We start from the raw sequence: 223,520 nt of genomic DNA on the forward strand, positions 1-223,520 counted from the left end.
TCCCGGCGGCCGCGAGGACGAGCCCGGCCAGAGCGACCGGCACGGACGAGGCCCGAGCAACCACCGTCGCACCGGCCGCCGCCACGAGGGATCCGAGGACGAGGACCGCGCGGGCGTGGGCCGGGCTCAGCGCGCTGACCGCGAAGCGGGTGACCGCCACGACGGCGGCGAACACCGCAGGTGCGAGCGCGCTCAACCCCGGCCCAGTGGTGAGAACGTCCTCCAGGAAGACCGCACCCCAGCTCTGATGGGCGTTCTCGCCGGCGAACGCGAGCGCGCCGAGCGTACCCACGAGCAGCAGCGGCACGAGCGGCATCCGGACGCCCCGCGTCGGCTCGAAAGGGATCGGCCCGGAGTCGCCGGCGGGCAGGGCGCGGTTGATGGCGGCACCGGCCGCGACGGACGCCAGCAGGACTACCGCGAACGGCACCCAGGTCGGCGCGCCGAGGGTGTAAGCGGCACCGGTGCCGAGACTGGATACGACGACCACGGAGGAGAACACGGCCCCGGCCCGGGTGATGACCGGCCGGCCTGACCGCTGCTCGGCACGGCCGCCGATCGAGTTCATCGCGACGTCGGCAGCGCCGCTGGCCATGCCTACACCAACGAGGCCGGCACACAGGCTGACCAGCCCGCTCGCCGCCACGGCCGCGACCAGTCCTGCCACGCCGAGGGCGACCACCAGCAGAGCGGCGCAGCGCAGACCCCAGCGGTCCAGCGCCCGGCCGGTCAGCAGCATGGCGGGCAGGGCGCCGGCACTGATGAACAGCAGCGCGATGCCGAGCTGGGCGTCGTCGAGGCCGGCCTGGTCGCGGACGCGCGGCACGGCCGAGCCCCAGGTGCCCCAGAACGCGCCGAAGATCCCCGAGGCGAGGTAGGCGGCCGTGGTGAGGCGGCGGTGCGACGTGGCGAGCTGCATTGTGTAACGCTACACAGCTACGATGGCCGGGTGCAACCGCGCCCGCCCGCCTCTCGCCGGGTCACGATGACCGATGTGGCCCGGGCGGCCGGCGTGTCGCCCATGACCGTCTCCTACACCTACAACCGCCCGCAGCGGGTCTCGGTCGAGACCCGGGCCAAGGTCCTCGAGACCGCGACGGCGCTCGGCTACGCCGGGCCGGATCCCAGCGCCCGATCGTTGCGGTACGGCGCCACCCGCACCCTCGGCGTCGTGCTCGGTGAGCACCTCACCTACGCCTTCGACGACCCGCAGGCGGTCCTCTTCCTCGCCGGCATCGCCGAGGTCTGCGCCGAGCGCGGGTACGGCCTGCTCATCGTCCCCACCGGTACGGGCGACGACGACCGCGACCGGGTAGCGGCCGCTGCGGTTGATGCTTACGTCATCTGGACGACCTCAGCCGACGACCCGGTGCTCGCCGCCGCCACGGGCACCCGCCGTCCGGTTGTCATCCACAGTGGACCCGCGCTGGACAGCGCTGTGACCTTGGGCATCGACAACCGCGCTGCGGCCCGCGCGGTGGGGGCTGAGGTCTTCGCGACTGCCCGGCGCCCGGCTGTGCTGAGCTTCCCGGTCGACCGGCAGCGGGACACCTTCGTTCGCATGGGTCTCGACCCCGGCAGCGTCGCGTATCCGGTCACCCGGGACCGGCTGGCCGGCTACCGGGACGCCGCCCAAGATCTCGGCATCGACTGGTCCCAGGTGCCGGTCGCGGTGTGCCGCACCAACGACGAGGCCGAGGCCCGCGCGGTCATGCGCAAGCTCCTCGCATCGGCGCCGGGCATCGACGCCGTCGCCGCGATGAACGACCCGATGGCGCTGGCGGCCCTGCGCGAGGCGGGTGATCAGGTACGGATCAGCGGCTGGGACGACTCGGTGCTCGCCCGGGAGCACGGGCTGACCACCGTGGCTCAGTCGTTGCGCGAACAGGGGGCCGCCTGCGCCGCGGCGGCGCTCGGCGAACCGGCACCGGACTTCCGCGAGGCCTGGCACGTGGTCCGACGCGCTTCCACTGGCGCCTGACCGCGACGCGGCGACCGGCTGCGACGGGGTGCCTGACCGCGACGCGGTGAGGTCGACACCCGCGCGCGATGAATCAGAGCGCTGGGGTCGCCCCGCACTGTGACCTGACAGACGTTGCCTCATACCCCCAGGGGGTATAACTTGACTACTGGAGGTGGCCACGATGAATCCTGTAGACAGTGAGAGCCGGGCCCAAGGCCCGACCACGGCGGTCCACGAGCATCACCACGGCGGCAACCACGGCGAAGGCCACGGCGGTCACGACCACCAAGCCGGCCACGGCGGGCATCAGGGTCATGACAAGCACGCCGGCCACGACCCCGAGATGTTCCGGCGCAAGTTCTGGCTGAGTCTCGCCGTCACCCTGCCGATCGTGCTCACCAGCCCCATGGTGATGGACTGGTTCGGCTACTCCCTGGACTTCCCCGGGATTTCCCTGGTCGGCCCGGTCGTCGGCACGTTCGTGTTCGGTTACGGCGGGTGGCCGTTCCTGGCCGGCGCCGTCGCCGAGGTTCGGGACCGGGCGCCCGGCATGATGCTGCTCATCTCGATGGCCATCACCGTCGCCTACGCGGCGTCGCTGGCCACCAGCTTCGGGGCGTTCGACCTGGACTTCTGGTGGGAGCTGGCCGCCCTGGTGACCATCATGCTGCTGGGGCACTGGCAGGAGATGAAGGCGATCGGCCAGGCCCAGGGCGCGCTCGCCGCCCTGGCCGCGCTGCTGCCCGACGACGCCGAGCGGATCACCGCCGCCGGCGACGTCGACCGGGTGCCGGTCGCCGACCTGGTGGTGGGCGACACGGTGCTGGTGCGCTCCGGCGGCCGCGTGCCCGCCGACGGTCGCATCGTCGAGGGGTCGGCCGAGCTCGACGAGTCCATGATCACGGGGGAGAGCCGCCCGGTGGCCCGGGCGGTCGGCGATCGGGTCGTGGCCGGCACGGTCGCGACGGACTCCGCTCTTCGGGTACGGGTCGACGCGATCGGGGAGGACACCGCGCTGGCCGGCATCGGGCGTCTCGTCGCGCAGGCACAGGCCTCCAACGGCCGCGCGCAGGTTCTCGCCGACCGGTTCGCCGCGATGCTGTTCTACATCGCTACGGCCGCGGCGGCGCTCACGTTCGTGGTGTGGTGGCTGCTGGGTGATGTGGACGGGGCTGTGGTCCGTACCGTGACGGTCTTGGTCATCGCGTGCCCGCACGCGCTCGGCCTGGCCATTCCGCTGGTGATCGCGTTGTCCACGGCCGTGGCGGCCAAGGCGGGCATCCTGGTTAAGGACCGGCTGGCGCTGGAGCGGATGCGCACTGTCGACGCCGTGCTGTTCGACAAGACCGGGACGTTGACCAAGGGCGCCCACACCGTCACAGGCATCGCCGTCGAGGACGGTGAGACCGACGACGGCGTGTTGCGCCTGGCCGCAGCGGTCGAGGCGGACAGTGAGCATCCGCTGGCCCGGGCGATCGTCGCCGTCGCCGGGCAGCGCGGACTGCGCGCGTCGGCCCGCGACTTCCGGTCGCTGACCGGCCGCGGCGTGCAAGCCGTCGTCGACGACACCGCGTACGCCGTTGGTGGACCTTCCCTGCTGCGTGAGCTGAACGCCGAGGTGCCGGCCGGGTTGCGCCGTACCGCTGAGGAGTGGTCGCGGCGTGGCGCCGCGGTCCTGCATCTTCTCCGGTTGCCCGCGGACGGGGGTCCGCAGGTGCTGGGCGCGTTCGCACTGGAGGACGAGGTTCGCCCTGAGGCGCGCGAGGCCATCGCCGACCTGCGGGCGCAGGGCGTACGGAAGATCGTGATGATAACCGGGGACGCCCGCCCGGTGGCTGAGGCGGTCGCGGCTGACCTGGGGTTCCGGCCCGGCATCGACGAGGTCTTCGCCGAGGTGCTCCCGGCCGACAAGGACCGCGCGGTCGCGGAGTTGCAGGGCCGGGGGCTGACCGTGGCGATGGTGGGCGACGGCGTCAACGACGCTCCCGCGCTGGCCCGCGCCGACGTCGGCATCGCCATCGGGGCCGGTACGGACGTGGCCATCGAGTCGGCCGGCGTGGTGCTCGCCTCGTCCGACCCGCGCGGGGTGACCGGAGTGATCCGGCTGTCCCGGGCGTCCTACCGCAAGATGGTGCAGAACCTGGGCTGGGCCGCCGGGTACAACGTCATCGCGATCCCGCTCGCCGCGGGCGTCCTGGCCTGGGCCGGGTTCACGCTCAGCCCGGCGGTCGGCGCCGTGCTCATGTCGGCGTCCACCATCGTTGTGGCGCTCAACGCGCAGTTGCTGCGGCGGGTGCGCCTTACCGCCGATCGGATGGCATGAGACACCTTGTCTTGATACCTCTAGGGGGTATGGGTACGATGACTGACATGACGACGAAGACCTACACCGTGACCGGAATGACCTGCTCGCACTGCGTCGGCGCGGTCAGCGCCGAAGTCGGCCGGCTCCCCGGCGTCACCGACGTGCGGGTCGACCTGGCCACCGGCGCGGTCACGGTCACCAGCGATCAGCCTGCCGACGACGAGGCGGTCACCGCGGCCGTCGACGAAGCGGGCTACGAGGTGGTGAAGTAGCGATGGGCACTCCACTCAAGCTCGGGTCCTTCGCGCTCGGCCTGGCTGTCGTGTTCTCCGCGGCGCTCGGCCTCGGTAACCTGGCGGGCCCGGCCGACAGCGCGACCACCACCACGACGGCCCACAGCGACGGCGGTCACGACGGTGCCACCGCGGCGGACAGCCCCGGCGAGCACATGCCGGCCGGCCTGCAGATCACCCAGGACGGCTACCAGCTCCAGCCGCTCTCCCCGGCCCTGGCCGTCGGCCGGCCGCAGCCCTTCGCCTTCCGGATCGCCGGACCCGACGGCGCGCCCGTCACCAGTTACACCACTAGTCACGACAAGGACCTGCACCTGATCGTGGTACGCCGGGACCTGTCCGGTTTCCAGCACGTGCACCCCGCTCTCGCCGCGGACGGCACCTGGTCGATCCCGCTGGCAGTCTCCGCAGCGGGGCAGTACAGGGTCTTCGCCGACTTCCGGCCCGCGGGGCACGCGGAAGGCCTGACGCTGGGCGCGGACGTGCCGGCGCCGGGCGACTACCGGCCACGGCCCCTGCCCGCAGCCTCGCGGACGGCCACCGTCGACGGCTACACCGTCACTCTGGAGGGCGACCTGGTTCCGGGTGCGTCGTCGAAGCTGACGCTGTCGGTCGCCAAGGGCGGTACGCCGGTCACCGACCTCCAGCCGTACCTGGGCGCGTACGGGCATCTTGTGGCTTTGCGGGCCGGCGACCTCGCCTACCTGCACGTCCACCCCGACCGAGCCCCCGGCGACGGCAAGACCAGTGCCGGGCCGCAGGTCACCTTCTACGCTGAAGTTCCGTCGAGCGGCAGCTACCGGCTGTACCTGGACTTCCAGCACGCCGGCAAGGTACGCACCGCTGAGTTCACCGCCATGGCGGGCACGCCCGCGGCGACACCGTCCGCCACCGACCACAGCCACGAGTGAGGGAGAGCAGCCATGGCCTCAGGCGCCGAGCCGCTGCTGACGGCACCGAACCGGATCGAGCTGTCGATCGGTGGCATGACCTGTGCCTCCTGCGCGTCGCGGATCGAGAAGAAGCTCAACCGCATGGACGGGGTCACCGCCACGGTCAACTACGCCACCGAGAAGGCCTCCGTCACGTTCGCGGACGCCGTCACCGCTGACGACCTGATCGCCACGGTGGAGAAGACCGGCTACACCGCCGAGGTGCCGCCCCCGCCGCGTACGGCGGGCGACCCGGCGGAACAGGCGCAGCCGGCCGACGAGCTGCGCGGGCTGCGGACCCGGCTGTGGACCTCGATCGTGCTGAGCGTGCCGGTGATCGCCCTGGCGATGATCCCGGCGCTGCAATTCAACTACTGGCAGTGGCTGTCGCTGACGCTGGCCGCGCCGGTCGTCGTCTACGGCGGGCTGCCGTTCCACCGGGCGGCATGGACCAACCTGCGGCACGGCGCCGCCACCATGGACACGCTCATCTCGCTGGGCACCCTGGCCGCGTTCGGCTGGTCGCTGTGGGCCCTGTTCTTCGGCACCGCCGGCATGCCCGGCATGGTCCATCCGTTCAGCTTCGCCGTCACCCGCGGTGACGGCGCCGGCAACATCTATCTCGAGGCCGCCGCGGGGGTCACCACCTTCATCCTGGCCGGCCGGTACTTCGAGGCCCGCTCCAAGCGCCGCGCCGGAGCCGCCCTGCGCGCGCTGATGGAGCTCGGCGCCAAGGACGTCGCCGTGCTGCGCAACGGCGTCGAGACCCGCATCCCTGTCGGTCAGCTCGCGGTGGGCGACCGCTTCGTGGTACGGCCGGGGGAGAAGGTCGCCACCGACGGCGTCGTCGAGGACGGCGTCTCGGCGGTCGACGCCAGCATGCTCACCGGCGAGTCCGTACCCGTCGAAGTCGGCGCCGGTGACACCGTGGTCGGCGCGACGGTCAACGCCGGCGGCCGGCTGGTCGTGCGGGCCACCCGCATCGGCGCGGACACCCAGCTCGCGCAGATGGCGACCCTGGTCGAGCAGGCCCAGACCGGCAAGGCCGCGGTCCAGCGCCTCGCCGACCGCATCTCCGGGGTCTTCGTGCCGATCGTCATCGCCCTCGCCACCGCCACGCTGGGCTGGTGGGTCGGCACCGGCAGCGGCTGGACGGCCGCGTTCACCGCTGCCGTGTCGGTGCTCATCATCGCGTGCCCGTGTGCGCTGGGCCTGGCCACGCCGACCGCGCTGCTGGTCGGCACGGGCCGCGGCGCCCAGCTCGGCATCCTGATCAAGGGGCCGGAGGTGCTCGAGTCGACCCGTACGGTGGACACGGTCGTGCTGGACAAGACCGGCACCGTCACCACCGGCCGGATGACCCTGCTCGACGTCGTCCCCGGCGACGGGGTCGACGCCGGCGAGGTGCTGCGCCGGGCCGGGGCAGTCGAGGCCGCGTCGGAGCACCCGATCGCCCAGGCCGTCGCCACCGCCGCCACCGACCGGGTCGGCGTGCTGCCGGCCGTGACCGGCTTCGCCAACCTCGAGGGCCTCGGCGTACGCGGCACCGTGGACGGCGTCGAGGTCCTGGTCGGCCGGCTGCGGTTGCTGGAGCGCGAAGGACTCGACGTCCCGGCCGGCCTCGAGCAGGCCGCCGCCGATGCCGAGGCTGCCGGGCGTACCGCGATCGTGGCCGGCTGGGACGGCCGGGCCCGCGCCGTCCTCGCGGTCGCGGACGCCGTCAAACCGACCAGCCGGCAGGCCGTCGCCGCCCTGCGCGCGCTGGGTCTGACGCCGGTGCTGCTGACCGGCGACAACACGACCGTGGCGCGGGCGGTGGCCGCCGAGGTCGGCATCACCGAGGTCGTCGCCGAGGTGCTGCCGGCCGACAAGGTCGACGTGGTCAAGCGGCTGCAGGCCGACGGCAAGGTCGTCGCGATGGTCGGCGACGGCGTCAACGACGCCGCCGCCCTGGCCCAGGCCGACCTGGGCCTGGCCATGGGGACCGGCACCGACGTGGCCATCGAGGCGTCCGACCTGACCCTGGTCCGCGGTGATCTGCTGGCCGCGGTCGACGCGATCCGGCTGTCCCGGCGCACCCTGCGGATCATCAAGAGCAACCTGTTCTGGGCGTTCGCCTACAACATCGCGGCGCTGCCGCTGGCCGCTGCCGGCCTGCTCAACCCGATGATCGCCGGCGCCGCGATGGCGTTCTCCTCGGTGTTCGTGGTGGCCAACAGCCTGCGCCTGCGCCGCTTCGCCGGCGCCCACCAGGGCGCCTGACCACCATCCACACCGGACTCCGCCGCACGCGGAGTCTTCCCCGGGTGAGCCGGCTCCGCGTGGAGCCGGCTCACCCGTCGTGCTTTCCCGGCCGTCACCGTGTGACGAAGACGTCGTTCTCCGCCAGGCCTTGACCTCGGGTACCCCCTAGGGGTACATCTCATTAGGTCAATGACATACCCCCTGGGGGTACGGAAGGAGTGAACGTCATGGTGCACAGCGCCAAGCGGTGGTGGGCCCTCGGACTCATCGCGCTCGCCCAGTTCATGGTCATCATGGACACCTCGATCATCGGGGTGGCCCTCCCGCGCATGCGCGAGGATCTCGGCTTCTCACCCGGCGACCTGTCCTGGGTCTTCAACGCCTACGTCGTCGCCTTCGGCGGGCTGCTGCTGCTCGGCGGCCGGCTGTCCGACCTGCTCGGCGCCCGTCGCGTCTTCGCCGCCGGCTGGCTGATCCTGCTGGCCGGCTCGGCCGTCGCGGGCCTGGCCGGCACCGTCGGGGTGGAGCTCGCCGCCCGCGCCGCGCAAGGAGCCGGCGCCGCGTTGATCGCCCCGTCGGCGCTCACGCTGCTGATGATGCTCTTCGGGGAGAAGCCCGCTGAGCTCACCAAGGCGCTCGCGCTCTACGGCGCGGCCGCGCCGGCCGGCGGCACCGCCGGAGTGTTCCTCGGCGGGGTCATCACCGAGTACCTGAGCTGGCCGTGGGTCTTCTACCTCAACATCCCGATCGCCGCGCTGGCCCTGATCGCAACCCCGGCCCTGATGCCCGCCGGTGGCGCCCGCCGCGGCAGCCTCGACGTCGCCGGGGCGCTCACCGTCACCGCCGGTCTGGCCACCGCCGTCTACGGGATCGTCCGCGCTCCGGAAGCCGGCTGGGGCACCACCCGGACCTGGGCGGTGCTCGGCGGTGCGGTGGTCCTGCTCGCCGCCTTCGTGCTCATCCAGGCCCGGCGGCGCGAACCGCTGATGCGGCTCGCCATCTTCGCCAACCGCGAGCTGACCGCCGCCAACGTCGCCCAGTTGCTGCTCGGCGCGGCCTGGATCCCGATGTGGTTCTACCTCAACCTGTACCTGCAGCAGGTCCTCGGCTACCGGGCCTTCCCCAGCGGTGCCGCGCTGCTGCCGATGACCGTCCTCATCATGATCGGCATGATCGCGCTGGCCCCGCGCGTGATCGCCCGGTACGGCCCCGGTCCTGCCCTGGTCACCGGGCTGGCCGTGCTCGCCGCCGGCCTGGCCTGGCTGGCCCTGATCCGGCCGACCGGCAGCTACCTGATCGACGTGCTGCCCGCGTCGCTGGTCGCCGCCCTCGGGATGGCCCTGGCGTTCATCCCGTCGCTGGGCACCGCCCTGTCCGCGGCCCGGCCGGAGGAGGGCGGGCTGGCCGCCGGCATCGTCAACACCAGCTACCAGGTCGGCTCCGCCCTGGGCCTGGCCGCGATGACCGCGCTCGCCGCGGCCCACGGCGCCGACGAGCTCGGCAACCTGCCCGCCCTCACCGACGGCTACTCGGCGGCGTTCCTCGGCGCGGCCGGCGTCGCCGCTGCGGCGGCCGTGATCAGTGCTCTCTCCCTGCGCCGTCGAGGCGCCACCACCCCGGCCGGCGCCGAGCCCGTCGGCACCCACCAGATCTGATTCACCAAGAGAGGCAACTGCCATGACCATCACGCCTGTTGAAGCCGGAAAAAGAGCCGGACTGTGGGCCCTGCCCGCGTACGGGGTGCTGCTGGGTCTGAGCACCGTGACCCACCAGCCCTCGGTTGACGACTTCGACGCCTACGCCCGCTACGTCACCACCGATGTGTTCCTGGTCAGCCATCTCGGTGCCAGCGTCCTCGGCACCAGCCTGGCCGTCCTCGGCGCCACCGCCGTTACCGCGTTGCTGGTGCACGGCCGGGCCGCGCGCGCCGCGATCGCCGGGCTGGTGCTGACGGTGCTGGCCAACGTGTTCCTGGCCGCGGCGTTCGGCAGTGCCGCCTTCGTCCAGCCGGGTATCGGCCGCGCCCACCTCGACGGCGTCGCGGGCATGCCGGATCTCAACGCCGACACCGCGTACGGGCCCGCCTTGTTCGCCACCGCGCTGAGCGCCACGTTCCTGCTCATCGTCGCGGCGGTCGTGCTCGGCACCGCCATCGCCCGGACGAGCCGGCAGCTGCGCTGGTACGGCGTCGGTTACGCCGTACTCATCGCGGTCTTCGCCCTGTCCGGCTTCTTCCTGCAGCCGGTCCAGCCGTGGAGTGGTTTCGCCCTGGCCGCGGTGACCGCGGCCCTGGCGATGCGGTTACCGAGGATCGTCACCGCCCACGCGTGACCCTTTCCTGTCCATGGTGGTCAGAACTGGACGTTGAGCGTTTCCAGTCGGTGGCCGAACGGCGCGGTCGGCGTCCAGTCCGGGGTCTCGTACGCGGGCCGCAGCTGCGGGCACCGGTCCAGCAGGATCCGCAGGCACTCGTCGGTCTCCATCCGGGCCAGCGCCGCCCCCAGGCAGTAGTAGGTGCCCATGCCGAAGCTCAGGTGCCGGTTGCGCTTGCGGGTGATGTCGAAGGTGTCCGGGTCGGGGAAAATCGCCGGGTCGCGGTTGGCCGCCATCAGCGCCAGATAGATGTGCCGCCCCGCCGGTACGGGGTGCCCGGCCACCTCGACGGGCTCCTTGGTGACCCGCCCGATCACGCCGGCCGGGCCGTCGCAGCGCAGCATCTCCTCGACCGCCGAGGGCATCAGCTCCGGGTTCGCCCGCAGCTGGGCCAGCTGGTCCGGGTGGTCGAAGAGCAGGACCAGGCCGTTGGCGATCAGGTTCGCGGTGGTCTCGTGCCCGGCGAAGAGCAGCAGGACGCAGTTGGCGACCGCCTCGTCCTCGGTGATGGCGCCCTCGGCTTCGGCCGCCATGAACATGCTCAGCACGTCCTCACGGGGAACGCGACGGCGTTCGGCGGCGATGGTCCGCAGATAGTCGTGCATCTCCAGCATGCTGCGCTGGGCCTGGCGCATCTGCTGCAGGTCGCCGTTACCGAAGATCGGCACGATGTCCCGCGACCACGCCTGCAGTTGCTCGCGGTCGGCGGTCGGCATCCCGAGCAGCTCGGCGATCACGTTGGCCGGCAACGGGTACGCGAGATCGCGGACCACGTCCATCTGTCCCTTGGGGGCGACGGCGTCGAGCAGTTCGTGGGTGAACGCCCGCACCCGGGGCCGCAGCCGGTCGACCATCGCCGGGGTGAAGTAGCGCTTGAGCAGCTGCTGGAAGCGGACGTGGTCGGCCGGGACGGTGTGTCCCATCCACATCTCGATGGACCGCCGGATCGGGGCCAGCTCCTCCTGCTCCTCGGGCGTGAGGCGCAGCAGGACCTGGGCCATGTTGGCGCTGTCCATGCGTTTGTCGCGCAGGGCCGCGTTGATGTCCGCGTACCGGGTGAGCAGGTAGGCGTCGAGCTGCGGCAGCCGGGCCAGGGGACTCTCGGCGCGGACCCGGTGCAGGAACGCGTTGTGGTCGGCCATCACTTCCGGGGTGAACAGGTCGTAGTCCCGTACCGTTGCGATGTCGTCACTCATGGTCGCGATTGTGGCGGAACGCAGTGATCGTTCTCAATGCCTGAATCGGTATTGTCCGGGAAACGACGGACAGGGCGGCCCGTCGCCGGTGGTCAGCGCGCCGAGAGCAGGTGACTGACTTGCGGCGGTCCGTCGGCGAGGGCCTGGGCTCGTTCCTCCACCGCCCGGTCGGCCCCGGTCAGCCGGCCGCCGTGCTGCCGCAGGTGCTCGTCCCAGCTCGGCACCAGGTACGCCTCGACGAAACGGTCCGGCTGTTCCCCGTCGCGGAACAGGCCCCAGCGCACCGCGCCGGTCCGCAACCGGCTGCGGCGTACCGCCTCCATCGCCTCGACGAACGCTGCCGCGCGGTCGGGGCTCACCGGGTAGCTGGCGGTGACCAGGACCGGGCCGTCCTGGCTGTCCGGGTCCAGTTCCAGGTGCGGCTCGGGCCAGAACACGGCCGGTTCGCGGTTCAGGCCGGTGGTGTCGCGCATCGGCCACCAGCGCAGCGTCGCCGCGCCGGCCAGCATCAGGACGGCGGCGGTCAGGTGGGCGGGCACCAGGCCCCACATGTCGGACAGCGCGCCCCAGACGAGGGCGCCGGCGGCCTGGGCCCCGGCGAAGACCATCTGGTAGATCGCCAGGCCGCGGGCGCGTACCCAGTTGGGCAGGAACAGTTGCATCGCGGCGTTCACGCTGGACAACACCATGACCCACGCGACGCCGGCCGGCAGCAGCGCCGCCACGACGACGGCCTCGGAGCGGCTCAGCGCGAGGACGGTGAGGACGAGGGCGAAACCCACGCCGGCGACCAGTAGCAGCCGGTTCAGGGACCAGCGGGCCCGCAACTGGGGGAGCAGCAGGGCCCCGGCCACCGCGCCGACGCCGACCGCGCCGAGCAGGACGCCGTACCCGCCGGAGCCGAGCCCGAGGCGACGGCTGGCGACCAGGGGGAGCAGGGCCCAGAGGGCACTGCCGGGCACCAGGAACAGGCCCGCGCGCAGCAGGATGCGCCGGACCACCGGCGAATGCCGGACGTAGCGGCCGCCGGAGCGGACCGCGGCGGCGAACCGTTCCGGCGCGGCGCTCACCGTGGCCGGGGGCCGCCAGCGCCACAGGACGAGCGCGAACAAGATGAAGGAGAGCGTGTTGAGCGCGAACACCACACCGACACCGGTACGGGCGATCAGCACGCCCGCGACCGCGGGGCCGACCGCCCGGGCCAGGTTCATGCTGATCGCCCCGAGCGCGGAGGCGGAGGCCAGCTGGGGGCGTGGCACCAGTTCCGGGATGACGGCCTGCCAGGCCGGAGCGGTCAGCGCCTGACCGGCGCCGAGCGCGAACGTGAGAGTCAGCAGCAGAGTTGGCGGCATGCGCTGGGCGAACGTCAGGATGGTGAGCAGAACGCCGACCGCGACCAGGAACGCCTGCACGCCGATGAGCAGCCGGCGCCGGTCGAACGTGTCGGCCAGCGCGCCGGACGGCATCGCGAGCAGCACGATCGGCAGGGTGCTGGCGGTCTGCACCACCGCGACCAGGGTGTCCGTCCCGGACTGCTCGACGAGCAACCACTGGGCGCCGACCGTCTGCATCCAGGTGCCGATGTTGCTGGCCAGCAGAGCCAGCCACAGACTGCGGAAGGCGGCGACGCGCAACGGTGCCCACGCCGACGGCGGCGCGACCCGGGCGGTGGATGACTGGGCGCTCACCGTACGGGTCTACCCGGACCTGCCAGGCTCTACCGCCGAGCCGGAAATCCTGCGGGTACGAGCCCGCCACGATGGGGTGACCGAGCTTGGCTCAGCCGCGCGGCGGGCCTTCTAATGTGTGCCGTGATGGAGTTCAGCCGGCGCGCCGGATGTGTCGTGGCCGGGTTGCTGGTCCTCGGGCTCGTGGTGCTGTTCGCCGCGACCGGCCTGGACACGGCCGACAAGGTCGCCAGCGCCGTCTGTGCCGTTCTCGCCGTGGTGGCGCTCTGCTGGCAGTATCTGGTGTCGCCACTCGGTTCCAGCGCACCTCCGGTGAGTGCCGCCGGTCCTGGCGCTGTCGCGGTCGGCGGTGACAACAACGCGGAAGTGAGCACCCGGTTCGCCGGCCCGGTCCCGCCGACCTCACCCGGCGTGAGCGGGCCCGCATCGGTCGTGGTCGGTGGCACGAGCACTGCTGCCATCCGTACCGATGTGCAGTTGTGGCAGTGACGCCCGATCGCCGGGCGGCCTATGCGGTCGGGCCGGGTGCGGTCAGCGTGGGTGGGGACGTGCACGCTCCGATCACCACCAACGTGTACGGCGGTGACGGCCCGATGTTCACCGTCGAGACGCCACCGCCCGAGCTGCCCCACGAGTTCGCGGATCTCGCCGCGTTGCGGGAGCAGCCCAGCAAGCTGCTCAACGCCCGCCGCCGGGTGATCCCGTTCAGCGGCCGGGCCCGGGAGCTCGACGAGCTGGCGGCCTGGCGTGACCACGGTCCGCGGCGGGCGGCCCGGCTGATCTACGCCGCCGGGGGCGAGGGCAAGACCCGGCTCGCCGCGCGGGCCGCCGAGCACGCCGCCGCGGCCGGGTGGACGGTCGGCTGGGCGCGGCACCGCACCGACACCCCGGGCGGCGGCGCACCGCTCACCGTGGCCGGCGACCATCCGCTGCTCATCGTCGTGGACTACGCCGAACGGTGGCCGTTGACGCACCTGCAGTCACTGCTCGACCGGTACGCCCGGCACACCGGCCCGCTGCGGGTGCTCCTGCTGGCCCGGTCGCTGAGCTGGTGGTCGGTGGCCGACTCGATCTGCGACAAGCTCGGGATCATCACGGGCGTACCGGTGCCGCTGGAGCCGCTCGCCGGCACCGACACCGAACGGCAGGCGCTGTTCGAGGCGGCCTGCCGACGTTTCGCCGAGATCTACGGGCTGCCCGCGTCCACGGCATTCGCCGTCCCGGGCGGTCCCGCGGACCGCGCCTACGGTTCAGTGCTGACCGTACACATGGCCGCGCTCGCCGTCGTCGACGCGTACGCCCAGCACCAGCTCGCCCCGCGGGGCGCGAGAGACCTGTCGCGGTATCTGCTCAACCGCGAGTACCACTACTGGACCGTGCTGCACGGCGAACACCGGTCCGCCACGGCCGCGCGGGCCGCTTTCATCGCCTGCATCACCGGTGGCCTGCCCCAGCCCGCCGGCGCCGCGCTGCTCGCCCGCAGCGGACTGACCGAGGCCGCCGGCACGAGCGCCCAGCAGATCCTCGACGCCCACGCGCGCTGCTATCCGCCCACGACCGCCGGGACGGTCCTCGAACCTCTGTACCCCGATCGTCTCGCCGAGGACTTCATCGGGCTCACCCTGCGTACCGATCAGCCGGACAGCCTGGCCGACACCTGGTGCGGCAGCTCGCTCACCGACGTCTTCGCCCGCGAAGCCGGGCGGGTGCCCGGCCACGCCGGCCGCGGACTGATCTTCCTCGCCGCGGCCGCGGCGACCTGGCCGCACGTCGGTACGGCGCTGCGCACGCTGCTGCACGCCGATCCGTCGCTGGCGGTCGACGCCGGCGGCCCGGCGTTGCTGGCGATCACGCCGTACGCCGACGCGGAGATCGCCGCGGCCATCAGCCGGCACCTGACCGAGCGCAGCATCGACCTGCACCCGGCGGCCGCCCTGCTCAGCTGCGGCATCCTGCAGGTGTCACTGCTGCTGAACAGCCGCCGGGGCACGTGACACGGCGGTGGGGGCGCGGCTCGGCGGCCGCGCCCCCACCGGTCATGACGTCGGGTTGTCGATGACGTGCAGGGTCGGTGCGCCGCCCGCTGCCGGCTGGGTGACGGCATACAGGGTCTCGCTGTCGGGGGACCAGACCAGGCCGCGCGGGGCGAGCACGTCGGTGGTGATGTCGATGCGTCGCTCGGGGACGACACCGCCGGTCTCGTAGACGTAGATGTCGTCGCCGGTGGCGCGGACGCCGTTGGCGACGTGGTAGTCGTCGGGTGCCGCCGCAACGGCGACGGGGTAGTACCCGGTGTAGTAGGAGCCGCGGCCGGACAGGTCGTCGATCGCGTACGCCTGGGTCGCGTTGCGGGATCCGGCCCCGGTCAGCAGGGTCTGGCCGTACTTGTCGATGCTGATGTCGTTGAGGTTGCTGCCCGGCGCGGTGCCCGAGGTCCTGGTGGTCAGCTCACCGCTCTCGCCGATGTCGTAGACGTACACAGTGGACAGGCTGAGGTTGAGCTGGGCGGCGACCAGCGGACCGGCGGCGTCGTCATGGGCGGCGAGCAGGGGTGCCCGCTGGAAACGGACGTCGCCCTGGGTGTTGAGGTCGATGGTGGGCTTGGGCGGCGTGCTCGGGGTCGGCGACGGCGAAGGTGATGCGGACGGGGACGCGGACGGGTCGGGTTCCACCGGTTCCGGGAACTTCACCCGGCCCACGCCGCCGCTCCAGGTGCCGTCGCAGCCGTGGCCGAACCAGAGCAGCTCGCCGGCCCGTACGAGGTGGGTGGGGCACGTCCGCGCGCCGGTGCTGTAGCGGTCGGTCTCCTTGAGCGTGTGGGTGTCGATCACCGAGATCGCGTCGCCGGCGGCCTGGGCGACGTAGAGCTTGTGGTTGTCGGCGTTCAGGGCCAGGCCGGTCGCGCCGTACTGACCGGTGATCGTCTTCTTCACGTGACCGTGGAGGTCGGTGACGACGACGCCGTTCGAGCTGGATCCACCGGAGATGTAGACCTGGTCGTGGTCCTGGTCGACGACGAGGTCGCCGAAGGCCGGCAGCCCCAGCTGGTTGTCGAGGGCCTGCGCGGGTCCTCCTGAATAGACGATTGTCGTAACAGCCAGGGCGGCGACGGCCGCACCTGCGAATATGCGGCTGTTCGGCACCTTCATTGATTCCTCCCCCGTGACACAACGATGGCGCAGGCAGGTTATGCACGCCGTTCCGGGTCGCGCTGTCCCGGTCGCCGTCGTATCGCAGGTGCTGGAGAATGGGACATTCCGACTGCGGGAGAAGCGTCGGACCATTGAGGACGGTCATTGCCGGTCACGGATCCGGCTGATACGGTCGCTGCCAGCTATCGGCTGAGTACCACCACACGGGGGGCCGGATCCGCTCGGTCCGACGCGCTTTGCACGCGTCGCAATTCTTCTGTCAACCGAGTCGGCCAGCGACATTCACCAGCGCACATCCGCCCTGCCCGCACGCCCATTGTCTCAATGGCGACGTGTGGCGATCGAGGCTGCCTGTTCCGTCGCATGTCCGCACCTCCATCGAGGAGAGCTCGACGAGCATGGACACTCATTCTCCGCACAATCGCCGTCGTCGTACCGCCATCGGCGCGGGCCTGCTCGGCCTGCTGCTCATCGGCTCGGGCCTGGTCGCCACGCAGCGCCTCGGTGACGACGGATCGTCGTCGAAGTCCGCCGAGGAACGCGCCCGTGACGCCGTGGTGCTCGCCGACCCGCCCCCGGGCGTGCCGCCTGTCAAGGGCCGCCCGGTCGCCGCCACCCCGCCGGGACCGGGCAGCAGCCTGCCGGACCGGCAGAAGGCGCCCACCGGCAAGACGCTGCCGGCCGCGAAACGGGTCGCGGAGAAGGTCTCGGCCCGTACCTCGAACGCCAAGGTGTGGACCCTGGCCGACGGCCGCACGCAGGCCGAGGTCAGCGGCGCGCCGCTGCACTACCGCGACGCCGGCGGGCGCTGGCAGGACATCGACACCACGGTCCGGCGCACCGGCGAGCAGGGCTACGTCTACCGCGCCGAGAAGAACTCCTTCGACAGCCGCTTCGGCGACCGCACCGACCGGCTCGTCCGCTACGACCTGGGTGGACGCTCGGTGTCCGTCGGCGTCGCCGGGACCGCCCGCAAGGTGACACCCAAGGTGCGCGGCAGCGCGGTCCGCTATCCGGACGTGTTCGGCAGCGCCGACGTCGCGTACGACGTGAACGCGTCCGCGCTGAAGGAGAAGATCGTGCTCGACAAGGCCCCGGCCGGGGCCGCGTCGTACACCTTCACGCTCGCGCTCGACGGGGTGACCGCCGCCGCCCAGCCCGACGGCTCGATCGCCTTCCGCGCCGCCGATGCCGACGGTGCGCCGCTGTTCTACCTTCCGAAGCCGTACATGTACGACAGCGGCGCCGACCCGGCCACGCCGACCGGCACCGGGTGGAGCAACAAGGTCACCCAGGTCCTCACCGGCTCCGGCTCCACGCTGCGGCTCACCGTCACGGCCGACGAGAAGTGGCTGCGTGACAGCGCCCGCAAGTACCCGGTGGTCATCGACCCCACCATCAAGGTGCAGCCGCAGGTGGGCCAGGCCCAGGACGGCATGATCAACTCGTACGACCCGGCGGTCAACTACGACACGTCGTGGCGGCTGTCGGTCGGCACCAACCAGGTCAGCGGCTCCACCAACGCGATCTTCCGCAGCCTGGTGAAGTTCCCGCTCAGCGAGGTCCCGGCCGGTACGAAGCTGGACTCGGCCCAGCTCAAGATGTACTTCGACCAGAACATGGTCAACGCGCTGGACGGCACCGTAGTGCCGATCAACGCGCACCGGGTCACCGCGCCCTGGAACGAGAGCACGGTCACCTGGAACAACATCAACACCGCGGTCGGCGAGATCGGCACCAACACCGAGCAGATCGACAACGCCGACTCCGGCAAGACTGCGGCTGTGGGGGAGTGGCCCTCGGTCAGCGCCGCGGCGGCCCTGAGCGGCAGCTACCGCACCAACAGCGGCGCCACCACCGGCGACACCTACACCTGGGTGCCGCGGGTCACCGAGGCCGGCCAGTACGACGTGCAGGTGCACTACGTCCCGGGCGCCGACCGGGCCACCAACGCGCCGTACACGGTCTTCCACACCGGTGGCAGCACAGTGAAGACGGTCAACCAGACTACCGGGTCGGGCAGCGGGGCCTGGGTGTCGCTGGGCGAGTTCTCCTTCAACGCCGGCACCACCCACAAGGTCGTCCTGGGTGACGTGGCCAACAGGACCGTCGTGGCCGACGGTGTGCGCCTGGTCAAGAAGGCCGCCGACAGCAAGGGCGCCTTCCAGAACCACGCCTGGCACACGTTCAGCGTCCGGTCGATCGTGCAGGACTGGATCGACGGCAAGCAGGCCAACAACGGTTTCGTGCTCAAGACCCCGAACGAGGCCAGCGTGCTCAGCGGCCCCCGCTACGAGGGCGCCGAGAACGCCTTCGGCGGCGAGGTCGACACCTTCCCGACCCTGCTGCTGACCTGGGGCCGGCCCGGCGTCACGCTGCAGATGCCGACGACGATCCGCTCCACCGGCGCCGAGCTGGCCTGGAGCGCCTACGCCGACCCGTCGAGCAGCACGAGCGACGACATCGTCGAGTACCAGGTGCACCGCAGCTCCGCGCAGAGCTTCATCCCCTCGGAGCGCACCCTGGTCGCACCCATCCTCAAGGACCGGACGTCCTACAGCGACACCAGCGGCACACCGACGCCGGCGAACAACGCCACCGAGTTCGGTGCCCCGTTCTACTACATGATCGTCGTGAAGACCCGCGACGGGCAGCTCATCCCGTCCCCGGCCGAGCAGGTGCAGCTGCCCAAGGCCGGCCACATCGTGCGCGTGCTGCAGGGCAACTCCACCGACACGACGCTGACCAGCAAGCAGCCCGACACCGGCCACGACGGGCTCGACGGCGGCGGGCTGATCCAGATCGGCAACAACGGCTCGATCTTCGGCACCAGCCGGGCCGTGGTGAAGTGGCCGAGCATGACCGGGCTGCCCACGGGCACCAGGGTGCTCAGCGCGAAGGTCGGACTCTGGGGTGCGTACTCCGAGGGCGACGGCGGCGCCACCTTCAACATGCACGGCCTGACCCGTGACTTCGACGAGGCCACCGGCTCGTGGAACAAGGCCGCCGGTTCGACGGCCTGGACCGCCCCCGGTGGCGACTACACGGCGGCGGCGTCGGGTTCGGTGACCGCCATCGGCACCGATCCGCGCTGGCAGAACTGGAACGCCACGTCGCTGGTGCAGGGCTGGGTCAACACTCCCAGCAGCAACAAGGGTGTGCTGTTCCGGCTGGCCAACGAGTCCACGCCGACGCAACGGGTGCTGTTCACCGCGGGTGAGGTGCCCGACATCCGGCAGCGGCCGCGCCTCGAGGTGATCTACACGGCGCCGGCCACGGAGAACACGTACTACGCGCCGACCGTGCCCTCGCGGATGATCCCCGGTGACGAGTACACGTCCCCGGTCACCATCACCAACTCGACGAGCTCGCCGCTGGCCAAGGCGGACTGGGTGCTGTCGTACCGGTGGGAGCTGGCCGACGGCACCGACGTCACCACCGGGGACAACCAGCGCGAGACGCCGCTGCCGGTGGATCTCGCCTCCGGCGCGGTGACCACGGTCAACGCGAAGATCATGACGCCCGTCCGCTCGGACCAGGGCAACAAGCGGCAGAAGTTCGTCCTCAAGTGGGACCTGCGCAACAAGACCACCAACCAGTGGCTGTCGCAGGTGTGGGAGATCCCGCCGCTGGCCCAGCCGGTGACCGTCGAGGACCCGACCTCCGACCAGCTCGGGCTGGAGAAGTTCTACCAGTACACCGGCCAGAACGCGGGCGCCGGCTCGACCGTGATGGTGAACCAGTTCTCCGGCAACGCGGTGTTCAGCTACAACGCGTTCAGCAACCCGAGCCGCGGCCTGTCCACGTTCCTGCGGCTGTCGTACAACAGCCAGGACAGTTCCAATTCCTACATCGGGTACGGCTGGTCGCTGTCGACCTCGACCGTCACCCGGCTCGGCTCACCGTTGCAGTTCTCCGGCGGCAACGACCGCTGGCCGGCGAAGGTCACGCTGACCGACGGCGACGGCACCAGCCACTTCTTCGACCTCAACAAGCACGACAGCACCAACGAGGCCGACTGGGACTACGACAGCCCCTCCGGTGTGCACCTCTATCTGCAGCGCAACGGCGACGACCCGACCCGTACCTGGGTGATGATCCGCCCGGACCGCAGCCAGTTCTACTTCGACGTGGACGGCTACCAGACCGCCGTCATCGACAAGAACGGCAATGACCTGCGGTTCACCTACGAGCGGGTCAAGGTCGGCAACCGCAACACCGGCGTGCTGAAGTACATCACCGACGCCACCGGCCGCCGCACGCTGACCTTCGAGTACTTCAACAGCGGCGACAACTTCGCCTTCTTCACCGGCAACAGCGACACCAAGCAGTCCGGCACGAACCTGGCCAACGGCCAGATCGTCAACCAGCTGCGGGCGATCACCGACGTCTCCGGGCGCCGGATCACCCTGACCTACAACGACAAGGGCCTGCTGCGCGAGGTCCTCGACGGGCAGGGCACGGCCGACGAGAAGCCGTTCGGCTTCTACTACGACGACGCGTCGGGACTCAACAACCCGAAGCTCGTCCGGGTCGACGACCCCCGCGGCAACGGCACCAAGCTGGGCTACTTCCCGGCGTCCGCGGGCAACCTGCTCAAGTGGCGGACCGAGAAGGTCGTCGACCGTAACGACAAGAACATCGACTTCACCTACACCGACCCGGACGGCTCGACCGGCTCGTTCATCGAGAACGTCGTCACCGACGCCAACGGGCACGCCTCGAAGTACCTGATCGACGGCTTCGGCCGGCCCACCCTGCTGACCAACGCCAAGCAGCAGAAGACCGAGCTGACCTGGGACGCCGACAACAACGTGCGGCGCCTGGCCGAGGACAACGGCGCGGTCACCACCTGGGTCTACGACGAGAAGACCGGCCTGCCCCTGGAGATCAAGGATCCGGAGGCGAACAAGAACAACTGGCCGGCGCAGAAACTCGAGTACCGGTTCGGGCTCAAGGGCCACACCGCCGAGCTGACCGCCAAGACGTCCCCCGAGGGCCGCAAGCACACCTTCGGCTACGACGCCTACGGCAACCTGACCTCGGTCACCGATCCCAAGGGCAACGCGACCGCGGCCGCCGGTGACTACACCTCGGTCTACACGTACGACACGTGGGGTCAGCAGAAGACCTCGACCGACGCCAACGACAACACGACGAAGTACGACGACTACGACCCGGTCGGCTATCCGCGGACCATCACCGACGCCCTCAACCAGAAGGAGACGTACGAGTACGACGCCATCGGCAACGTCGTCTCGATCACCGACGCCGCCGGCAAGACCTCGACGTACACCTACGACGTCTTCGGCCGGCCGCTGAACTCCCGGGAACCGAAGGACGCGGCGAACAACGTCTACATCGTCACGCCCGGCCCGACCTACGACGGCAACGACAACGTCGTACGGCAGGAGGAAGCCAACGGGGCGGTGAGCGAGTCCAGCCACGACCCGACCGACCGGCTGGCCGCCCTGAAGGAGCCGAGCGACGGCAGCGGTACGCCGGAGCGGATCACCACGTACGACTACGACAACGTCGGCAACCTGCTCGCGGAGACGGAACCGAAGGGCACCCTGTCGGCGACCACCGGCGACTACGTCACCCGGTACAAGTACGACGAGCTCAACCAACTCCTCGAGACGACCGACGCCGACGGCGGCCGGGTCACCTCGACGTACGACAACGTCGGCAACCTGAAGACCGTTGCCGACCAGCGCAAGTCCGCCACCGCCCAGGCCGACGACTACAACGAGAAGTACGACTACGACCTCAACGGCCGGCCGATCGCCGAGACCGATGCCCTCGGTCACAGCACGAAGACGGAGTACGACCGGGACGGCAACGCGACGGCCACCGTCGACCAGGACGGCAACCGCACGACCATCGTCTACGACGCCGGCGCCGACGTCAGTGAGCAGCGGGTGCCGCACAAGACCGACGACGGCAAGACGGTCGTCCGCACGACGAAGTACGAGTACGACGAGGTCGGCAACCAGACGAGAGTGATCTCGCCACGGGGGGTCGACACCACCGACGACCCGAACGACTTCGCCACGGTGACCGTCTACGACGCGCTCAACCGGATGAAGGAGCAGCAGGAGCCGTACGACGCCGACGACGAGCGGTACAAGACCGCCGACAAGACGATCTACACGTACGACGCGGTGGGCAACACCAAGACGGTCAGCGCCCCGCCGGCCGAGGGCGAGGCCGACCGGGCCGTGACCACCTACACCTACTGGGACAACGGCTGGAGCCGCACCAGCACCGACCCCTGGAACATCAAGAGCGAGTACGACTACAACGCCGTCGGCAAGCAGACGTCGCGCAAGGTGACCGGGGCCAACGGCAAGACGCGTCAGATGAACTGGACGTTCTTCCCCGACGGCAAGGAGAAGACACAGGCCGACGACGGGGACGGCTCCGCGACGGCGCGCAAGAACTTCGAGTTCACCTACGACGCCAACGCCAACCTCACCCAGATGCTCGACAAGAGCTCCAACGCCAAGATCGACAACTACACCCTGTCGTACGACGGTCGTAACCGCCTCGACAAGGTGCTGGAGAAGCTCGACGGCGCGGTGAAGAACACGACGGACTACGACTACGACGTCAACGACAACCTGCTCAAGCTCAAGCACGACAAGGCCTACTCCGAGTACGACTACGACGAGCGCGACCTGGTCAAGACGGCGAAGACCGGTAAGTCCGCCGACGACACGAAGACCACGACGTACACGTACACGAAGCGGATGCAGGTCGAGACGGAGAAGAAGGGCAACGGCAACACCGTCACGTACGGCTACTACCTCGACAAGAAGCTCAAGAACCAGGCCGAGAAGAAGTCGAGCGGGGCGGTGGTCAACGAGCACTCCATCGAGTACGACGCGAACGGCCAGCGCTCGAAGGACGTCGGCAAGAAGCAGAACGCGGACAACAAGTCGGGCTCGCTGGACACCACAACCACCTACGAGTACGACCCCCGGGACCGGATCCGCAAGCAGACCAAGACCGGTCACGGCGCGGGCACCGAGACGTACGTGCACGACGCCAACAACAACGTCATCAAGCAGACGGTCAAGGGCGCCGAGACCACGTTCGACTACGACCGCAACCGGCTCCTGAAGTCCGTCACGTCCGGAGTGACGACGACCTACAAGTACGACGACTTCGGGCGGCAGTCCCAGGTCCTGACGGCCGGCACCGAGACCGAGAAGTACACCTACGACGGTTTCGACCGCACCGTCAAGCACACCAAGACGCCCGGCGGGGACACCGAGTACACCTACGACCCGCTCGACCGTCAGCTCACCCGCAAGCAGAACGACAAGACCACGACGTTCACCTACATGGGTCTGACCGAGGAGACGCTCACCGAGGAAGAGGGCGGCAAGCTCCGCAAGAGCTACCAGTACGGACCCGACGGCCAGCTGTTGTCCCAGGCGAAGTTCAAGGACGACGGCAGCTTCGAGACGTCGTACCAGACCTACAACCCGCACACCGACGTCGAGCAGATCACCGACGAGCAGGGCGACTCCCGGGCGACGTACGGCTACACCGCGTACGGCAGCAACGACGACGCTCAGTTCACCGGCGTGGACAAGCCGGATGCCGCGAACCCGGAGGACCCGGCCAAGGAGCCGTACAACGCGTACCGGTTCAACGGCAAGCGGTTCGATCAGTCCACCGGCTCGTACGACATGGGGTTCCGTGACTACGACCCCGGCCTGAACAGGTTCCTGACCCAGGACAACTACAACGGCGCCCTGGCCGACATGAACCTGACCACCGACCCGTTCACCAACAACCGGTACGCGTTCGGCGGCGGCAACCCGATCTCGCAGGTCGAGCTCGACGGGCACCTCTCGCTCGGCGACATCGGCCACGCGGCCCTCGACGTCGCCGGCCTGGTGCCCGGCGTCGGCGAGGTCGCGGACCTGGCCAACGCGGCCTGGTACGCGGCGGAAGGCGACTACGCCAACGCGGCACTTTCGGCGGCCTCGGCCATCCCGCTGGCCGGTTACGCCGCCTCGGGTGTCAAGGCCGGCAAGTACGCCGCCAAGGGTGTCGACGCCGCACAGTCGGCCTCCAAGGGCGCCGACGCGGCACGCACCGGATCGAAGGCGGCCAACGCCGGTCAGGGCGGGGGGCGGGCAGCTCCGACCCCGGCGAAGGCGTCGTCCGGCGGTGGCGGCCCCACCGGCGGTGGCAAAGCGGCGGGTGGCGGCGGCAGCGCCGGTCCCGCGAAGGCAGGGGGCAGCGGCAAGGCCGGCGGCAACACCGGCGGCCGGACCGCGGCCTCACGGGGCGGCAGCTGCAAGGCCAACAGCTTCGTGCCGGGTACGGCGGTGCTGATGGCCGACGGCTCCTACCGGGCGATCGAGGACATCGAGCTCGGCGACGAGGTGCTCGCCACCGACCCGGAACTCGGCATCACCGAGGCCCGGCCGGTCACCGATCTGATCACCGGCGACGGTGAGAAGAAGCTGGTGGAGATCACGGTCGACACCGACGGCGCGGCGGGTGAGGCCACCGGCACGGTGATCGCCACCGACGGCCACCCGTTCTGGGTCGACGATCAGGGCCGCTTCGTCCCCGCGGCCGAGCTCGCCACGGACGACGTGGTCCTCGGCGCGGACGGCGACCTGCTGACCGTGCGCGGGGTGCACCCCTTCACCGAGGTCAAGAAGGTCCACAACCTCACCGTCGACGGGATCCACACCTTCTACGTCGCGGTGGGCGGCGAGACCGTCCTGACCCACAACTGCGCCGACCGTGCTCCCGCCGGGCACAAGTACCGGGGTGGCCTCTACCGGAACCTGAAGGATCCGGCCACCAAGAAGAACGTGCCCGGCACCGAGATCAACCACATGCCGCCGAACTCGATCAACGGGATGCCCAAGACGGCGGGCCCGGCGATCCAGATGGACCTGGCCGACCACATCAAGACCGCGAGCTGGGGCTCCTTCAACAGCGCCAAGGCGCACCGGGCAGCTCAGCGAGCCCTGCTGGACAAGGGCGACACGGCCGGTGCGGTCAAGATGGACATCGACGATATTCGCTCCAAGTTCGGCACCAAGTATGACGACGCCATCCTGGAGATGCTGGAAAAGTATCCCCAGAAGAAGTGATCGCCTGACAGCTCGACAGTTGCGGCACCCCGGGGGTCTCCCCGAGGTGCCGCACCCCGTACGAAAGGAAGTCGTGATGCCGGAGCACCAAGCACGCATTGAGGTCCTGCCCGGAGAGGGCGTGCAGGGCGCCCGGTTCGGCGAGGACCGGGCGACCCACCGGGAGCGGTTCGGCACCTTCGAGTCGTTCGAGCGCAATCCGGGTGACGGCCTGACCGACATGTACCCGGGCAAACTTCTGATGCTGTACTACGACAAGCAGGACAAGCTCACCTTCATCGAGGTGAGCGCGGGTGGTGCCGAGGTGGTCTGGGACGGCGTGAGTCTCGTCGGACAGCCGCTCGGCACGGTCCTGGAGGCGCTGCGCGCCAAAGGCGTCGAGCCCGTGTTCGACGACGACTCCACCTTCGAGCTGCCCGAGCAGGGAATCGGCCTGTACACCACGGCGCCCGACGAACTCGACGAGCCGATCGAAGGCGTCTCCGTCCACCCCGTCGGGCAGGGCCAGTCGTCCTGATCGTCGGTGCGCATCGCGGCCGGCGGCCGCGCGAGCACGACGGGAGGCGGGACCGGGCACCAACGGGTGGCCGGTCCCGCTCGGTCCGCGTCCGCAGCGAAGGCCCAGGCAACACCGTCGGGAATCACCGACCTCTACAGCGAAGGGCAGCGATGAATGGTCGACGACGCCCTCGAGACCGAGGTAGCGCGGGAGTTGCAGGCCGCCGGTCTGCGACCTTCTTCACCGGACGATCCCCGAGCCGGCGGCTTTGGCATTCGCGGTGAGCCGCCGGCCGGCGCCGTCCATCACCGCCTCCCGGCCGGCCGGCACAGCCGCAGCGGTGGCCCGGCCGCTGTCCCGCCCCGTCGGCGTCTCACGCCCCGAGAAGCCGTCGCGAAGCGTGCGTGTGCACCCACCAGGCGAGGGGAAGGGCGATGAGCACCACTGCCTGGATCGTGAGCAACGCCGCAACGATGCCCCAGCGGTCGGCCACCAGGCCGGCTCCCAGCGCGACGAGCGCGTACAGCACGCTGCCGAGCAGCGACGCGAGCGAACCCATCGTCGCGCGTTCCCGGTCGGTGAACTCCCGCTGGAGCAGCGTCTGCTGGGCGATCGTCGACATGCCGTAGGCCGGTGACCCCAGCAGCACCGGCGAGAACACCGTCGGCTTGACCAGGGCAACGACGTTCGCCGCGGTGTCGAAGAGCTCGCCGGACAGCAGGGTGCGGGCCGCGCCCAGCCGGCCGATCACCCAGCCACTGACGCGGAAGCCGGCGAAGGCCACGGCGTGGCCGAAGGTGCGCCACAGGCCCAGCGCCCAGAGCGGCCACAGCCCGGCCACGAAAACCGGCGACAACTGCGCCGCGCTCTCACTGCTGTATCGAAGCGCCGACACCAGGGTCATCCGGCGGAGCACCGGATTACCGCGGATGCCGCGCAGGGCCGAGCCGAGATGCACCAGCACGGTCGATCCCAGCGGGCCGTGCACCCGCGGTTCCCGGATCCGCCAGGCGATGAAGACGCACAGGACCTGCGGCACGACGGACAGCACGACCACCCCGCGCAGGGACCACGCGCCGCCGACCACGCCACCCACGGCTGCCGCCAGGGCGAGCGCGAGTTGGAACATCGAGTTCACCCGGCCCGAGTGCCGGGGGAACTCGTCCTCCCGGCCGGCTTCGAGCAGCGTGTCGTAGAGCAGAGACTCGTTGTTGCCGCTCCACAGTGCCGTGGCCAATCCCTCCAGCACGACAGCAGCGAGGAGGAGGCCGTAGCCCGGAGCGGCGGCGTACCCGAGATGGGCGGCCACCATGACGACGGCACCGGCGATCATGGTGCCGCGCCGGCCGAGGCGGTCGGAGAGCACGCCGGTCGGCACCTCGAACGCCGCCGAGGACAGCATCTTCACCGCCAGGAGGCTGGCGGCGGCGGTGTACGAGCCGGTGACCTGCGCGAAGTAGATGACCATGATGGGCCCGTACAGGCGGAAGTCGCCGCAGAAGTTGAACCAGCTCAGCAGGCGGACGTTGCGGTGGACAAGGTGAGCAGCGGGTTGCGGACGAGCGGACACAGCAGAACTCCCGGAAGGCGAACGGAGACGCCAGACAGCGCCACGGGCCGGTGACAGGTGTCACCTCGCCCCGGCGACCGGGATGGGTGCTGTGCTGCTACCCGCGCGGCTCTAGCAGCCGGCGACCGCGGTCACCAAGGGGCGAACGGAAGCTCCGGTCATCGTGGTGGCCATCAGTGCTCCTCATCTCTCCGGGCGGAATCTCTCCGGGCGTACGCGTCGTAACGGCTGCAACTCTAACGGCTCAGCCGACTTCGGCGAGCAACCGGCGGGCCGCCGCCTCGTCAGCGGCGGCCACCAGCACGTGCACCCCCTGCAACTGCAACTGCGGCTCCTGCCCGCCGGCGTCGTCGGCCGCCGAGGCTGCCCGGAGACCGTGGCTGCGCAGCAGGCCCACGATGAGCTCCGCCTCGGTGCGGCTGCCGACGACGGCCACGGACACAGCGGCGCGGTCCATCACGCCTCCTGACCGGCGGGCACGGCCACGGCGGCGGCCCGGGCGCGGGTGATCTGCGCGTCGAGGTCGCGCAGGGCCTGGAAGACGGCCTCGGAGAAGGTCGGGAACGGCTGGATGACGTCGAGCAGCACCGGCACCGGAGTCCCCGTACGGATCGCCAGCGTCACCTGCTGGAGCCACTCACCCGCCTCGGGCCCCAGGGCGTAAGCCCCGGTGATCCGCTCGCCGTCCGACACCAGGGTGAGGAAGCCCGGCTGGGTGTCATAGGCGCGGGTGTAGGTCGACGTACGCGGGACACCGCTGAGCTGGATCGTGGCGGTGAAGTCGCCCTCAGCCGCGCCCACCGCGGCGGCCTGCGGGTCGCAGAAGATGACCCGGGGCACGGCCTCGTAGTGCGCCTCGCGGTGCCCGCCGAGGATGTTCGACGCGACGACCCGGCCCTGGTACTCACCGACGTGGGTGAGCAGCCACAGCCCGGTGACGTCCCCGATGGCCCAGAGGTTCGGCCCGGCGGAGAGGCGCCCGTCGACGGCGATCCCGCGGGGGTTCGGCGTGATGCCGACCGTTTCGAGGCCGATGTCGGTGACCCGCGGCCGGCGGCCGGTCGCTACGAGCAGGCGATCGCCGCGCACCTCGGAGCCGTCCGCGAACGCCAGCACGTACTCATCACCGTCGAGCCGGGCGGCGGTCGGCGCCTGGCCGAGCCGCAGCTCGATGCCGTCGGCGCGCAGGACCTCCGCCACCTGGTCACCGAGAGCCCGCGGCTCCCGCGGCAGCAGGTGATCGCCCCGCTGCACGAGCGTGACGGACCCGCCGAGCCGGGTGACCGCCTGCGCCATCTCGACGCCGATCGCTCCGCCGCCGAGCACCAGCAGTCGCCGGGGCACCTCGGTGAGGCCGGTGACCTCCCGGTCCGTCCACACCCCGGGCAGCTCGGACAGCCCGGGCAATGACGGGAACGCGGGATCGGAACCGGTGGCGACCACCACGTGCTGGGCGGTGTACGTCGTCCCGTCCACCTCGACCGCACCCGGCCCGGCCAGCCGGCCCCGGCCGCGGATCACCTCGATCCCGGCACCGCGCGCCCACGCCACCTGGCCGGCGTCGTCGTAGTTCGACACCATGAAGTCACGCCAGGCCAGCGCCGACTTCACGTCGACGGTCCCGGTCACGGCCTCCTTGGCGCCGGGGGCGTTGCGGGCCCCCGCCAGCGCCTCCCCGGGCCGCAGCAGAGTCTTGGACGGAATGCAGCCCCAGTAGGAGCACTCGCCGCCGAGCAGCTCCCGCTCCACCATGGCCACGCGCAGGCCACCCGCGGCCAGCGCCGCGGCGCAATGCTCCCCGGGCGCGCCGGCCCCGAGCACGATCACGTCGAAGTCGGTGTTCATCGCGGCGCCCCTTCCAGGGCGGCGGTGGCGTCCCGGTACGCCTCTTCCGCGGTCCGGCCCTGCTGGCGGGCGACGACGAAGGCCGCGTACCAGTCCCACCAGTGATGTTTCGGTGCGGTCGGCTCGTACCGGCCGTGGTTGTCCTCGGCCTCACGCAGAAGCTCGGCCAGCGCTGCGACGTCCATCAGGTGCCCTCCGTGTCCGTTGCGAACCGGCTCGCCGCCGGTCACTTCACTCTCGCCCGGCCGGGTCCGGGCTCGCGCCCGGGAAACCCACTGGTCCCCGGGCCCCCGTACCTGTTGCTCAGACGCGGCCCGGCAGCCGGTCGGTGAGCTCCTGGAGCAGCCAGCGGTTGCCGTCGGGGTCCTCGAACGTCGCGTACGAGGCGTAGGAGCGGCGCTCGGGGTCCGGACCGGCGGCGTGGGCGGCGGGGTCGGCGACAAAACCGCCGCCGAGGCTGCCGCCGGCGTCATGGAAGATCTCGCTGACCGGTACGCCCTGGGACACGAGCTGCGCGCGGGCGACCTCGATGTCGTCGACGGCGAGCAGCAGCCCACCGTTCTGGCCGGGCTGGGCGGTGGTGACGCCGGTGCCCAGAATGATCGAGGCCGTCGACCCGGGCGGGGTCAGCTGCACGGCGTGGTAGCCGCCGCCGGGATCGATGTCGGCGTCGAGCCGCCACCCCAGCCCCAGATAGAAGTCCCGGGCGCGGGCCGCGTCGGCGACCGGAAGAACGGCGACCTCGAGCCGGTACGCCACGGTGGTGGCGGCGGGGCCGGCGGTCTGCGGTTCGCCGCTGACATGGGTGCTGCTGGACATGATGACCTCCTCGGACCGAATTGCTGACAGCCCGAAGTCTTCTCGCGCGGCACCTCGGTCGCGCCCGTGTGAGGCACTGGTTTGGCCCCGGGACCCGGACACCCGGGGTCAGCGCGTCTGGAGATCGACCTGGATGCTGTCGGAGTCGGGCACGATCCGTACCCCGGCCCGGGGGTCCGCCGCCGCCACCAGATACCACCGGTCGTTCTTGCGGGTCAGCGCCAGGAGTCCCCGGTACTCGTGCTTGAACTTGGTGTCCGCACCCGGCCCGGCGAGGTGGGTCACCCCTGTTCCGACCAGGCCCAGATCGTCCTCGGAGTGGATCACGACGCGGGGGATCGTGCCCGGATCAGCCGCCGCGAGCCGGGCGGAGTAGAAGCCGCAGATTTCGCCGAGCACGGACAGGATCGCTATCCCGAGGACACCGACGAGCAGCAGGCGACCACGCCGTCCGATCAGTGCCAGGACCGGTACGTGGGGATTGTCCGCGTGCAGCCAGACGAGGGCCATCGCGCACAGCAGCATGCCGCAGGTGCCGGTCGCCCGCAGGGCCTGCGGCAGGAGACTGCCGGAAGGCGCGGTGACGCCCGTCAGCAGGACGAACAGCACCACGGCGGCGAGGACGGCGGCGGTCGCGGCCCGCGGCCGGTCGGCGTGCAGCCGCTTCACCGCCTGGAACGCGGGCACCGCCGCCGACGCGATGAGAAAGGCGATGATCGCCAGCCAGAGCAGCAGGCGGCCGCCCTGCAGCACGATGCCGCTCGTGGCGTCGCCCAGCAGCCGGGCCGGCAGGCCGAAGTAGCCGTGGAAGCTGGCCACGACGAAGTAGCCGAGGAAGTACAGCGCCGCCACGAAGAACGCGGCCTGGGCGACAACCGATTGGATCAGGGGGAGGTAGCGATCAGTCGTTGGTGCCGAGGGGCTGTTCATACCGACCATGGTCGGCCCGGGGGCGCTCAGACGGACGGCCGCAGGGCGCTGAAGCGTACGCCGGTGGCCTGCTCGGACAGCTCCCACAGCCGGCGGCCGTTGTCGGGGTCGGTCGCCGCGGCCGACAGCCGGCCCGGCGCCGGGTGACCGTGCAGCTCGCCCGGCCCGTCCGGGGCGATGAGCTCGCCCGGCCGGGCCGCTGGTTTACCCGGCGTGCCGCGCTGGTTGACCCGGCGTGCCGCGCTGGGCAGGCCCGGGGCGTCGCTACGGCCGGCTGCGTAGCCGATGAGTCGCCGTTCGACGTACGCGGTGGGCCCGGCGATCCGGCACCGTGACAGGGACGCCCGCGGCGTTCATGCCGCACCCGACCCTGAGGAGAGCCTGATGAGGTCAACATCAACGTTGCCCGCGACCCGGCCCGCCGTGGCGGTGAGCGGCTTCGCCCTCGGCCGGAGGTGGCGCCGCGCCACCCTGATCCTGCACATCATCGCCGGTGGCACCTGGATCGGCATCGACGTCATGGTCGCCGTCCTGGTCTGGACCGGGCGCTACGGGCCGGATGCCGAGGTGCGCGGCCTGGCCTACCGGGCGCTGGCGGCCTTCGCGGTGTGGCCGATGCTCACGGCCGGGCTGATCTGCCTGCTCAGCGGCCTCGTGCTGGGTCTGGGCACCAAGTGGGGACTGCTGCGCTACTGGTGGGTGGCGGTGAAGCTGGCGCTGAACCTGGTGCTCTGCACGCTGATCATCGTGGCGCTGGAGCCGGGCATGGCGGCCGTCGCCGCGTACGGTCGGGAGCTGGGGTCCGGAGCGCAACCTCCGGATGAGGTCTCCTCGTTGTTCTTCCCGCCGGCCGTGTCCCTGACGGCCCTGACGGTCGCGACGGTGCTCAGCGTGGTGAAGCCGTGGGGCCGGATCGGCCGGCGTGATCGCCCCACTACGATGGCCCGGTAGGAGCTCGTGGGCACGCTGCTGCGGGACCCGGCGCCACATTGTCCAGGATGACGGGAGACCGTGGTGAGCACCGACGAGCAGTGGGCAAGCGGCGCGTCCCGCATCGACATGACCAGGCCGCACCCAGCGCGACGGTACGACTACTGGCTCGGCGGCAAGGACAACTTCCAAGCCGACCGGGAGGCCGCCGAGGCGATCGCCGCCGTGTTCCCGCACATCCGTACGGCCGCCCGCGAGAACCGCGCCTTCATGCAGCGCGCGGTGAGCCACCTCGCCGCCGAGACCGGCATCCGCCAGTTCCTCGACATCGGCACCGGGCTGCCGACCGCGAACAACGTGCACGACGTGGCCCAGGGCATCGCCCCGGAGTCCCGCATCGTCTATGTGGACAACGACCCGCTGGTGCTCACCCACGCCCGGGCCCTGCTGACCAGCTCCGAGCAGGGCGCGACCGCCTACATCGACGCCGACGTGCGCGACCCGGAGAAGATCCTGCGGGACCCGGCCGTGCGCGAGACCCTGGACTGGTCGAAGCCGGTGGCGCTGCTGCTGGTGGCGGTCCTGCACTTCGTCGAGGACTCCGAGGACCCGTACGGCATCGTGAGCAGGCTGGTCGACGAGCTGCCGGCGGGCAGTTACCTGGTGCTGTCGCACGCGACGTTCGACCCGCTGGACCCGGAGACGATCGCGGCCATGAACGCGGTCAACGAGGGGATCAAGCCGCGCTTCTCCCCGCGTACGCTCGCCGAGGTGTCCCGCTTCTTCGAGGGCCTCGACCTGCTGGAGCCGGGGATCGTCTCGGTGTCCGACTGGCGCCCGCAGGGGGACGGACCGCGGCCGAGCCCCGAGGAAGCCACAGGTTACGGCGCGGTGGCTGCGGTCCGTCGCTGATCACCCGTACGCGATCAGACGTTCCGCCAGCTCGCGTGGTCGGCTCAGCGCGGGCGTGTGTCCGCCGTCGATCTCGTCCGGGGTGATACCCAGGCGTTCCCGGGCGACTCGGCGAAGATAGCCGGGCGGGAAGAGGCGGTCGTCACGGCAGATCAGCACCCGGGTGGGGACGGCGGGCCAGGCCTTCAGCAGCGACGGTTCATTCATCCGGGTCTCGGACTGGTCGCGACCACGGCTGAGGGCCTCGGCGGCCAGATCCGGCGGGACGTCTTGGTAGAACAGGGCAACCTCGTCGTCGTATCGGCCGGCTAGGTCTTCGCTGTAGCCGGTGTGCTTCCAGTAGTCGGCGGGTGCTTCGCCCGGGGCCGGGATCATGGGCGCGACCAGTATGAGCAGGCGCGCTGCTACCCGCTCGCAGACGAGTGGGGCGACGAAACCGCCGGCTGACTGTGCGACGACGATCAGGTCGCTGCGGTCGCCGATCGCGCTGACCACCGTGTCCACGTATTCGGGCAGGCCGGCGGAGTCGTCGTCGCAGGGCAGGTCGGGGGCGACGGTGTCGTGGCCGCGCGCCCGCAGCTCGGCCTCGACCAGGTGCCAGTACCAGCCGATGTCGCCGGCGCCGTGGATCAGGACGTAGGTGGCCACGAGGGGAATCTACGCTCCTGTGAGCCGCCGGGCCTCGAGGTGGTTCTGGACCCGGCGTTGTCTCTGGACGCGGCGCCTACCCGGACCCGGCATGAGATCGCGACGGGTGGGCACATCTTGCCCATGGCTGTGATCCTTCTGACCGGCGCGTCCGGCTCCATCGGGCACATGCTCCGCGAGCGCCTGAGCCATCACCAGCTGCGCCTGACCGACGTGCGGGCCGGCGAAGGGGTCGAGGCGTTGGACGTCACCGACGCGGCGGCCGTCGAGCGGGCGTGCCGGGGTGTGGACGTGGTGGTCCATCTGGGCGGGATCGCCGGCGAGGGGCCGTTCGAGGACGTGCTGGCGGTCAACGTGCGAGGGACCGAGCGGGTGCTGCAGGCCGCGCACGACACCGGGGTGCCGCGAGTGGTGCTGGCGTCGAGCAACCATGCGGTAGGCCTGTACGAGCGTGCCGATGCCGGCCCGGACGGCCTGGCCGACGACGTCCCGCCGCGGCCCGACTCCTATTACGGCTGGAGCAAGGCGGCCATGGAGGCGTTGGGCCGGCTCTACTACGACCGGTACGGCCTGCACGTCATCTGCCTGCGGATCGGCTCGTGCATCGAGCAGCCTGGCGACGCGCGGGATCTGTCGGTGTGGCTCTCGCCCGATGACGTGGCGCGGCTGGTGGAGGCGTCGCTCGGGGCGACCGGGTGGCGGCTGGTGTGGGGGGTTTCGGCGAACACCCGGCGGTGGTGGTCGGCGGTGGGCGGTCGTGCGATCGGCTACGAGCCGCAGGACGACGCTGAGCAGTGGGCTGACACGGTGGGGGAGCCGGATCTGTCCCTGCCGGAGCACCGGCTTGTCGGTGGGACGATGGGGGCCAAGCCGCTCGGGAAGCCGTGACTTCCTCGGCCGGCTCGTCAGGGAAGCGATGTTCGGGAAGTCGCTCAGGTAGCCGTGACTTCCTCGGCCGGCTCGTCAGGGGAGCGATGTTCGCGAAGCCACTCGGGAGGCCCTGACTACCTCCGCCGGCCGGTCAGGGTGCGGAGCAACTGGCGCAAGGACCATCCGCCGGCGGGCTCGCCGGCTGTGGGCAAGGCAGGGGGTGGCGTCCACCGGTATCCCGCCTCGGAGAGGTGCCGCAGCATCCACGCTCGCCCCTGCTCGCCCGTGGTGTCCCAGGTGTAGCTCATCGGCCGCGCTCGCATGGCCCGTTCCCGGGGACTGGCGCGCCGCGCGCGGGTAGATCGCCACCTTCCTTGCGGGCGCGGTCCCAGCGGGAGGTTGTGCGCCCGGTCCGCCAGCGTCCGGATCTCCGCCAGGACCTCGTCGGTGTTCACGGTTCCCGGCTGACGGCTTGGTTTCCCGGCCAGGGCACGGATCTCGATCAGTGCGTGATAGGCGAGCAGGCTGCCGACCGTGCGGTCGTCGACCTCCACGCCAGAGGCTTCCGGTGTTCGGGACACGCTGCCATCATCGCTCAGCCTCGCCAGGTCAGGTTCAGGTCAGGTTGAGGTTCAGGTGAGGGTGAGGGTAATGACGACGTTGCCGGTCTTGTGGCCGCTGTCGACGTACCGGTGCGCCTCGGCGAGGTCGGCCAGCGGGTAGCTGCGGTCGATGATGACGCGAAGCTCGTCCTGTGCGAGCAGGTCGCGCAGTTCGGCCAGGGCCGCGTGCTTGCGCACCGACATGCCGGTGCGCACCCGCGGTCCGCCGGTGATCGCGGTACGCAGGGCGAGCACGTTGTTCACCAGTCCCGTAGTCGGCAGATAGCAGCCCCTCGGCGCCAGCACCGCCCGGCACTGGGCGAACGAGCTCCGGCCCACGGTGTCGAAGACGACGTCGTACCGCTCCCCGCCGGCGGTGAAGTCCTCGACGGTGTAGTCGTAGACCCGTTCCGCCCCCAGCGACTCGACGAGTCTCGCGTTGCGGCCGCTGCACACTGCGTGGACCACGGCACCGGTCCGGCTGGCGAGCTGAACCGCGTACGTGCCGATGCTGCCGGAGCCGCCGATGACCAGGAGCCTCTGTCCTTTGCGGACACTGGCCAGCTCGCGGAGGAAGTACCAGGCGGTGGTGAAGCCGTCGACGCTGGCCGCCGCCTGCGCGTAGCTCACGTTCGGCGGCACCGTGGTGAGTGATGCCCGCTCGGACAGGCACTTGTACTCGGCGTTGGCCCCGACGCCGAAGCCGGTGAACCCGAACACCCGATCGCCGATCTCGTACCGGCTTGCCGCCGGTCCGAGCGCGGTGACCTGGCCGGCGAACTCCAGCCCGAGTACGCGGACGCCCTTGCGGGGGCGAAGCGGTCCGAGGATGAGTCTGCCCCAGCGCGGTTCACCCCGGCGCATGCCACATTCGGCGGAGGTGACGGTGGTCGTGTGCACCTGAACCTGAATTTGGTCACCACGGGGCACGGGCTTCGGCAGGTCAACAGAGGTGAGGACTTCGGGCGGGCCGTACGCCTGGAACATCACCGCTCGCATCGGCCCATCATGGGGTGGCACCGCTGTGACTGCGCTGAGGGTGCCATGGCGGTGGGTCATGGCGATCCACGGCTGGGCGGACGGACCCGACCAGGTGGGCCGGGACGGATGAGTCAGGGCATGGACAGCTCGGGAGACTGTGTGGCGTCGCGCAGGCGGGCAGCGTCCTGGCTCGGTGGAGCGCCGAACTGACGCCGGTACTCGCGGCTGAACTGCGACGGGCTGTCGTAGCCCACCTGATGGCTGACCGCCGTGACGTCGCCCGGCTGCGTTGCCAGCAGGAGCCGGGCCTGCTGGAGCCGGAACTGCTTCTGGAACTGGATCGGGCTCATCGCGGTGACCGCCTGGAAATTGCGGTAGAACGCCGACACGCTCATGCCGGACATCCGTGCCACGTCCTGCACCTGGAACGATTCGCGGTAGTTGTCGCGGATCCACCGCACCGCGCGGGCCACGTGGGCCAGGCTGCTGTCGGCCAGGCCGAGCTGGCGTACGGTGGCGCCCTGCTCGCCGGTGATGAGCCGCCACAGGATCTCCCGGGCGATCAGCGGGGCCAGCACCGGGATGTCGCGGGGCCGGTCGAGCAGGCGCAGCATGCGAATGGCCGCATCGATGAGCTCGGGCGGTGCGTCGCTGACGGCCATCGCGGACGGTGTGCCGCCGCCCGGTGCCCGGGGCAGGTCGCCGGGTGGTGCGTCGAGCAGCAGCTGCGCGATCGCTGACGGTTGCAGGACGAGACCGAAGCCGAGCGCCGGCCGTTCGGGACTGGCCTCGGTGTAGTAACCGGTGACCGGCAGGTCGACCGAGGCGACCAGATACTGCCCGGCGCGGTACTCGTACACCCGGTCGCCCAGCGCGAGCATCTTCGCTCCCTGGGCGACCAGGGCCAGCACCATGCCGGACATTGATGTCGACGACTGGAACGCCTGCTCGGCCCGGCCGATCAGGACGCCGTCGATGGGGGTGGTCCCGTCTTCGCGGGCGTGGCGGGCCAGCAGGGCGCGCAGTTCGTCGAGGGGCACGCATTCGATTAGAGCATCCCGGCCGCACTCCTCACAAGGAGAGGATCAGGCAAGGGTACGCGAGCATCGCTCTACTGTTTGGCCTGCTCATGACGGTGTAATGGATCCATAGACCTCGCAGTGAGCCTAACAGGGCTCCATGAATGAACAGGTGGGAACAGCATGAAGGTCGCCATCGTCATCGGTGCCAGCTCGGGCATCGGGCAGAGCACAGCGGTCCAGCTGGCCAAGCGGGGGACGGACGTCATCCTCACCTACAGCGGCAACGAGGCCGGCGCGCGGGACACGGTCGCCGCCATCGAGAAGGAGGGCGGCACCGCCGTCGCCCTGCGGCTCGACATCGGCCGCAGTGAGACTTTCCCGGCGTTCCGTGAGCAGGTCGTGGCGGCCCTGCGCGACACCTGGCAGCGGGACACGTTCGACTACCTGGTCAACAACGCCGGGTTCGGCGGGATGTCCATGTTCGAGGACACCACCGAGGAACTGTTCGACAAGTTCATGCGGGTGCTGCTGAAGGGCCCGTACTTCTTGACCCAGACGATTCTGCCGCTGCTGACCGATGGCGGAGCTGTCGTTAACGTGAGCAGCAACTCGGCGTTGCCGACCGGACTGGTGGATGCCGGCTTCTCCGCGTACGCCGCGATGAAGGGTGGCCTGAACGTGCTGACCCGGTACCTCGCCAAGGAATTCGCGCCGAGGGGCATCCGGGTCAACGCCGTCTCGCCCGGCCCGACGCGGACCCGGCTCTCCGACTCCTCCGGCGTCGCGGCCTTCGAGGCGTACCCCGAAGTCATCCCGGCCCTCGCGGCCAAGACCGCCCTCGGCCGTATCGGCGAGCCCGACGACGTCGCCATGGTGATCGCCACCCTGCTCGGCGAGGAGGGCCGCTGGATCACCGCGCAGAACATCGAGGTCTCCGGCGGCTACGACCTCTGATCGGCCGTGTTTCGCCGAGTCGGTGAGGTTACGAAGCGTCCAGGTTTCCGTTTCGCCGGCTGGGTGTGGCGACTCAGCGTTCGGTCCCGTTCCGCTGAGTCGGCGAGGCGACAGAGCGTTCCGTGAACGAAACCGCTGCCGTCGGTGACGAACAAGGTGACATGGCCATTGACCGAGGAGCCGACACCTTGTATCCGATCCGAAAAATGAGTCTCATCCTGACCGCCGGCACCGTCGTGCTGACCGCCGCTGCAGTCCCGTCCATGGCGACCGCGGCCGCGCCACCCGCCGCCACCACGGGACGGCTGGTCCAGCTGCACTCGCTGGGTGGTCAGGGGTCGTTCGCCAAAGCCATGAACGAGCGTGGCGACATCATCGGCGCCAGCGTTGACGCCGCCGACAACTATCGGGCCGTGGTGTGGTGGCAAGGCCGGCGTACCCCCACCGCCCTGCCCGTCAAGGGCGCCACGGCCGGCGACATCAACGAGAAACGGCACATCGTCGGGGGCGTCGAGGGCGGACTGTTCCTGTGGCGCGGCCGGTCCGTCAGCTACCTGAAGCGGCCCGCCGGTGCCTCGTTCGGGGCGACCTTCATCAACGAGCGCGACCAGGTCGCGGGCACCGCGACCGACAGCAACGATGCCTCCCGTGCCTTCGTGTGGGCGCGTGGGCGGATGACGATGCTGACGACTCCCAAGGGAATGGACAGCCGGGCCGTCGGGATCAACAACCGGGGTCAGGTCATCGGTGTCCTCACCACGCCCGGCGTCTCCACCGAGCGGGCGGTGCTGTGGCAGCAGGGCCGGATGACCGAGCTGGGCACCCTGGGCGGAGAAAGCAGCACGCCGACGGCGATCAACGACCGGGGTCAGGTGGCCGGCACCAGTGCGGTCGCCGGGTCGGCCGGTGACCACCCGTTCCTCTGGCAGCGTGGTCGGATGACCGACCTGCTCACCGGTACGGGCGCCACCGCCGGCCGGGTCGCGGACCTCAATCAGGCCGGGATGGTCACCGGCGCCGCCAGCTTCGGCACCAGTGACTCACGGCCGGTTGTCTGGCGGGCCGGCCGGATGATCGACATCGGCCTGCCCGGGCACATGGGCGCGGCCTTGGACATCAACGAGCGCGGCGACGTCACGGGTTACACGAGGACGGACCCGCAGAGTTTCGCGGTGCCGTTCCGCTGGCGCAAGGGGCAGACCACGCTGTTCCCCGAGCCGGCCAGTGACATCGCCATCACGGTCATCGGCATCGACCGGCGCGGCGTCATCGCGGTGGACCAGGAGACTTCGCAGTTCGGCAACCTCGTCCTGCGGTCAGCCTGATCAGGTGAACCCACGCCGGGCGCTCAGCGCCCGGCGTGGGTTGTGCGCGCCCGAACCGGTCAGGAATCGAGAAGCGGCCGCCACCGCACCGCACATAGCGTGACCGCCGTGAGATCCCATCGCGGCGGCCCGCCGCAAGTTGGGGTCAGCCACTTCAGGAGGAGGTCCCCATGAACAAGTGGATCCGGCAGTTCCACCGCTGGCTCGCCATCGCCTTCACGGTGACGGTCATTGTCACGTTCGTCGCCCTCGCGCAGGAGGACCCGGTGGTGTGGGTGTCCTACGTGCCGCTGCTCCCGCTGGCGCTGCTGCTGTTCTCCGGCCTGTACCTGTTCGCCCTGCCGTATCTCACCAAGCGGCGCAGCAGGCGGAGCGTCGCCGCTGAGGGCTGAGCGCGCGCTGGCCCGCCGCCTGGACCCGAGGCCATGCGCGGCGAATCGCCGCCGAGAGCTGAGGTCGCAGGCGGCATTCGCCGCCCAGCGCCGACGCGCGTCGCCGCCCAATGCCAATGCCAATGCCGCGTCGCCGCGCAGGGCCAACCGACCGTCCGATCAGCGGCTGGCAGCGTCAGCGAGCGCCCGCTCCACCGGAACAGGCCGCCCCAGATAGAACCCCTGCCCAAGCGGAACCCCACACTCAACCAACGCATCCCGCTGCTGAGCCGACTCGATCCCCTCGGCGATAACCGTGCAGTTGTGCTCCCCGGCAAACTCCACCAAAGACCGGATCGAGGCACGGCGAGCCCCCTCAGCCTCAACCCCGGCCAAGGATGCTCGCCCCAACTTGAGGAAGCCCGGCTTCAACGACTCCATCCGAGCCAGGGTGTCGTAACCCGCCCCCGCGTCATCGACCGCGATCCGAACCCCCGCCGGCAGGTTGTCCAGATCAGCACCCTCGGCGTCGGAGATCTCCAGGATCAGCGGCCGCGCACTCTCCGCCAGCAACGGCTCCAGCTCACGAGGCCGCCGCAACAGGTCACCGGAGACGTTGACCGCCAGCCACGTGTCCTCCGGCAACGCGTTCGCCGAGGCCAACGCCGCCCGGATCAGCGCCGCATCCAGGTCGATGTGCACCCCCTGCGCCTGCGCCGCCGCCAGGCCGCGTTCCGGCCGGGTGCCGTCAGCGAACCGGGTGAGAGCCTCATAACCCACCACCGTCCCCGACCTCAGCTCGAAGATCGGCTGGAAGACCGTGAAGAACGTGAACTCCTCGAACGAGTTCGACCGCGGCTGCGGGTCCTGCGGCCCGCGCCGGGACCGACTCCCGACCGGTGCCTGAGCCGACCGCACCGCCACCAGGCCCGACGAGCCCTTGTCGGAACGGTAGTGCAACACCGAGGCCCAATCACCGATCGCGCCGGTCGCCGCCATCGCCCGGCCCTCCGAGTGGGTGGCCGGCGTCGGCTGCTTGCCGGTACCGCGGGAACGCTTGGGCTGTACGGGCCGGTACAGCCAGTTGCGCAGGTGCGTGACCAGGTCCACGACAGTGTTGCCGACCCCGACGAACGCCACCATCGCGTACGTGGCCAGCACGAGATTCAGCCCCGCGAAGACCAGGTTGTCCCACTGGTGCAGCTGCACGTCACGCACAGCGGTCCACGCGCACAGGGCGATCAGGGCCAACGGCGCGATCAGGTACGTGGTCGCTGCGGTCGTTCGGTTGCGTACTTTCGGCGTACGTTTGAAGGCGCTTTTTTCTCCGGTCAGCAGTTGCAGGATCGAGGCGAAGCTGCCGGAGAGGTTGACCGGCAACAGGATCAGGTTGAAGCCGTAGACCCGCAGCACGTCCAGCCGCTTGTAACCACAGGCTTTCAGGTCCGCGCTCATCATCAGGAAGTACGGCACCGACACCAGCAGCAGGATCGGGTTGAGCAGGTCGGCGTTGAACGGGTACGCGAGCATGACCACCAGGCACACGGAGCTCCAGAAGATGGAGGCCATGTAGTTCACCCGCAGGAACAGTTCACCGAAGCGGTTCTTCTTGCCCCGCGCCGTCCGCGCCCGGAACTGGTCCTTGAGCCGGGACAGGATCAGCAGGCCGCCGTTGGCCCAGCGCTGGCGCTGGATGCACAGTGAGCCGAAGTCCGGCGGTGTGGCGCTGTACGCCATCCGTTCCGGGTAGTTGTAGAGCGTCCAGCCGTGCACCCCGAGGTCGATCGTCGACTCGGTGTCCTCGATGACCGTCCGGTCCTGGATGTAGCGGCTGATCTCCCAGTCACCCTCGTAGGCGACCTCGCGGATGTCGTCCAGCGCCTTCTTGCGCAGCACCGCATTGGCGCCGACCCAGAATGTCGCGTCGTAGTGGGTCATGCCCTGGTGCACGATGTGCTGGATGTCAGTGGTGGCACCGGACATGCGCTCGATCCGGGTCGCCGAGCCCGGGAACGCGCTGTACGGCGTCTGCGCCACCGCGTCCCGCTCGTGCGCGCCCTGCTCCATCAGGTGCACCAGCCGCAGGCAGTATTCCGGGAGCAGCACGCTGTCGGCGTCCAGGGTCAGCACGTAGTCCGGGTCGGGCACGACCAGCTCGGCCTGCCCCGGCCCGGCCGGCACCAGCGCCACCCCGAGCGGGGTGCTGACCTCCTGGTAACCGCCGCCCATCAGCCCGATGTAGCTGTTCAGGTTCATCGCCTTGTTCGCCTCGCTCGACAACGAGACGTACCGCTTGCGCTCGAAGCTCGTCACCGACGCGTCGAAGATGGCCAGCAGCCGCCGGTACAGCTGGGTCAGCCGTTCCACCGGCAGGGCCGCCTCCTCGTCGGCGCCGGAGCCCAGCGCCTCGGCGATCGTGCCGAGGTCCTCGGCCAGCGCGTTGAGGATGTGCTCGACGAAGAAGACGTCGGTGTGGTCGACCATGTCCTGCCGCCGGCCCAGCCCGATGAGCCAGCCCGCGGCGAACCGGTACTCGGCGGCCAGGTCACGCATGTCTTCGGTCGTGGCGGCGCGCTCGTCACGCTCGGCGAGGGCTTCCTCGAACCGTTCGTATGCCGCCTGCACCCGGCCGTACGGGACGCTGAGCTCGGCCTCGAGCGCGCCCGGCAGCGCGCGGGCGGCCAGGAGCAGGTCGCGGGCGGCGCGGGTCCGCGGTTGCTGCGGGTCGTCGATGAGCAGCACGACCCGCAGCCCGGGATACTCCTGCAGCGCCGCGGAGAGCAGTGTGGTGCGGATGACCCGCTCATCCTCCTGGTACGAGGGCACGATGACCGTCACCGACGGCGTCGTCCCCTGCAGGAAGTTGTCCAGGACGATGCGTGGCGCCCGGTGGTGGGCCCGGGTGCGGTAGAAGTAGCCGATCCGGGTGATCAGGTACGCCGTCGCGGAGGCGGCCAGCCCGGTCACCACGATCATGTAGACGATCGCCTCGATGGCCAGCCGCGCGGTGCTCGCCCGTCCGGCGATGAACTGCTGGATCACCGTACCGATGAGGTAGCAGGCCCAGACGGTGATGGTCAGCACGATCGCGAGCCGGCCGCGGGCGATGCGGCCCTCGGAGATCGGTGCCGGCACCAGCGGGTGCGGCGCCGACCGCCGGTCGGCGCCCCACTGGCGCGGGGCGTCCGGACGGCGCTGGTCCACCGGGTTGCGCTGCATCAGGTCGCCCTTCACTGTCGTACGGCACCGGCCATCGGCGGACCTGTCGCGCCCGTTCGACCTCCCATCGGCGTTCTCGGACCGGTTCTTAAAGGTTTTGCCCGCCCCGGCCTTCAGTTGCCGGGGAATCTGCCGATCCGAGAGCTGGAGGGGTCCGCCCCCGGACGCCCCACAACCGAGAGGCCGCCCATGCTCACCGACCGCGCCGTCCCGCTGTCCGTGCGGCCGGAGGACGACCCTCTCGCCGACCCGGACTGGCAGGAACCGGAGGCTCCGGCAGAGCGCCTGTCCTGGCTGCGGCTCGGCTTCCTGGTGCTGGTGCTGGCCGGGCTGGGGGCCGGCGGCACGGTCGCGGTGCTGCACCTGCGCGACGCGGCCGGCCCGACCGCGAAGTCGTGGGCCGTACCTTATGTTGACGTCACCTTGACCCCGACGTTCGAGTTCCAGGATCCGGCGGCGAACCCGGCCAACGACGTGGCCCTGGCCTTCGTGGTGGCCGACCCCAAGGATGGCTGCGCGCCCAGCTGGGGCGGCGCCTACACTCCGGACGAGGCGGCGGCCTCGCTGGAGCTGGACCGCCGGATCAGCCAGCTGCGCTCGGCCGGCGGCAACATCCTGCTCAGCGTGGGCGGCCTGACCAACACCGAGCTCGCGGTGGCCTGCACCGACCAGGCCCGGCTGACCGCTGCCTACCGGCAGCTGGTGCGTCGCTACGACGTGCAGACCTTGGACCTGGACATCGAGGGTACGGCGGTAGCGGACCAGGCGTCCTTGCAGCGGCGTGCGCTCGCCCTGGCGACGTTGCAGGCTGAACGGGCCTCGGCGGGCAAGCCGCTGGCGGTGTGGCTGACCCTGCCGGTGGCGCCGGACGGCCTGACCGCCGACGGGCTGGGCGCGGTACGAGCGACGCTGGAGGGCGGCGTCTCGCTGCGCGGCGTCAACGTGATGACCATGGACTTCGGCTCCGAGGCGGGCTCCGACCCCGACATGCTGGAGCTGAGCACCCGGGCGCTGGAGTCGACCCACCGCCAGCTCTCGGACCTCTACCTGCGGCTGGGTGTGCAGCTCACGTCGCCGCAGGTGTGGTCGCGGATCGGGGCCACCCCGATGATCGGCCAGAACGACGTGGACGCCGAGCGGTTCACCGTCGACGACGCGCGCGGGCTGGCCACGTTCGCCGTCGACAAGGGGCTGGGCCGGGTGTCGATGTGGTCGCTGAACCGCGACGCCCGGTGCCGCGGCACCTTCACCAACGTGGTCGTGCACTCCAACACGTGCAGCGGCGTACCCCAGGAGGCGCTGGCCTTCTCGTCGGTCTTCGCGGGCCTGCCTGGCAGCGCGGTGGGCACGTCCGGCCGCGACTCCGTGGCGATCCCGGACCAGGCGCCGATCGTCGACGACCCGGAAACCAGCCCGTACCCGGTGTGGCGGCTCACCGCCCAGTACGTGAGCGGCTACAAGGTGGTCTGGCACGGCGTCGTCTACGAGGCGAAATGGGTCAACCAGGGCTTCGACCCGTCGGCGGCGGGCAACGGTTCCACCCCCACCCCGTGGTCGGTGATCGGCCCGGTGGGCCCGTCGGAGAAGGCGCCCCGCCCGAGCCCGGCGGTGACCGGGGTGACCGACAAGTGGGACCCGGCGACGGTGTACGCCCGGGGGGACCGGGTGCTGTTCGACGCGCTGCCGTACCAGGCCCGGTGGTCGACGAAGGGTGACGCGCCCTCGACCGAGTACCCGACCAACCCGGACGACCCGTGGCAGCCGCTGTTCACGGTGCCGGGGGAGCCGCCGACGAACTGACCCCTGCGGGCGTGGCATTCTGCCCGTTTGATGCGCGCCGGGCGCTTCTGGGGGGAGCTCGCATGCTTGCGGTTCGGGTGGCGAGGGTGTTCGACGGCGAACGGATGCATGACGGTGGCGCGGTGGTGCTCGTGTCCGGCGGCCGGATCGCCGAGGTGCGGTTCGGCACGGATGCGGTGCCCGACGGCCTGACAGCGTCCGAAGCGCCGGACGGCACGTTGCTGCCGGGGCTGATCGATGCTCACGTCCACCTGTGCGCGGACAGCGGTCCCGGTGCGCTCGACCGGCTTGCCGACCGGCCGGATGTCGACGTGTCCGGGGTGATCGAGGCGTCGTTGCGTGCCCAGCTGGCCGCGGGCGTGACGGCGGTCCGGGACCTGGGGGACCGCCGCGACGCGGTACTGAACTGGCGGGCCGCGGCGGGTGCCGGGCTGCCCGCCGTGGTGGCCTCGGGCGCACCGCTGACGACGGTCGGTGGGCACTGCTGGTCGCTGGGCGGCGAGGTCAGCGGCGTGGCGGAGATCCGTGCCGCGATCCGGGAGCGGGCTGCCGCGGGCGCCGACCTGGTGAAGATCATGGCGAGCGGTGGGGTGTTCACTCCGGGGACGGACACGACGAGGCCGCAGTTCACCGACGACGAGCTGGCTGCAGCCGTACGGGAAGCTCACGACCACGGCTTGCCGATCACCGCGCACGCGCATGCCACCTCGGCCGTCCGGCAGGCGGTGCGGGCCGGGGTCGACGGCATCGAACACTGCACCTGCGTGACGGCCACCGGCACCCTGGTCGAAGACGACCTGGCGTCCTTGCTCGCCGAGGCGAGGATCGCGGTGTGCGCCACGCTGGGCTCGGATCCCGCCGTGGTGGTGCCGCCGGCCGTGCTGGCCATGGCCGAGCGCGCCGGTCTCACCCAGGCCGGCCTGCAGGACGGGGTCGCGCGGCTGTACCGGGCCGGGGTGCGCCTCGTGGCCGGCTCGGACGCCGGGATCGGCCCGGCCAAACCGCACGGCATCCTGCCCGCCACCATCGCCGAGTACGTGGACTCCGGCATCGACCCGGCCGCCGCCCTGGCCGCAGCCACGTCGGTCGCCGCGGAGGTCTGTGGCCTGGGCGAGCGCAAGGGTCGCATCCGCCCGGGCTTCGACGCCGATCTCGTGCTCGTGGACGGCGACCCCACCCGGGACATCACGACCCTGGCCCGGCCGCGGACGGTGTACCTCGCCGGTGAGCCGGCTGCCTGAACCTCAGATCATCATGCTCAGGCTGACCTGAGGATGCGCTGCGCCAGCCAGCTCAGGCCGGCGGCGATCTCGTCGGGTTGCTGGCCGCGTTCGTGGCGCTGGTAGCCGTACACGTCCGGTGCCAGCGGGGCCAGCAGTGGTTCGATCAGTGGCTCCGGGTCGGTGACACCGGCGTCGGTGAGCAGGACGCGGACGTGCGCGCGCCAGAAGCCGTACGCGCCGGTGCGATACCGGGCGGCGCCGGTCTCGGCCCCCAGCACGAGTGGCAGGTGCCGGTCGAGCAGCTCGACCATGGCGGCGTAGAACGCGGCGAGGCGGTCGGCGGCCGGGGCACCGGGGCCCAGCGGCGGAGCTCCGCGCAGCAGCTTCTCCTGTAGATCCCGTTCGTGCTCGTCGAGCAGGGCGGCGGCGACCGCACCCGGGTCCGGATAGCGCCGGTAGAGGGTGGCTTTGCCGACCCCGGCCTCGCGGGCGATGTCCTCCATGGTCACTGTGCGGGGGTCCCCGGCCGCGAACAGACGCGCGGCGGCGTCCAGCACCCGCTGCCGGTTACGCGCGGCGTCGGCGCGTTCCCGGGGCGGGGTCCGCTCGGGTAGCTGCGGGGACAGGGACAAGTGGCCCACCTCACTTCCGGTCCGGGCATCAACTGGACGCTACGTCCGGTTACTCTACTCGACAACGTAGTGGACGATGCGTCCACTTGGATCGTGGTGGGGGTAGCTCATGATCATTTTGCTCATCTCGGCGTTGCTGATCGGTGGACTGCTGGCCGTGCAGGCGTCCGCGAACCTTCAGTTGACCCGCGCGGTCGGCACCCCGTACGGCGCGGCGGTGGTCCAGCTCGGGATCGCTGCCGGCCTGCTTGCCCTGGCGGCGACGCTGACCGGCGGCATCGGGGCTCTCGGCGGCCTGGGAGACGTGGACGCCTGGAAGCTCGCCGGCGGGATCGCCAGTCCGCTGTACATCACCAGCGCCATCATGTTGTTCCCGCGGCTGGGCGCCCTCGCCTCGGTCGGCCTGTTCGTCGCCGGGCAGGTGCTGGCGTCGATCGTGCTGGATCTGGGTGGTCTGCTCGGCCTGCCGGACAATACTCTCGGCGCCGGCATCCTCGTCGGCGCCTTCGCTGTGATCGTCGGAGTCACGGTCGTGATCCGCAGCCAGTCGTCCGCCCCGGCCGCGTCCGCAGCCGCATCCCAAGCCGTGGCCGCGGCCGCGCCCGAAGCCGGGACTCAATCCGGGCTCCCGGTCGCGCCTCAAGCCGCGTCCGCAGGCGCGCCCCAGGCGGTGCCCGCAGCCGCGTCCGGAGCCGGGCCTGCAGCCGCGCCCCACCGCGCCGGCTGGATCGTCCTGGGCCTGATCGCCGGTGCGGCCCTGCCGGTCCAGGGCGCTGTCAACGCCGCCTTGCGCACAGACCTGAGCCCCCCTCTGGCCGTAGGCACGGTGAGCTTCATCGTCGCCACCCTGACCATCACCGTCGTCTTCGGCCTGCTCCGCGCGGCCGGCCGGACACCACCGCTGCGGTTCCGGCCGCTCGCCGCGATGCCCCGCTGGGGCTGGCTCGGCGGTGTCGCAGCCGCCGTCTACGTCACCGCGACGCTGCTGCTCATCCCCAGGATCGGCGCGGCCACGACGGTCGCCCTGACCGTCACCGGCCAGCAGCTCGCCTCGGCGGTGATCGACCACTTCGGACTGTTCCGGCTACCGCCGCGGCCGCTGACCAAGGCCCGGCTCGGCGGCCTGACGGCCCTGGTCATCGGCTGCGCCCTCGTCCAGTTCGCGTGAACGTGAGGGTGAAAATGAAAGGGAGCACCTCATGAGCACAGCACCGATCGGCGTGGTCTTCGGCAGCCTGACCCCGCCCGAGGAACTGGCGAGCGGCGCCGCCCTGGCCGAGCGCCTCGGCTTCGGGGAACTGTGGTTCTCCGAGGACTGCTTCTTCACCGGCGGGCTGTCCGGGCTGACCCAGCTGCTCGCGGCCACCCGGACCGTCCCGGCCGGGCTCGGACTGGCCAGTGTGCAGACCCGGCACCCGGCCGTGCTGGCGATGGAGCTGGCCGGTCTGGCCCGCATGCACCCCGGTCGCGTCCGGGCCGCGATCGGGCTCGGCAACCGCCACTGGCTCGCGCAGCTGGGGCTGCTCCCGCCGCGCCCGCTGAGTGCCGTTACGGAGACCTTCGACGTGCTCCGCCGCCTGCTGGCCGGAGCCACGGTCGACCAGGTCGCCGGCACCCATCAACTGCACGACGTCCAGCTGGCGTTCCCGCCGGCGCAGCCACCACCCTTGTGGATCGGCGCGGTCAACGAACGCGCGTTGCGGGCCGCGGGGGCGACGGCTGACGGGGTGCTGCTGTCCGTGCTCGCCGGGCCGGCGTACGTGGCCTGGGCCCGTGAGCAGGTGGCCGCGGGTGCGGAGGCGGCGGGTCGCCCGGTCCCGCCCATCACCGCTTTTGTGCTGGCCTCCGTCGGCGAAGACGACACCGCGTACGAGGCCGTGCGTGACGCGGTGAGCTTCTTCGCCGGAGCGGAGGCGCACACCGCCCTGATCGGCCGGTCGCCTTACCACGAAGAGATCAGGGCACGGCTGCGGCGGACCCCGCCGGGAGCAGCGCTTACGGTCGACGACGCGTGGATCGACGAGTTCGCGGTCGCCGGCACCGCCGGCCGGGTACGCGACGGCCTGCAAGCACTGCTGGACGCCGGCGCCACCTCGCTCGGGCTCTGGCCCTTCCCGGCCGGCGACCTGCCCGGCCAACTCCACCGGATCGCTTCCGCGCTGCCGCTCAGGCCGGGATCGGCCGCGCTGCCGCTCAGCCCGGGATCGGCCGCGGATGACGTGACGTGGCCGTCGGCTCAAGGCGCATGAGCTCAGCATCCCCGAGCCGCTCGGCGAGCCGCTGCCATTCGGCGTCCGCACCGAGCCGCTTCTCCGCCTGCGACCACTGCTCCCACCCGGCGAAAACCGCCAGCGCGACCACGTGGTCGCCGCCGCGCACCGGCAACTGCGGGAACGTGTTGGCCTTCGGCTCGGTGCGCCACATAGCCACCGGCACGCCGAGCGCCCGCTCGAGCACCTCGTGTCCGCGGCCGGTCAGCGCCGGCTCCAAGTCGGAGCCGGCCGGGAGTGACCACGCCAGAGCGATCACCCACGCCGGGTCGGCCGTCGGTCCCGGGGCTCCGGCGGCAACCGCGGGACCCGGGCGGTGGGCCGGCGAGGTCGGGCGCAGCAGCAGCACGTCATCGCTGTCGATCATGGTGGCGTTGGCGGCGTCCCGATGCTTCTGCCACACCGGGCCGAGGTAGAAGTCCTCCATCGCCTCATGGCGTTGCGCCATGGACGTGAAGCCGCGGAACCACACGAAACGATCCGGGTCGTCCCGGTCCCGGAACTGCCCGCCCAGCCGCATGCCCGACCGCTCCAGGCCGTCGACGAACCACCGCTGGAACACGTCCTGGAGCTCGTCGAACGTGCCCGGTCGCAGCGTGTATCGGCGCATCTCGACGACGTCGCAGCCGGCCAGGTCGGCGGCCACGGCGTTCTGCTGATCCTGCACGGGGTTCCCCCATCTGTAACAATGTGTGTTACTCATTATGGGGGGAGGCCACCCATGGCCGGCAACAGTCGTCTCACCGTGGCCGTGCACGCCCTGTGCTGGCTCGCGCTGGCCCGGCGGCACGGCCACCCCGGACTGACCAGCGACCAGATCGCCGCGAGCCTGGACAGCAACCCGGTCGCCGTACGCCGGGCACTCGGGCCCCTCCGCGACGCCGGCCTGGTCACCGCCGGCCTCGGCCCCGGCGGCGGCTGGTCGCTCGGCCGGCCGGCCGCCGGCATCACGCTCGCCGACGTGTACGCCGTGGTCGAGCCGGGCGCCGTCTTCGCTCTGCACCCGCACCGGCCGAGCCAGGAATGCCCCGTGGGCTACGGCATCGGACCGGTCCTCGAGGACATCTACGACGGAGTGGCCCGGGCCGTGGCCGGCGAGCTTTCCCGCCACACGATCGACCACCTGCTGGACACCCTGCTGAGCACGCACCCCCTGCCCACCGAGTGGGCCGGGATACCGGATGCCGGCGACCGGCCGGCCCAGCGACCAACCGCCGCCAGGGCCGGGGCCGGGGCCGCCGCCGGGGCCGGCGCGGCTAGCGGTCGTCCCGGCGCGGTGCCAGGTGGTCCAACGGCAGCGGCCCCCGGCTCTTGACGGTACGGATCGCGAAAGTGCTGCGCGCGTCGATGACGGACGGGATGGCAAGGATGCGGTCCAGCAGCAGCCGTTCGTACGCGGCGAGAGTCGGCACCGCCACCTCCACCAGGAAGTCGGAGTGGCCGGAGATGACGTGACAGGCCACCACGCCGGAGATGGCGGTCAGGGCGCGTTCGATTCGCTCGGACGTCTCCTGCGAATGCCGCTCGGCCTTCAGCTCGATGAAGACGGTGAGCTCCAGCCCCAGCCGGGCGCGGTCCAGCTCGGCCCGGTAGCCGGCGATGATCCCGTTCTCCTCCAAGGCCCGCAGCCGGCGCAGGCACGCCGACGGTGACAGCGACACCGCGTCGGCCAGGTCGACGTTGGCGATGCGTCCGTCGTGCTGAAGCCGCTCCAGGATGGCGCGGTCGGTGGCGTCGTACAGAGGCATTCGCACATTATGGCGTACTCGGACGGCTACGCGGCAGAATCGTGCGCAGGACAACGAAGGCGGCGGCATCTTTGCCATCGCGTGCGGTCCCGCACGGAACAAAATTGCGGCATGAAGCTCAGCGTCACCCGGGGCGTGGCCCTCTACGTCGGTGCCCTGCTCGGCCCCGGCCTCCTCGTCCTGCCCGGACTGGCCGCCGCGGCCGCCGGCCCGGCCTCGATCCTCGCGTGGATCGGCCTGCTGATCCTCTCCGGCCTGCTCGCCGTGGTCTTCGCCGCCCTGGGCGTGGCCCGGCCCTCGGACGGCGGGGCCGCCACGTACGTGCGGGCCGGGCTCGGGATGCGGGCCGGTCGCGCCGCCTCCTGGTGCTTCCTCGCCGGCATCATCACCGGAGCGCCCGTCGTGTGTCACATGGGCGCCGGCTACCTCGCCGCCCTGCTCGGCGCCGGTCGGGAGGCCACCGCGCTGGCCGGCGCCGGCCTGCTTCTGGTCGTGCTCGCCGTGACCATGTGCGGGGTGCGGGCCTCGACGACGGTGCAGCTCGCGCTGATCGGTGTGCTCGTCGTCGTGGTCATCGTGGCGGTCGCCGGAGCGGTGCCGAGCTCGGCCGCCCGCAACTGGCAGCCGTTCGCGCCGCACGGCTGGCCGGCCGTCGGGTCGGCGGCCGCCCTGCTGATGCTGTCCTTCGTCGGCTGGGAAGCGATCGCCCCGCTCACCGCACGGTTCACCGATCCGCGCCGGCAGCTGCCCAAGGTCATCGGTATCGCCTTCGCGGTGACGACCGTCGTCTACCTGTCGCTGGCCGCCGTCACCGTCGCCGCGCTCGGCCCGCGCGCCGGTACGGAGGTGCCGCTGGCCGCCCTGCTGTCGCTGTCCTTCGGCTCCGCGGGTTCGGCCGTGGCGGCGGGCGCCGCGATCGCCCTGACCGTCGGCACGACCAACGCGTACTTCACCGGCGGCGCCACCCTGGCCCGGAGCCTCACCGCCCCCGGCCGCCGGCGTTGGGCCGATCGCCTGGTCATTCCGCCGTGGCTGCTGACCGTCATGCTGGCCGCCGAGCTCGTCGCGACCTGGCTGCTCGGCACCGGTACGGTCCCGGTCTCAGCCATGGTTACCGTGCCGAGCGCCTTCTTCCTCGCCGTCTACCTCGGCTGCACCGTCTCCGGCTGGCGCACCCTCACCGGAGCACCGCGCACCGTCGCCGCTGTCGCCACGGCGGCCGTCGCCGCCGTCCTGCTCCTCACCGGATACGCCCTGATACCGGCCCTGCTCGTGACGGCTGCGACGGCGATGTGGCCGGCCGGCCGCGCGGGCGTGGTCACGCCCCGGCCAGCAGGTGCCGGTCGAGGAAGTCGACGACAGTGCGAGCCAGCGCGGTCCGGTGATCGGACAGCGCGTGATCGGTCTCGAAGAGCCGGTGTTCCAGCCGGTCGATCGGAAAGTCCCGGTACAGCTGCACCAGCGGGTGGTGATGCGTGTCGGCGGGCGTGACGGGATCGCGGCCCGTGCCGACGAGCAGCACCGGCCGGTCGGCCAGCCGCGGCGCGAGCCCACCCAGGCTCCACGCCGGGCCGGCCGCCTCCATCTCCCGCACGAGCGCCTCGCCGCTGGTGTCCCGCAACGGCAACAGATCGTCGTCGAAGGCCTCGACGTAATCGGCCCGGACCGCCGGGTCCTCGCAGGCTGCCGCGGCGGCGCCGAAGTCGAAACCCGCGATCGAGCCCACCGCGCCCACCCGCGGGTCCGCGGCGGCGGTCATGAGGGCGGCGAAGCCGCCGAGGCTGTGACCGACCACGGCGACCCGGGAAGGGTCCAGGCGGTGGGCCCCGGCCATGGCGTCCCCGCGTATGGCGTCCACGACAGCGGCCGCGTCCTCGAGCACGTGGCCCCAGGTCCAGGAACCGCCCACGCCCCAGGAGCCGCGGTAGTGGAACACGATGGCCGCGTAGCCCGCCCGCCGCAGCGCCTGGGCCAGGTCGAAGTTGCGCTCGTTGCCCGGGAACCCGTGCAGGAGCACGACCACCGGGTGCGGGCCCGGTCCCGCCGGCAGATGCAGGACGCCCAGCAGCGTGTGGCCGCCACTGGCGAACCGCACCGCAGGCGTGGCGGCCGCCGGCGTAAGGGACGGCGGGAAGTCCGCCTCGGAAGAAGCGGCTGTCATGGCGATTCCTTTCCGGTGCGCGCTCGGTCGGTACTACGCAACCACCGGCATCCGAGCGGAAGGACCGTCGTACCGTGGCCCTGACTTTCAGTATCTTTCTTCCCACCGGTTTCGGGCAGGAGTTCGCCCGCTTCACCGACCCGGTCCAGGCCTACGCGACGCTGACCGGGATCGCCCGCGCGGCGGACGAGCTCGGCTACGGCACGCTGTGGGCACCCGACCACCTCACCACGATCCCGCCGTCGGCGGAAATGGTCTTCGAGTCCTGGTCGGTGCTGACCGGCCTGGCCCGTGACACCACCCGGGTCCGGGTCGGGCAGCTGGTGACCGGCAACAGCTACCGCAACCCCGCCCTGCAGGCCAAGATGGCGTCCACCGTGGACGTGCTGTCCGGCGGCCGGCTCACGCTGGGCATCGGCGCGGGCTGGTACGAACCGGACTACATCGGGTACGGCTACGAGTTCGGCACCGCGGGCGACCGGCTCCGGCGGCTCGGCGAGGCAGCCCAGATCATCCTCTCGCTGTGGACGGAGAAGGAGACGACCTTCGACGGCAAGTACTACCAGCTGCGCGGGGCGGTCAACGAGCCCAAGGGTGTCCAGTCGCCGCACATCCCGCTGATGATCGCCGGCGGCGGCGAGAAGGTCACCCTGCGGCTGGTGGCGAAGTACGCCGACGCCTGCAACGCGATGGATTCGCCTACGGTCCTGGAGCACAAGTACGCGGTGCTGCGCGCGCACTGCGAAGAGGTCGGGCGTGACTACGACAGCATCCTGCGTACGGCGACGACCGTGTGCATCATCCGGGACACCGACGCGGAGGCCCGTGCCGCGGTGCCGCCCGGCATGGAGTTCGCCTATCCGGGTGACCTGGGCGGGTACGGGCTCGTCGGGACGGTGGACACGGTCCGCGAGCGGATCGCCGCCTACGAGGCCGCCGGGGTCCAGGAGCTCATCGTCGGCTTCGACGATCCGACCGACGTGGAGCAGGTTCGCCGCTTCGCGGCGGAATTCCTCAGTTGACAGGCCGCAGCCACGCCTCGAACTCCCGCGGCGTGGCGACGTCGTGCTCCAGCACCGCGGTGTAGATCTCGAAACCGCTCACCTCGTCCGGATACTCCGGACGCCGGTGCCAGACGTCCTTGATGCGCAGGATGGTGAGCCGCTGGGCGGCGGTGAGCGAGGCGGCCAGGTCCCGGTGGTACGCCGTCACGTTCGCGTGGTCGTCGTACAGCCAGACGGACAGGTCGACCCGCCACTCGCCGACGCGCAGAGGCAGGTGGAAACGCTCGTCACGCTGCTCGCCGGTGGGCGAGCGTTCCCCGCGTTCGTCGGCGCAGGCGAAGCTGGTGAGGCCGGGCAGCTCGACCGCCCGGCTGAGCAGGCCGAGCACGTCGTGCGGTCCGAACGACGGCCCGCCCAGCAGCATCACGTCGAGGTCGCGCCACACCATCAGCCCGGACACGAAACTGCCGGTCGGCGCGAGCGGTCCCAGGCTGCCGAGCCGGGCCAGCAGCTCGGCCCCCTCGGCCTGCAGAGCGGCCTGCCGCTCGAGCAGTTCCTGGTCACCCATGACGTCGCCCTACACCTGCGGGCAATCCCACGCCTTCGGTGCGCTGTGCCGGGCCGGCTGCTCGGCTGCCCACGCCGCCGGGACCTCGTCCGGCTCGGTCACGATCACGAGCGACTGCGCGGCCTCGGGCTGCGCGGCCGGGTCCGGGCCGGCGACGACCATCGTGATCACGGCGGCGAGGGAAACGAGGGCGGCACTGACGGCGGTTCTGATCCGCATGGCACAGCTCCTGAGGTCTGCGGGCGAGGCGCTATCCGTGCGTCCAAGGTTAGGCGGACCGTACGAGCGGCTGGGAGGACCTGCTGTCGGGGGTACTGACAGACCCTCCCAGTCCGGCCGGGACCGGGCGTCAGGACATCAGGTCGACAAGCGCGTCGCCGTCCGCGGTGCGCCGGAGCCGGACCTGGCGGCCCCGGCGATCCCGGACGATGAGGCCGGCCCGCTCCAGTTGGGCGCAGTGGTACGTCGCCGTGCTGGGCGAGCAGCGCAGCTCGGCCGCGACGTCGCTCATGTGGTGCAGCCGGCCGGCCCGGCGCAGGATCTCGGCCCGGACCGGCCCCAGGACCAGGGCGAGCCGGTCGGTGAGCGGCCCGGCCAGTGGCTGCTCGTCCCACAGCTGGCCGAGGCCGGCCACCGGATACCCGATCCAGACCAGGTCGTCGCGGTCGATGCTGAAGACGGACGCGCGGCTGCCGGACACCAGCGGCACCAGGGTGACCGGCCGGTGCCCGAGGTCGGCGACCACCGGGTTGGGGTCCGGCAGCAGCATCGTGGTGCCGTCGAGGCCGGTGCGCGGGCTCAGCCCGGACAGCACGGCGTCGAGCCGGCCGGTGACCGCGGCGACGCCGACCCGTTCGGTCTCGCGGTCGAGCAGCGGCCGGGCCCGTCGCCAGACCGGCGCGAACGCCTGCCAGAGGCCGCGCAGCACCGCGGCGTAGTCGGCGATGAACCGGCGCGGATCGTTGACCACCGGCTGCCACTGCGCCGGCACCGCACCGCCGAAGTCGCTCTCCAGCTCGGCGGTGAGCCGGTCCGGTGGCAACTCGGTCAGCTCCTCGAGCATCGCCTCGATACCGGCGCCCGGGAACGTCCCGGTCATCGTGACGCTGTCGGGCACCTGCGAGTACGCGGGGGTGAACAGCGGACCGACCACCCGCCCGGTCACCGCCGGCGCGGCGGCGCGCAGGGCTCGCCGCCAGTGCGGGGGCACCCCCTGGGGACGCTCGCCCAGCACGTCGGCGAGCAGCGACATCAGCGTGGCGCCCGCGTGCGGCACGACGGAGACCGCCACCGCGTCGATCCGTCCGAGTTGTAGCTGCGTCTTGCCCCGCACGTGTTTCCCCCGCCCGCCGTTCCCCTCGGTGGCACCGCCGACACTAGCCGACAATTCGATGTCCTTCGAAAGGCTGGTGTCGCGTACCGCGCCGCGGCGAGGCTGGACCGGCACTGTCCACTGAGGTAATTGACATGGGGGAACGACGATGCGTTTCATGCGCAAGCGGCTCCTGACCGCCGCCGCTCTGCTCGGGATACTGGCGTCGCTGGTCGCCGCCGGGCCGGCCCAGGCGGCGCCCAGCGTGCTCAACCTGAGCCAGGTGAACGAGACGACGAACCGGACGACGCCGGTGGGGCAGTACACCACGAAGTTCGGCGTCACCATCGAGCTGCGCGCCGGCTGGTACCAGGGCTTCCAGTACGGCTGGGCCCGGGTCAGCGCGAGTAGCCGGTGGCGTGAGGACGATGTGATCTGGCTGCGGATCTACAGCAACGGCAGCCGGGAGTTCGTGCACGGCACCCGCAACGACGGCAGCCAGACCTCCACCCACACGTTCGGGCAGATCACGCTGGCCGACCCCAACTACCGGTTCTCGGCCTGCCTGCAACGCGGCAACGACTACGACTGCACCGCCGAGTGGTGACGCTGTCCTGAGTGGGGAGCCGGCCCGGCCCGGGCCGGCTCCCCGTGGCCGGTCAGCCGCCGTGCTCGTGCGGCGCGCCGATCGTGAAAAGCAGCAGTGCTACGGCGGCCAGCGTGCAGACGGCGATGACGACTTCGCGCCATCGGACGGTCCGGGTCATGGGTGTCCTCCGCTCGTCAGCTTCCCTCGGTCATCGGTGCGCCGATCGTGGTGAGCAGCGTCGCCAGGGCCGCCACCGTGAGGATCGCCAGGGCGAGGCGCTGCCAGGTCCAGGTGTGGATCATGATTCATCTCCTCCGCGTCGCCGGGTTCGGCTTCGGGACCACCCCGCCGCTGGCGGCGCATCGCGAGCGCGACGAGCGCACAGGCGCCGACGCCGATCAGGATGTCGCCGGGGCTGATGACCGCGCGCAGCGGCGGCACGGGGATCGTGTCGCCGAGGAAGGCCAGCCGGGTGTGCGTGTGCGCCGGCTCGTTCTTGGCCGTCACGACCCCGGCGGTGAGCCCGGCGGCCCGGGCGGCCGCGGGCTCGTAGGGCATCCGGCCGTTGCCGGCGATGGCCAGCCCGTTGAGCGCGGCGCCGATCATGATCAGGGCTCCGGCGGCCCGCAGCGGCTGCGGCCAGCCGGCGATGCCCACGGCCAGCCAGGCCAGCACGGCGAGGAAGACCACTGCGAGCAGCGGCGGCTTCTCAATGACGGTGTTGTGCGTGAGCTGCACGGCCGCCGCGATCCACACCAGCCAGAGGGCCCTCGTCGCGAGAACGCGCAGCCCGGCGAGGCGCCCACCCAGCAGACAGCCGAGTGCGACACCGGCAGCGGGCGGGGCGGTTGTCAGCAGCACCATCCGCATCGACATGGTCGGGCCTCCTGGATCGCCGCCGGTGCCCTCGATCCTCGGCCCGGACGGGCCGGTCGACCAGGCAGGCACCCGGCAGCCGACCGGCAATCCGGGCACTCATGAAGCCGGGTCAGCGGAGAGACTGGGGTATGACTTCTTCGTTCCCCGCGCTGGTCGCCCGCACCCAGGGATTCACGCTCGGCCGCCCGCGCCGGTTCGCGGTGGCCCCCGACGGCTCCCGGGTGCTGTTCCTGCGCTCGCGCGGCGGGACCGACCCGGTCGGCGATCTCTGGTCGTACGAGGTCGCGACCGGGACGGAACGCCTGCTGGTGGACGCGACGGTGCTCGGGGCGGCCGACGGCGCGCCGCTGTCCGAGCGCGAGCGTGCCCGGCGGGAACGGGCCCGGGACCGGTCCGCGGGCATCGGCTCGTACGCCACCGACGCCGCCGTACGCACGGCCGTGTTCACCCTGGCCGGCCGGCTGTACGCGGTCGACGTGGCCTCCGCGAAGGTCACCGACCTGGGCGCGCAGGAGCCGGCCGCCGAGGCCCGGATCGACCCGACCGGCCGCACGGTCGCGTACGTGTGCGAGGCCGAGCTGCGGGTGGTCGGCCGCGACGGCAAGGACGACCGGCCGCTGGCCGAACCCGACGGCCCCGAGGTGACATGGGGTCTGCCCGAGCACGAGGCGTCCGAGTCGATGGACCGGTTCGAGGGCTACTGGTGGGCGCCGGACGGCCGCAGCCTGGTCGCGGCCCGGGTGGACAACACCCCGGTGCAGATCTGGTACGTCGCCGACCCGGGCCGCCCCGACCAGCCGCCGACCGCTGTGCGCTACCCGTCCGCGGGAACGCCGAACGCCGACGTCAGCCTGTACGTGCTCGGCCTGGACGGCAGCCGTACGCCGGTGGTCTGGGACCGGGCCGAATTCGAGTACGTGACCCGGGTGGTGTGGGACGCGACCGGGCTGCTGGTGGTCGTGCAGAACAGGCGCCAGACGGTGCTGCGCGTGCTCGCCGCCGATCCCGCGACCGGCGCCACCATGGTCCGGCAGGAGAACACCGACCCGGAATGGACGACGATCGTCACGGGCATCCCCGCGCACACCGCGTCGGGATCCCTGCTGTGGAGCGTGGACGACCGCGACACCCGGCGGCTCACCGCCGACGGCGTACCGGTCACGCCGTCCGGCCTGCAGCTGGACGAAGTGCTCTCGGTCGACGGCGACACCGTGCTGTTCGCAGCCAGGCAGAATCCCACCGAACGGCACCTGTGGACCTGGTCAGCGGCGGCCGGCCCGGCCCGGATCACCACGGTCCCCGGACTGTACGGCGGGCGCCGCGCGGGCGGCCTGACCGTGGTGGACGCGCAGACCCTCGACGGCGAGACAGTCACCGTCGACGGCCGCGAGCTGCGGAGTCTCGCCGCTGAACCGCCGGTCCGCCCGGCGCCGCAGCTCCTGACCCTGGGGGAGCGGGACCTGCGGACGGCGGTGCTGTTCCCCACCGGTCACGAGCCGGGTACGGCCCGGCTGCCGGTGCTGATGGACCCGTACGGTGGCTCAGCCGCGCAGCGGGCCGTCGCCGCCCGCTCCCGGTACTGGGCCGCCCAGTGGTTCGCCGACCATGGCTTCGCGGTGATCGTCGTGGACGGCCGCGGCACGCCCGGGCGCGGACCTGGCTGGGAACGCGCCCGCGCCGGCGACCACGCCGGCCCCCGCCTGCAGGACCAGGTGGACGCGCTGCACGCCGCGGCCGGGCGGTTCCCCGACCTGGACCTGGACCGGGTGGGCATCCGCGGCTGGTCGGCCGGCGGCTACCTGGCGGCCCTGGCGGTCCTGCGCCGCCCCGACGTGTTCCACGCCGCGGTGGCCGGCGCCCCGGTGACCGACCAGTTGCTCTACAGCTCCCACTGGCAGGAGCGCACGCTGGGCCTGCCGGCCGAGAACCCCGACGGGTACGCGCACGGCTCCCTGATCGCCGACGCCCCGAACCTGCGCCGGCCGTTGCTGCTGGTGCACGGCATGATCGACGACAACGTGCTGCCGGTGCACACGATGAAGCTGTCGGCGGCGCTGGTGGCGGCGGGCCGCCCGCACACCGTGCTGCCGCTGCCGGGCGTGACCCACATGGGCACGTCGGTGCCGGGCCTCTGGGAGTACGAGCTGGCCTTCCTGCGGGAGTCCCTCGGCATCGCCCGCTGACGCCGCTCAGCCGCCGGCGATCGCCGGCGGCAGGTCGTCGAACCAGGCCAGCATGGCCCGCTCGTACGCGAGCCCGAACGCCAGCGTGGCCACCGCATACGGTTCGGCCTCGGCCGCGCCGGGCGGCAGCTCCGCGTCGATCTGCTCGTACGCGGCCAGCCGGGCGGCGTGCGCCTCCCGGTGCCGGGCGACGACGGTGGCCAGCTGGTCCGCCGGGACGTGCCGGCCGAACATGATCGTCAGCAGCAGCGGGAAGCGGATCGTCTCCGGCTCGGGCTCGCGCGAGACCCAGGCCGTGAACGCCGCCCGGCCGGCGTCCGTGATCGCGTACGGGCGCCGATCCCGCCGGCCGCGTTCCTGGGCCTCGACCAGCCCGTCGGCGGCCATGGCGGCGAGCTCCCGGTAGACCTGGCTCTGGGTGAGCGACCAGAAGTCACCGATGCGGGACTGGGCCGTGGCGACCAGGTCCCAGCCGGACATCGGTCCCTCGTGCAGGAAGCCGAGCAGCGATGCGGCGGTGGCGTTGAGCGGCCGGGATGGCATGGACACCTCCTTGACATGTCATTGTGTCAGGTCGCACGATGGGGCCCACAACATTCCACTTAGACAGGTCACGGGGGCAGGTCATGGACTGGTGGCATCCGGCGCTCATAGCGGTCCACGCCACGGCGGGAGGCCTGGGTCTGCTGCTCGCGGTGCCGGTGATCCTGGCGCCCAAGCGGCGGGGCCGGCACCCGATGCTCGGCCGGGCCTACGCGGTCAGCGCCGCGGTGTTGTGCCTGACCGCGTTCGGCCTGGTCGCGTACGACCCCGGGCGGCTGGTGGGGCTGGCCGTCCTGGGCACATTGACCGCGGTGTGGGTGGGTGGCGGGGTGTGGCTGGCCCGCCGCCGGCCGGTGCTGGGCGGGTCGCCGTACGCGTGGCGGGTCTGGCATCTGAACCTGATGGGCAGCAGCGTGATCTCCTTCGTCACCGCCTTCCTGGTGCAGATGACGCGGGGCAGCCTGATCGCCTGGATCGCGCCGACCGTCGTCGGCACGGTGATCATCGCGCGGGCCAATCGCCGGGAGCTGGCCCGGCAGACTCCTGCCCGGGCGCGCGACCAGGGCCTGCCGGTGGCCTGACCAGGGTGTGTCACCGGCTCGGTGGATCTTCGGAACGGGGACGCTGGCATCAGTCAGCAGAGACCCCGTTCCGAGGAGCACGCCATGGCCACGATCCACCTCAAGCAGACCACCGCGGCGACACCTGAGCAGGTCGTCGCCGCGCTCACCGATTTCGGGCCGGGGCGTTCCGAGCTGTTCGGGAACAGCTCCGACGAGTTCCTGAAGGTGCATGACCGGGGCGCCGACTGGGCCGATGTCACCGAGGGGTCGGGCGGCATCTGGGAACGGTTGCGCTACGACTGGTCCGATCCGCGCCGCGTTGTCATGACGACCACCGACTCCAACATCTGGGGTGGCGCGTCGGGTCACACCTACACCCTCACCCGGCAGCCCGGGGGCGGCACCGACCTGGACGTCGTGGTGGTGCGCGAGGGCCGCAACCTCAAGGGGCGGGTGGTCGGGGCGCTGCTCGGCACCGTGGGCAAGGGCTTCCTCGCGAAGACCCTCGGCAACACCGTCAAGGCGATCGAGGCCCGCGCCGGTACCCCGGGTGGTGGCCGCGGCTGACTCAGCTGCAATACCGCCTCAGTTGCAATACCGCGGAAACATCACGGCCTTATGCCCGTAATCCGGACACGACCTTGCCCTATCGACGAACGTCTCTCTATCCTCGCTCCAGGTAAGCGCTTTCCTGGCCCGAGCCGGCCGGCATCTTCGTCGGTGCCGTGGGGCGCTGCACCCTTCCCGGACCCACGGCACATGCGAGGAAAGGTGAGACGAGGATGAGACGAACAGTCGCATTGCGACTCTTGGCGGCACTGGGCACGGCGGCCGTCGGTGGCGCCGTCGCGGTAGCTCTGCCGATGTCCGAGGCGTCGGCCGCGACCGGTGGCGTCACCGGCTACGCGACCCAGAACGGCGGCACCACCGGCGGCGCGGGCGGGCAGACGGTGCGGGCCACCACGGGCACCGCGATCCACGCGGCCCTGTGCGGCCGGGCCAGCAGCAGCACCCCGATCATCATCGAGGTGCAGGGCACCATCAACCACGGCAACACCACCAAGGTGTCCGGGAGCAGCTGCAACACCGCGGCCGACAAGATCGAGCTCAAGGAGATCAGCAACGTCACGATCATCGGGGTCGGTGGCGGCGCGGTCTTCGACCAGCTGGGCATCCACATCCGGGACTCCAGCAACATCATCATCCAGAACGTGACCGTCCGGAACGTCAAGAAGTCGGGCTCGCCCACCTCCAACGGCGGCGACGCCATCGGCATGGAGAGCACCGTCCGCAACGTCTGGGTCGACCACGCCACCCTGGAGGCGTCGGGCGGGGAGTCGGAGGGCTTCGACGGCCTGTTCGACATGAAGGACAACACCCAGTACGTGACGTTGTCCTACAGCATCCTGCGCAACTCCGGCCGCGGCGGCCTGATCGGCTCCAGCGAGAGCGACCGGTCCAACAGCTTCATCACGTTCCACCACAACTCGTACGAGAACATCGACTCGCGCACGCCCCTGCTGCGGGGCGGCATCGCGCACATCTACAACAACTCGTACGTGAGCCTCCACGAGTCCGGCATCAACTCCCGGGCCGGCGCCCGCGCCAAGGTGGAGAACAACTACTTCAAGAACTCCAAGGACGTGCTGGGCACCTTCTACACCTCCGAGGCCGGCTTCTGGCAGGTCAGCGGCAACATCTTCGACAACGTGACGTGGTCCGCCCCGGGCAGCGAGAACAACCCCGCCGGCCCCAACCCGCAGAGCAACACCACAGTCAGCATCCCGTACGCGTACACCCTGGACGGCGCCTCCTGCGTGCCGGCGATCGTCAGCCAGACGGCCGGCGCCAACAAGGGTCTGCAGGTCTCGAACGGCAACTGCTCGCCGCAGCAGCCGACCCCGACCACGCCCGGCCCGACCAACCCCACGCCCACCACGCCGGCCCCCACCACCCCGCCGCCGACCCAGCCCAGCGGCACGAACCTGAGCATCGGCGCCGGCTCGGACGGCTCCAGCAAGGCCAGCGGTACGGGCTACGGCAACGTCCGCGACGGCGACCTGAGTACCTTCTGGTCCCCGGCCGGCGCGACCGGCTCCATCTCGATCAAGTGGGGCTCCGCGACCACGGTTTCCCGGATCAACATCCGCGAGGCGTCGGGCTCGGCCGGCAGCATCGGCTCCTGGCAGGTCATCAACCACGCCACCGGCGCCGTGCTGGCCTCGGGCAGCGGGGCGGGCGTGATCAGCTTCGCCGCGACGTCGCTGACCAAGATCACCTTCAACATCACGAGCTCGACCGGTGCGCCCAAGGTCGCCGAGTTCGAGACGTACGCCGGCTGACGGCCGGTAGTCCATCGCAGAAGAACGGGGTCGCCGGGGTCGGCGGCCCCGTTTTCGTGCACCCGCGGACATTGATGATGTGCGATGATGGGAGCGCTCCCATGACCGTCCCGGGAGGTCTTCTTGACCGCCGTCAGTTCTGCTCCGCGCCACTTGCGGCAGCGTCGCCGCGTACCGTCCTATGTCGTTGCCTCGGCCCTCGCGGCCGGATGGGCCGCGATGCTGCTCGCCGCGCCGCACATGCCGGCCGCGACGGGCATCCGGCCGTTCGCCCTCTTCGTGCACCTGGCCGCGCTCGTGCTGGGCATGGGCGCGGTGCTCAGCCTGGACTGGTTCGGTCTGATGTGGCTGATCGGGCGCCAGGACCTGCTCTCCCTGGTGCGTGCGGCCCAGGTCGCACACACCCCGATCTGGCTGGGCCTGGCCGGCCTGAGCCTGAGCGGGGTGTTCCTGGCCCCGGACACCTCCGCGCCGCTCACCGTGGTCAAGCTGGTCGCCGTGCTGGTCGTGGCGCTCAACGGCCTGAGCGCCGCGACGGTCCAGCGGCGCCTGCTCGCTCTCAACGGCACGACCCCGCCGCGCCGGTTGCTGGCGCGCGCTGTCCTGGTGGCGACCATCTCCCAGGCCGGCTGGTGGACCGCCACGCTCGTGGGCTTCCTCAACGCCCAACCCTGACCGTCCCGACCCCAGGAGGAAACATTGAAGCCCATCCGTCTGCTGACCGCCGTCTCCACGCTGACGCTGTGCCTGCTCGCCGGCAGCGGCACCGCCGGCGCGGCGGGTGCGTCCGGCGCCCGTGACTGTACGAGGCCAGGTGTGCTGTTCTGCGAGAACTTCGACCGGCTGCCGGTCGGCGGGGCCAGCAGCCTCGACTGGGGGATCGACACCCGCAACGGCACACTGACCGTGGAACGCCGGGCGGCCGGCCGAGGCGGCAAGGTGCTGCACGTCCGCACCGTCGACAACGGGCGCGCGTTCCTGCGGGTCGACGATCTCGCCGTACCCCCGGGCGGTTTCTACGGCCGGATGCGACTGCGCGTCGACGCGTTCCCGACCGCGCCCGACTGGGCGCACTTCACCCTGGTCGAGGCGACCGGATCGGGCAGCGCCGAGGTGGTACGCCCGCTCGGCGGGCAGTACGTGCCCACAGTGGACCGGTCCCTGTGGGGCATCGGAGCGGACGGCGGACCCACCGGCGACTGGACCGCCTGGACCGAGTCGGCCCCGGCCGTCGCGGACACCTGGCAGTGCGTGGAATGGCGTCTCGATGCGGCGACGAACACGGTGACCACCTGGATCGGCGACGACGTGACCCTGACCGCCGGCGAAGGGGCGCACGGCGGCAACCAGGTCCCGTTCGTGCTGCCGGCCGTCGACACGGTCAAGATCGGCTGGCAGCTGTACCAGGGCGGCACCACGCCGGCCGGCTTCGACCTCTGGATCGACGACATCGCGCTCTCCGCCCGGCGCCTCGGCTGCTGACGCTCCCGCTTCAGCCGCACGCCACCATGACCGACGTCACGAACATTGACGGCTGTCGTGGTGGCGTGGTCAGATCGGCGGACCGGAGTATTCCTCGCGTTCCGCCGACCCCTTCGGAGGCCGACGTGTCCCTGCGCCGTATCTCGGCCCTCATTTCCGGACTCCTGCTCGTCGTGGCGGCGGCCGCGATCCCCTCGCCCGCCGTTGCCGCGCTGCCCACCGCCGCGGTCGCGCTGGGCGACAGCTTCATCAGTGGCGAGGGCGCCGGGAGCTACGAGCCGGTCGTGGACGTCAACGGCACCAGCCGCGGCTTCCCGGGCTGGTCCGCGGCCAACACCGACGCCTACTTCTGCCACCGTTCCGCCGGGGCGTCGCTGCACCGGGCCGACCTGCCCGGCATCCAGGCGCGGTTCAACCTGGCCTGCTCGGGCGCTCAGCCGCAGAACCTCGCCCGTCCGGGCCAGGACCGGCCGCGGGGCCGTGCTGTGGCGGCCCAGCTCGACCAGTTGCGAGCGGTCGCGGGTGCGTACGACATCGACCTGGTCCTGATCGGGCTCGGTTCCAACAACAGTCAGTTCACCTTCGGTGACGTCGCCTCCGAGTGCGCCAACCGGTTCATCGCCGACGCGTGGACCGGCTGGTGGGAGCTGTGGGCGTACATCAACGGGCCGGTCGAGCAGGAGCCGTGCACGGCCGACGACCTGGCCACCGCCGTGCAGGTCGCCACTGCCGTCGAGGAGACGAGGGCGGCCGTGCGGGGCCTGCTGACCACGCTGGACGCGGTCGACGCCGACGGGCAGCACCGGGTCGTCTTCCAGGACTACACCAATCCGCTGGCCACGGATGTCGTGCCCAGCCTGTACACCGAGGACAACCGCGCCGACGACCGGGACAAGTTCCGGGCGCTGGGCGCGGAGCGGTACCGGGCCGGTTGTCCCGTGCACCGCGCCAGCCTGGCGGCCGGGCACTCGTTCTCCGCGGCCCTGGGCAGCTTGGTGTCGGCCGTGCACGCCGGCCTGTCGGCTGAGTTCCCCGGCGCCGACCTGGTCTATCTCAACGTGCAACGGGCGTTCGACGGCGCCCGGCTGTGCGAGTCCGGCGCCGACCCCGCCGCTGCCCTGGCCACCCCGATCCGCCTGCAGGACGGCCCGACCGGCGTCTTCCTGACCGACCTCGCGGGCTACGACAAGATCGCCGTGCAGCGCATCGCCAGCTCCTGCGTCTCGTACTTCCAGACCTGCCAGGAGTCGTGGCACCCCAACGCGAACGGGCACGCGGTGCTGGGCCGCTGCCTGACCGGCGCGGCCGCGACAGCCGCCCGTACGGTGACCTGCACCCGCAGCCCGGACGGCCAGCTCACCGTCCGGTGACCCGGGAGTGCTCGCCCAGCACCGGCATGTCGTGCACCCTGGTGCCGGGCTGCCACGGCCACCGGTGGTACCGGTCCGGCCACACGATCTGCAGGGCCCGTAGCCGCCTGCCGGTGCCGGCGTAGAACTGCGCGGCGACGGGCAGGTGCCGCCCTGGCTCGGTCACCGCGACGAAGGTGACCGGGTGTCCCTCGAGCACATCGTCGGCGGTGGCGCCCGCGGCGAGCTCCCGGCGCCCGGCGATGACCGCGGCGGCCAGGGCCCGCAGGGCGGGACGGGTGATGTCCGGCGGCAGCCCGAACAGGATCAGCTCCGGCTGGCCGCGGCCGGTCAGGCCGACCGTGTACCAGCAGGTCTCCAGGGCCGTCGGCTGCGGCTCGAACTGCAGGTACACGCCGGCCTGCTCGATGGTCGCGGCGATCGCGCGGAGCGCGGCGTCGTGGTGCCCGGCCGTCATCAGATCCGCCCTCCCGTGTGCTTCGCCTGCGGCATACCCGGACGCCGACGAGATTACCGACCCGATCGGGTGCGGAAGCGCCCGGCGCGTTTACGTCGTAAACGTACGGGCAGTTCTGCGGCACCGCGGCGCCGCAGGTCGCGGGCAGACGACGCTCATGGAGGCAGTGTGGACACCCACTTGGACGCGATGAGCGACGACCAGCTTCGGGAACGGGTCCACGAGGCCGGCGTGCTCGGCGCCGCGGAGCTGTCCCGCGACGAGCTGATCGCCACACTGCGCGACGGTGCGATGACCCGGTCGGAGGAGCGGCTGGTTGTCGGCGCGGACGTCGTGGAGATCGGCCGGGCCCGGCTGCGTAAGCACGTGGTCACCGAGGACGTGCAGATCACCGTCACGATCCGCCGCGAGGAGCTGCGGCTGGAACGTGAGCCGATCCCGTCCCACGCGCAGTCGCTGGTCACGGACCCGGACGTGTTCGGCACCGACGAGGCCTTCCTGACGCCGGACGGCGGCACCATCTTCGCGGTCACCCTGCACGAGGAGCGGCCGGTCGTCACCACCGAGATCGTGCCGGTCGAGCGGGTCCGCCTGCGCAAGGTGATCCACACCGACCAGCAGACCGTCTCGGGCGAGGTGCGCAAGGAACGGATCGAGGTCCAGGTGCCGGGTCAGCCGCCGGCGACCGTGGACTGAGCCGGGAAGCGGATCACCCGGTCGTCGGTCGCCGCCGGCGTGCCCCGGCCGTCCCGGTTGCTCGTGGTGATCCAGAGCGAGCCGTCCGGTGCCCGTTCGGCGGTACGCAGGCGGCCGTACTGGCCCTGCAGCAGTGCGGTCGGCGTGCCGGCGCCGCCGTTGCCGTCCAGCGGGACCGACCAGAGCCGCTGGCCGCGCAGCGCGGCGACGTAGAGCGTGCTGCCGTCGATCGTGGCGCCGCTGGGCGAGGCCTCGGCGGTGCTCCACACGACGATCGGGTTGCGGAAGCGGCTGTCGGTGCTGCGGCCCTCGACCGTCGGCCAGCCGTAGTTGCCGCCGGGCACGATCTGGTTGACCTCGTCCCAGGTGTTCTGGCCGAACTCGGCGGCGTACAGCCGGCCCTGGGCGTCCCAGGCCAGGCCCTGCACGTTGCGGTGGCCCAGGCTGTAGACCAGGGAGCCGGGGAACGGGTTGCCCTCGGCGGGGACACCGCCGTCCGGCCGCATCCGCAGGATCTTGCCGTTGCGGCTCTGCTGGTTCTGCGCGTTCGCGGTGGTGCCGGCGTCGCCGACGCCCGCGTAGAGCATGCCGTCCGGTCCGAAGGCGAGCCGGCCGCCGTCGTGGATGTTCGCCTTGGCGAGGCCGCTGAGGATCACCTGCTGGTCCTGCGGGGCGTCGAGCCGCAGGCGTGCGATGCGGTTGTCCGAGGCCGAGGTGAAGTAGACGTACACGTAGCCGTCCTCGGCGTACGTCGGGGACACCGCCAGGCCGAGCAGGCCGGCCTCACCGGCTGGGACGACCCCGTTGACCGTGGCGACCACGGCTGGTGCGCTGCCGGGACGCAGCTGCAGGATGCGGGCACTGTTGCGTTCGGCGACCAGGGCACTGCCGTCGGGCAGGAACCCGAGCCCCCACGGAACGGTGAGACCCGTCGCGACGACCTCCGGATCCGCCAGATCGGGGGCGAGCAGCACGGTCGTACGGGTTTCCGAGTGCGCTTCGGTGGCTTGCGCGACGGCGATGCTGCCGACACCGAGTATCAGCGTGCTGACCAGGGCGAGCTTGCGGCGCATGACTCCAACCTCCAGCTGGTGGCAATTGAAGCATGTCAATGTACTCCCCCTGAAGCCGACTCAGCTCGCGGCGCTGGCCACGATCACCTCGGTGCCGGCCCGGCGGATGGCCTCGATGCCCGCCGGATCCGCGCTCGTGTCGGTCACCAGCGTCGCCACGTCGGTGATGGCGCAGATGCCGGCCAGGCACACCTTGCCCACCTTCGAGCCGTCCGCCACCACGATGACCCGGTCGGCCCGCCGGATCATCACCGCGTTGGTGTTCGCCTCGATCTCGTCGTGGGTCGTCAGGCCGCCCCGGGCGCTGATGCCGTCCACCCCGACCACCGCCACCGCCATGTTCAGGCCGGCCAGCGCCTGGTCCGCGATCGGCCCGACCAGCTCGTACGACTGGGTGCGGGACACGCCGCCGGTCATGATCAGCTTGAGCCGGGGGCGCAGGGCCAGCTCGGCGGCGATGTTCAGCGCGTTGGTCACCACGGTCAGGTCGACGCGCTCGGCCAGCAGCCGGGCCAGCAGGTGGGTGGTCGTGCCGCCGGTCAGGCCCAGGGTCAGCGGGCCCTTCGGCAGCAGCGCCGCGACCTTCTGTGCCACCAGGGCCTTCTCCTCGCGGTGCTGGCCCACCCGGTAGCGCACGGGCAGCTCGTAGGCGACGTCGACCGCGACCGCGCCGCCGTGGGTGCGCGACAACAGCCGCTGATCCTCCAGGACCTGCAGGTCGCGGCGGATCGTGGCGGGGGAGACGCGGAACTCGTCGGCCAGGTGCCCGGCGTCGACGGAGCCGTGGCTGGCCACCCGCTCGAGGATGGCCGACACCCGGTCGGCGCGGCGCAGCGAACTCTGTGGCATGGGCCCTCATCAGGAAGGAATGATCAAACGCGCAGTCACTGTAGTTCGTTTCCAAGCGAAACACCAGATTTCCTTGCGTGCTTGGGGCGTAACCGCCAACAATCCCGCCATGACAGTGATCGCTTTCCTCGGCGCGGGCAGCGTCGTGTTCACCCGGGAACTGCTCGCCGACATCCTCTCCTTCGACGAGCTGCGCGGGGTCACCCTCGCCCTGCACGACATCGACGCCGAGCGCCTGGAGACGGCCGAGGCGATCGCCCGCCGTACGGCCGAACAGCTCGGCGCCCGGCCCGTCATCACCACCAGCCTGGACCGCCGGGCCGTGCTCGACGGCGCCGACTTCGTCATCAACGCCATCCAGGTCGGCATGCACGCCGCCACCGTGCGCGACTTCGAGATCCCGGCGAAGTACGGGCTGCGCCAGACCATCGGCGACACCCTCGGCGTCGGCGGCATCTTCCGCGCGCTGCGCACCTTCCCGGTGCTCGAGGGCATCGCCCGGGACATGCGCGAGCTGTGCCCGGACGCGTGGCTGCTCAACTACACCAACCCGATGGCGATGAACGTCGGCTACCTCGCGGCCGTCGCCCCCGAGCTCAAGGCCGTCGGCCTGTGCCACTCGGTCTACTGGACCGTGCGGGACCTGAGCGAATTGCTCGGCGTCCCGTACGAGGAAGTCGACTACACCGGAGCCGGAGTGAACCACCAGGCGTGGCTGCTGCGCTTCGAGCACCGCGGCGAGAGCCTGTATCCGCGGCTGGACGAGCTGCTCGCCCGGGATCCCGAGCTGAGGCGCCGGGTACGGATGGACATGTACTCGCGGCTGGGCTACTTCCCGACCGAGACCAGCGAGCACTCCTCGGAGTACCTGCCCTGGTATCTGCACGACGACGCCGAGATCGAGCGGCTGCGTATCCCGGTCGGCGACTACCTGCGGATCAGCGCCGACAACGTGGCCGAGTACCACGCTGTGCGCAAGTCTGTGCTGGCCGGCGAGCCCCTCGACGTCAGCCGCGACGCCACCGAGTACGCCCCCCAGGTCATCCACAGCATGGTCACCGGGACCCTGCGCCGCATCCACGGCAACGTCGCCAACCGCGGGCTGATCAGCAACCTGCCCGAGGACTACGCCGTCGAGGTGCCGTGCGTGGTCGACGCTCTGGGCGTACGCCCGGAACGGGTCGGCCCGCTGCCCCCGCAGTGCGCCGCGCTGAACCGCGGGTTTGTCAACGTGGGTCAGCTGACGGTGCAGGCGGCGATCACCGGCGACAAGCGGATGGTGCGGCAGGCGGCGATGGTCGACCCCAACACCGCGGCCACCCTGCCGGTGGAGCAGATCTGGGCATTGTGTGACGAGCTGACCGCGGCGCACGGCGAGCTGATCCCCGAATCGCTGCGGTGATCGCTCCAAGACGCGCAGCGTGGAATGCTCGTTTGGACGCTGAACCTTGTGAAGCGAAAACAAACGAGCATAATCCTCGACCATGAACGACACGTCGGAGGAAATCGCCAGCCAGCCCGCCGTCTGGGAACAGGGCCTCGGCCTGGCCGCCCAGGCCCGCCGTGAGCTCGCCGTGCCGGGGCAGCGGATGCTGGTCCTGGGCTGCGGCACCTCGTGGTTCGTCGCCCAGAGCATCGCCGAGCTGCGGGAGAGCGCCGGTCTCGGCGAGACCGACGCGGTGTGCGCCTCCGAGTACGTGCCCCGGCGCCGTTACGACCGCGTCGTGGCGATCACCCGCTCGGGCACCTCGACCGAGGTGCTCGACGCGCTGCGCCAGGTGCCGCAGGGCACCCACCGGGTGGCGGTCACCGCCGTCGCCGGGGAACCGGTCGACACGCTGGCCGAGACCCGGCTGCTGCTCGACTTCGCCGACGAGCGCAGCGTGGTGCAGACCCGCTTCCCGACCACGGTGCTGGCCCTGGCCCGTGCCGCGTTCGGGGCGGACCTGAGCCACCTGGTCGCGGACGGCATCGCCGCCCTCGAGGCGCCGCTGCCGGCCGACCCGGCCGACATCGACCACCTGGTGTTCCTGGGCACCGGCTGGACCGTCGGGCTCGCCCACGAGGCGGCGCTGAAGGTCCGCGAGGCGGCGCAGGCCTACTCGGAGTCGTACCCGGCGATGGACTTCCGGCACGGTCCGGTCGCCGTGGCGGGGGCCCGCAGCCTCGTCTTCTCGTTCGGCGAGGTGCCGCTCGCGCTCGACGAGGTCGGCCGTACGGCGGGAGCCACCACTTACCGCGACGACCGCGACCCGCTTGCCCAGCTGGTCCTCGCCCAGCGTTTCGCCCTGGCCCTGGCCGCGCACCGCGGCCTGGACCCCGACCGCCCCCGGCTGCTCACCAGATCCGTGGTCCTCACCGACGCGGTTTGACGAAAGTAGGTACAGGGATGACCTCCACTCGGCGCGGCCGGCGGACCCGGCTGCTGGCGGCCGCGAGCGCGGCACTGCTCCTGAGCGCGGCCTGCACGGGCGGCGAGAGCGACGGCAAGGACGCGGCGGCGGGCTACGACCCCGCGGCGGCGGTGACCCTCACCTGGTGGACCGGGCAGACCTCGGAGGCCGAGAAGGTCGCCGAGGGCCTGGCCGCCGAGTACCACGCCGCCCACCCCAACGTCACGATCAAGACCTCGGCGGGTGCGCCCACCACGGACGACCTGCTCACCAAACTCTCCGCCGGCTTCGCGGGCGGCAGCTACCCCGACATCTCGTACGCGTTCGGCAACTGGGCCGGCGACCTGGCGGCCAGCGGCAAGACCCAGGACCTGACCGACTTCGTGGCCGACCCGTCCTTCGCCTGGACCGAGATGCCGGCGGCGGCCCGTACGGTGGCCACCTCGGAGGGCAAGGTGATCGGCGTCCCGGCGCTGGTCGACAACCTGGCCCTGATCTACAACAAGAAGCTCTTCGACACCGCCGGACTGGCCTACCCCACCGACGACTGGTCCTGGGAGCAGTTCCGCGAGGCCGCGAAGAAGCTCACCGACCCGGCGACCCGCACCTATGGCACCGCGTACTCGGTCTCCGGCAGTGAGGACACCACCTGGCACCTGTGGCCGTTGCTCTGGCAGAACGGCGGGAAGATCATCGACGGGACCAAGCCCGCCTTCAATTCCGAGGCCGGGGTCAAGGCCCTGGAGACGCTGCGCGTGATGGCCGTCGACGACAAGTCGATGTACCTGGATCAGACCGACGAGAAGTACGCCCGGCTCTTCAACAGCGGGCACGTCGCGATGATGCTGTCCGGCCCGTGGGCGCTGCTGGAGATCAAAGAGGCCAAGCTGGACTACGGGGTGGCCGCGCTGCCCGGCGTCAACGGTGACCACCAGACCGTCTCCGGCCCCGACCTGTGGGTGCTCTTCGACCACGAGGACGCCAACCGGGCCGGCGCGTCGCGCGACTTCATCAAATGGCTGACCAGCGCGCAGATCGACGCCAAGTGGAACCTCGCGGTCGGTAACCTGCCGCTGCGGTCGTCCGAGCAGAGCACGCCCGAGTTCGCGGCGTACGTCAAGGAGTACCCGGGTGGGCAGAAGTTCTTCGACAACCTGGCCAACGCGAAGCAGGCCCGGCCGACGGTCGCCGGCTACGAGGTGATGTCCCGCAACGTCGGTGACGGCATCGCCAAGGTGCTGCAGGGCGCGGCCAAGCCGAAGGAGGCCCTCGACGAGGCGGCCCGCAAGTCGGCCGACGCCCTGGAGAACTGATGACGCTCACGTTCGCCGCGACGCCGCGTACGCGCAGCCCCGAGGAACCCCGGCCGCGCTCGGCGCGCGGCCGGGCGGCCCGCCGCTCGCTGACCGGGTGGGGGTTCGCCGGGCCGGCGACCCTGCTGGTGGTCGGCCTGTCGATCTTCCCGGCGGTCTGGGCGTTCTTCATCTCGCGGACCAAGTGGAACGGGATCGCGCCGGCCACCGACGTCGGCTGGCGCAACTACCAGCGGATCGCCACCGACCCCGACGCGATCGCGGCGGCCCAGCACACCCTGGTGCTGACGGTGCTGTTCGTGCCGGGCTCGATCCTGCTCGGCATCCTGATCGCGGTGGCGCTGAACCAGCGGATCCGCCTCATCGGCTTCTACCGCACCTGCATCTTCGTGCCGTACGTGGCGTCGGCCGCGGCGACCGGCATCCTGGCCAGCTTCGTGTTCAACCCGCAGTTCGGCGCGGCCAACGAGGCGTTGCGCCGGCTGGGGCTGCCGGCCCAGCAGTTCCTGGAGAGCCCGGGCCAGGCGCTGATCGTCATCTGCCTGATCGCGCTCTGGGGCGAGGTCGGCTTCTGCGCGGTCATCTATCTGGCCGCCCTGCAGGACATCCCCAAGGAACTGGTCGAGGCGGCCACCGTGGACGGCGCGGGCAAGTGGCGCGTCTTCCGGCACATCACGCTGCCGGAGCTGCGCCCGGTCACCGTCTTCACCGCGATCTGGCAGACCATCACGGCGATGCAGCTGTTCGACCTGATCTACACCACGACCCGCGGCGGGCCGCTGAACAGCACCCAGACCGTCGTCTACTACATCTACGAGCTGGCATTCCAGACCCAGAGACTGGGGTACGGCGCAGCCGTCGCCTACCTGCTCTTCGCGGTGACGATGCTGCTGACCGTCGGCGTCATCTGGTACAACCGCCGTTCCGGATCGGGGGCCTTCTGATGTCGAGCCCGGTTTCCGTCAGGCGCCGCCGCCTGCCGTTCAGCCCCTGGCACCTGCTGCTCATGCCGCTGGCCCTGGTCTTCGTCCTGCCGCTGGTGCAGATGGTCCTGACCTCGTTCATGACCGCGCAGGAGATCAACCAGTTCCCGCCGAGGTTCATCCCGACCAGCCTGCACCTCAGCGGGTACCGCGCGCTGCTGAACGAGTCGCACATCCTGCGCTGGTTCGCCAACACCGTGCTGGTGTCGGGGATCGCGGTCGTCTCGCACCTGATCCTGTGCTCGCTGGCCGGCTACGGCTTCGCCCGCCTCAAGTTCGCCGGGCGCGGCCTGGCCTTCCTCGCCGTCGTGGCCACGGTGATGATCCCGATGCAGCTGCTGATGATCCCGACGTACCTGATGTTCGCCCGGGCCGGCATCGTCGACACCCTGGCCGCGGCGTTCGTGCCGTGGCTGGCCTCCGCGTTCGGCATCTTCCTGATGCGGCAGTTCTTCCTGTCGCTGCCGGTCGAGCTGGAGGAGGCGGCCCGCCTCGACGGTTGCAGCACGCTGCGCACGTTCATCAGCGTGGTGCTCCCGCTGGCCCGCCCGGCGCTGGCCACGCTGGCCATCTTCACGCTGCTGTCGAGCTGGAACGACCTGCTCTGGCCGCTGGTGGCGATCAGCGACGACAACCGGTTCACGCTGCAGGTCGGGCTGGCCAGCTTCCAGGGCACCCGGCGTACGGAATGGTCGCAGCTGATGGCCGGCAACGTGATCGCCACGATGCCGCTGATCATCGCCTTCCTGGTGGCCCAGAAGCGGTTCATCGCCACCATGACGTTCAGCGGCCTGAAGGGGTGATCCTCAGCGCCGGGCGCTCAGCTCGGGGGCCGGGAATGTCTGCCGGAACGTGAACGCCTCCGGTGACGGGCCGGCCGCGACCAGGTCGAGGCGCTCGCACGCCTCCTCGACGGTGGGGACATGGCCGGCCGGGATCCACCACAGGACCAGCGAGGCCGGCCGGTCGTGCGGCAGGAACCAGTCGCGGCGGCGGCGCAGATAGTCCAGGTGGGCGCTCTGGTACGAGAACGCGCGCAGCGACTCGATCGAGTCCCACACCGACAGCGTGACGATCACGTCCGGGTCCAGCGGCCGGACGGTGGTGGCGTCGCCGTCCGGGCCCTCGGCCAGCCGCCAGACGAAGCCGGGGGCCGAGTCGGCCAGGGCATTGATCACCTCGAGCCCGACCACGAAGTCCGCGTTGGACGGGTCGGTGAGCGGTGCCCGGAGGCGGGCGACGTTGAACTGGGCCAGGTGGAATGCGCTCGTCATACCCAGCAGCACAGCAGACCCGCCTCTCTACTGTCAATCAGAATTGTTTTTAGACACCACGACACAGCAGCGGCCGGGAGCGGCGTCCATCCGGGCCTGCCAGCCGGCGGCCGCGCCGGCGCCCTCCAGTAGGCCGCTGACCATGGCCAAGTTCATGCCGCAGATCAGCGGCGGGAACTGCTCGGCGAGCCGGTGGAACGGGCAGTTGGTCAGCTGGAACCCGGCCGGTGTCTCCACCGGCACATAGCCGTGCGCGGTCAGCAGCTCCCGGACATCCGTGCCGGGCGGCGTGCGGCGGCCGTGCTCGCGCGCCACGTCGAAGAGGGCGGTGTCGGCGCCGCTGCGCTCCACCGACTCGGCCAGCAGTTCGGCGGCCGTCCGGTAGTCGCGCGGCGGCACGCTGATCGCGTGCTCGGTGGCGGAGGCCCGGTAGAGCTTGGCCGGGCGGCCCGCGCCGGGTCCGGTGCGGCCGGTGCGGCGGGCGTAGGAGACCTCCAGCAGGCCGGCGTCGACCAGCTTGTCCAGGTGGAACGCGGCCAGGGTGCGGCCGACGCCGAGCGCCTCGGCGACCTCGTCGCGGCCGACCGGGCCGGGGCCGGCGGCCAGGACCGCCCGGTAGGCGGCGCGGCGCACGCCGTCGGTCAGTGCGCCCAGTGCCGCCAGGCCGGCATCGAGTTCATCGGGGGCCGTCATCCCGCCATCGTATTGCCAACCGGCATTGATTTAAGACGCCGGTGCCTGGGCGAGGCGTGGCGGGCTGCGCGAGGCGCGGCCTGGTCAGTCCAGCTCGTCCCGGGTGGCCTGGGCGGCGGTCCCGCCGGCGGCCCGGGTGCTCAGTGACCCGGCCGCGGCCGCCCACCGGATCGCCTCGGCCACCGGCAGCCCGGCAAGCCGCCCGGCCAGGAACCCAGCATTGAAACTGTCGCCCGCCCCGGTCGTGTCCACCACGTCGATCGCCCGGCCCGGCGCGCTGGCCTCGCCGCCCGGCCACCACGCCCGGGCCCCCGCCGCGCCGTTCTTCATCACCACGGTCGTGCCTCCGGCGACCAGGCCGGCCGCGGCCGCCTCGACGTCCTGCTCCCCGGTGACCGCGCGCAGCTCGTTGGCGTTGGGCAGGAACACGTCGGTGTGCGCGAGCACGTCCGCGATCGACTCCCACTTCTCGGCCGGGTCCCAGTTGGTGTCCAGCGACGTGCCGACCCCGCGCGCCCGGGCGCGTTCGAACACCCCGGCGAGCCCGGCCGCCAGCTGCGGCTGCAGGTAGAGCGACGCCACGTGCAGGTGCCGGGTCGCGGCCAGGTGCTCGTCGGTGACGTCCTCCGGCCGCAGCGTGGGGATCGTGCCCGGCAGGGTGAGGATCGCCCGGTCGTCCTCGGGCGGGGTGAGGATCACGCTGAGCCCGGTCGGCAGCCCGGTTGCCGTACGCGGCTGGATGAGCGTCACGCCCCGCTCGGTGAGGCGCTCGCGGGTGATGTCGCCGAACACGTCGTCGCCGATCGCGGTCAGCAGCGACGTCGTCAGGCCCAGCCGGGCGCAGCCGGCCGCGGTGATCGCCGCGGAACCGCCGAGGACCAGGTCCGCGCCGGTCAGCAACTGCTCGGCCTGGCCGAAGCGCGGGCGTACGTCGCCACGCAGCACCAGGTCCGGGTTGGCGTCGCCCACCACGAGCACGTCCATGAAGTCCTCCGCTGCCTCGACGACTGTCCAAATGAACAATCTGAATTGCGCACTTGCCCTTTTATGCCCCTGGCAAGCGGCCCGACAGCACCATACGCGCACAAACGACTATTGACACCTGTGCGTTCGATCAGTTGAATCGCTGACAACGATCGAGCCCAGCCGGTACCCAGTCCGGCACCTCCTGCGCCAGGGTGGCGGCACCGCACCCGAGGCGGGGCAGATCCCTGAGCATCGCCGGGAGTCTCAGTCGTGATCACCCGTACCGTTCGCCGCTGGATCGTCGCCGGAGCGGCCGCCCTCACGGTCGCCGTCGGGTTCACCCTGCACGCTGACGCGGGCACCACCGCCCGGATCGCCGCGGCCTACACGCTGCCGCCGGTCAACGCCACCTTCGACTACCAGATCGGCCAGGCCTACACCCCGCCCGCCGGGGTGCGCGTCGTCAGCCGCGACCGCGAGGCCGCGCCGGCCGCCGGGCTCTACAACATCTGCTACGTCAACGCCTTCCAGGTGCAGCCGCAGGAGGCCACCTGGTGGCAGCAGCACCACGACGACCTGCTGCTGCGCGACGCCACGGGCCGGTACGTCATCGACGGCGCCTGGGACGAGATGGTGCTCGACATCCGCACCCCGGCCAAGCGCACCGCGCTGGCCGCCATCGTCAACGGCTGGATCGACGGGTGCGCCGCCAAGGGCTTCCAGGCGGTGGAGCCGGACAACATCGACACGTACGACCGGTTCGCGGGCCTGCTCACCCGGGACCAGGCGGTGGCGTACCTGCGGTTGCTCGCCCCGCACGCGCACAGCGCCGGGCTCGCCATCGCCCAGAAGAACACGACCACCCTCGAAGGGCGGGGCAAGGCCGCCGGGCTCGACTTCGCGATCGCCGAGGAATGCGGCCGGTACGGCGAGTGCGACGCCTACACCGAGGTGTACGGCGCCAACCTGATCGTCATCGAATACACCAGCGGCGCCTTCAAGAAGGCCTGCACGGCGGTCGGCGCGAGCGTCTCGGTGGTACGCCGCGACGTCGACGTCACCGCGCCCGGCAGCGGCACCTACGTCTACCAGTCCTGCTGAGCCGATGATCGTCACGGTCACTCTGAACCCGGCGCTCGACCTCACGTACCAGGTCGACGCGCTGGTGCCGCACGGCACCCACCGCGTCACGACGGTCGCCGAGCGGCCCGGCGGCAAGGGGCTCAACGTGGCCACGGTGCTGCACGCGCTCGGCGAGCCGGTGCTGGCGACCGGCCTGCTGGGTGGCCCGACCGGTGACCGGGTCACCGGGCTGCTGGCCGGCGTCGGGGTGCCGGCCGCGTTCGTGGCCATCGCGGGCGAGACCCGCCGCACGGTCGCGGTCGCCGACCGGGACGACGCGACCGGGTTCTGGGAGCCGGGACCACGGGTCACGGCGGGGGAGTGGGCCGCTTTCACCGACCACTTCGGCGGGCTGCTGGCCCGGGCGTCGGTGGTGGCGCTCAGCGGTTCGCTCCCGCCGGGCGTCCCGATCGACGGGTACGCGACCCTGATCCGTCTCGCCGCAGCGGCCGGAGTGCCCACGGTTCTCGACACCAGCGGCGAGGCACTGCGGCACGGCCTGGCCGCCGGTCCCGACCTCGCCAAACCCAACGCCGCCGAGCTCGCCGCCCTGCTGGCAGCCCCGCGGCCCGTTATGGCCGCGACCCGGAACACCTCGCAGCCCGGCCCGGCTGGGGCACTGGGCGCCACTCGGGCGGCACCGAGCGGGCGCGAGGTCGCCGACGCGACGGTGGCCCTGGACCACGGGGCCCGGGCCGTCGTCGTCTCCCACGGGCCACTCGGCCTGCTCGCCCTCACCGGGCAGGGCGCCTGGCGCGGCGTACCCCCGGAGCGGCTCGCCGGGAATCCCACCGGCGCGGGCGATGCCGTCGTCGCCGCCCTCGCCCGCGGTTTGCGGGACCGCACGCCCTGGCCGCACCTGCTGGCCGACGCGATCGCCCTGTCCGCCGCGGCCGTCGCCGCGCCGCTGGCCGGTCGCATCGACGAGGACACCTACCGCCGCCTGCTGCCCGCCGTCCGGGTCAGCGCGGCCTGAGAGGGGATCCACCTTGTACACACCCACCGGCGAGATCGTCGCCCGGGCCCGGTCCGCCGGCGGCGGCGTGGGCGCGTTCAACGTCATCACCGTCGAGCACGCCGAGGCCATCGTCACCGGCGCCGAGCGGGCCGGCCTGCCGGTGATCCTGCAGATCAGCGAGAACGCCGTGCGTTTCCACCACGGGCGGCTCGCCCCGATCGCCGCGGCCGCCCGGGCCATCGCCGAGGCGGCCACGGTGCCGGTGGGTCTGCACCTGGACCACGTGGAGAGCGACGAGCTCTTCGACCAGGCGGCGGCCAACGGCTTCGGCTCGGTCATGTACGACGCGTCGAAGCTGGGCTACGGCGCGAATGTCAGCGCCACCGCGGCCGCGGTGCGGCGGGGCCATGCGCAGGGACTGTGGGTCGAGAGTGAGCTGGGCGAGGTCGGCGGCAAGGACGGTGCGCACGCGCCCGGCGTACGGACCGACCCGGTCGAGGCCGCTGCCTATGTGGCCGCCACCGGGGTCGACGCGCTCGCCGTCGCGGTCGGATCGTCGCACGCGATGCGTAGCCCTACGGCCCGGCTGGACCACGACCTGATCGCTCGGTTGCGGGCGGCGGTGCCGGTGCCGCTGGTGCTGCACGGTTCTTCCGGCGTACCGGATGACGAGCTGATCGCCGCGGTCCGCGGCGGAATGGTCAAGATCAATATCGGCACGGCTCTGAACAGCGCCTTCACCGGCGCGGTCCGGGAGTCGCTGGACGGCAACGCCGCCCTGGTCGATCCGCGCCGGTATCTGGCCTCGGCGCGCACGGCGATGGCCACCACGGTCGACGGCGCGCTGCGCCTGCTCACCGCGACCACCACCGCGGCGCGCTAGATGGTCACTCTCGCTCTCGTCGGGGCCGGGCTGCGCGGTCAGACGTACGCCCGGCACGCCGTGGCCACCGGTCAGGGCCGAATCGTCGCGGTCGCCGAGCCGGATCCACGCCGCCGGGCGAGTGTGGCGGCCGAGTTCGAGATCCCCGCCGACCGGGTCTACGCGGACTGGACGGAGCTGGCCGCCGCGGGCCGGCTCGCCGAGGCCGCGATCGTCGCGACCCAGGACCGCCTGCACCTCGCCCCGGCCGTGGCCCTGGCCGACCTCGGCTACCACCTGCTGCTGGAAAAGCCGATGGCGCCGACCGAGACCGAGGCGGCCCAGATCGCCGCGGCGGCGGTCCGCAACGGCGTCATCCTCGCTGTGTGCCACGTGCTGCGGTACACGCCGTACACCAAGCTGGTGAAGGGGCTGCTGGACGAGGGCCGGATCGGGCGGCTGGTCGCCGTGGAGCACCTCGAACCGGTGGGCTGGTGGCACCACGCGCACTCGTTCGTCCGCGGCAACTGGCGCCGGGAGGACGAGTCCGGGCCGATGCTGCTGACCAAGTCGTGCCACGACATCGACTGGCTGGTGCACCTCTTCGGTGGCCTGCCCGAGCGGATCAGCTCGTTCGGCAGCCGCACCCACTTCCGCGCCGAGCAACGCCCGGAGGGGGCCGCGGACCGGTGCCTGGACTGCCCGGTCGAGCCGGTGTGCCCGTACTCGGCGAAGCGGCTCTACCTCGGCGCGCTCGCGGACCCGGAGCAGCACTTCTGGCCGCTCGGCGCGGTGACCCCGGAGCCCACCGAGCAGGCGGTGCTGCACGCGCTGCGCACCGGCCCGTACGGCCGCTGTGTCTACACCGCCGACAACGACGTGGTCGACCACCAGGTGGTGACGATGGAGTTCGCGGGCGGTGCGACGTGCTCGTTCACGATGAGTGCCTTCACCCCGATGGAGCACCGCCACACCCGCCTGATGGGCACCCACGGCTACCTCGACGGCGACGGCCGGACGCTGCGTCACGTCGACTTCCGCACGGGCGCGGAGACGACGCTGAACTCGGCCGAGGCAGGCGGTCCGTCCGCCTCGGACGGTCACGGCGGTGGCGACGAGGGGCTGGTGGAGGCGTTCCTGGCCGCGGTCGCGGCGGGCGACCCGGATCTGGTGTCGTCCGACGCGGCCGCGAGCCTGGCGAGCCACCGGGTGGTGTGGGCGGCCGAACGGGCCCGCCGCAGCGGCGAGGTCGTCCGCCTGTGAAGCGGCCTGCGAATACGTGGTCATCGATCGCGCGCGCTGTTCCGTAAGGCCCGCCACGCCGCCGGGGTCGCGAGGAGCAGACCGGCCGCTGTCAGCAGACCGAAGACCATCGCTTGGTCAACGTCGACCGGGATGATCCACCCGCTACTGGGTGACGTGAACCAGTCCGGACCGATCGACACGAAGCCCGAACCCGGCTCGCTGCGGCGGACAAGCCAGTGCCACGTCAGTCCGGTCACCACGATCAGCAGGACGACCAAGCCGTACAACGCGTCCTGCAGGTGGATGACCCGCGTTCGTAACCGCTTGAGGGCCCGGGCGCGATGAGCGGACACGGCTCCGGGCGTCACCCCCATCGCGGCGGCGCTGTCGGTCCGTGATCGCCGGCTCATGTCGACCAACTCGACGGCGCGCCGCTGCTGATCGGTGAGCACGTCCATCGCTGCTCTGAGCTCGTCGGCGACGACCTTTCCGCACGCTTGATCTTCGACGGGCGGCAGAGTCCGGTTCGACGTCCAGGTCATCTCGTCCGGAGCCAGCTGATCGAAGTCCGCGGGCTGATCCACGGTCGTCGGATCATGGGTGAAGCGGCCGGCGTCGTGGGCCGCCTGCAGGACGAAGCGGCGGGCGACGACGTACATGTAGCGCTGGGGCTGATGGATGTCCTCCCAGCGCTCGAGGACCTCGGCCATCGTGTGGTTGACGACGTCGTCCGCCTGCAACCGGCCGGACGGCACTCGGTACTGGGCGAGCTTGCCCTGGGCGTACCGGTGCAGCCGGCCCATGTTGAACGCAACGAAGCTTCCGGCCGTGCCGGTCTGGTCACCGCTCATCGCAAGGCGTTCCCTCCGGGGCGATGCGCAGGTGCCACGTCGTGCCGTCCGGGAGCGTGCCAGAAGCATGTCCGCCCTGCGGCCGGCGACGGCTCAAGGCCCACGCCGCCTCCGCGTACGGGTCCCGTCGGCGCGTTCGAGTGGCTGCCTGCCAAGCGCATGCCGTCGTCACCGCCCGGGCGGCCCACTCCACGAGTGTTGACCAGTCGACCTTGTCCATGCACCCCTCCCGACGGCCACGCCGGCGTTGAGTGCCGGCGTCTTCGACTGGTACGGGGTACCGGGAGGAAAATTCGTTACCAGGGATGCCAACTTTTACTCAGCCGACTCGCGACGACGCCGGCGTTCTATGTCGGCCTGGATCTCGGGGTCCCAGCGTCCGGCGTCCCAGTCCTCCGGCCGCGGCTCGGGGGACGGTAAGCCGTTCCACGACGGCGCCGCCACCGGCTCAGCTCCGGCGCCGACCGGCGGGTCCGCACTGGTGAGCCACGACTGAAGTTTCGTCCGTGCGACCGCCACGCCGACGAGCAACAGTGCGGCGGCGGCGACCCGGACGAGGTGGAACGCCGCCGTGTCCGACGACAGCACGAGGGACACCACGACGAGGACCGCCGCGCCGGACATCGCCCGGTTGCGGACCACGGCAATCGTGCCGCCGTGGGCTTCGACGATGCTCTTGGTGAGGCGGGCCCAGACCACGAACGTCACCACCAGGGCAGCCGCCAGGGCAGCGGAGAGCACGACGGGAATCTGTTTGCCGGACGACTCGAGCACCTCGGCGGCGATCGCGGCCTTCGTCAGGGAACGGGTGCCGAGGGCCGCGGTGAGCAGCAGCAGCGCCCACCATGCGATCCGCCACCGCAGCGGAAGCGGAACCTCCGGCACCGTGCCGCCCGCGCAGCGGTGGCCCTGACCGGCGTGGGTGAGCCGGACGCCACACGTCGAGCAGTTCATCTCGTTCATCCCCGTACCGCCCCGTTGTTGTCGGAGCACGCTAGCAACGCGACGACGGGCCCGCAGCCCGGTTTCCGTGCTGGTGGGGATCGCATGGTCACTTTGCCATTGGACGATTCTTAGTGAAAACGATTACCGTTCCGGTTCTTGCCGACAGGAGCGTTGATCATGAACCGAACCCCCCGGAAACTGGCTGTGGCCGCGGCCGCCGCGGCAGTCCTGCTCGCCGCCGGATGCGGCTCTGCCGGTGCGAGCGGCGGCACCGCGTCGCTGGCCGTGGTCGCCACCACCCCCGAGGTCGCCGATTTCGTCCGCACCATCGGCGGCGCCGACGTCACCGTGACCCAGCTCATCAAGCCCAACGTCGACCCGCACGAGTACGAGCCCACGCCGGCCGACATCCAGGCCGTCGGCGCCGCGAAGCTGGTCGTCAAGAACGGCGTCGGCCTCGAGGCCTGGCTCGACCAGACCATCGAGTCCTCCGGCTTCCGCGGCACCGTCGTGGACGCCAGCCAGGGCGTGACCCTGCGCGAGGGCGGCCAGGAGGAGGGCGGGGAGGCCGAGACCGGGCACGCGGACGAGGAGCACGACCCGCACATCTGGCACGACCCGCGCAACGCGAAGATCATGGTCACCGGCATCGGGAAGGGCCTGGCCGCGGCCGACCCGGCCCACGCGGCCACGTTCGCGGCGAACCTCACCGCCTACGCGGCCAAGCTCGACAAACTGGACGCCGACAACGAGGCCGCTTTCGCCGAGCTGCCCGCCGCCCAGCGCAAGCTGGTCACCAACCACGACGCCTTCGGGTACTACGTGGACCGGTACCAGCTGGAGTTCGTCGGCTCGGTCATCCCCAGCCTGGACACCTCGGCCGAGCTGTCCGCCCAGCAGCTCACCGGCCTGGTCGCCAAGATCAGGGCGACCGGCACCCGGGCCATCTTCACCGAGAGCTCGCTGCCGCCCAAGACCGCCGAGGCCATCGCCAAGCAGGCCGGCGTCAAGGTGGTCGGCGGCGAGGACGCCCTGTACGGCGACAGCCTCGGCGCACCCGGCACCCCGCAGGGCACCTACCTCGGCGCCGAGGAGCACAACACCCGGGTCATCGTCGCGGCACTGGGCGGCTGACATGAGCGATGTCGCGGTGGCCGGCGCCGCCCTGCGGTTCTCCGGCGTGACCGCCGGCTACCGCGGCACGCCCGTGCTGACCCACGTCGACCTGGACCTGCCGGTCGGGCAGCGCCTCGTCCTGGTCGGCCCGAACGGCGCCGGCAAGTCCACTCTGATCAAGGCCGTGCTGGGGCTGGCCCAGGTGCTCGGCGGGACGGCGTCCGTGCTCGGCCGCGCCCCGGCCCAGGCCCGCGGCCTGACCGGCTACGTGCCCCAGCTGGACACCCTGGACGCCGGCTTCCCCGTCACCGCGGCCCAGGTCGTCCTCATGGGCCGGTACCGGCGCATCGGCTGGTGGCGGCCCACCCGCGCCGCCGACCGCCGGATCGCCCGCGAGGCGCTGGACCGGGTCGGCCTGGCCGACCGGGCGGGCCGGCCGTTCGGCTTGCTCTCCGGCGGGCAGCGCCAGCGCGTGCTGCTCGCTCGCACGATCGCCGCCGAGCCGCGGCTGCTGCTGCTCGACGAACCCTTCAACGGCGTCGACGCGATCAGCCAGGAAGCCATCGTGGCGGTGCTGCGCGAGCTGACCGCGGCGGGCACCGCGATGGTGCTCAGCACCCACGACCTCACGGTCGCGCGCGACCTGGCCGACCAGGTCTGCCTGCTCAACGGCCGGCAATGGGCGGTGGGCCCGCCGGGCGAGATCCTCACGGCCGGGCCGCTGCGCCGCACGTACGGCGGCCACGCGGTCGATCTCGCCGACGGCCGTACGGTGCTGGTCGAGACATGATCGCGCCCTTCACCACGCCGTTCATGGGCCGCGCCCTGGCCGAGCTGGCCCTGCTCGCGATCGTCTGCGGTCCGGTCAGCGTCTTCGTCTTCGCCCGCCGGCTGTCGTTCGTCTCGGACGCGCTGACCCACACCGTCTTCCCCGGCGTCGTCATCGGCTTCCTCGCCGGCGGCGTCGAGGGCATCTTCGCCGGCGCCCTGATCGCCGCCGTGCTCACCGCGGTCGTGCTCACCCTGCTCACCCGGGGCGGGGCGTTGTCCGACGACGCGTCCACCGCCGTCGTGCTCACCGCGATGTTCTCGATCGGGGTGGCGCTCGTGTCGCGCCGTTCGTCGTACACCAATGACCTGACGACGTTCCTGTTCGGCCGGATCCTGACCGTGACGCCGCGGCAGATCGCCGAGACCGCGGTCCTCGCGGTCGTGATCCTCGCTCTGCTCGCCCTCGGCGCGCGGGCGCTGCTGTTCCGCACGTTCGATCCGGCCGGGGCCGCAGCCGCGGGATATCGGATCGGCTGGCTCGACCTGTGGCTCAATGTGCTGGTCGCCCTGGTGGTGGTCGCCGCGGTCCGCGCGGTCGGCACGATCCTGGTCGTGGCCCTGCTGATCGTGCCCGCCGCGGCGGCGCGCATGCTGACTCACCGCCTCGCGGCGATGGCTCTGCTGGGCACAGTGCTGATTCTCGCGGCCGGCTACGGGGGACTGCTGCTGAGCTGGACGGCCTCCGTCGACCACGGGATCAACCTGACGTCCGCCTCGACCGTGGTGCTGCTGCTCGTGGCCGCGTACCTGATCCTCCTGCCCGTCGGTCTGCTCCGGGCCCGGCTGCGCCGGCCGGTGCTGTCATGAACTGGTGGGATGACGCCCTGCACCGCGCCACCGCCGAGGTGATCCTCGTCGGCGCGCTGGCCGGACTCATCGGTGTGCAGGTCGTGCTGCGGCGGCTGTCGTTCTTCACGATGGCCCTGACCCACGCGACCTTCCCCGGGGTGGTGGCCGCGTCGATCATCGGCGTCAACATCTTCGTGGGCGGCGTGGCGGCGGGCGCCGTCGTGGCCCTCGGCGTGGCCGCGCTGAGCCGCCGCCAGGGCCAGAACGCGGCCGCGGCCACCGGCGTGGTGCTCTCCGGCGGCTTCGCCCTGGGTGCCGGGCTCGTCGCCACCCAGAACGGCTTCAGCCGCGACCTGTCGTCCTTCCTGGTCGGCTCGGTGCTGACGGTGAGCCCGCAGGACCTCGTGCTGACGGCGGTGGTGCTCCTCGTGGTGGCCGGCGTCCTCGCGATCGGCGCGCGCCCGCTGCTGTTCACCGGCTTCGACCGCACCGGCGCCCGGGCGGCCGGCTTCGCCACCACGGCCTGGGACGCGGTGCTGCTGTTCACGATCGAGGTGGTCGTGGTGACCGTCGTCCCGGCCGTCGGCACGATCCTCGCCCTCGCCCTGATCGTCGCCCCGGCCGCGGCGGCCCGGATGTGGTCACACCGGCTGCCGGTCATCACCGCGCTGGCCATGGCGTTCGGCGTGCTCAGCGGCCTCGGCGGCCTGTACGTCTCGAGCCGGTGGAACCTGGCCGCCGGGGCGAGCATCACGCTGGTGGCCACCGCGACATTGCTGCTGTCGTCACTGCTGGTCCGGATCCCCGGCCGTGCGGTGCCGGCGTGAACCAGATGGAAGTCGCTCTGGAACGGGCAGTCGCCGTCCTGCGGGCCATGGCGTACGAGCACCGGCTGCACATCCTCGTGCTGTTGCAGGCGGGGGAGTCCACGCCGGCCGTGCTGGCCGAGGCGATGCATACGGATGTCACGGGAGTGGCCCACCACCTGCGTTTCCTGCGCGACGCCCGGCTGGTACGGCGGGAACGCCGTGGCCGCCACGTCTACTACTCACTCAGTGGCGACCCGACGAAGCGACTCGTCCAGGAGGTCCTGCACTACGCCGAACGCGCTTTTTGAATCGACTGCTCTAAATGGGTAATGCCGTGACACGCACCTGAACGCTTGTTCAGATGATGACAATTGCCGGTTCTGCGGGCGACCGTTCCGGCCGTCTTCCCTACGCTGATCGAGGTCGCGACGGAGACGTCGGACGCGATTCCGCACGCCGCGCAATCGCCCTGTCGACACGGGAGGAAACCATGAAGACGTACGCGAGGCACCTGACTGCCCGGCTCTTCGGCCGGACCCGCATGGGCGGCCTGTACCTGTACTGGACGTTCGGCAAGTATGGCGTCCGGCTCGTCGGGAAGCAGCGTGCCGGCGGGTGCACCCCGCCCGCCGGCCCGCGCCAAGGGGGTTCCGCATGACGACTGTCCCTGCTCCGCTCGTCCGGCCGCCGGGTCCGCGCGGCCATCGATTCTTCGGTAACGTCGTCGATTACGACAAGGACCGTGTCGCATTTCTGGAACGGTGCCGGCGCGAATACGGCGACGTATTCTCCTTTGATCCGCGTACCGTCGTGATTGCCGATCCGGCGTTGATCCACGACATTCTCAGCCGGACGAACGACGACTTCCTGGCCGAGACCGTGCCGCTGGCGGTGCGCACCGACGAGGAGGAGACCGCCGCGGGCGCGGAGCTGTGGATGAGCGCGCGGCGCCGGGGCTGGCGCGGCCTGAACAGGACGGTGGCCGAGGCGCACGCCCTGCGGCTGCGCGCCATCTTCGACCGCTCGCTGCGGCAGGCCGGGCCCGGCGACGTCGACGTGCTCGCCGTGATGAAGGACTACTTCGGCCGGGCGATCGCCGACTTCTGCGTCAGCCGCGACGCCGAGGGCCTGCCCGCCGTGATCGCGGAGAACACCGAAGCGCTGGACCCGCTGTCCCGCAGCTCCTACATGGTGCCGCAGTGGTGGCCGTCGCGCCGGGTGCGGCGTTTCGTCCGGGCGCGGGAGGCCACCGTCGCGGCGATGACCGAGGTGGTGCGCCGGCGCAAGGCCGCCGGCCCGCCCGCGGCGGACACCGCGCCGGACCTGCTCGACGTGCTGCTGGCCGCGGACGCGCCCGCGCTCAGCGACCTGCAGGTCGAGCGGCTGATCCGGGGCATCATGCTGGCCGCGTACGGCGTCCCGGCGGCCGCCCTGACCTGGATCGTGCACGACCTCGTGGCGTACCCGGAGGTGCGGCGTGCAGTCGAGCAGGAGGCCGCGGCCCACGACACCCAGGTGGCGCCGTCGACGACTTCACTGCCGTACACGGAGGCTTTTGTCAAAGAAGTGCTGAGGTTGCGCCCGCCGACCTGGCTGATCGGCCGGACCGCGCGGCGGGCAACCACCCTCGGCGAGTGGCGGCTCGACCGGGGGGACCAGGTTTTGTTCAGCCTGTACGCCCTGCACCGCGACGAACGGTGGTGGCGTGACCCGGAGGCCTTCGACCCGCAGCGGTGGCTGGAGCCGCGGGCCCAGCTGCAACGCCACACCTACCTGCCGTTCGGCGCGGGGCCGCGGGTCTGCGTGGGGACGCAGCTGGGCATGATCCAGCTGGTGCTGAGCACCTTCTGGCTGGTGCGGGAGTACGACGTGAGCATCGCGCCCGGCAACGGCGGCACCCCGGACTTCGGCGGTCTGCTGACACCGCAGGGCCTGACCGCGAGGTTCCACCGCCGCGCCGGGCAGCAGTGAGGCTTCAGCCGATGACGGGCGGCGGGGTCGTGGGATCGCCTGCCGGCGGCGTCGGGGTGGTGGGGGCCGGCATAGTGGTCGGCGGTGTCGTGGGCTTGGTGGGAGCCGGCCGGGTCGTGGGCGGGGCGGGAGCCGGCGGCTTGGGTTCGACGGCGGTGTTGCCGAGGGGACCGCAGTTCGTCGCGCCGGTGCCGCGGCTCGTCCACTTGCACGTGTCGTAGACGCGGTCCGACGAGCTGCGCAGCGTCGGCGTGTCGCCGGGGTTGTTCCAGATGTGCCAGCCCCGTCCCTGGTAGAGGCGGGAGCTGTCGAGCGTGCCGTCCGGCTGCTAGATCGTGACGACGAGCTTGCCCGGGTAGCGGCCCGCCGACAGGTCGCGGATCGCCCCGGCGGCCTCGGCCAGCGGATAGCTGCGGCCGATCACCGGCGTGATCTGGCCCGACTCCAGCAGCGGGCTCAGCTCTGCGAGCTCCTCGGCGCGCACCCGGGCGGTCACGCCGCGCAGGCGCTGGCTCATGAAGGGCGAGAGCAGCGGCGCGGCCATCTGGCGCTGGAAGCCGCCCATGATCCGGCCCTGCGCGTGCCCGCCACCGACCAGCACGATCGTGCCGCGCGGCGTGGCGGCCCGGCGCAGCAGTGACAGCGGCCGGTTGCCCGCGGTGTCGATGATGACGTCGTACACCGGTCCGTCGCGGTCCACCTCGTGCCGGGTGTAGTCGATGACGCCGTCGGCGCCCAGCGACCGGACCAGGTCGGCTTTTCCGGTGCTGCACACGCCGGTGACGCTCGCCCCGTACGCCTTGGCGAGCTGGACCGCGAAGGTCCCGACGCCGCCGCCCGCACCGGTGATCAGCACCCGCCGGCCGGCCTGCACGCCCCCGTCGCGCAGGCTCTGCAGGGCGGTGACGCCGGAGACCGGGGTCGCCGCCGCCTGCTCGAAGGAGATCGCGGCGGGTTTGAGGGCGAGCCGGTCCTCCTTGGCGGTTGCCTGCTCGGCGAACGAGCCGGTCCCGCAGGTGCCGTAGACCTCGTCACCCGGCCGGAAGCGGGTGACCCGGGCGCCGACCGCGGTCACCACGCCGGCGACGTCCAGGCCGCGCACCGCCACGTTGGGCCGGCGCAGTCCGAAGGCCAGGCGCGCCGCGTACGGCCGGCCGGTCATGAAGATCCACACGCCCGGGTCGACCCCGGCGGCGCGCACCTCTAGGAGCACCTCCCGGTCGCCGACCGGCGGCGGGTCGACGTCGCGGAGCTGGAGGACGTCGGCTGAGCCGTACCCGTCCTGGGCGATGGCTTTCACGGTTTCTCCTCGGGGTCGTCGGGATACTGGAACACGTTGTCGAGCGGCGCCCGGAACACCCGGGCGATCCGGAAGGCCATCTCCAGCGAGGGCGAGTAGCGCCCCTGCTCGATGGCGATGAGGGTCTGCCGGGTCACGCCGATCCGGTCGGCCAGCTCGGCCTGGGTCATCTCGCCGTGCGCGAAGCGCAGCGCGCGGATGCTGTTGGTCACCTGCGTCGGCTTCACCATTGCGGCAGGCTCCGGCGGTAGACGATGACCTTGGTGATGCCGCCGAGGACCGCCGACAGCACGAAGCACAGGTAGATCACGTTGGCGATCCAGAACGGCGCCCACTCGGCCATCGCCATCAGCATCGCGGCGACCGCGCCGATGACGACGAACGACTGCCCGACATGCTCACCGAGCCGGCCGATCTCGCGGTCGCGGTCGTCCTTGAGGCGGGAGGCGCGCGGGTTGCCCACGGCCATCGCGATCTCGGCGATGATCGAGGTGACGATGGCGGCGCCGACCGTCCACAGCAGAATGCCCGCGTACGGCACCGAGGCCAGCGGGCGCCCGTCGACGCGACCGGCGATGACGGCCACGTAGGCGGCGTAGCCGAGGACGGCCACCACCAGCCTGATCCACGCGCGTTTCTCCTCGTGCGTCACGACCGGCCCCCTTCGATGTACAGAATGTTTGACATGGAAGAAGGTAGCAAATCTTTGACACGATGTCTAAAAAGTTTTACATCCGATTCCTTCGGGCCGGCCGGGCGGTCTGTCACTCTGGGCCGGAGTGCGCGCTCGCGGCCAACCACCGGTACGGGAGGACGACAAATGCCGAGCACCAGGGACAGCGGGGCCGCCGATGACGAGTTCACCGCCCGGGCCGAGGCTTTCCGCCGCGAGCTGCTCGCCCACTGCTACCGGATGACCGGTTCGGTTGACGACGCCGAGGACCTGGTGCAGGAGACGTACCTGCGGGCCTGGAAGTCCTACGGCGGCTTCGAGGGGCGGGCGTCGCTGCGTACCTGGCTCTATCGGATCGCGACCAACGCCTGCCTGACGGCGTTGCAGCACCGCGAGCGCCGCGTGCTGCCGTCCGGGCTCGGAGCGCCCAGCGACGACCCGTACGCGCCGTCCGTGCTCGGCGATCCCGGCACCAGGTGGATCCAGCCGGTGCCCGACGCGCTGTTCGCCGCCGCGCCCGACGACCCGGAGGCGACGGTGATCTCCCGCGACTCGATCCGGCTGGCCCTGATCGTCAGCCTGCAGTACCTGCCGCCGAAGCAGCGGGCCGTACTGATCCTGCGGGACGTGCTGGCCTGGCCCGCGGCCGAGGTGGCCAGGAGCCTCGACACCACCACCCCGGCCGTGAAGAGCCTGCTCCAGCGGGCCCGGCGCCGCATCGAGGAGGTCACGCCGAGCATGGACGACGTGGTGGAGCCCAGCCATCCGCGGGCGCGCGAGCTGCTGCGCGGATATCTGGCCGCTTTCGAGGCCGCGGACATCGGCGCCATCGAGCGGCTGCTGCGGGCGGATGCGGTGCTGGAAGCCGTACCGGTGCGCAGCTGGTACTCCGGCAAGAAGACCTGCCTGCGGTACCTGGCGCACCAGGCCCTGGGCTCGCCGGGGGAGTGGCGCATGCGGCCGGCCGACCTGAACGGGGAAGCGGGCTTCGCCGCCTGGCACCGCACGGCCGACGGCTCGTACCAGGCCTTCGGGGTCGGCATGATCACGCCGACCGCGACGGGGATCGCCCGCATCGTCGTGTTCTCCGACCCGGCCACCGTGCACCGGCTCGGCGGCCTCGACTTCGCGCGCCGCACCGCCGAGACTTTGCCGGGTGACTCCACCGAGTGATCCGGACCGGCTGCGCTATCACCACGTCGACGTCTTCGGCAGCCGGGCGTACAGCGGCAACAGTCTCGCGGTCTTCGCGGAGTCCGCCGGTCTCGCCGGCGAGCAGATGGCGGCGATCACCCGGGAGCTGCGCCACTTCGAGTCCATCTTCCTGACCCGCGACGGCGAGGGCTGGGTGGCCCGGGTCTTCGATCTGCTGGAGGAGCTCGACTTCGCCGGTCATCCGGTGGTCGGGGCGGCCTGTGTGCTGCACGCGCTGCACGGCACGGCCGACACTGAGACCTGGACGCTGCGGCTGCCGGCCCGCACGGTCCGGGTCACGACCCGGCGGCACTCCTCCGGGCGGTACGCCGGTGTGCTGGAGCAGGGCGCCCCGGACTTCCTCGGAGCTCCTGAGGTGGCGGGCCTGCTTCCGTTGTTCTCGCTGCGTCCCGAGGATCTCGCCACCGGCCTGCCCGCCGAGGTGGTCAGCACCGGGCTGCGTTACCTGATCCTGCCGGTACGGGCCGATGCTCTGGCCCGCGCCCGGATCACCGAAGACCTCGAGGCCCCGCTGGCCGGAGCCGGCGCGCAGTTCGCCTACCTGCTGGACGTGGCCGGCCTGGAGGGGCGGCACTGGAACAACGACGGCATCGTCGAGGACGTGGCCACCGGAAGTGCCGCCGGCTGCGTGGCGGCCTATCTGCGCCGGCGCGGCCGGCTCGCCGACGGCGTCCCGGCGACCCTGCGGCAGGGCCGCTTCGCCGGCCGCCCGAGCCGGATGACGATCACCGCGTACGGCCCGAGCGACGCCGTCCGCACAGTGGCCGTCGGTGGTGACGTCTTCCTGATCGGCACCGGCGAGCTGTGGCAGCTGCCGGAGTGAGCCGCGGTCACGAAGGATTCCGGGGGGAGTCCTTCGTGACCGGTTGAGGTGCCGGGGCAGCTCGTTACGGCATCAGCACCGGATCCAGCTGAAGTTGAACAGGGTGTCCACGTCGCCCTCGCTGGACCGCATCGACATGCTGCTGCGGCCGCTCGACGTGCCGGGGTCGACCCGCAGCTCGGTGTTGACGTTCAGGACCCGCTGCTCGGTGCAGGGGGCGTAGACCAGCACGGGGGCCACGTCCTTGGTCGCCCAGAAGCCGTTGAGCGGGCCGGTGAAGGTCTCGTCGTTGTTGTTGTTGACCGACGATCCCTGCCAGTAGTAGTTCGTGCGCTGCAGGGCGGTCGCGCCGGAGTAGAGCCGGGCGCGGCCCCGGTAGTCCGCCTCGGCGACGGCGAAGGTCCAGCCGGCCGGCACCGTGACCAGGACGCCGACCTGGCAGTTCTTCCGACGGTCGGTGGGGTCGGCGCTGCCGCCGGCTTCCGCCACGAAGTCGTGGTACCTGATCCGGAAGCCTGTCTTGTCGGAGTCGGCGATCACCGTGGCCGTGCCGGGTGCGCACCCCGACCCGTTGGCGGCTATCACCTCGAAGGTGACGTTGCCGTCCGGGACGGCGGCGGCCTCGGCGTGCGCCGGCGTGGACAGCGACAGCGTAAGAACTGTGCCGATGACGGCGAGAGCCGTATGTCTTACGCCGACGAGGCTCTTGATCATGGTATTCCTCTCGTTTCTGACGGTGCATTCTGGAAGGCTTCCAATATTAAACCCTGAACTGCTAAACGCGGTCGGACGGCGCTCGGTAGGGAATGTTAGTCAGCTGTCATGCTCCAGACAAGTATTGGTGTTCATCTATCTGAGTTGATGATCCGCCGTCCCCGTTCGGATGGGATATGCATGCTGCAGGTGCCCAGGTAGACGGATATTCCGGGTAATTCGGCAGGGACTTCCGCCCGAATAATCCTGAAGATGTGGTGTGCGGCTTTGAGCGGTCACGCGTAAACACCTAACCACCTGTATGACGCCTCCCAATTACCGCACAATGCGACCTGACAATGTTTCATTGACGTTTCTCAATGTCCGCCCATAGCATCGGTCCCGCGTGTGCATTGTCGTCGTTACTCGAAGGGAGTTCCATGCGTAAATTGCTGGTGCGCGGGGGAGCGGTGTTGGCGTTGCTCGCCGCCTCGTTGACCGCGGCCTCGCCCGCCTCCGCCGGAAACCCGCTGGAGGACCCGCCGTCCGACCACATCGTCATCGACCTGGTCGCCATGGCCGGGTCCGGCTGCCGGCCCGGTACGGCGGACGTCGCCGTCTCACCGGACAACACCGCCTTCACCGCCATCTACAGCGAGTACCTGGCCCAGGCCGGCCCGGGCATCGCCACCACCGAAGGCCGCAAGAACTGCCAGCTCAACGTGCTGGTCCACGTGCCCCAGGGCTTCACCTTCGCGATCACCAAGGTGGACTACCGCGGGTACGGCCTGCTCCAGCGCGGTGCCACCGCCACGCAACGGGCGAACTACTACTTCCAGGGCATGAGCCAGAGCACCTTCACCAACCACCCGGTCACCGCGCCCCTGGACGACAACTGGTTCGCCAGTGACGAGGTTCCGGTCGCCGCGGTCGTCTGGCACCCGTGCGGGGAACTGCGCAACCTCAACATCAACACCGAGCTGCGGGTCGCCAAGGGCACCTCGACCGACGCCAGCTTCCTGACCATGGACTCCACCGACGGCAGCATCTCCACCACCTACCACTTCGCCTGGAGGCAGTGCTAAGCGATTGCTTCCCCAGCCCGTGCCCAGGGTCGCCGGACCGGTCCGGCGACCCTCGGCCGTTTCCGCCGGGTCAGGCCACTCAGCAGGCTGCTCCGCCCGGTCTGATCAGGCCGCTCTCGTACGCCAGCACGACCAGCTGGGCCCGGTCGTGCGCGCCCAGCTTCATCATCGTGCGGTTGATGTGCGTCTTGACCGTGTGCGGGCTCAGCGTCAGGTGCGCCGCGATGTCGCTGTTGGACAGTCCCGACGCCACCAGGGTGAGCACCTCCCGCTCCCGTTCGGTGAGCCCGGTCAGCCGGTGCGCGGGGATCTCCCCGCTGCGTTCGGGACGGGACAGGTAGCGGGCGATGAGGCTGCGGGTCGCCGCCGGGGTCAGCAGGGCGTCGCCGCGGTGGACGACCCGGATGGCGTGCAGCAACTCCTCCGGCTCCGCGCTCTTGCCGAGGAAGCCGCTGGCGCCGCTGCGCAACGCCGCGAAGACGTACTCGTCGATCTCGAACGTGGTCAGGATCAGCACCCGGACCCCGGCCAGGTCCTCGTCGGCGGTGATCAGCCGGGTCGCGGCCAGCCCGTCGAGCTCCGGCATCCGGATGTCCATCAGCACCACGTCGGCGCGCGCCGCGCGGGCCAGGGCGACGGCCTCGGTGCCGGTGCGGGCCGTACCGGCGACGCACATGCCCGCGGTGGCGGCGATCAGCGTCGCGAAGCTGGCCAGCAGCAGCGGCTGGTCGTCGGCGAGCAGCACCCGGATCGGTTGGTCGGTCACGCCGGGTGCCCGGCCGGCAGGACCGCGGTGACCCGGAAGCCGCCGCCGGTGGCCCGGGGGCCGGCCAGCAGGGTGCCGCCGAGCGCCGCCACCCGTTCCCGCATCCCGATGATGCCGTGCACGTCCGCCGCGGGCCCGGTGACCGCGGGCCCGGTGACCGCGTGCCCGGTGACGGCCGGCCCGGTCACCACCGGCCCGGTCGCCGGCGGGCCGTCGTTGTCGACGATCACCGTCAGCATCTCCCGCTCGCGCCGCAGGCTGAGCCGGACCTCCACCGGGCCGGCGTGCTTGCAGATGTTGGTCAGCGACTCCTGCACGACCCGGTAGGCCGTCACGTCCGCGGCCCAGGACAGGTGCGTCGTGTCGCCGTGCCGGTCGCAGACGATCTGCAGACCCGAGCGGGTGAACGAGCTCAACAGGTCGTCGAGCGCGGCCAGGCCGACCGTGGGCTCCACGGGCGCGCTCACCTCCTCCGGCCGGCGCAGCAGTCCGACCGTGTCGCGCAGCTCGTCCAGCGCGGCCCGGCTGCCCTGCCGGATCTGGTCGAACGTCTCGCGTACCGGGGCCGGCTGGTCGGTCAGCACGTGCCGGGCGACGCCCGCCTGCACGTTGATCAGCGCGAGGTGGTGGCCGACGCTGTCGTGCAGGTCGCGGGCGATGCGCAGGCGTTCCTCGGTGAGCCGGCGCCGGGTCTCGGCCTCCCGGTCGCGCTCGGCGTCCTCGGCCCGCAGCAACACCTCGGCCAGATAGGCCCGCCGGTTGCGCGACGCCTCACCGGCGGCCACGGCGAGACCGCCGAGAGCGGCCAGGGCGACGTTCTCCGGTCCGAGCCAGCGCGCCGGCGCCCCGACCGTGTGGAACGCGCCGAGCGCGAGCACCAGCAGCCCGCCGACGAGCAGCGACCGCCGGCGGTCGCTGCTCTCGGCCACGGTGTAGAGCGCGACCAGCGGCGCGGCCAGGATCAGGGTGTCGCCGGTCCCCGGCTGGTGGGCCAGGAACAGCTCGGCGGCCACCGTGCTGACCAGCAGCACCGGGTACGGCCAGCGCCGCCGCACCACCAGCACCACGCACGCGACCGTCGCCAGCAGCAACGGGGTGAACCCGCGCAGATGGTGCGGCCCCGCGGTGGTCAGCAACGCCGCCACCCACACCAGGGCCGCGATCGCCGCGTCGGCGACGTGCGGGCGGGCCTGAGCCACCCGCCGCAGGTGGGCGATGACGTGCATGGCCACACCGTACGGCCGGCCGGCGTCCCGGCGCCTCCCCTCGTGGCGGCATCAGCGGCATACCGCGCCCGCGGTACGGCGAAGATGCCCCGCTGAGGCGACGAGAACGGGGGCGCCGGGCGCGAGAGTCGGTGTCGTTGCGCTCACCACGAAGGGACTGCGATGACCGACGTGTCCGTCCGAGGACTCACCAAACGGTTCGGCGCCGTGACCGCCGTACACGATCTCAGCTTCGATCTCGGGCCGGGAGTGACCGGCTTCCTCGGCCCCAACGGGGCCGGCAAGACCACCACCCTGCGGATGCTGCTCGGCCTGGTCCGGCCGACCGCCGGCACGGCCACCGTGGACGGGCGTCCCTACGCCGAGCTGCCCCGACCGAGCCGGGTCGTCGGCGCCCTGCTCGAGGCGTCCGGTTTCCACCCCGGCCGCACCGCTCGCGACCACCTGCTCATCCAGGCGCAGCTGGCCGGGCTGCCCGCGACCAGGGTCGATGCGGTGCTGGACGAGGTGGGACTGACCGCGGACGGCGGGCGCCGGGTCAGCGGCTACTCGCTGGGCATGCGTCAGCGGCTCGGCCTGGCCTCGGCACTGATCGGCGACCCGCGCGTGCTGATCCTCGACGAGCCCGGCAACGGCCTCGATCCGGCCGGGCTGGCCTGGCTGCGCACGCTGTTGCGGCAGCTCGCCGATCAGGGCCGCACCGTCGTGGTGTCCAGTCACATCCTGGCCGAGGTGGCCCAGAGCGCGGACCGGGTCCTGATCGTCAACGGCGGGGTGCTGCGCTTCGCCGGGCCGCTCGCCGAGCTGTCGGCCGGCGGCGAAACCCTGGAGTCGGCCTTCCTGCGCCTGACCACCGAGCTGGAAGGAAGCACCCGATGATCCTCGCCGCCGAGTTCCGCAAACTGCGTACGGTCCGCAGCGGCTGGCTGCTGCTCGGCGCGGCGCAGCTCGTCATCGTCGCCGGGGTCACCGGGTTGATGGTCAGCCGTGACGACGTCGTCTCACCCGCCGCGCAGCGGGATGCGGTGGCCCACATCGGGCTGGTCTCGCTGTTCACCCTGGTGCTCGGCATCATGGCGGTCGCGGGGGAGTACCGGCACCGCACCATCAGCGACGCCTACCTCGCCACCCCGCGGCGCTATCGGGTCGTGCTGGCCAAGCTCGGCGTCTACACCGCGGCCGGCGTCGTCTTCGGGGTGGCCGCCGCCCTCACCGCGCTGATCACCACCGCCGTCTGGCTCACCGCCAAAGGCTCCTCGTTGGACCTCTCGTCCTGGGACCTGTGGCGCACGGTGCTCGGCGGCATCGGCTGGAACGCCGCCTTCGCCGCGATCGGTGTCGGCGTCGGGGCGCTGGTGACCAACCTGCTCGGCGCGGTCGCCGTCGCGCTGGCCTGGCTGACCCTGGTGGAGGGCATCGTCGGGCAGCTCGTCGGGGACGCCGACCGGTGGCTGCCGTTCGCGCTGGGCTCCGCGCTGGACCGGCTGCCCACCGCCGTCGACGGCCCGCCGCAGTGGCAGGCCGGGCTCGCCCTGGCCGGATACGCTCTGGCCTTCGCGGTGGCCGCGGTCGTGACGACAGTGCGCCGTGACATCACCTGACCGGTGACGGGCCGTGACCCGGATCCTCGCGGGAGCGGTCGAGCACCAGGTCGGCGGCGCGGGCGAGGACCTGGGCCCGGGTACGGTCGCCGTGGTCGGCGGCGAGGAAGTGCTCGCCGATCGCCACGCAGAAGGCCAGCAGGCTGCGGGCCTCGACCTCCTCGGGGTCGGCGCAGAAGGTGCTGATCATCTCGCGCAGCAGCGCCATGCGCCGGTTGTCGACCCGACGCAGGCGCGCGGCGACCGCCTCGTCGCGCCGGGCCCAGTCGCGGACCGCCAGGTCGATCGGGAGCAGCCGGCCGCTGGAGAAGGTGAGCACGCCGGCGCGCCGGATCCGGGTCCGCGGGTCGCCGCCCTCACGCTCGACGCGCGCCAGCACCTCGTCGGTGCTCTCCCGTTCCCACGTGTCGAGCATCGCCGTCAGCAGCGCGTCCCGGTCGGCGAAGGATCCGTAGAACCCGCCCTTGGTGACGCCGAGCCGCTTGGCCAGCGCCTCGACCCGGACCGCGTCCGGGCCGCCGGTCGCCAGCGCCGCCAGACCTTCCTCGATCCACCTGTCCCGGGTCGTACGAGTCGCGCCCACGAGCTTCCTCACTCTGTCTATACGCCAGCGTATACATCGGTTAGCCTGCGAATATACGGTACCGTATAGAAGAACGGAGATCGTGAGATGCACATCCCCGAATCCGTCCGCACGCTCAGCTCGGTGCCGGAGATCGACTACGCCGACCGCTTCGCTCTCGCCACCGACGTGCGGGCGTCGCCGGAGCAGTGGGCCCGCGCGATGTTCGGTGACGTCCCCAGCCCGGCGGAGGTGTTTATCTGGCGCGGGGTGCTGGGTCTGCGCCTCAGCCGGCACGCCTCGCCGGCCACCGTGGCCGGTTGGCGGATCGGCGGGCACGGCGAGGACTGGATCCGCCTCGAGGCGGCGTCCTGGTTCCTGGCCGCCAACCTGCTCGTCGAGACCGGCGCCGGCCGGGTGTCGCTGGTGACCTTCGTGCACTACCGGCGGCATCCGGCCGGTGTCGTCTGGCCGCCGTGCTCGGCCGTCCACCGCATGCTGGTGCCCCGCGTCCTCCGCGACGCCGAGGCGAGGATCCGCCGTGGGGGTGTGCGCTGACCCGGGCACCGCCCGCCTCTACGCTGGGTGCCGTGACCGACGTGGAAAGCAAGATCCTTGACGAGACGACCGCCGAGCCCGCCCCCGAGCTGATCGCCACGCACTACCTGGCCAGCGTCGACGAACTGGTCGAGCACCTGCGCGCGGCCGATCAGCTGGGCCTGGGCGTACGGGTCAGCTCCTATCTGGTCGCCGCCGACGAGGACAGCGAGGTGTACTCCGCGCGGTGGGAGCTCGACCTGCTCACCGCCTCTCCGGTCCATCAGGAGGATGAAGCCGAGTAGTTCTCCGCCGGCTCGCGGTGCTCGGCAGCCCGGCGCACCACCGGCGGCACGAGGCAGCCGACCACCGCGAACGCCGCGCCGAGCACCAGCCAGCCCGGGGTGCCCCAGCCCAGGGTGAGGGCGGTGACCGCCGCCGGGGCGACCATCTGGCCGAACTGGTGGCCCATCGCGTATGTCCCCTGGTACTGGCCGTGCGCGTGGTCGGGGGCCAGGCCGAAGGAGATGGCCCAGCCGCCGGCCGAGTACCACATCTCGGCGGTCACCTGCACCAGCGCGGCGACGACCAGCAGCAGCACGGTCAGCGCGAGACCGGTGCCCGCGGTCAGCGAGAAGATCAGGCAGGCCAGCAGCAGGCCGAAGCCGGCTCGGCGGGAAGCGCGGGCGGCCCCGGCCAGCGTGTCGGTGCCCCGGGCGGCGCGCACCTGGAAGAGCACCACGGCCACGGTGTTCACCACGAACACCACCGAGATCATCCAGTGCGGCGCGTCGGTGCGGTCGGCGATCCAGAGCGGCAGCGCGACCTCGAAGAGCCCGAAGTTGGTGGCGAGCAGGCCGTCCAGCACGACGAAGGCGAGGAACGGCCGGTCGCGCAGCGCGGTCAGCCGCGGCCCGGACCCGGCCCGCGGCGCCCGGGCGATCGGGGCGAGCCGGGTGAGCACGGCGGCGGCGAGCACGAACGTCGCCGCGTCCCCCAGGATCAATGACAGGTACGCCGTCCGGGTGTCCACCGTCAGCCCGATGCCCGCGATGGCCGCTCCGACGGTGATCCCGACGTTGGTGATCGAGCGCAGGTAGGCGCGGGTGTAGACGCGCTGGTCGGGCGGCACGGCCCCGCCGATGATCGCGCCGCGGGCCGCCCGCTGGGCCGCCTCGAAGACCGCCATCGGGGCGGCCACCACCAGGAACCCGGCCATCGACCGGACCCCGACCATCGCCGTCTCGCAGAGACCGAGCGCGACCAGGGCCCCGATCGCCACCCCGCGCGGCCCGAGCCGGTCGGCCAGGTAGCCCACCGGTGTGCTGGTCACCAGGCTGATCAGGGCGACCAGGGTCAGGGCGAGACCGGTCTGGCCGATGGACAGGCCGACGGAACGGGTGAGGAACAGCGCGCTCGACGTCATCCACAGGCCGTTGCCGATGGTGTTGACCAGCGTGACGGCGGCGAGAGTCCGGATCGGACCGGGTTCCGGCAGCAGTGGCATGCCCTCCATCAAACAGTACGTACGTACGGTTTGCAATCTCGGACGGTCCGGGGAGAGTCCGTGAAGGTGTTGTGCGCGCGGCCGCCGGAGGTCCCCGGCGCCGTTACCGTCGCGGTCATGGAGATGGTGGATGTCCTGGTCGTCGGGGCCGGTCTGGCCGGTCTGCACACCGCCCGGCTGCTGGCCCGGCGCGGCCTCGACGTGCTCGTGGTCGACCGGCGCAGCACCCTGGACACGGGCATCCGTACCACCGGGATCTTCGTGCGCCGTACCCTCGAGGACTTCGCCCTGCCGGCGGAGGAGCTCGGTCCGGCGATCCGCCGGGTCCTGCTCTATCCGCCGTCGCTGCGCGGGCCGGTCGAGCTGGTCAGCGCGCGCGACGAGTTCCGGGTGGCCGACATGGCCGGCATCTACGCCCACGCCCTGGCCGCCGCGCGGCTCGCCGGCGCACGGGTACGGCTCGGCGTCTCTTACCCCGTGCCCGGCGTCGCGGCCCGCTTCACCATCGGCGCGGACGGTGCCCGGTCGACGGTCGCACGCCGGCTCGGACTCGACGTCAACCGCCGGCTCATCGTAGGCGTCGAAGAGGTGTTCCCGGTGGCCGACGGCGGTGCCGAGCCGACGTTCCACTGCGTACTCGATCCGCGGCTCGCCCCCGGCTACCTCGCCTGGGTCGTCGACGACGGACGGCACGCGCACGTCGGGCTGGCCGGGCGCCCGGACCGCCTGGCCGGCCCGCTGCCCGAGCTGCTGCGTACCTTCGGCCGGCGGTTCGGAGCGCTCCCCGCCGCAACCGGAGCGGTGCAGCGCCGCGGCGGGCCGATCCCGGTCGGCGGTGTGCTGCGCCGGCTCGCCTGCGCGCAGGGGTTGCTCGTCGGCGACGCGGCCGGCGCGGTGTCCCCGCTGACCGCCGGTGGCCTCGATCCGTGCCTGCGCATGGCGGAACTGGCCGCCGCGGTGACCGGCGACTACCTGCGCACGGGAGACGTGTCGGTGTTGCGGCACTACGACGGCGCCGCCCTGCGCAGGCGCTTCCGGACCCGGCTGCTGATGCGTCACGCCCTGTCGGCGGTACGGTCACCGGCCTTCACCGAGACCGCTTTCACCGCTCTGCGGACTCCGCCGGGTCGGGCAGCCGCCGCCCGGGTGCTGTTCGGCAATGGCTCGTTCCCCGACACGCGCCCCGGCCTTGCCAACGGCGATGCCGGCGGGTCGCGGGGACCCACCGGCATCGTCCTGCGTGGCTGACTGTCAGCTGGTCGGGAAGTTGTCCGGGGTCCGGATCCGGCTGCGGATCAGCGCACCCGATTCGGAGAGGACACCGGTGCCCGCGTACGTGCCCCCGGCGCACGTGCCGGCCCGGAACGCCGCGCTGCCCTCACCGGCGTCGGAGAACGTCCAGTTCGCGTAGCTGATCTTGAGCCGGTCGAGCAGGTCGAGCCACGCCGTGCTGCTCGCCGTGTCGACGGCACCGCCACCGGTGGCGCTCACCGTGCCGAACTCGGTCACGAACAGCGGCAGCGCGGTGGCCGCCCGCTCCACCTCGGCGCGGTAGTTGTCCTTGTGCGACGCCGCGTAGAAGTGGAACGCGTACATGATGTTGGTGGCCCGGACCGGGTTGGCGGTGATCTCGCTGGAACCGGAACCGTCCGAGACGCCCAGCGAGGACCAGCCCCGGGTGCCGACGATGATCACGGCGTCCGGGTCGTTGGCGCGGATCACCGGGATGACCTGCTCGGCGTAGTTCTTGATGCCGGTCCAGCTCACGCCGTTCGGCTCGTTCGCGATCTCGTAGATCACGTTCTTCTTGGCGGCGTTACGGGTGGAGACCGCGGCGAAGAAGGTCTTGGCCCGCTCCAGGTTGTAGTTGGGGTCGCCCGGCGTGAGGGTGTGGAAGTCGATCAGCGCGTACATGCCGCGGGCCTCGGCCAGGTCGACCAGGTTGTTGACCTGCGAGGTGAAGCCGGCCGGGTTGGTCTCGTAGCCGCCCTCCTGCACGTACATCGCGATCCGGAACAGGTCGGCCTGCCAGTCGTTGGCCAGCGCGTCCAGGGAGGCGTTGTTGTAGCAGTTGGCGAACCACTGCAGGCCGTGCGTGCTCATGCCGCGCAGCTGGATCGGCCGGTTGTACTGGTTGCACAGGTTGACGCCGCAGACGTGCAGCTGGCCGTTGATCGCCACCGGCGTGCGGCCGGCCGGCGCGGTGGTCGGCGGCGCGCTGGGCGTGGTGGTCCGCGTCGGCGTCGGGCTCGCGGTCGGCGACGACGGCGTGCCGGAGCCGTCGCAGGAGCGGCCGTTGACCAGGCAGGTGGTGGGCCGCCCGGTGCCGTTGAGGACCAGGCCGAACTCGGTCGACGCGCCGGCGGCGAGGGTGGCGTTCCAGCCGGCCGGGGTGAACGTGTACGTGCCGCCGGAGCTGGCCTGGGTGGCGTTCCAGCTGTTGACCACGGTCGTCCCGGCGGGCAGGCTGAGCTCCACCCGCCAGGTGGAGATGGTCGCCGAGGTGTCGTTCTTGACCACCACGTTCGCCTGGTAGCCGGAGTTCCAGGAGTTCGTCACGGTGAACGCGGCGGTCTCCGCGGACGCCGGCATGGCGATCAAAGCCACCGCCGAGGCGGCGGCAACGATGCCGCCGGCCGCGAGGAGCTTGAGTCTGAGGCTGCGCATGAAGGGGGCTCCGTCGGATCAGGGGGAGGACGGGTGCGTGGGAGCGCTCCCACGCCGGCCGACTGTAACCCTCCGGTTGAAGCGGCGCAATGTGAGTGGCGCTAGCCGATGCCCAGTACGGGCCGGCACTGCTCGACGCCGACCAGGTCGATGTCCGCGCGGCTGATCCGCTGCCACGCGTCCCGGGTGAGCCGCCACCGCTGGATCTGCGCGGGCTCGCCGCGGCGGGTGTCCCAGTCCGTACCGTTCGGTTCGTAGCCCAGGGCGCGGGACACCCGGTTGGACGCCTCGTTGTCGACAAAGGCGTCGCTGCCGGCTTCACGTGCGCCCAGTCCGGCGAAGGCCAGCTGCAGGATCGCCGCCCGCATCTCCTTGCCCAGCCCCCGTCCGCGGCTGCCCGGGGCCAGCCACGAGAAGCTGGTCACCGTGCCGAACCGGGTGAAGTTCGTGCCGATGAGGTCCTGCATGCCGACCGGTTCGCCGTCGACGAGCACGACGAAGTACAGCCGCCACGCATCCGGGCTCACCCGGGCGCGGCCGGCCCAGATGCCGCGCAGCCAGCGCCACTCACGTTCCGGATTGTCGGCGTAGAGCGACATCGGGTCGTCGAACGGCCACGGCGCCGCGTCGGCGATCCCCGCCCGCACCAGCGGCACGAGACGTTCCAGCAGGTCGTCGGACGCACCGGCCAGCGTCAGGCGCGGCGTGCGGACCTCGACGTTCAGCGGGGGATAGGTGTGGGCCACGCCCGGACGCTAGCCAGGCCGCCCGGCCACTGCACCCGGTTTTGCTCAGCCGGGTCCGGCTCGGCCCGGCCCGGGGAGGCTCAGCCGGGTCCGTTGAGGATGGCCGCGGCCGTCCCGTCGCATCCGCAGCTGCAACGGGACGGCTTCGCCGACCGGCCGTACCGCCGGCTGCGGGTCGCGGACCGGACCAGGACGACGGCCTGCGGGGGCAGTGCCGCCCTGCTCGTCTGGTGTGTGGCGCTGGCGTTCGCGGCCCGCTGAGCTATCGGCGGCTGCCGGCGAGCTGGCTCTCGGGGACCGTGACCGTCGTCGTGTCGCGGCGGCGGGCGATGAGCGCGTCGATCGACCACGGGCCGGCGCCCAGTACGGCGATCGCGAGGAACGTCCAGGCGTACAGCGCCGGGGTGACGCCGCCGTTCTGGATCGGCAGGACGCCCTCCGGCTGGTGGACCACGAAGTACGCGTACGCCATCGAGCCGGAGGCGAGGATCGCCGCGGGCCGGGTGGCCAGGCCGGCCAGGACCAGGGCGCCGCACACCAGCTGGATCACGCCGGCGTACCAGTTCGGCCAGGTGCCGGGCTCGATCGCCTGGCCCGAGCCGCGGTTGCCGCCGAGGACGCCGAAGACCGAGGCCAGCCCGTGGCAGAGGAACAGCAGGCCGACCACGATGCGGAAGAGCGACCACATCGGAGCCGCGAAGCGATGGGAGGACATGGCTCTCCTTGCGGGACGGGGACGAGGGGTGCTCGCAGGTTAGAAAAGGAACGCGGTAAAGGCAATGACGTCGGTCAATATATGGGAGCGCTCCCAGGCTATGGGACGGAAAGTCCGCTGTCCCGAAACTTCCAGCGCCGGAAGCCGATCACCCGGACGCGCGTCCACGCAGGTAAAGCGCTCATTTAGCGAACAAATCGCCACGGTTAAGCCCAGGTTAACATTGACATGTGTCGAATGGCGGTTTTAGTCTGCGGGCCAAGTTCCGGTCTTGTTCCGGAACTTTCGTCTCGTTCCGCCGCTCGGAGGAGGACCGGAGCATGTCCGCATTCGTCTTGCTCGGGGCCGAGGTGCTGGCCGTCACCGTGCTCGTGCTCGGGTTGTACTTCCCCCGGCACCGGCGCCGGGACCTGATGGTGGCCTACTTCGGTGTCAACATCGGGGTGCTGGCCGTGGCCGACGCGCTGCGCACCACCGGCTCCGGCGCCGGGCTGGGCCTGGGCTTCGCGCTGTTCGGCGTGCTGTCGATCATCCGGCTGCGCTCGACCGAACTGGACCAGCACGAGGTCGCGTACTTCTTCTCCGCGCTCGCGCTCGGCCTGCTGGGCGCGCTCGACACCGTCTCGATCTGGCGCAACATCGCCCTGATGGGCCTGATCCTGACCGTCATGGCGATCGTCGACAACCGGCGGGTGTTCAGCCGGTACGAGCACCAGACGGTCGTGCTGGACTCCGTGGTCACCAATCGCGAGGAGCTGATCGGCCTGCTCGAGCACCTGCTCGACGGCAAGGTGCACTCCGCGCGCCCGCTGCGCGTGGACCTGATCAACGACTCCACGGTGGTCGATGTGCGGTACGCCCGTACCTCGTCCAGAGCGGTGGCGCCGGTGAGCCCGGCCGCGTACGCGGCGCGACGGTGACCACGGTCATGGACTTCGCCGCTCTGGACACGCTGCCCCGGATCGGCCTGGCCGACCTGGAGGAGCGTGCCGCCCTGCAGACCCGCGTCGACCGCAAGTACGTCATGCCCCTCGCCGCCGCCGGCCTGCTGCTGGAGACGCTCGCGCCGCACGCCGTGGCGCTGGAGATCAACGGGATCCGGCAGTTCGCGTACGAGTCGCTCTATTTCGACACCCCCGAGCTCAGCGGCTTCCACCGGACCGCGCACCGGCACCGCCGCCGGTTCAAGGTCCGCACCCGCACGTACGTCGACTCCGGCAGCTGCTGGCTGGAGGTGAAGGTGCCCGGCCCACGCGGCAGCACGGTCAAGTACCGGGCCCCGCACGACCGCGAGCAGCAGCACACCGTGGCGGCCGGGCGCGCCTTCGTCGACGACGTCTTCGGCCGCCACGGTCTGCCGGCCGGCGACCACGTCGTCCTCGCTTCGGCGCTGCGTACCGAATATCTGCGTTTCACGTTGCTGCTGGCCGACACCGACAGCCGGGTCACCGTCGACACCGCCCTGCGGTGGAGCACCGACGGCGACGAGGTGCGGCTGTCGGGGACGGCGATCGTGGAGACCAAGACCGGTTCGGCCGCCTCCCGCGCGGACCGGGAGCTGTGGCGCCGGGGCCACCGTCCCGTCGCCTTCTCCAAGTACGCCACCGGACTGGCCGCCCTCCGCCCGGATCTTCCGGCGGCGCCCTGGCGGCGGGTGCTCCGGCGACACTTCACCGCTGCGAGAGAGGAACTGGTCCATGGCTAGGCGGATACCGAAGGTCCTCGGCGCACTCATCGCTCTGTGCGTCGTCACCCCGCTCGCCCTCACTGTCAGCGCCCGGGCCGAAGCGGGCCGCTCGCCGAATGCCGCCGCACCGGCGGCCGCGGCGCCGGACGAGCTGACCGGCGACATCACGTTCTCGGTGCCGAGCGGCACCTTCCAGGGGTCGGTCTCGGTGGCGCTGAGCACCACGATCGCCGGCGCCGAGATCCGGTACACCACGGACGGCCGGCCGCCGGCCGCCACGTCCACCGCCTACCCCGGCCGGGCCCTGAGCCTGACCGGGACCACCCAGCTGCGGGCCCAGGCCTTCGTCAACGGTACGGCCACCGGCGCCCCCGGCACCGCGATGTACGTGGCCCGATCGTTCGACGCCCAGCACGACCTGCCGCTGATGCTCATCGACGACTACGGCAAGGGCAAGCCCGGACGCGACTACGTGGACGCCGCCGCCATGGTCTTCGACACCGCGGGTGGGCGTACCTCTCTCGCCGCGGCCCCGGCCGTCGCCTCCCGGGCCGGTATCCACCTGCGCGGGCAGTCCTCGGCCACGTTCGACAAGGCGCCCTACCGGCTGGAGCTGCGCGACAACGCCGACGACGACGCGGATCTGCCCCTGCTGGGCATGCCGGCCGACTCGGACTGGGTGCTGCGCGGGCCGTTCAGCGACAAGTCGCTGATCCGCGAGGCGCTGGTCTACGACCTCGGCCGGGAGATGGGCCTGGCGACGCAGCGGTACCGCTTCGTCGAGCTCTACCTCAACGTCGACTCCGCGCCGGTCGCCGCCGCCGACTACCAGGGCGTCTACATGCTGGTGGAGACGATCAAGAACAGCAAGGACCGGCTCGACCTCAAGCAGCTCAAGGAGGCCGACACCACCCTGCCCAAGATCAGCGGTGGCTACATCTTCAAGTTCGAGTGGCTGGCCGCCGAGGAACCCACCCTGACCTGTACGGGGCCGGCCGCGACCTGCTGGAACTACCTCGAGGTCGAGGACCCGTCGCCGCTGAACGCCCAACAGAAGTCCTGGCTGACGCAGTATCTGCAGCAGTTCCACGACATGCTGCACAGCTCCCGGTTCGCCGATCCACAGACCGGCTATCGCAGCTGGATCGACACCAAGTCCTGGGTCAACCTGGTGATCCTCAACGAGTTCAGCCGCGAGATGGACTCCTACCTGCGCAGCACGTACTTCTACAAGGACCGGGAGGGCCCGATCGTGGCCGGGCCGCTGTGGGACTACGACCTGACCTTCGGCACCGGCGGCTTCTTCGGCAACGAGCAGACCGCCGGCTGGCAGTACCAGCAGACCCGCTCGCCGCAGGCCAACGACTGGTTCCAGATCCTGCTGACCGATCCCGCGTTCCAGAACGACCTCAAGGTTCGCTGGCAGGCACTGCGCCGCGGCCTGCTCTCCGACGCCTCGCTCAACGCCCGCGTCGACGCGCTCAGCACCCCGCTGACCGCGGCGGCCCAGCGCAACTTCCAGCGGTGGCCCAACCTGAGCTCCCGGATGGTCGGCCCGTTCGTCACCGACACGTCCGCGACCTGGGCCGGCCAGGTCCAGGTCATGCGCAGCTGGATGACCCGGCGCGCCGCCTGGCTCGACGGCCCGACCGCCTGGGGCGGCGCCACCACCTCGCCGTCGCCGACCCCGTCGGCCCCCTCCCCGTCCCCGTCGAACCCGGTGCCGCCGACCACGCCGCCGCCGGCGGGCGCCGGCTGCACGGCGGCCTACACCTCGGCCGGTCAGTGGGCCGGCGGCTTCCAAGGAGAGGTACGCGTCAGCGCCGGCACCACCGCCATCAGAAGCTGGGCCGTCACCCTGACCTTCGCCAACGGCCAGCGGATCAGCCAGGCCTGGAACGCGGTGCTGTCCACCAGCGGTGCCGCATTGACCGCCCGCAACGAGAGCTACAACGGCGCTCTCGCCGCCGCGGCCAGCACCACCTTCGGCTTCGTCGGCACCTGGACCGGCACCAACACCCCACCGGCGGTGACCTGCACCGCGACCTGACCGGTTCACCCACCGGCGGTCAGGTCTGCGCCGCCTGGCTCATGATGCGGCCGATGTTGTCGGGTGCGAAGAACTCCGCCGGTGGCGTGGCGCCCGAGTTCACCCGGGCGAAGGCGTCCATCGCCTCCTGGTTGCCCTGTACGGCCGTGAGCAGCTGCACCATCTGCGGGTCCGGTGGCTGCAGCGAGGCGATCTGCGCGGTCATCTCGTACATCGGCAGCACCCGCTCGTCACGGGTCGACCAGTAGTCGCCCATCGCCTCGGCGTACGGCCGGGCGCCGCCCAGCGCCTGGTCGAGCGCGTCGGCGCAGAGCTCGGCGTCGTGGAAGGCGTCCGTGATGCCCTGAGCGGTGATGAAGTCCCGGTTGTAGCCGGCGTCGCCGACCAGCGCCCAGCCCGGACCGAACGGCGTGCGGAAGTAGTTCGGCACCGACGTGCCCACGAACCGGCTCTCCCGCTTGGCGTCGGCGAGCCGCTCGGCGAAAGTGGGCGCCAGCGCGAACGTCTCCCGCAGGGTGCCCTCGATGTCGTTGCGGTGCTCGGCCAGTTCCGCGTACGGCCAGCCGCCGATGACCATGGTGAGGTCGTCGTGGGTCGGGCAGACGGCCCAGCCGCGCCCGGTCCGGCTGTAGATCTCGAACGTGCCGTCGGTCGGCAGGTTGCTCCAGTACGAGTAGTAGCCGCAGGTCAGCGGCGGGAGCTCGTGATACTGCCGGGGCTGCACAGCCTTGGCGACCACCGAGTTGCGCCCGTCGGCCCCGACGACCACCCGGGCCCGCTCCACCACTTGGGAGCCGCCAGCGTCACGTCCGCGGATCTCGGCCGGCTCACCGTCGGCGACCCGCACCTCCTCCACGGTGAACCCCTCGCGGACCTCCGCGCCGGCGGCCGCGGCGGCGTCGAGCAGGATCTTGTCGAGCACGGTCCGCCGCGGCGCGTACGCCACGGGGGAGTGCTCGGTCCCGGGCGCACCGGCCAGCGTGACCGGCCCGAAGTCGAACGTGTACCGGGAGATCGGCGGGCAGCCCGTGGCCGTGACCTGCTCCAGCAGCCCCCACCGGCGCAGCGCGTCGACGCCCGGCGGATGGATGAAGTGGGTGGACACGGTGTCGCTCGGAAACGTCGCCCGGTCCACCACCAGCACCCGGTAGCCCCGGCGGGCCAGCAGCATCGCGACGGGAGACCCCGCACACCGTGCACCGACAACAATCACGTCGTACGCCTGATCCGGCATTTATCTCCCCCTCCGGACCATCATGCTGGGCGGCTCCGGCCAATGTCGACAGACCGTCCGAGGGAAATCCGGCTAGGAGACGGAGAGTTCGACGATGCGGGACTGGTCGTCGATGCCGTTCGCGGCGTGGGTGACGATGCGCACGGCGGTGCTGGACTGACTCAGGAAGGTGCTGGTCACCGTCCGGGCGGTGTTGCCGCGTACCTCGGCGACCGTGCGCCAGCCGGCGTGGGTGGCGAGCTGGACGTCCCAGTCGCGCAGGCCGTACCGGGCGGTGGGGTACTGCGGTGAGTCGACCGTGGTGACGGTGACCCGGGTCAGCTGCTGGAGGCGGGACCAGGTGAGTGCGTACCAGTCGGGCCACTGCCGGCCGGTGCCGTCCGCCCAGCCGGTGCCGGCGCCCCAGTGGGCCGGGTCGGCGTCACCGTCGACCGCGCCGCACACCGGGAAGCCGGTCCTCGACGACGAGGCGGTGACCTGCGCCGCGGATCGGGCCAGGTCGGTGGTCGGCCGGGCCGGTGACACTGCGACCGGTACGGCGGCCCGCTGCGCCCCGCTGGCCACCCGCACGGTGTAGGTGCCGGTGGGCGTTCCGGCCGGGGCGCTGACTGCCACCGGCACGGTACGGGTGTAACCGGCCGGCAGCCACGTCGAGATCAGCCGCCGGGGCAGATGCAGGGCTTCGGGTGCGGTGAGGACGGCGTCGGCGTAGACCGGAGTCCGGCCGCTGTTGGTCAGGCGTACCAGGAGCTGCCCGCCGTTGCACTGCCCGGTGGTGATCGGCAGGGTCGCGGGACCAACCGACAGCCGCACGCCAGTGCGGGGCGGGCCGGAGGTGGCGGGCGCCGGGCCGCAGACCGCGGTGACGACGACGGCGAGCAGGGCGGTGGCACGGTGTGCCCGGGTGCGGTCCATGGTTGTCCTCAGGCCGGGGCTCAGGCCCGGGCGGTCGCGGTGGGATACGAACGAGGCCCGGGTGGTGACGGGCGCGCCGGGGCGGTTGATGTAGGGCAGTGTCCGGTAGTCGGCGCGCAGGGTGTTACGGGTCAGCGTGCAGCGCACGTAGCCACGCTGGGCGTTGGCGAAGAGCAGGTGCGGGCTGTCCCGCCGCTGCTGGTCCAGGACCGGCGTGCTGTCCGTACCGTTGCCGCCGCTGGAGACGGACGTGCCGACCAGTTCCACCGCCACGGCCGGCGATTGCGGCCGGGCGAAGTCCGGGCGCAGGTCGGCCGCGTAGTTGAAGTGGATGTCGCCGGTGAGGACGACGGTGCCGGGGACCCGGCCGGCCGTCCGCAGGATCCGGTCGCGATCGGCCCGGTAGCCGTCCCACTTGTCCATGTCGAGCAGGGGCGGATCCGCGCCGTAGCGGCACTCGGCCATCATCACCTGCTGGGCCAGGAGGTTCCAGCGGGCGCCTCCCCGCTGCATGCCGTCGAGCAGCCAGCTGCGCTGGGCCGCGCCGAGCAGGGTGCGGCGAGGGTCGTCGCGCTGCGCGCAGTCGGCCCGCAGCCCGTCGCCGCAGGCCTGGTCCGAGCGGTACTGCCGGGTGTCGAGGACGTGCGCCTCGGCGAGATCGCCGAACCGCAGCCGGCGATGCAGCCGCAGGCCCGCGCCGGATGGTTGCTGCGGGCGGCGCAGGGGCTGGTTCTCCCAGTACGCGCGGTAGGCGTTGGCCCGCTGCACGAGGAAGTCCCGGGCCGGGATGTCGAAGCGAGGTACCCCGGCGGCGTAGTTGTCCTGCACCTCGTGGTCGTCCCAGGTCAGCACCCACGGGACGGCGGCGTGCGCGGCTTGGAGGTCCGGATCCGTGCGGTACAGCGCGTACCGCATCCGGTAGAGGTCGAGGGTGTCGACCGGCAACTCGAACGTGTCCGGCAGGTGGAGCCCGGGGTCCAGCCGGTTGCCGCCGGTGCTGGTGACGGCGTTCTCGTAGATGTAGTCGCCGAGGAAGAAGACCACGTCGAGGTCCTCCGCGGCCAGGTGCCGGTACGCGGTGAAGTACCCGTCGCCGTAGGCCTGGCAGGACGCGACCCCGAACCGCAGGGCCTGCGGGGAGGCGGAAACGGCGGGTGCGGTACGCGTACGGCCGGCCGGGCTGAGGTGCGCCCCGGTGCGGAACCGGTAGTGGTAGTCCCGGCCGGGCCGCAGGCCGCGCACGTCGACGTGGACCGAGTGGCCGTACTCGGCCCGCGCGGTCGCCGTGCCGGAGCGCACCACCTGCCGGAACGCCGCGTCCTCGGCCACCTGCCACTGCACGGGGTAGCCGGCGAACGGCAGCCCGCCCATGGGTTCCAGCGGCCGCGGCGCGAGCCTGGTCCACAGCACCACGCCGTCGGGCAGCGGATCACCCGAAGCGACCCCGAGCGTGAACGGGTTCTGCCGGAGCGGCACGGCTGCCGTCGCGGCCGAGGCGGCCACCGGGGTGAGCGCCACTGTCAGCGCAGCGCCGCCGAGGGCGAACAGGCCACGCCGGGGCAACGCTCCGAGCCGGGTGGCGGGAGCGGGCCGGTGCGGTGGCAGCATGGGCGGCTCCTGACGGCTGCTGGGCATGATCGCCACCAGCTCAACGTCACCGGCCACCCCGCGGATACGCCCCGCTCACGTCCTCGCCCGGCGACCGCAGGCGCTGGATGCGCGCTCGCAGGGCCCGCTGGAGGAGCACGGGGAAGACGTGCAGGAATACCGTGAGGCCGGACAACCAGGCGACGGCGTCCCAGGCACCGGCCGCGGCCGCCACGACCGACACCGCGGTCACCACAACCGCGACCACGAGGTGGCCGCATTCCGCTGAACGGGTCTGCCTGTCCAGCACCGCGAGCGACTCCCGGGTGCCGGTGAAGCCACGGCCGCCGCGCATCAGCCGCTCCCAGCCGATCGCGCGCAGCAGCCGCAGGTACCACCACGCGCCGAGCCGGCGGTACACGGCCGGCTCCCGGTCGCGGACCCGGAAATAGCTGCTGGTCAGGCGCGGCCGCGCGGCGTCCAGGACGCCGGAGATCCAGCCCATCAGCAGGAAGTGCAGCACCCAGGCGAAGGCCGGTCCGCGGTAACCGAACGCGGTGCCGGTCGCCCAGGCGACGCCGGCCACGACGGCGCCCCCGCCCAGGGCGACGGCGACGGTGCGGGACGTCCGGCCGCTAGTCGTCGTCCCCGTCGTCGTCATCGTCGTCGTCCTGCTCGCCGCCGGGGCAGCCGGTGAGCGTCAGCAGCCCGCCCACAGCGCCGGCCGCCAGCAGCGCCCGGCCGAAGAAGGCCCGCCGGCCGATCGCGGCGCCGGCGTCCGGGTCGTCCCGCGTGTCCGTCTTTGTGTCATCCATGCCGGCATTCTCGCAGTGTCCCGGCCCGGCCGGGAAGTCCTGCGCCGCGAAGCCCGACCGGACACGATCGAGGTGGGGGCGGATCCGGGTGTCACATCCGCGGCACCGGCGGTGCTCTGTAGATGTGGAGCAAGATGTGAAGCTCGTCAGGCCAGCCGGGCGGGAGGGTGGCGGGGCAGTGTCGACTCCTTCGGTACGGGGTGCCGTGCGAGCCGACCTCGAACAGGTCTTCCGCAGCGCCTATCCGCGGGTCGTCGCGGTCGCCGCCCGGGTCCTCGGTTCGCGGGACGAGGCCGAGGACGTGGCGCAGGAGGTGTTCCTGACCTTCGGGCGCTCAGCGGTGCCGGCCGGAGAAGCGGTGGGCTGGCTGTCCGTCGCCGCGGCGCACACTGCGCTCAACCACCTGCGCTCCAGCCGCCGACGGGCCGCCCGAGAGGAGGCCGCCGGTGACGACGCCGTCTGGCCCGATGTCGCCGACACCGTCGTGACCCTCGAGGAGCGCCGCCGGGTGCGCTCGGCGCTGGCCCGGCTCCCTCGCAAGCACGCCGTTGCCCTGGTGCTGCGGCACAGCGGCCTCAGCTACGCCGAGGTGGCGGCCGCCCTGGATCTTTCCCCCGGCAGCGTGGGCACCACCGTGCGGCGCGCCGAATCCGCCCTACGCAAGGAGTTGAACCGTCATGCGTCATCCGACTGACGGCACGCTGCGCCGGCTGCTGGACGAGCCGGCCGGCGTCGCCGACGCCGATCGTGAGCACGTCGCCGGTTGCCCGGCCTGCCGGTCCGGGCTGGCCACCGTCGAGCGGGACGCGCAGCTGACCCGGGCGGCGCTGGACGCCGACGTCACCGTGGACGTGGACGCGGGGTGGTCCCGGCTGTCGCAGGCGGTCGCCGCCGACAAGCCCCACCGGCAGCCGGCCGTCACCTCGCGGTGGCGCAGTGCGCTGCGCAAGCCGGTGGTAGCCGCCTTCGCCGCCGTCGCTCTGCTGGGCGGGGCCAGCGCCGCGGCCGCCGCCGACTGGCTGGAGATCTTCCGGACCGAGCAGCTCGCCCCGGTCACGCTCACCCAGGCCGACCTGGTCGCCCTGCCCGACCTGGACGCGTACGGCAAGGTAGAGATCACCCAGGAGGTGAAGGTCCGTCAGGTCGCCGACGCCGACGCCGCGGAGAAGGCCTCGGGGCTCGCCGTCCCGCGGGTGCGCGAGCTGCCCCGGGGCGTGACGGGACAACCGGCGTACCAGGTCGGTGGGCGGGTGAACGCGGTGTTCACCTTCTCCGTGGACAAGGCGGCCCGGACCGCCGCCGCGGCGGGCAAGACGCTGCCGCCGCCTCCCGCGGGTCTCGACGGCAGCCAGTTCCGGTTGAGCGCCGGTCCGGGCGTCGCCGGGGTCTGGTCCGAGGCGCGGGGCGTACCGGCGCTGATCGTGGCCCGGGTCGTCGCACCCACCGCCTACTCCGCGGGGATCCCGTTCCGGACGGCCGTGGACTACCTGCTGTCCCTGCCGGGTCTGCCCGCGAGCGTCGCGTCGCAGCTGCGCGGCTACACCGGCGATGCGACCACGCTGCCGCTGCCGGTGAACTCCCAGTACCTCACCAGCTCGGCCACCGATGTCGGAGGCACGCCGGCCACGGTGCTGGCCTCCCGGGACGGCCTGATCACGGCCGTGGTCTGGGTCAAGGACGGCGTCGTCACCGCGGTGGCCGGCTCGTTGAGCGCCGACGAGGTGGTCTCGGTGGCCCGCGGGCTGGGGCAGCGGTGACCACCGAACCCGCGGTCACCGCCGAGCGGGTGCTCGCCGACCTGCCGCCCACGCCGGCGGTGTGGTGCTCCGGCCTGCGCAAGCGCTACCGCAAGCAGACCGCGGTCGACGACGTGTCCTTCACCGTGGGCCGCGGCGAGGTGCTCGGCCTGCTGGGACCCAACGGCGCCGGCAAGACCAGCGTCATCAAGATCCTGCTCGGCCTGGTCCGGCCGGACGCGGGGGAGGTGCTGCTGCTCGGCCGCCCGGGTACGGACCCGCAGTCCCGCGCCCGCGTCGGCTACCTGCCGGAGCTGTTCCGCTACCAGCCCTGGCTCAGCGCCGCCGAGGTGCTCGCCCTGCACGTGCGGCTCGCCGGTGCCGCGGTGCCGGTGCGGGAACAGCGCGAGAGCCTGGCCCTGGTCGGTCTGGCCGACCGCGCCGGGGACCGGGTCGGTGGCTTCTCCAAGGGCATGCAGCAGCGCCTCGGGCTGGCCGTCGCGCTGGTGGCCCGCCCGGAGCTGGTGCTGCTCGACGAGCCGACCAGCGCGCTGGACCCGATCGGCCGGGCCGACGTGCGGGACCTGCTGCTCTCCCTCAAGGAACGGCGGGTCGCCGTGCTGCTCAACTCGCACCTCATCGGCGAGGTCGAGCGGGTCTGCGACCGGGTCGTCATCCTCGACAAGGGACGCGTGGCGGCGTCCGGCACGCTGGCCGAGCTGCTCGGTCAGCGGGAGCTGCGGTTGCGGCTCGACGAGGTCAGCGCCCAGGCGGAGGCTCGTCTGGCCGCCGCCGGGCACCTGACCCGCAGCGGCGACTCGTACACGGTCACGCTGCCGGCCGACCAGAGCGCCACGATGGTGCCCGACCTGGTGGCCGAACTGGTCCACCTCGGGGTCCGCGTGCACGCCGTCGAACCGGCCCGGATCAGCCTGGAAGAACGACTGCTGGACATCCTGCGCGCCGGCACCGGAGGGGACCACCGATGATCGCCCGTACCGTCCTGACCCTGGCCGTCCTCACGCTGCAGGAGGCCCTGCGCCGGCGGGTGCTGCGCTCGCTCGTCGTGATGACGGTCGTGCTGCTGTCGCTGAGCGCCTGGGGGTTCTACCGGCTGGACTCGGAGTTCGGCACGCTCACCACCGGGGAGGCCCGGATCGCCGCCTCCACGGTGCTCAACCTGGTGATGTTCGGCCTGAGCCTGATCGCCGCGCTCGGTACGGCGTTCCTGGCCGGTCCCACCCTGGCCGGGGAGATCGAGTCCGGGATCGCGCTGGCCGTCATGACCCGGCCGGTACGCCGCTCGGCGGTCCTGCTCGGCAAGTGGCTGGGCCTGGTCGCCTTCGGCAGCGGCTTCGTGGTCGTGGCCGGGCTCGGTCAGCTCCTCATCGTCCGGATCACCGTGGGCTACTGGCCCCCGCAACCAGCCACCGGCCTGGCGCTGTTGGCGGCGCAGACCACGGTGCTGCTGACCCTGGGCCTGCTGCTGTCCACCGTGATCTCCCCGATGGCGTCGGGCATCGTGGCGGTCGGCCTCTTCGGCGCCACCTGGATCGCCGGCGTGGTCGGCATGGTGGGCGAGGCGTTCGGCAACGAGGGCATGGCCAGCGTCGGCACGGTGTCGCGGATGGTGCTGCCGACCGACGGCCTGTGGCGCGGGGCGATGCACGCGTTCCAGCACCCGGCCCTGTCGCAGTTCCCGGCGTTCGAGGACTCGCCGTTCCTGAGCGTGGCCCCGCTCACCGCCACCTACCTGGCCTGGGCGGCCCTGTGGGTGGCGGTGGTGCTGGGCCTGTCCGCCCTGGCCTTCCAGCGCCGCGACCTGTGAGCGGCGCTGGAAGGGAGCTCAGGGATGGGCCACGATCCAGTCGTCGAGGTTGAAGTCGGTACGGATGAACTTCTGCTCCACCAGGAACTGCTTGGTCCCCTTGAGCAGCGCCAGCCCCTCGGGCGTGAAGGGCTCCGCCGGCCACTGGTCGGCGTGGGTCGAGGCCTCCACGATCTTCGGCGGGAAGCCGTTGATGCTCACCGTGTACGCCAGGAAGCCCGGCCAGTCCGCCTTGGCCTTGGTGGTGGCGTCGCGCTGGGCCTGCTGCCACGCGGATACGATGCCCGGCTCGGCCTTGAGGAACTTCTCGGTGACCACTGTGGAGCTGGTGCCCAGGTACTGCCGGTGGTCCTTGGAGGCCAGGGTGATCAGCGGGTAGCCCTTGGCCTTCAACGCCTCCACGTTCGCGATCGGTACGGCCGCGGCGTCCACGTCCCCGCGTTCCAGCGCCGCCTCGACGTCCGCGCTGTAGATGTGGATGACCTCGGCCGGCTTGACGCCCGCGTCGCCGAGCGCGCCGAGCAGGTAGCGGTGGATGTACGAGCCGGTCTGCACCGCCACCTTCTTGCCGGCCAGCCCGGCGAGTGAGGTCGGGCCGCCGGACTTCTTGGCCAGGATGCCGGCGTCCAGGTTGATCTGGGACTGGGCGATCAGCCGGGTGGGCTGCTTGGCGCCCCGGGCCACCAGGGCCGGGGTGTCGCCGTACGTGGCCAGGTCGAGCTCGCCGGCGGCCAGCGCCTGGTTGAGGTCGGGGCCGTTCGGGAAGGTGACGACCTTGACGCCGCTGACGCCGAGCGAGGACAGCGCCGGCACGAGGCCGTTCTTGCTGTTGAGGTAGCCGACCGGGCCGGACAGCTTGTTGCCGTTGCCGATCGCGCCGATGCGCAGGGTGAAGGTGTCACCGGGGCCGGCGGCCTCGGACGGCTCGCCACCGCAGCCGGCCAGCGCCAGCAGCGCGGCGGTGGCGACGGCCAGCAGGGTTCTCGTACGCATCGGTCATTCTCCTTGGGCGGGAACGGGAGCGGGTGCGGGGGTGATCCGGGCGCGGCCCAGTTCGGGGCCGACGGCGGTCCGGGCGCCGGACTTGCGGCCACGGCCCCAGCCGAGCTCCTTGCGGTAGCTGCCGAGCAGGCCGGTGTCCGTGACGTGGTCCTCGTCGCGCAGCGGCGAGTCCGGTGGTGCGGGGTGGGTGAGCGGGGCGACGAACAGGGCGTCGGCCGGGCAGTGCGCCTCGCACATGAAGCAGGTCTGGCAGTCGCCCTGCCGGGCGATGACCGGCACGCCGTCGGCGCCACGGTCGAAGACGTTGGTCGGGCACACCGCGATGCACACGTCGCAGGTGACGCACCGGGAAGCCGAGACGACCTCGATCATGACGCCACCGCCAGTTCCGGGCGCGGGGCCAGCAGCGACTCGGGACGGACCCACAGCTCGTCGAGGCCGCCGACCGTGAGCCGGCGGTGCTGGGCCGGATCGAGGTCCGGGAACTCCTGGCGCCGGGCCATGCCGCGGCTCTCGGTCCGGGCCAGCGCGCTGGTGTACATCCACCGGGCGTGGGCGACCATCGCCGCGGCCTGCCGCAGCCGGGGCGTGCCGGCCGGGTCGGCGCTCGCACCCGCCCGCAGCCGCTGCCACAGCTCATCCAGTTCGGTCAACGCGGGCCGCAACCGGTCGCCGTGCCGCAGGTAGTTCTTGTCGTACGGGTGCACCTGCCGGCGCAGCACGTCCTGCGCCTCGGCCCACGGGTCGCCGTCGAAGGGCCGCCCGCCGGTGGGCCGGACCGCGACGCCGCCGGCCCCGGTGAGGCGCCGCTTGGCCGCCGAGCTGCCCAGCGCCACGGCGAAACGGGCCGCGCCGCCGCCGGCCCAGGTGCCCGAGGACATCGCCCACGCCGAGTTGTGACTGCCGCCGCCGGTGAAACCACCACAGATCAGCTCGCGGGTGGCCGCGTCGCCGGCGGCGTACAGGCCGGGGACGCTGGTGGCGCAGTCGTCGTCGACGATCTGGATGCCGCCGGTGCCGCGTACGGTGCCTTCCAGCAGCAGGGTGACCGGGAACTTGTCGGTGAACGGGTTGATGCCGAGCCGGTCGAAGGTGAGGAAGAAGTTAGGCTGACCCGTACGCATGAGGGCCTGCTGCTCCGGCGTCGCGTGGTCGATCTGGCACAGCACCGTGCCGGTGCGCAGCAACTCCTTGGCGATCACCGAGCGCCCGCCCTGGCTGCCGGCCCCGGCCAGCGGGGTGCCGTCGCCGTGGAAGAACGTGGCGAAGCCGTAGTAGGCCGTCTTGGTCACCGAGGTGAAGGCCGGGGCGATGGCGTACGAGTTGGAGAACTCCATGCCGGACATCGCCGCCCCGGCCTCGGCGGCGTAGAGGGCGCCGTCACCGGTGGCGACGTCGCAGCCCAGCGCCTTGGACAGGAACGCGCAGCCGCCGGTGGCCAGCACCACCGCGGAGGCGCGGACCCGGTAGTCGGTGTTGTGCTGGCGGCGGTGGCCGCGTACCCCGGCGACCGTGCCCGTGGCGTCGACCAGCAGCTCGGTGACCGGGCTGTGGTCCAGGATCCGCACCCCGGCCCGCTTGATCCAGGACCGCATCCGGCGCATGTACTCCGGCCCCTGCAGGCCGCGCTTGTGCGCGACGCCGTCGACGACGGGGAACGGGTAGCGCGCCTCGGCCTCGAGGCGGTTCATGTTCTCGTAGGTCTGGTCCAGGACGCGGGCCATCCAGCGGCGGTCCTGCAGGTGGCCGCCGAGCGCCTCGCGGCTGGCCATCGCCTTCTCGCGGGCGGCGGGTTCGGGCTGGACGTACCAGACGCCGGTGCCGCCGGAGGCGGTCGGGCCGGAGGTCCCGCAGTAGCCCTTGTCGAGCAGCAGGACGTCGGCCCCGGCCGCGGCGGCGGTCAGCGCCGCCCAGGTGCCGGCGGGGCCGCCGCCGACGATGACGACGTCGGCGGTCAGGTCGAGGGCGGTCGTGGTCATGGCTTCTCCTCGGGTACGGATTCGTCGGTCGGCAGGTCGGCGTTGACCCCGAGGGCACGCAGCAGGGCGCGGCGCAGGGCGAGCAGCCGCGGGTTGTCGAGGGCCCGCGGGCGCGGCACGTCGACGATGAACTCCTCGGCGATGCGCCCGTCGCGCAGGACCAGGGCCCGGTCGGCGAGCAGCAGGGCCTCCTCGACGTCGTGGGTGACGAGCAGGACGGCCGGCCGGTGCTCGGTCCAGAGCTTGGCCACCAGGGCCTGGGCCTTGATCCGGGTGAGCGCGTCGAGGGCCCCGAACGGTTCGTCGAGCAACAGCAGTTCGGGGGTACGCACCAGGGCCCGGGCCAGGGCGACCCGCTGGGACTCGCCGCCGGACAGGGTCCGTGGCCAGGCGTCGGCCCGCGCGGCCAGCCCGACCTCGGTGAGGGCGTGCAGCGCGCGGCCGCGCAGATCGGGCCCGCGGACGCCGAGGGTGACGTTGCGCCACACCCTGCTCCACGGCATGAGCCGGTGCTCCTGGAAGACGATGGCGCGCCGGTCGGGCACCCGGAACTGCCCGGTGGCCCCGCGGTCGAGCCCGGCCACGGCCCGCAGCAGGGTGCTCTTGCCGGAGCCGCTGGCCCCGAGCAGGGCGACGAACTCGCCGGGGGCGATGTCGAGGTCGGCGCCGGCGAGCACGACCCGGCCGTCGAAGGCCCGGCGCGCACCGCGGACGCGGACGGCGGCGGTTTCGGCGCCGGGGACGGCAGTCGTGGTGGCGGTCATGCTCACTCTCCCGCGAAGCCGCGGCGCCAGGCCAGCGCGCGGCGCTCGATGAGGCGGACGAACAGGTCGGTGGCCAGCCCCAGCAAGGCGTAGATGACCAGGACCACGAAGATCACATCGGTCCGCAGGAACTCGCGGGCGTCGTTCATCAGGAACCCGACCCCGGCCGTGGTGGCGGTCTGCTCGGCGACCACGAGGCTGAGCCAGCCCAGCCCGAGGGCCTGGCGCAGTCCGACCAGGATCTGCGGGAGCGCACCGGGCAGGATCACCCGCAGGATCAGGCCCAGCCGGCCCACCCCGCAGGACCGGGCGGACTCGACCAGCCGCTCGTCGACGCCGCGGATGCCGTGCAGCACGTTGAGGTAGAGCGGGAAGATCGGCCCGATGGCGATCAGCACGATCTTCGACGTTTCGCCGATGCCGAACCAGATGATGAAGATCGGTACGAGCGCCAGGTGCGGCAGCATCCGCAGCGACTGCAGGGGCCCGTCGACGAGGTCCTCGGCCAGGCGCAGCAGCCCGGCGGCGAGCCCGAGCAGCAGGCCTGCGCTGAGCCCGATGGCCAGTCCTTTGGCGACCCGGGTGAGCGAGACGCCGAGGTGGTGGGCCAGTTCGCCGCTGGCGATCAGCTCGCGCGCGGCGGTGATGACGTCGGTCGGTGACGGGGTGGTGGTGCCGAGCCAGCCGGCGCCCGCACCGACCTGCCAGAGGACCAGGACGGTGAGCAGGCCGGTGGCCTTGCGGGCGGGGGTGAGCCGGCGGGCGACGCGGCGCCAGCGGGCCGGCGCCGCCGGGGCGTCGTCCGGCTGGTCGGTGCGGACCGGTCCGGCGGCGATGCCGGTGCGGTCGAGGACGGATGAGGACATGGCGACTCCTTCGCGCCACACGCGGGCGGAGGGCGCCCGGGTGGGTCGTCGACGGGGATCGTGCGGAGTGGACCCGGCGGTGCCGGGGTGGCGTGGTGCGGGCCGGTCGACCGGCGGTGGTCAGCTCCGGCGGCAGCGGCCGCGGGAGGACGTCCAGTCGCGGCAGCAACCTCGCGACACTGCGAGTGCGGTGCCGGCGAGGCGGATCCCCTGGCTGGTCATGCACCGATCCTTAGTCCTCAAATCCTATATGTCAACTAGGGTTTTGATCCGTGGGACCGGAAATGGCCGTGGCCCGCCCCCGCACGTGCGGGGACGGGCCACGGCCGATGGCGGCACCGGGAGGTGCCGGGGCGGGCTCCGGCCGGTGGCGGCACCGGAGTGGGCCGGGCGCCTCGGGCCGACAGCGGCAGCGGGACGGTCAGTGGCGGGTGACGAGTCCCTCGAGGCGGTCGATGGCCGCACTCACCTCGGCGGTGAGGCCGGCCACGGTGGCGGCCTGCTCGGTGGTCATCAGCTCGGCGTCGGCGGTGGTGTGGTCGATGTCGGTGATGGTGGCGCTCATCGTGGTCATGATCTCCACCACGGCCGTGACGTGCTCGTTGAGCTCGCCGAGCGTCGCGGTGATGGTCTCGGTGGACTCGGCGGTGGTGGCGGCCAGCGTCTTGACTTCGTTGGCCACCACGGCGAAGCCCCGCCCGGCGACCCCGGCCCGGGCCGCCTCGATGGTGGCGTTCAGGGCGAGCAGGTTGGTCTGGCGGGCGATGCCGCCGATGAACCGCGCGACCTCGTCGACCTTCTGCAGGCTCTCGTGCAGCGTTCCGACGGCCCGGCTGGCCTCGCTGTTGTTGCTCAGCAGGTGACTCGCCGCCGTCCGGGCGTCGCGTACCCGGTCGTCGATCTGGCTCGCCGCGATCCCGACCGTGCCGGCCCGGGCGGAGACGTCCGCCAGTTGTTGCGCGACCACGGTGGAGGTCTCGGTGACCAGCTGCCGGGCCTGCTCCCGGGTCTCCCGCTCGGCGGCGTTCTGCCGTTCGTGGGTCTCCTCCAACTCCCGCTGGCGCTGCTCCTGTTCGGACTGCAGCAACCGGTCGCGGCTGCTGATCGTGTCCAGCATGGCGTCGATGGCCCGGCCCAGCGCGGCGATGTCGTCGTCGCCGGTCGCGCCGATCCGCAGGTCGTGGTCGCCGGACGCGACGATCTGCTCGGTCGTGCGGCGCAGCGGGCGCACCCGCCGGCGTACCGCCCGCCGGGTCGAGACGGTCATCAGCACGACCAGCAGCAGCGTGGCCACGGCGATGAGGACGAACAGCTTGCCGGCGGTGCTGGTCGCGGCCGCGTGGATCGGGCGGTCGCGGACCGACTCCAGGACCAGGGTCTGCCCGTCCACGGTGGTGATGCTCGCGTTGAGGGCGATGCTGTCGGCGTTCAGGACGCTGGTGCGTACTTCGACGGGGCCGAGCAGGCTGGTCACCGTCGGCTGGGCCACGCCGTCGTCGCGGCGCTGGGCCACAACCTCGGTGGTCAGGTCGATGTCCGCGCTGAGCGTCCGGAGCCGGTCGGGGGAGAGCCGCTTGAGCAGGACGAGACCACCGGACGGGGTGCCCTCGCCGCTGCTCGGGTACGCGGCCACACCGCACGAGAGGTACATCGCGTCGGCGGAGACGACGCCGCAGCGGGCGGCGCCCGGCTTGCCGGCCGGGTCGTAGAGCCGGCTCAGGAGTGCGGGCTCGGTCAGCTGCGGCGCCGGGGCCCCGAAGCCGGCCGCGTCGCTGAGATACCCGCCCGCGATCAGCTCGCCGGTGGGGGAGACGCCCAGCAGGCCGTCGAGGTCGCTCACCGCGTGCGTCGCGTCCGGCGGGAAGTCCTCGGCGAAGCCGGCCCGGTCCGCCTCCTGGAGATCCTGGTAGCTGTCGTCCCAGACGGCGTTGGTCGCCCCGAACGCGGTGAGCAGCCGGGCCTGACCGTCCAGGCCGATCCGGATGCGGTCGGCGTCCTGGGCCACCTGCCGCGCCTCCAACGCGTCGAACGCACCGGTGGTGACCTGCTGCAACACCAGGAACCCGAGACCACAACCGACCAGGGCACCCAGCACGGGCCCGAAATGTCTCACCTTTACGCGCATACGAGTCTGGTCGGCGTCGTGGCGGCGGAGATGAGTGTGACGGTGCTGACAGGGCGGCACCTGTCCTAGAATGTCCGTATCGTCTCACGTTCGAAAGCTCGCCTGCTCGGTAGCGGGCCGCGCGCCGCCGCCCTGCAGGTCGCGGCGCTGTTCGCGCTCTCCGGGCTGCTCGCGCTGGTCGGCATCACCAACGACACCCGCCGGGCCGGCGACCTGCTGATCATCGCGGCGGCGGACCTGGCCCTGGCCGCGGTGATCACGCCGCTGCCCTGGCACCGCTGGCGGCCGGGGACGCCCGCGTTGCTCGCCCTGCCCGCCTTCGCCGTCCTCGGCTTCTCGACGTGGGCGTTCGGTGGCATGGCCGCCGGTACGGGCCCGTTCCTGGTGCTCATCTTCGCGTGGGCGGCGCTGCACTACTCACGCCGGCTGCTGCTCGCGCTCGTCGGGCCGGCGCTGGTGGCGTACGTGGCCCCGCTGATCCTCACCGGCCAGCCGCCGGCCATCCTCGGCTCGGCGGCGGTGCTGCTGCCCGTCGCCCTCGGCATCGCCTTCCTGATCGAGGCCCAGGCCCGCTACCTGCGCGAGGACCGGGCCCGGATCGCCCAGATCGAACGCTGGCGGGCGGCCCTGGTGGCCGCGCTGGCCCACGACGTGCGCTCGCCGCTGACCACGGTGCAGATGGTCCTGGAGGAGCTGCGCGACGAGCCGGGCGACAGCGCCGGCGACCTGATCGAGCGGGCGCTGCGGCAGGTCGCCCGGATCACCCACCTCACCGCCGGGCTGCTCGACCTCGACCGGATCGACTCGCAGGGCCGGCTCAACCTCGACCTGCGGCCCTGGCCGGTCCGCGAGGTGGTGTCCGCGGCCGTCGCCCACCTGGGCCGCGACGACGTCGTGGTCGATGTCGATCCCGCGCTCGTGCTGGCCATGGACCGGGACCGGTTCGAGCAGATCGTGGTCAACCTGGTCGGCAACGGCCTGCGCCACGGCAAGCCGCCGGTGGTGGTCCGGGTGACCGAGAACGGCGGCACCGGGACGCTGGTGATCCGGGACCACGGTCCGGGCGTACCCGAGGCGGCGCAGTCCCGGCTGTTCACCCGCTTCGGCAGCGAGAACCCCGGCAGCATCGGCCTCGGTCTGTGGATCGTCGCCCAGCTCGCGCAGGCCCACGGCGGCGAGGCCCACTACGAGCCCGCCGACCCCGGCGCCCGGATGGTCGTCACCTGGCCGGTGCGTCACATCGCGTGTACGCCGGATGCGAGCGGGTAGCTTGCCGGGCGTCCGGGTCACGAATCCCGGGCCGGACGACTGGAGATGTGCCGATGGTGCTCGACCCGGAGTGGCTCATCTCCACCTTCGGCCTGATCGGCATCCTGGCCGTGGTCTTCGCCGAATCAGGCCTGCTGATCGGCTTCTTCCTGCCGGGTGACTCGCTGCTGTTCACCGCCGGCCTGCTCATCGCCGGCGGCACCTACCTGCACCTGCCGTTGTGGCTGATGTGCCTGCTGGTATCGGTCGCCGCGGTGGCGGGCGACCAGACCGGCTACGCCTTCGGCCGCCGGTTCGGACCGGCGCTGTTCCGGCGGCCCGACTCCCGGCTGTTCAAGCAGGAGAACCTGGCCCGGGCCAGGGACTTCTTCCGGCGGTACGGGGCCCGCTCGATCGTCCTGGCCCGCTTCGTACCGATCGTGCGCACCTTCACGCCGGTGGTGGCCGGCGCGAGCCATATGCGGTACCGCACGTTCCTGACCTTCAACATCGTCGGCGGGACGCTGTGGGGCTGCGGTGTGACGACGCTCGGCTACTTTCTCGGCCAGATCGCCTTCGTCCGCGACAACGTCGAGTTCATCCTGATCGGCATCGTGGTGGTGTCGGTGCTGCCGGTCGTCGTCGAGCTGCTGCGCGGACGGCGCCGCAGCCGCCGAACGCCGGCGTAGCATTCGTCAGTGCTGCGCCGGCTGGAACAGCTCGATCAGATTGCCGGCCGGGTCGGTGAGCAGGATCTGCCGGCCGCCCGGGCCGCTGACCAGGTCGCTGCGGAAGGACACCCCCTGGTCGCGGAGGCGGGTGATCTCGGCGTCCAGGTCCTCGACGATCAGGTGGATGCGATTGCGTCCGGCGGTGGACGCGTCGTCGGGGGTGGCGCGGGCGCCCGAGCTGGCCGGGCCGGACAGCAGCAGGCGCAGCGGGCCTCGCACGATGTCGGCGAAGGCGGGGGCCGCGCTGGTGTTCACGGTGAAGCCCAGCTGGGTGGTGTAGAAATCGATGGCCCGCTGGACGTCGTCGACGAGGTAGCGGACGCTGGCGTACTGCTCGGGTGCGGTCACGGCTGAGCTCCTTCGATCCGGGATGCGGTCAGGACGGGCAGCAGGTGCCTGATGCGGGTGTCGAGGGCGGCCGCGGTGTGCGCGAAGGCGTGCCCGGGGTCGCCCGAGGTGGCGGGGTCGGGGATGCTCCAGTGCATCCGCCGGGGGCGGCCGGGCAGTTCCGGGCAGGCCTCGCGGGCCTTGTCGCACACGCTGATCACGAAGTCGAACCGGTGACCGGTCAACGTGTCGAAATGCCGGGGACGGCGGTCGCCGAGGTCGATGCCGAAGTCGTGGCGCAGCACCCGTACGGCATCGGGGTGCAGCTCGGTCTTGGGCCGGATGCCGGCGCTGGCCACCTCGATCCGGCCACTGGTGCGGTGTCGCAGCAGGGCCTCGGCGATCGGTGAGCGGGCGCTGTTGCCCGTGCAGATGAAGAGCACGCCGCCGCCGGTGGGCAGCTCGGCCGGGGACTGCTGCCGCAGCGCCGGGTGCAGGGCGGCGGCAGTGCCGGAGAGCGCGGCCGCGCAGTGATCGAGGTCGAGGTGGTAGTAGCTGTCGCGGCCGTCGAAGCTGCTGCGGGAGGCGGTGACCAGGCCGCCGTCGCGCAGCAGCCGCAGGTGGTAGGAGACCAGGTTCTGCGGCTCGCCGATCAGGTCGACGAGCTCGCGGACCCGGTGGTCGCTGCCGGCGAGCGCGGTGAGCAGCCGCCAGCGCAGCGGATGGGCGGCCAGCCGCACGAACGCCGGAGGATCCTGACTCTTCGCTCCCACGAGGAGCAGATTACATCAAATCATTTTGATGGAGTAGCCCGGGAGAGCAGCTGGTGCAGCTCGCGCAGCAGCGTTTCCGTCTCGAACGGCTTGCGGATCAGGGGGGCGTCCTCGGGCAGCTCGTGCCCGCCCGGGGTGGGGCCGTTGGTGTAGCCGGACATGAACAGCACCGGCAGGTCCGGGCGGGTCTGGCGGAGCTCGGCGGCCAGCCGGGTGCCGGACATGCCCGGCATGATGATGTCGGTCAGCAGCGCGTCGACCACGAAGGAATCGTCGACGCACATTTTCAGCGCCTGCTGCGGGTCGCCGGCCGCGTGCACCTGGTAGCCCGCCTTGACCAGGGTGCGGCAGACGATGTCGCGGACGGCGTCCTCGTCCTCGACCACCAGGATCCACTCGCCGCTGCCGGCGGCCCGGGTGCCGGCCACGCTGGTGCTCTCCGGTGCGGCCGTCGCGCTGGCCGGCAGGCAGACGCGCAACGTGGTGCCGACCCCCGGCCGTGACTCGAGGCTTATCGTGCCGCCCGCCTCGGTCACCGTCCCGTACGCCGTGGACAGGCCCAGGCCGGTGCCCTGACCGCGGCCCTTGGTGGTGTAGAACGGCTCGAACGCGCGGGCCGCCACCTCCGGCGTCATGCCGCAGCCGGTGTCGGTGATGGTCAGGTTGACCGTGGGCACCTCGGCGCCGTACGCGACCCCCGTGACGATGCTCAGCTTGCCGCCCGCCGGCATCGCCGCGCGCGAGTTCACCAGCGCGTTCATGAGGACCTGTTCGAGTTTGCTGCGGTCCATGGTGACCGCCGGCAGTCCCGGGGCCAGGCTCGTGGTGACCTCGATGTCCTCGCCCAGGGTGCGGCTCAGCAGCCGCTGCATGTCGGTGACGACGGCGTTGACGTCGAGGACCTCCGGCTGCGACGGTTCCAGCCGGCTGAAGATCAGCAGCTGCCGGGTGAGCCCGCTGCCGCGTACGGCGGCCTGTTTGATGCCGTCCAGGTCGGCCCGGCCGGGGTGTTCCGCCGCCAGTTCCTCGTTGAGCATGTCGGCGTACCCGGCGATCACGGCCAGCAGGTTGTTGAAGTCGTGGGCGATGCCGCCGGCCAGCTGGCCCAGCGAGTCGAGGCGTTCCGCCTGGCGCAGCTGCCGTTCCAGCTCCGCGCGTTCCTGCTCGGCGGTGACCCGCTCGGTGATGTCGCGCAGGATGCCCTCCACCGCCACCGGCCGGCCCTCGTCGTCGAGGATCGCGACGGCCCGCTGCTCGGTCCACACGACCTCGCCCGAGGACCGGTGCCAGCGCACGGTCAGGGTGCCGGGATGGGCCGAGCGCCAGGACTGCTCGATGACCGGCCGGTCCTCCGGCTCGATGATCCGGAAGATGAGTCCCGGGTCGGCGTAGAACTGCTCGGGCGTGTACCCGGTGACCGACTCCACGGCCGGGCTGAGGTACTCCATCGCCGGCTCGGGGACACCGCGGTAGCGGAAGATGATGTCCTGCGCGTGCTCGGCCAGCAGGCGGAACCGTTCCTCGCTGTCGCGCAGTGCCGCCTCGGCCCGGCGTCGCTGCCGCCGGTCGCCGGCCTCCCGCAGTTCCCGCTGCACGGCGGGGCCGAGCCGGGAGAGCCGGTCTTTGAGCACGAAGTCGCGTACCCCGGCGCGCATCAGCGCCGCGGCCATCTCCTCGCCCACCTGGCCGGACACCAGGATGAACGGGATGTCCGCGTCGCAGGCGCGGATCTGGTCCAGCGCGTCCTCGGCCCGGAAGCCGGGCATGTTGTAGTCGGAGATGACGACGTCGGGGACCTGCTCGTCGAGGGCGGCGGCGACGCCGGCCGCGGTGTCGGCGCGCGCGTGGGTGATCGCCAGCCCGGCCTTCTTGAGCTGCCGGACGATCAGCAGGGCGTCGTCCGGGCTGTCGTCGATGACGAGGACGTGGATGTCTCCCATGGCCGTCAGCCGTTCCGGGCCGGCGGCGCGGGCTGGTTGACCAGCAGCCAGTAGACGCCCAGCACGTTGGCCGCGTCGACGAACTCCTCGAACACGACCGGCTTGCGGACGAAGCTGTTGGCGCCGAGGCGGTAGCTCTCCACGATGTCGCGTTCCTCGTTCGACGTGGTGAGCACGACCACCGGCAGGGAGCTGGTCCGCTCGTCGTCGCGGATCGCCCGCAGCACCTCCAGGCCGTCGACCTTGGGCAGCTTGATGTCGAGCAGGATCAGCGCCGGGCGCAGCGGGTGGCCGTCGTCGGGCAGCAGCAGCCGCAGGGCCTGCTCGCCGTCGTTGGCCACGACGATCTCGTTACGGATGTGGTTCTTGGCGAACGCGCGGATGGTGAACAGCACGTCGTCGGGGTTGTCCTCGACCAGCAGGATCGGGCCGTCGCTCATCACAGCCCCCAGCCCGCGGGCGCCGGGGTGAGGCTGAACCGGAAGGTGGCCCCCGCGCCCGGGGTGGACTCGGCGCGGATCTGCCCGCCGTGGCGGGTGACGATGCGGTGCACGATGGCCAGCCCGATCCCGGTGCCCTCGAAGTCGGTGGCCGAGTGCAGCCGCTGGAACGGGTCGAACAGCTTGTGGGCGAAGCGCATGTCGAAGCCGGCCCCGTTGTCCCGTACCGAGAAGACTTCGACGCCGTCGTGCTGTTCCTGGGCGAGCTGGATGGCCGCGTCCGGCTTGTGCACGGTGAACTTCCACGCGTTGCCGATCAGGTTCTGCAGGACCAGCCGGATCAGGTGCGGGTCGCCCTGGGCGACGAGGCCGTCCGGGACGACGACGTCGATGCTGCGCTCCGGCTCGCGGCCGCGCAGCTCGGCCACCACCTCACCGGCCAGCGCGGTGATGTCGGTGTGCTCGCGGCGCAGCTCGACCCGGGTCGCCCGGGAGAGGTTGAGCAGGTCGTCGATCATCTGGGCCATCCGGGCCACGTTCGCCTGGATCCGGCCCAGGTACTGGCGGGCCTCCGCCTCCAGCGCCTCGCTGTAGTCCTCGATCAGGATCTGGCTGAACCCCTCCACCGAGCGCAGCGGCGCGCGCAGGTCGTGCGACACCGAGTACGCGAACGCGTCCAGCTCGCGCGTCGAGGCCTCCAGCTCCGCCGTGCGTTCCCGCACGCGCAGCTCCAGCTCGTTGTTGAGCCGGCGCACCTCCTCCTCGGCGTGCTTGCGCTCGGTGATGTCGGTGGAGATGCCGCAGACCGCGTACGAGTGGCCGGCCGCGTCGGTCAGCGGGAACTTGACCGTGACGTAGGTGCGCAGGCCGTCGTCGCTGGGTGCCTGCTCCTCCATCTGCACCGGGAAGCCGCGCGCGAACGCCCGTAGGTCGTTGGCGCGGAAGTCGTCGGCGATGTCCTGCGGGAACAGGTCGTGGTCGGTCAGCCCGACGATGTCCTCCCGGCGCAGCTTGAACAGCCGCTCGTACTCCCGGTTGACCAGCAGGTACCGGCCGTCGGCGTCCCGCATGTAGATGACGGCCGAGGTGTGGTCGATGAGGGCCATCAGCTGTTCGTGGCCCACCGTCATGAGCTTCTGGCTCGCTCGAGCCTGCACCGCCCACCCCCACGTACTGGCGGATGACCCCGTCACCGCCGGCACCGTTCAGGCCGCCAGGGTCACGGCGACCGTCGCCGTCCCAGAGGGTGACCGTACCGCGCCGGTGGTGGCGTTTGCGGTGATTTCGCCGCTCAGCACCGGCCGGAGCGGGGCGAGCAGGTGCTCGCGGCGGGCCCGGGTCAGCCGTTCCAGGAACGTCTCGGTCATGCCGGTGGTGCCGGATCGGTTGGACACCAGCCGCTGGTCACCCTGGCCGGCCAGGTCACGCTGGGTCTGCGGCTTGAACAGGAACTTCTTGCTCAGCATCAGGTGCGCGCCGGCGGCTCGGGCGTGCGCGTTGAGCAGCGCGTACCAGTCGGCGAGGGCCGGCGCGCGGCTGACCAGCCGGCCCAGGTCGGCGAGGTCGGCCGTGGCCAGCGCGTCAGCGTCCACCTCCAGCGTCGTCAGCAGCCGCTGCGGCAGCGTCGGCTGGACCATCAGCGCCTCGAGCGCGGTGCGTTCGTCGGCCAGCAGCGCCGGGAAGAGCCGGCGCACGTGCCGGGCGTAGTCGGGCAGCGCGATGCCGAGCAGGAAGTCCCGCTTGAGGGCCTCGGGATCGAGCGCCCCGCTGGGCGGGATGTCGTCGGGCAACCAGTGCACCGCGAACTGGCGGAACACGTCCATGAAGTGCTCGGCCGGCATGCTCTGGTCCGCGGGCAGCGCCGCGAACGTGAGGAAGAGGTGCCGCATGGCCTCCAGCAGGGTCGCCGAGGTCCGCAGCCGCAGGATCGCGTCCTCGGAGTCGAGCCGGCAATCCGCGCCGGCCAGCGGTTCCAGCAGGTTGTTGACCGCCAGCTCGAGCGCCTCGCTGCGCTTGACCAGGGCGAAGAAGCGCTCCTCGGCCGGGGTGCCGGTGTAACTGCGGATCCGGCCGTCGTCGAACACGCCGGGCAGGCTCGCCAGCACCTCGTCGCCCAGGCAGACCTGGATCGTCCCGACGTTCCAGCGCACCAGCGACGCATAGCTGTCGCGGTGGTAGTGGCCGGTCCCGGTGTGGTCGGCCAGCGCCGTGAAGTACGCCGGGAAAGGGACTGCCGCGTCCCCGGCGGTCAGTCCGTCGAACGCGCGCTGCGGTTCCTCCTTGCCGCCCGGCGTGCGTTCCTGGAAGTGCCGGGCCACCGAGGCGCCGACGAAGCCGAGGTGCACCAGCAGGCGCTGCGCTTCGAGCTGGTCCAGGCGTTCCGGCCGGGGCAGCCCGGGCAGCACGTCGCGGCCCAGGGCGTCGACCAGCACGTCCGGCGGCGCCTCGCCGGCCAGGATCGCCCGGTTGAGGCCGGGAAGCTCGTCCAATATCCAGGTGCCGATCCGCTCCAGCTCCATCGTGATCCCTTCACGAACCCCCGAGGACGCCCACCGTCACCACGCCGGAACGTTCCCGGTGGACTTCCGTTCAACCCATTTGCCGTAAAACCGGCAAATCAACTGTAGATCGGCTCGAGAGCAATTACCCAATAGGGGTACGGGGTACCGATGATCGGCGGATCGGCCGGATTCTCTCGGGCGGACGGCCGGTTCTGCCCATCGCCGCAGCGTGCGACATTGTCGCGCGGGCCGGCGGGGAGCGCCGCGCCCCGGGACGACGCGGAGGATCGCATGGACGACGCGCTGCTGGCCTACAACGCCGGCCGTGTCGACGCGCTGGCCGGGCGCCGGGATGCCACCAAGGCCAAGGACCCCGCGACCGGGGCCGACTACCGGATGGGTTTCCTGGACGGGCGCATCGAGATCTTCCGGATGTTCGCCGGCGTCCGCGAGATCCTCGACGAGAGCTGACCACCGCCGCCGGCGCACGACGGTGGTCCGCTCACGTCAGGCGGGCATCGGCGCGTCCCGGCAGACGGTTCCGGCCGGCGGGACGACCAGCCGCAGCAGGTACTCGTACATGTGGGCCTCGGCGCAGGCGCTCTTGCGGCGGGCGGTGTGACCCTCGCCGTCCCAGGTGAGCAGGTGGCCGTTGGCCAGGGTGTGCGCGAGCGTGACCGAGTCCGCGTACGGGGTGTCCGGGTCGCCAGTGTTGCCGACCACCAGGATCGGTGCCGACCCCTGCGCGCGGTACGAGCCGGTGTAGCGGCTGTGCCGGGCTGCGGGCCACTGCAGGCAGGCCGGTGCGTGCGTCTGGTCGTACGCGGGCGGGCCGTACGCCATGCCCGGCGCCGTGAGCGGGAAGTCCGCGGCGGCCCGGGCCAGCCGGGCCCGCAACTGGGGCAGGCTCCGCGGGTACACCCGGTCGGCGCACTCCACCGCGACGTTGACCGCGTTGAAGGCCGTGTCGGACTGGCTGATGGCGTACAGGAGCGGGCCGGTGCGGGACTCCGCCAGGTGCAGGTTGGTCCCCAGGGTGGCCCAGTAGCGGGTGCCGCTGTTCAGCCGGTACGTCAGCTCGGACAGCATCGTCGCGCCGTTGACGCTGACCGCCCCGGTGGCGTCGCGGACCGGGTTCGCGTCGAGCGAGTCCAGGACGGTGTGGACCTTCGCCGCCAGCCCGGTGGCCGTGGGTGCGGAGATGCCCGCCGCGAACGGGCACTGGGCCGGGTTCGCCGCGCACCAGCCGAGGAAGCGGTACATCGCCGCCTCGGTGGAGCGGTACTGGCCGTAGTCGTAGGCGTACGGATCCTGGGCGTACTTGCGCGGGTCGTAGCCCGAGTCCAGCACCAGGGCGCGGGTGTGGTGCGGGAACATGTCGGCGTAGACGGTGCCGACGTACGACGCGTACGAGCCGCCGAAGAACGTGAGCTTCTCGTCGCCGACCGCGGCCCGCAACAGGTCCAGGTCCCGTGCCTGCGACTCGGTGCCGATGTACGGCAGCAGCCCGCCGGAATGCGCCTGGCACGCGGCGTTCCACTCCCGGGCGAGACGCACGGCCGTGCCGAAGGAATCCGGGGCGGGCCGGGTCTTCGCCTGCGCCCACTGCGCCCGGTACGCCGGCCCGTTCAGGCAGGTGACCGGCTGGCTGCGGTGCACGCCGCGGGGATCGAAGCCGACGATGTCGAACCGGTCGCGGATCTCCGGCGCCGACGAGGTCGCGAACGACTGCACCCAGTCCCACCCGGAGCTGCCCGGGCCGCCCGCGTAGAGGAACAACGTGCCGATCCGGGTGGCGGGGACGGCGGCCGGCCAGCGCCGCAGTTGCAGGGTGAGCTGTGTCCCGTCCGGACGGTGGTAGTCGACCGGCACCTGGGCCGGAGTGCACTGGTAGCCGCCGTCGCCGCAGGTACTCCAGTCGAGCGCCGGCACCGCTACGCCCGGCAGCCCGCCGGCCGGTGGCACAGCGGGGGCCGCGTCGGCCGCGCCCGCGGGAAGCAGCATCAGGGCCGTCGCCAGGGACGACAACAGTGAACCGGGGAATCTCATGGCCCGAAGCTAGGAGCCCGGCGTCGCCGTCCTGGGCGGAACCGCCCCGGCGTCACACGAAATGAGCACCGGCAGCAGGTGCTGCCGCACCAGGCCCAGGGCGGGTCGCCAGTCCGGGGGCAGTTCGTCCCGCGGCGGCGGGCCGGCGTCGAAGCGCGGATCGCCGGTGGTGACGACCACGGCGCCCGGCAGGACCACGACGTGCTGCCCGGCCGAGCCGGCGGCCAGCGACAGGCCGTCGCCGGCCCAGATCCCGAAGCCGTACGGCAGCTCCTCGGGTGGCCCGCCCGGCGTCTGGGGAGCGGTCATCGCGGCGGCGAAGTCCGGATCGACCAGCGGCTGGCCGCCGGCCCGCCAGAGCTCACCGAGCCGGCCCAGGGACTCGGCCGACAGGCGCAGATGCGCGTAGCCGTAACTGACACCGTCCGGGTCGGCGAGCCAGGACGCGTCGGTGATGCCCAGCGGGACGAACAGCTCGGCGGCGGCGTACTCGCCGACCGGACGGCCGACGACCTGGGCCAGTCCGGCCGACAGCAGATGGGCGGCGCCGTTGTCGTACCGGAAGACCTGCCCCGGTGGGTCGATCCGCGGCGCGGAGGCGACCCGGGCGACCTGCCCGCCCGGCAGGGCGGTGACCGCGTCGATGTCCCACGGCCCGTCGACGGCGGCGCCGCGGGTCATGGTCAGCAGGTGCCGCCAGGTCGGCCCGTGCGCCGGCGTGTCCCGCAGGCGGGCAGCACCTCGTGCAGGGGTTCGTCCAGGCCGGGCAGCAGCCCGCGACGGGCGGCGATCCCGGCCACCGTCGCGACCACGGTCTTGGTCACCGAGAAGACGTCGGCCACGGCCGGTCCGCGGTAGTGCTCGTCGAAGACCGGGTCACCGGCGACGAGCACCCGCAGATGGCTGGTGTGGGCATACCGGGGGTCCGAGCCGACCACGTCGCCGATTAGGCGGCAGGCGGCGCGGACCGCGGCAAGATCCGGCATCCGGCGATGATCTCAACGCCCCGGCGCCGCCGCACCACAGTTTCCCGCCGCGCCCCGGCTCATCACGCTTTACCGCCGCGCGCGGTCAGGCCTCGAGGTCGAGCACGCGGCGCAACGCGCGGCCGAGCCGGTCGAAATCCTCGGAGCTCTGCCGGGCCGTCGCGCACAGGCGCAGCCGGGACTGGCCCTCCGGCACGGCGGGCGCGGGCACCGCGGAGACGTAGATGCCGTCGTCCAGCAGGTGCCGGGCCCACCGGTACGTCCGCAGCGTGTCGCCCAGCACCACCGGCACGATCGGCGTCTCCGTCGGTCCCGTGGTCAGCCCCAGGTCGCGGACCAGGTTGGTCAGCCGGGCCGTGTTCTTCCACATGCTCTCGATGTGGTGCGGCTCGTCCAGCAGCACCCGGACGGTCTCCCGGACGGCGGCAGTATTGGCCGGGGTCAGCGCGGACGAGAACATGTACGGCGCCGAGCCGTGCTGCAGGTAGTTGACCAGGCTCCGGCTGCCCGCGGCGAACCCGCCACCGGACGGGAACGCCTTGCCGAGCGAGCCGGTGATGACGTCCACGGCACCGGCCGGGATGTCCGTGTGCGACGGGGTGCCCCGGCCGTCGGCGCCCAGCACCCCGACCGCGTGGGACTCGTCGAGCAGCAGGAAGGCGCCGTGGCGCTGCTTGGCCTCGACGATGGCGGCCAGCGGGGCGATGTCACCGTCCATCGAGTAGACACCGTCGACGGCGACCAGCACCCGGGCGCCCGTGGCGCGGTGGCGGGCGAGCAGCGTGTCCAGATGCTCGACGTCGTTGTGCCGGAAGCGGACCGTCCGGGCGCCGGAGAGGCGGCACCCGTCGAGGATGCTGCGGTGCGCCTTCTCGTCGATGATCGCGACGTCGTGGCGGCCGAGCAGGGACGAGATCACGGCCATGTTGGCGTCGTACCCGCTGGAGTAGAGGGCGAGGGCCTCGGTGCCGAGGAACGCGGCCAGCTCGCGCTCGGTCTCCAGGTGCAGCTCCAGCGTGCCGGTCATCAGCCGGCAGCCGCCGGTGGTGGTGCCCCAGCGCAGCGCGGCGTCGGTCGCGGCCGCCACGATCCGCGGGTGCTGGTTCAGCCCCAGGTAGCCGTAGGTGGAGAAGAGCAGCAGCTCCCCGCCGGCGAAACCGCTGCGTACCGAGGCCGCCGCGTCGAGGGGCAGGCCGAAGGTGTACGCGTTCGCGTCCCGGCACTGGTCGATGCGCGACAGCCACTGCCGCGCGGCCTCGAAGTCCAGCAGCCCGCCCGGCTGCACGTCGGCCGAGTAGCTGGTGCCGGTGGGGTAGGCGGCGTACGGGTCGCTGGCGAAGTCACGCACCGCGTCGGTGTGCAGCAAGGCGTCAGATCCTGTTCGGGACGGCGGCGATTCGGGGGGTAATCATCGGGCTCGCCCAGAATTGTCACGATGAAGGCGCGGCGTCAAGGGTGCACGAAGCGCACCCGCGGAATCCTGCCGCTTCGTCCCCAGGCCGGGTCGGCTCCTCGGACCACCGGACCTGTCCGAACGTGCAGACTCGCGCCGGTCGGACCGGGCCTGCCGTGATACCCGACAAAACGCGCATAGCGTCCCGGGCATGACGAAAAAGCGGGTACTGGCCGTGGCCGGCGCGGTGGTCCTGGCCCTGACGGGTTGCACCGAGCAGCCCGCGCCGCCGGACCGCGCGATCGCCCCGGAGCCGGCCGCGACGCAGGCGTTCGCGCCCCGCCGGGCATCGATGGGCGACCGCCCGGCTCCGGTCCCGGACCGGGGCAGCCCGGCCGTCGCGACGCCGGCGGCGGTCACCACCGTGATCGTGCCGCCGGTCTCCACTCCGCCGGCGCCGCCGGTCGCCGGCCGGGCCCGCCGGCCCGCGCAGGTGCAACGGGACACCGCGTCGGCCCCACCGCTGACGGACGTCACCGCGGACGAGGACGCCGGCGCCGGGGACGACGCGGATGTGGACACGACAGCCGGCGACGACACGGCCGCCGGCCCCGATCCGGGTTCGGCCGACGGACTGAACGGCGGCTCCCGCTGCACCCGGGGGGACAACCACCGCCGCACCGGCCACCGGATCGGCCGCTGGCGCTGCCGCTGAACCTGACGCCGGATGTGCCGGGCTCGGCAGCGGGTAGTGCCGGGCGGGCCGCTGGCGCTGAACGTGACGCCGGGTCTGCCTGGCTCAGCGGTGGACCGAGCCGGCCGGCGCCGCTGAACGGGATCGGGAACCGGATCGGCCCGCGTGTCTCTCGGCCGAACGCGCGGTCAGCTCAGCAGCGGGTCGTCCAGCAGGTGCTGGAAGGCGAGCTCGGCCGCGCCGATCAGGGCCGCGTCGTTGCCCAGCCCCGGGGTGCGCAACCGGATGTGTTCACGGCACGCCGGCAGGGCCACCTCGTTCAGGCGGCTGCGGATCTGCGCCGCGGCGCCCAGGTAGACGTCGCGCAGGGTGCCGCCGAAGATCACCGCTTCCGGGTTGAAGATGTTGGCCAGGTTGCCCACGCCGAAGCCGATCCAGTCGCCCACCTCGCGCACCGCGAACTGGGCCCGGCTGTCGCCGTGCATCGCCGCCCGGACCACGCTCAGCACCGCCGCGCGGCCGGTCTCACCCTCGCGGCCGGCCCGCCGGAGCAGCGCCTGCTCGCCGATCTCGGTCTCCCAGCAGCCCCGGGACCCGCAACCGCACGCGCGGCCGTACGGGTTGACCACCATGTGGCCGACGTCGCCGCCGTGGCCGCCGTACCCGGTGACCCGGGCGCCGCCGGCGATGATGCCGGCGGCGACCCCGGCGTCGCCGTGCAGGTAGATGACGTTGTCGCAGCCGACGGCGGCGCCGCGGCTGTGCTCGACCAGGGCCGAGACGTCGGCGTGGTTGCCGACGGTGAGCCGGCGCTCGTCGCCCAGTTCGTCGCCGAGCGCGGCCCGGACCGGGTCGACCCAGTCGACGGTGGGGGAGAGGCGGACTGTGCCGTCCGCGCGCCGGATCCGGCCCGCGACCGCGACGCCGGTGCCGACGTGCCGCGCGCCGTCGGCCACCTCGTGGCGCATCTCGTGCACGAACGCGGCGAGCGGCTTGACCGCGTCGAGGACCGGCATGCCGGGCGGGCGTTCGCACTCGCGGCGGTCCAGGACGCGGCCGCCCAGACCGACCCGGGCCGCGCGGAGCCGGTCGACCTCGATGCTCAGCGCGTACGCGTGGATCCGCGCCGACTCGGGCCGCACCACGAGCGACGGTCGTCCGGCGCGGCCGGTCTCGCGCGGCACCGCCTCGCTGACCAGTCCCGCCGTGGTCAGCTCGGCGGTCAGGGCGCCGATGGTGCTGCGGTTGAGGCCGAGCCGGTTGGTGAGCTCGGCCCGCGACGTCGCGCCGTGCAGGTGGACGTAGCGCAGCAGGGACCCGAGGTTGTGCCGGCGTACCTCCTCCGGGCTGGGGCCGGCCCGCATCAGCGCGCCGTCCCCGTGCCCGAAGTTTCGCTCACCGGGTTCCGGTAGCTGCCGCCCTGCGTCGGGCCAGGGCGTCGACGCTGGCCGCGACCAGCAGGATGAGGCCGGTGAAGATGTACTTCTGGCCGGACGAGAAGCCCATCAGGCCCATCCCGTTGTCGATCACGGCGATCACCGCACCACCGATGACCGCGTTGATGATCTTTCCCTTGCCGCCGAAGAGGCTGGTGCCGCCGATGACGGCCGCGCCCACCGAGTAGAGCAGGATGTTGCTGCCACCGGTGTTGGGGTCGACCGAGCTGGCCCGGCTGACCGCCATGATGCCGCCGATCGCCGCCATGGTGGACGCGATCGCGAAGACCGAGATGCGGATCCGGTCGACCGGGATGCCGGCCCGGCGGGCCGCCTCGGTGTTGCCGCCGACGGCGTAGACGTGCCGGCCGTAGGTGGTGCGGCCGAGCACGAAGGTCCAGAAGATCAGGAAGGCCCCGATGATCGGGACCACGATCGGTACGCCCTTGAGCGAGTTGATCGCCGGGTTGACGGCCCGCTCCTGCGACAGCACCGCCGTGGTGGTCAGCACCAGCACCGCCAGGCCGCCGATGCGCAGCAGCACGATGCCGATCGGGTCGGTGACCAGGCCGCGGGCGGCGCGGCTGCGGATCCGGCTGAACTGCACCAGCGCGTAGCCCGCGACCACGCCGATGGCCAGAATCCAGCTCCACAGCACCGGGATGTTGTCGTTGTTGAGCGAGATGACGAACTGGTCGCGGATCGAGATGTTGATGCCGCCACCCAGCAGCACCAGCAGCAGGCCCTGGAAGCCGAGGAACGCGGCCAGCGTGACGACGAAGGACGGGATGCCGACCTTGGCGATCAGCAGGCCCAGCGCCAGGCCGATGACCACGCCGGTGAGCAGCGCGGCCGGGATGGCGAGGTACCAGGCGACGCCGTGGTTGGTCAGCAGGATGGCCATGACCGCGCCGCACACGCCGCTGGCGAAGCCCGCGGACAGGTCGATCTCGCCGAGCAGCAGCACGAAGATCAGGCCCATGGCGATGAAGACGACCTGGGCGCCCTGGGTGAACAGGTTGGCGAAGTTCAGCGGGCTGAAGAAGGTCTCCCGCGCGACGCCGAAGATCAGCGACAGGACGACCAGCCCGAGGACGGCGGGCAGGCTGCCCAGGTCGCCGCCGCGGACCCGGCCCCAGTAGTCGTGGATGTGGCCGGCGAGGGTCGGCTTGACCACCTGGACGCCGCCGGCCGTGGTCGTGGTGGTGGTCACTGGTCCCCTCCGGGCGTGATGTCGATGGCGTCGCTGGCGAAGTCGCCGGGCTTCTCCGGGGGCAGGCCGAGGTTGCCGCTGCGTCCGGAGGTGATGAGTTCGACGATCTGGGAGTGGGTGACGTCGGTGGTTTTGACCTGGGCGGCGGTGCGGCCGAGGTAGAGGGCGGCGACGCGGTCGGAGACGGCGAAGACGTCGTTCATGTTGTGGGAGATGAGGACGACGCCGAGGCCGTTGTCGGCGAGGCGGCGGACGAGTTCGAGGACTTGTGCTGTTTGGGCGACGCCGAGGGCGGCGGTGGGTTCGTCGAGGATGACCACGCGGCTGTTCCAGAGGACGGCTTTGGCGATGGCGACGGTCTGGCGTTGGCCGCCGGAGAGGCTGGCGACGAGTTGGCGCAGGCTTTTGACGGTGCGGACGGAGAGGCTGGCGAGGGTGTCGCCGGCCATTTGTTCCATGGTGGGTTCGTCGAGGACGAGTCCGCGGACTTTTTCGCGGCCGAGGAACATGTTCTGGACGATGTCGAGGTTGTCGCAGAGGGCGAGGTCCTGGTAGACGACTTCGATGCCGAGGGCGGAGGCGTCGCGGGGGGTGTGGATGGCGACCTGGTTGCCGTCGAAGGTGACGGTGCCGGCGTCGATGGTGTAGATCCCGCTGACGCATTTGACCAGGGTGGACTTTCCGGCACCGTTGTCGCCGACGAGCGCGGTCACCTCGCCGGGGTAGACGCTCAGTCCGACGTCGTGCAGGACCTGGACGGGACCGAAGCTCTTGTCGATCCCGTTGAGTTCCAGAAGGGGTGTCGCGGCCACGGTGGTTCTCCTTCGCTTGGTGACCGGGTTCGTCGTCGTGGCAGCGCCACTGGCGGTGGGATGGGGTGACCCGGCGCGGCGCCGCCCACGCCCGTGAAGGCGGGAGCGGCGCCGAGTCGAACGGGACGACCCGCGATCAGCTCAGGTCAGCTGATGCCCGCGTCGGTGCAGGCCTTGGCGAAGTCGGGGGTGCACAGCTGCTCCTTGGTGACGAAGCCGTCGGCGATGACGTCCTTGACGTTCGCCTTCGTGATCGACTGCGGGTCCAGCAGCACCGAGGGGACGTCCTTGCCGGACTCCACGTCCTTGGTGACGCCGGTGGCCGTGGTCGGCTTCTGACCCTTGGCCAGCGCGATGGCCAGCTCGGAGGCCGCGTTGGCCTCCTTCTTGATCGCCTTGTAGACGGTCATGCACTGGTCGCCGGTGAGGATGTTCTGCAGGCCCTGCACGGTCGCGTCCTGACCGGTGACCGGGACCTGGCCGTTGAGCTTGTTCTTCTTCAGCACCGCGATGGCGGCGTTGCCGAGGCCGTCGTTGGCGGCGAGCACACCCTTGATGTTCTTGTTCGAGGTGAGCATCTGCTCGAAGATGGTGCCGGCCTGCGCGTTGTCCCAGTCCGGTACGGCCTGGTCCGGGCCCTTGACGTAGTCACCCGAGTCGTACTTGAGCTTGAGGACCGAGTCGTAGCCCTGCTTGAACAGGGTGGCGTTGTTGTCGGTCGGGGAGCCGTTGAGCTCCGCGACGACCGGCTTGGTGGCCTTCTTCTCGGCCAGGCAGTCCACCAGGCCCTGACCCTGCAGCTCGCCGACCTTGACGTTGTCGAACGACACGTAGTAGTTCGCGCCGCCGTTCAGGGTCAGGCGGTCGTAGTCGATGGTCGCGATGCCGGCGTTCTTGGCCTTGTCCAGCACGGCCTTGCCGGTGCCGGAGTCCAGGTTGACGATCATCAGGACCTTGACGCCGCTGGAGATCATGCCGTCGGCGATCGTCTGGAACTGGGTCTTGTCACCCTGGGCGTTCTGGATGTCGGCCTGGACCCCGGCCGCGTCGAACGCCGCCTTCAGGTACGTCAGGTCGGCAGTGGCCCACCGCGCCGAGCTCTTGGTGTCGGGCAGGATGACGCCGACCTTGCCGGTGGACGAACCGCCGGTGCTGCCGGAGTCGCCGCTGCTGTCGTCACCACACGCGGCCATGCTGCCGGCGGCCAGCAGGCTTGCCGCGGTCAGGGCGAATAGTCCTTTACGCATACCTTGTGTCCTTTCGGGTGTTCCGGGCCTTCGATCGGCTTCGATGGTCCCACTGCACGGGAGAGTCAATCCCGGAGGTGTTCAAGATCAGGAGCGAGTTTGTTGTGCCCGGCAACGTTTTCCCATAACGACCGGTTGCACAAGGGTGTCGGCGGGCGATCTTGAAACACGGGATAACAATCCGGCAACACGGCGGTGATACGAGGATTTCCGGGCTGGGCGGGCGCTGACCGGCGGGGTCGTGGTAATCGCTGGAAACGACACAGAATGGGCCGCCGGAACCGGCCATGTGTCCGAACTCGACCCATTTAAGGGGAAAGGATCCCGGCCGGCGGGCACCGAAACTTCCGAAGGGATGATCTTCCGCGGCTTCGCATCGATCCGGACGATGGGTCGGTCGTTCGGACAGGTACTCGATCGTCCGAAGGGGGAGAGGCTCTTCGCAACTTCCGGAGAGGGCTTGAGGTGTACCGGCTGCGGTGGGGGGTGCACCGGCTCATCGGCCGATGCGGTGTGCGGTGCGGCGGTGCTATTCCGGATTGTGCGGCGGTGGCCCGGGAATGGACGTGCTCAACGGGAGTGGCCAGTGCTTTTCCCCGGAATCCGCGGTCGATATCCTGATGCGCCGGGCCGAGAAGCAGATGGGCCCGGCAACCCCGGGAGAACAAGATGAACGGTGCCGATCCCGACCGCTGGTCGGCCGTCGCCGAAAGCTGGTCGCAGCTGTGGGGCGCATTCGCCGAGCCGGCCTGGGACGCGGTGCTCACCGCCGCCGCGGTGGGGAGTGGTGCCCGCGTCCTCGACGTGGGCTGCGGTGCCGGCGACCTGCTCGCCCACCTCGCCCGCCGCGGGATCTCGGCCGCCGGCATCGATCCGGCGCCCGGCATGGTGGCGTACGCCCGCACCCGCGTGCCCGGCGCCGACCTCCGGGTCGGCACCGCCGACCACCTGCCGTGGCCCGACGCCGGCTTCGACCTGGCGATCTCGGTCAACGCCTTGCAGTTCGCCGAGGACACCCTCGCCGCGCTGGACGAGCTGATCCGGGTCACCGTCCCCGCCGGACACGTCGCGGTCGCCAACTGGGCCGAGGGGGACCGCAACGACCTGACCGTCATCGAGGACGCCGTGGCCCGGGCCGCCGACGAGGAACCGCTGCCGGACGGGGAGCTACGGCTGCCGGGCGGCCTCGAGGAACTGCTGCACGACGGCGGTCTCACCCTGGTCGCGGCCGGGATCGTCGAGCTTCCGTGGCGGGCGGGCGACGACGACACGCTCGTCCGGGGCGTCCTGCTGGGTGAGGATCCGGCCACCATGGCCGCCACGGCGCCGGCCGTGATCGCCGCCGCCCGGCCCTTCCGCACCCCGGACGGCGGTTACACCCTCGTCAACGCGTTCCGTTACGCGGTCGGCCGGACGGCGCGCTGAGCACCGGAGCGCTGAGCATCGGGGTGCCGCGCCCGATATGCGACCATTGTCGGCATGTTATTGTCTCGTCGCACGCTGCTGCGCGCCGCCGTCGCGATCCCAGCCACCGGTGCCGGAGCCGGCTCGGCGTTCGCCGCTGGCGGCCCAACAGCTGGCGGCCCAACAGCTGGCGGCCCAACAGCTGGCGGCCCAACAGCTGGCGGCCCAACAGCTGGCGGCCCAACAGCTGGCGGCGCGACGGCTGGCGGCCCAACGGCTGGCGGCGCGACGGCAGGCGGCGCGACGGCAGGCGGCCCGACGGTCGGTGACTGGAAGGCGCTGGCCGCCGGCCTGAAGGGAACGGTGGAACTGCCCGGCGCGGCCACCTTCGCTGACGCCCACCGCCTGGTCGACCCCCGCTTCGATGCGGTCCGGCCGCCTGCGGTCGCCCGGTGCGCCGCCCCGGCGGACGTGACCGAGGTGATCCGCTTCGCGCGGCGCTTCGGCGTACCGGTGGTGCCCCGCGGCGGTGGCCACTCCTATGTGGGCGCCTCGACCAGCCGGACCGGCGTGGTCCTCGACCTGCGCGGCATCCGCGCGATCGGCTACGACGCGGGCAGCCGCACCGCGACGATCGGCGGCGGCGCCCGGCTCATCGACGTCTACGACCGGCTCGACGCCCACGGCGTCTCGATCCCCTCGGGTTCGTGCGGGACCGTCGGCATCGGCGGGATCACGCTGGGCGGCGGCATCGGGATGGCGGCTTCCGCGTACGGGATGACCTGCGACGCGGTGATCGCCGCCGAGCTGGCCACCGCCGACGGCCGGCTCCGCACGGTGCACGCCGGCCGGGAGCCGGACCTGTTCTGGGCGCTGCGTGGCGGCGGAGGCGGCAGCCTCGGTGTCGTCACCACCTGGCGGATGCGCACCTACCCCGCGGTCCCGGCCGGCACTTTCGTGCTGACCTATCCGTGGAGTGCGGCGGCCGAGGTCGCAGCCGGCTGGCAGGCGCGGCTGTCCCGGGCGCCCGACGAGACCTGGTCTTCCTGCCAGTTCGCCTCCGACGCGCGTGGTGCCCGCAGCGTACGGATCTCCGGCGTGCTGCTCGGCGGCGCCGCGGACACCGAGGTGGCGGCGATCGTCCGGGCGATCGGCCGGGAGCCGGCCACGGTACGCGTCGAGCGCCTCCCGCACCGCACCGTCGTGCACAACCGCGGCGGCTGCGACGACGCCGGTGACTGCGGCCCGCGCGCCACCGAGCTGGTCGGCAGCGACGTCTTCCCGCGCATCCTGCCGCCTGCTGCCGTCGCCGCCCTGCTGGCGAGCGTGGAACGCCGGTCCAAGGCCCGCCGGCCGGGCATCGCCAAGCTCAAACGGATGACCGGCGCCCAGGGCCGGGTCGCTCCCGGCGCGACCGCGTTCCCCTGGCGTGGCGTGCACACGATGCTGCAGTGGCTGGTCCAGCCCGCGACCGGTGACCCGGCCACGGTCCGCGACGCCTACGCCTGGATCGACGACGGCCACCGGGCGATGGCCCGCTGGTCCGCCGGCCGCTACGTCAACTACCTGGAACCGGATCCGGCCCAGGTGCCGCGGTATCACGGCGCCAACCTGGCCCGGCTGCGCCGGATCCGCGCCGCCGCCGACCCGGACCGGTTGTTCCGCTCGCCGTACGCCGTCTGAGGGCCCGCTGTTTCGGGCCTGACCAGCAGGGAACCAGTGCAACATGTTCCCCGCTGAGAATCTGCGCGACTGGCGCGGCGAGAAAGTCATCGACCCCGACGGCTCCAAGATCGGCGAGCTGGAGGCGGTCTACGTCGACACGGCCACCGACCAACCGGCGTTCGCGACCGTGCGGACCGGCATGATCGGCCGCCACCGGCTCACCTTCGTGCCGCTCGACGGGGCCACCGTGAGCCCGAGCGCCGTGCGGGTGCGCTACGACAAGAAGGTCGTCGGCGACGCGCCCACCATCGACCTCGACGGTGAGCTGGCCGCCGGCGACGAGCCCGGTGTCTTCGCCCACTACAACCTGCCGTACCAGCCGGGAGGCGCGGGGGAGCGCCGGCTGGCCCGCCGCTGATCCACGCCCGGAGGGGCCGGGCCCAGTAGGGTGCGAACGTGCGTCGCAGCCTTTCCGCCGGCCCCTCCGGTGGCGTGCGGCTGGTGCCGGACGTCCTCGCCGCGGCCGTCGTCGTCCTGGTGTTCTGGGCGCCGCCCACGCTCGACACCGCGAGCCCGGCCCGCCAGACCGCGGGCTGGGCCCTCGCGGCGATCACCGGCCTGGCCATGGTCTCCCGGCGGCGGTTCCCCGGCGCGGCGACCGTGGCCGCGGCGATCGCCACCGTCTCCGGCAATGCCCTGGGCGTCTGTCAGGACCCGATGCTGGCCGTGGCCTGGTGCCTGTACCCGCTGGCCGTCGCGCGCGCCTCGCGCACCAGGCTGCCCGTCCTCGTGCTGGCCTGCGTCGCGCTCAGCCTCGCCGCCGTGACGGGCGTCCCGTCCAGCAACATGACCGGGCTCGGGCAGCGGGCCGTCGTGGCCGTCGCCGCGGTCAGCGTCGCCTGGCTGCTCGGCACCATGGTCGGCCGGGGCATCGCCGCCACCCGGGAGACGGAGCGCGCCCGCGTCCAGCTCGAGGTCGCCCGCGACGTGCACGACGTGGTCGGTCACGCGCTCGGCGTGATCAGTGCCGAGGCCGGCGTGACCCGGGGCCTGGCCGACGCCGGGGAGCAGGAACTGCGGGACTCCCTGGCCGGCATCGAGCTGCACGCGCGGCGGGCGCTCGAAGAGGTGCAGGTGCTGGTCCGGGGACTGCGTTCCGCGCCCCCGCCGGTCACCCGGCTGTCCTCGGTCGTCGACACCACGCGCGCCGCCGGCGTCGACGTGCGCGCCCGCATCACCGTCGACGAGCAGGTCGAGGACGCCGTCGGGGCCGTCGTGCTGCGGATCGTGCAGGAGTCGCTGAGCAACGTCGTGCGGCATGCGGCCGGCGCGCCCTGCACGGTGGACGTCCACGAGGCGGGCGGGGCGGTCGTCGTCCGGGTCCGGGACCGTGGCCCGGGCGCCGCCGGACGCCAGCACACCGGCTTCGGCCTCGCCGGGATGAGCGAACGGGCCCAGCTCGTCGGCGGCACCGTCACGTGGGGCGACCACCCCGGCGGTGGCTTCGAGGTCAATGCGCGCCTGCCCGTCCGAGGAGGTGGCCGGTGACCGCGACCATCAGCGTGTTCCTGGCCGATGACGACGACCGGTTCCGCGGCGTCTACCGCAAGCTGTTCGACCGGACGCCCGGCTTCCGGTTCGCCGGCGAGGCGGCGGACGGGGAGACCGCGGCCCGGCTCGTCGGCGCGCTGAAGCCGGCGGCCGCCCTGCTCGACGTGCAGATGCCCGGTGCGAGCGGACTGGAGGCCGCCCGGCGCCTGCTGCCGGACACGACGACCAAGGTCATCATGCTGACCACCTTCGACCTCGACGAGTATGTCTACGAGGCACTCACCCTCGGCGCCTCCGGCTTCCTGCTCAAGAACGCCTCCCCGCCCGAGGTCCTGCACGCCGTACGCACCGTCCACGCCGGCCACGCGATGCTGGCCCCGGAGATCACCGCCAGGCTGATGCGGCAGTTCGCGCCGCGCCGGCCCGAGCGGCGGCACGCCTTCGCCGGCCAGGTGCTGTCCGCGCGGGAGACCGAGGTCATCCGGTACGTCGCCCGCGGCTACTCCAACCAGCAGATCGCCGACGAGCTGACGCTGAGCGTGGAGACGGTCCGCACGTACCTGCGCCGGATGTTCGCCAAGCTCGACGTGAACGACCGCACCCACCTCGCGGTGCTGGCGTACGAGGCGGGCCTGCTGCACGAACCTCGTTAGATGTCTACTTCCGGGTGACGCGGGCGGGCGTCCGTCCGTCGCAGGCTGGTGTCCGTGATCGACATCGCCCACCTCAGCAAGCGCCACGGCGGCCGGACGGCCGTGGACGACGTCAGCTTCACCGCTCGGCCCGGCCGGGTCACCGGTTTTCTCGGTCCCAACGGCGCCGGCAAGTCCAGCACCCTGCGGATCCTGCTGGGCCTGGACGCGCCCGGCGGCGGCACCGCGACGATCCACGGCCGGCGTTACCGCGACCTCGACCATCCATTGCGGACGGTCGGCGCGCTGCTCGACGGGGCCGGGCCGGTGCCGGAGCGCCGAGCCGTCGACCACCTGACCTGGATCGCCCGGTCGAACCGCATCCCCCGGGCCCGGGTGGGTGCGGTTCTCGAGCTCGTCGGCCTGGCCGAGGTGGCCAGGCAGCGGGTGAAGCGGTACTCGCTCGGGATGGGACAGCGGCTCGGCATCGCCGCGGCTCTGCTCGGCGAGCCGGACGTGCTGGTGCTCGACGAGCCGGTCAACGGGCTGGACCCGGAGGGGATCCGCTGGGTGCGGCAGCTGCTGCGGGACTATGCGGCGTCCGGGCGTACCGTGCTGCTGTCCAGCCACCTGATGGCGGAGACGGCCGGGACCGCCGACGACCTGGTGGTCATCAACCGGGGCCGGATCGCCGGGCGTGGCTCGGTCGCCGAGGTCACCGCGGGCCACCCGTCGCTGGAGGCGGCTTTTTTCGCCCTGACCGGCGAACGGACCGCGGCATGAGAGCGGCCGTCCGCGCGGAACTCATCAAGATCACCACTCTGCGCACCGGCTGGCTCGTGCTGGGCGCCATCCTCGCCCTCCAGGTCCTGGTGGAGGTGCAGGTGGTGGGCCTCACCGCCGACGCGGTCGCCAGGATCACGCCGGACGGGTCCATCGAGATTTTCCTCGGCCAGCGGGAGCCTGCCCGCGCGGCACTGCTCGAGGGCATCCGTGCGTCGTCACTGCAGATGAGCGTGTTCCTGCCCGCGCTGGCTGCGGTGATCGCCGGGCAGGAGTTCCGCGGCGGGCAGCTCGGGCTGACGGTGCTCGCCGTGCCCCGGCGGGGCCGGTTGCTCGTGGCGAAGCTCCTGGCTGCGGCCGGATACCTCAGCCTGGCGGCGGTGCTGATCGCCACGATCAGCACCATGTTCAGCTACCTGGGCGTCAAGGACCGGTACCCCGGGCTGCCGGTCAGCGCCGACGCGATCGCCGGCCAGGCCAGGTTCATCCTGTACGCGGTCCTGCTCGGCCTGAGCACGTACGCGATCGCCGTCATCGCCCGCAGCACCCTGGCAGCAATCGGGGTCAGCCTCGCGCTGATCACCGTGACGATGACCCAGGTGCTGGCCGGCGCACCCGGCCTGGACGCGCTTCTCCCGGTCAGCGCCGGCCGGAACCTGCTGCTCAACCCCGCGACCGGCGACCTGACGTCGAGCCCGCCGCAGGCCGTGCTGGTGCTGGTGGGCTGGGCGCTGGTGACCGCGCTGCTCGCCGGGGTCACCCTCGTACGGCGGGACGCCCGGTGACCGCCCTGCTCGCCGCCGAGCTGGCCAAGATCCGTACCCTGCCGGCGGTCTGGATCGCCCTGACCGCCGCGCTCGCCGCGAACAGTGTGCTCGGCGTCCTCGCCGCGACGGATGCCGTCCGCGTCGCCGGTCCGGACGGCCCGGTCCCGGTCGCCCGGCTCGGCGCCCCGCTGCTGGCCCCGGTCTACGTCTTCGTCGCGATCGCGGTCTTCGCCGCCGGCAGCGAGTTCCGCGGCGGGCAGGTCCGGATCAGCCTGCTCGCCGTGCCGCGCCGGACCCGGCTGTTCGCCGCCAAGTCCGCGGTGTGCGCGCTGGTCAGCGTGTTCGCGGCCGTCCTGGTGGTGCTGCCGTTCCCGCGTGCCGCCGCGGGCACCGGCCTGCCCGCGCTGGTGACCGCTTACCTGCTGCTCGCGCTGGTCGGCTACGGCTTCGCCGTCATCGTGAGGACCGTCGTGACTCCGCTCGCCGTGCTGTCCGCCGCGGCCCTGCTGGTGGCGCCGATGCTCCGCGGCGTCGTCCCGGGCCTGGTGAAGTACCTGCCGCACGACGCGGCGCTCAGCCTCGTGGGCCTGCCCGGCGGCCCGGCCGCCCTGGGCCGGGCCGGCGGCCTGCTCGCCCTGTCGTCCTGGGCCGCCGGGTGCGTCGCGGCCGCCTGGCTGGTCTTCGTCCGCCGTGACGCCTGAGGAGGCAGTGATGTCGAAAAAGGCAAAGCGACGTACGGTCGCCGCGCTCGCCGCCGTCCTGGTAGCCGCCGTGGCCGCGCTCGTGGTGCTCTACCCGATCGCCGTCGCGGCCGCCTGCCCCGGCTGCTACGGGCTGCGTCAGGCCGAACCGGACGTGTACGTCGACGACGACGCGACGCCCGAGCAACGGCGCCAGGTGGTGGACATGATCGCGGCGGCGAGGCAGCGGGTCAGCGACTACCTCGGTGCGATGCGCAGCAACCCCCGCGTCCTGGTCTGCCTCAGCGCGGAGTGCTACGAGCACATCGGCGGTGGCGGCGAGAAGGGCCAGGCTCTGCGGGACCGTGCGCTGGCGCTGTCCCCGGGCGGCGCCGACGTGGTGATCGCCAGTCACGAGCTGACCCACGCCGAGCTGTACCGGCGGCTCGGCTCCCGCTACGACCAGGTGCCGCGCTGGTTCCACGAGGGCATCGCGGTGCTGGTCTCGGACGACCCTCGCTACCTGACCGCGAAGCCGCCCGGCGAACGCTGCCCGATCGACTACGCCCGGGCCCTGGCGGCCGTCCGCGCCGGTGCGGCGCCCTCGACGGACTTCTACCGCGACAGTGCCTGCGTGGTGGACCGCTGGGTCGCCGCGCACGGCGGTGCCGATGCTGTGCTGGACCTCGTCCGCCGCCTGCGAGCCGGCGAGTCCTTCGCCGCCGTCGTGGTCACTTAGCCGCTTGCAGCAGGCGACGCAGGCTGGCGATGATCTCACCTTCGTGTTCGGCCAGGATCGGGATGGTGGCGTCGACCAGCTGGAAGATGTCCGGCCCCTCCAGGTCGGTCAGGGTCCGGCGCAGGGTGGCGGCCCGGGCGTCCGACGGCGGGTGGTCCGCGACGATCGCCGCGCCGCCCAGCTCCGGCACCTCGTCACGCACGCGGTTCAGCAGATGGTCGACCGCGAAGAACAGGAACGTCCCGGTCACCGCGATCGACTTGCGCAACAACGGGCTCTGCTGTTGCTCGTCGTGGTCCAGGGCTTTCAGGGCGAGCAGCATCCCGATCTCGTCCGCCTCGAACTCCTGGTCGTGGCTCTTGCGCAGCCACTCTGTGCTGGCCGGGAGCGGGCCGCCCGGGCGCCGGCCGGTACTTCTGAGGTGGCCGGCGAGGAAGTGGCCGTACTCGTGGGCCACGGCGAAGGTCTCCGCGGCGTCGGCGTAGAGGTAACTCAGCGCGCCGCGGGTGGTGCCGTCGACCTCCTGCTTGCCGCCGCGCCCGGGATCGGTGTGCAGCAGGTACGCCGCCAGCGAGCCGACCAGGTTCTCGTCCGCCTGCCGCCGGCGGCGTTCCATGGCCTCTGTGGTCGGCTGGACGTCATAACCGCCGTCCGGGCGCCGCTCGGCCACCCGCACCCTGGTGTTGAGCGCAAGGGCCACCTCGACGAGCAGGTAGTGCAGGCCGGTGTTGATCAGCAGCAGCGTGCCGTGGCGGGCGGCGAGCGCTTCGGCGTTGAACGACCGGTGGGGGTACTCGCCGACGTACACCGGGCCGGGTAGCTCCCCGCTGAGCTCGCGGACCGCCCGCTCGATCCGCGCCGAGGTGGCGGCGTAGCGGTCCCGCGGTCCGCCGCCGAGCGGCTCGGGCGGCTCGGGCGGCAGCAGATTCCGTTCGCCGTAGTCGGCCGCCGACCGCTGCGCCTGCTCCGTGATCCGGGCGATCAGGAGCGCTTCCTCCTCGGGTGTGGCGGTCCGCCCGACGAGGTGCTCCAGGCCCTGGGCCCGCAGCAGCTCGCGGTACTCGGCGGCCAGTGCCGCGCGCGCCGCGTTCACGGCTGTCCCTGCCATCCGGCGCCGGGCACGTCGGTGGGCCCGCCGGTCACGGCCAGCGCGAAGTCCTGCGGCCCGAACAGCAGCTCCGACACGGCGGTCACCTCGATGGAGTAGTCGCCCGGACCGGCCCGGTCGAGCCGGACGATCTGCACGTTGTTGGCGGTGTCGGCGGTCGCGTAGGCGGTGCGGCGCTGCTCGTTGCCGGACCAGCGGCGCCCGTCCGCCCGGTGCACCACGACCAGGCTGAGCGCGTGCTGGATGCCGCGCCCGGGCGGATCGGTCCAGGCAAGACAGACGCGCAGCGGGCCGGGATCGGTGCGGTGGAGCGTCAGCCGGACGGTCTGCCCGAGCCGGTCCAGCGGCCGGCCGGGGGAGGCGGCCGCCCAGGTGTCGACGTACATCGCGGGCAGGGCGCCGGCCAGGTCGAGCAGGCCGAAGCCCTGGTGGCAGTTGGGCGGGTACGGATGCTGCGCCGCCGCGTCCCGCCCGCCGAGCCAGCGGGTGCCGTTGAGCAGCGACGCCTTCAGCAGGGCGGCGCTCGGCACGTGGGCGTGGCCGGTGAACCACTCCCGGACCAGGGCCGCGGCTCCGGCGACGAGCGGCGCGGCCATGCTGGTGCCGCCCAGCACCGCGTAGTTGTCGTCCCAGTCCCGCCAGAAGGAGCGGTCCGGGGCCAGGGCGGACCGGGTGGACACGACGCAGGTCCCCGGCGCCACCAGGTCCGGCTTGATCCGGTCGTGCTCCTGGCACGGTCCCCGGCTGCTGAACGCGGCCAGCGAGTCCGGGTCGCCGCCGAGCCGCTCGTCGCCGATCGGGGCGTCCGGGAAACCGGCCGGGGACCACTCGCGCCAGGTCAGGTCCGGCACGCCCCGGGTGCTGCGGCTCGCGCCGACGGTCAGGGCGTTCTTGGCGGTGGCCGGCGCGGTCACCGAGAAGAGGTCGACGAAGCCGGCCGGCACGTGCCGGGGAGCCAGGGCCCGGCCGGCGTTGCCTGCGGCGACGACGACGAGCATGTCCGGGTGCTCGCTGACGAACTCGTCAATCTCCAGCGAGCTCATCCGGTAGACCGAGCCCGCTTCGGCGCCCCAGCTGTTGTTGTGGATCCGGGCGCCCGCGGCGTAGGCCTCGGCCAGCAGGTCGTTGAGGTCGACGGGCAGGCCGGAGAGCCGGCCGGCGGCGTCCAGGACGGACTGGAAGAAGACCGACGCGCCGGGCGCCGCGCCGCGGAACGTGCCACCCGAGGCCGACCCGTCCCCGGCGAGGGTGCCGGCCACGTGGGTGCCGTGGCCGTGCGGATCGCTGGCGTCGTTCGGCCGGCCCCGCGCGACGACCTGGAGCAGGCGGCCCTTGAGGTCGGGGTGCCGGCTGTCGACGCCGGTGTCCGCGATCCCGACGACCTGGCCGCGCCCGGTCAGCCCGGCCAGGGCGGGAACGGTCGCGCGCAGGCCGACGATGCGCTGCGCGTGGTCGTTGGCCAGCTCCGGGGCGACGTAGAGATCGACGGCCGCCACGTCCTGGCGCCGGGCCAGCTCGACCAGCGCGGGATCACCGAAGCGGCACCGGAAGCGCACCTTGCGGCGTCCGGCGCCGTCCTCCGGCCAGCCCTGCCGGGCCAGCCAGGCGCGGATCGCCGACAGGTCCGGCGCGCGGTGGGCGAGGACCTCGTAGCGCACGGGACGGGCCCCGGGCAGTTGCCCGCCGGGGGACACCACGTTGCCGGCGTCGGCGGTGTCGCTGAGCCGGTACGGCCGCACGTCCAGCACGAACTCCAGCGCCGCCACCGCAGCCCCGCGCCCACCGGGGATCCGGGTCACGTAGAGCTGGTCCGCGACCCGTTCGAGCACGGCGGCGTCGAGCGCGGCCAGCTCGTCCCGCCAGGACGGTGGTGGAACCGGCACTGTCCGCAGCAAGACGGTCTCGCCGTACCCGGGCTGCTCGGGTTTCGGGGTGTCGTCGAGGTCAGGCAGGGTGAGCGAGCCGAGCATGGCGTACCGCGACGGCGGCGCGAGCGGCGGGACAGGCCCGGCGGCGGGGTCCCCGACGGAATGGATGATCAGTCCGAGCCGGCGCAACTCGGGCAGGTTCCGCTCGTCGGTGGCGCCCGAGACCACTTCGCCGCGTACGGCGGTGCCGGCCAGCAGAGCGAGCACGGCATCCCGGTCGCTGCCGCCGGCCAGGTGCCCGACCACCGAGATCACGAGCGGCGGCCGAAGAAGCGCCGGGACGAAGCCGGCAGCACCCGCAGTCGTTGCGCCGCCCGCGTGGCCACCTCGGGCACCGACGACTTCGCGGCGAGCTGGTAGAAGCGGCGCGACTTGGTCAGGTCACCGGCCTGCTCCCAGTACCAGCCCAGGTTGTGCGCGGCGAACGCCCGGCTGCGGTCGTTGGTGGCCTTGTCGTACGCGAACTCCCACAGCCGGCGGGCCTCGGCCTGGTGGCCGGCCTCGTCCTCCAGCATGCCGAGGTTGATCGCACCCTCGACGGCGAACTCGGGGATGCCCAGGTCGATGGCGAGCTGGAAGGCCGCGCGGGCACCGGCCAGGTCACCCAGCTCCTTGCGAACGTTGCCGAGCTGACGGGCGGCGGCCGAGCGGAACACCGGATCGGCGCCGGTCTGCTCGGTGGCGTCGCGCAGCGCTGCCTCCGCCCGCCCCGGCTCACGCAGCTCGATCAAAGACAGGCCGAGGTGCAGGCGCACGGCCGCCACCTCGCTGGGCGTCTTGGCCACCGGCGCGGCCCGCTCCAGCCACAGCACCGCCTTGGCGTGCTCGCCGTGCTGGTGCGCGTCGATCCCGATCTGCGCGGCGAGCAGCGTGGTGAACGCCCGGCTGATCAGCTCGTGCTCGGCCTTGCGGGCCGACGTGGCCTGCCCGTACATCTTGTCGCGCAGGGAACTGGCGAAAGCGCCGCGCGTGAACTGCCGCCCCGGGCCGTCGCTGCCGAACCCGGCGAAGTCGGCGGTCGGCCGCAGCACGTTGCCCCAGGGACCGGAGCCGTCCGCGGCCGCGTCGACGTGCTCGCGCGGGGCGACCAGCTGCAGGTCCTCCTCGGTGCGCGGCCGGTCCCCGCACACCGGGCAAGGCTGGCCGACGCAACGGGCCTTGAGGGCCTGGTACTCGTCCGGGCCCATCACCACCTGGTGGTGGACACAGTGGCCGCACCGGTGCGACAGCACGAAAATGTTCAATGACGCCTCCCAGACGGGCGGACACAGCCACCCTACGACGCGGGCGTATCCCTGTGTACCCGAGAAGCTCCGGTGCGTGAGAGGGCTGGCAGCATGCGGCCATGCAGCCGGCCCGCCGCCTGGTCGTCCAGATCGGACACCTCACGCAGCGCCAGCCAGGCGGCGCCCACGGCGGGATCGTGCGAGGTGGCGACCGGGCCAGGCAGAGCCGCGAGCACGGCCTCCCGTACGGGGGTGTCGCCGGTGAGCAGGCCGCCGGCCAGCACGACCGGGCCGTCGAGGGGTCCCAGCTCGCCCAGGGTGGCGACGAGCCGGGTGCCGGCCTCGGCGGTCAGCCGTACGGCGAGGGGATCACCGGCCCGGGCGGCGGCGCAGACCACCGGAGCGAGCGCCGCGAATGCCGAGGGTGGTTGGCGTCCGGCCCAGTGCACGAGCTGATCGCACGAAACCACCGCGGCGTGGGTCGCCACGGCGGCGGCGAGCCCGTGTGGCGCGGACGCCGGCCACGTGCGGGCCACCGCCCGGACGGCGTGCAGGCCCAGCCACAGGCCCGAGCCTTCGTCGCCGAGCAGCCAGCCGAGCCCGTCCGCCGTGCCCGTGACCCGGCGGCTCTCCATGCGCGCCGCCACCGCGCCGGTGCCCGCGATGAGCACCGCGCCGGAGGGTGCCGGGGTGCCCGCGGCGAACGCCGTGACCGCGTCCCCGACGACGGTGACCGGGCAGGTCAGGCCGGTTGCCCGCCACTGCTCGTCGAACGCCTCCGACACCCGGCGATCCGCCAGGGCACTGCAACCGGCGACCCCTACGACACCCGCGATCACCGTTGCCGGGTCGTGGCCGCGCAGGGCTGTGCGGACCGCCGTACCGATGGCCCGGGCGGCCTGGGGTCCGGCCGCCGCGGGGTTGCCCGGGCCGGCCGAGCCGCGGCCCAGCACCGCGCCCTGCGTGGTGGCGACGACGGCGCGCGACGCCGTCCCGCCGGCGTCGACTCCCAGCACCAGTTTCACGCATCGAATCGAAACATAGAAAGTTTTTGTTGACCAGAAGCCACAGTGGTCGTAATTTTCATCGACACAGGACAACGATGAAAACGAGGATCAGCACAATGAGGATCGGGTGACGGGCGAGAGCGGCGGTCTGCTGGTGCGGCTGCGCATCGAGGGACCGAGCATGCCGGAGGCGCTGGCGAAGATCGCCGAGACCATCCTGGCCGATCCGGAGACGGCCGCCCACGCGAGCATCGTGGACCTGGCCGAGCGGTCCGGCACCTCGACCGCCACGGTCACCCGGTTCAGCCGGGCCCTCGGTTTCAAGGGCTACGCGAACCTGCGGGTCGCCGTGGCCACCGAGACCGGCCGGGCCGAGCAGGCGCGCTGGGAGACCGACATCAGCGGCGACATCCATCCCGGCGACCAGCTCGACAAGGTGCTGGACGTGATCACCGCCGCCGACACCCGGGCCATCCAGGCCACGGCGTCCGGTCTGGACACCGCGGCGATCGAGCGGGTCGCGGCGGCGATCGCCACCGCCGGGCGGGTGGAGATCTTCGGGCTGGGCAGCAGCGGTACGGCGGGCAGCGAGATGGCCTTCCGGCTGGAGCGCATCCGCGTCCCGGTGCGGTACCGCGCCGACACGCACACCGCCCTGACCAACGCCGCGCTGCTCGGCCCCGGTGACGTGGCGATTGCCCTCTCGCACTCCGGCCGCACCCGCGAGGCCATCGAGACGCTCGCCGAGGCGGCCGACCACGGGGCGCTGACCGTCGCGGTGACCTCGTTCGCCCGGTCGCCGCTGGCCGAGGTCGCCGACGTCGCGTTCGTGACCTCGGTGCACGAGACCACCTTCCGGCTGGCGGCGCTGTCCGCCCTGCACTCGCAGCTGCTGATCCTCGACCTCATCTACGTGGCCGTGGCCCAGCGCACCTACGAGCGCACCGCCGAGGCCCTCGAGCTGACCGTGCGGGCGGTCGACGCCCACCGGGTGCCCGAGCCCCACGCCAACCGCAAGCGAGCACGGAGGGACAAGCCGCTGTGACGATCACAAGCGCCGCCTACGCCGAGGTCATCGCCGAGGCCATCACCCGGGTCGGGAGCAGCCAGCGCGACGCGGTGGCCCGGGCCGCCGACCTGCTGACCGCGACCCTGCGCGCCGGCGGGGTGATCCAGGCCTTCGGGTGCGGGCACTCCGAGGCGCTCGCCATGGAGATCGCCGGCCGGGCCGGTGGCCTGGTGCCGACCAACAAGATCGCGCTGCGCGACATCGTCCTGTACGGCGGCGAGCCCGCCGCGGTGCTCACCGATCCGCAGCTGGAGCGCACGCCCAGCGTCGCCCACCGGCTCTACGACCTGGCCCCGATCAAGCCCGACGACACCTTCGTCATCGCCTCCAACTCCGGCGTCAACGGCGCCGTGGTGGAGATGGCGCAGCTGGTCAAGCAGCGCGGGCACGCGTTGATCGCGATCACCTCGCGGGAGCACTCGGCCCGGGTGGACTCGCGGCACGACAGCGGCCGCAAGCTCGCCGACCTGGCCGACGTCGTGCTCGACAACGGCGCCCCCTACGGCGACGCCGCGCTGTCCTACAGCGCAGGCGCCGGAATCGCCGGGGCGGTGGGTGCCGTCTCCTCGATCACCGCCGCCCTGCTGGCCCAGCAGATGGTCACCGAGGTCGTGGCCCGGCTGCTGGCGCTCGGCATCACCCCGCCGGTCTATCTCTCCGACAACGTGCCGGGCGGGCGGGAGCACAACAAGGAGCTCGAAGCGCGGTACGCCGGGCGCATCCGGCGTACCGCTTAGGGAAGAAGGCCCAGCTGATGAACCGCCCACCCCTTTCCGAACCGTACCCCACGAGACGCACCCTGCTGCGCACGGCGCTGACCGCCGGCGTCGCGGCCCCGCTGCTCAGCGCCTGCGTGACCGGCGGCAGCGACGACAACGACCCGGCCGCCGGCAACACCGGCGCCAAGAGCGCCGACAACCCTTTGGGGGTCAAGGCCGAGACCCCGCTCGAGGTGGTGATCTTCAAGGGCGGGTACGGCGACGAGTACGCCAAGCACGCCGGCACCCTCTACACCCGCAAGTACCCGGGCGCGAAGATCGACCACCAGGGCCTGCAGAAGATCGGTGAGGCCCTGCAGCCCCGGTTCGTGGCCAACACGCCCCCGGACGTCGTCGACAACACCGGCGCGAGCCGGCTCGACATCGCGACGCTGGTGGCGGCCAAGCAGGTCAGCGACCTGAGCGCGCTGCTCGACGCGCCGTCCTTCGACGACCCGGCGGTGACGGTGCGCGACACCCTGCTGCCCGGCGTGGTCGAGGACGGCACGTTCGGTAAGACGCCGATGACGCTGAACTTCACCTACACCGTGTGGGGGCTCTGGTATTCCAAGCCGCTGTTCGCAGCGAAGGGCTGGGCGTACCCGAAGACCTGGGACGAGATGCTGACCCTCTGCGCGACCATCAAGGCGGCCGGCATCGCGCCCTGGACCTACCAGGGCAAGTATCCGGAGTACATCAACGATCCGCTGCTCAGCATGGCCGCCAAGACCGGCGGGCTCGCGCTGGTCAAGGCCGTGGACAACCTGGAGCCGAACGCGTGGAAGGCGCCGGGGCTGATCGGTGCCGCCGAGGCGTTCGCCGAGCTGGCCGGCAAGGGCTACCTGATGCCCGGCTCCGAGGCGCTGACCCACACCGAGGCCCAGGCGGCCTGGTCCAACGGCAAGGCCGCGTTCATCCCGTGCGGCTCGTGGCTGGAGAGCGAGCAGAAGGACGTCACCCCGCCGGGCTTCGACATGGTGATGGGCGCGGTGCCGTCGCGGACCGCGGGCGACCAGCTCAAGCCGACCGCGGTGCAGGCCGCCAGCAGCGAGTCGTTCCTGGTGCCGGCCAAGGCGAAGAACCCGGCCGGCGGGCTGGAGTATCTGCGGATCCTGTTCTCCAAGCAGTCCGCGAAGGCGTTCGCGTCCACGGCCGGCACGCTGCCCGCGGTGGCCGGGGCGACCGACGGGCTGAGCCTGAGCAGCGGGCTCGGCTCGGTCCGCGACGCGGTCACCGCGGCCGGCGCCGAGACCTTCACCTACCGCTTCCGCACCTGGTACGCCCCGCTGGCCAAGGCCCTCGACGACGCCACCGGCGAGCTGGTGAACAAGCGCATCACCGCGGCGGAGTGGGCGCAGCGGGTGCAGAAGGCGGCGGACGCGATCGCCAAGGACTCCTCGGTGCAGAAGTACACCCGCTGATGCGGCACGGTCGGTGGCGGTTCCTGGCCGGCGCGCTGGTGCCCGCGCTGGTGCTGCACGTGGTCTTCGTGCTGTCGCCGTACGCGCAGGCCTTCTACCTGTCGCTGACCGACTGGACCGGCGTGGCCGGCGAGGCGCACTTCGTCGGGGCGGGCAACTACGCCCGCCTCGGCGGGGACTCGCTGTTCCTCGACGCGGTGCGCAACAACGCGGTGATGCTGGTGGTCGTCCCGCTGGTCACCATCGGCATCGGGCTGTTCCTGGCCAGCATGATGCACCTCGGCGGGCGGGGCGGCCGACGCGGCATCGCGGGCTCGGGGGCGTACCAGATCGTGTACTTCTTCCCGCAGCTGCTCTCGCTCGTGGTCATCGCGGTCCTGTGGGGTTTCGTCTACAACCCCAACACCGGCCTGCTGAACGGGGGACTGCGCGCGATCGGGCTCGGCGGGCTCGCCCAGAGCTGGCTGGCGTCGCCGTCGCTGGCCCTGATCGCCGTGATGGCGGTGCTGGTCTGGTCCTCGGTCGGCTTCTACGTGGTGCTGTTCAGCGCGGCGATCGACGGCATCCCGCGGGAGCTGTTCGAGGCGGCCCTGCTGGACGGGGCCGGGGCCTGGGCGACCTTCCGCAAGGTGACGTTGCCGCTGGTCCGCGAGACCGTCCAGGTGGCGTTCGTGTATCTCGGCATCGCCGCGCTGGACGCCTTCGCGGTCGTGCAGGTGATGACGGTCGGGCCGGGCGGTCCGGACGGCGCCACCGAGGTCATCGGGCTCTCGCTCTACCGCAACGCGTTCACCTACGGCAAGTTCGGCTACGCCTCGGCCATGGGCGTCGCGCTGTTCTTCGCCACCCTGACGCTGGCCGTGCTGGCTTTGCGGGCGGGTCGCAAGGAGAGGCTGGAGCTGGCATGACGCTCGTGGACGAACGGCCCGCTGTGTCCGTACCGCCGGCTGCCGCGCGCCGGCCGAGGCGGTCCTACGCCGTGTTCCCGGTGCACCTGGCCATGCTGGCCTGGGCCGTGGTCACCGCGCTGCCGCTGCTCTGGGCGGTCATCAGCTCCTTCAAGACCGACACCGAGATCCTCAACGAACCGTGGTCGCTGCCGGCTTCCCCGCAGCCGGGCAACTGGGCGCGGGCCTGGACCGAGGCCAGCATCGGCCGCTACTTCCTCAACAGCCTCATCGTGGTCGGCGGGGCTCTGCTGCTGACCATGCTGCTCGGCTCGCTGGTCGCCTACGCCCTGGCCCGCTACGAGTTCCGGGGCAACCGGCTCATCTACTACACCTTCGTCGCGGCCATGTTCTTCCCGGTCTTCCTGGCCCTGGTGCCGCTGTTCTTCGTCGTGCAGCGGCTCGGGCTGCTGGGCACGTACCCGGGTCTGATCCTGGTCTATGCGGCGTATGCCGTGCCTTTCACGGTCTTCTTCCTGCACTCGTTCTTCCGCACGCTGCCCGGCGAGGTGGCCGAGGCGGCGTTCATCGACGGCTGCTCGCACGGCGCGGTTTTCTTCCGCGTCATGCTGCCGATGGCCCGGCCGGGCCTGGTCGCCGTCGGCATCTTCAATTTCCTCGGGCTCTGGAACCAGTACCTGCTACCGCTGGTCCTCAACCCCGACCCGGACCGGTACGTCCTGGCGCAGGGTCTGGCCGCCCTGTCGGTCAGCCAGGGCTACCGCAGTGACTGGAGCGGTCTGTTCGCCGGCCTGACCATCGCCATGCTGCCGGTGCTGATCGCCTACGTCGCGTTCCAACGCCACATCCGCGCCGGAATGACCGCCGGCGCGGTCAAGTAGGTCCCCTCACCCCCCATTCCGGAGGACCCCCATGTCCAGATCCCTGAAGCTGCTGGGTGTGACGACGCTGCTGAGCTCCCTGGCCGTCTTCACCCACGCCGCCGGCGCCTCCGCCGCCGACTGCGGCTACCTGTTCGACGACTTCTCCTACAGCTCGGCCGGTGACAGCTCGCTGTCCGCGCACGGCTGGACCCCGCGCAGCTACGCCGGCGGACCGGGCGTGCCGGGAGCGACGTGGTCGCCCAGCAGCATCACCTTCCCCAGCGAGGGCGGGCAGAAGGTCATGCAGCTCACCGCCTCGACCGACGGCACCGGCGCCGGCACCAGCCACGCGGAGCTCTACAGCACCCAGAAGCGCTACCTGGAAGGCACGTACGCCAGCCGGGTCCGCTTCACCGACACCCCCACGGCCGGCACCGACGGCGACCACATCAACGAGACGTTCTTCACCATCAGCCCGCTCAACGGCGACCTGGACCCGACGTACAGCGAGCTGGACATCTCCGAGTACCTGCCCAACGGCGGGTGGGGCGAGACGGGCCCGATCAACTACCAGACGACCTGGTACACGTACCGGGCCGAGCCGTGGTTCGCCGACAACGTGCACTCCGAGCAGCGGTCCAGCCTCAACGGCTGGCACGACCTGATCGCGACGGTGGCGGACGGGCACGTCAAGTACTACATCGACGGCGTGCTGGTCGGCGACCACTCGGGCAAGTTCTACCCGCGGCAGACCATGACGATCAACTGGAACCTGTGGTTCATCGACACGGCGGCGCACACCGGCGGGCGCAGCACGTACATCCAGCAGGTGGACTGGGTGCTGTTCGCGAAGCAGGCTCTGACCCCGGCCGAGGTGACCGCGCGGACGGCAGGCTACCGCTCGGCCGGCACCACGTTCGCGGACACGGTGGACACCACCGGCGGCTGCACCCCGCCGACCACTCCGCCGTCCACTCCACCGACGACCCCGCCGCCTTCTCAAGGGGACTGCACGAACGCACCGGAGTGGACGTTCGCGTCGGTGTATCAGGGTGGGCAGACCGTCAAGCACGAGAAGAGCCGCAACGGCGACCCCAGCGGCCCGCCCTCGGGTGAGGGCAAGCACCTGTGGAAGGCCCGGTACTGGACGCAGGGCTCGGAGCCCGGCTGGACCCAGCAGTGGCAGGACCTCGGTCGCTGCTGATCCTTCTCGCGGGGGCGTCGCCCGCCGGCGGCGCCCCCGCTCAGGTCAACCAGATCCAGCACTGCCAGCCGATCCCGGCCAGCCCGGCCGCCGTCAGCGCGGCCAGGTACGCCATCACCAGCCGGACATCACGCAGCACACACTTGGACCGTTGCAGCCCCGCCCGCCGTGCCCGCACGTAGCCGGCCAGGCCCAGCGCGGCGAACGCCGTCACCGCCAGCGGCCCGGCCAGCCAGGCCAGCGCGGCCACGGTGGCGTAGACACACAGTCGCAGCGGGTCGGCCGGAGCGGAGGTCACCGCCGCACCACTGCTTGGGGAAGGCGCTGGGCGGCCAGTTGCGGCCAGGCCTGCACGGCGCAGAACGGCGCGCACTGGTCCCGGTCGTCCTTGCGGGTGCCGACGTGCACGCAGCACTGCAGCAGCCGTTCCTCCACCATCGTGGCCATGTCCATGAACGGCTTGACGGTGATCCGCTTGACCCGTTCGGCCAGCATCCGGCGCAGCCGGTCCCGGCCACCGGGCAGGCTCGACGACGCCATCGCGGCCAGCGTGCCGATCCCCAGGTCGCAGTTGGCGCAGATGTCGCGCCACAGGTCGCCGACCCGGGGATGCGACAGCGACGACTGCTCCGAGAGCAGGCCGAGCAGCGAGTCGCGGACCACCCGGCGCAGCTGCGCGGGCAGCTCGGTGTCGGCGATCCGGTTGGCGACGGCCTCGGGCGCCAGCTCCAAGAAGGACAGCAGCCGGTCGTGGCCGACCAGGGCGGTCAGCGAGCGCCACTCGCCGGTGTCGTCGCGCAGCAGATAGCCGACCGAGCAGCAGTGGGGGTGCGAGCAGGGCAGCGCGGTCAGGTCCCGCCAGGTGACCAGGTCGCCGGTCTGCGGGCCGAGCCGGGCCAGCACCCCGGTGTGGGTGAGCCGGCGGCTGCTGTCGATCGCCGCGGAACGGCCGGAACCGAACTGCGGCTGGATCGACACCCCGCCCACGTACGGCGTGTCGAGCGCCCGCTTGATGACCGCGCCGATCTCGTCGTCGTTGACGTCCAGCGCGGCGGTCATGGTCAGCGTGGTGAAGATGCCGCGCCCGGCCAGCCGGTCGATGGCCTGCTCCTTGGCCCGCCGCAGGTCGGCGCCGCGGTGCTGCCGGTGCGCGCGCTCGCTGACCCCGTCGTACTGCAGGTACACCTCGACCCGTTCGCGATGGGCGGCCAGCAGGTCCAGCAGGGCGTCGTCGCGGGCGATCCGCAACCCGTTGGTGTTGAGCAGGATCCGCACGACGTCCCGCGCGGCCACCGCGTCGAGCAGCTCGGCCAGGTACGGGTACAGCGTCGGCTCGCCCCCGGAGAGCATGAGCACGTCGATGCGCTGCCGCTCACGGGCCAGCCGGGCGTCGAGATTGGCCAGCACGTCGGCCAGCGGGACGACGGTGTCCAGGGCCGGCGACGAGTCGGCGAAACACGTGGGGCAGCGCAGGTTGCACGAGTCGGTGAGGTCGGTCAGCAGGATGCAGGTGTGCTGCGTCTGCATCTCCGGGAGCCCGTCGAGGTAGGCGGCCGGCACCGGGGCGAAGTTGCCGGCCAGGTCGGGCTCGTGCTGCTTGGTCGGCGCGGTCCACTGCTCCAGGTAGGTCAGGATCGCCGGGTGCTCGTCGTAGAGGGTGCGCACGAGGCCGTGCCGCGGGCAGCCACGCTCGAGCCAGACCTGCTCGTCGCGTACCACGAGCCGCCCGGAGAGCCGGGCGACCTCGGCCAGCGGGCGCTGCGGGTCCTCGTCGTGGCAGTGCGGGCAGAACGCGTTGACGTAGCGGTGGATGCGGTCGCCGCGCAGCGGCATGCCGGTGCCCATCAGTGATCCCTCCGGTAGTGCTTGTCATTGGGCCGAGACCAGCGCCACGCACAGCCCGAACCCGACGAGTGGCAGCACAATCAGGCCGGCGGCCCACCCGATGAACAGCCCGATCCCCAGGCCACGGTCGCCCTTGACGATCAGGACGGTGCCGGCCGCGACGACGGCGGCGAACAGCACCAGCTGACCCAGCAGGCTGCCACCGATCAGCGCCTGGTCAGCCGCATCCCCCGCACCCCAGAGCGCGGCGGCGACCAGGCCGGCGCACATCAGGTGCCCGAGCAGGGCGAGCCCGATCCCGGCCCAGACCGCACCGGTGCGGATCGGCTGCGGCGGCGGCCTCATACCGGCACCTGCTGCGCGTGGGTGGCCCGGTGCTGCCGGGCGAGGATCACGAGCCGCCAGGCCAGCAGGGGAGCGCAGGCCAGCAGGAACAGCTGCGGGCGGGTCAGCCCGGCGGCCACCACCTCGTTGCCGCGGACGAACTCGACCGCGAACCGGAACCCGGCGTAACCCGCCAGGTAGCCGGTGAACAGGGCGTCCGGCTGGGTGATCCGGTCGCGGGCCAGGATCAGCACGGCCAGGGCGAGGAGATGAAAAGCGATCTCGTACGCGAAAGAGGGGTGCCGCGGCACGCCGTCCACGGTGACGCCCCAGCCGGCGCCGGTGGGCGTGCCGGGCCGTTCGGTGAGCAGGCACCCGATCCGGCCGACCGCCATACCGGCGGCGATCGCGGGCGCGAACAGGTCGCCGCTGCGGGCCCGGTAGCCGCAGAGCCGCTTGGCGACCAGCACACCGAGGTACGCGCCGGCCAGACCGGAGAGGATGCTGCGGTTGCCGTACGCCCACTGCTCGGCCAGGGTCGCGTTCTGCCGCAGGTCCAGGTGCTGGAGCCAGGTGCCGAGCCGGCCGAACAGGGCGCCGCCGACGAGCACCCCGGCCACCAGGTACCAGAGCCGCTCGTCGCCGCGGCCGCGCCGGCGTACCTCGGCGGCGAAGACCAGCCCGGCGACCGCCAGACCGAGCGCGACGAAGACGTCATGCGTACCCGCAGGCATTTGCCCGATATGCACCGAATCACGATATAGCAAGCGTCGCCGGATCAGGCGCGGTCGGGCCATCCGGGTAGCGTCTGCCGGCGTGACCCGGACGACCGAGGTGCGGCTGCTGACGTTCAATGCGCTGATGCGCGGTGACGTCCGGGCGCGGCTGCGGGCCCTCGGCACGGTCCTGGAGCAGTCCTCCTACGACGTGGTCTGCCTCCAGGAAGTGCTGCTGGGCCGCCATGCCGCCCTGGTGCGCCGCCTTGCCCGGCACTACGGCCACCACGCGTGGTCCGGCTCCCTGCTCCTGGAGGGCGGCCTCGTCCTGCTGTCGCGGTGGCCGATCCGGACCGCCCGCTTCGTGCGGTACCCGCGCACCGGCCCGCCCCGTCCCGAATACCTCATGCGCAAGGGCGTCCAGCTCGCCGTCCTGGAGACGCCGGCCGGCCCGCTCGCGATCGCGAACACCCACCTGTCCGCCAACCGCGACGGCGACTGGTCACCGGCGAACCGCTACACCCGGGTCGCCCGCGCCGAGCTGGATCACCTCGCCGGTGAGCTGGCCCGGCTCGACCCGGCACTGCCGGTCGTGGCGGTCGGTGACTTCAACGTCCCGCGCAACGCCGCCGCGCTGACCGGTTTCCTAGCTCGGACCGGGCTCACCGACGTGCTGGCCGGCGACACCGCGCCGACGTACCGGCCCACCCCGCGCTGGCCGGCCCCGCCCGCCTTCGACCATGTGCTGATCCGGCCGGCGCCGCAGCGGGAGCTCTGCGCGGAGGCGCAGATCGTGCTGCGGGACGCGGTGACGCTGCCGGGTGGCCGGCAGGGGTATCTGTCCGATCACTACGGTGTCGAAGCGGTGCTGACTCTGGCTGTCCTCGATCCGCCACCGCACGGGGCGGAATTCGGCGGGCGTCGATGTTAGCGTCCGATGATGATGCGACGTGGCGTCCTCATGGTCCTGGCCGTCCTCACCGCCGCCCTGCTGCCCACGGCCGCAGTGGCCGCGGTGCCCACCGGGGCCGCCGGCTTCACCGCCCTCTTCGAGGCCAAGAACGACTGGACCTGGAGCGGTGGCGACCAGGTCACCAGCCTGCGGGCCGCTAATGGGCTCACCTACTGGTCCTTCGGCGACACCGTGCTGGGGGAGGAGGACCCCGCGACGGGCGCCTACCGCCCGGGCTGGCAGATGATCGCCAACACCATCCTCGTGCAGCGCGGCGACGCCCTGGGCGCGACGACCATCGGCGCCGCCGTTCCCGATGCCGCCGACGGTGACCGCTACTGGACCCAGGGCATGTTCCAGGTGGGCAGCTCGCTCTACGTGCTGTGCCAGCGGGTCCGCAACACCACCGACTTCTTCCAGCTGCGCGGCGTGGAGCTGGCCAAGTTCGCGTTCCGCACCGACGGCACGCTGAGCTTCCAGGGCATGCGCAACACCCCGTCGACCGGCGCGCTCGACGGCAACTCCGCCGCCACCGCCCAGTACGCGGCCGACGCCGTGGTGACCGGCGGTTATGTCTACGTCTTCGGCTACGCCAACGCCAAGGACGACGCGTTCGCCCCGCACCGCAGTTACGTCGCCCGGGTCGCCACCGGCTCGGTGGAGTCGCCGGGCGCCTGGCGCTTCCGGGACACGGCCGGCTCCTGGGTGACGGACCGGGCCCAGGCCGCCCCGATCCTGTCGGCGCAGGTGTCCAGCGTCCGGCTGATCGGCGGCCGGTGGGTGCTGGCGTACAAGCCGTGGAACGGCTGGGGCGACACCGTCTTCATCGAGACGCGGTCGGCGCCGTGGAGCTCACCGCTCGGCACAGTCACCATCAGCTCGCCGGCCGGGACCACCCCGCAGGGCCGCAAATACCAGACCTACTCGCCGCAGCTGCACCCCGAGCAGGCGCTGGCCTCGGGCAAGCTGCTGGTCAGCATCGCCTGGAACGGTGCCACGCTGGCCGACGTGGGCGCCGACGCCGATCTCTACAAGCCCCGCTTCCACGAGGTCACCCTGCCCTGAGAACGAGGTCATCCTGCCCTGAGGCCGCCGCGACCACAAAGACCACAACGACCACCGTGTCCGTAACGATGACCGCCGATGGTCCCGCGATGCAGCATCTCTGAAACACGTAAGCAACACAGAGGAGCGGTCGTGAAGGACACAGTTGTGCGGCGCCCGGGTCGCGTCGTCGCCGCGGGGATGGCCGCGGCGCTGCTGGCCGCCACCGCGGCCGGGTGCGAGAAGGACACCGCCGGCGGGCAGACGAGCACCGGCGAGGTGCGCTATCCGACCAAGACAGTGCAGCTCATGGTGCCCGCCGCGCCCGGCGGCGGCTGGGATCTCACCGCCCGCACCATGCAGAAGGCGATGACCGACGGCAAGCTCGTCGAGCAGCCCGTCGAGGTCTACAACGTCACCGGCGCGGCCGGCACCATCGGGCTGGCCCAGTTGGTCTCCAAGAACCGCGGCGACGCCCACCACCTGATGGTCATGGGCCTGGTGATGGTCGGCGGCGTGGTGGCCAACAAGTCGCCGGTGAAGCTGGACCAGGTCACCCCGATCGCCACGCTCACCGCCGAGCAGGAGGTCATCGTCGTCCCGGCCGCCTCCAAGTACAAGAACCTCAAGCAGCTCATGGACGACGCCAAGGCCGCTCCGGCGTCGATCAACTGGGGTGGCGGCTCGGCCGGCGGCACCGACCAGATCCTGGTCGGCCTGCTCGCCAAGGCGGCCGGCGCCGACCCCAAGGCGATGAAGTACGTCGCGTACTCCGGCGGCGGCGAGGCCAAGGCCGCGCTGCTCTCCGGTGACCTGACCGCCGCTGTCTCGGGCCAGAGCGAGTTCAAGGATCTGGTCGCGTCGGGGAAGGTCCGCGCGCTCGCGGTCTCCGGTGCGACCGGCGTCGACGTCGGCGGCGGGTCGCCGGCACCGACGGTCAAGGAGCAGGGGTACGACGTCGAGCTGATGAACTGGCGCGGAGTCGTGGCACCGCCCGGGATCGACGCCCCGACCAAGGAGGCCGTGACCGCTCTCGTGGACCGGCTGCACTCCTCGGAGTCGTGGAAGTCCGCGTTGCAGAAGCAGGGCTGGGAGGACTTCTACAAGAGCGGTGACGCCGCGTCGACGTTCTTCACCAGCGAGAACCAGCGCATCACCACGGTGCTCACCGACATCGGGCTCGGCTAGATGACAACCGAGGTGGCGCCGGCCCGCCGTACCGGTGGGGTGATCCTCGCCGGCGGGCTGGTGCTCGCCGGCGTGGGTCTGCTCTGGTCGGCGGTGTCGGCGGCCGACGGTGACCTCGGCCTGCAGAGCCCGCGCCTGGCCCCGGTGGTGATCTCCGCGGCTTGGGTTGTCGTCGCGCTGGCCTACCTGGTGGCGCAGGTGCGGGGCCGGGAGGCGCCGCCGGAGGAGAAGCCCGGCTGGTGGAGCCCGGCCGGGGTGGTGGCGAGCCTGGTCGGTTTCGCCGTCGCCCTGGAGTACGCCGGCTTCGTCGTGTCCGCCGCGGCCTTCGTCGTCGTGGTGTCCCGGGTGCTCGGCAGCCGCCACCTGGTCCGTGACGTCATCGTGGCGGTGCTGCTGCCGACGGCCGTCTACCTTGCCTTCACCCGGCTGCTCGACATCTTCCTGCCCGCGGGGGTGTTTCCGCTGTGAACGTCTTCGGTGATCTGCTCTCCGGCTTCGGCACCGTCCTGAGCCCGCAGTACCTGCTGTACGCGGCGATCGGCGTCACCCTGGGCACGTTCGTCGGGGTGCTGCCCGGCATCGGCCCGGCCCTGACGATCGCGCTGCTGCTGCCGGTCACCTTCAGCCTGGACGACCCGATCGGCACGTTCATCATGTTCGCCGGCATCTACTACGGCGCCATGTACGGCGGCTCCACCACCTCGATCCTGCTCAACACCCCGGGCGAGTCGGCGTCGGTGGCCACCGCGATCGAGGGTTATCAGATGGCCCGGCGCGGAAGGGCGAAAGCCGCCCTGGCCACGGCCGCGATCGGGTCCTTCGTGGCCGGCACCATCTCCACCCTGCTGCTGAGCCTGCTGGCCCAGCCGGTGGCCAAACTGGCGACCACGTTCCGCGCGGCCGACTACTTCGCGCTGGCGTTGCTGGCGATGGTCGCGGTCACCGCGCTGGTCGGACGGTCCGTCGTGCGCGGACTGATGTCGCTGGTCTTCGGGCTGTTCCTGGGCCTGGTCGGGATCGACGCGCTGACCGGCCAGGCCCGCTTCACCTTCGGCACGATGGAACTGCTGGAGGGCGTGGACATCGTGGTGGTGATCGTGGGCCTGTTCGCGATCGGCGAGACCCTCTTCGTCGCCAGCCGGCTGCGTCACCTGCCCGAGCACGTGCATCCACTGGAGCCGGGCTCGGCGCGGCACGGGTGGCTCACCCGCGACGACTGGCGGCGTTCGTGGGGGCCGTGGCTGCGCGGGACGGCGGTCGGCTTCCCGTTCGGGGCGCTGCCGTCGGGCGGGGCGGACGTGCCGACGTTCCTGTCGTACACGTACGAGAAGCACCGGGCGCGGGACCGGGCCGAGTTCGGCAAGGGGGCGATCGAGGGGGTTGCCGGTCCGGAGGCGGCCAACAATGCGGCGTTCTCGGGTGTGCTCGTACCGTTGCTGACCCTCGGCATCCCCACCTCCGCGACCGCCGCGGTCATGCTGGCCGCTTTCCAGATCTTCAACCTGCAGCCCGGCCCGCAGCTGTTCGACACCTCGCCCGAGCTGGTCTGGGCGTTGATCGCCTCGCTCTACGTCGGCAACGTGCTGCTGTTGCTGCTCAACCTGCCGCTGATCCGGGTCTGGGTCAAAGTGCTGCAGATCCCCCGGCCCATCCTGTACGCCGGCATCCTGGTCTTCGCCACGCTCGGGGTCTACGCCGCCACGGGCAGCGTCAACCAGGTGTTCATCGCCTACGCCGTCGGGGTGATCGGCTTCGGGATGCGGCACTTCGACTTCCCGATCGCGCCGGTGATCCTGGGCCTGATCCTGGGCCCGATGATGGAGGTGCAGTTCCGCCGCGCGCTGCTGGTGGCCAACGGTGATCTGAGCACGTTCGTGACCCGGCCGCTGACCGCGGTGCTGCTCGCGTGTGCGGTGCTGGCGTTCGTGGTGCCGTACCTGCCGCGCATCGTGGCCCGGCTGCGCGGCCGCGACCCGCGCGACGAGCCGAAGAAGCTGGTGTTCGCCGAGGACGACTAAGCGAACGCGCGGCGGAAGCGCTCCAGCGCCACGTCATCCTCGCCCGCGGCCCAGCTCTCCAGGCCGACGACGCCCTGGTAGCCGAGCCGGTGCAGGGCCGCGGCGACGGCGGGATAGTGGATCTCGCCGGTGCCCGGCTCGCACCGGCCCGGCACGTCGGCGACCTGGATCTCGCCGATCCACGGCAGGGCCCGCTCGACGAGCTGGACGAGGTTCCCCTCGCCGATCTGCGCGTGGTAGAGGTCCAGGTTCATCCGCAGGTGCGGGCTGCCGACGGCTTCCACCAGGGCCAGCGTGTCGGCCGCCCGCGCGAAGGGGACGCCGGGGTGGTCGACCGCGGTGTTGAGGTTCTCCAGGGTGAACACCCGGCCGGCGCGCTCACCGAGCTCGGCCAGGCGGGTGAGCGTCCGTACGGCGGTGAGCCACATCGCGGGCGTCACCACCGCGGCCGGGACGACCGGAAGTCCCCGGTCGTCCAGGCCGGTGCCGTGCAGGTTCAGGCGCGGGCAGTCGAGCCGTTCGGCGACCTCCAGGGAGAGCCGGGCGGTGGCCAGGAGCTCGTCGGCGCCGTCCGGGTCGGCGAGGGTGCCCCGGAGGTAGCCGGTCATCGACGAGATCGTCGCGCCGGTCGCGGCCAGCGCGTCGAGGTCCTTGCCGGCCCAGTTCCACATCTCGACCTCGAAGCCGCGCTCGGCGATCCGCCGCACCCGGTCGGCGAACGGCAGGTCGAGGAAGACCATCTCGGCGCAGACGGCCAGCCGGTAGCCGCTCACCCGGCCACCTCGTCGATGCGGACCGGACGGCCGCCGGCCACCGACGCGGCGGCGGCGAGGGCGATGGCCAGGGCAGCCCGGGCGTCCTCGCCGGTGACCGGCGCCGGCGTGCCGGAGCGGACGGCGTCGGCGAACGCAGCGATCTCGGCGGTGTAGGCGCCGGTGAACAGCTCCTGGTCGCTGCGGACGGTCTCGGCGGTCCGGCCCGGGGCGCCGGAGAAGACCATGGTGGTACGCCGCCCGTCGCCCAGCGTCGCCGTGCCGCCCGGCCCGAACACCTCGCCGCGGACGTCGTAGCCATAGGCGGCCTCGAAGCAGGCCTCCGCCGTGCCGACCGCGCCGTTGTCGAAGCGCACCGTGACCACGGCGGTGTCGAGCAGCCCCCGGTCCCGCCAGCCTGGCTCGACCAGGGCGTCGGCGACCGCGTAGACCTCCACGGCCGCGGCGCCCGGGTTGAGGAACCGCAGCGTGTCGAAGTCGTGGATCAGGGTCTCGAGGAAGATCGTGCCCGGCGGTACGCGCGCCGGGTCGAAGCCGCCCGGATCCCGGGTCAGCGACCGCAGCAGCCGCGGCGTCCCGATCGTGCCGGCGTCCAGCAGCGCCCGCGCCGCCTGCCAGTCGGGGGCGAACCGCCGGTTGAAGCCGACCTGCAGCACCACCCCGGCGGCGCGGGCGGCAGCGACGGCCCGGTCGGCGTCGGGCAGGTCGAGGGCCATCGGCTTCTCGCAGAACACGTGCTTGCCCGCCTCGGCCGCCGCGACGACCAGGCCGGCGTGGAACCGGGCGGGCGCGGCGATCACCACCGCGTCGACCTCCGGGTCGGCCCACACCTGCGCCGCGTCGGTGTACGCCCGGTCGGCGTCGAGGGCTTCGGCCAAGGCCTCGGCAGCGCCCGGCGCCGGGTCGGCCACCGCCACCAGCCGGGTGCTGCGCAGGCGCCGGCTCACGGTCTCGCCGTGGAACGAGCCCATCCGGCCCGACCCGATCAGCGCGACTCCCACCGCTTTACTGGAACGTTCCATGGCACGAGAGTGGGCCGCCGCACCGACCGGCGTCAAGAGGGGAAGCTGGAACGTTCCAGACTGTGCCACTACGCTGGGCCGGTGCGCAGCGCGGAACGGAGAGCGACCCTGGCCGACGTGGCGGCGCGGGCCGGCGTGTCCAAGTCGTTGGTGAGCCTGGTGATGCGGGACGAGCCGGGAGCCGGCGCCGAGACGCGGCGACGGGTCCTCGAGGCCGCCGACGAGCTCGGCTACCACCCCGACAGCCGGGCGCGGCTGCTGCGCAGTGGCCGCAGCCGGCTGCTGGGCGTCGTGTTCGGCATCCAGCACGACTTCCACGGCGACCTGGTCACCGACCTCTACACCGCCGCCCGGGAGACCGGTTACGAGGTGGCGCTGAGTGCCGTCACGCCCGGCCGCGACGAACGGGAGGCGACGGCCGGCCTGCTCCAGGACCGCTGCGAGGCGCTGATCCTGCTCGGACCGCAGCAGCCCACCGCGAGCCTGGTCCGGCTGGCCACCCGGCTGCCGGTGATCGTGCTGGCCCGGGGCGTCCGGCACGCAGCCGTGGACGTCGTCCGCACCGCCGACGCCGAGGGGCTGCACCAGGCCGTCGACCACCTGGTCCAGCTGGGCCACCGCAGGATCGCGCACATCGACGGCGGGCGCGCCCCCGGAGCCGCCGAGCGCCGCCGCGGATACCGCGACGCCCTGCGGGGCCACGGCCTCGACCGGTACGCACGGATCGTCCCGGGCGGCCTCACCGAGGAGGACGGCGCGGCGGCGGCCCGGGTGCTCCTCGACGACCCGCCGACCGCCGTCACCGTCTTCAACGACCGCTGCGCCACCGGGGTCCTCGACGTCCTGGCCCGGCACGGACGGAAGGTGCCCGGCGATGTCAGTGTGGTCGGCTACGACGACAGCCGGCTGGCCCGGCTCGCGCACGTCGACCTCACCACGATCGCGCAGGACGCCGGCACGATGACCAGGCTCGCCGTACGCCGGGCGATCGACCGGATCGAGGGCACCGCGGTGGCCCGGCGCGAGGTCGTCGTCCCGCCCCGGCTGGTCGTCCGGGGCTCCACCGGACCGCCAAGACATTGACAGACATGGATGCCATCTGAAATTCTCGCTACGGGACCGCCGCGGGAGCATGTGGCCGGTCGGGAGAGGGCGAAACTCCCGGCCCACCGTCCACCGATGCCCGCGCGCGTCGTGCGATCCGTCCCCCGGCGACCGTGCCCGGGCATCTCGATCCCTCATCGAGTGCTGGAGGCACCATGTCCTCGACCATCCGACTGCCCCGACCCGTCACCCGCACCTTCACCGTGCTGGTGGCGGCCGTCCTGCTGCTCACCACCGCACTGGCCGACGGCGCGTTCGCCCACGGTTCGACGATCGACCCGGCATCGCGCAACTACGGCTGCTGGAAGCGCTGGGGCAGCGACTTCCAGAACCCGACCATGGCCACCGTGGACCCCATGTGCTGGCAGGCCTGGCAGGCCGACACCACCGCCATGTGGAACTGGAACGGTCTCTACCGGGAGAACGTCCAGGGCAACCACCAGGCCGCCGTCCCCAACGGCACGCTGTGCAGCGCCGGCAACACCGGCGGCACCCGCTACTCGGCGCTGGACACGCCGGGCAACTGGACCGCCACCCGGATCCCCAGTTCGTCGGCGTTCACCGTGGTGGCCCACGACCAGGCCCGGCACGGCGCCAAGTACTACCGGGTCTACGTGAGCCGGCAGGGCTACAACCCGCTGACCCAGCGTCTGTCCTGGAGTGACCTGACCCTGCTCAAGGACACCGGGCCGATCGCGCCCGGCGCCGGCGAGACCACCACCGACCCGGCCCTGGGTGGCGTGTCGGTGAAGATCCCGGTGAGCGCACCGGGGCTGACCGGCCGGCACATCGTCTATACGGTGTGGGAGGCCGGACACGCCGACCAGGTCTACTACTGGTGCGCGGACGTGAACTTCGGGTGACCCGGCGCTAGGCGATCCAGCGGTACCGGCGTTGCGGCCGGCCCGCTGACCCGTAGCGGAGCCGGACCTCGGCCTTTCCCGCGGCGACGAAGTGCTCGAGATAGCGGCGGGTGCTCACCCGGGAAAGGCCGATCCGCTCGGCGCACTCCTCGGCCGACAGGTCACCCGGGCAGTCCCGCATCGCGTCCGCGATCAGCCGGGAGGTGTCCGCGGTCAGCCCCTTCGGCATCGGCGCGCTGGACATCCGCAACGTGACGAACAGCTGATCCACGTCGGGCTGTCCGACGTCGGTGCTGAGCGCGAGCCGGTCGTGCACGGCGGCGTAACGTTCCAGCCGGTCGCGCAGCACGTCGAAACCGAACGGCTTCAGCACGTAGTGCACGACGCCCCCGCGCAGCGCCGAGCGTACGGTCGACACGTCGCGCGCCGCCGTCACCGCGAGCACATCCGGCCCGCCGTCGCCGCTCTCCCGCAGCCGCCGCAGCACGTCCAGCCCGGTGATGTCGGGCAGGTAGATGTCCAGCAGCACCAGATCCGGGCGCACCGCGCCGACCTGGGCCAGCGCGTCGGCGCCGGTGTGCGCGACCCCGACCGTGGTGAAGCCGGGCACCCGGTCGACAAAACCGCGGTGCACCTTGGCCACCATGAAGTCGTCGTCCACCACCAGTACGCGGATCACGCCACCACCTCCCGGGCCAGTGGCAGCCGCGCGGTGAAGGTCGAGCCGTGCACCTCGACGCCGCCGCCGCGGTGCACGCAGATCAGCCGGATCATCGCCAGGCCCAGCCCGTGGTGGCCGTCCACCTGGTCCTTGGTGCTCCAGCCCTGCTGGAACACCCGGTCGGCCAGCTCCGGCTCGACCCCGGGCCCCGAGTCGGTCACCGTCACCACGACTTCACCCACCGGCATCGTCGTCACCCGTACCGTGATGGACCCGCCCGGTCCCACCGCGTCGAGCGCGTTGTCCACCAGGTTGCCGACCACCGTGACCAGATCGGCCGACAGCTGGTCGTCGACCGCAGCCAGGTCCGTGCCCTCGGCGATGGTCAGCGTGACTCCCTGCTCGGCGGCCAGGCTGGCCTTGGCGATCAGCAACGCGGCCAGCGCCGGGTCCCGGATCACCCGGGTCACCTCGCGGTCCAGGGTCTCGTGCAGCTCGCTGGTCCGGTTGATGTAGCGGACCACCTCCTCGTGCTCGCCCAGCTCGACCAGGCCGGAGATGGTGTGCAGCCGGTTCACGAACTCGTGCGCCTGGGCCCGCAGGGTGTCGGTCGTGTGCCGGCTGACGTCGAGCTCCCGGCGCAGCGCGGTCAGCTCGGTGCGGTCGCGCAGGGTGGTCACCGAACCCGCGGCGCGGCCCCGCATGACGACCGGCTGACGGTTCAGCACCACCACCCGGTCATCGCTGAGCACCACCTGGTCGACCCCCTCCGACCGGCCGGTGAGCACGTCCAGCAGCGCCGGTTCGAAACCCTGCTCCAGCAGCGACCGGCCGACCGCGTCCGGGCGCAGTCCGAGCAGCCGGATCGCCTCGTCGTTGACCAGGGTCACCCGGTGCGCGGCGTCGGTGCCGATCACGCCCTCCTTGATGCCGTGCAGCATCGCCTCCCGGTGCTCGACCAGACCGGTGATCTCGCGCGGCTCCAGGCCCAGGGTCTGCCGCTTCACCCGCCGCGCGAGCAGCAGCGAGCCGCCGAGGCCGAGCGCCGCGCCCAGCACCAGGTAGGTGAGCAGATTCGTCAGCGCGCTGCCGAGCTGATCGGCCAGGGTGGGATAGGCCCGGCCCACGATGATCAGCCCGATGAAGTGGCCGTCCTGCTCGTCCAGCACGGGAACGTGCGCGACCAGGGCCTTGCTGCCGTTCTCGATGACCCCGACCCAGGACCGGCCGCTCAGCGCGGGGCTGCCGGCCATCGGCGCGGGCCGCCCGGCGTCCGGCCCGGTGACGACGGTTCCGGCCGCGTCGGCGACCACCACGTACGAGGCGCCGGACACCGCCCGCGCACTCTCCGCCACCGTCTCCAGGGCGTCGCGGCCCAGAGGATTGCCCAGCCCCAGCCGCACGGTCCGGTTGATCGCCGCGTTCTCACCGACCGACCGCAGCCGCTCGCCCTCGACCCGGCGGAACGCGGCGTCGGCCTCGGCGATCGAGACGGCGGCGACCGCCCCGACCACGAGCAGGACGATGGCCAGTTGCAGGGCGAGCAACTGACCGGCCAGGGAGAGCCGGTGTCTCATGGAACAGCATCCTGCGCCGATCGGCCGCGCTGCGCCAGACTGTCGGCATGCGAAGACGCTCCCTGCTCGGCGGCGCGCTGGCGGCCGCCCTGGCGGGGTGCACCACGCCGGCCGGGCCGGGCGACGACCTGCGGATCATGGTGCCGAACCCGCCCGGCAGCGGCTACGACATCACGGCCCGGGTGCTGGCCACCGCGCTCGGCGACGCCGGCATCGCCCGCGGCGTGGAGGTGTTCAACCTGCCCGGCGCCGGGGGAGTGGTCGGGCTGCGCCGGCTGGCGTACGAGAAGGGCAACGCCCTGCTGGTCATGCTGATGGGGCTGGGACTGATCGGTGCCGAGATCGCCGCCGATGCCGAGGTGACGCTGGCGGACGCCACGCCGATCGCCCGGCTGGTGCAGGAGCCGTCGATCGTGGTGGTGCGCCGCGATTCGCCGTACGGCTCGCTCGATGAGCTGATCGAGGCCTGGCGGGCCGACCCGGCCGGGGTGCCCGCCGGTGGTGGCTCCTCGATCGGCGGACCCGACCACCTGGCCACCATGCTGCTGGCCGAGGCGGCCGGCCTGGCGCCGGCCCGGGTCGCGTACCGGCGCAACGACGGCGGCGGCGACCTGCTCGCCGCCGTCCTGGGCCGCGAGGTGGCGTTCGCCATGTCCGGCCTCAGCGAGTACGCCGACCAGATCACCTCGGGTCAGCTGCGGGCACTCGCGGTGACCAGCGAGCAGACCGTCGACCAGGTGCCGGCGCCGACGGTCCGGGCCGCCGGCCTCGACGTCGTCTTCAACAACTGGCGCGGCATCGTCGCCCCGCCGGACCTGGCCCCCGCCGACGCGGCTGCGCTGCGGGCGACTGTCGCGAAGCTGGACACCTCGGCGCCCTGGGCCGCGGCCCGCAGCCGCTTCGGCTGGACGCCGGCCTATCTGACCGGCGACGCCTTCGGCGCCTTCATGGCCGAGGAGAGCGCGCGAGTGGCCGGTGTGCTGCGCCGGCTCGGCCTGCACCGCCCCTGACCGGTACGGCGGCCACGGGCCTGATCGCCGTGAAGTCGCCTTCCTCGTAACGGCTCGCGCTCAGCAGCAGCACCCACTCGTCGCAGCCCTGCCACGGGTACAGATCCGCGGCGCCACCGCGCACGGTCCGCGGCCCGTCGCCGGTGCGCGGCCGGGCGTCCGCCGGTGCCTGCGCGTAGTCGGGGAACCATGTGTCGGCGCAGAGCTCGGTCGCCGAGCCGATCCCGGCGAGACCGAACGGGTTCTCCGCGGCGGCGGTCCGTTGCTCGTCGCCGAAGTCGTCGAGGAGCTGCTCCTCGCCTGGCCGGGCGTCGCCGCGGAACGTCAGCGTGGTGGTGCCGGCGCGGGCCGCGTACTCCCACTCGGCTTCGCTGGGCAACCGGAACGGCAGGGCCGCGAGCAGTTCGTCGAGGTCGTCCTCGACCCGGGCGGCGGTGGTGTCGGTGTCGGCGTAGTCGTCCTCGTAGGCGGGCAGCCAGTGGCGTACCTGCTCGACCGTGAGCGGGTGGTGCGCGATCAAGAACGGCTCGACCCGTACCTCGCGCGCCGGCCGCCACTGCGCGGCGGCTTCGAAGAACGGGTCGGGGTCGTCCTCGAACTCACCACGCTCGTTGATCCCGCGTACCGCCGCCAGCTCGGCGTCCGACAGACCCATCCAGAACGTCCCGCCCGGCACCTCCCGGAACACGACCCCCGACGCCGTGTGCCGCCAGGCCGGCCGCCCGCTCACGATCTCCGCTGCCCACATGCCGGCGCACGATAGCAACCCGGATCCGCCCCGGGTTCTGTCGTACCCGTCCGATAGAACTACGGCCCGATCGATCGTGTGCGGGAGGACCGGATCGTGACCGAGGACGAGATCGCCTACGAGCGGCGCAGCGCGGCGCCGGTCATCGCGCCGGTGCGGCCACGCAAGCTGGCCAAGGTGCCCTTTGTGGAGCTGGCCGAGGGCCGGTTGCAGGGCGTCGTGTCGAGCGGCTCGGACGCGTCGCGGGTCTACGTCTCCTCGATCACCGCCGGGGACCACGGGCTGAGCTGCACCACCAACAACAACCGGCCCTGCGGCGGCCTCGGCGCGGCCCGGCCGTGCAACCACATCGGCGCGCTGATCGACGCCGCGGTGGCGCAGTACGGCCTCGACCGGGTGACCCGCTACCTGAAGGCCGACCTGCCCGAGGGCGAGCAGGACCTCCGCCGCGGCCTGCACCCGACGACGGCGCCGAGGCACTCGGCCGAGGTGTTCAGCAGCTTCCTGCGCCACCTGGCCTACCTGGAGCTCCCGCCGGCCGCCGACCCCCTGCCCGAGCTGCAGTGGTTCCCGGCTGCCGGGGCGGTGCGCTGATGCTCGCCGCGGCGCTGCACACCCGCCCGGCCGGGCTCGACGAGGCACTGGCCCTGGTCGACGGCTTGGACGACGCGCTCCTGCACGGCCTGGCCCGGCTCGACGAGACCCGCGCCGCCCACCTCACCGCCCTGGCCGCCGCCTTCGCCGAGTCGCCGCTGGCCGGCCCGGTCGCCGACGCCACCGGCAAGATCATCGCTGGGACGGTGACCGACCAGCACCTGGCCGCCCTGGCCGGCGCCCGTTCCGCTCTGCTCGGCGCGGCCCACGACATCCTGCTCGCCGGTGTGGACGCCGCCCTCGGCCGGGTCCGGGAGCCGTGGTCCGCTGCGCCCGTTCCCGCGGCTCCCGGCCGCCCCCTGGCCGCCGGCCGCTCGTGGCTGCGCGAGCTGGCGATCGCCGGCTGGCGCGGCGTCGGCACGGAGGTGGCGGCCAGTGGCGCCCAGGCCGTGCAGGCACTGCTGGCCGACCCGTCCGCCCGCCGGCTCGCGGTCCTGCTCGACGGCTTCGCGGCCGAGCTGCGCGCCACGGCACCGGTCGCCGCGCTGACCCCCGTCCCGGTGCGCCGCTGGGCCGATCTCTGGGCCCGGGCCCTGCTGCTGTGCCAGGACGGCTTCGCGACCACCGAGGCCGTCGCGGTCGACGGGCGGTTGCTGATCCTCGGCGTCGACCTGCACGAGCACCCGACGGTGTTCCGGGCCCAGGTGCACGGGCTGCTGGAGACCCGCGGCGGCGGGGTGCGCCTGGTCCGGGCGAGCATGGCGGCCGCCAAGGTCGACACCATCACCGGCCCGTCCGCCTGGCGGATGCTCGCCGCCTTCCCGCTGCTGCGCGCGGCGCTCGCCGGGCACCGCGCGGTCGAGGTGTCCGGCATGCCGCTCACCCCGGGCGGCGACCTGATCTGGCACGAGGCCCGCGCCGCGCCGGGTGAGCCGGCCGACCCGTTCGCGACCGCCCGCGTCCGGCTCGGTGCCGCGATCGCCTCGTCCGCCCCGCCGCTCGACCGGCATCCGGTGGCGATCGCCGAGCCGGTGCTGCTGGAGGGCTATCGGGCGACGGCGGAGTCGTTCGACCTCGGCGGCACGACCCTGGCGGTGGACGTGAGCCGGCTGCCCGCGGCCGGCCCGCTCACGCCCGCGCTGGTGGCGGCCTCCACGGCGTGCCTGGGGCTGCTGCGCTGGGACGGTGGGCGGTGGTCGGTGCAGCCGCTGGCCGTGCAGGCCGTGATCGGCAAGAAGGCGGTCGCCGTGCACACCGGCGACTGGGCCCTGGGCCCCACCGAGGCCAAGGCGGCGAAGGCGGAGGCGGCCGCGGGCACCGCCGTCGATGTGCTGCGCGAGCGAGCGGGAAGGCTGCTGCGAAAGTGACGTCAGCGCATCACCGACGGCAGGTGCTCTACTGGCGGCTCCTGGCCCGGCTCTTCGACCCCGAGGAGCAGGCAGCGCTGGAGTCCGCGAGCGTGGCCGTCGTCGATCACCTGGGACTGCCGGCCGCGCTGCTCGACCCGTCGGTCTCGGTGGACACGGTGGTGCAACGGTTCCCGCACCTGGAGTCCGAGTTCGACGGCCTGCTGACCACCGCGGCGGACGACCGCGACGGCGAGGTGCGCCGGGCGGCCCTGATCTCCAAGGTGCTGCTCAACGTCTTCGCCACCGGCTCGGGCGATGTGACCGCCGGGCAGCTCACCCGCTGGCAGGCCGACGCGGGCTGGTTCGAGCGGGCGCTCGGCGCCGAGCCCGGGCAGCTGCGGGGGCGCTCGACCGGCGCGGGCAGCGGCTCCGGCGGCGACCTCACCGCGGTCCTGGCCGGGATCGAGGGTGAGCTCGTCAAACGGATGCGGCTGCGCGAGGTCCTCGCCGACCCCCGGCTGGCCCGGCAGCTCACGCCCGGCATGTCGCTGATCGAGCAGCTGCTGCGCGACAAGGGCAACCTCGACGGCGTCGCCCTGGCCAACGCCAAAGCGCTGATCCGCCGGTTCGTCGACGAGGTCGCCGAGGTGCTGCGCACCCAGGTGGCGCAGGCTCCGGCCGGCACCGTCGACCGGTCCGTGCCACCCCGGCGGGTCTTCCGCAACCTCGATCTCGACCGGACCATCTGGCAGAACCTGCCGAAGTGGAGCCCGGCCGACGAGCGCCTCTACGTCGACCGGCTGTACTACCGGCACACCGCCAGGCGCACCAGCCCGGCACGGATGATCGTGGTGGTGGACCAGTCCGGGTCGATGGTCGACTCCATGGTCAACTGCACCATCCTGGCCTCCGTCTTCGCCGGGCTGCCGCGGGTCGAGGTGCACCTGATCGCGTACGACACCCGCGCGCTGGACCTGACGCCCTGGGTGCACGACCCGTTCGAGGTTCTGCTCCGGACCGATCTCGGCGGCGGCAACGACGGCCCGGCCGCCCTGGCCATGGCCCAGACCAAGATCACCGCTCCGGCCGACACGGTGCTCGTCTGGATCTCCGACTTCTACGAGTTCGACCGGTCCCAGCCGCTCTTCGACGGCATCGCCGCCCTGCACCGCTCGGGCGTGCGCTTCATCCCGGTCGGCTCGGTCACCAGCTCCGGCGCCCAGCAGGTCAACCCCTGGTTCCGCCGGCGCCTGCGGGAGCTGGGCACCCCGGTGATCTCCGGCAATATCCGCAAGCTCGTCACCGAGCTCAAAGACTTCATCGCCTGACAACCAAGGAGCTGCCATGAGCGAGATGCTGCGCGCCCCCGCCGAGGTGAAGTACGCCGACGAGCTGGACTGGCTCGAGTCGGTCGACGACGGGCCGAAGCCGTTCTCCTGGCGGCTCAGCCCGAAGATGGTCCGCCTGTTCGTCCTCGGCTCGGTCCGCGCCGACGGCCTCGACCGGGTGATCCCGCAGAAGTGGTTCGGCGAGCGGAGCCTGGTCGAGCGGGCCGTCGTCACGCTGGCCTCCGACCGCGGTCTGCTGCTCATCGGCGACCCCGGCACCGGCAAGAGCTGGCTGGCCGAGCTGCTCGCCGCCGCGATCAGCCGCAACTCCACGCTGGTCGTGCAGGGCACCGCCGGCACCACCGAGGACCACGTCAAATACTCGTGGAACGTCTCGATGGTCATCGCCCAGGGCCAGTCCCGCGCCTCGATGATCCCGTCACCGATCATGACCGCGATGGAGGGCGGCGTGATCGGCCGCTTCGAGGAGCTGACCCGCTCCACCAGCGACGTGCAGGACGCCCTGATCTCGATCCTCTCGGAGAAGTACGTCTCCATCCCCGAGCTGGACGACGACAACATCGTCTTCGCCAGGCCCGGCTTCTCGATCATCGCCACCGCCAACAGCCGCGACCGGGGCGTCAACGACCTCTCGTCGGCACTCAAGCGGCGCTTCAACTTCGTCCGCATCCCCATGGTGACCAACCGCAGGAGCGAGGCGGAGATCGTCCGGTTCCGCACCGCCGAGCTGCTGCGCCGGCACAACATCGAGCTGGAGGTGCCACCGACACTGCTCGACGTGCTGCTGCAGAGCTTCGCCGACCTGCGCGCCGCCTCGGCCGCGGCAACCGGCGACGACGAACGCCTGGAGTCGGCGCTGTCCACCGCCGAGCAGATCGGCGTACTGGAGGACGCCATCCTGCACAGCACCTTCTTCGGAGGCACGCTCAACGCCCAGACGCTCGCCGGCGCGCTGGTCGGGTCACTGGCCCGGCGCAGCCCCGAAGACCTGGCCATCCTCAACAAGTACTGGCACGGGGTCGTCGAACCGCGCAGCAAGGACCACGGCGGCGAATGGCCCGGCTTCCTGGAGGGCGGCCGCCAGGCGATCGCCACCTTGTCGTGAGTGACCCCTTCGGCTCGCTGCGCGCGCAGCTGCTCGAGGCGGCCGAGGCGCTCACCGGCGGACCGGCGGCGCTCCCGGAGATCCTCACCGGCATCGTTGACGACGTCGACCACGCCCTGCGCGAGCCGGTGGAGATCTTCCCGGTCTGTCACCACTCGCCGTCCTCGGCGCTGGCCATGGTCCGGCGGCTGCGCGAGAAACGGCCGACGGTGATCTACCTGGAGCTCTGCGAGGATCTCGGGCCGCTGCTGAGCGAGCTGCGAAATTGCCGGCTGCCGGTCGCGTTGCAGGCCTTCGCGTCCGAGCTGGACGGCTTTCCCGAGGAGGCGGCGCCGCTGAGCGTGATCGCGCCGATCACCGAGGCGTCGGCGGAATACCAGGCCATCGCCTACGCTCTGGAGACGCCCGGCGTGGAGCTTGTCCTGGTCGACCGCTCCACCGATCACATTTTCCAGTCTTCGCCGGCTTCCGGGCCCGCTCCGGCTTCCGGGCCCGCTCCGGCACCTGGCCCGGCACTCGGCCCGGCCGCGTCGACCGGGGCGGCGATGGCGGCCGGGGCGACCGGGGAGCTGCACGGTGATTCGGTCGGGTTGGAGCTCGGCGATCTGCGGCCGCGCTTCGCCGAGCTGGAGGAGCACCTGCTGCGCCACGGCCGGGTCCGGCACTGGTCGGAATGGTGGGACCAGTACGTGGAGCAGCCCCTCGCCGGCGCCGACCATGCGACGTACCGGCAGGTGATGGTCCTGATCGGCAGCCTCTTCCGGCGCCTGACCCCGCACGACACCCGGCTGCACGCGATCGACGAGGACCGCGAGCGCCACATGTGGACGCGCATCCGCGAGCACCTCGCCGCCAGCGGCGTCGACAGGGCCGACTGCCTGTACGTCTGCGGCGCCTTCCACGCCGCCAGCCGCGTGCCCGAGGCCGGCTCCGATCCGTCGGCGCCGGACTTCATCATTCCTCCGCCCACCGGCAGCAAGTGGCTCTACGGGCTCATCCCGTCCAGTCATTCCGCGATCGAGGCGCAGTTCGAGCTCGCCCCGGGTTCCGTCTCCATCGCCGCCGCCACCTGGGAGAAGGCGCTCGGCCGCAGCGGGCTCACGCCGTACCGGCTGGCCGGGCAGAAGGGCGGCAGGAAGCGCGCTGCGAAGGCCCTGCCCCTGCCCGCGGTGGAGCCGGTGGCGGTGACCGACCAGCTCACCGCCTACCTCGGGAGGCCGGCGGAACTCGACGGGCTCGACGAGGAGGAGCTGCGCGGCTGGTGCGTCGACATTGTGCGGCTCGCCCGGCGCAACGGCTATCTCGCCAGCACCGCCGACGCCATCGCCGTCTTCGAGACGTCGATCCTGCTGGCTGGGATGCGCGGACGGGCGCGGCCCACGCCGTACGACTTCCAGGACGCGGCCGTCACCTGCATCGAGAAGGAGGTCGTGCCGGGCCGTCGTGACGTACGCCGGCTCTGCGAGGTCCTGCTCGGCGGCGACCGGATCGGCCAGGTCGGGTACGCCGCGATGCCGCCGCTCGCCCGCGATGTCTATGACCGGCTCGCCCCGCTCGGCCTCAACCTGGAGCAACGCACCGTCCAGCGGGCGTTGCTCGACGTCACCGGCCGGCCGGAGCTCGCCGCCTGCTCGGACCTGCTCTGGATGCTCCGCTACCTGCTGCCCGACCACGCCGTACGCCCGATCATGGGCACCCGCCGCCTGGGCGAACCGACCCTCCAGGAGAGCTGGGACCTGGACCTGGGCCGCCACCAGCGCACCATCATCGAGCTCGGCTACGAGGGCGTGACGGTCGAACAGGTCCTCGAGCAACGCCTCCGCCGCGCCGCCTGGGGCCGCGAGTCCACGGCGGCGACCGCGCTCCGGGCCGTCGAACAGTCCCTGGTGTTCCTGCACAGTCCTCGGCTCACCGACGACCTGGGCGCCCGCGCCGTCGACCTGTTGGCCGGCGAACGCACCGTCGACGAGGCCCCCACGGTTCTGCGCCGCATCCGCCGCCTGCTCGCCTACTTCCGGACGACCGCGCCGGCGCTGCCGCCCTGGTGCGACCGGTTCGTAACCGAGGGGTACGCGCACTACTGCACGCTCCTGCCCACCGCGTTCGTCAGCGAGGACACGGGAGTGCGGCAGGTGGGAGCGATGCTCGGCTTCCTGGTCAGCCTCGAAACCCTGGCGTTGTCGCTGGGCTGCGACCGGAGACAGCTGGAGCTTGCCGTACGGCAGTCGCACCCGCACGCCCCGATGAAGCTGGCGCTGCTCTGGGCGGCCCAGCACCAGCTGGGTCTGCTGCCACTGGCCGAGCTGCGAGCCCGGATCGACGCTCTGCTCGACAACCCGCTGGTGGTGCCGGCGTTCCCGCAGTACGTCAGCGGGCTCGTGCAGGCGCTGGAGGCGGTGCCCCGGCTGGCGCCGTTCGTCGTCGAGACGCTGTCGAAAGCGTTCGGGCAGCTGCCCGACCAGGTCCTGCTGCCCTGGCTGCCGAAGCTGATCACCACCCTCAGGACTCACGCGGCGGAGCTGGTCCCCGTCCTGACCCGCGAGGCGGGCCGCACGTTCCCCGGCACCCTGGCCGAGCTCGACTCCTGGACCCCGCCCTGGGATGCGGACGGCGTGCCCGAGAAGCCGCCGGTGGGCCTGGGCGCTGCCGTGGCGTTGCTGGCGGCGTACCCGGCAGCCACCGACGGAGTGGCAGAGCTGCTCGGGGTTGCTGTCGACGGCGTGGCTGACCTGCTGGCGGCTTATCCGGCTGCGGGGGAGGCGGTGGCCGAGCTGATGACGTGAAGGTGATCTCGTGACGGCGGGTGGCCGTACCCGGGTGCTCGGCCCGTGGGGGATTTGCTAGTGTTTCCTCCGTCGCCGGGGCAACGCGCCGGAGTGACAAGCGGACGTAGCGCAGCTGGTAGCGCATCACCTTGCCAAGGTGAGGGTCGCGGGTTCGAATCCCGTCGTCCGCTCTCCCGAACGACACCTACCCGTCGAAGCCCGTGCTCACGGTCAGGTCCCTCCACTGCTCCAGCTCGGCGCGCTCCGCGTCCAGGACACTGCTGAACGCGTTGAGGGCGTCCTCGCCGAGCAGCAACAGCGCCGGCGGTTCCGGGGAGGCCACTGCGGTGATGATCGCTTGCGCGGCCTTCGCCGGGTCACCCGGCTGGGTGCCGTGGACGGTGTCGTTCTCCTTGCGACGCTTGCCGGCCGTGTCCGCGTAGTCGTCGATCGGCTCGGCCGACTGCGTCAAGGAGCGGCCCGCGAAGTCGGTCCGGAACGCGCCCGGCTCCACGGCGATCACTGAGATCCCCAGTGGCTGCAACTCCTTGCGCAGCGAGCCCGACATGCCTTCCAGCGCGGCCTTGGCGGCGGCGTAGTAGCCCGAACCGGCCGGGGTGATCCGTGCGCCGATCGAGGAGACGTTGACGATCGCGCCGGCCCGGCGAGCCCGCATGCCCGGAAGCACCGCCTTGATCATCGCCACGGCACCGAAGAAGTTGGTGTCGAACAGCCGTCGCACGTCGGCGTCGTCACCTTCCTCGACCGCGGCCCGGTAGCCGTAGCCGGCGTTGTTGACCAGGACGTCGACCCGGCCGAAGTGCGCCTCGGCCTGCTGCACCGCTGCCGTGACCTGCGCGGGGTCGGTCACGTCGAGCGCGAGGGCGCGGGCGGTGTCCGGGTACGCCTTCTCCAGTTCCTGGACCTTGGCGGCGTCGCGGGCGGTCACGACGGCATTGTCGCCGCGGGCGAGTACCGCCTCGGCCAGGGCGCGGCCGAGGCCGGTCGAGCAACCGGTGATCAACCAGGTTTGCACGGGCATCAGGGTGGGTCCTTTCTTGTCGCGGACATCCCCAGCCAACACCTCTTTGAATCCGGGAGGGAGTGTTCGGCGTAGCTGGTTCCGCCAGGGCCTCCCAGCCGGACGGCGGTGGGTCGCGACCTCGCCCGGATCGGTAGGGGAGTGGGCGGCAGCAAGCCTCGCGGAGATCCGCTTGAGTCTTTGCGGCGGTCGGACCGTCACCGCGCCGGTCCTGACGGGCGCGACGGGCGGGCCGCGACCGCACTGACACCCCGAGGGGTGCGGGACTGGGCCGCGACCGCGCCGGTCCTGACAGGCGCGAGAGAGGGGCCGCGACCGCACTGACACCCCAAGGGGTGCGGGACCGGGCAGCCACCGCACTGACACCTCGAGGGGTGCGGGACTGGGCCGCGACCGCGCCGGTGGCCGACGAGCTTGGCAGCCGGATCGTCGCCGCGCCGGTGGCCGAGGGGTGGGGCGACCGGACGTCGCCGCACCCCTCGGGCTCAGGAGTCAGCTCGCGGCGCAGGTTGGCGTCATCGCGCCCGCCGTACCGCTCGCTTGGAAGCCGAATTCCGTAGCCTGACCGGCGCCGATCTTGCCGTTGTAGGCCACGTTGGAGAACTGGACCGCGCCACTGGTCCCGGTCCGGTTGGCGTTCCAACTGCTGGTCACCGTGGCGCCGGCCGGCACCGACATCCCGACGGTCCAGCCGTTGGTTCCCGACGACCCCGCGGTCACCTTCACCGTGGCCACGAAGCCGCCAGTCCATGCGTTGACCGACACCGTCGCGGTGCAGCCGGCACCCGGAACCGGGGCGCTGGGTGACGGCGAGCCGGAGGACGGCGCGCTCGGGGACGGTTCACTGGGCGACGGGGTGCTCGACGACGGCGGCGTGGAGGTGAGGGTCGGCGTCTGCCAGTCACGCCACTCGGCCAGGTTGCCTGCCGCGCGGCTGGAGATTCGGATCGCGCCGGGGGCGGTGCCGGTTTTCAGGAGGAACTTCTGGATGTGCTGCTGCAACGGGGTACGCCACTCCGGCCGGTTCGCGCAGTGGGTGCCGTCCTGGACGTCCGACCAGTACGTGATGTTCGCACCCGCGCCCAGCGCCTTGTAGACCTCCGCGCCGCCCAGCGCGGCCACGCTGGCCGACTTCGGGCCCAGGTTGGCGATGTGCGGGTTGTCCATGATGAACAAGCCGCGCGGGGCTACCATCGCCACGAGTTCGTGGGTGTCCACCGGGAGCCTCGTCGGGCTGCTGGTGAAGGAGCCGAACGCGTCGCCCAGCCAGGGCTGTTCGCCGTACGCGCTGCTCAGGCTTTGTGCGCCCTCGCCCGGGATCCCTCGGAAGATCGGTGCGCCGGCGCTACCCGACTCGATCGGCATGGTCAGCGCGATGCGCTGGTCGAACGCACCCGTGACGATGGCGCCCTTGCCGAAGCGCGAACAGCCGGTGACACCCGTGGCGTCCGCGCGCAGGATGCTGCCGTTCGACTGCTCGATGACGTCGATGATCCGGCTGACGCCCCACGCCCACGCCACCAGCAGACCCGTGCTGCTGGACGCGCCGTAGATGCTGTAGAACGCGCCTTGCTTGTTGTTGCGCGGGGTGCCTTCCTTGCCGACCGCGTACGGGTCGTAGTTGATGACAGCCGCACCCGCCGCCTTGATGCCGGCCGTGTCGGCACCGAAACCGCCCAGCACGACAACGGCGGGGAACGGGCCGGAGCCGCTGGGCAGTTCGACCTTCGCCGAGAAGCTGGAGCTCTTGCCGTTGTGGCTCACATTCACGGTGATGTTGGTGCTCGACACGGTGCCGGTGACGGTGGCGGGCTTTGCGGGCTTCTCGCCGTACACGAATTTCTCGGCCAGTTTCTTGATCTCCGCCCGTCGGCACTGCCAGTCCGACGTGCTGGTGATGCGCGTGCCGTTGAGCCGGGTGAAGGGGTCGGGGAGCTTGGCGATGGTCGGCAGCGAGCCGGCGTCCGGCAGGGCGGGTACGGCGCAGCCGGCGCCTTCGTCCTCCACCGCGGCGGCCAGGACGGCGGCCTCCGCGGAGGGGATCGTGGTGACCAGAGTCGCCACTCCGGCGATGGTCACTGCCGCTGTCAGCAACGCGATGAGTGCCGAGCGGATGTCAGAGCGGCCCGGGCTGGTGGTCACAGGGGCCCTCCTTCCGTGGGGGGATTGCGGGGGCGCCGACCACCGAAACTTCCGGTGGTGGGGTCATGGAAGCGCTCCCATGGTGGATGCGTCCAGTGTCGAATGCCGTATCGAAGAATGTCAATCAACCTGGGACGAGGGAGGGATGAGTCCGGCCGTCTTTCTCGCCGGACTTCCGAAACTTCCGGCCCGTCCCGGGTCGAGGAGTGTCCGCCGGACCGCCGGCCGCTTGCCGGGCTGACCGCCGGTTTGCCGACGGCCCGTCATCGGTCCGCCCTGGGTCGCCGCGGGGATCTATCAGCCCGTCGCCGACCCCACCGCCCCACCGCCGACGCGTAACCTCTGCACATGGCTGATGCTGAGGATGTCCGTCGCCTGGCGCTGGCTCTCCCGCAGACCGTGGAGATCGACAGCGACGGCTTCGACTTCCGGGTGGCGGGCAAAGGCTTCGTCTGGTCCTACCCCGAGCGCCTCCCCGGCAAGCCGCGCACGATCCGCACCGACGTCGCGGTTCTCTACGTGGGCGACGAGGCTGAGAAGCAGGCCCTACTGCTCGGCGAACCGGAGCTCTTCTTCACCACACCCGGCTACGACGGCCTCCCGCTGGTGATGCTGCGCCTGCCGGAGGTCACCGTCGACCGCCTCGCCGAGCTGGTGACCGACGCCTGGCGGATGCGTGCCCCCGAGGACCTGGCCGGCGCCGCGTAGCCCTACGGATAGCTCAGCTCCACCACAGCCGAGTGGTTGTCGACAGCGTTCAGCGTGCGCACCGCGAGAGTGTGCGAGCCCGACGCCGGCGCCGGAATGATGATCGATGTGCTGCCGACCTGTCCCACCGGCGCCCCGTCCAGCAGGACCTCGTAGCCCGCGACCGGCGCCGTGATGAACGGTGACTGCGCCGGGGGAGCCGTCCAGGACAAGCGCAGCAGCCCGGCCGCCGGAGTGTCCACCCGCGGAGCGCTGGGCGGCGCCGGGATCTCGTCACCGCGCCAGATCTGCCCGAGCGACTTGAACGACCACGGCGACACATTCCCGGCCGCGTCCACGGCACGCACGGAGAAGACGTACACCCGCGGCGGCAACGTTCCGCCGGTCGAGTAGACGTAGCGGGTGTCGGTGACTGTTGCCCGTGGCTGGCTGCTCTCGTACACCTCGTATTTGACCGGTCCTTGATCGTCGGTGGACGGCGCCCAGGTGATGGTGAGGCCCGAGCTGATGTCGAAGGCCAGCGGTCCGGGACGGCTGGGTGCCGTGTGGTCCGCCGGGGCCCCCGCGCAGTCGGCGCCGTTGAGGGTGCAGTTCGCCGGGTTGCCCTGGCCGCTCGCCACCCAGCCGAACGTCGTGGACGATCCCGGTGCGAGCCGGGCGTTCCAGGTCTCGTTGGTGACCGTGTAGTGCTCCCCGCTGCGGGTGAACACGCCGCTGTAGGAGCTGGTCACCCTGGTGCCGGGAAGGTCGAACTCGACCCGCCAGCCATCGACGACGGCCGCGCTGTCGTTGCGAATCGTGATGCTGCCGACGTAGCCCCCCGGCCACTGGCCGAGGCGGGTGAAACCGGCGACAGGCGAGGCCGGTGCCACTGGAGCGAGGACGGCACTCGTGGCCAGCGCCAGCAGTGCGGCGAGGGGGTTCACATCGACGACGTTATATGTGCCGGATCCATGATCGAAAGGGGCCGGATCTCCGGGATGTCCCGGATAGGACTCCGCTCCCTATTGCGGGCATGCTGGACGGATCGCGCATTCGGCCACGGGGAGGAAGCCCATGCACGCCAGAAGATTCACCATCGGGACCGGCGCCGCACTCGCCACACTGCTGCTCGCAGCGGCGTGTGGTTCCGGCACCGGCGACGCGGCCGAGCCCGCCCCGGCCCCAGCGAGCGCCGGCCCGCACGGCTCGCACAGCGCGTCGTCCCCGGCGCCTCCGGCGGCGTTGCGCCAGGGGGAGCGGTTCGTCGATCTGGCCCTGCCGCAGCCCTACACCCCCGCCGCCCCGAACGGCGGCACCGACGAATACCGGTGCTTCGTCGTCGATCCGAAGCTGACCGAGCCCGCGTACCTGACCGGCAGCCGCTTCCGGCCGCAGAACGCCGACATCGTGCACCACGCGATCTTCTACCGGCTCAGCGCCGAGCAGGCCAAGGCCGCCGCCGACGTCGACGCGAAGACGCCGGGCGAGGGCTGGACCTGCTTCGGTGACGCCGGGGTGCCGGGGGATACGGCCTGGGTCGCGCACTGGGCTCCCGGCGCCGGTGAGACGCTCATGCCGGCCGGTTTCGGCTTCGAGATGCCGCCGGGCAGCAAGCTGGTCATGCAGGTGCACTACAACCTGCTCGGCGTCACCGACCAGAGCAAGGCTTCCGACCGGTCCGGCATCCAGATGCGGATCGCGGACGGCAAAGCGCCGTTGCAGGGCCTTCAAACCGCCCTGGTGGCGGCGCCGATCGAGCTGCCGTGCGAGCCGGGTGCCACCGGCCCGCTGTGCGATCGCGACACCGCTGTCGCGGATGTCGCCAAGCGCTTCGGCGCCGAATCCGCCGAGACCGTCGACGGTCTCAACGCGGGCTGCAACGGCGGCGCCGCGCCGGTCGCCGGCAACACCCAGCACTGCGACCATCCGGTACGCGAGCCCGGCACGATCTACCTCGCCGCCGGCCACATGCACCTGCTCGGGCGGGCGATCAAGGTCGAGCTCAATCCGGGTACGCCCAAGGCCCGCACCATCATCGACGTGCCGCAGTACGACTTCGACAATCAGGCCCTGGTCCCGCTGCCCGAGCCCATCGCCGTCGACCGCGGCGACACGCTGCGCGTCACCTGCACCCACGACGCGACCCTGCGCAAGCAGTTGCCGCAGCTCAAGTCCCTCCCCTCGCGGTACGTCGTCTGGGGCGAGGGCACCAGCGACGAGATGTGCCTGGGAGTCATGGTGATGGCCCCGAAGTCCTGAACGGTGAGCGGTCCTTGACACCGCGCGGGGCAGGCCCTTTGCTGAACGCATCGACGGCCACGGATGGTCTGTCCCGCGCCGGAGAGGTTCCCATGCGCCGCTGGCTCGCGCTCCCGCTCGTGATCGCCGTACTCATGCCGGGGGCACCCGCCCGGGCGGACAGCGCCGCGCCCGCCACACCGCAGCGGCTGGCGCTGGGGGCCGGCACGACCTCGATGAGTCTGTCCTGGGAGCAGCCGCGCACCGGTCCCCGGGCCCGCTGGTTCCAGGTGTACGAGGGCAGCCAGGTGGTCGCCCGCGCCACCACCACCTCCGCGGCCCTGGCGGTGGCCTTCAACTCCACCCACACGTACACGGTCACCGCCGTCGACGATCAGGGCCACGAGTCCGCCCCGACCGCCCCGGTCAGCGGGCACGCCTGGGCGTCCGGCCTGAACCCGGAGTGCCTGAGCCCGGCGCCGCTGACGGTTACGGCCACCGCGATCACCGCCTCGGCCGCCTCGCTGTCGTGGCCCCGGCATCCCCTGTGGCAGGACCTGGAGCTGCGGGTCGGCGGGGTCAGCCTGGGCCGGACAACCCGGACCAGTGCCCGGATCGGCGGGCTGGCCCCGGCGACGACCTACAGCGTCGGCCTCTACCGCTACAACGGCTGTCTGCAGCAGACCGTGCCGGTGGCCTGGGGCTCCCTGACGACCGCCGCCGGCAGCACCGAACGCCCGGCCGCACCCTCCGTGCTGACCGTCGCCGGCCGCACCGACACCACGATCCGGCTCTCCTGGACAGCACCCGAGGGCTCCGCCCCCGCCCGGTACGCGGTGTACGACGGCGACACCCTCGTCGCCCGCACCAGCAGCACCGCCGTGACGGTCGGCCGCCTCTACCACGCCTCGTGGCACACCTTCACCGTCGCGGCCCTGAATGCCGCCGGTGACGAGTCCACCCACACCCGGCCGGTGCCGGCGAACACCGCACCGTGCCAGGTCAACCCGCCCCGGCCGATCGGCCTCACCGCCACCGCGGTGTCCCCGTCCTCGGTCCGGCTGAGCTGGGTCCTGCGAACCGCGGCCACATCCTACACCGTCTACGACGGCGACCGCCCCGTTGCCACGCCCGCCGGTCCGGAGGCCATGGTGACCGGGCTGGCGTCCGGCTCCCGGCACAACTTCCGGGTGACCGCCACCCTGCCGGACACCTGCGGCGAGACCCCGCGCAGCACCGCCGTCGCGGTGACCACGCTGCCCGGCCCGACCGGCCGTCCCGCCCAGCCCGCCGACCTGACCCTCACCGGCAACGCACCCCTGGGCGTGAACAGCACCGCGATCACGCTCAGCTGGACCGCGTCCCCGGGTGGGGAGCCCGCGACCGGCTACCGGATCTACGAGGGCGCGACGCTCGCCGGTACGGCCACCGCCACCCAGCTGTCCCTGACGGTCGGCGCGGGCACCCGGCACAGCTACACCGTGGTGGCCGTGGACGCCGCCGGCACCGAGTCCGTGTCCAGCGCGCCGCTGGCCGTGCAGGCCACGTACCTGCCGCCGCCGTAACGGCTGCCGCGCGCCGACCTCTCGCTATGCTGGCGCCAGCAATGGCCCGGCAGCGAGGGAGAGGCACGCGTGCGCACCACCGTGCATGACGTCGCGCGCGCGGCCGGCGTCTCGGTCTCCACGGTGTCGCGGGCCCTCACCGGCGGCCGGGTCAGCCCCGCCACCCGCGAGGCGGTGCAGGAGGCGGCGGAACGCCTCGGCTACCGGCCCAACCGGGCGGCCCAGGGGCTCATCACCGGCCGCACCGGCAACCTCGGCCTGATCGTGCCGGACCTGCGTAACCCGTTCTTCGCCGACGTGGCCAAGGGCGTGACGGCCCGGGCCCGGTCGGTCAACTGCGGCGTCTTCATCAGCGACACGGACGAGGACGTCGCGGCCGAGCTGGAGGCGATCGCCACCCTGGGCCGCAACACCGACGGGGTCCTGCTCTGCTCCCCGCGGGCCGGCGACGCCGAGCTGCTGGAGGTGGCCGACCCGGCGTCGACGGTGCTGGTGCACCGCCGGGTGCCCGGCATGCTGTCCGTGGTGGCCGACATCGCCGACGGCACCCGGCAGGCCATCGGTCATCTCCGGGCCCTCGGGCACCGGTGCATCGCTTTCGTCGCCGGGCCGGAGGACTCGTGGGCCGGGCAGCAGCGGCTGTCGGCGCTGGCCGGGATCACCGCCGACGACGACACCGAGATCCTGCGGGTCGGTTCGGTGGCTCCCACGTTCCAGGGCGGGGTGCTCGCCGGCGACCTGGTGCTGGCCGGTCCGGCCACGGCCGTGCTGGCCTACAACGACCTGGTCGCCATGGGGCTGTTGCACCGCCTGGCCGCCCGCGGGGTCGCGGTGCCGCAGCGGATGAGCGTGGTCGGCTACGACGACATCAGCATGGCCATGATGAGCCACCCGCCACTGACCACCGTGACGGTGCCCAAGGGCCGGGCCGGGGTGGCCGCGCTGGAGCTGCTGCTGCGCCGCATCGGTGCCGGCGGGTCGGGCCGGCCGGCCGGCTCCGCTCGCGAGCCGGAGATCACCCTGGCCACCAGCCTGGCCGTGCGCGACTCCTCCGGGGTGGCCCCGGCCTGACGACTCCCGTCAGGTGACCGCGCCGAGCTGCCATGGCACGAACTCGTCGCGGCCCAGGTCCAGCTCCTCGCTGACCGTGGGCCGGCCGGACGCCACGTCCAGGACGGTCCGCAGGATCTCGTCACCCAGGCCCTCGATGGTCGCGGTGCCGTCGGCGATGCCGCCCGCGTTGAGGTCCATGTCGTCACGCATGCGCTCGAACATCGTGGTGTTCGTCGCGATCTTGATGCACGGCACCGGCTTGGTGCCGAGCACCGAGCCCCGGCCGGTGGTGAAGCAGACGACGTTCGCGCCCCCGGCGACCAGGCCGGTGACCGAGACCGGGTCGTAGCCCGGGGTGTCCATGAAGGTGAAGCCGGACGCGGTCACCCGCTCGGCGTACTCGTAGACCGCCACGAGCTCGGCGGTGCCGCCCTTGGCGACCGCGCCCAGCGACTTCTCCAGAATCGTGGTGAGGCCGCCGGCCTTGTTGCCCGGTGACGGGTTGTTGTCCAGCGTGCCGCCGCCGGCCTGCACGTACCCGTGCCACCAGGCGATCCGGTCGAGCAGCCGCTGCCCGACCTCCTGGCTGACCGCGCGCCGGGTCAGCAGGTGCTCCGCGCCGAAGACCTCGGGGGTCTCGGCCAGGACGGTGGTCGCTCCCTGAGCGACCAGCAGATCGGAGGTACGGCCCAGAGCCGGGTTCGCGGTGATCCCCGAATACCCGTCCGAGCCGCCGCAGTTGAGCCCGAGCACCAGCGCCGACGCCGGTACGGTCTGCCGCCGCCGTTGCGCCACCTGCTCCAGCAGGCCCCGTACCGCGGTGACCCCGGCCCGGACCGTGGCCCGGATACCGCCCTGCTCCTGGATGACCAGCTGCTCGATGAGGGTGTCCGCGGGGAGCGCGCCACCGGTCACGCTGTCGACGCCGATCATCTCGCAGCCCAGGCCCAGCACCAGGATCGCGCCGATGTTCGGGTGGGCGGCGTACCCGCGCAGGGTGCGCTGGAGCAGCTGGCCGCCGTCGCTGGTGGGCACCAGGCCGCAGCCGGAGTCGTGGGTGAGCGCGACGACGCCGTCGACCCCCGGGAACGCGTCCATCGCCAGGCCGCGGAACTGGTCGGCGATCATCCGGGCCGTCGAGGCGGCGCAGTTGACCGAGGTCACGATGCCGACGTAGTTGCGGGTGCCGACCGAGCCGTCCGCGCGGACGTACCCCTCGAAGGTGAGCTGCTCGCTGGCCGGCGGGATCGCCACGCGGGCCGTGCCGAACTCGTACGTGTGGTCGACCGAGTCCATGGCCAGGTTGTGGGCGTGCACGTGGTCGCCGGCGCGTACCTCGCTGGTGGTGCGGCCGATCGTCTGGCCGTACTTGTGCACCCGGGTGCCCGGCGGCAGCTCGCGCAGCGCGACCTTGTGTCCCTGCGGCACCGCCGCCGCGACGGTCAGCCGCAGGTCGCCGTGTCGCAGCACCAGCCCCGGCGGGAGGTCACGCAACGCCACCGCGACGTCGTCGTCGGGCCCCAGCAGCAGGGCGTGCTCGGTGAGCGGGGCGGGTTCCGGGTCAGCCATGAGGTGCATCCTCGCCGCGAATGGAAAGTTGCGGGAACGTTTTCACTCTGTATCATCGCACGCAGTCGATGTGCCGTCCACGGGCGGCGAGTCGGTGCCGAGGCGTGTCCCGGAAAGGAATCACGTGACCCAGGCGAGGCCAGAACTGCGCCCCCTGAGCAGCGCCGGCGTGGCCCGCGCGGAGCTGCCCGTGCGGATCCTGCAGATCGGCGCCGGCAACTTCATCCGCGCGTTCGTCGACCTGATGGTGCACCGCGCGAACGAGGCCGGCGTGCTCCGGCACGGGATCGCGATCCTGAAGGTGACGCCCCGGTCCGAGCAGGTGACCCCGCGCCTGGCCGAGCAGGACGGCCTGTTCCACGTCGTCCTCGAGGGCGCCGGAGCCACGGAGATCACCCTGGTCACCGCGGTCCGCGAGGTCGTCAACGCCTACGCCGACTGGGACCGCTGCCGCGCACTGGCCCGCGGCGAGGAGCTGCGGTTCGTCGTCTCCAACACCACCGAGGCGGGCATCGTGTTCGTCGACGGTGACGACCTCACCGCGTCGCCGCCCGCTTCGTTCCCGGCGAAGATGACCGCGCTGCTGCACGAGCGCTGGCTTCACTTCGGCGGTGACCCGGCCCGGGGGCTGTCGTTCCTGCCCTGCGAGCTCAACGAGGACAACGGCAGCACCCTGCGGGCGATGGTGCTCCGGCACGCCGCGCGGGCGAGTGCCGATCCCGGCTTCGCGCAGTGGGTCGCCGAGCATTGCCGGTTCTACGACACGATCGTCGACCGCATCGTGCCGGGACTGCCCGAGGACGAGGCCGCGGAGCTGCGGCAGAGCCTGGGGTACGACGACCGCCTCATCGTCCGCGGCGAGTCCTACGGGCACTGGGCGATCGCCGGCGACCCGGCCATCCGCGACGAGTTCCCCCTGGACCGGGCCGGCCAGCCCGTGGAGTTCCTCACCGACATCCGGCCGTACCGGGAGAAGAAGGTCCGCGTGCTCAACGGCGCGCACACCGCCATGGCCGCGGTGGCCCCGCTGCTGGGCTGCCGGACCGTGCTGGAGGCCACCGCGCACCCGCTCGCCGGGGCGTACGTCCGGCAGCTGGTCGAGTGCGAGGTGCTGCCGACCCTGCCCGGTGACCGTGCCGAGCTGAGCCGCTTCGCCGCCGCGATCCTCGACCGGTTCCGCAATCCCGTGCTGCGGCACCAGCTGGGGGACATCGCGCTCAACGCGATCGCCAAGTGGCGTACCCGGAATCTGCCCGTGGTCCTCGACGCCTGGCGCGCCGGGCGCGCGGCCTCGCTCAGCGTCTTCGCCCTGGCCTGCCTGCTGGCCGGCTATGCCGGGGCGCTGGGTGACCTGCCGGTCCGCGACGACGACCCGGCGGTGCTGTCGCGGATCCGGGACAGTTTCCCGGCCGGCGATCCGCAATCCTGGCTGGCGGAGCTCTTCCCGGCGCTCGGCTGGCGTGGAACGCTCGACCAGTCGCAGGTGATGCGGCTGGCCGCCGAGACCGCCGTACCGTTGCGTGCGCTTCTCGCCGGTGACCCCGCGCAGGTCCTGACCGGACTGCTGACGCCCGCCCCTGTGTCCGACTGGGAGTGATGACCGTGCACGAGACCTGGCAACAGCTGGCCGACCACGCGCTCGTACCGGTGGTGGTGCTCGACGACCCGGCCGCCGCCCTGCCGCTGGGCCAGGCGCTGGTCGACGGCGGGCTGCCCGTCGCCGAGGTCACGTTGCGCACCCCCGAGGCACTCAAGGGCATCCAGGAGCTGGCCGGGCACGGCGGCCTGCTCGTCGGCGCGGGCACAGTGCTGACCCCGCAGCAGGTGGACCTGGCCGTCGAGGCCGGCGCCCGGTACGTCGTCTCGCCCGGGCTCTCGCGGGCCGTCGTCGAGCGCTGCCAGGCACTCGGCGTACCGGTGCTGCCCGGCGCGGTGACCGCGACCGAGGTCCAGGCGGCCATCGAGCTCGGCCTGGAGGCCGTCAAGTTCTTCCCGGCTGCCACCTCGGGCGGCCCGGCCGCCGTCGCCGCACTGGCCGCGCCCTTCGCGGACATGCGGTTCGTGCCCACCGGCGGCATCGACGCCGGCAACGTCGCCGACTACCTCGCGCTGCCCGCCGTGCTGGCCGTCGGCGGCTCCTGGATGGTGCCGCGCGCCGCGATCCGCGCCGGTGACTTCGCCCGGGTCCGCGAGCTGACCAGCCAGGCCGTCGCCGCCACCCGCGGACGTTGAGAGAGGTCCACCATGCCGGTTCTGCCGCTCAGGCCCGCCGACTCCTGCCGTTTCGACGCAGTCAGCCTCGGTGAGGTGATGCTGCGCCTCGACCCGGGGGAGGGGCGCGTGCGCACGGCCCGCTCCTTCCGCGCCTCGGAGGGCGGCGGTGAGTACAACGTCGCCCGGGGGCTGCGGCGCGTCTTCGGGCTGCGCACCGCGATCGTCACCGCGCTGGCCGACAACGAGGTGGGCCGGCTCGTCGAGGACTGCATGCTGACCGGCGGGGTCGACACCAGTTTCGTGCGGTGGATCCCGTACGACGGGGTGGGCCGGGCGGTTCGCAACGGGCTCAACTTCACCGAGCGGGGTTTCGGCGTACGCGGGGCCGTCGGGGTCTCGGACCGCGGGCACACGGCCGCGTCGCAGCTGCGGGCGCAGGACGTCGACTGGGACCACCTGTTCGGCGAGGTCGGTGTCCGCTGGCTGCACACCGGCGGCATCTTCGCCGCCCTGTCCGACACCGCCGCGGAGACGACCCTGGCCGCGGTGCACGCCGCCCGCCGCCACGGCACCGTGGTCTCCTACGACCTCAACTACCGCCCGAGCCTGTGGAAAGCGGTCGGCGGCACCGCCCGGGCCCGCGAGGTCAACGCCGGCATCGCCCCGCACGTCGACGTGATGATCGGCAACGAGGAGGACTTCACCGCCTGCCTCGGCTTCCAGGTCGACGGCGTCGACGACAACCTGCAGGACCTGCGTACGGCGTCGTTCGCCCAGATGATCAGCAAGGTGGCGGCCGAGTACCCCCGCCTGCGCGTCATCGCGACGACCCTGCGCGGCGTCCGCACGGCCACCCGTAACGACTGGGGTGCCCTGGCCTGGTCCGGGCCGACCGGCGTGATCGAGTCGACGCACCGCCCGGACCTCGAGATCCTGGACCGCGTCGGCGGCGGCGACTCCTTCGCGGCCGGCCTGATCTACGGCATCCTGGACGGCGCGTCGCTGGCGGAAGCGGTCGAGTACGGCGCCGCGCACGGCGCCCTGGCGATGACGACGCCGGGGGACACGTCGATGGCCAACAAGGCGGAAGTCCTGGCCCTGGCGGCCGGCGGAGGCGCCCGCGTCCAGCGCTGACCGGTCAGCGCTCGTATTGACGGGTTTCTCTACCGTGGGGCCCTCCAACCACACTCAGGTGCTGCTGCGGCTCAACGGCGAGTACCGCACCGACGAGTTCCAGGCGAGCGAGGAGTTCGTCCTGGACCGGCTCGCCGAAGCGCACGACCCCGAGCTGGGTATCGCCCGGCTGCCGTCCGAGGCGCGCCGGCACGTACGGCGGGTCGGGCACTACTACGCCGACTACGGGATGCTGGCGGCCCTGCCGACCATCGACAGTGATCGGATCGTCGGTGTCGTGCACTTCCGGGTCCGGGAGGCGTGGGCGGTGCTGGAGCCGTACACCCGGGCGGAGCGGCGGATCCGCGGGAACTCCTACTGGCGGTACTTCGAGCACCTGGCGTGTCTTGCGGCTGTCGTCGACAAGGAGAAGCTCCTCAGCGACCAGCGGCTGATGTGCTGCGAGTCGCTCGGCGCGGACGCCGTCGCCGCCATTCGCAGTGCCTCGGTGGTCCGAGAGCCCGCCGACCCCTGACGGCTGCGGTCAGCGCTCCGCCAGCAGGCCGGAGATGAGGTCCTGGAGCGGCTCGAGGAGGTCCTGCTCGCCGGCCGACGCCAGCGGTTCCATCGTCGCCGAGGAGCGCAGCAGGGCGATGCCCAGCGCGGCCGCCAGGGCGATCTGCGCCCGCAGCAGCAGCTTGTCGTCGCCGGCCGTCCGGCCGGCCGCCGTGGCGAGGCTTTCGGCGAAGGAGCGCAGGATGCCCCGCCGGATCTCGTCGGCGCGTTCGTCGCCGGAGGAGCGCAGCAGCAGCACCAGCAGGCTGGGGTGTTTGCCGACGTGCGGGCCGGCGAGCTGGCGGGCGATGGCGTGCGGAACCTCGTCGAGGGTCACGTCCGCCGCGACCGTGCGGCCCAGCTCGTCGACGGCGCCGGTCAGACAGGCCTCGAACAGCCCTTCCTTGGACGTGAAGTAGCGGTTGATCAGGGCGACGTTGACCCCGGCCTCGTCGGCGATCTCGCGCACGGTGGTGGCGGCATAACCATCGGCCGCGAAGCGGCGCCGGGCGGCGTCGAGCAGGAGCTGCCGGGTGCCCGCGGCGTCGCGGCGGCGGGGTACGGGCGTACGTGTCGTCATGGCTTCCTTCCGTGGCGTCACCAGGGTAACGGCCGCCGCGGTGTGACGTAAACATCCGTTGACTTTGCCGTTCCGCTGCCGATACTGGGTTAAGTCAGCAACTGTTTACATCTAGGTTCCGGGGTTCTCATGACGCAAACCATCGAGCAGCCGCGCCACGCGGATTCCGCCGCGGGTGGCGGTCGCAGTGCCGGCAACACCTTGCTGGTGCTCTACCTGTCGCTCGGCGGCCTGGCCTTCGCGGTGCTCCAGTCGCTGGTGGCGCCGGCGTTGTCGACGATCGGGCGCGAGCTGGACGCCTCGACCGGCGACGCCAGCTGGGTGATCACGGCGTACCTGCTCTCCGCGTCGGTGCTGACGCCGATCCTCGGCCGCCTCGGCGACATGGTGGGCAAGCGTCGCGTCCTGATCGCCGTGCTCGCCATCCTGGCCGGCGGCACCCTGCTGGCCGCGCTCGCGCCGAACCTGGTCGTGCTGATCGTCGCCCGCGCGCTGCAGGGCGCGGCGGGTGCGATCCTGCCCCTGTCGATCGGCATCGTGCGCGACGAGCTGCCGCGGGAGAGGGTCGGCGTCACGGTCGGCCTGCTGTCGGCGATCTTCGGGGTCGGCGCCGGTGTCGGCATCGTGGCCGCCGGCCCGATCGTCGAGCACCTGTCCTGGCACTGGCTGTTCTGGCTGCCGCTGGTCCTGGTCGTCATCGCGCTGCTCGGGTCCATCTTCGGCATCAAGGAGTCGCCGGTGCGCACCCCCGGGCGCCTCGACGTGCTCGGCGCCGGCATCCTGTCGGTCGGGCTGGTGTCGCTGCTGCTGGCGATCAGCAAGGGCCAGGCCTGGGGCTGGGGCGAGGCCAGGACAGTCGGCCTGCTGGCCCTCGGCGTCGTCGCCCTGGTCGTTTTCGTCCTGGTCGAGCTGCGGGTCCGGGAGCCGCTCATCGACATGCGCCTGATGCGGGTCCGCGGTGTGTGGGCCACCGACGTGGTCGCGCTGATCCTGGGCTTCGCCATGTTCGGCACGTTCCTGCTGGTCCCCACGCTGCTCCAGCTGCCCGCGGCGACCGGCTACGGCTTCGGCAAGTCGGTCTCGCAGGCCGGGCTGTTCCTGCTGCCGACCGTCCTCATGATGGTCGTCTTCGGTCCGCTGGCCGGCCTGCTCGACCGCCGCTACGGTCCCAAAGTGCCGATGTTCCTCGGCGCCGTCCTGGTCGTCACCGCGTTCACGCTGCCCGCCCTCGGCCACGGCGCGATCTGGCAGGTGCTGGCCTCCGGGGTGCTCACCGGCGCCGGCATCGGCTTCGCGTTCGCGGCGATGTCCAACGCGATCATCGAGAGTGTGCCGGCCGCCCAGACCGGTGAGGCCACCGGCGTCAACACGATCGCCCGGACCATCGGCAGCAGCATCGGCACGGCGGTCGTCGCGGCCGTCATCTCGTCCCACAGCACGCCGCAGGGTCTGCCCACGGACGACGCGTTCACCTACGGCTTCTGGGTCTGCGCGGGCGTGGCGGTGCTGGCGGTCGTCGCGTCGCTCGCCCTGCCCTCGACCCGCAGACGCGTCGCGGCCGGACGCTGACCGACCCGAGCCGCGGCCACGACGGTGGTGGCCGCGGCTCGGCTGTGCTCGCCATATGGATAAAACTCAATATCTGGGAGCGCTCCCATTGTGGTCGGGAGGAGCGCGTCGTAGCGTGTTGACACCTCGTTACAGCGTTTGGCCCGGACGGCCGGCACCTTTCCCCGTGCCCGCCGTGCCGTGGCGTCCTGGGTGGACGCGTTGTGCCGACGAGGTCCCCCGATCTGAGGTAGGTCATGAGAAGACGACTCGCCACCCTCGGCGCCGCGGTACTCGCCGCCGCCGCCTCCGTCCTGTTCTCCGTCGATCCCGCGTACGCGGCGACCGGTCTGCACGTCAGCGGCCGCAGCATCGTCGAAGCGGGCGGGCAGCCGTTCGTCATGCGCGGCGTCAACCACGAGCACACCTGGTTCACCAACGAGACCGACTCGTTCGCCGACATCAAGGCCAAGGGCGCCAACACCGTACGGGTCGTGCTCAGCGGTGGCCGCTGGACGGCCAACAGCGCCGCTGACGTGGCCAACGTGATCTCGCTCTGCAAGCAGAACCGGCTCATCTGCGTCCTGGAGGACCACGACACCACCGGCTACGGCGAGGACGCTGCCGCGTACACGCTGGATCAGGCGGTGAACTACTGGATCGGCCTGAAGAGCGTGCTGGCCGGCCAGGAGGACTACATCGCCATCAACATCGGCAACGAGCCGATCGGCAACACCAACCCCGGCCAGTGGACCAGCGCGACGAGCGCGGCCATCCAGAAGATGCGCAGCAACGGCTTCCAGCACCTGCTGATGGTCGACGCGCCCAACTGGGGCCAGGACTGGACCTACACCATGCGGGACAACGCGCAGACCGTGCTGGACGCCGACACCCAGCACAACACCGTGCTCTCCATCCACATGTACGCCGTCTTCAACACCGCCGCGTCCATCATCTCCTACCTGGACACCTTCCAGGCCAAGGGCTGGCCGCTGGTGATCGGCGAGTTCGGCTGGCAGTTCGCCCCCGGTGAGGTGGACGACCAGACCCTGATGGCCGAGGCGGTCAAGCGGAACCTCGGCTACCTGGGCTGGTCGTGGGCCGGCAACAACGACCCGATCCTCGACATGACCGTCGGTTTCGACCCCAACCAACTGACCACGTTCGGCGAGCGGGTCTTCAACGGGCCCAACGGCATCAAGGCCACCGCCAAGGAGGCCGCGATCTTCGGCGGCGGGCCGACGACCCCGCCGACCAGTACCCCGCCGACCAGCGCCCCGCCGACGACGACTCCGCCGGCCCCGGCCGGTTGCGCGGCGGCGTACTCGGTGACCGGGCAGTGGACCGGCGGCTTCCAGGGTGAGGTCAAGGTGACCGCCGGGACCGCCGCGGTGCGGAGCTGGACCGTCACCCTGGCGTTCCCGAACGGCCAGACGGTCACCCAGGCGTGGAGTGCGACGGTGACCAGCAGCGGCTCCACCGTGACCGCTCGCAACGCGACCTACAACGGGAGCGTGGCCGCCGGTGCCTCCACGAGCTTCGGTTTCCTCGGCTCGTGGACCGGCACCAACGGCGTACCGGCCGTGACCTGCTCCGCGACCTGATGACCAGGACCGGGCCGGGCGCCGTCACGGCGCCCGGCCGCGGTCAGGAGCACTGCTGGTCGAGCGGGGAGAGCCAGTCCTTGAGCGTGGAGCCCAGCGTCGTGTTGACGTCCTGGGTGGTCTTCACCGCGCTGAAGCTCTTGGCGTCGGCGGCCTTGGCCTTCAGCTTTTCCGCGGTCTGCTTGCCGGCGGTGCGCAGCTCCGGGTCGGTGCTCTCCGCGGTGGCGCTGCCGATGGCGGTCGCGAACGCGGTCAGCGCCTGCTGGACTTCCTGCTCGTTCTTCTTGTCGTCGCCGGCGGTCTTGCGCGCGTCGGCCAGCTCGGTGAGGGCCTGGGCGAACGGCGCCATGTGCCGGCTGTAGACCTTGCCGAGAGCTTCGCACCCGGACCTCGTCGAGGCCTCCGCGCTGCGCTGGGCTGCGGGCGGCGCCGAGGCCGTACCGATGCCCACGCCGGCCTCGCCGGGTGCGGGATTGGTGGCGGTGCCGCAGGCAGCCGCCGAGAGCAGCACGCCGCCTAGAAAGATCGCCTGCACAGCCTGGCGCATCGGGGGAACCTCCTGCTGATCGGGGATGCGGGAACGTGGGAGCGCTCCCATCGCGCTCTGCACCATACGTCGCAGTGCAGTCCTCGTCTAGAGACGCCCTTCTATTCCACAGCCCAGTATGCCGGGGGAAGATTCACCGGATGTCGCCTCCCGGCGGGCGTACTCGGGAGACGATGACGGCATGCAAGCAGCACAGGGCGTGCCGTTGTCGTGATGAGCCGTACCTTCGGAATCCTCTCGCCGTTCGTGGGTGGCGACTACTACGGGGCGATCATCGCCGGCGTCAACAACGCCGCCGTGGCCGCCGGCGACCGGGTCATGGCTGTCCAGACGCTGGATCCGGGTTCGTACAGCGCCGACCGCAGCGGCCTGCCGGACTTCCGCCGGCCGGTGGCGTGGCAGCACCTGGCCGGCCTGATCGTGCTGCCCGGCGCGGTGGACGCCGCCTACGCCCGAGCCGCGCGGACGGCCGGCAAGCCGGTGGTCCTGGTCGGGCACGAGGTGGCGGACAGCGACTGCTCGTCCGTGCTGGCCGACAGCCGCAGCGGGGTCCGGGAGGCCGTCGCGCACCTGGCCGGGCACGGCCACGAACGCATCGCCTTCGCCGGCAACCTGACCCACTTCGATGTCCGGGAACGGCACGAGGGCTACCGGGAGGAACTGCACGCCCAGCAGCTCACGCCGCGGCCCGACCTGTTGTTCGCGCTCAACGACAATCACGAGACCGGCGGCGAGTCGGTCGCCGACGCCCTGATCCGGGCCGGCATGCCGGCGACGGCCGTCGTGACGGGCACCGACCGCAACGCCATCGGCCTCATCCGCCGGCTGGCCGAGGCCGGCTACGCGGTCCCCGGCGACCTGGCCGTGGTGGGCTTCGACGACATCGCCGACGCGACCTACCTGCGGCCGAGCCTGTCCACAGTGCGCCAGCCGCTGGACGCGCTGGGCGCGGCCGTGCACGCCCTGGCCCGTGAGCTGGCGGCGGATCCGCGGCTGCCGGCCGCCGTACGGTTCGTGCCCACCACCTTCGTGCAGCGCGACTCCTGCGGCTGCCCGAGCCGCGGGTTGCCGGTGTCGGAGTCGCGGACCCGGGAGCTCTTCTCCGATGTCCGCTACCTGCAGGCCACGCTGAACGTGCAGTACGAGCTCGGTATCGAGCTGCTGGGCTCGCACGAGAAGGACCCGCGCGGCCTGGCCTGGATGGAGAGCACCCCGGCGGTCGGCGGATGCCTCGGCCTGTGGCACGGCGACGGCGAGCCCCGCGGTGACGACCCGCTGCTGGAGGTGGTGGGGGAGTTCCGGGCCGGTGGCGGGCCGCGGTCCGGGCCGGTGAGCGCGTTCCCGCCGCCCGGGCTGTTCACGCTGGCGGACGGTCCGGCCGGCGATATCGTGTTCGTCGTGCCGGTGCGCAGCGCGTCGCGGGACTGGGGCGCGCTGGCGGCGGTCGGACGGATCCAGGCGAGCACGCCGCCGGGTCGCGAGATGATGAACCAGGCCGGTGCCCTGCTGGCCGCCGCCCTGGACCGGGACGCGATGGTGGCGTCCCTGCGGGACCAGGAGGAGCGGCTGCGCAACGCCGCCCTGCACGACCACCTCACCGGCCTGCCGAACCGGGTGCTGCTGGCCGACCGCCTCCAGCAGGCCGGCCTGCGCGCCGCCCGGCAGCCCGGCCACCGCTTCGCGGTCCTGCTGCTCGACCTGGACGGGTTCAAGGCCGTCAACGACTCCCTGGGTCACGCGGCGGGCGATGTCCTGCTGGTGGAGGTGGCCCGCCGCCTGACCGGGCTGGTGCGTCAGTCCGACACCGTCGCCCGGCTCGGCGGCGACGAGTTCGTCGTACTGCTCGACGGCTTCGCCACCCGCGACGGCCACGAGCGGGTCCGCGACGCGATCACGGCCGCGATCACCGAGCCGTTCGTCATCGACGGGTGCCCGGTCGAGGTCGGCCTGAGCATCGGTGTCGCGCTGTCCACCGACGGCTCGGCCGACCCCGACCACCTGCTCCGGGAGGCCGATGCGGCGATGTACCGCGAGAAGTCGACCGCCCGGCGTCGCTGACCGCCGGGGGAGTGGCTCAGCCGGTGCTGCACACCGTGCCGTTGAGGGCGAACGCCCCGGGCAGCACATTCGGTCCGCTGTAGGCACCGACGAACCCGGCGGTGGCCGTGGCGCCGGCGGCGAGCGTGGCGCCCGGGTCGCTGGTGACCCGTACGTCGCGGCCGGTCTGGGTCCAGGTGGCACTCCAGCCGCTCTGCACGCTCTGCCAGCCGGTGGGCCAGGTGAACGTCAGCGTCCAGCCGGTGACCGGGGCGGGCCCGTTGTTGGTCACCTCGACGGCGCCGACGAAGCCGTTGCCCCAGTCGTTGGTGTCGCTGAACTTGACCGTGCAGCTGCTGCTCGCCGGGGCGGTGGTGGTGACGGTCAGCGGCAGGGACGACCACGACACCCGGCCCGCGGTGTCCCGGGCCAGCACGTTGATGGTGTAGCGGGTGCCGGGCGTGAGGTTGCGGGCGGTGAAGGACGTGCCCGAGGTCTCGCCGAGCTGCTCGCTGACGGCCCCGTTGGCCCGGTACACCTCGTACTTGGCGATCGGGTCGCGGCCGGGCTGCGCCGCCGGCCAGGAGATCGTCGCGGTGCGGTCGGTGACGGCCCCGGCGACGGGCGCGCCGGGTGCTCCGGGGGCCCCGACGCCGGTCCGGGCCGGGTGCAGGGTCACCAGCGTGAGCGAGTACGGCGCCAGCGTCTGCTCAGTCGCAGTTCCCAGCGCGGCGGTCCCGAGCGCCGGGGCACCGTTACCGAGCGAGATGACAGTCGGCGCGGTGCTCGTGCTCGGGCTGTAGCCCCGGTAGTCCAGGGTGGCCGTCCGCTCGTTGTCGGGGTCCCGGTTGACCAGCAGCACCTGCAGGTCGCCGTTGGGCCGGCGGGCGGCGTGCGCGGCGACGAGCGGATCGTCGGTGCCGGCCCGGACCAGCTGGTCGCCCGGGTGCACGAAGGACTTCATCAGCGTCAGAGCGTGGTACGGCGCGAACGGCGTGTTCAGCGGCGGCTCGCACACCGACCCGTCGGACGCGCAGTTGCCGGAGGAGAGCAGGCCGAAGTCGCCGTAGTCGCGCTGCCCGGCAACGGTCGACACGTTGCCGATGCCGTTGTGGACGTTCCACCACTGCACCGTGAAGACGCCGTTCTCCAGCAGGTCGCTGTACGCGTCGGCCAGGAACAGGGCGCCGGGCTGGGTGTTCTGTCCCACCCCGACGTTCATCTCGGTCAGGCTCACCTTGATGCGGCCGGCGTTGCTGCCGGCGTACTGGTCGATCTGCCGGCGCAGCAGGTACATGGCGTCGTCGATGTGGCTCGTCCTGGTGAGCGCCTCGGCCGCCGTGCCGCCGCCGGGATACCAGTGCACGTCGACGAAGTCGATGTGCGCACCGGCGCGGGTGAGCACCTCCTGGTTCCAGGTCCCGGCGTCGCCCGCGCCGACCAGTCCGTCGGGCCAGTTGCCCGGCGTGGTGAGCACCGCGCCGATCTTGATGTCCGGGTCGACGGCCCGCATCGCCTCGGCGAACGCGACCACCCCCGCGGCGTACGCGGCCGGGCTCTTGTCGGCGTGGTTGTCGGCCTCCCACGGCTCGCCGTAGTGGCCGTTGCCGTAGTTCTCGTTGCCGATCGTCCAGTACTTGGCCCGGTAGCCCTTGTCCTTGGCGTGGCGCACCCAGTCCGCGGCCTCCTGGGCCGTCCCGGTGCCGTAGTTCGCGATGATCATCGGCTCGGCGCCGATCCGCCCGGCCGAGGCCATGAACGTGTCGAAGTCGGTGTCCGGGGCGACGTAGCCGCCGGGCGCGGTGTGGTCGCGCCAGTGGTAGATGTCGGCGTACGAGCCGCCGGGGTAGCGCAGCATCTGCACGCCGGCCGACTTGAGCAGGCCGGAGGTCTCGGCCGTGCCCAGGGTGGTGTCCCAGATGGCGTCGTTGACGCCCAGGGCTGTGTCCGGAACGGTGGCCAGCCCCGCCTGGGCGTTCACGGTCACGGCGACGGGAGCGGGGGAGGCGGCGGGCGCGGCGGTGGAGGCGGTGGGTGCGGCGACACTGCACAGCGCGCAGGCGCCGAGCAGCAGCGCACCCCGCGCGACCCGGTGGAAGATCGCGGACGGCATGGCTCTCCGATCGGAGGACAGCGAGAATTGGGAGCGCTCCCATACTCGCTGTCGCAACGATCACTGTCAATCTTCTGCCGCGCGGCTCGGAGGCCTGGGAAATCCTCACATTCGGCGCAGGTCAGTCGAACAGTCAGACGAGCCCATCGGGGGGCTTCCAGGGCGGACAGGTGATTCGGTTGAAGATGTCGAACCTCAGGGTCGGGCTCCGGCTCGGCGCCGGCTTCCTAGTGGTGATCATCGGCATGGTCGTGCTGACGGTCATCGGCGTCAGCGAGGTCAACAAGATCAACGATCGGCTGACCGTCGTCAACGACCTCAACGGCGTGAAGCAGCGGTACGCCATCAACTTCCGGGGCAGCGTGCACGACCGCGCGATCGCCGTCCGGGACGTGGTGCTCGCCCGTACCGGTGCCGAGGTGCAGACCGAGGTCGACACCATCGCCAAGCTGACCACCAAGTACGACGAGTCCGCGGTCAAGATGGCCGCGATGTTCACCGACGGGGCCGACGTCAGCGCCGAGGAGAAGCAGGCGCTCGCCGAGATCAACCGCATCCAGGCCAAGACGTTGCCGCTGATCAGCCAGGTCGTCGACCTGCGCCGGGCCGGCACCAACGAGCAGGCCTACGTCGTGCTCACCACGCAGGCCAAGCCGGCCTTCATCGAGTGGCTCGCCGCCATCAACGTGTTCATCGACCTCGAGGAGGCGATGAACAAGGCCGAGACGGCCCAGGCCCGCGAGGTCGCCGACGGGTTCATGACCATCATGGTGATCGGCCTGCTGCTGGCCGCGCTGATCGCGGCGCTGGTCGCCTGGCGGATCACCCGCGGCATCACCCGGCCGCTGGCCGAGGCCGCGGACGTGCTCGTCGCGGTGGCGGACGGCGACCTGACCCGGCGGGTGGACGTGCGCTCGGCCGACGAGGTCGGCCAGATGGGCCGCTCGGTGAACACGGCGCTGGACGCGATCAGCACCGTCGTCACCGAGTTCGGCCGCAGCGCCCAGGGCCTGGCCCAGACCAGCCACCGCATCGGCGCGCTGTCCGGCCAGATCGCCAAGGGCGCGGAGGAGTCCTCGCTGCAGGCCAACGTCGTGGCCGACGCGGCCCAGGAGGTCTCCCGCAACGTGCAGACCGTCGCGGCCGGCTCGGAGGAGATGGGCTCCTCGATCCGCGAGATCTCGCACAACGCCAACGAGGCCGCCACCGTCGCGGCCCGGGCGGTCGACACCGTCCGGGTCACCACCGACACCGTGTCCCGTCTCGGCGACTCCAGCCGCATGATCGGCGACGTGGTCAAGGCGATCACCAACATCGCCCAGCAGACCAACCTGCTCGCCCTCAACGCGACCATCGAGGCCGCCCGGGCCGGCGAGGCCGGCAAGGGCTTCGCGGTGGTGGCCGGTGAGGTCAAGGAGCTGTCCCAGGAGACCGCCCGGGCCACCGAGGACATCTCCCGCCGGGTCGAGGCCATCCAGGCCGACACCACCAGCGCGGTCGCCGCGATCGCCGAGGTCACCGCCGTCATCACCCAGATCAGCGACTACCAGACCACGATCGCCTCGGCGGTCGAGGAGCAGACCGCGACGACCAACGAGATGAACCGCAGTGTCAACGACGCCGCGTCCGCCTCGGGCCAGATCGCCGCCAACATCAACAACGTGGCCGACGTGGCCCGCAACACCACCGCCTCGGTCGAGGAGTCGCGCCGCGCCGCCGACGAGCTCGACGAGGTGAGCCGCAAGCTCCAGGCCCTGGTGGGCGGCTTCCGGATCTAGTTTCACCTGACGCACAGCGTCCCGGCGTGAGCACCACGCGCCGGGGCGCTGTGCTGTGCGCGGCGCGCCGGTGAAAGACCGGGCCGGGTGCCGGACATGTGCCAGGGTGAACGTGGTGAACACCCAGGCGCGCCGGGCCCGCTTCGAGGAGCTCGCGGTCCTGCTGATGGAGCCGCTGCGCCGGTTCCTGGCCCGCCGTACGGATCCGGACACCGCCCAGGACGTGCTCTCCGAGACCCTGCTGGTCTGCTGGCGCCGGCTCGACGAGGTGCCCGAGGACCGCCTGCCCTGGGCGTACGGTGTCGCCCGGCACTGCCTCGCCAACGCCGAACGCGCCCGCCGCCGCCAGGGCCGCCTGGCGGCCCGGATCCTCGCCCTGGATCCGCCCGCGGCCGCCGTCGCCGAGCCCGTCGAGCTCCCGGACGAGCACCTGCACATCGCGCTGGGCCGGCTGGGCACGCTGGACGCCGAGATCGTCCGCCTGTGGGCCTGGGAGGACCTCGGCCCCGCGCAGATCGCCGCCGCGCTGGAACTCACCCCGAACGCGGTCAGCATCCGGTTGCACCGGGCCCGCGGCAAGCTCCGGGCGGAATTACGAAAGCTCGGTGCGGGTGCCGGACATGACGTACCGGAAGAGGGGAGGCGGCCGTGACCGACGACGACCTGCGCGCCCGGCTGCGGGACGCGGACCCGGCGGCCCACCTGGCGCCGCTGTCCCCGGACCGTACGGCCCGTCTGCTGGAGGATTCCATGATCACCGAGTTCGGCACCGCACCACCCCGTCCGCGTCCCGTCCGGCGGTGGGCGCTCGCCGCGGCCGGCCTGGTCCTCGTGGCCGCGGCGGCGACCGGCACGGGCGCGGTGCTGCGAGCGTTCGACGGCCCCGGGCCCGGCCCCGGTGTTGGCGCTGGTCCTGTTCCCGGGCTGCCGACGGTGAGCCCGGCCGTCACGGTGACGCGCATCGTCGTCGCCGGGGACACCGCGGCGAAGTGCATGCCGCCCGACCCCGCGATCCTCGCCCGGGTCCAGCTGGCGTTCGCCGGAACCGTTGAACGGATCGCCGGCGGCACTGCGGTCCTGCACGTCACCCACCTGTACGCGGGCCCGCTCACCGGGGTCGTCGAGGTCGCGCAGAGCGACGGCAACAGCGAGGCACTGATCGGGGCAACAGTCTTCGAGCCCGGCCGGCAGTACCTGGTCGCGGCCACCGACGGGCAGGCTCTGGTCTGCGGTTACAGCGGTCTGGCGACGCCGGAGCTGCAGGCCCTCTACGACGCGGCGTTCTGAGCCCGGGTGGCCGCGAGCGAGCCGAGCATGGCCAGCGCGTCGGCCGACGGGCTGCCCGGCGCCGCGTGGTAGACGACCAGCTGCTGCCCGGGGGCCGACCGTACGTCGAACGTGTGCATGGCCAGGGTCAGCTCGCCGACCTCGCGGTGCACGAGCCGCTTGGTCTCCAGCGTCTTGCCGGTCACGTCGTGGCGGGACCACAGGCGGCGGAACTCCTCGCTGTGCTCCGACAGCGTGCGCACGACCGTGGCGACGCGGTCGTCCGCCGGTGCCGCCCCGGCGGCCAGCCGCAGGGCGCCCACGCTGCTGCGGGCCACGGCCGCCCAGTCGGCGTAGAACGCGCGCGCCGACGGCTCGAGGAAGACGGCGTGGATCAGGTTGCCGCGCTCCTCGACGTCGGCGAACAGTGCCTCGGCGAGCGGGTTACGGGCGAGGATGTCGTACGCGCGCCCGAACACGATCGCCGGGTTGTCCCGCCACGCGCCGAGCAGGTCGACCAGGGCCGGATCGGGGAGCTCGGCCGAGGCCGGCAGCGGGGCCACGGGGAGCAGCCCGGCCAGCCGGTACGCGTGCATCCGCTGGTCGTGGCTCCACCGCAGCACCCGGGCCAGAGCGTCGAGGATCTGCGGCGACGGATGCCGTTCCCGGTCCTGCTCGAGGCGGACGTAGTAGTCCACGCTCATGCCGGCCAGGGCGGCCACCTCCTCGCGGCGCAGCCCGGTGACCCGCCGTCCGGTCGCGGCGGGCAGGCCCACCTGCTGCGGTGTCACCTCGGCCCGCCGGGCCCGCAGGAAGTCGCCCAGCATCCCGTCCCTGGTCATGACCGATTGTCTCCCGGCGAGCGGCGGCGCAGCACCATCCCGGCGTGGTGCAGGACGCCGTCGATGAAGTCGCCGTCGGCGGTGAAGCCGGTGTCGTCGACGTAGTCGATGTGGTCGCCGCTGATCTCGTACCGGCCGGTGTATGCCCGTTCCCGGCGGCCGCGTGCCTCGACGTAGCGGCCCTCCGGCAGCAGTTCGTGGCGGATGGTGCCGTCGGCGGTGACCCACATGCCGGCGTACGGGTGGGATGTCTTTGTCATGAGCTCCACGCTAGGAGCCCGGCGGAAGCACGGGGAGGGTGCGTCGCACCCACCCAGGGGTGTGTCCCGCACTATATTTACGAACGGTCGGTCTTATTGTACGGTGGCGGCATGACCCAGGACGGCCGGCTGATCCGCGGCGAACGCACCCGCACCGCGGTGCTCGATCAGGCCCTGGCGCTGGCCACCGTGGCCGGCCTCGGCGGCCTGTCGCTGAGCCAGGTGGCCGACGCGCTCGGCGTCAGCAAGTCGGGCCTGTTCGCGCACTGGCGGTCCAAAGAGGCGTTGCAGCTCGCGGTGATCGAGCACGCCCGGGCCCAGTGGACCGAGCGGATCATCCGGCCCGCCCTGGCCGCACCGCGCGGGGTCCGCCGGCTCTGGGCGGTGCACGACACCCGGCTGTCCTTCTACGAGGCCGAGGTCCTGCCGGGTGGCTGCTTCTTCGCCAACGCGAACTTCGAGTACAACGCCCGCCCCGGCGTCATCCGCGACCGGCTGGCCGCCGAGCTGACCGACTGGATGACCTTCCTGACCAGCCTGGCCGCCGACGCAGTTGCGCTGGGCGAGTTGCGGCCCGGCGCGGAGCCCGAGGGCATCGCCTACGAGACCGAGTCCCTGGGTGTCTGCGCCGTGATGCAGGCACCGGTGCTGGGACGAGACGTGACCTTCCGGCGCGCCCGCCGAGCGCAGCTCGAGCATCTGCGCGCGCTCGCCATTGACCCGACGATCCTCCCGGAGCTGACATGACCACCGTGACCGAGACGCTGCCGCACGGCGGCGTCGTCCCCATGCCCGTCCACTTCGACGACCTGGACGCCATGGGCGTGCTGCACAACTCCCGCTACGCCGTGCTGGTGGAACGCGCGATCGTGCTCTGGTGGGCCGCGCGGGGCGTCTCCTTCTCCGGCGGCCGGCCCACCACGCCGGACGCCTTCAACGTGGTCCGCGAATACTCCGTCACCTTCCACCGTCCGGTCCGCGGCACCGGCGAGATCAGCGTGCACTTCTGGCTGGAGAGCATGGGTACGACCAGCGCGGACTACCGGTTCCGGGTCACTTCGGCCGACGGCGCCACGGTCTTCGCCGCGGGCCGCCGGGTCAACGTGCGCCTGGACCCGGCCACCATGCGCCCGGCCCCGTGGACCGAGCACGGCCGCACCCTCGGCGCCGAGCTGCTGCGCCAGTGATCCCCGTCCGACCACCCCGCCACCACCCTTGAACGGATCAAAGGCTCCTATTCGAAGAACTTGAGGCCCCAGCCGGTGTCGGAGGTCGCGCCCGGCACGTTGGCTCGGCTGTAGACGGTGTTGCCCCACCACGCGAAGGTGCCGGTGTACCAGAACCGGTTGCCCCACGTGTACGGCGTGCCCTTCGGTACGGCGTGGAACATCAGCGGGAAGCGCGGGCCGGCCGGCGGGCTGGTGGCGATGTCGCCGTTGAGCAGCACGAAGCTGTGGTGCCCGGGGCCGTTGACCGACAGCGTCGGATCCCAGCCGGCCATCATCGTGGCGCGCTGGGAGCCGAAGAGGCAGCCGTTGGACTTGTACCAGTCCCAGACGTAGGCCGGGTCGCCGCCGGCGCGCAGCCGCAGGTCGGCGAGGCAGTACTGCTCGCTCCAGCTGCCGTTGGCGGAGTAGACGATGTGCAGCTGCCCGTTGGGGTCGCGGATCGGTTCGGGGCCCTCGTTGATGAAGGGGTTGCCGACGACCCGCTCCCAGGGCTCGCGCGGCTGGGAGATCACGTACCGGCCGCCGGTGGGGGTGGTCGGGCTGCTCATCCGGACCAGGTAGATGTTCTGCTCGACGTTGGTGTCACCGGCCCAGCCGGACCACACGAACCAGCGCTGGCCGTTGAACGTGAACAGCGCGCCGTCGACGGCCCACTTGTTGTCCGGCAGCGCGAGCTGGGTCTCCGCGGTGTAGCCGGAGTCCGGGGCGGCCGAGCTGATCGCGTACATGCGGTGGGCGGCGCCGGTGCCGGCCGAGAAGTAGATGTAGTAGCGGCCGCCGTCCACGACGATTTCCGGCGCCCACACCTCGCCGCGGCCGCGGCTGTCGGACCACACCTGCCGGGCGGGAGCGGCGGCGAGCCCGTCCGGCGACGAGGCCTGGCGGACGGCGATGCCGCCGTTCAGTGACTGGGCCGAGATGTAGGTGCCGCCGACGCGGATCACGCTGGGGTCGGCGGCCCGGATGCTCTGCGCCGCGTCGGCCGTACGGGCGGTGGACAGGGCGAACGTGGCGGTCAGGGCCAGCGCCAGGGCGGCGGTGGCGAGACGTGACTTGCTCATGGTCGTATCCCGCTTCTGCCTCCGCTTCGACGCCGCTGCGGTGGGGGCCGCACGGGGGTGGCGTCCGGTGGGGATGCGCCGGAGGCGCCGGGGGGACATCCCGGACCGGTGCGCGCGGCGGGGGAGCCGGAGAGCGCTCCCTGAGGATTTCCCGTTCCGGGCAGGAAGTCAATGCATCGACACCTGTCACTGACTGGGCGGGCCTGCGGGGTAGAGCGAGTCGAGCAGATCGGCGTACCGCGTCTCGACCGCGCGGCGCCGCACCTTCAGCGACGGGGTGAGGTCGCCGCCCTCGACGGCCAGGTGGTGATCGAGGACCAGGAACCTCTTGATCGTCTCCCACGGCGCCAGCGTCGCGTTGAGCTGCTCGACGTAGCCGCCCACGGCCTCGGTCAGCTGCGGCGAGCGGGTGATCCCGGCGTAGTCGGTGTCGCCGAGCCCGTGCCGGGGCGCCCAGGCGCGTACGGCGTCCGGGTCGAGGTCGATCAGGGCGGTGATGTATTTGCGCCCGTCGCCGTGCACCACGATCTGGCTGGCCAGCGGGCAGATTCCCTTGAACCGCGCCTCGATGGTCTGCGGTGCCACGTACTTGCCGTTCGAGGTCTTGATCAGATCCTTCTTGCGGTCGGTGATCCGCAACGAGCCGGCCGCGGTGATCTCGCCGATGTCGCCGGTGTGCAGCCAGCCACCGGCCAGCGTCTCGGCGGTGGCCCCGGGGGCGTCGTGGTAGCCCTGCATCACGCCGGGACCGCGGACCAGGATCTCCCCGTCCTCGGCCAGGGCGACGCCGGTGCCCGGCAGCGGCAGTCCGACGGTGCCGTACTCCGGGCTGCCGGGCCGGTTGAAGAACGTGGTGGCGCAGGTCTCGGTGAGGCCGTAGCCCTCCAGCACGGGCAGGCCGACGGCATCGAACCACTCACCGATCTCCGTCGACAGCGCGGCCGCCCCGGAGATGAAGAAGCGCAGCCGGCCACCGAACCGGCTCCGGACGCGCGCGAGCACCAGCCGGTCGGCGATGCGGTGCTGGACGGCGAGGAACCGGCCCGGCCGCTCGCCCCGCCGACGCAGCCGGGACACCCGGATCCCGACGCCGATGCCCCAGCCGAACAGGCGTGCGGTCACCGGGTTGCCGGACTGCACGGTGGCGAGGACTCCGGCGTACACCTTCTCGAAGATCCGCGGCACCGCCGGGATGATCGTCGGCCGGACCACCGGGAGCCGCTCGACGAGCCGGCCCACGTCGCCGTCCACAGCGAACGCGAAGCCCACCGAGAGCTGGCAGGAGAGCAGCGCCTTGCCGAAGGCGTGGGCCAGCGGCAGCCAGAGATAGCCCAGGTCGTCCGGGCCCAGGAAGCCCATGGCCTGGATGGCCAGGCCCTGGTAGATCCAGCTGTGGTGGGTGACCCGGACGCCCTTGGGCAGCCCGGTGGTGCCGGAGGTGTAGATCAGCGTCGCCAGGTCGTCGGCCCGGATCGCGGCGCAGGCCTCGCGCACCACGGCGGGCTTCGCGGCGAGCAGCTCGCGGCCCCGGGCGCGCAGGTCGGCCAGGGTCAGCACCCGGCTGTCACCGTCGCCGGGCTCGCCGTCGATGAGCACGGCATGCTCGACCGGCGAGCCCACGGCGAAGACCTTGGCCAGCTGGCCGGCGTGCTCCACGACGGCGAAGCGGCTGGCCGAGTCGGTGAGGATGTGCGTGACCTCGGCGGCCGAGCTGCTGGGGTAGACCGTGGTCGTGGCGCCGCCCGCGCACATGACGCCGAAGTCGGCCTCGATCCACTCGGTACGGGTGCCGGCCAGGATCGCGACCCGTTCCTGCGCCCGTAACCCGAGGTCGAGCAGGCCGGCGGCGATCTCGGTGACCGCCGTACCGGTCTCGGCCCAGCTCTGCGACCGCCACGCGCCCTCGCTGTCCGGGCGCCGGTAGGCCTCCGCCCCGGGCGTGCGGGCCACCCGGTCGAGGAACATGGCGCCGAACGACGCGGGCTCGGTGCGCCGCAGCTCCGCCAGGCGGGCCTCCTCGGCGGTGCTCGCGCGGCAGCTCGCGGACGCCGTCACGGTGCTCGTCGGCATGTGCTTCCCTCTCCGTCGACCCCTCCATCATCCGTCAGCGCGAGGGGCGGCGGCAGCGGACCCGCTCAGCCGGGACGCAGGACGCCGAGCAGGAAACGGTCGGGACGCACGGCGGTGACCGTGCCGGCCGCGCCGCGGAGCAGACCGTCGAGGTCCTCCACGGCCAGGCAGCCGGGCGCCGGGTCGGCCAGGTCCAGCGCCAGGTGGACCGCGCCGGGGCGCTCGGCCTCGGGCACCCGGCCGGGATCGCAGCCGTGACCGAGGAAGGCCCACCGGTAGCCGATAACGTCGTCGAGCCGGACGGGCGGGCCACCGGCCACCCGGACCCACGGGTTGGGCAGCACGTGGCCCGCCTGCGGCAGCAGCCCGGCCACGGCGCGGGGCAGGCGGCGCGGCGGGAGCGGGCGGTCGCCGAGGCGGCGCTTCAGGCCGGGCACGGCGTTGAGGCTGCGGGCCAGGCCGCGGAACACCAGCGCGGCGGCCGGGTTGCGGGTCTGCAGCACCCGGCCGATGCGCAACGCGAGCGTGGTGGTCGCGGCGACGTCCGGGCGGCGCTCCCGCTCGTACGCGTCCAGATCACCCCCCTCGCGCAGCCGCCAGGCCAGCGCGCCGGCGTCCCTGATCCCCATGCCCAGCCCGGCACCGGCGAACGGTGGCATCGCGTGCGCCGCGTCCCCGGCCAGCAGCACCCGCCCGGCCCGCCACCGCTGCGCCATCCGCGCGTGGAACGTGAACACGGCCGCCCGCTCGACCTCCAGCCGGTCCGGATCGGTCCACGGCGCGACCAGCTCGCGGACCGTCTCCGGCCGGACCATGGTCTCGGGCTGCTCGCCGGGCAGCAGCATCCACTCCCAGCGCCGGCGGCCGGGGCTGGACATGGCCACCGCCGGCCGCGCGGGGTCCAGCACGAATGCCACCGTCGGGTTCCCGTCGGCGGTGCCGTCCACCCCGGTGTCGTCCGTGGCGGTGCTCGCCGCGTCCACGACCAGCCAGGGCTGCGCGAACGTGTCGCCGGTGAAGGCGATGCCGGCCCGGGTGCGCACGGTGCCGGACGTGCCGTCGCAGCCTACGAGCCACTGCGCGGTGATCCGTCGCCCGTCGTCGAGGACCGCGACGACGTGATCGGCCGACTGCTCCACGTCCTGGACGGACCGTCCGGCGAGCACCTCGACCGACGGCAGTTCGGCGATGGCCGCGCGCAGTGCGGTCTCCAGCGCCGGCTGGTCGATGCGCACGACCTGCGGGTGCCCGAACGCCCGGGCCCGCTGCGTCATCAGGAACAGCGGCCGCCGGTCGGCGCCGACGGCACCGTTGCGGATCAGCGGCACCGACCAGGCATCGCGCGGGGCGAGCCCGGGGATCAGCGACAGCAACCGGATGGACTCGATCTCCAGTACGGCGGCCCGGGGCTTCGGGTACGGCCGGACGTTCGGCTCGACCACCAGGGTCCGGACACCCTGCGCCCCGAGCAGCGCGGCGAGCACCCCACCGACCGGCCCGAGCCCGGCCACCACCACCGCCGCGTCGAGGGTCATGTCAGGGGAGCCGGACCACGTCGGCGATCACCGCGCCGTCGTCGGTCAGCCGGACCGCGGCCGGGCTGTCGAAGACGATCATGGCGAGCTTGTCGCCCGGGCGCCCGATCAGGCCCATGCCCTCGGCGTGATCGTCGCCCTCGCCGTACGTGATCTCCAGCTCGCGGGTCAGCACCTCGCCGCGCACGACCGCCGGCATCGCCACCCGGTAGGCGCCGTGCCAGCGGTAGATCCGCACCGGGCCGTCCAGGCTCATCGTCGGGCCGGCCAGCACCAGCAGGTCGTCGCCGTCCGGGCACAGGTCACGCACGCCCAGCCCGTCCAGGTCCAGGACGTGCTTGCGGTACTCCAGGCCGTCGTCGAACGGGCGCAGCCGCAGCCGGCCGGGCTCGGCGGGGTCCACGTACGGCCGCAGCTCCAGCACGAACGCCCAGCCGCGCAGCACCGGTCCGCGCAGGCCGAGATAGACCCGGTCGCCGCTGACCGCGATGCCCTCGATGTCCAGCCCGTTGTCCTTGCCGGGGATGGCCAGGAAGGGCGCCAGGTGGGCGTCGTGGCGCAGCAGCGTCCGCAGCCCGTCCCGCTTGTCGAGCTGCGCGGCCCGGTGGTGCTCGCCGTCCACGACGATCTCGCGTACCGGGGTGGGCAGGCCGTCGACCTCGGCGATCGGCAGCCGCAGCAGCACCTGACGGTTCTCCTGGCCCTCGACCCGGGTCAGCCGCCGCAGCGCCTTGTCGCCGGCGTGGCGGGCCTTGATCTGCTTGCGGCGCAGGCTGTGCGACCCGACGGCCCACAGGAAGTGCCCGGTGCGGGCCAGGCCCTCGATGTCGGCCTCCTCGTCGGCGTCCGGGCCGGGCAGGTCGATGAAGTCGGCCAGCCGGAAGGTCCGCTCGTCGGCGTACTCGGCCGGCTGGGCCGGGTCGTCGGCCACCAGGCGCTCGACCGTCGCCGTCTCGTCACCCGCGATCCAGAGCACCCGGCCGTCGACCCGCACCGCGGACAGGTTCGTGTGGGTGGCGGCGGCCCGCGAGAGGTCGCCGAAGCGCAAGCGGACCGTGTGTACCAGTGTCATGGCGACCATCGTGGCACCCGCGGTCGCGCTCAGCGCAGCAGATGGCCGACACCACGCACCGTGTGCAGCACCGGCGGCGGCCCGAGCTTGCGGCGTAGCTGGGCGATCAGGACATCCAGGACGTTGGTGGCGGGTGGCACGACCTCGTCCCAGGCGGCGGCGATCAGCCGGGCCCGGGGGACCGGCTCGCCGCCCGCCGCGAGGAGCAGGCGCAGCACCTCGAACTCCTTGGTCGTCAGCGAGAGCGGCCGGCCGGCCCGGCGCACCTCGTAGCGCCCGGGATCCAGCTCGATGCCGGCGTGGCGCAGCACCGGCGCCGGGCGGGGGCCGCCGCGCCGGCACAGGCTGCGGACCCGGACCACCAGCTCCGGGGTGGCGAACGGCTTGCCGAGGTAGTCGTCGCCCCAGGCCAGGCCCCGGACCCGTTCGTCGGGGGCGCTGCGGCCGGTGAGGAACAGCACGGGCACGTGCCAGCCCGCGCGCCGCCGGGCCGCGACGTACTCCAGCGCGTCGCCGGCCGGCAGCACCCGGTCGAAGACCGCGCAGTCGTACGCGTTGACGGCCAGCGCCTCGTCAGCCGCGGGCAGGTCGCCGGCGGTGTCCACGGCGAAGCCCGCGCCCCGCAGCGACGCGTCCACGGCCAGTCGCAGATTCTCGTCGTCCTCGGTGACCAACACCCGCACCCGCCTACCGTAGCGGCATCAGTATTCCTCGATCCGCCGCCCGCAGCCCGGCCTGGAACCGGCTGCGCGCGCCGAGCCGGGCCATGATCGTGGACATCATCCGGCGTACGGTGCGCACCGAGACGCCGAGCCGGGCCGCGGCCGACTCGTCGGTGTAGCCCGCCGACAGCAGCGCCAGCAGCTCCCGTTCGCGCCCGCACAGCTCCTCGGTGCTGGTCAGTGGCTTGCCGACCAGCCACAGCCGGTCGAAGAGGGCCACCACGGTGTCCACCACGCCGCTCAGGCCCACCATCGCGACGTCGTCGCCGGCCCGGTCCCGGGCCAGCATGGCCACTGTGCCGTCGACGACCGTCACGTCGGCCGGCACCTGCGGCACGGTGCGGATTTCGGCCCCGGCGTCGACCAGCCGGCCCAGGCGCAGCACCTCGGCGGGACGGCTGCGCACGCAGTCGGTCAGCAGGATGCGATACCGCACGCCGCGGCGCAGATTGCCGTGGTCGGCGTGACGCAGCGGACCGCCCGCCCCGGTCCCGCCGGTACGGGCGACGAGCACCTCCCGGACGGCGTTGCCCAGCGCGGCGTCGACGGCGGCGGGTGCGGACAGCATGGCGACGAGGTCGGGTGCCGCAACGGTCGTGGTCATCACGCCGCCCGCCGCGGGGCCAGCGCGGACCGGCAGGCCGCGAGGTGCCGGAACACGGGATGGCTGCGGTAGCGGTCCGGGCCGGCCGGCTCCAGCAGCCCCCGGTCGGCCAGCGACTCGTGGGCGGCGCGGTTGCCGGCGGTGGCGGTCAGCTCCGCCGGCGCCGTGCCGAGCGTGCGCCAGACGCGCTGTTCGGCCAGGTCGAGGCCGGTCAGCGCGGCGCTCGTCGACTGCCGGACGGCTCCGGAGAAGACCCGGCACGGGTCCTCGTCCAGCTCCTCGGCGAGGCGCCGCACCGTCCAGTGCGGCCGGGTCAACAGCCGGGCGGCGGCGTCGAGCAGGGCAGCGGGCAGGCCACCGCAGGCGCGCAGGACGGCGGCGGTCGCGCGGGTCTCCGTACCCGGCCGGCCGGCCGCGGTGGCGAACAGGCCCGCGGCCTCGTCCGGGCCGAGCGGCTGCAGAGCGAGGCGGGCCGCGCCGTCCAGGTGCCAGCCGCGGCGGGTGGTGGTGACCAGCGTCCGGGAACCGGAGGTCGCGGGCAGCAGCGGGGCGACCTCGGCGGCGTCGCGGGCGCCGTCCAGCACGATCAGCATCCGCCGCCGGGCGACCTCGGAGCGCCACAGCGCCGCCTGCTCGTCCGGATCGGACGGCGCATCGGTGATGCCGACCCCGCGCAGCAGCCGCTGAGCCACGGGAGTGCGGCCGGTCATGGCGACGAAGAGCTGCCCATCCGGGTAGTCCGCGGCGAGCCGGTGCGCCGCGTGCACCACCAGCGCGGTCTTGCCCACCCCGGGCATGCCGTCGACGATCGTCACCGGTGCCGGCCGCAGCAGCCGGGCCAGCTCCCCGGCCCGGCCGGTCAGCCGGGTGTCGCGGGGCAGTTCCCGGCGGGTGCTGCCCAGCGCGCGGCGGTGTGCCGCCACGAGTCCCGGCCCCGGCCCGACCCCCAGCTCGGCGGCCAGCACGCCGGTCGCCTGCCGGTACGCGACCAGCGCGTCGGTGCGCAGGCCGCTCGCGTGCAGCGCGCGGACGAGCAGGGCCCAGGCGCTCTCGCGCAGCGGGGCGTCCGCGGTCACCGAGCGCAGGGTGGTTGCCGCGTCCGCCGCCCGGCCCAGCGCCAGCAGCACCTCGCCGAGGTGTTCCCGCAGGTCCAGGTGCAGCTCGAGCAGGCCGATCAGCGCGCCCGTGTCCACCTCAACACCCTCGAACGGCCGCCCGCGCCACAACCGCAGCGCGTCCTCCAGCAGGACGAGCGCCTCGGCGTCGGAGCCGGCGGCGCTCGCGGCGGCACTCAGCTCGGCGGCCCGGACCGCGTCGAGCTCGCCGGGCGCGACCCGCATCCGGTACGCGCCGGTGGTCCGCTGGATCCTCTCGCCTCCGTCCACGTGCGACGGCAGCATCCGGCGCAGCTGCCACACGTAGGTCTTCAGGTTCGCCTCGGCCGAAGCCGGTGCGGTCCGGTCCGGCCACAGGGCCTCGGTCAGGATGTCGACGCCGACCCAGGCGTTCGGCCGCAACAGCAGAGCGGCCAGGACGGTGGCCGGTTTGCCCGTACCGAGCCGGCCGGGGATCGTCGTGTGCACCTCGAGCGGGCCGAGGATGTGGAAGAGCACGGGTACACCTCCTTGGTGGTCGCCCTACGATCCATCCGGGCACATGAGGATCCGATGACACGAGCGGGCGGGGGAGGCCACAGTGCGGGTGCTGGTGGTGGAGGACGACGACAACCTGCGGTTCGCGGTGCGTACCGAGCTGGCCGGGGCCGGGCTGGCCGTCACGCAGGCGGCCGACCTCGCCGCCGCGGACGCCGCCCTGACCGGTGGAGACTTCGACTGCGTGGTGTTCGACCGGATGCTGCCCGACGGGGACGCGATCCACTATGTGCACGGGCGCCGCCAGCAGGGCTGGGCCGTGCCCGTGCTGCTGCTGACCGCCCGCGACAGCCTGGCCGACATCGTGGCCGGGTTCGAGCACGGTGGCGACGACTACCTGGTCAAACCGTTCTCCGTGGCCGAGATGACCGCCCGGGTGCTGACCCTGTGCCGGCGCGCGGGCACCGGCCGGCCGTCGGTGCTGCGCCACGGCGACCTGGAGATGGACTGCGCCCGCCGCCAGGTGCGCCGGGCCGGGGTGCTGCTCGGGCTCACGGCCAAGGAGTTCGCGGTGCTGGAATACCTGCTGACCCGGCCGGAGCAGGCGGTCGCCCGCGGCGAGCTGATCGAGCACTGCTGGGACAGCAGCACCGACCCCATGTCCAACGTGGTCGACGTGGTCGTCCGCCGGTTACGCGGCAAGCTGCGCGAACCGGAGCTGATCCACACCGTGCGCGGGCGTGGCTACCGGCTGGCCTCATGACCGGCTCGGCGCTGGACCGGCTGCGCCGGCTGCCCTGGTGGCTGGCCGGCTGGCTGACCGCGATCACCGCGGCCGGGCTGATCCTGGCGACCTGGCTGCTGATCGGGGCCGACACCCGGCGCGGCGAGGCGGAACTGGACGCGCAGCTGATCCGGGTCACCACGGCGGTCACCCGGCTGATCTCGTACGACGGGACGATCGTCACCGCGCGGATCAGCCGCGACGAGGTGGACACCGGCTGCCCCGAGTTCGCCGTCCTGCCCGGCCCGAACGAGCAGTTCACCGGCCACTTCAGCCGCCAGCCGTGCGTGACGGTGGACGCCGGCACGAAGTCCGTGCTGGCCGCGCGGGCCGTCGCCTCCGGGCGCGAGCAGACCGGCTACGTCCCGGACTCCACCGGCGAGCTGATGCGGGTACGGGCCGAGCCGTTCCGCAACACCGACGGCCAGTACGTCGGCGCCGTGGTCGCCCTGATCGATCCGGCCGAGGTCCGGGCCGCCCACCGGGATTTCGTGCTCGCCGTGCTCGGCGGCTCGGTGCTGTTCCTGGCCGCGGTCGCCGCGGCGGGCTACCTGCTCACCGTCCGGGCGGTCCGGCCCGCGACCGCCGCCCTGGAACAGCAGGAAGTGCTGCTCGCCGACACCGCGCACGACCTGCGGACACCTGTCGCCGCGCTGCGGGCGCTCGCCGAGACCGCCCTGCTCCAGCCGGCCCAGCGCACCGAGCTGCTGCCGCGCACGGTCGACCTGGCCCGGCGGATGGGCAGCATCATCGACGGTGTGCTGATCCGGGCCCGGCTGGCCGCCGGGGTGGAGACGCTGACGATCCAGCCACTGTGGCTCGACCAGCTGGTCAGCACCGTGGTCGAGGAGACAGTGGACGACGGGGCCGACATCACCGTGACCACCGCGCCCACCAAGGTCAGCGCCGACGCCGACCTGGTCCGCCGGGCGATCGACAACCTGCTCGACAACGCCCTGCGGCACGGCCGCGTACCGGGCCAGCCGGCGATCGTGCACATCACCGTGGCCGGCGGACGGGTGACGGTGGCCGACCACGGTCCCGGCATCGACGCGGCCCTGGCCGAGGAGAGCTTCGAACGGTTCAAGAGCTCCGGCGGCTCCAGCGGGCTCGGACTGTCCATCGTGCGCTGGGTCGCCCAGGCGCACGGCGGCACGCTGCGGGTCTACAACGCCGTGGAGGGCGGCGCCATCTTCGAGCTGGAGTTACCGGCCGCCGACTGACACCGGTGTATCCGCCGTGGACCGATCATGTACACGACCTTCTATGCTTTCGGCGTGACCGCCATGGGGGATGTGCGTCGTTTTGCTGCCCGGACCGAACGGGCGCTGCGCTCGGGCCGCCGGGGCCGGCTGCCCCTCGTGCTGGTCGTCGGCACCTCGCTGGTGGCCGTGACGGCGGCGGTGTCCGGTGCCGCCTCGGCCCCGCCGGGGGTCCGCTTCGCGCAGGCCGGCCACTGGTTCGCCAACCCGGCCGAGGACCTGATCTACCACGTCAACGGCTCGGCGCACTCGGTCGACGCCCGGGCCCGGATCGACGGCCTGGAGCCGGGCAGCCAGGTCGTGCAGGGCGACACGACCGGCTACGTGGTCGGCAGCACGGAGATCCTCGAGTTCGGCAAGTCCACCCTGGCGGTCGAGCAGACCCTCACGCCACCGGCCGGGGAACGGCCCGTCGCCGTGGAGGGCAAGGGCGGGCCGTACCTGGTCTATCGCGAGACCGGCACGGTGGTCCGGCTCGGCACCGAGCCCCGGACCATCAAGGCCGGGGAGCCCCTCGGCGAGCCGGCCGTCACGCCCGACGGCACGCTGTGGCTGCACCGCACCGGCACCAACGCGCTCTGCCTGCTGCGGCCCGGCGCCGATCTGCTGTCCTGCCCGGCCGCGGCGCCGCCGGGACACGCCGGGGCGATGACCGTGGTGGGCAGCCGGGCCGTGTTCGTCGACACCGACACGAACACGCTCACCCCGGTGACCGGCGACGGGCTGGGCCGGTCCACCCCGGCCGGCGTGGACCTGCCGGCCGGCGCGGGCATCGCCGCCGCCGATGTCCACGGGCGCCTCGCCGTGCTCGATCCGCAGCAGCACAAGCTGCACCTGATCGACGCGAGCACCGTCGGCTCCGGGCGCCCGGCCGCCGCACCTGTCCCGGTCGAGCTGCCCGCGGGAAGCTACTCCGTGCCGGCCGCCGGGCGGTCATCAGTGGTGCTGCTCGACCGCGAGCACGGCTCGGTGCTGACGTACGACCGGGACGGCCGCCGCCAGAGTGTGACCGACGTGCCGCCGGAGAGCGGTGACCCCCGGCTGAGCCTCGGCCAGGACGACCGGGTCTACGTCGAGGGCGGCGAGGGCCGGCAGGTGCTGGTCGTCGACGACCGGGGCCGGGCCCGCGCGGTGCCCCCGGCCGGAGGAGGGAGCACGCCGGGCGACGGGGCAACGCCGGGCGGCCCGGGCACCCCGGCCGACACCAGACCGGCGACGCAGCCCGGCCGGCCGGGAACGCCGACGCGCCCGGCGGGCCCGCCGTCCACCCCTGACAACCCGTCCACCACCGGTAGCCCGGCCACGATCGGCAGTCCGCCCGCCGTCGGGGCCGGCACGGTGCCGCGCACCTCGGACACCGGGCCCCCGTCCACGCGCAAGGCGGTGCCGGCCAGTCCGCCCGGCATGCCGCCGCGGGTCCGGGCCGGCGTCACCGGCACGAACATCGTGGTCAGCTGGGGTGCCGCGGCCGGCAACGGCGCCGCGGTCAGCGGCTACCGGGTGTCCTGGGGGCCTGCCGGCGGCGGGAGCGAGTCGACGACGCGCTCCGGGAGCAGCCGTTCGGCCACGCTGACCGGCATCACCGCCGGCATGTCGTACCGGATCACCGTCGCGGCCGAGAACGCCGCCGGTCGCGGGCCCGCCGCCACCGTGTCGGCCATCGTCCCGGAGCCCGCGCCGGAGCGCTCGCTGGTCGTCTCGCGCGGGGACCCCACCACGTACGACCACGGCTGCAATCCGCCGGAGTGCGCGTTCGTCAAGGTCACGATGCGCGGCTTCGAGCCGAACACGGCCTACGACATCGATCCGTGGGCCTCCGACTGGGGGCACTTCAACACGGGCGCCCGGCTGACCACCGACTCGCTGGGCAACCTCACCGCCCGGCACCGGTTCCCGTTCAACGGTGTGGGCCAGGAGGTCTGGGTGATCGTGGACGGCATGGAGTCCAACCGTCTGGTCTGGACCGCCGGGTGAACCCCG

General features: G+C 72.1%; 211 protein-coding genes, 1 tRNA gene and 1 pseudogene (1 of these 213 running past the window's edge). 117 read left to right on the forward strand and 96 right to left on the reverse strand.

Translation table 11 applies throughout. The features are described 5' to 3' along the window. Positions 1-919, reverse strand: the 5' portion of a protein-coding gene (locus tag ACQP2Y_RS18280) for an MFS transporter (RefSeq protein WP_433729757.1). Its footprint begins 290 nt before the window's first position; only the first 919 of its 1,209 coding nucleotides appear in the window; it begins with the start codon at positions 917-919; its stop codon lies beyond the left edge, outside the window. 30 nt (positions 920-949) lie between these two features. Between ACQP2Y_RS18280 and ACQP2Y_RS18285 the strand changes: the two genes are divergently transcribed. The 7 genes from ACQP2Y_RS18285 (at position 950) to ACQP2Y_RS18315 (ending at position 10,068) form a co-directional block, all read left to right on the forward strand. Continuing rightward, entirely contained in the window at positions 950-1,981 is a 1,032-nt protein-coding gene (locus tag ACQP2Y_RS18285; RefSeq protein ID WP_433729759.1) for a LacI family DNA-binding transcriptional regulator, read from the forward strand. Between the two features lie 163 nt (positions 1,982-2,144). Next, a complete protein-coding gene (locus tag ACQP2Y_RS18290; protein ID WP_433729761.1) occupies positions 2,145-4,286 on the forward strand; it encodes a heavy metal translocating P-type ATPase in 2,142 nt (713 codons plus the stop codon). A 47-nt stretch (positions 4,287-4,333) separates the two neighbouring features. Further along, entirely contained in the window at positions 4,334-4,540 is a 207-nt protein-coding gene (locus ACQP2Y_RS18295; protein ID WP_433729763.1) for a heavy-metal-associated domain-containing protein, read from the forward strand. A gap of 2 nt (positions 4,541-4,542) precedes the next feature. Further along, complete coding sequence (locus ACQP2Y_RS18300) at positions 4,543-5,472, forward strand: hypothetical protein (RefSeq protein ID WP_433729765.1); 930 nt, start codon at positions 4,543-4,545, stop codon at positions 5,470-5,472. 12 nt (positions 5,473-5,484) lie between these two features. After that, a complete protein-coding gene (locus ACQP2Y_RS18305) occupies positions 5,485-7,755 on the forward strand; it encodes a heavy metal translocating P-type ATPase (RefSeq protein ID WP_433729767.1) in 2,271 nt (756 codons plus the stop codon). A 209-nt stretch (positions 7,756-7,964) separates the two neighbouring features. After that, entirely contained in the window at positions 7,965-9,392 is a 1,428-nt protein-coding gene (locus tag ACQP2Y_RS18310) for an MFS transporter (RefSeq protein WP_433729769.1), read from the forward strand. A 22-nt stretch (positions 9,393-9,414) separates the two neighbouring features. Then, the gene (locus tag ACQP2Y_RS18315) at positions 9,415-10,068 is read left to right on the forward strand and encodes a hypothetical protein (protein ID WP_433729771.1); all 654 of its coding nucleotides are present in this window, start codon (positions 9,415-9,417) and stop codon (positions 10,066-10,068) included. Between the two features lie 20 nt (positions 10,069-10,088). Here ACQP2Y_RS18315 and ACQP2Y_RS18320 read toward each other — a convergent pair whose 3' ends face one another. Continuing rightward, a complete protein-coding gene (locus tag ACQP2Y_RS18320; RefSeq protein WP_433729773.1) occupies positions 10,089-11,306 on the reverse strand; it encodes a cytochrome P450 in 1,218 nt (405 codons plus the stop codon). Positions 11,307-11,398: 92 nt separating this feature from the next. Next, positions 11,399-12,994 (reverse strand): MFS transporter, encoded by a 1,596-nt coding sequence (locus tag ACQP2Y_RS18325; RefSeq protein WP_433729775.1) that lies wholly within the window; start codon positions 12,992-12,994, stop codon positions 11,399-11,401. A gap of 123 nt (positions 12,995-13,117) precedes the next feature. On the opposite strand from ACQP2Y_RS18325, the gene ACQP2Y_RS18330 reads away from it, so the two are divergent. Next, complete coding sequence (locus ACQP2Y_RS18330) at positions 13,118-13,483, forward strand: hypothetical protein (protein WP_433729777.1); 366 nt, start codon at positions 13,118-13,120, stop codon at positions 13,481-13,483. Beyond that, a complete protein-coding gene (locus ACQP2Y_RS18335; RefSeq protein WP_433729779.1) occupies positions 13,480-14,988 on the forward strand; it encodes a hypothetical protein in 1,509 nt (502 codons plus the stop codon). Before ACQP2Y_RS18330 ends, ACQP2Y_RS18335 begins: the two co-directional genes overlap by 4 nt. Before the next feature lie 42 nt (positions 14,989-15,030). Here the strand turns inward: ACQP2Y_RS18335 and ACQP2Y_RS18340 are convergent, their stop codons facing one another. Beyond that, the gene (locus tag ACQP2Y_RS18340) at positions 15,031-16,143 is read right to left on the reverse strand and encodes a YncE family protein (protein ID WP_433729781.1); all 1,113 of its coding nucleotides are present in this window, start codon (positions 16,141-16,143) and stop codon (positions 15,031-15,033) included. A gap of 401 nt (positions 16,144-16,544) precedes the next feature. On the opposite strand from ACQP2Y_RS18340, the gene ACQP2Y_RS18345 reads away from it, so the two are divergent. After that, positions 16,545-25,277, forward strand: a complete 8,733-nt coding sequence (locus ACQP2Y_RS18345; protein WP_433729783.1) for a DNRLRE domain-containing protein — start codon at positions 16,545-16,547, stop codon at positions 25,275-25,277. A gap of 76 nt (positions 25,278-25,353) precedes the next feature. Further along, complete coding sequence (locus ACQP2Y_RS18350; RefSeq protein WP_433729785.1) at positions 25,354-25,794, forward strand: hypothetical protein; 441 nt, start codon at positions 25,354-25,356, stop codon at positions 25,792-25,794. 355 nt (positions 25,795-26,149) lie between these two features. On the opposite strand, the gene ACQP2Y_RS18355 is transcribed toward ACQP2Y_RS18350, so the two are convergent. From ACQP2Y_RS18355 to ACQP2Y_RS18380, 6 genes are all read right to left on the reverse strand, one after another. Next, positions 26,150-27,346 carry an MFS transporter gene (locus tag ACQP2Y_RS18355; protein ID WP_433729787.1) on the reverse strand — a complete coding sequence of 399 codons (1,197 nt, stop codon included), beginning with the start codon at positions 27,344-27,346 and terminating at the stop codon, positions 26,150-26,152. Between the two features lie 244 nt (positions 27,347-27,590). Next, on the reverse strand, positions 27,591-27,803 hold the full coding sequence (locus ACQP2Y_RS18360) for a putative signal transducing protein (RefSeq protein ID WP_433729789.1): 213 nt from the start codon (positions 27,801-27,803) through the stop codon (positions 27,591-27,593). Beyond that, positions 27,803-29,191, reverse strand: a complete 1,389-nt coding sequence (locus ACQP2Y_RS18365; protein ID WP_433729791.1) for a dihydrolipoyl dehydrogenase family protein — start codon at positions 29,189-29,191, stop codon at positions 27,803-27,805. The genes ACQP2Y_RS18360 and ACQP2Y_RS18365 overlap by 1 nt, the downstream gene beginning before the upstream one ends. Continuing rightward, positions 29,188-29,376, reverse strand: coding sequence for a hypothetical protein (locus ACQP2Y_RS18370; RefSeq protein ID WP_433729793.1), 189 nt, complete (start codon positions 29,374-29,376; stop codon positions 29,188-29,190). The genes ACQP2Y_RS18365 and ACQP2Y_RS18370 overlap by 4 nt, the downstream gene beginning before the upstream one ends. Before the next feature lie 118 nt (positions 29,377-29,494). Then, positions 29,495-30,010, reverse strand: coding sequence for a VOC family protein (locus ACQP2Y_RS18375; protein ID WP_433729795.1), 516 nt, complete (start codon positions 30,008-30,010; stop codon positions 29,495-29,497). 108 nt (positions 30,011-30,118) lie between these two features. Beyond that, positions 30,119-30,940, reverse strand: a complete 822-nt coding sequence (locus ACQP2Y_RS18380; RefSeq protein WP_433729797.1) for a hypothetical protein — start codon at positions 30,938-30,940, stop codon at positions 30,119-30,121. Between the two features lie 384 nt (positions 30,941-31,324). On the opposite strand from ACQP2Y_RS18380, the gene ACQP2Y_RS18385 reads away from it, so the two are divergent. Both ACQP2Y_RS18385 and ACQP2Y_RS18390 read left to right on the forward strand, forming a co-directional pair. Further along, on the forward strand, positions 31,325-31,891 hold the full coding sequence (locus ACQP2Y_RS18385; RefSeq protein WP_433729799.1) for a hypothetical protein: 567 nt from the start codon (positions 31,325-31,327) through the stop codon (positions 31,889-31,891). A gap of 60 nt (positions 31,892-31,951) precedes the next feature. Next, the gene (locus tag ACQP2Y_RS18390; protein ID WP_433729801.1) at positions 31,952-32,782 is read left to right on the forward strand and encodes an SAM-dependent methyltransferase; all 831 of its coding nucleotides are present in this window, start codon (positions 31,952-31,954) and stop codon (positions 32,780-32,782) included. Here ACQP2Y_RS18390 and ACQP2Y_RS18395 read toward each other — a convergent pair whose 3' ends face one another. Further along, positions 32,783-33,430, reverse strand: coding sequence for an alpha/beta hydrolase (locus tag ACQP2Y_RS18395; protein WP_433729803.1), 648 nt, complete (start codon positions 33,428-33,430; stop codon positions 32,783-32,785). It abuts the gene before it with no gap. 123 nt (positions 33,431-33,553) lie between these two features. On the opposite strand from ACQP2Y_RS18395, the gene ACQP2Y_RS18400 reads away from it, so the two are divergent. Beyond that, positions 33,554-34,318 (forward strand): NAD-dependent epimerase/dehydratase family protein, encoded by a 765-nt coding sequence (locus ACQP2Y_RS18400; protein WP_433729805.1) that lies wholly within the window; start codon positions 33,554-33,556, stop codon positions 34,316-34,318. 116 nt (positions 34,319-34,434) lie between these two features. Here the strand turns inward: ACQP2Y_RS18400 and ACQP2Y_RS18405 are convergent, their stop codons facing one another. The 3 genes from ACQP2Y_RS18405 to ACQP2Y_RS18415 all read right to left on the reverse strand — a co-directional run bounded on the left by ACQP2Y_RS18405 (position 34,435) and on the right by ACQP2Y_RS18415 (position 36,923). Next, positions 34,435-34,881 carry a hypothetical protein gene (locus tag ACQP2Y_RS18405; RefSeq protein WP_433729807.1) on the reverse strand — a complete coding sequence of 149 codons (447 nt, stop codon included), beginning with the start codon at positions 34,879-34,881 and terminating at the stop codon, positions 34,435-34,437. A gap of 51 nt (positions 34,882-34,932) precedes the next feature. Then, positions 34,933-35,901, reverse strand: coding sequence for an NAD(P)-dependent alcohol dehydrogenase (locus ACQP2Y_RS18410; protein WP_433729809.1), 969 nt, complete (start codon positions 35,899-35,901; stop codon positions 34,933-34,935). Positions 35,902-36,014: 113 nt separating this feature from the next. Beyond that, positions 36,015-36,923, reverse strand: a complete 909-nt coding sequence (locus ACQP2Y_RS18415) for an AraC family transcriptional regulator (protein ID WP_433729811.1) — start codon at positions 36,921-36,923, stop codon at positions 36,015-36,017. A 162-nt stretch (positions 36,924-37,085) separates the two neighbouring features. Here ACQP2Y_RS18415 and ACQP2Y_RS18420 point away from each other — a divergent pair, with 162 nt between their 5' ends. From ACQP2Y_RS18420 to ACQP2Y_RS18430, 3 genes are all read left to right on the forward strand, one after another. Then, positions 37,086-37,859 carry an SDR family NAD(P)-dependent oxidoreductase gene (locus tag ACQP2Y_RS18420; protein ID WP_433729813.1) on the forward strand — a complete coding sequence of 258 codons (774 nt, stop codon included), beginning with the start codon at positions 37,086-37,088 and terminating at the stop codon, positions 37,857-37,859. A 206-nt stretch (positions 37,860-38,065) separates the two neighbouring features. Beyond that, the gene (locus ACQP2Y_RS18425) at positions 38,066-39,184 is read left to right on the forward strand and encodes a hypothetical protein (RefSeq protein WP_433729815.1); all 1,119 of its coding nucleotides are present in this window, start codon (positions 38,066-38,068) and stop codon (positions 39,182-39,184) included. Between the two features lie 170 nt (positions 39,185-39,354). Then, on the forward strand, positions 39,355-39,576 hold the full coding sequence (locus tag ACQP2Y_RS18430; RefSeq protein WP_433729817.1) for a hypothetical protein: 222 nt from the start codon (positions 39,355-39,357) through the stop codon (positions 39,574-39,576). A 159-nt stretch (positions 39,577-39,735) separates the two neighbouring features. Here ACQP2Y_RS18430 and ACQP2Y_RS18435 read toward each other — a convergent pair whose 3' ends face one another. After that, entirely contained in the window at positions 39,736-42,789 is a 3,054-nt protein-coding gene (locus ACQP2Y_RS18435; RefSeq protein WP_433729819.1) for an EAL domain-containing protein, read from the reverse strand. Between the two features lie 174 nt (positions 42,790-42,963). On the opposite strand from ACQP2Y_RS18435, the gene ACQP2Y_RS18440 reads away from it, so the two are divergent. Further along, positions 42,964-44,574: a chitinase gene (locus ACQP2Y_RS18440; protein WP_433729821.1), complete on the forward strand. Its 1,611-nt coding sequence runs from the start codon at positions 42,964-42,966 to the stop codon at positions 44,572-44,574. A 62-nt stretch (positions 44,575-44,636) separates the two neighbouring features. Continuing rightward, positions 44,637-45,815: an amidohydrolase family protein gene (locus ACQP2Y_RS18445; protein WP_433729823.1), complete on the forward strand. Its 1,179-nt coding sequence runs from the start codon at positions 44,637-44,639 to the stop codon at positions 45,813-45,815. 17 nt (positions 45,816-45,832) lie between these two features. Here ACQP2Y_RS18445 and ACQP2Y_RS18450 read toward each other — a convergent pair whose 3' ends face one another. Continuing rightward, the gene (locus ACQP2Y_RS18450) at positions 45,833-46,429 is read right to left on the reverse strand and encodes a TetR/AcrR family transcriptional regulator (protein WP_433729825.1); all 597 of its coding nucleotides are present in this window, start codon (positions 46,427-46,429) and stop codon (positions 45,833-45,835) included. A gap of 109 nt (positions 46,430-46,538) precedes the next feature. Here ACQP2Y_RS18450 and ACQP2Y_RS18455 point away from each other — a divergent pair, with 109 nt between their 5' ends. Further along, positions 46,539-47,597, forward strand: coding sequence for a DMT family transporter (locus ACQP2Y_RS18455; protein ID WP_433729827.1), 1,059 nt, complete (start codon positions 46,539-46,541; stop codon positions 47,595-47,597). A 31-nt stretch (positions 47,598-47,628) separates the two neighbouring features. Beyond that, a complete protein-coding gene (locus ACQP2Y_RS18460; protein ID WP_433729829.1) occupies positions 47,629-48,678 on the forward strand; it encodes an LLM class flavin-dependent oxidoreductase in 1,050 nt (349 codons plus the stop codon). On the opposite strand, the gene ACQP2Y_RS18465 is transcribed toward ACQP2Y_RS18460, so the two are convergent. Further along, positions 48,623-49,366, reverse strand: a complete 744-nt coding sequence (locus ACQP2Y_RS18465; protein WP_433729831.1) for an NIPSNAP family protein — start codon at positions 49,364-49,366, stop codon at positions 48,623-48,625. The two genes, ACQP2Y_RS18460 and ACQP2Y_RS18465, sit on opposite strands and share 56 nt — an antisense overlap. 54 nt (positions 49,367-49,420) lie before the next feature. Between ACQP2Y_RS18465 and ACQP2Y_RS18470 the strand changes: the two genes are divergently transcribed. After that, on the forward strand, positions 49,421-50,014 hold the full coding sequence (locus ACQP2Y_RS18470) for an Rrf2 family transcriptional regulator (RefSeq protein WP_433729833.1): 594 nt from the start codon (positions 49,421-49,423) through the stop codon (positions 50,012-50,014). On the opposite strand, the gene ACQP2Y_RS18475 is transcribed toward ACQP2Y_RS18470, so the two are convergent. After that, complete coding sequence (locus tag ACQP2Y_RS18475; protein WP_433729835.1) at positions 49,956-50,447, reverse strand: Lrp/AsnC family transcriptional regulator; 492 nt, start codon at positions 50,445-50,447, stop codon at positions 49,956-49,958. The genes ACQP2Y_RS18470 and ACQP2Y_RS18475 overlap by 59 nt on opposite strands. A gap of 111 nt (positions 50,448-50,558) precedes the next feature. On the opposite strand from ACQP2Y_RS18475, the pseudogene ACQP2Y_RS18480 reads away from it, so the two are divergent. Beyond that, positions 50,559-51,557: pseudogene (locus ACQP2Y_RS18480) on the forward strand (APC family permease); the annotation flags it as partial. A 208-nt stretch (positions 51,558-51,765) separates the two neighbouring features. Here the strand turns inward: ACQP2Y_RS18480 and ACQP2Y_RS18485 are convergent. Beyond that, positions 51,766-52,608 carry an alpha/beta hydrolase family protein gene (locus tag ACQP2Y_RS18485; protein ID WP_433729837.1) on the reverse strand — a complete coding sequence of 281 codons (843 nt, stop codon included), beginning with the start codon at positions 52,606-52,608 and terminating at the stop codon, positions 51,766-51,768. 74 nt (positions 52,609-52,682) lie between these two features. On the opposite strand from ACQP2Y_RS18485, the gene ACQP2Y_RS18490 reads away from it, so the two are divergent. Further along, on the forward strand, positions 52,683-53,630 hold the full coding sequence (locus ACQP2Y_RS18490; protein WP_433729839.1) for an LLM class F420-dependent oxidoreductase: 948 nt from the start codon (positions 52,683-52,685) through the stop codon (positions 53,628-53,630). Here the strand turns inward: ACQP2Y_RS18490 and ACQP2Y_RS18495 are convergent. From ACQP2Y_RS18495 to ACQP2Y_RS18505, 3 genes are all read right to left on the reverse strand, one after another. Continuing rightward, positions 53,623-54,180, reverse strand: coding sequence for a hypothetical protein (locus ACQP2Y_RS18495; RefSeq protein ID WP_433729841.1), 558 nt, complete (start codon positions 54,178-54,180; stop codon positions 53,623-53,625). The two genes, ACQP2Y_RS18490 and ACQP2Y_RS18495, sit on opposite strands and share 8 nt — an antisense overlap. A gap of 9 nt (positions 54,181-54,189) precedes the next feature. Beyond that, the gene (locus ACQP2Y_RS18500; protein WP_433729843.1) at positions 54,190-54,399 is read right to left on the reverse strand and encodes a hypothetical protein; all 210 of its coding nucleotides are present in this window, start codon (positions 54,397-54,399) and stop codon (positions 54,190-54,192) included. Positions 54,400-54,529: 130 nt separating this feature from the next. Further along, positions 54,530-55,513, reverse strand: coding sequence for a hypothetical protein (locus ACQP2Y_RS18505; protein ID WP_433729845.1), 984 nt, complete (start codon positions 55,511-55,513; stop codon positions 54,530-54,532). 157 nt (positions 55,514-55,670) lie between these two features. On the opposite strand from ACQP2Y_RS18505, the gene ACQP2Y_RS18510 reads away from it, so the two are divergent. Beyond that, the gene (locus ACQP2Y_RS18510) at positions 55,671-56,099 is read left to right on the forward strand and encodes a hypothetical protein (protein WP_433729847.1); all 429 of its coding nucleotides are present in this window, start codon (positions 55,671-55,673) and stop codon (positions 56,097-56,099) included. Positions 56,100-56,255: 156 nt separating this feature from the next. Here ACQP2Y_RS18510 and ACQP2Y_RS18515 read toward each other — a convergent pair whose 3' ends face one another. Next, positions 56,256-56,957 (reverse strand): DUF5317 family protein, encoded by a 702-nt coding sequence (locus ACQP2Y_RS18515; protein ID WP_433729849.1) that lies wholly within the window; start codon positions 56,955-56,957, stop codon positions 56,256-56,258. Positions 56,958-57,088: 131 nt separating this feature from the next. On the opposite strand from ACQP2Y_RS18515, the gene ACQP2Y_RS18520 reads away from it, so the two are divergent. Continuing rightward, entirely contained in the window at positions 57,089-59,143 is a 2,055-nt protein-coding gene (locus ACQP2Y_RS18520; protein WP_433729851.1) for a prolyl oligopeptidase family serine peptidase, read from the forward strand. 6 nt (positions 59,144-59,149) lie between these two features. On the opposite strand, the gene ACQP2Y_RS18525 is transcribed toward ACQP2Y_RS18520, so the two are convergent. After that, positions 59,150-59,686: a PadR family transcriptional regulator gene (locus tag ACQP2Y_RS18525; RefSeq protein ID WP_360835626.1), complete on the reverse strand. Its 537-nt coding sequence runs from the start codon at positions 59,684-59,686 to the stop codon at positions 59,150-59,152. Between the two features lie 83 nt (positions 59,687-59,769). On the opposite strand from ACQP2Y_RS18525, the gene ACQP2Y_RS18530 reads away from it, so the two are divergent. From ACQP2Y_RS18530 to ACQP2Y_RS18555, 6 genes are all read left to right on the forward strand, one after another. Next, positions 59,770-60,267 carry a hypothetical protein gene (locus tag ACQP2Y_RS18530; RefSeq protein ID WP_433729854.1) on the forward strand — a complete coding sequence of 166 codons (498 nt, stop codon included), beginning with the start codon at positions 59,770-59,772 and terminating at the stop codon, positions 60,265-60,267. A gap of 84 nt (positions 60,268-60,351) precedes the next feature. Beyond that, positions 60,352-60,816, forward strand: coding sequence for an SRPBCC family protein (locus tag ACQP2Y_RS18535; protein WP_433729856.1), 465 nt, complete (start codon positions 60,352-60,354; stop codon positions 60,814-60,816). A gap of 215 nt (positions 60,817-61,031) precedes the next feature. Continuing rightward, on the forward strand, positions 61,032-62,591 hold the full coding sequence (locus ACQP2Y_RS18540) for a pectate lyase family protein (protein WP_433729858.1): 1,560 nt from the start codon (positions 61,032-61,034) through the stop codon (positions 62,589-62,591). 123 nt (positions 62,592-62,714) lie between these two features. After that, positions 62,715-63,266, forward strand: a complete 552-nt coding sequence (locus tag ACQP2Y_RS18545) for a hypothetical protein (RefSeq protein WP_433729860.1) — start codon at positions 62,715-62,717, stop codon at positions 63,264-63,266. A gap of 24 nt (positions 63,267-63,290) precedes the next feature. After that, positions 63,291-64,073: a hypothetical protein gene (locus ACQP2Y_RS18550; protein ID WP_433729862.1), complete on the forward strand. Its 783-nt coding sequence runs from the start codon at positions 63,291-63,293 to the stop codon at positions 64,071-64,073. A 125-nt stretch (positions 64,074-64,198) separates the two neighbouring features. Next, entirely contained in the window at positions 64,199-65,443 is a 1,245-nt protein-coding gene (locus tag ACQP2Y_RS18555) for a hypothetical protein (protein WP_433729864.1), read from the forward strand. On the opposite strand, the gene ACQP2Y_RS18560 is transcribed toward ACQP2Y_RS18555, so the two are convergent. Beyond that, the gene (locus ACQP2Y_RS18560; protein ID WP_433729866.1) at positions 65,430-65,900 is read right to left on the reverse strand and encodes a DUF4262 domain-containing protein; all 471 of its coding nucleotides are present in this window, start codon (positions 65,898-65,900) and stop codon (positions 65,430-65,432) included. The two genes, ACQP2Y_RS18555 and ACQP2Y_RS18560, sit on opposite strands and share 14 nt — an antisense overlap. A gap of 168 nt (positions 65,901-66,068) precedes the next feature. Between ACQP2Y_RS18560 and ACQP2Y_RS18565 the strand changes: the two genes are divergently transcribed. Further along, positions 66,069-66,596: a YsnF/AvaK domain-containing protein gene (locus ACQP2Y_RS18565; protein ID WP_433729868.1), complete on the forward strand. Its 528-nt coding sequence runs from the start codon at positions 66,069-66,071 to the stop codon at positions 66,594-66,596. On the opposite strand, the gene ACQP2Y_RS18570 is transcribed toward ACQP2Y_RS18565, so the two are convergent. Both ACQP2Y_RS18570 and ACQP2Y_RS18575 read right to left on the reverse strand, forming a co-directional pair. After that, positions 66,572-67,669, reverse strand: a complete 1,098-nt coding sequence (locus ACQP2Y_RS18570) for a PQQ-dependent sugar dehydrogenase (protein ID WP_433729870.1) — start codon at positions 67,667-67,669, stop codon at positions 66,572-66,574. The two genes, ACQP2Y_RS18565 and ACQP2Y_RS18570, sit on opposite strands and share 25 nt — an antisense overlap. 60 nt (positions 67,670-67,729) lie before the next feature. Beyond that, the gene (locus ACQP2Y_RS18575; RefSeq protein WP_433729872.1) at positions 67,730-68,518 is read right to left on the reverse strand and encodes a DeoR/GlpR family DNA-binding transcription regulator; all 789 of its coding nucleotides are present in this window, start codon (positions 68,516-68,518) and stop codon (positions 67,730-67,732) included. 109 nt (positions 68,519-68,627) lie between these two features. Between ACQP2Y_RS18575 and ACQP2Y_RS18580 the strand changes: the two genes are divergently transcribed. The 5 genes from ACQP2Y_RS18580 (at position 68,628) to ACQP2Y_RS18600 (ending at position 74,010) form a co-directional block, all read left to right on the forward strand. Beyond that, positions 68,628-69,920, forward strand: a complete 1,293-nt coding sequence (locus ACQP2Y_RS18580; protein ID WP_433729874.1) for an alpha-glucosidase/alpha-galactosidase — start codon at positions 68,628-68,630, stop codon at positions 69,918-69,920. Between the two features lie 82 nt (positions 69,921-70,002). Continuing rightward, positions 70,003-70,890, forward strand: a complete 888-nt coding sequence (locus ACQP2Y_RS18585; protein WP_433729876.1) for an SIS domain-containing protein — start codon at positions 70,003-70,005, stop codon at positions 70,888-70,890. Between the two features lie 17 nt (positions 70,891-70,907). After that, positions 70,908-72,224 carry an ABC transporter substrate-binding protein gene (locus ACQP2Y_RS18590; protein ID WP_433729878.1) on the forward strand — a complete coding sequence of 439 codons (1,317 nt, stop codon included), beginning with the start codon at positions 70,908-70,910 and terminating at the stop codon, positions 72,222-72,224. Beyond that, on the forward strand, positions 72,224-73,168 hold the full coding sequence (locus ACQP2Y_RS18595; RefSeq protein ID WP_433729880.1) for a carbohydrate ABC transporter permease: 945 nt from the start codon (positions 72,224-72,226) through the stop codon (positions 73,166-73,168). The genes ACQP2Y_RS18590 and ACQP2Y_RS18595 overlap by 1 nt, the downstream gene beginning before the upstream one ends. Next, positions 73,168-74,010, forward strand: a complete 843-nt coding sequence (locus tag ACQP2Y_RS18600; protein ID WP_433729882.1) for a carbohydrate ABC transporter permease — start codon at positions 73,168-73,170, stop codon at positions 74,008-74,010. The genes ACQP2Y_RS18595 and ACQP2Y_RS18600 overlap by 1 nt, the downstream gene beginning before the upstream one ends. A 3-nt stretch (positions 74,011-74,013) precedes the next feature. On the opposite strand, the gene ACQP2Y_RS18605 is transcribed toward ACQP2Y_RS18600, so the two are convergent. The 3 genes from ACQP2Y_RS18605 to ACQP2Y_RS18615 all read right to left on the reverse strand — a co-directional run bounded on the left by ACQP2Y_RS18605 (position 74,014) and on the right by ACQP2Y_RS18615 (position 76,158). Beyond that, positions 74,014-74,481: a DUF3291 domain-containing protein gene (locus ACQP2Y_RS18605; protein WP_433729884.1), complete on the reverse strand. Its 468-nt coding sequence runs from the start codon at positions 74,479-74,481 to the stop codon at positions 74,014-74,016. 33 nt (positions 74,482-74,514) lie between these two features. Then, complete coding sequence (locus tag ACQP2Y_RS18610; RefSeq protein ID WP_433729886.1) at positions 74,515-75,174, reverse strand: helix-turn-helix transcriptional regulator; 660 nt, start codon at positions 75,172-75,174, stop codon at positions 74,515-74,517. A gap of 84 nt (positions 75,175-75,258) precedes the next feature. Beyond that, positions 75,259-76,158 carry a carbohydrate kinase family protein gene (locus ACQP2Y_RS18615; RefSeq protein ID WP_433729888.1) on the reverse strand — a complete coding sequence of 300 codons (900 nt, stop codon included), beginning with the start codon at positions 76,156-76,158 and terminating at the stop codon, positions 75,259-75,261. A 252-nt stretch (positions 76,159-76,410) separates the two neighbouring features. On the opposite strand from ACQP2Y_RS18615, the gene ACQP2Y_RS18620 reads away from it, so the two are divergent. From ACQP2Y_RS18620 to ACQP2Y_RS18635, 4 genes are read left to right on the forward strand one after another with little or no spacing between them, the layout of a single operon-like run. After that, entirely contained in the window at positions 76,411-77,241 is an 831-nt protein-coding gene (locus ACQP2Y_RS18620) for an endo alpha-1,4 polygalactosaminidase (protein WP_433729890.1), read from the forward strand. 4 nt (positions 77,242-77,245) lie between these two features. After that, on the forward strand, positions 77,246-78,238 hold the full coding sequence (locus ACQP2Y_RS18625; protein WP_433729892.1) for a 1-phosphofructokinase family hexose kinase: 993 nt from the start codon (positions 77,246-77,248) through the stop codon (positions 78,236-78,238). A gap of 13 nt (positions 78,239-78,251) precedes the next feature. Beyond that, the gene (locus tag ACQP2Y_RS18630) at positions 78,252-79,103 is read left to right on the forward strand and encodes a class II fructose-bisphosphate aldolase (protein ID WP_433729894.1); all 852 of its coding nucleotides are present in this window, start codon (positions 78,252-78,254) and stop codon (positions 79,101-79,103) included. Beyond that, positions 79,104-80,345 (forward strand): Gfo/Idh/MocA family protein, encoded by a 1,242-nt coding sequence (locus tag ACQP2Y_RS18635; RefSeq protein ID WP_433729896.1) that lies wholly within the window; start codon positions 79,104-79,106, stop codon positions 80,343-80,345. A 20-nt stretch (positions 80,346-80,365) separates the two neighbouring features. Here ACQP2Y_RS18635 and ACQP2Y_RS18640 read toward each other — a convergent pair whose 3' ends face one another. Further along, complete coding sequence (locus tag ACQP2Y_RS18640; protein ID WP_433729898.1) at positions 80,366-81,178, reverse strand: sigma-70 family RNA polymerase sigma factor; 813 nt, start codon at positions 81,176-81,178, stop codon at positions 80,366-80,368. Positions 81,179-81,493: 315 nt separating this feature from the next. Continuing rightward, complete coding sequence (locus ACQP2Y_RS18645; RefSeq protein ID WP_433729900.1) at positions 81,494-82,141, reverse strand: hypothetical protein; 648 nt, start codon at positions 82,139-82,141, stop codon at positions 81,494-81,496. A 159-nt stretch (positions 82,142-82,300) separates the two neighbouring features. On the opposite strand from ACQP2Y_RS18645, the gene ACQP2Y_RS18650 reads away from it, so the two are divergent. From ACQP2Y_RS18650 to ACQP2Y_RS18680, 7 genes are all read left to right on the forward strand, one after another. After that, positions 82,301-83,257 carry a metal ABC transporter substrate-binding protein gene (locus ACQP2Y_RS18650; RefSeq protein WP_433729902.1) on the forward strand — a complete coding sequence of 319 codons (957 nt, stop codon included), beginning with the start codon at positions 82,301-82,303 and terminating at the stop codon, positions 83,255-83,257. A 1-nt stretch (position 83,258) separates the two neighbouring features. Next, entirely contained in the window at positions 83,259-84,029 is a 771-nt protein-coding gene (locus tag ACQP2Y_RS18655; RefSeq protein ID WP_433729904.1) for a metal ABC transporter ATP-binding protein, read from the forward strand. Next, positions 84,026-84,877 carry a metal ABC transporter permease gene (locus tag ACQP2Y_RS18660; protein WP_433729906.1) on the forward strand — a complete coding sequence of 284 codons (852 nt, stop codon included), beginning with the start codon at positions 84,026-84,028 and terminating at the stop codon, positions 84,875-84,877. Before ACQP2Y_RS18655 ends, ACQP2Y_RS18660 begins: the two co-directional genes overlap by 4 nt. Further along, positions 84,874-85,686 (forward strand): metal ABC transporter permease, encoded by an 813-nt coding sequence (locus ACQP2Y_RS18665; protein ID WP_433729908.1) that lies wholly within the window; start codon positions 84,874-84,876, stop codon positions 85,684-85,686. The genes ACQP2Y_RS18660 and ACQP2Y_RS18665 overlap by 4 nt, the downstream gene beginning before the upstream one ends. 5 nt (positions 85,687-85,691) lie before the next feature. Further along, positions 85,692-85,976 (forward strand): ArsR/SmtB family transcription factor, encoded by a 285-nt coding sequence (locus tag ACQP2Y_RS18670; protein WP_433731993.1) that lies wholly within the window; start codon positions 85,692-85,694, stop codon positions 85,974-85,976. Between the two features lie 182 nt (positions 85,977-86,158). After that, on the forward strand, positions 86,159-86,326 hold the full coding sequence (locus ACQP2Y_RS18675; protein WP_433729910.1) for a hypothetical protein: 168 nt from the start codon (positions 86,159-86,161) through the stop codon (positions 86,324-86,326). After that, positions 86,323-87,639, forward strand: a complete 1,317-nt coding sequence (locus ACQP2Y_RS18680) for a cytochrome P450 (protein ID WP_433729912.1) — start codon at positions 86,323-86,325, stop codon at positions 87,637-87,639. The genes ACQP2Y_RS18675 and ACQP2Y_RS18680 overlap by 4 nt, the downstream gene beginning before the upstream one ends. A 328-nt stretch (positions 87,640-87,967) precedes the next feature. Here ACQP2Y_RS18680 and ACQP2Y_RS18685 read toward each other — a convergent pair whose 3' ends face one another. The 3 genes from ACQP2Y_RS18685 to ACQP2Y_RS18695 are packed head-to-tail and all read right to left on the reverse strand — an operon-like array spanning position 87,968 to position 89,591. Continuing rightward, positions 87,968-88,939, reverse strand: coding sequence for an NAD(P)-dependent alcohol dehydrogenase (locus tag ACQP2Y_RS18685; protein WP_433729914.1), 972 nt, complete (start codon positions 88,937-88,939; stop codon positions 87,968-87,970). Further along, on the reverse strand, positions 88,936-89,169 hold the full coding sequence (locus ACQP2Y_RS18690; protein WP_433729916.1) for a helix-turn-helix transcriptional regulator: 234 nt from the start codon (positions 89,167-89,169) through the stop codon (positions 88,936-88,938). Before ACQP2Y_RS18690 ends, ACQP2Y_RS18685 begins: the two co-directional genes overlap by 4 nt. Continuing rightward, positions 89,163-89,591 (reverse strand): hypothetical protein, encoded by a 429-nt coding sequence (locus tag ACQP2Y_RS18695; RefSeq protein ID WP_433729918.1) that lies wholly within the window; start codon positions 89,589-89,591, stop codon positions 89,163-89,165. The genes ACQP2Y_RS18690 and ACQP2Y_RS18695 overlap by 7 nt, the downstream gene beginning before the upstream one ends. Positions 89,592-89,759: 168 nt before the next feature. Between ACQP2Y_RS18695 and ACQP2Y_RS18700 the strand changes: the two genes are divergently transcribed. Together ACQP2Y_RS18700 and ACQP2Y_RS18705 are read left to right on the forward strand one after the other, a co-directional pair. Then, the gene (locus ACQP2Y_RS18700; RefSeq protein ID WP_433729920.1) at positions 89,760-90,785 is read left to right on the forward strand and encodes an RNA polymerase subunit sigma-70; all 1,026 of its coding nucleotides are present in this window, start codon (positions 89,760-89,762) and stop codon (positions 90,783-90,785) included. Next, on the forward strand, positions 90,769-91,650 hold the full coding sequence (locus tag ACQP2Y_RS18705) for a PhzF family phenazine biosynthesis protein (protein WP_433729922.1): 882 nt from the start codon (positions 90,769-90,771) through the stop codon (positions 91,648-91,650). The genes ACQP2Y_RS18700 and ACQP2Y_RS18705 overlap by 17 nt, the downstream gene beginning before the upstream one ends. 72 nt (positions 91,651-91,722) lie before the next feature. Here ACQP2Y_RS18705 and ACQP2Y_RS18710 read toward each other — a convergent pair whose 3' ends face one another. Then, positions 91,723-92,364: a DUF4360 domain-containing protein gene (locus tag ACQP2Y_RS18710; protein ID WP_433729924.1), complete on the reverse strand. Its 642-nt coding sequence runs from the start codon at positions 92,362-92,364 to the stop codon at positions 91,723-91,725. Between the two features lie 419 nt (positions 92,365-92,783). Between ACQP2Y_RS18710 and ACQP2Y_RS18715 the strand changes: the two genes are divergently transcribed. Further along, entirely contained in the window at positions 92,784-93,428 is a 645-nt protein-coding gene (locus ACQP2Y_RS18715; RefSeq protein ID WP_433729926.1) for a DUF4360 domain-containing protein, read from the forward strand. A gap of 79 nt (positions 93,429-93,507) precedes the next feature. On the opposite strand, the gene ACQP2Y_RS18720 is transcribed toward ACQP2Y_RS18715, so the two are convergent. Both ACQP2Y_RS18720 and ACQP2Y_RS18725 read right to left on the reverse strand, forming a co-directional pair. After that, complete coding sequence (locus ACQP2Y_RS18720; protein ID WP_433729928.1) at positions 93,508-94,194, reverse strand: response regulator; 687 nt, start codon at positions 94,192-94,194, stop codon at positions 93,508-93,510. Further along, positions 94,191-95,420, reverse strand: coding sequence for a sensor histidine kinase (locus tag ACQP2Y_RS18725; RefSeq protein WP_433729930.1), 1,230 nt, complete (start codon positions 95,418-95,420; stop codon positions 94,191-94,193). Before ACQP2Y_RS18725 ends, ACQP2Y_RS18720 begins: the two co-directional genes overlap by 4 nt. Positions 95,421-95,582: 162 nt before the next feature. Here ACQP2Y_RS18725 and ACQP2Y_RS18730 point away from each other — a divergent pair, with 162 nt between their 5' ends. Both ACQP2Y_RS18730 and ACQP2Y_RS18735 read left to right on the forward strand, forming a co-directional pair. Beyond that, positions 95,583-96,299 (forward strand): ABC transporter ATP-binding protein, encoded by a 717-nt coding sequence (locus ACQP2Y_RS18730; protein ID WP_433729932.1) that lies wholly within the window; start codon positions 95,583-95,585, stop codon positions 96,297-96,299. Then, positions 96,296-97,021 (forward strand): ABC transporter permease, encoded by a 726-nt coding sequence (locus ACQP2Y_RS18735; RefSeq protein ID WP_433729934.1) that lies wholly within the window; start codon positions 96,296-96,298, stop codon positions 97,019-97,021. The genes ACQP2Y_RS18730 and ACQP2Y_RS18735 overlap by 4 nt, the downstream gene beginning before the upstream one ends. Here ACQP2Y_RS18735 and ACQP2Y_RS18740 read toward each other — a convergent pair. Continuing rightward, on the reverse strand, positions 97,014-97,604 hold the full coding sequence (locus ACQP2Y_RS18740) for a TetR/AcrR family transcriptional regulator (protein ID WP_433729936.1): 591 nt from the start codon (positions 97,602-97,604) through the stop codon (positions 97,014-97,016). The two genes, ACQP2Y_RS18735 and ACQP2Y_RS18740, sit on opposite strands and share 8 nt — an antisense overlap. Positions 97,605-97,691: 87 nt before the next feature. On the opposite strand from ACQP2Y_RS18740, the gene ACQP2Y_RS18745 reads away from it, so the two are divergent. Both ACQP2Y_RS18745 and ACQP2Y_RS18750 read left to right on the forward strand, forming a co-directional pair. Beyond that, positions 97,692-98,141 (forward strand): hypothetical protein, encoded by a 450-nt coding sequence (locus tag ACQP2Y_RS18745; RefSeq protein WP_433729938.1) that lies wholly within the window; start codon positions 97,692-97,694, stop codon positions 98,139-98,141. Between the two features lie 32 nt (positions 98,142-98,173). Further along, positions 98,174-98,425 carry a hypothetical protein gene (locus ACQP2Y_RS18750; protein WP_360556431.1) on the forward strand — a complete coding sequence of 84 codons (252 nt, stop codon included), beginning with the start codon at positions 98,174-98,176 and terminating at the stop codon, positions 98,423-98,425. Here ACQP2Y_RS18750 and ACQP2Y_RS18755 read toward each other — a convergent pair. Next, positions 98,404-99,627: an MFS transporter gene (locus ACQP2Y_RS18755; protein WP_433729941.1), complete on the reverse strand. Its 1,224-nt coding sequence runs from the start codon at positions 99,625-99,627 to the stop codon at positions 98,404-98,406. The two genes, ACQP2Y_RS18750 and ACQP2Y_RS18755, sit on opposite strands and share 22 nt — an antisense overlap. A gap of 117 nt (positions 99,628-99,744) precedes the next feature. Here ACQP2Y_RS18755 and ACQP2Y_RS18760 point away from each other — a divergent pair, with 117 nt between their 5' ends. After that, complete coding sequence (locus ACQP2Y_RS18760; protein ID WP_433729943.1) at positions 99,745-100,875, forward strand: FAD-dependent oxidoreductase; 1,131 nt, start codon at positions 99,745-99,747, stop codon at positions 100,873-100,875. A 3-nt stretch (positions 100,876-100,878) separates the two neighbouring features. Here the strand turns inward: ACQP2Y_RS18760 and ACQP2Y_RS18765 are convergent, their stop codons facing one another. Both ACQP2Y_RS18765 and ACQP2Y_RS18770 read right to left on the reverse strand, forming a co-directional pair. After that, a complete protein-coding gene (locus tag ACQP2Y_RS18765) occupies positions 100,879-102,294 on the reverse strand; it encodes a cellulase family glycosylhydrolase (protein WP_433729945.1) in 1,416 nt (471 codons plus the stop codon). A gap of 101 nt (positions 102,295-102,395) precedes the next feature. After that, complete coding sequence (locus ACQP2Y_RS18770) at positions 102,396-103,040, reverse strand: GNAT family N-acetyltransferase (protein ID WP_433729947.1); 645 nt, start codon at positions 103,038-103,040, stop codon at positions 102,396-102,398. A 99-nt stretch (positions 103,041-103,139) separates the two neighbouring features. Between ACQP2Y_RS18770 and ACQP2Y_RS18775 the strand changes: the two genes are divergently transcribed. Next, on the forward strand, positions 103,140-103,301 hold the full coding sequence (locus ACQP2Y_RS18775) for a hypothetical protein (RefSeq protein WP_433729949.1): 162 nt from the start codon (positions 103,140-103,142) through the stop codon (positions 103,299-103,301). 1 nt (position 103,302) lies between these two features. On the opposite strand, the gene ACQP2Y_RS18780 is transcribed toward ACQP2Y_RS18775, so the two are convergent. Further along, positions 103,303-103,755 (reverse strand): DoxX family protein, encoded by a 453-nt coding sequence (locus ACQP2Y_RS18780; protein ID WP_433729951.1) that lies wholly within the window; start codon positions 103,753-103,755, stop codon positions 103,303-103,305. Positions 103,756-104,075: 320 nt separating this feature from the next. Between ACQP2Y_RS18780 and ACQP2Y_RS18785 the strand changes: the two genes are divergently transcribed. Genes ACQP2Y_RS18785 through ACQP2Y_RS18795 form a run of 3 tightly spaced genes read left to right on the forward strand, consistent with a single transcriptional unit; the run spans position 104,076 to position 107,492 of the window. Continuing rightward, positions 104,076-104,675, forward strand: a complete 600-nt coding sequence (locus tag ACQP2Y_RS18785; protein WP_433729953.1) for a DUF4956 domain-containing protein — start codon at positions 104,076-104,078, stop codon at positions 104,673-104,675. After that, positions 104,672-105,460 carry a polyphosphate polymerase domain-containing protein gene (locus ACQP2Y_RS18790; RefSeq protein WP_433729955.1) on the forward strand — a complete coding sequence of 263 codons (789 nt, stop codon included), beginning with the start codon at positions 104,672-104,674 and terminating at the stop codon, positions 105,458-105,460. The genes ACQP2Y_RS18785 and ACQP2Y_RS18790 overlap by 4 nt, the downstream gene beginning before the upstream one ends. After that, positions 105,453-107,492: a CotH kinase family protein gene (locus ACQP2Y_RS18795; protein WP_433729957.1), complete on the forward strand. Its 2,040-nt coding sequence runs from the start codon at positions 105,453-105,455 to the stop codon at positions 107,490-107,492. Before ACQP2Y_RS18790 ends, ACQP2Y_RS18795 begins: the two co-directional genes overlap by 8 nt. 19 nt (positions 107,493-107,511) lie before the next feature. Here ACQP2Y_RS18795 and ACQP2Y_RS18800 read toward each other — a convergent pair whose 3' ends face one another. The 4 genes from ACQP2Y_RS18800 to ACQP2Y_RS18815 all read right to left on the reverse strand — a co-directional run bounded on the left by ACQP2Y_RS18800 (position 107,512) and on the right by ACQP2Y_RS18815 (position 112,043). Further along, entirely contained in the window at positions 107,512-108,726 is a 1,215-nt protein-coding gene (locus tag ACQP2Y_RS18800; RefSeq protein ID WP_433729959.1) for an NAD(P)/FAD-dependent oxidoreductase, read from the reverse strand. Between the two features lie 72 nt (positions 108,727-108,798). Beyond that, a complete protein-coding gene (locus ACQP2Y_RS18805) occupies positions 108,799-111,276 on the reverse strand; it encodes an alkaline phosphatase D family protein (RefSeq protein ID WP_433729961.1) in 2,478 nt (825 codons plus the stop codon). A 19-nt stretch (positions 111,277-111,295) separates the two neighbouring features. Then, positions 111,296-111,889: a hypothetical protein gene (locus ACQP2Y_RS18810; RefSeq protein WP_433729963.1), complete on the reverse strand. Its 594-nt coding sequence runs from the start codon at positions 111,887-111,889 to the stop codon at positions 111,296-111,298. Further along, entirely contained in the window at positions 111,864-112,043 is a 180-nt protein-coding gene (locus ACQP2Y_RS18815; RefSeq protein WP_433729965.1) for a hypothetical protein, read from the reverse strand. Before ACQP2Y_RS18815 ends, ACQP2Y_RS18810 begins: the two co-directional genes overlap by 26 nt. A gap of 178 nt (positions 112,044-112,221) precedes the next feature. On the opposite strand from ACQP2Y_RS18815, the gene ACQP2Y_RS18820 reads away from it, so the two are divergent. The 4 genes from ACQP2Y_RS18820 to ACQP2Y_RS18835 are packed head-to-tail and all read left to right on the forward strand — an operon-like array spanning position 112,222 to position 115,607. After that, positions 112,222-112,737 carry a sigma-70 family RNA polymerase sigma factor gene (locus ACQP2Y_RS18820; RefSeq protein ID WP_433729967.1) on the forward strand — a complete coding sequence of 172 codons (516 nt, stop codon included), beginning with the start codon at positions 112,222-112,224 and terminating at the stop codon, positions 112,735-112,737. Continuing rightward, the gene (locus tag ACQP2Y_RS18825; protein WP_433729969.1) at positions 112,721-113,800 is read left to right on the forward strand and encodes a hypothetical protein; all 1,080 of its coding nucleotides are present in this window, start codon (positions 112,721-112,723) and stop codon (positions 113,798-113,800) included. Before ACQP2Y_RS18820 ends, ACQP2Y_RS18825 begins: the two co-directional genes overlap by 17 nt. Continuing rightward, positions 113,797-114,768 carry an ABC transporter ATP-binding protein gene (locus tag ACQP2Y_RS18830; RefSeq protein WP_433729971.1) on the forward strand — a complete coding sequence of 324 codons (972 nt, stop codon included), beginning with the start codon at positions 113,797-113,799 and terminating at the stop codon, positions 114,766-114,768. Before ACQP2Y_RS18825 ends, ACQP2Y_RS18830 begins: the two co-directional genes overlap by 4 nt. Further along, entirely contained in the window at positions 114,765-115,607 is an 843-nt protein-coding gene (locus tag ACQP2Y_RS18835) for an ABC transporter permease (RefSeq protein WP_433729973.1), read from the forward strand. The genes ACQP2Y_RS18830 and ACQP2Y_RS18835 overlap by 4 nt, the downstream gene beginning before the upstream one ends. 18 nt (positions 115,608-115,625) lie before the next feature. Here ACQP2Y_RS18835 and ACQP2Y_RS18840 read toward each other — a convergent pair whose 3' ends face one another. From ACQP2Y_RS18840 to ACQP2Y_RS18865, 6 genes are all read right to left on the reverse strand, one after another. Next, positions 115,626-116,600: an ABC transporter substrate-binding protein gene (locus ACQP2Y_RS18840; protein WP_433729975.1), complete on the reverse strand. Its 975-nt coding sequence runs from the start codon at positions 116,598-116,600 to the stop codon at positions 115,626-115,628. A 3-nt stretch (positions 116,601-116,603) separates the two neighbouring features. After that, the gene (locus ACQP2Y_RS18845; protein WP_433729977.1) at positions 116,604-116,981 is read right to left on the reverse strand and encodes a 4Fe-4S dicluster domain-containing protein; all 378 of its coding nucleotides are present in this window, start codon (positions 116,979-116,981) and stop codon (positions 116,604-116,606) included. After that, a complete protein-coding gene (locus ACQP2Y_RS18850; protein ID WP_433729979.1) occupies positions 116,978-118,588 on the reverse strand; it encodes an FAD-dependent oxidoreductase in 1,611 nt (536 codons plus the stop codon). Before ACQP2Y_RS18850 ends, ACQP2Y_RS18845 begins: the two co-directional genes overlap by 4 nt. Beyond that, positions 118,585-119,352, reverse strand: a complete 768-nt coding sequence (locus ACQP2Y_RS18855) for an ABC transporter ATP-binding protein (RefSeq protein WP_433729981.1) — start codon at positions 119,350-119,352, stop codon at positions 118,585-118,587. The genes ACQP2Y_RS18850 and ACQP2Y_RS18855 overlap by 4 nt, the downstream gene beginning before the upstream one ends. Before the next feature lie 2 nt (positions 119,353-119,354). Then, positions 119,355-120,218, reverse strand: coding sequence for an ABC transporter permease (locus tag ACQP2Y_RS18860; RefSeq protein ID WP_433729983.1), 864 nt, complete (start codon positions 120,216-120,218; stop codon positions 119,355-119,357). Positions 120,219-120,639: 421 nt separating this feature from the next. After that, on the reverse strand, positions 120,640-122,331 hold the full coding sequence (locus ACQP2Y_RS18865; protein ID WP_433729985.1) for a methyl-accepting chemotaxis protein: 1,692 nt from the start codon (positions 122,329-122,331) through the stop codon (positions 120,640-120,642). Positions 122,332-122,595: 264 nt separating this feature from the next. On the opposite strand from ACQP2Y_RS18865, the gene ACQP2Y_RS18870 reads away from it, so the two are divergent. Further along, positions 122,596-123,612 carry a sensor histidine kinase gene (locus tag ACQP2Y_RS18870; RefSeq protein WP_433729987.1) on the forward strand — a complete coding sequence of 339 codons (1,017 nt, stop codon included), beginning with the start codon at positions 122,596-122,598 and terminating at the stop codon, positions 123,610-123,612. Between the two features lie 53 nt (positions 123,613-123,665). After that, entirely contained in the window at positions 123,666-124,280 is a 615-nt protein-coding gene (locus ACQP2Y_RS18875) for a DedA family protein (protein WP_433729989.1), read from the forward strand. A 6-nt stretch (positions 124,281-124,286) separates the two neighbouring features. Here ACQP2Y_RS18875 and ACQP2Y_RS18880 read toward each other — a convergent pair whose 3' ends face one another. From ACQP2Y_RS18880 to ACQP2Y_RS18905, 6 genes are read right to left on the reverse strand one after another with little or no spacing between them, the layout of a single operon-like run. Then, positions 124,287-124,670, reverse strand: a complete 384-nt coding sequence (locus ACQP2Y_RS18880) for a VOC family protein (RefSeq protein ID WP_433729991.1) — start codon at positions 124,668-124,670, stop codon at positions 124,287-124,289. Then, entirely contained in the window at positions 124,667-125,422 is a 756-nt protein-coding gene (locus ACQP2Y_RS18885; protein ID WP_433729993.1) for an ArsR family transcriptional regulator, read from the reverse strand. Before ACQP2Y_RS18885 ends, ACQP2Y_RS18880 begins: the two co-directional genes overlap by 4 nt. Positions 125,423-125,442: 20 nt before the next feature. Next, entirely contained in the window at positions 125,443-127,362 is a 1,920-nt protein-coding gene (locus tag ACQP2Y_RS18890) for a response regulator (protein ID WP_433729995.1), read from the reverse strand. Between the two features lie 5 nt (positions 127,363-127,367). Then, a complete protein-coding gene (locus ACQP2Y_RS18895) occupies positions 127,368-127,802 on the reverse strand; it encodes a response regulator (protein WP_360556381.1) in 435 nt (144 codons plus the stop codon). Further along, positions 127,802-128,959, reverse strand: coding sequence for a sensor histidine kinase (locus ACQP2Y_RS18900; RefSeq protein ID WP_433729997.1), 1,158 nt, complete (start codon positions 128,957-128,959; stop codon positions 127,802-127,804). Before ACQP2Y_RS18900 ends, ACQP2Y_RS18895 begins: the two co-directional genes overlap by 1 nt. Positions 128,960-129,007: 48 nt before the next feature. After that, positions 129,008-130,321, reverse strand: coding sequence for a hypothetical protein (locus ACQP2Y_RS18905; protein WP_433729999.1), 1,314 nt, complete (start codon positions 130,319-130,321; stop codon positions 129,008-129,010). Between the two features lie 273 nt (positions 130,322-130,594). Between ACQP2Y_RS18905 and ACQP2Y_RS18910 the strand changes: the two genes are divergently transcribed. Further along, on the forward strand, positions 130,595-130,774 hold the full coding sequence (locus ACQP2Y_RS18910; protein WP_433730001.1) for a hypothetical protein: 180 nt from the start codon (positions 130,595-130,597) through the stop codon (positions 130,772-130,774). 36 nt (positions 130,775-130,810) lie between these two features. On the opposite strand, the gene ACQP2Y_RS18915 is transcribed toward ACQP2Y_RS18910, so the two are convergent. The 4 genes from ACQP2Y_RS18915 to ACQP2Y_RS18930 all read right to left on the reverse strand — a co-directional run bounded on the left by ACQP2Y_RS18915 (position 130,811) and on the right by ACQP2Y_RS18930 (position 134,704). Then, entirely contained in the window at positions 130,811-132,352 is a 1,542-nt protein-coding gene (locus ACQP2Y_RS18915) for an alpha/beta fold hydrolase (RefSeq protein ID WP_433730003.1), read from the reverse strand. 9 nt (positions 132,353-132,361) lie between these two features. Then, the gene (locus ACQP2Y_RS18920; protein ID WP_433730005.1) at positions 132,362-133,033 is read right to left on the reverse strand and encodes a serine hydrolase; all 672 of its coding nucleotides are present in this window, start codon (positions 133,031-133,033) and stop codon (positions 132,362-132,364) included. Between the two features lie 2 nt (positions 133,034-133,035). Continuing rightward, positions 133,036-133,338 carry a hypothetical protein gene (locus ACQP2Y_RS18925; RefSeq protein ID WP_433730007.1) on the reverse strand — a complete coding sequence of 101 codons (303 nt, stop codon included), beginning with the start codon at positions 133,336-133,338 and terminating at the stop codon, positions 133,036-133,038. Between the two features lie 85 nt (positions 133,339-133,423). Continuing rightward, on the reverse strand, positions 133,424-134,704 hold the full coding sequence (locus tag ACQP2Y_RS18930; RefSeq protein ID WP_433730009.1) for an aminotransferase class I/II-fold pyridoxal phosphate-dependent enzyme: 1,281 nt from the start codon (positions 134,702-134,704) through the stop codon (positions 133,424-133,426). Positions 134,705-134,942: 238 nt separating this feature from the next. Between ACQP2Y_RS18930 and ACQP2Y_RS18935 the strand changes: the two genes are divergently transcribed. Further along, complete coding sequence (locus tag ACQP2Y_RS18935; protein ID WP_433730011.1) at positions 134,943-135,446, forward strand: hypothetical protein; 504 nt, start codon at positions 134,943-134,945, stop codon at positions 135,444-135,446. Between the two features lie 167 nt (positions 135,447-135,613). Here ACQP2Y_RS18935 and ACQP2Y_RS18940 read toward each other — a convergent pair whose 3' ends face one another. The 4 genes from ACQP2Y_RS18940 to ACQP2Y_RS18955 form a co-directional block, all read right to left on the reverse strand. Beyond that, entirely contained in the window at positions 135,614-136,789 is a 1,176-nt protein-coding gene (locus ACQP2Y_RS18940; protein WP_433730013.1) for an ROK family transcriptional regulator, read from the reverse strand. A gap of 31 nt (positions 136,790-136,820) precedes the next feature. Then, entirely contained in the window at positions 136,821-138,074 is a 1,254-nt protein-coding gene (locus tag ACQP2Y_RS18945) for a sugar ABC transporter permease (RefSeq protein ID WP_360834801.1), read from the reverse strand. Next, a complete protein-coding gene (locus ACQP2Y_RS18950; protein ID WP_433730016.1) occupies positions 138,071-138,886 on the reverse strand; it encodes an ATP-binding cassette domain-containing protein in 816 nt (271 codons plus the stop codon). The genes ACQP2Y_RS18945 and ACQP2Y_RS18950 overlap by 4 nt, the downstream gene beginning before the upstream one ends. A gap of 146 nt (positions 138,887-139,032) precedes the next feature. After that, positions 139,033-140,133, reverse strand: coding sequence for a sugar ABC transporter substrate-binding protein (locus tag ACQP2Y_RS18955; RefSeq protein ID WP_433730018.1), 1,101 nt, complete (start codon positions 140,131-140,133; stop codon positions 139,033-139,035). Between the two features lie 669 nt (positions 140,134-140,802). Here ACQP2Y_RS18955 and ACQP2Y_RS18960 point away from each other — a divergent pair. The 9 genes from ACQP2Y_RS18960 (at position 140,803) to ACQP2Y_RS19000 (ending at position 148,354) form a co-directional block, all read left to right on the forward strand. Next, positions 140,803-141,558 (forward strand): class I SAM-dependent methyltransferase, encoded by a 756-nt coding sequence (locus ACQP2Y_RS18960; RefSeq protein ID WP_433730020.1) that lies wholly within the window; start codon positions 140,803-140,805, stop codon positions 141,556-141,558. Between the two features lie 342 nt (positions 141,559-141,900). Then, positions 141,901-143,220, forward strand: coding sequence for an FAD-binding oxidoreductase (locus ACQP2Y_RS18965; protein WP_433730022.1), 1,320 nt, complete (start codon positions 141,901-141,903; stop codon positions 143,218-143,220). 43 nt (positions 143,221-143,263) lie between these two features. Further along, a complete protein-coding gene (locus ACQP2Y_RS18970) occupies positions 143,264-143,620 on the forward strand; it encodes a PRC-barrel domain-containing protein (RefSeq protein WP_433730024.1) in 357 nt (118 codons plus the stop codon). 38 nt (positions 143,621-143,658) lie between these two features. Beyond that, positions 143,659-144,750 (forward strand): sensor histidine kinase, encoded by a 1,092-nt coding sequence (locus tag ACQP2Y_RS18975; protein WP_433730026.1) that lies wholly within the window; start codon positions 143,659-143,661, stop codon positions 144,748-144,750. Next, on the forward strand, positions 144,747-145,406 hold the full coding sequence (locus ACQP2Y_RS18980) for a response regulator (protein ID WP_433730028.1): 660 nt from the start codon (positions 144,747-144,749) through the stop codon (positions 145,404-145,406). Before ACQP2Y_RS18975 ends, ACQP2Y_RS18980 begins: the two co-directional genes overlap by 4 nt. Before the next feature lie 54 nt (positions 145,407-145,460). Further along, a complete protein-coding gene (locus ACQP2Y_RS18985) occupies positions 145,461-146,168 on the forward strand; it encodes an ABC transporter ATP-binding protein (protein ID WP_433730030.1) in 708 nt (235 codons plus the stop codon). Further along, positions 146,165-146,953, forward strand: a complete 789-nt coding sequence (locus ACQP2Y_RS18990; protein WP_433730032.1) for a hypothetical protein — start codon at positions 146,165-146,167, stop codon at positions 146,951-146,953. Before ACQP2Y_RS18985 ends, ACQP2Y_RS18990 begins: the two co-directional genes overlap by 4 nt. After that, positions 146,950-147,636, forward strand: coding sequence for a hypothetical protein (locus tag ACQP2Y_RS18995; RefSeq protein ID WP_433730034.1), 687 nt, complete (start codon positions 146,950-146,952; stop codon positions 147,634-147,636). Before ACQP2Y_RS18990 ends, ACQP2Y_RS18995 begins: the two co-directional genes overlap by 4 nt. A 10-nt stretch (positions 147,637-147,646) precedes the next feature. Further along, positions 147,647-148,354 carry a hypothetical protein gene (locus tag ACQP2Y_RS19000; RefSeq protein ID WP_433730036.1) on the forward strand — a complete coding sequence of 236 codons (708 nt, stop codon included), beginning with the start codon at positions 147,647-147,649 and terminating at the stop codon, positions 148,352-148,354. Here the strand turns inward: ACQP2Y_RS19000 and ACQP2Y_RS19005 are convergent. The 4 genes from ACQP2Y_RS19005 to ACQP2Y_RS19020 are packed head-to-tail and all read right to left on the reverse strand — an operon-like array spanning position 148,347 to position 153,641. Next, entirely contained in the window at positions 148,347-149,447 is a 1,101-nt protein-coding gene (locus ACQP2Y_RS19005; protein ID WP_433730038.1) for a hypothetical protein, read from the reverse strand. The two genes, ACQP2Y_RS19000 and ACQP2Y_RS19005, sit on opposite strands and share 8 nt — an antisense overlap. Beyond that, complete coding sequence (locus ACQP2Y_RS19010) at positions 149,444-151,645, reverse strand: S8 family serine peptidase (protein WP_433730040.1); 2,202 nt, start codon at positions 151,643-151,645, stop codon at positions 149,444-149,446. Before ACQP2Y_RS19010 ends, ACQP2Y_RS19005 begins: the two co-directional genes overlap by 4 nt. After that, positions 151,642-152,634: a hypothetical protein gene (locus tag ACQP2Y_RS19015; RefSeq protein ID WP_433730042.1), complete on the reverse strand. Its 993-nt coding sequence runs from the start codon at positions 152,632-152,634 to the stop codon at positions 151,642-151,644. Before ACQP2Y_RS19015 ends, ACQP2Y_RS19010 begins: the two co-directional genes overlap by 4 nt. A 32-nt stretch (positions 152,635-152,666) precedes the next feature. Further along, positions 152,667-153,641 (reverse strand): N-acetylglucosamine kinase, encoded by a 975-nt coding sequence (locus tag ACQP2Y_RS19020; RefSeq protein ID WP_433730044.1) that lies wholly within the window; start codon positions 153,639-153,641, stop codon positions 152,667-152,669. Between the two features lie 109 nt (positions 153,642-153,750). On the opposite strand from ACQP2Y_RS19020, the gene ACQP2Y_RS19025 reads away from it, so the two are divergent. The 6 genes from ACQP2Y_RS19025 to ACQP2Y_RS19050 are packed head-to-tail and all read left to right on the forward strand — an operon-like array spanning position 153,751 to position 159,846. Next, positions 153,751-154,668: a MurR/RpiR family transcriptional regulator gene (locus ACQP2Y_RS19025; protein ID WP_433730046.1), complete on the forward strand. Its 918-nt coding sequence runs from the start codon at positions 153,751-153,753 to the stop codon at positions 154,666-154,668. Beyond that, complete coding sequence (locus ACQP2Y_RS19030) at positions 154,665-155,429, forward strand: sugar isomerase domain-containing protein (RefSeq protein ID WP_433730048.1); 765 nt, start codon at positions 154,665-154,667, stop codon at positions 155,427-155,429. The genes ACQP2Y_RS19025 and ACQP2Y_RS19030 overlap by 4 nt, the downstream gene beginning before the upstream one ends. 17 nt (positions 155,430-155,446) lie before the next feature. Further along, positions 155,447-156,871: an N-acetylglucosamine/diacetylchitobiose ABC transporter substrate-binding protein gene (gene ngcE, locus ACQP2Y_RS19035; RefSeq protein WP_433730050.1), complete on the forward strand. Its 1,425-nt coding sequence runs from the start codon at positions 155,447-155,449 to the stop codon at positions 156,869-156,871. After that, positions 156,871-157,779 carry a carbohydrate ABC transporter permease gene (locus ACQP2Y_RS19040; RefSeq protein WP_360553721.1) on the forward strand — a complete coding sequence of 303 codons (909 nt, stop codon included), beginning with the start codon at positions 156,871-156,873 and terminating at the stop codon, positions 157,777-157,779. Before ngcE ends, ACQP2Y_RS19040 begins: the two co-directional genes overlap by 1 nt. After that, positions 157,776-158,660: a carbohydrate ABC transporter permease gene (locus tag ACQP2Y_RS19045; protein WP_433730053.1), complete on the forward strand. Its 885-nt coding sequence runs from the start codon at positions 157,776-157,778 to the stop codon at positions 158,658-158,660. The genes ACQP2Y_RS19040 and ACQP2Y_RS19045 overlap by 4 nt, the downstream gene beginning before the upstream one ends. Before the next feature lie 31 nt (positions 158,661-158,691). Beyond that, positions 158,692-159,846, forward strand: coding sequence for a glycosyl hydrolase (locus tag ACQP2Y_RS19050; RefSeq protein WP_433730055.1), 1,155 nt, complete (start codon positions 158,692-158,694; stop codon positions 159,844-159,846). A gap of 40 nt (positions 159,847-159,886) precedes the next feature. Here the strand turns inward: ACQP2Y_RS19050 and ACQP2Y_RS19055 are convergent, their stop codons facing one another. The 4 genes from ACQP2Y_RS19055 to ACQP2Y_RS19070 are packed head-to-tail and all read right to left on the reverse strand — an operon-like array spanning position 159,887 to position 162,764. Then, entirely contained in the window at positions 159,887-160,144 is a 258-nt protein-coding gene (locus ACQP2Y_RS19055) for a hypothetical protein (protein ID WP_433730057.1), read from the reverse strand. Continuing rightward, entirely contained in the window at positions 160,141-161,691 is a 1,551-nt protein-coding gene (locus ACQP2Y_RS19060; protein ID WP_433730059.1) for a radical SAM protein, read from the reverse strand. The genes ACQP2Y_RS19055 and ACQP2Y_RS19060 overlap by 4 nt, the downstream gene beginning before the upstream one ends. A gap of 24 nt (positions 161,692-161,715) precedes the next feature. After that, positions 161,716-162,036: a hypothetical protein gene (locus tag ACQP2Y_RS19065; protein ID WP_360818422.1), complete on the reverse strand. Its 321-nt coding sequence runs from the start codon at positions 162,034-162,036 to the stop codon at positions 161,716-161,718. Continuing rightward, positions 162,033-162,764 carry a prolipoprotein diacylglyceryl transferase gene (locus ACQP2Y_RS19070; protein WP_433730061.1) on the reverse strand — a complete coding sequence of 244 codons (732 nt, stop codon included), beginning with the start codon at positions 162,762-162,764 and terminating at the stop codon, positions 162,033-162,035. The genes ACQP2Y_RS19065 and ACQP2Y_RS19070 overlap by 4 nt, the downstream gene beginning before the upstream one ends. 67 nt (positions 162,765-162,831) lie before the next feature. Here ACQP2Y_RS19070 and ACQP2Y_RS19075 point away from each other — a divergent pair, with 67 nt between their 5' ends. From ACQP2Y_RS19075 to ACQP2Y_RS19095, 5 genes are all read left to right on the forward strand, one after another. Beyond that, entirely contained in the window at positions 162,832-163,662 is an 831-nt protein-coding gene (locus ACQP2Y_RS19075; protein ID WP_433730063.1) for an endonuclease/exonuclease/phosphatase family protein, read from the forward strand. A 9-nt stretch (positions 163,663-163,671) separates the two neighbouring features. Next, on the forward strand, positions 163,672-164,748 hold the full coding sequence (locus ACQP2Y_RS19080; RefSeq protein WP_433730065.1) for a hypothetical protein: 1,077 nt from the start codon (positions 163,672-163,674) through the stop codon (positions 164,746-164,748). Between the two features lie 132 nt (positions 164,749-164,880). Then, positions 164,881-165,915: a Bug family tripartite tricarboxylate transporter substrate binding protein gene (locus tag ACQP2Y_RS19085; RefSeq protein WP_360818413.1), complete on the forward strand. Its 1,035-nt coding sequence runs from the start codon at positions 164,881-164,883 to the stop codon at positions 165,913-165,915. Continuing rightward, positions 165,916-166,383: a tripartite tricarboxylate transporter TctB family protein gene (locus ACQP2Y_RS19090; protein WP_433730067.1), complete on the forward strand. Its 468-nt coding sequence runs from the start codon at positions 165,916-165,918 to the stop codon at positions 166,381-166,383. Continuing rightward, positions 166,380-167,933 (forward strand): tripartite tricarboxylate transporter permease, encoded by a 1,554-nt coding sequence (locus ACQP2Y_RS19095; protein ID WP_360818407.1) that lies wholly within the window; start codon positions 166,380-166,382, stop codon positions 167,931-167,933. The genes ACQP2Y_RS19090 and ACQP2Y_RS19095 overlap by 4 nt, the downstream gene beginning before the upstream one ends. Here the strand turns inward: ACQP2Y_RS19095 and ACQP2Y_RS19100 are convergent. Further along, complete coding sequence (locus tag ACQP2Y_RS19100; protein WP_433730069.1) at positions 167,930-168,706, reverse strand: TIM barrel protein; 777 nt, start codon at positions 168,704-168,706, stop codon at positions 167,930-167,932. The two genes, ACQP2Y_RS19095 and ACQP2Y_RS19100, sit on opposite strands and share 4 nt — an antisense overlap. Further along, positions 168,703-169,728 carry a Gfo/Idh/MocA family oxidoreductase gene (locus ACQP2Y_RS19105; protein ID WP_433730071.1) on the reverse strand — a complete coding sequence of 342 codons (1,026 nt, stop codon included), beginning with the start codon at positions 169,726-169,728 and terminating at the stop codon, positions 168,703-168,705. The genes ACQP2Y_RS19100 and ACQP2Y_RS19105 overlap by 4 nt, the downstream gene beginning before the upstream one ends. Positions 169,729-169,809: 81 nt before the next feature. Here ACQP2Y_RS19105 and ACQP2Y_RS19110 point away from each other — a divergent pair, with 81 nt between their 5' ends. Next, the gene (locus ACQP2Y_RS19110) at positions 169,810-170,811 is read left to right on the forward strand and encodes a LacI family DNA-binding transcriptional regulator (protein ID WP_433730073.1); all 1,002 of its coding nucleotides are present in this window, start codon (positions 169,810-169,812) and stop codon (positions 170,809-170,811) included. Between the two features lie 176 nt (positions 170,812-170,987). Continuing rightward, entirely contained in the window at positions 170,988-171,695 is a 708-nt protein-coding gene (locus tag ACQP2Y_RS19115; protein WP_433730075.1) for a lytic polysaccharide monooxygenase auxiliary activity family 9 protein, read from the forward strand. A gap of 7 nt (positions 171,696-171,702) precedes the next feature. Here the strand turns inward: ACQP2Y_RS19115 and ACQP2Y_RS19120 are convergent, their stop codons facing one another. Further along, entirely contained in the window at positions 171,703-172,374 is a 672-nt protein-coding gene (locus ACQP2Y_RS19120; protein ID WP_433730077.1) for a response regulator, read from the reverse strand. Further along, complete coding sequence (locus tag ACQP2Y_RS19125; protein ID WP_433730079.1) at positions 172,371-173,933, reverse strand: ATP-binding protein; 1,563 nt, start codon at positions 173,931-173,933, stop codon at positions 172,371-172,373. The genes ACQP2Y_RS19120 and ACQP2Y_RS19125 overlap by 4 nt, the downstream gene beginning before the upstream one ends. Positions 173,934-173,980: 47 nt before the next feature. Between ACQP2Y_RS19125 and ACQP2Y_RS19130 the strand changes: the two genes are divergently transcribed. Further along, positions 173,981-174,943 (forward strand): Bug family tripartite tricarboxylate transporter substrate binding protein, encoded by a 963-nt coding sequence (locus ACQP2Y_RS19130; RefSeq protein ID WP_433730080.1) that lies wholly within the window; start codon positions 173,981-173,983, stop codon positions 174,941-174,943. Here ACQP2Y_RS19130 and ACQP2Y_RS19135 read toward each other — a convergent pair. Continuing rightward, the gene (locus ACQP2Y_RS19135) at positions 174,879-175,691 is read right to left on the reverse strand and encodes a formylglycine-generating enzyme family protein (protein WP_433730082.1); all 813 of its coding nucleotides are present in this window, start codon (positions 175,689-175,691) and stop codon (positions 174,879-174,881) included. The two genes, ACQP2Y_RS19130 and ACQP2Y_RS19135, sit on opposite strands and share 65 nt — an antisense overlap. Before the next feature lie 96 nt (positions 175,692-175,787). Here ACQP2Y_RS19135 and ACQP2Y_RS19140 point away from each other — a divergent pair, with 96 nt between their 5' ends. From ACQP2Y_RS19140 to ACQP2Y_RS19165, 6 genes are all read left to right on the forward strand, one after another. Next, on the forward strand, positions 175,788-176,285 hold the full coding sequence (locus ACQP2Y_RS19140) for a hypothetical protein (protein WP_433730084.1): 498 nt from the start codon (positions 175,788-175,790) through the stop codon (positions 176,283-176,285). Then, the gene (locus ACQP2Y_RS19145) at positions 176,285-177,652 is read left to right on the forward strand and encodes a hypothetical protein (protein WP_433730086.1); all 1,368 of its coding nucleotides are present in this window, start codon (positions 176,285-176,287) and stop codon (positions 177,650-177,652) included. The genes ACQP2Y_RS19140 and ACQP2Y_RS19145 overlap by 1 nt, the downstream gene beginning before the upstream one ends. Next, entirely contained in the window at positions 177,649-178,962 is a 1,314-nt protein-coding gene (locus tag ACQP2Y_RS19150) for a VWA domain-containing protein (RefSeq protein ID WP_433730088.1), read from the forward strand. Before ACQP2Y_RS19145 ends, ACQP2Y_RS19150 begins: the two co-directional genes overlap by 4 nt. A 16-nt stretch (positions 178,963-178,978) precedes the next feature. Continuing rightward, positions 178,979-180,088 (forward strand): ATP-binding protein, encoded by a 1,110-nt coding sequence (locus tag ACQP2Y_RS19155; protein WP_433730090.1) that lies wholly within the window; start codon positions 178,979-178,981, stop codon positions 180,086-180,088. Then, on the forward strand, positions 180,037-182,871 hold the full coding sequence (locus ACQP2Y_RS19160; protein ID WP_433730092.1) for a DUF5682 family protein: 2,835 nt from the start codon (positions 180,037-180,039) through the stop codon (positions 182,869-182,871). The genes ACQP2Y_RS19155 and ACQP2Y_RS19160 overlap by 52 nt, the downstream gene beginning before the upstream one ends. Positions 182,872-182,971: 100 nt before the next feature. Beyond that, positions 182,972-183,044, forward strand: a tRNA-Gly gene (locus ACQP2Y_RS19165). 14 nt (positions 183,045-183,058) lie between these two features. Here ACQP2Y_RS19165 and ACQP2Y_RS19170 read toward each other — a convergent pair. After that, complete coding sequence (locus ACQP2Y_RS19170; protein ID WP_433730094.1) at positions 183,059-183,889, reverse strand: oxidoreductase; 831 nt, start codon at positions 183,887-183,889, stop codon at positions 183,059-183,061. 498 nt (positions 183,890-184,387) lie between these two features. Continuing rightward, positions 184,388-186,037, reverse strand: a complete 1,650-nt coding sequence (locus tag ACQP2Y_RS19175) for a glucuronyl esterase domain-containing protein (RefSeq protein ID WP_433730096.1) — start codon at positions 186,035-186,037, stop codon at positions 184,388-184,390. 348 nt (positions 186,038-186,385) lie between these two features. Between ACQP2Y_RS19175 and ACQP2Y_RS19180 the strand changes: the two genes are divergently transcribed. Then, a complete protein-coding gene (locus ACQP2Y_RS19180) occupies positions 186,386-186,745 on the forward strand; it encodes an MmcQ/YjbR family DNA-binding protein (RefSeq protein ID WP_433730098.1) in 360 nt (119 codons plus the stop codon). 2 nt (positions 186,746-186,747) lie between these two features. On the opposite strand, the gene ACQP2Y_RS19185 is transcribed toward ACQP2Y_RS19180, so the two are convergent. Further along, the gene (locus ACQP2Y_RS19185) at positions 186,748-187,671 is read right to left on the reverse strand and encodes a cellulose binding domain-containing protein (protein WP_433730100.1); all 924 of its coding nucleotides are present in this window, start codon (positions 187,669-187,671) and stop codon (positions 186,748-186,750) included. 130 nt (positions 187,672-187,801) lie between these two features. Here ACQP2Y_RS19185 and ACQP2Y_RS19190 point away from each other — a divergent pair, with 130 nt between their 5' ends. The 3 genes from ACQP2Y_RS19190 to ACQP2Y_RS19200 all read left to right on the forward strand — a co-directional run bounded on the left by ACQP2Y_RS19190 (position 187,802) and on the right by ACQP2Y_RS19200 (position 191,601). After that, a complete protein-coding gene (locus tag ACQP2Y_RS19190; protein ID WP_433730102.1) occupies positions 187,802-188,986 on the forward strand; it encodes a monooxygenase in 1,185 nt (394 codons plus the stop codon). Between the two features lie 92 nt (positions 188,987-189,078). Next, positions 189,079-190,530, forward strand: a complete 1,452-nt coding sequence (locus tag ACQP2Y_RS19195; RefSeq protein ID WP_433730104.1) for a fibronectin type III domain-containing protein — start codon at positions 189,079-189,081, stop codon at positions 190,528-190,530. Between the two features lie 69 nt (positions 190,531-190,599). Next, on the forward strand, positions 190,600-191,601 hold the full coding sequence (locus tag ACQP2Y_RS19200) for a LacI family DNA-binding transcriptional regulator (RefSeq protein ID WP_433730106.1): 1,002 nt from the start codon (positions 190,600-190,602) through the stop codon (positions 191,599-191,601). Between the two features lie 9 nt (positions 191,602-191,610). Here the strand turns inward: ACQP2Y_RS19200 and ACQP2Y_RS19205 are convergent, their stop codons facing one another. Further along, positions 191,611-193,152 (reverse strand): UxaA family hydrolase, encoded by a 1,542-nt coding sequence (locus ACQP2Y_RS19205; RefSeq protein WP_433730108.1) that lies wholly within the window; start codon positions 193,150-193,152, stop codon positions 191,611-191,613. A 124-nt stretch (positions 193,153-193,276) separates the two neighbouring features. Here ACQP2Y_RS19205 and ACQP2Y_RS19210 point away from each other — a divergent pair, with 124 nt between their 5' ends. From ACQP2Y_RS19210 to ACQP2Y_RS19225, 4 genes are read left to right on the forward strand one after another with little or no spacing between them, the layout of a single operon-like run. After that, a complete protein-coding gene (locus ACQP2Y_RS19210) occupies positions 193,277-194,749 on the forward strand; it encodes a tagaturonate reductase (RefSeq protein WP_433730110.1) in 1,473 nt (490 codons plus the stop codon). Further along, the gene (locus ACQP2Y_RS19215) at positions 194,749-195,384 is read left to right on the forward strand and encodes a bifunctional 4-hydroxy-2-oxoglutarate aldolase/2-dehydro-3-deoxy-phosphogluconate aldolase (RefSeq protein ID WP_433730112.1); all 636 of its coding nucleotides are present in this window, start codon (positions 194,749-194,751) and stop codon (positions 195,382-195,384) included. The genes ACQP2Y_RS19210 and ACQP2Y_RS19215 overlap by 1 nt, the downstream gene beginning before the upstream one ends. Positions 195,385-195,396: 12 nt before the next feature. Then, entirely contained in the window at positions 195,397-196,500 is a 1,104-nt protein-coding gene (locus tag ACQP2Y_RS19220) for a sugar kinase (protein ID WP_433730114.1), read from the forward strand. Between the two features lie 34 nt (positions 196,501-196,534). Next, a complete protein-coding gene (locus ACQP2Y_RS19225) occupies positions 196,535-197,014 on the forward strand; it encodes a hypothetical protein (protein WP_433730116.1) in 480 nt (159 codons plus the stop codon). A gap of 9 nt (positions 197,015-197,023) precedes the next feature. On the opposite strand, the gene ACQP2Y_RS19230 is transcribed toward ACQP2Y_RS19225, so the two are convergent. Then, a complete protein-coding gene (locus ACQP2Y_RS19230; RefSeq protein ID WP_433730118.1) occupies positions 197,024-197,614 on the reverse strand; it encodes a helix-turn-helix domain-containing protein in 591 nt (196 codons plus the stop codon). A 129-nt stretch (positions 197,615-197,743) separates the two neighbouring features. On the opposite strand from ACQP2Y_RS19230, the gene ACQP2Y_RS19235 reads away from it, so the two are divergent. Beyond that, positions 197,744-199,183, forward strand: coding sequence for an MFS transporter (locus ACQP2Y_RS19235; RefSeq protein ID WP_433730120.1), 1,440 nt, complete (start codon positions 197,744-197,746; stop codon positions 199,181-199,183). Between the two features lie 236 nt (positions 199,184-199,419). Continuing rightward, on the forward strand, positions 199,420-200,766 hold the full coding sequence (locus ACQP2Y_RS19240) for a cellulase family glycosylhydrolase (RefSeq protein ID WP_433730122.1): 1,347 nt from the start codon (positions 199,420-199,422) through the stop codon (positions 200,764-200,766). 43 nt (positions 200,767-200,809) lie between these two features. Here ACQP2Y_RS19240 and ACQP2Y_RS19245 read toward each other — a convergent pair whose 3' ends face one another. After that, complete coding sequence (locus ACQP2Y_RS19245) at positions 200,810-201,313, reverse strand: hypothetical protein (protein WP_433730124.1); 504 nt, start codon at positions 201,311-201,313, stop codon at positions 200,810-200,812. Positions 201,314-201,526: 213 nt separating this feature from the next. Here ACQP2Y_RS19245 and ACQP2Y_RS19250 point away from each other — a divergent pair, with 213 nt between their 5' ends. After that, a complete protein-coding gene (locus ACQP2Y_RS19250) occupies positions 201,527-203,371 on the forward strand; it encodes a diguanylate cyclase domain-containing protein (RefSeq protein WP_433730126.1) in 1,845 nt (614 codons plus the stop codon). Positions 203,372-203,387: 16 nt separating this feature from the next. On the opposite strand, the gene ACQP2Y_RS19255 is transcribed toward ACQP2Y_RS19250, so the two are convergent. Next, on the reverse strand, positions 203,388-205,463 hold the full coding sequence (locus ACQP2Y_RS19255) for a cellulose binding domain-containing protein (protein WP_433730128.1): 2,076 nt from the start codon (positions 205,461-205,463) through the stop codon (positions 203,388-203,390). Positions 205,464-205,648: 185 nt separating this feature from the next. Here ACQP2Y_RS19255 and ACQP2Y_RS19260 point away from each other — a divergent pair, with 185 nt between their 5' ends. From ACQP2Y_RS19260 to ACQP2Y_RS19270, 3 genes are all read left to right on the forward strand, one after another. After that, on the forward strand, positions 205,649-207,241 hold the full coding sequence (locus tag ACQP2Y_RS19260) for a methyl-accepting chemotaxis protein (RefSeq protein ID WP_433730130.1): 1,593 nt from the start codon (positions 205,649-205,651) through the stop codon (positions 207,239-207,241). Between the two features lie 115 nt (positions 207,242-207,356). After that, entirely contained in the window at positions 207,357-207,893 is a 537-nt protein-coding gene (locus ACQP2Y_RS19265) for an RNA polymerase sigma factor (protein ID WP_433730132.1), read from the forward strand. Further along, positions 207,890-208,528, forward strand: coding sequence for a hypothetical protein (locus ACQP2Y_RS19270; RefSeq protein WP_433730134.1), 639 nt, complete (start codon positions 207,890-207,892; stop codon positions 208,526-208,528). Before ACQP2Y_RS19265 ends, ACQP2Y_RS19270 begins: the two co-directional genes overlap by 4 nt. On the opposite strand, the gene ACQP2Y_RS19275 is transcribed toward ACQP2Y_RS19270, so the two are convergent. Together ACQP2Y_RS19275 and ACQP2Y_RS19280 are read right to left on the reverse strand one after the other, a co-directional pair. After that, on the reverse strand, positions 208,510-209,349 hold the full coding sequence (locus ACQP2Y_RS19275; RefSeq protein ID WP_433730136.1) for a helix-turn-helix transcriptional regulator: 840 nt from the start codon (positions 209,347-209,349) through the stop codon (positions 208,510-208,512). The two genes, ACQP2Y_RS19270 and ACQP2Y_RS19275, sit on opposite strands and share 19 nt — an antisense overlap. Further along, positions 209,346-209,609 (reverse strand): Atu4866 domain-containing protein, encoded by a 264-nt coding sequence (locus tag ACQP2Y_RS19280; RefSeq protein ID WP_433730138.1) that lies wholly within the window; start codon positions 209,607-209,609, stop codon positions 209,346-209,348. The genes ACQP2Y_RS19275 and ACQP2Y_RS19280 overlap by 4 nt, the downstream gene beginning before the upstream one ends. 111 nt (positions 209,610-209,720) lie before the next feature. On the opposite strand from ACQP2Y_RS19280, the gene ACQP2Y_RS19285 reads away from it, so the two are divergent. Both ACQP2Y_RS19285 and ACQP2Y_RS19290 read left to right on the forward strand, forming a co-directional pair. Beyond that, positions 209,721-210,356: a TetR/AcrR family transcriptional regulator gene (locus ACQP2Y_RS19285; RefSeq protein ID WP_433730140.1), complete on the forward strand. Its 636-nt coding sequence runs from the start codon at positions 209,721-209,723 to the stop codon at positions 210,354-210,356. Further along, a complete protein-coding gene (locus tag ACQP2Y_RS19290) occupies positions 210,353-210,796 on the forward strand; it encodes an acyl-CoA thioesterase (RefSeq protein WP_433730142.1) in 444 nt (147 codons plus the stop codon). The genes ACQP2Y_RS19285 and ACQP2Y_RS19290 overlap by 4 nt, the downstream gene beginning before the upstream one ends. Positions 210,797-210,843: 47 nt before the next feature. Here ACQP2Y_RS19290 and ACQP2Y_RS19295 read toward each other — a convergent pair whose 3' ends face one another. From ACQP2Y_RS19295 to ACQP2Y_RS19325, 7 genes are all read right to left on the reverse strand, one after another. Continuing rightward, a complete protein-coding gene (locus ACQP2Y_RS19295; protein WP_433730145.1) occupies positions 210,844-211,899 on the reverse strand; it encodes a glycoside hydrolase family 43 protein in 1,056 nt (351 codons plus the stop codon). 186 nt (positions 211,900-212,085) lie between these two features. Then, on the reverse strand, positions 212,086-213,969 hold the full coding sequence (locus tag ACQP2Y_RS19300) for an AMP-dependent synthetase/ligase (protein ID WP_433730147.1): 1,884 nt from the start codon (positions 213,967-213,969) through the stop codon (positions 212,086-212,088). A 65-nt stretch (positions 213,970-214,034) separates the two neighbouring features. Then, entirely contained in the window at positions 214,035-215,504 is a 1,470-nt protein-coding gene (locus ACQP2Y_RS19305; RefSeq protein ID WP_433730149.1) for an FAD-dependent monooxygenase, read from the reverse strand. A 1-nt stretch (position 215,505) separates the two neighbouring features. Continuing rightward, positions 215,506-216,576, reverse strand: coding sequence for a DUF3616 domain-containing protein (locus tag ACQP2Y_RS19310; RefSeq protein ID WP_433730151.1), 1,071 nt, complete (start codon positions 216,574-216,576; stop codon positions 215,506-215,508). 29 nt (positions 216,577-216,605) lie between these two features. Continuing rightward, the gene (locus ACQP2Y_RS19315; protein WP_433730153.1) at positions 216,606-217,259 is read right to left on the reverse strand and encodes a response regulator transcription factor; all 654 of its coding nucleotides are present in this window, start codon (positions 217,257-217,259) and stop codon (positions 216,606-216,608) included. Positions 217,260-217,263: 4 nt separating this feature from the next. Beyond that, a complete protein-coding gene (locus ACQP2Y_RS19320; protein WP_433730155.1) occupies positions 217,264-217,902 on the reverse strand; it encodes a helix-turn-helix transcriptional regulator in 639 nt (212 codons plus the stop codon). Next, entirely contained in the window at positions 217,902-219,515 is a 1,614-nt protein-coding gene (locus ACQP2Y_RS19325; RefSeq protein WP_433730157.1) for a BTAD domain-containing putative transcriptional regulator, read from the reverse strand. Before ACQP2Y_RS19325 ends, ACQP2Y_RS19320 begins: the two co-directional genes overlap by 1 nt. Before the next feature lie 82 nt (positions 219,516-219,597). Here ACQP2Y_RS19325 and ACQP2Y_RS19330 point away from each other — a divergent pair, with 82 nt between their 5' ends. The 3 genes from ACQP2Y_RS19330 (at position 219,598) to ACQP2Y_RS19340 (ending at position 223,514) form a co-directional block, all read left to right on the forward strand. Continuing rightward, positions 219,598-220,257: a response regulator transcription factor gene (locus tag ACQP2Y_RS19330; protein WP_360832323.1), complete on the forward strand. Its 660-nt coding sequence runs from the start codon at positions 219,598-219,600 to the stop codon at positions 220,255-220,257. Next, the gene (locus ACQP2Y_RS19335) at positions 220,254-221,501 is read left to right on the forward strand and encodes a sensor histidine kinase (protein WP_433730159.1); all 1,248 of its coding nucleotides are present in this window, start codon (positions 220,254-220,256) and stop codon (positions 221,499-221,501) included. Before ACQP2Y_RS19330 ends, ACQP2Y_RS19335 begins: the two co-directional genes overlap by 4 nt. 63 nt (positions 221,502-221,564) lie before the next feature. Continuing rightward, positions 221,565-223,514 (forward strand): fibronectin type III domain-containing protein, encoded by a 1,950-nt coding sequence (locus tag ACQP2Y_RS19340; protein ID WP_433731995.1) that lies wholly within the window; start codon positions 221,565-221,567, stop codon positions 223,512-223,514. Positions 223,515-223,520: the final 6 nt, after the last annotated feature.

Source organism: Actinoplanes sp. CA-051413, from assembly GCF_050955795.1.
Taxonomy (GTDB): Bacteria; Actinomycetota; Actinomycetes; order Mycobacteriales; family Micromonosporaceae; genus Actinoplanes.

Bases quoted from the DNA above. Each gene is read 5' to 3' on its own strand.
- ACQP2Y_RS19135 (WP_433730082.1), bottom strand. From the start codon at position 175,691: ATGTGGGCAGCGGAGATCGTGAGCGGGCGGCCGGCCTGGCGGCACACG.
- ACQP2Y_RS18290 (WP_433729761.1), top strand. From the start codon at position 2,145: ATGAATCCTGTAGACAGTGAGAGCCGGGCCCAAGGCCCGACCACGGCG.
- ACQP2Y_RS18455 (WP_433729827.1), top strand. From the start codon at position 46,539: ATGATCATTTTGCTCATCTCGGCGTTGCTGATCGGTGGACTGCTGGCC.
- ACQP2Y_RS18860 (WP_433729983.1), bottom strand. From the start codon at position 120,218: ATGTCCTCATCCGTCCTCGACCGCACCGGCATCGCCGCCGGACCGGTC.
- ACQP2Y_RS19195 (WP_433730104.1), top strand. From the start codon at position 189,079: ATGCGCCGCTGGCTCGCGCTCCCGCTCGTGATCGCCGTACTCATGCCG.
- ACQP2Y_RS18725 (WP_433729930.1), bottom strand. From the start codon at position 95,420: ATGCACGTCATCGCCCACCTGCGGCGGGTGGCTCAGGCCCGCCCGCAC.
- ACQP2Y_RS18420 (WP_433729813.1), top strand. From the start codon at position 37,086: ATGAAGGTCGCCATCGTCATCGGTGCCAGCTCGGGCATCGGGCAGAGC.
- ACQP2Y_RS18755 (WP_433729941.1), bottom strand. From the start codon at position 99,627: ATGCCACTGCTGCCGGAACCCGGTCCGATCCGGACTCTCGCCGCCGTC.
- ACQP2Y_RS19090 (WP_433730067.1), top strand. From the start codon at position 165,916: ATGACAACCGAGGTGGCGCCGGCCCGCCGTACCGGTGGGGTGATCCTC.
- ACQP2Y_RS18800 (WP_433729959.1), bottom strand. From the start codon at position 108,726: ATGCCGGATCAGGCGTACGACGTGATTGTTGTCGGTGCACGGTGTGCG.
- ACQP2Y_RS18445 (WP_433729823.1), top strand. From the start codon at position 44,637: ATGCTTGCGGTTCGGGTGGCGAGGGTGTTCGACGGCGAACGGATGCAT.
- ACQP2Y_RS18580 (WP_433729874.1), top strand. From the start codon at position 68,628: ATGACAGTGATCGCTTTCCTCGGCGCGGGCAGCGTCGTGTTCACCCGG.
- ACQP2Y_RS18715 (WP_433729926.1), top strand. From the start codon at position 92,784: ATGCGTAAATTGCTGGTGCGCGGGGGAGCGGTGTTGGCGTTGCTCGCC.
- ACQP2Y_RS18500 (WP_433729843.1), bottom strand. From the start codon at position 54,399: ATGCGGATCAGAACCGCCGTCAGTGCCGCCCTCGTTTCCCTCGCCGCC.
- ACQP2Y_RS18600 (WP_433729882.1), top strand. From the start codon at position 73,168: ATGTCGAGCCCGGTTTCCGTCAGGCGCCGCCGCCTGCCGTTCAGCCCC.
- ACQP2Y_RS18610 (WP_433729886.1), bottom strand. From the start codon at position 75,174: ATGACGGCCCCCGATGAACTCGATGCCGGCCTGGCGGCACTGGGCGCA.
- ACQP2Y_RS18780 (WP_433729951.1), bottom strand. From the start codon at position 103,755: ATGTCCTCCCATCGCTTCGCGGCTCCGATGTGGTCGCTCTTCCGCATC.
- ACQP2Y_RS19245 (WP_433730124.1), bottom strand. From the start codon at position 201,313: ATGCGCCAGGCTGTGCAGGCGATCTTTCTAGGCGGCGTGCTGCTCTCG.
- ACQP2Y_RS19310 (WP_433730151.1), bottom strand. From the start codon at position 216,576: ATGACACTGGTACACACGGTCCGCTTGCGCTTCGGCGACCTCTCGCGG.
- ACQP2Y_RS18595 (WP_433729880.1), top strand. From the start codon at position 72,224: ATGACGCTCACGTTCGCCGCGACGCCGCGTACGCGCAGCCCCGAGGAA.
- ACQP2Y_RS18655 (WP_433729904.1), top strand. From the start codon at position 83,259: ATGAGCGATGTCGCGGTGGCCGGCGCCGCCCTGCGGTTCTCCGGCGTG.
- ACQP2Y_RS18840 (WP_433729975.1), bottom strand. From the start codon at position 116,600: ATGCGTACGAGAACCCTGCTGGCCGTCGCCACCGCCGCGCTGCTGGCG.
- ACQP2Y_RS19235 (WP_433730120.1), top strand. From the start codon at position 197,744: ATGACGCAAACCATCGAGCAGCCGCGCCACGCGGATTCCGCCGCGGGT.
- ACQP2Y_RS18690 (WP_433729916.1), bottom strand. From the start codon at position 89,169: ATGGTGAAGCCGACGCAGGTGACCAACAGCATCCGCGCGCTGCGCTTC.
- ACQP2Y_RS18320 (WP_433729773.1), bottom strand. From the start codon at position 11,306: ATGAGTGACGACATCGCAACGGTACGGGACTACGACCTGTTCACCCCG.
- ACQP2Y_RS18425 (WP_433729815.1), top strand. From the start codon at position 38,066: ATGAGTCTCATCCTGACCGCCGGCACCGTCGTGCTGACCGCCGCTGCA.
- ACQP2Y_RS18470 (WP_433729833.1), top strand. From the start codon at position 49,421: ATGGCCGGCAACAGTCGTCTCACCGTGGCCGTGCACGCCCTGTGCTGG.
- ACQP2Y_RS18460 (WP_433729829.1), top strand. From the start codon at position 47,629: ATGAGCACAGCACCGATCGGCGTGGTCTTCGGCAGCCTGACCCCGCCC.
- ACQP2Y_RS18645 (WP_433729900.1), bottom strand. From the start codon at position 82,141: ATGAACGAGATGAACTGCTCGACGTGTGGCGTCCGGCTCACCCACGCC.
- ACQP2Y_RS19320 (WP_433730155.1), bottom strand. From the start codon at position 217,902: ATGACCACGACCGTTGCGGCACCCGACCTCGTCGCCATGCTGTCCGCA.
- ACQP2Y_RS18350 (WP_433729785.1), top strand. From the start codon at position 25,354: ATGCCGGAGCACCAAGCACGCATTGAGGTCCTGCCCGGAGAGGGCGTG.
- ACQP2Y_RS18670 (WP_433731993.1), top strand. From the start codon at position 85,692: ATGGAAGTCGCTCTGGAACGGGCAGTCGCCGTCCTGCGGGCCATGGCG.
- ACQP2Y_RS18475 (WP_433729835.1), bottom strand. From the start codon at position 50,447: ATGCCTCTGTACGACGCCACCGACCGCGCCATCCTGGAGCGGCTTCAG.
- ACQP2Y_RS18575 (WP_433729872.1), bottom strand. From the start codon at position 68,518: ATGCCACAGAGTTCGCTGCGCCGCGCCGACCGGGTGTCGGCCATCCTC.
- ACQP2Y_RS18835 (WP_433729973.1), top strand. From the start codon at position 114,765: ATGATCGCCCGTACCGTCCTGACCCTGGCCGTCCTCACGCTGCAGGAG.
- ACQP2Y_RS18585 (WP_433729876.1), top strand. From the start codon at position 70,003: ATGAACGACACGTCGGAGGAAATCGCCAGCCAGCCCGCCGTCTGGGAA.
- ACQP2Y_RS18935 (WP_433730011.1), top strand. From the start codon at position 134,943: ATGACGAAAAAGCGGGTACTGGCCGTGGCCGGCGCGGTGGTCCTGGCC.
- ACQP2Y_RS19130 (WP_433730080.1), top strand. From the start codon at position 173,981: ATGCGAAGACGCTCCCTGCTCGGCGGCGCGCTGGCGGCCGCCCTGGCG.
- ACQP2Y_RS18440 (WP_433729821.1), top strand. From the start codon at position 42,964: ATGCTCACCGACCGCGCCGTCCCGCTGTCCGTGCGGCCGGAGGACGAC.
- ACQP2Y_RS18525 (WP_360835626.1), bottom strand. From the start codon at position 59,686: ATGCCATCCCGGCCGCTCAACGCCACCGCCGCATCGCTGCTCGGCTTC.
- ACQP2Y_RS18360 (WP_433729789.1), bottom strand. From the start codon at position 27,803: ATGGACCGCGCCGCTGTGTCCGTGGCCGTCGTCGGCAGCCGCACCGAG.
- ACQP2Y_RS19190 (WP_433730102.1), top strand. From the start codon at position 187,802: ATGCACGCCAGAAGATTCACCATCGGGACCGGCGCCGCACTCGCCACA.
- ACQP2Y_RS19305 (WP_433730149.1), bottom strand. From the start codon at position 215,504: ATGACCCTCGACGCGGCGGTGGTGGTGGCCGGGCTCGGGCCGGTCGGT.
- ACQP2Y_RS18400 (WP_433729805.1), top strand. From the start codon at position 33,554: ATGGCTGTGATCCTTCTGACCGGCGCGTCCGGCTCCATCGGGCACATG.
- ACQP2Y_RS19045 (WP_433730053.1), top strand. From the start codon at position 157,776: ATGACGCTCGTGGACGAACGGCCCGCTGTGTCCGTACCGCCGGCTGCC.
- ACQP2Y_RS18535 (WP_433729856.1), top strand. From the start codon at position 60,352: ATGGCCACGATCCACCTCAAGCAGACCACCGCGGCGACACCTGAGCAG.
- ACQP2Y_RS19180 (WP_433730098.1), top strand. From the start codon at position 186,386: ATGGCTGATGCTGAGGATGTCCGTCGCCTGGCGCTGGCTCTCCCGCAG.
- ACQP2Y_RS18345 (WP_433729783.1), top strand. From the start codon at position 16,545: ATGGACACTCATTCTCCGCACAATCGCCGTCGTCGTACCGCCATCGGC.
- ACQP2Y_RS18765 (WP_433729945.1), bottom strand. From the start codon at position 102,294: ATGCGCAGCCTCAGACTCAAGCTCCTCGCGGCCGGCGGCATCGTTGCC.
- ACQP2Y_RS18915 (WP_433730003.1), bottom strand. From the start codon at position 132,352: ATGAGATTCCCCGGTTCACTGTTGTCGTCCCTGGCGACGGCCCTGATG.
- ACQP2Y_RS18970 (WP_433730024.1), top strand. From the start codon at position 143,264: ATGTTCCCCGCTGAGAATCTGCGCGACTGGCGCGGCGAGAAAGTCATC.
- ACQP2Y_RS19220 (WP_433730114.1), top strand. From the start codon at position 195,397: ATGCCGGTTCTGCCGCTCAGGCCCGCCGACTCCTGCCGTTTCGACGCA.
- ACQP2Y_RS18925 (WP_433730007.1), bottom strand. From the start codon at position 133,338: ATGCCGGATCTTGCCGCGGTCCGCGCCGCCTGCCGCCTAATCGGCGAC.
- ACQP2Y_RS19335 (WP_433730159.1), top strand. From the start codon at position 220,254: ATGACCGGCTCGGCGCTGGACCGGCTGCGCCGGCTGCCCTGGTGGCTG.
- ACQP2Y_RS18675 (WP_433729910.1), top strand. From the start codon at position 86,159: ATGAAGACGTACGCGAGGCACCTGACTGCCCGGCTCTTCGGCCGGACC.
- ACQP2Y_RS18495 (WP_433729841.1), bottom strand. From the start codon at position 54,180: ATGGGTGACCAGGAACTGCTCGAGCGGCAGGCCGCTCTGCAGGCCGAG.
- ACQP2Y_RS18530 (WP_433729854.1), top strand. From the start codon at position 59,770: ATGGACTGGTGGCATCCGGCGCTCATAGCGGTCCACGCCACGGCGGGA.
- ACQP2Y_RS18775 (WP_433729949.1), top strand. From the start codon at position 103,140: ATGGCCGCGGCCGTCCCGTCGCATCCGCAGCTGCAACGGGACGGCTTC.
- ACQP2Y_RS19115 (WP_433730075.1), top strand. From the start codon at position 170,988: ATGTCCTCGACCATCCGACTGCCCCGACCCGTCACCCGCACCTTCACC.
- ACQP2Y_RS18955 (WP_433730018.1), bottom strand. From the start codon at position 140,133: ATGCGTAAAGGACTATTCGCCCTGACCGCGGCAAGCCTGCTGGCCGCC.
- ACQP2Y_RS18905 (WP_433729999.1), bottom strand. From the start codon at position 130,321: ATGGAGCTGGAGCGGATCGGCACCTGGATATTGGACGAGCTTCCCGGC.
- ACQP2Y_RS19125 (WP_433730079.1), bottom strand. From the start codon at position 173,933: ATGAGACACCGGCTCTCCCTGGCCGGTCAGTTGCTCGCCCTGCAACTG.
- ACQP2Y_RS19295 (WP_433730145.1), bottom strand. From the start codon at position 211,899: ATGAGCAAGTCACGTCTCGCCACCGCCGCCCTGGCGCTGGCCCTGACC.
- ACQP2Y_RS19080 (WP_433730065.1), top strand. From the start codon at position 163,672: ATGATGCGACGTGGCGTCCTCATGGTCCTGGCCGTCCTCACCGCCGCC.
- ACQP2Y_RS18815 (WP_433729965.1), bottom strand. From the start codon at position 112,043: ATGGATGACACAAAGACGGACACGCGGGACGACCCGGACGCCGGCGCC.
- ACQP2Y_RS18760 (WP_433729943.1), top strand. From the start codon at position 99,745: ATGGAGATGGTGGATGTCCTGGTCGTCGGGGCCGGTCTGGCCGGTCTG.
- ACQP2Y_RS19105 (WP_433730071.1), bottom strand. From the start codon at position 169,728: ATGGAACGTTCCAGTAAAGCGGTGGGAGTCGCGCTGATCGGGTCGGGC.
- ACQP2Y_RS18410 (WP_433729809.1), bottom strand. From the start codon at position 35,901: ATGCGAGCGGTGATGTTCCAGGCGTACGGCCCGCCCGAAGTCCTCACC.
- ACQP2Y_RS19215 (WP_433730112.1), top strand. From the start codon at position 194,749: ATGACCGTGCACGAGACCTGGCAACAGCTGGCCGACCACGCGCTCGTA.
- ACQP2Y_RS19290 (WP_433730142.1), top strand. From the start codon at position 210,353: ATGACCACCGTGACCGAGACGCTGCCGCACGGCGGCGTCGTCCCCATG.
- ACQP2Y_RS18875 (WP_433729989.1), top strand. From the start codon at position 123,666: ATGGTGCTCGACCCGGAGTGGCTCATCTCCACCTTCGGCCTGATCGGC.
- ACQP2Y_RS18370 (WP_433729793.1), bottom strand. From the start codon at position 29,376: ATGGACGTCGCAGCGCTGGCCGAGCTTCTGCGTGAGGCCGAGGACAAC.
- ACQP2Y_RS18960 (WP_433730020.1), top strand. From the start codon at position 140,803: ATGAACGGTGCCGATCCCGACCGCTGGTCGGCCGTCGCCGAAAGCTGG.
- ACQP2Y_RS18310 (WP_433729769.1), top strand. From the start codon at position 7,965: ATGGTGCACAGCGCCAAGCGGTGGTGGGCCCTCGGACTCATCGCGCTC.
- ACQP2Y_RS18795 (WP_433729957.1), top strand. From the start codon at position 105,453: ATGGCTAGGCGGATACCGAAGGTCCTCGGCGCACTCATCGCTCTGTGC.
- ACQP2Y_RS18590 (WP_433729878.1), top strand. From the start codon at position 70,908: ATGACCTCCACTCGGCGCGGCCGGCGGACCCGGCTGCTGGCGGCCGCG.
- ACQP2Y_RS18680 (WP_433729912.1), top strand. From the start codon at position 86,323: ATGACGACTGTCCCTGCTCCGCTCGTCCGGCCGCCGGGTCCGCGCGGC.
- ACQP2Y_RS18665 (WP_433729908.1), top strand. From the start codon at position 84,874: ATGAACTGGTGGGATGACGCCCTGCACCGCGCCACCGCCGAGGTGATC.
- ACQP2Y_RS18745 (WP_433729938.1), top strand. From the start codon at position 97,692: ATGCACATCCCCGAATCCGTCCGCACGCTCAGCTCGGTGCCGGAGATC.
- ACQP2Y_RS18485 (WP_433729837.1), bottom strand. From the start codon at position 52,608: ATGACAGCCGCTTCTTCCGAGGCGGACTTCCCGCCGTCCCTTACGCCG.
- ACQP2Y_RS18910 (WP_433730001.1), top strand. From the start codon at position 130,595: ATGGACGACGCGCTGCTGGCCTACAACGCCGGCCGTGTCGACGCGCTG.
- ACQP2Y_RS18735 (WP_433729934.1), top strand. From the start codon at position 96,296: ATGATCCTCGCCGCCGAGTTCCGCAAACTGCGTACGGTCCGCAGCGGC.
- ACQP2Y_RS18635 (WP_433729896.1), top strand. From the start codon at position 79,104: ATGGTCACTCTCGCTCTCGTCGGGGCCGGGCTGCGCGGTCAGACGTAC.
- ACQP2Y_RS18895 (WP_360556381.1), bottom strand. From the start codon at position 127,802: ATGAGCGACGGCCCGATCCTGCTGGTCGAGGACAACCCCGACGACGTG.
- ACQP2Y_RS19145 (WP_433730086.1), top strand. From the start codon at position 176,285: ATGCTCGCCGCGGCGCTGCACACCCGCCCGGCCGGGCTCGACGAGGCA.
- ACQP2Y_RS18845 (WP_433729977.1), bottom strand. From the start codon at position 116,981: ATGATCGAGGTCGTCTCGGCTTCCCGGTGCGTCACCTGCGACGTGTGC.
- ACQP2Y_RS19255 (WP_433730128.1), bottom strand. From the start codon at position 205,463: ATGCCGTCCGCGATCTTCCACCGGGTCGCGCGGGGTGCGCTGCTGCTC.
- ACQP2Y_RS18515 (WP_433729849.1), bottom strand. From the start codon at position 56,957: ATGTCGATGCGGATGGTGCTGCTGACAACCGCCCCGCCCGCTGCCGGT.
- ACQP2Y_RS19155 (WP_433730090.1), top strand. From the start codon at position 178,979: ATGAGCGAGATGCTGCGCGCCCCCGCCGAGGTGAAGTACGCCGACGAG.
- ACQP2Y_RS19260 (WP_433730130.1), top strand. From the start codon at position 205,649: ATGTCGAACCTCAGGGTCGGGCTCCGGCTCGGCGCCGGCTTCCTAGTG.
- ACQP2Y_RS18990 (WP_433730032.1), top strand. From the start codon at position 146,165: ATGAGAGCGGCCGTCCGCGCGGAACTCATCAAGATCACCACTCTGCGC.
- ACQP2Y_RS18295 (WP_433729763.1), top strand. From the start codon at position 4,334: ATGACGACGAAGACCTACACCGTGACCGGAATGACCTGCTCGCACTGC.
- ACQP2Y_RS19230 (WP_433730118.1), bottom strand. From the start codon at position 197,614: ATGACGACACGTACGCCCGTACCCCGCCGCCGCGACGCCGCGGGCACC.
- ACQP2Y_RS18640 (WP_433729898.1), bottom strand. From the start codon at position 81,178: ATGAGCGGTGACCAGACCGGCACGGCCGGAAGCTTCGTTGCGTTCAAC.
- ACQP2Y_RS18825 (WP_433729969.1), top strand. From the start codon at position 112,721: ATGCGTCATCCGACTGACGGCACGCTGCGCCGGCTGCTGGACGAGCCG.
- ACQP2Y_RS18615 (WP_433729888.1), bottom strand. From the start codon at position 76,158: ATGGACGTGCTCGTGGTGGGCGACGCCAACCCGGACCTGGTGCTGCGT.
- ACQP2Y_RS18315 (WP_433729771.1), top strand. From the start codon at position 9,415: ATGACCATCACGCCTGTTGAAGCCGGAAAAAGAGCCGGACTGTGGGCC.
- ACQP2Y_RS18850 (WP_433729979.1), bottom strand. From the start codon at position 118,588: ATGACCACGACCGCCCTCGACCTGACCGCCGACGTCGTCATCGTCGGC.
- ACQP2Y_RS18380 (WP_433729797.1), bottom strand. From the start codon at position 30,940: ATGAACAGCCCCTCGGCACCAACGACTGATCGCTACCTCCCCCTGATC.
- ACQP2Y_RS19300 (WP_433730147.1), bottom strand. From the start codon at position 213,969: ATGCCGACGAGCACCGTGACGGCGTCCGCGAGCTGCCGCGCGAGCACC.
- ACQP2Y_RS19205 (WP_433730108.1), bottom strand. From the start codon at position 193,152: ATGGCTGACCCGGAACCCGCCCCGCTCACCGAGCACGCCCTGCTGCTG.
- ACQP2Y_RS19060 (WP_433730059.1), bottom strand. From the start codon at position 161,691: ATGGGCACCGGCATGCCGCTGCGCGGCGACCGCATCCACCGCTACGTC.
- ACQP2Y_RS19285 (WP_433730140.1), top strand. From the start codon at position 209,721: ATGACCCAGGACGGCCGGCTGATCCGCGGCGAACGCACCCGCACCGCG.
- ACQP2Y_RS19065 (WP_360818422.1), bottom strand. From the start codon at position 162,036: ATGAGGCCGCCGCCGCAGCCGATCCGCACCGGTGCGGTCTGGGCCGGG.
- ACQP2Y_RS18430 (WP_433729817.1), top strand. From the start codon at position 39,355: ATGAACAAGTGGATCCGGCAGTTCCACCGCTGGCTCGCCATCGCCTTC.
- ACQP2Y_RS19050 (WP_433730055.1), top strand. From the start codon at position 158,692: ATGTCCAGATCCCTGAAGCTGCTGGGTGTGACGACGCTGCTGAGCTCC.
- ACQP2Y_RS19280 (WP_433730138.1), bottom strand. From the start codon at position 209,609: ATGACAAAGACATCCCACCCGTACGCCGGCATGTGGGTCACCGCCGAC.
- ACQP2Y_RS19160 (WP_433730092.1), top strand. From the start codon at position 180,037: ATGGCCCGGCTTCCTGGAGGGCGGCCGCCAGGCGATCGCCACCTTGTC.
- ACQP2Y_RS18810 (WP_433729963.1), bottom strand. From the start codon at position 111,889: ATGACGACGACGGGGACGACGACTAGCGGCCGGACGTCCCGCACCGTC.
- ACQP2Y_RS18660 (WP_433729906.1), top strand. From the start codon at position 84,026: ATGATCGCGCCCTTCACCACGCCGTTCATGGGCCGCGCCCTGGCCGAG.
- ACQP2Y_RS18710 (WP_433729924.1), bottom strand. From the start codon at position 92,364: ATGATCAAGAGCCTCGTCGGCGTAAGACATACGGCTCTCGCCGTCATC.
- ACQP2Y_RS19000 (WP_433730036.1), top strand. From the start codon at position 147,647: ATGTCGAAAAAGGCAAAGCGACGTACGGTCGCCGCGCTCGCCGCCGTC.
- ACQP2Y_RS18375 (WP_433729795.1), bottom strand. From the start codon at position 30,010: ATGTCCAGCAGCACCCATGTCAGCGGCGAACCGCAGACCGCCGGCCCC.
- ACQP2Y_RS18890 (WP_433729995.1), bottom strand. From the start codon at position 127,362: ATGGGAGACATCCACGTCCTCGTCATCGACGACAGCCCGGACGACGCC.
- ACQP2Y_RS18340 (WP_433729781.1), bottom strand. From the start codon at position 16,143: ATGAAGGTGCCGAACAGCCGCATATTCGCAGGTGCGGCCGTCGCCGCC.
- ACQP2Y_RS18785 (WP_433729953.1), top strand. From the start codon at position 104,076: ATGTCCGCATTCGTCTTGCTCGGGGCCGAGGTGCTGGCCGTCACCGTG.
- ACQP2Y_RS19240 (WP_433730122.1), top strand. From the start codon at position 199,420: ATGAGAAGACGACTCGCCACCCTCGGCGCCGCGGTACTCGCCGCCGCC.
- ACQP2Y_RS18560 (WP_433729866.1), bottom strand. From the start codon at position 65,900: ATGACGGCCGGGCACCACGACGCCGCGCTCCGCGCGATCGCCGCGACC.
- ACQP2Y_RS18365 (WP_433729791.1), bottom strand. From the start codon at position 29,191: ATGAACACCGACTTCGACGTGATCGTGCTCGGGGCCGGCGCGCCCGGG.
- ACQP2Y_RS19275 (WP_433730136.1), bottom strand. From the start codon at position 209,349: ATGACCAGGGACGGGATGCTGGGCGACTTCCTGCGGGCCCGGCGGGCC.
- ACQP2Y_RS18625 (WP_433729892.1), top strand. From the start codon at position 77,246: ATGATCGTCACGGTCACTCTGAACCCGGCGCTCGACCTCACGTACCAG.
- ACQP2Y_RS18730 (WP_433729932.1), top strand. From the start codon at position 95,583: ATGACCGACGTGTCCGTCCGAGGACTCACCAAACGGTTCGGCGCCGTG.
- ACQP2Y_RS19340 (WP_433731995.1), top strand. From the start codon at position 221,565: ATGGGGGATGTGCGTCGTTTTGCTGCCCGGACCGAACGGGCGCTGCGC.
- ngcE (WP_433730050.1), top strand. From the start codon at position 155,447: ATGAACCGCCCACCCCTTTCCGAACCGTACCCCACGAGACGCACCCTG.
- ACQP2Y_RS18385 (WP_433729799.1), top strand. From the start codon at position 31,325: ATGAGGTCAACATCAACGTTGCCCGCGACCCGGCCCGCCGTGGCGGTG.
- ACQP2Y_RS18805 (WP_433729961.1), bottom strand. From the start codon at position 111,276: ATGCCCAGCAGCCGTCAGGAGCCGCCCATGCTGCCACCGCACCGGCCC.
- ACQP2Y_RS18520 (WP_433729851.1), top strand. From the start codon at position 57,089: ATGACTTCTTCGTTCCCCGCGCTGGTCGCCCGCACCCAGGGATTCACG.
- ACQP2Y_RS18510 (WP_433729847.1), top strand. From the start codon at position 55,671: ATGCGCAAGCGGCTCCTGACCGCCGCCGCTCTGCTCGGGATACTGGCG.
- ACQP2Y_RS18540 (WP_433729858.1), top strand. From the start codon at position 61,032: ATGAGACGAACAGTCGCATTGCGACTCTTGGCGGCACTGGGCACGGCG.
- ACQP2Y_RS18650 (WP_433729902.1), top strand. From the start codon at position 82,301: ATGAACCGAACCCCCCGGAAACTGGCTGTGGCCGCGGCCGCCGCGGCA.
- ACQP2Y_RS19250 (WP_433730126.1), top strand. From the start codon at position 201,527: ATGAGCCGTACCTTCGGAATCCTCTCGCCGTTCGTGGGTGGCGACTAC.
- ACQP2Y_RS18605 (WP_433729884.1), bottom strand. From the start codon at position 74,481: ATGACGAGCGCATTCCACCTGGCCCAGTTCAACGTCGCCCGCCTCCGG.
- ACQP2Y_RS18855 (WP_433729981.1), bottom strand. From the start codon at position 119,352: ATGACCGCCACCACGACTGCCGTCCCCGGCGCCGAAACCGCCGCCGTC.
- ACQP2Y_RS18570 (WP_433729870.1), bottom strand. From the start codon at position 67,669: ATGCGCCGCAAGCTCGCCCTGGTCAGCACGCTGATACTCGGTGTCGGC.
- ACQP2Y_RS19040 (WP_360553721.1), top strand. From the start codon at position 156,871: ATGCGGCACGGTCGGTGGCGGTTCCTGGCCGGCGCGCTGGTGCCCGCG.
- ACQP2Y_RS18305 (WP_433729767.1), top strand. From the start codon at position 5,485: ATGGCCTCAGGCGCCGAGCCGCTGCTGACGGCACCGAACCGGATCGAG.
- ACQP2Y_RS18700 (WP_433729920.1), top strand. From the start codon at position 89,760: ATGCCGAGCACCAGGGACAGCGGGGCCGCCGATGACGAGTTCACCGCC.
- ACQP2Y_RS18920 (WP_433730005.1), bottom strand. From the start codon at position 133,033: ATGACCCGCGGCGCCGCCGTCGACGGGCCGTGGGACATCGACGCGGTC.
- ACQP2Y_RS18940 (WP_433730013.1), bottom strand. From the start codon at position 136,789: ATGCGGGCCGGCCCCAGCCCGGAGGAGGTACGCCGGCACAACCTCGGG.
- ACQP2Y_RS18300 (WP_433729765.1), top strand. From the start codon at position 4,543: ATGGGCACTCCACTCAAGCTCGGGTCCTTCGCGCTCGGCCTGGCTGTC.